This is a genomic window from Paenibacillus sp. sgz302148 (assembly GCF_056120465.1).
Map to the genome: position 1 here is coordinate 1 of NZ_JBVYOJ010000014.1, position 194,336 is coordinate 194,336.

General features: G+C 47.5%; 173 protein-coding genes, 3 pseudogenes, 2 riboswitches and 1 other annotated feature. Of the genes and pseudogenes, 23 read left to right on the forward strand and 153 right to left on the reverse strand.

Features of this window, described 5'->3' with window-relative positions; translation table 11 throughout:
* Window positions 1-139: 139 nt before the first annotated feature.
* From AC0LWM_RS20415 to AC0LWM_RS20445, 7 genes are all read right to left on the reverse strand, one after another.
* Window positions 140-526: a VOC family protein gene (locus AC0LWM_RS20415; RefSeq protein WP_474676833.1), complete on the reverse strand. Its 387-nt coding sequence runs from the start codon at window positions 524-526 to the stop codon at window positions 140-142.
* 124 nt (window positions 527-650) lie between these two features.
* Complete coding sequence (locus tag AC0LWM_RS20420) at window positions 651-1,496, reverse strand: VOC family protein (protein WP_474676834.1); 846 nt, start codon at window positions 1,494-1,496, stop codon at window positions 651-653.
* A gap of 316 nt (window positions 1,497-1,812) precedes the next feature.
* Window positions 1,813-2,613 (reverse strand): Cof-type HAD-IIB family hydrolase, encoded by an 801-nt coding sequence (locus tag AC0LWM_RS20425; protein WP_474676835.1) that lies wholly within the window; start codon window positions 2,611-2,613, stop codon window positions 1,813-1,815.
* Between the two features lie 268 nt (window positions 2,614-2,881).
* Window positions 2,882-4,354, reverse strand: a complete 1,473-nt coding sequence (locus AC0LWM_RS20430; RefSeq protein WP_474676836.1) for a serine hydrolase domain-containing protein — start codon at window positions 4,352-4,354, stop codon at window positions 2,882-2,884.
* A gap of 231 nt (window positions 4,355-4,585) precedes the next feature.
* Window positions 4,586-5,329, reverse strand: coding sequence for a GNAT family N-acetyltransferase (locus AC0LWM_RS20435; protein ID WP_474676837.1), 744 nt, complete (start codon window positions 5,327-5,329; stop codon window positions 4,586-4,588).
* Window positions 5,330-5,626: 297 nt separating this feature from the next.
* A complete protein-coding gene (locus tag AC0LWM_RS20440) occupies window positions 5,627-6,109 on the reverse strand; it encodes a GNAT family N-acetyltransferase (protein ID WP_474676838.1) in 483 nt (160 codons plus the stop codon).
* A gap of 79 nt (window positions 6,110-6,188) precedes the next feature.
* A riboswitch (ZMP/ZTP riboswitch) is annotated at window positions 6,189-6,268 on the reverse strand.
* 87 nt (window positions 6,269-6,355) lie between these two features.
* Complete coding sequence (locus tag AC0LWM_RS20445; protein WP_474676839.1) at window positions 6,356-7,126, reverse strand: YheC/YheD family protein; 771 nt, start codon at window positions 7,124-7,126, stop codon at window positions 6,356-6,358.
* 234 nt (window positions 7,127-7,360) lie between these two features.
* On the opposite strand from AC0LWM_RS20445, the gene AC0LWM_RS20450 reads away from it, so the two are divergent.
* From AC0LWM_RS20450 to rplD, 3 genes are all read left to right on the forward strand, one after another.
* Window positions 7,361-8,098: a YheC/YheD family protein gene (locus AC0LWM_RS20450; RefSeq protein WP_474676840.1), complete on the forward strand. Its 738-nt coding sequence runs from the start codon at window positions 7,361-7,363 to the stop codon at window positions 8,096-8,098.
* 446 nt (window positions 8,099-8,544) lie between these two features.
* Entirely contained in the window at window positions 8,545-8,808 is a 264-nt protein-coding gene (locus AC0LWM_RS20455; protein ID WP_474676841.1) for a CD3324 family protein, read from the forward strand.
* A gap of 244 nt (window positions 8,809-9,052) precedes the next feature.
* On the forward strand, window positions 9,053-9,676 hold the full coding sequence (rplD, locus tag AC0LWM_RS20460; protein ID WP_474676842.1) for a 50S ribosomal protein L4: 624 nt from the start codon (window positions 9,053-9,055) through the stop codon (window positions 9,674-9,676).
* 67 nt (window positions 9,677-9,743) lie between these two features.
* Here the strand turns inward: rplD and AC0LWM_RS20465 are convergent, their stop codons facing one another.
* Window positions 9,744-10,673, reverse strand: coding sequence for an AraC family transcriptional regulator (locus AC0LWM_RS20465; RefSeq protein ID WP_474676843.1), 930 nt, complete (start codon window positions 10,671-10,673; stop codon window positions 9,744-9,746).
* 145 nt (window positions 10,674-10,818) lie between these two features.
* Here AC0LWM_RS20465 and AC0LWM_RS20470 point away from each other — a divergent pair, with 145 nt between their 5' ends.
* Window positions 10,819-12,225, forward strand: a complete 1,407-nt coding sequence (locus tag AC0LWM_RS20470; protein ID WP_474676844.1) for an MFS transporter — start codon at window positions 10,819-10,821, stop codon at window positions 12,223-12,225.
* Window positions 12,226-12,355: 130 nt separating this feature from the next.
* Here the strand turns inward: AC0LWM_RS20470 and AC0LWM_RS20475 are convergent, their stop codons facing one another.
* Genes AC0LWM_RS20475 through AC0LWM_RS20485 form a run of 3 tightly spaced genes read right to left on the reverse strand, consistent with a single transcriptional unit; the run spans window position 12,356 to window position 14,271 of the window.
* Window positions 12,356-12,838: a GNAT family N-acetyltransferase gene (locus tag AC0LWM_RS20475; protein ID WP_474676845.1), complete on the reverse strand. Its 483-nt coding sequence runs from the start codon at window positions 12,836-12,838 to the stop codon at window positions 12,356-12,358.
* A 60-nt stretch (window positions 12,839-12,898) separates the two neighbouring features.
* The gene (locus tag AC0LWM_RS20480; protein WP_474676846.1) at window positions 12,899-13,333 is read right to left on the reverse strand and encodes a PaaI family thioesterase; all 435 of its coding nucleotides are present in this window, start codon (window positions 13,331-13,333) and stop codon (window positions 12,899-12,901) included.
* A complete protein-coding gene (locus AC0LWM_RS20485) occupies window positions 13,330-14,271 on the reverse strand; it encodes a DMT family transporter (protein ID WP_474676847.1) in 942 nt (313 codons plus the stop codon). Before AC0LWM_RS20485 ends, AC0LWM_RS20480 begins: the two co-directional genes overlap by 4 nt.
* Before the next feature lie 142 nt (window positions 14,272-14,413).
* On the opposite strand from AC0LWM_RS20485, the gene AC0LWM_RS20490 reads away from it, so the two are divergent.
* On the forward strand, window positions 14,414-15,838 hold the full coding sequence (locus AC0LWM_RS20490) for an aminotransferase-like domain-containing protein (RefSeq protein WP_474676848.1): 1,425 nt from the start codon (window positions 14,414-14,416) through the stop codon (window positions 15,836-15,838).
* A gap of 113 nt (window positions 15,839-15,951) precedes the next feature.
* On the opposite strand, the gene AC0LWM_RS20495 is transcribed toward AC0LWM_RS20490, so the two are convergent.
* The 7 genes from AC0LWM_RS20495 to AC0LWM_RS20525 all read right to left on the reverse strand — a co-directional run bounded on the left by AC0LWM_RS20495 (window position 15,952) and on the right by AC0LWM_RS20525 (window position 26,071).
* The gene (locus AC0LWM_RS20495; protein WP_474676849.1) at window positions 15,952-16,221 is read right to left on the reverse strand and encodes a hypothetical protein; all 270 of its coding nucleotides are present in this window, start codon (window positions 16,219-16,221) and stop codon (window positions 15,952-15,954) included.
* Window positions 16,222-16,365: 144 nt separating this feature from the next.
* Window positions 16,366-18,909: an excinuclease ABC subunit UvrA gene (gene uvrA / locus AC0LWM_RS20500; RefSeq protein WP_474676850.1), complete on the reverse strand. Its 2,544-nt coding sequence runs from the start codon at window positions 18,907-18,909 to the stop codon at window positions 16,366-16,368.
* A gap of 197 nt (window positions 18,910-19,106) precedes the next feature.
* Window positions 19,107-20,657, reverse strand: a complete 1,551-nt coding sequence (locus AC0LWM_RS20505; RefSeq protein ID WP_474676851.1) for an extracellular solute-binding protein — start codon at window positions 20,655-20,657, stop codon at window positions 19,107-19,109.
* A gap of 57 nt (window positions 20,658-20,714) precedes the next feature.
* The gene (locus tag AC0LWM_RS20510; protein ID WP_474676852.1) at window positions 20,715-21,608 is read right to left on the reverse strand and encodes a carbohydrate ABC transporter permease; all 894 of its coding nucleotides are present in this window, start codon (window positions 21,606-21,608) and stop codon (window positions 20,715-20,717) included.
* Between the two features lie 30 nt (window positions 21,609-21,638).
* Window positions 21,639-22,535, reverse strand: coding sequence for an ABC transporter permease (locus AC0LWM_RS20515; protein WP_474676853.1), 897 nt, complete (start codon window positions 22,533-22,535; stop codon window positions 21,639-21,641).
* Between the two features lie 199 nt (window positions 22,536-22,734).
* The gene (locus tag AC0LWM_RS20520; RefSeq protein ID WP_474676854.1) at window positions 22,735-24,234 is read right to left on the reverse strand and encodes a response regulator transcription factor; all 1,500 of its coding nucleotides are present in this window, start codon (window positions 24,232-24,234) and stop codon (window positions 22,735-22,737) included.
* The gene (locus tag AC0LWM_RS20525; protein WP_474676855.1) at window positions 24,212-26,071 is read right to left on the reverse strand and encodes a cache domain-containing sensor histidine kinase; all 1,860 of its coding nucleotides are present in this window, start codon (window positions 26,069-26,071) and stop codon (window positions 24,212-24,214) included. The genes AC0LWM_RS20520 and AC0LWM_RS20525 overlap by 23 nt, the downstream gene beginning before the upstream one ends.
* 205 nt (window positions 26,072-26,276) lie before the next feature.
* On the opposite strand from AC0LWM_RS20525, the gene AC0LWM_RS20530 reads away from it, so the two are divergent.
* Complete coding sequence (locus tag AC0LWM_RS20530) at window positions 26,277-26,732, forward strand: TSUP family transporter (RefSeq protein WP_474677000.1); 456 nt, start codon at window positions 26,277-26,279, stop codon at window positions 26,730-26,732.
* Window positions 26,733-26,962: 230 nt separating this feature from the next.
* Here AC0LWM_RS20530 and AC0LWM_RS20535 read toward each other — a convergent pair whose 3' ends face one another.
* From AC0LWM_RS20535 to AC0LWM_RS20580, 10 genes are all read right to left on the reverse strand, one after another.
* Complete coding sequence (locus AC0LWM_RS20535) at window positions 26,963-27,136, reverse strand: hypothetical protein (RefSeq protein WP_474676856.1); 174 nt, start codon at window positions 27,134-27,136, stop codon at window positions 26,963-26,965.
* A gap of 176 nt (window positions 27,137-27,312) precedes the next feature.
* Window positions 27,313-27,990 (reverse strand): L,D-transpeptidase family protein, encoded by a 678-nt coding sequence (locus tag AC0LWM_RS20540; protein ID WP_474676857.1) that lies wholly within the window; start codon window positions 27,988-27,990, stop codon window positions 27,313-27,315.
* A 301-nt stretch (window positions 27,991-28,291) separates the two neighbouring features.
* Complete coding sequence (locus AC0LWM_RS20545; RefSeq protein ID WP_474676858.1) at window positions 28,292-29,398, reverse strand: amidase domain-containing protein; 1,107 nt, start codon at window positions 29,396-29,398, stop codon at window positions 28,292-28,294.
* A 294-nt stretch (window positions 29,399-29,692) separates the two neighbouring features.
* Window positions 29,693-37,636, reverse strand: coding sequence for an S-layer homology domain-containing protein (locus tag AC0LWM_RS20550; protein ID WP_474676859.1), 7,944 nt, complete (start codon window positions 37,634-37,636; stop codon window positions 29,693-29,695).
* A gap of 86 nt (window positions 37,637-37,722) precedes the next feature.
* Window positions 37,723-38,886, reverse strand: a complete 1,164-nt coding sequence (locus AC0LWM_RS20555; RefSeq protein WP_474676860.1) for a cytochrome P450 — start codon at window positions 38,884-38,886, stop codon at window positions 37,723-37,725.
* A gap of 26 nt (window positions 38,887-38,912) precedes the next feature.
* Complete coding sequence (locus AC0LWM_RS20560; protein WP_474676861.1) at window positions 38,913-40,754, reverse strand: copper amine oxidase N-terminal domain-containing protein; 1,842 nt, start codon at window positions 40,752-40,754, stop codon at window positions 38,913-38,915.
* 37 nt (window positions 40,755-40,791) lie between these two features.
* Window positions 40,792-42,144, reverse strand: coding sequence for a cytochrome P450 (locus AC0LWM_RS20565; RefSeq protein WP_474676862.1), 1,353 nt, complete (start codon window positions 42,142-42,144; stop codon window positions 40,792-40,794).
* Between the two features lie 57 nt (window positions 42,145-42,201).
* The gene (locus AC0LWM_RS20570; protein ID WP_474676863.1) at window positions 42,202-43,035 is read right to left on the reverse strand and encodes an Ig-like domain-containing protein; all 834 of its coding nucleotides are present in this window, start codon (window positions 43,033-43,035) and stop codon (window positions 42,202-42,204) included.
* Between the two features lie 22 nt (window positions 43,036-43,057).
* Window positions 43,058-44,929, reverse strand: coding sequence for a stalk domain-containing protein (locus tag AC0LWM_RS20575; protein ID WP_474676864.1), 1,872 nt, complete (start codon window positions 44,927-44,929; stop codon window positions 43,058-43,060).
* Window positions 44,930-45,073: 144 nt separating this feature from the next.
* Complete coding sequence (locus tag AC0LWM_RS20580; protein WP_474676865.1) at window positions 45,074-45,649, reverse strand: hypothetical protein; 576 nt, start codon at window positions 45,647-45,649, stop codon at window positions 45,074-45,076.
* A gap of 274 nt (window positions 45,650-45,923) precedes the next feature.
* On the opposite strand from AC0LWM_RS20580, the gene AC0LWM_RS20585 reads away from it, so the two are divergent.
* Together AC0LWM_RS20585 and AC0LWM_RS20590 are read left to right on the forward strand one after the other, a co-directional pair.
* The gene (locus AC0LWM_RS20585) at window positions 45,924-48,071 is read left to right on the forward strand and encodes a GAF domain-containing sensor histidine kinase (RefSeq protein WP_474676866.1); all 2,148 of its coding nucleotides are present in this window, start codon (window positions 45,924-45,926) and stop codon (window positions 48,069-48,071) included.
* 18 nt (window positions 48,072-48,089) lie between these two features.
* The gene (locus AC0LWM_RS20590) at window positions 48,090-48,746 is read left to right on the forward strand and encodes a response regulator (RefSeq protein WP_474676867.1); all 657 of its coding nucleotides are present in this window, start codon (window positions 48,090-48,092) and stop codon (window positions 48,744-48,746) included.
* Between the two features lie 198 nt (window positions 48,747-48,944).
* Here AC0LWM_RS20590 and AC0LWM_RS20595 read toward each other — a convergent pair whose 3' ends face one another.
* Window positions 48,945-50,657: a methyl-accepting chemotaxis protein gene (locus AC0LWM_RS20595; RefSeq protein ID WP_474676868.1), complete on the reverse strand. Its 1,713-nt coding sequence runs from the start codon at window positions 50,655-50,657 to the stop codon at window positions 48,945-48,947.
* A gap of 109 nt (window positions 50,658-50,766) precedes the next feature.
* A riboswitch (cyclic di-GMP riboswitch) is annotated at window positions 50,767-50,858 on the reverse strand.
* Between the two features lie 241 nt (window positions 50,859-51,099).
* Between AC0LWM_RS20595 and AC0LWM_RS20600 the strand changes: the two genes are divergently transcribed.
* Complete coding sequence (locus AC0LWM_RS20600; protein ID WP_474676869.1) at window positions 51,100-52,134, forward strand: BMP family protein; 1,035 nt, start codon at window positions 51,100-51,102, stop codon at window positions 52,132-52,134.
* Between the two features lie 312 nt (window positions 52,135-52,446).
* Here AC0LWM_RS20600 and AC0LWM_RS20605 read toward each other — a convergent pair whose 3' ends face one another.
* The 22 genes from AC0LWM_RS20605 to AC0LWM_RS20710 form a co-directional block, all read right to left on the reverse strand.
* A complete protein-coding gene (locus AC0LWM_RS20605) occupies window positions 52,447-52,833 on the reverse strand; it encodes a YkvA family protein (protein ID WP_474676870.1) in 387 nt (128 codons plus the stop codon).
* Window positions 52,834-53,222: 389 nt separating this feature from the next.
* The gene (locus AC0LWM_RS20610; protein ID WP_474676871.1) at window positions 53,223-53,807 is read right to left on the reverse strand and encodes a hypothetical protein; all 585 of its coding nucleotides are present in this window, start codon (window positions 53,805-53,807) and stop codon (window positions 53,223-53,225) included.
* 22 nt (window positions 53,808-53,829) lie between these two features.
* The gene (locus AC0LWM_RS20615) at window positions 53,830-54,579 is read right to left on the reverse strand and encodes an energy-coupling factor transporter transmembrane component T family protein (protein WP_474676872.1); all 750 of its coding nucleotides are present in this window, start codon (window positions 54,577-54,579) and stop codon (window positions 53,830-53,832) included.
* Window positions 54,580-54,589: 10 nt separating this feature from the next.
* Window positions 54,590-55,441 (reverse strand): ATP-binding cassette domain-containing protein, encoded by an 852-nt coding sequence (locus tag AC0LWM_RS20620; protein ID WP_474676873.1) that lies wholly within the window; start codon window positions 55,439-55,441, stop codon window positions 54,590-54,592.
* A complete protein-coding gene (locus tag AC0LWM_RS20625) occupies window positions 55,417-56,265 on the reverse strand; it encodes an ATP-binding cassette domain-containing protein (protein ID WP_474676874.1) in 849 nt (282 codons plus the stop codon). Before AC0LWM_RS20625 ends, AC0LWM_RS20620 begins: the two co-directional genes overlap by 25 nt.
* 91 nt (window positions 56,266-56,356) lie before the next feature.
* Complete coding sequence (locus AC0LWM_RS20630) at window positions 56,357-56,818, reverse strand: VOC family protein (protein WP_474676875.1); 462 nt, start codon at window positions 56,816-56,818, stop codon at window positions 56,357-56,359.
* A gap of 88 nt (window positions 56,819-56,906) precedes the next feature.
* The gene (locus AC0LWM_RS20635) at window positions 56,907-57,581 is read right to left on the reverse strand and encodes an SGNH/GDSL hydrolase family protein (protein WP_474676876.1); all 675 of its coding nucleotides are present in this window, start codon (window positions 57,579-57,581) and stop codon (window positions 56,907-56,909) included.
* Window positions 57,582-57,619: 38 nt separating this feature from the next.
* Complete coding sequence (locus tag AC0LWM_RS20640) at window positions 57,620-58,111, reverse strand: NUDIX hydrolase (RefSeq protein ID WP_474676877.1); 492 nt, start codon at window positions 58,109-58,111, stop codon at window positions 57,620-57,622.
* 146 nt (window positions 58,112-58,257) lie between these two features.
* Window positions 58,258-59,037, reverse strand: coding sequence for a creatininase family protein (locus AC0LWM_RS20645; protein ID WP_474676878.1), 780 nt, complete (start codon window positions 59,035-59,037; stop codon window positions 58,258-58,260).
* Between the two features lie 39 nt (window positions 59,038-59,076).
* Window positions 59,077-61,428 carry an FAD-dependent oxidoreductase gene (locus AC0LWM_RS20650; protein WP_474676879.1) on the reverse strand — a complete coding sequence of 784 codons (2,352 nt, stop codon included), beginning with the start codon at window positions 61,426-61,428 and terminating at the stop codon, window positions 59,077-59,079.
* A 21-nt stretch (window positions 61,429-61,449) separates the two neighbouring features.
* Entirely contained in the window at window positions 61,450-62,553 is a 1,104-nt protein-coding gene (locus AC0LWM_RS20655; RefSeq protein ID WP_474676880.1) for a M14 family zinc carboxypeptidase, read from the reverse strand.
* Between the two features lie 66 nt (window positions 62,554-62,619).
* A complete protein-coding gene (locus AC0LWM_RS20660; RefSeq protein ID WP_474676881.1) occupies window positions 62,620-64,152 on the reverse strand; it encodes an extracellular solute-binding protein in 1,533 nt (510 codons plus the stop codon).
* A 52-nt stretch (window positions 64,153-64,204) separates the two neighbouring features.
* Window positions 64,205-65,065: a carbohydrate ABC transporter permease gene (locus tag AC0LWM_RS20665; RefSeq protein WP_474676882.1), complete on the reverse strand. Its 861-nt coding sequence runs from the start codon at window positions 65,063-65,065 to the stop codon at window positions 64,205-64,207.
* Complete coding sequence (locus AC0LWM_RS20670) at window positions 65,059-65,973, reverse strand: ABC transporter permease (protein WP_474676883.1); 915 nt, start codon at window positions 65,971-65,973, stop codon at window positions 65,059-65,061. Before AC0LWM_RS20670 ends, AC0LWM_RS20665 begins: the two co-directional genes overlap by 7 nt.
* A gap of 123 nt (window positions 65,974-66,096) precedes the next feature.
* Window positions 66,097-67,572: a response regulator transcription factor gene (locus AC0LWM_RS20675; protein WP_474676884.1), complete on the reverse strand. Its 1,476-nt coding sequence runs from the start codon at window positions 67,570-67,572 to the stop codon at window positions 66,097-66,099.
* Window positions 67,550-69,349: a cache domain-containing sensor histidine kinase gene (locus AC0LWM_RS20680; RefSeq protein ID WP_474676885.1), complete on the reverse strand. Its 1,800-nt coding sequence runs from the start codon at window positions 69,347-69,349 to the stop codon at window positions 67,550-67,552. Before AC0LWM_RS20680 ends, AC0LWM_RS20675 begins: the two co-directional genes overlap by 23 nt.
* 200 nt (window positions 69,350-69,549) lie before the next feature.
* Entirely contained in the window at window positions 69,550-70,647 is a 1,098-nt protein-coding gene (locus AC0LWM_RS20685; protein WP_474676886.1) for a hypothetical protein, read from the reverse strand.
* Window positions 70,647-71,396, reverse strand: a complete 750-nt coding sequence (locus tag AC0LWM_RS20690; protein ID WP_474676887.1) for an SDR family NAD(P)-dependent oxidoreductase — start codon at window positions 71,394-71,396, stop codon at window positions 70,647-70,649. The genes AC0LWM_RS20685 and AC0LWM_RS20690 overlap by 1 nt, the downstream gene beginning before the upstream one ends.
* A gap of 15 nt (window positions 71,397-71,411) precedes the next feature.
* A complete protein-coding gene (locus AC0LWM_RS20695) occupies window positions 71,412-73,661 on the reverse strand; it encodes a hypothetical protein (protein ID WP_474676888.1) in 2,250 nt (749 codons plus the stop codon).
* A gap of 13 nt (window positions 73,662-73,674) precedes the next feature.
* Entirely contained in the window at window positions 73,675-74,067 is a 393-nt protein-coding gene (locus tag AC0LWM_RS20700; RefSeq protein WP_474676889.1) for a RidA family protein, read from the reverse strand.
* A gap of 43 nt (window positions 74,068-74,110) precedes the next feature.
* Window positions 74,111-75,958 carry an FIMAH domain-containing protein gene (locus tag AC0LWM_RS20705; protein WP_474676890.1) on the reverse strand — a complete coding sequence of 616 codons (1,848 nt, stop codon included), beginning with the start codon at window positions 75,956-75,958 and terminating at the stop codon, window positions 74,111-74,113.
* Window positions 75,959-75,970: 12 nt separating this feature from the next.
* Complete coding sequence (locus AC0LWM_RS20710) at window positions 75,971-78,070, reverse strand: hypothetical protein (RefSeq protein WP_474676891.1); 2,100 nt, start codon at window positions 78,068-78,070, stop codon at window positions 75,971-75,973.
* Window positions 78,071-78,376: 306 nt separating this feature from the next.
* Between AC0LWM_RS20710 and AC0LWM_RS20715 the strand changes: the two genes are divergently transcribed.
* Window positions 78,377-80,461, forward strand: coding sequence for an S-layer homology domain-containing protein (locus AC0LWM_RS20715; protein ID WP_474677001.1), 2,085 nt, complete (start codon window positions 78,377-78,379; stop codon window positions 80,459-80,461).
* Window positions 80,462-80,595: 134 nt separating this feature from the next.
* On the opposite strand, the gene ppsA is transcribed toward AC0LWM_RS20715, so the two are convergent.
* The 26 genes from ppsA to AC0LWM_RS20845 form a co-directional block, all read right to left on the reverse strand.
* The gene (ppsA, locus tag AC0LWM_RS20720; protein WP_474676892.1) at window positions 80,596-83,190 is read right to left on the reverse strand and encodes a phosphoenolpyruvate synthase; all 2,595 of its coding nucleotides are present in this window, start codon (window positions 83,188-83,190) and stop codon (window positions 80,596-80,598) included.
* 205 nt (window positions 83,191-83,395) lie between these two features.
* Window positions 83,396-84,427: a Cfr family 23S rRNA (adenine(2503)-C(8))-methyltransferase gene (locus AC0LWM_RS20725; protein WP_474676893.1), complete on the reverse strand. Its 1,032-nt coding sequence runs from the start codon at window positions 84,425-84,427 to the stop codon at window positions 83,396-83,398.
* A 248-nt stretch (window positions 84,428-84,675) separates the two neighbouring features.
* A complete protein-coding gene (locus AC0LWM_RS20730) occupies window positions 84,676-86,160 on the reverse strand; it encodes an Lsa family ABC-F type ribosomal protection protein (RefSeq protein ID WP_474676894.1) in 1,485 nt (494 codons plus the stop codon).
* Between the two features lie 400 nt (window positions 86,161-86,560).
* Window positions 86,561-88,813: an eCIS core domain-containing protein gene (locus AC0LWM_RS20735; RefSeq protein ID WP_474676895.1), complete on the reverse strand. Its 2,253-nt coding sequence runs from the start codon at window positions 88,811-88,813 to the stop codon at window positions 86,561-86,563.
* Window positions 88,814-88,863: 50 nt separating this feature from the next.
* Entirely contained in the window at window positions 88,864-90,678 is a 1,815-nt protein-coding gene (locus AC0LWM_RS20740; RefSeq protein ID WP_474676896.1) for a hypothetical protein, read from the reverse strand.
* A 31-nt stretch (window positions 90,679-90,709) separates the two neighbouring features.
* Window positions 90,710-92,290 (reverse strand): hypothetical protein, encoded by a 1,581-nt coding sequence (locus AC0LWM_RS20745; RefSeq protein WP_474676897.1) that lies wholly within the window; start codon window positions 92,288-92,290, stop codon window positions 90,710-90,712.
* A 23-nt stretch (window positions 92,291-92,313) separates the two neighbouring features.
* On the reverse strand, window positions 92,314-93,969 hold the full coding sequence (locus AC0LWM_RS20750; protein ID WP_474676898.1) for a phage tail protein: 1,656 nt from the start codon (window positions 93,967-93,969) through the stop codon (window positions 92,314-92,316).
* A complete protein-coding gene (locus AC0LWM_RS20755; protein WP_474676899.1) occupies window positions 93,947-95,938 on the reverse strand; it encodes a putative baseplate assembly protein in 1,992 nt (663 codons plus the stop codon). Before AC0LWM_RS20755 ends, AC0LWM_RS20750 begins: the two co-directional genes overlap by 23 nt.
* A 19-nt stretch (window positions 95,939-95,957) precedes the next feature.
* Window positions 95,958-99,116 carry a putative baseplate assembly protein gene (locus tag AC0LWM_RS20760; RefSeq protein ID WP_474676900.1) on the reverse strand — a complete coding sequence of 1,053 codons (3,159 nt, stop codon included), beginning with the start codon at window positions 99,114-99,116 and terminating at the stop codon, window positions 95,958-95,960.
* Between the two features lie 26 nt (window positions 99,117-99,142).
* Window positions 99,143-99,544: a GPW/gp25 family protein gene (locus tag AC0LWM_RS20765; RefSeq protein WP_474676901.1), complete on the reverse strand. Its 402-nt coding sequence runs from the start codon at window positions 99,542-99,544 to the stop codon at window positions 99,143-99,145.
* A 12-nt stretch (window positions 99,545-99,556) separates the two neighbouring features.
* Window positions 99,557-99,847 (reverse strand): PAAR domain-containing protein, encoded by a 291-nt coding sequence (locus AC0LWM_RS20770; RefSeq protein ID WP_474676902.1) that lies wholly within the window; start codon window positions 99,845-99,847, stop codon window positions 99,557-99,559.
* A gap of 50 nt (window positions 99,848-99,897) precedes the next feature.
* Complete coding sequence (locus tag AC0LWM_RS20775; protein WP_474676903.1) at window positions 99,898-100,548, reverse strand: phage baseplate assembly protein V; 651 nt, start codon at window positions 100,546-100,548, stop codon at window positions 99,898-99,900.
* On the reverse strand, window positions 100,545-101,624 hold the full coding sequence (locus tag AC0LWM_RS20780; RefSeq protein ID WP_474676904.1) for a phage late control D family protein: 1,080 nt from the start codon (window positions 101,622-101,624) through the stop codon (window positions 100,545-100,547). The genes AC0LWM_RS20775 and AC0LWM_RS20780 overlap by 4 nt, the downstream gene beginning before the upstream one ends.
* 4 nt (window positions 101,625-101,628) lie before the next feature.
* The gene (locus AC0LWM_RS20785) at window positions 101,629-102,258 is read right to left on the reverse strand and encodes a CIS tube protein (protein ID WP_474676905.1); all 630 of its coding nucleotides are present in this window, start codon (window positions 102,256-102,258) and stop codon (window positions 101,629-101,631) included.
* A 21-nt stretch (window positions 102,259-102,279) separates the two neighbouring features.
* Window positions 102,280-103,113: a hypothetical protein gene (locus AC0LWM_RS20790; protein WP_474676906.1), complete on the reverse strand. Its 834-nt coding sequence runs from the start codon at window positions 103,111-103,113 to the stop codon at window positions 102,280-102,282.
* Window positions 103,114-103,115: 2 nt separating this feature from the next.
* The gene (locus tag AC0LWM_RS20795; protein ID WP_474676907.1) at window positions 103,116-103,553 is read right to left on the reverse strand and encodes a phage tail protein; all 438 of its coding nucleotides are present in this window, start codon (window positions 103,551-103,553) and stop codon (window positions 103,116-103,118) included.
* Window positions 103,554-103,564: 11 nt separating this feature from the next.
* Entirely contained in the window at window positions 103,565-103,798 is a 234-nt protein-coding gene (locus tag AC0LWM_RS20800; RefSeq protein WP_474676908.1) for a DUF6760 family protein, read from the reverse strand.
* Complete coding sequence (locus AC0LWM_RS20805) at window positions 103,741-104,109, reverse strand: phage tail assembly protein (protein ID WP_474676909.1); 369 nt, start codon at window positions 104,107-104,109, stop codon at window positions 103,741-103,743. Before AC0LWM_RS20805 ends, AC0LWM_RS20800 begins: the two co-directional genes overlap by 58 nt.
* 30 nt (window positions 104,110-104,139) lie before the next feature.
* Window positions 104,140-104,577, reverse strand: a complete 438-nt coding sequence (locus tag AC0LWM_RS20810) for a phage tail protein (RefSeq protein WP_474676910.1) — start codon at window positions 104,575-104,577, stop codon at window positions 104,140-104,142.
* Between the two features lie 50 nt (window positions 104,578-104,627).
* Window positions 104,628-106,394: a phage tail sheath family protein gene (locus AC0LWM_RS20815; protein ID WP_474676911.1), complete on the reverse strand. Its 1,767-nt coding sequence runs from the start codon at window positions 106,392-106,394 to the stop codon at window positions 104,628-104,630.
* A gap of 47 nt (window positions 106,395-106,441) precedes the next feature.
* Complete coding sequence (locus tag AC0LWM_RS20820; protein ID WP_474676912.1) at window positions 106,442-107,017, reverse strand: Pvc16 family protein; 576 nt, start codon at window positions 107,015-107,017, stop codon at window positions 106,442-106,444.
* Entirely contained in the window at window positions 107,014-109,164 is a 2,151-nt protein-coding gene (locus AC0LWM_RS20825) for an ATP-binding protein (protein WP_474676913.1), read from the reverse strand. The genes AC0LWM_RS20820 and AC0LWM_RS20825 overlap by 4 nt, the downstream gene beginning before the upstream one ends.
* 350 nt (window positions 109,165-109,514) lie before the next feature.
* Window positions 109,515-110,369, reverse strand: coding sequence for an NAD-dependent epimerase/dehydratase family protein (locus tag AC0LWM_RS20830; RefSeq protein ID WP_474676914.1), 855 nt, complete (start codon window positions 110,367-110,369; stop codon window positions 109,515-109,517).
* 126 nt (window positions 110,370-110,495) lie between these two features.
* Window positions 110,496-110,996 (reverse strand): NUDIX hydrolase, encoded by a 501-nt coding sequence (locus AC0LWM_RS20835; RefSeq protein ID WP_474676915.1) that lies wholly within the window; start codon window positions 110,994-110,996, stop codon window positions 110,496-110,498.
* Window positions 110,997-111,037: 41 nt separating this feature from the next.
* Window positions 111,038-111,499 (reverse strand): DUF2269 family protein, encoded by a 462-nt coding sequence (locus AC0LWM_RS20840; RefSeq protein ID WP_474676916.1) that lies wholly within the window; start codon window positions 111,497-111,499, stop codon window positions 111,038-111,040.
* 13 nt (window positions 111,500-111,512) lie between these two features.
* Window positions 111,513-112,241: an NAD(P)-dependent oxidoreductase gene (locus AC0LWM_RS20845; RefSeq protein WP_474676917.1), complete on the reverse strand. Its 729-nt coding sequence runs from the start codon at window positions 112,239-112,241 to the stop codon at window positions 111,513-111,515.
* 139 nt (window positions 112,242-112,380) lie between these two features.
* Between AC0LWM_RS20845 and AC0LWM_RS20850 the strand changes: the two genes are divergently transcribed.
* Window positions 112,381-112,749, forward strand: coding sequence for a winged helix-turn-helix transcriptional regulator (locus AC0LWM_RS20850; RefSeq protein ID WP_474676918.1), 369 nt, complete (start codon window positions 112,381-112,383; stop codon window positions 112,747-112,749).
* A gap of 72 nt (window positions 112,750-112,821) precedes the next feature.
* On the opposite strand, the gene AC0LWM_RS20855 is transcribed toward AC0LWM_RS20850, so the two are convergent.
* Together AC0LWM_RS20855 and AC0LWM_RS20860 are read right to left on the reverse strand one after the other, a co-directional pair.
* On the reverse strand, window positions 112,822-113,682 hold the full coding sequence (locus tag AC0LWM_RS20855) for an AraC family transcriptional regulator (protein ID WP_474676919.1): 861 nt from the start codon (window positions 113,680-113,682) through the stop codon (window positions 112,822-112,824).
* Between the two features lie 180 nt (window positions 113,683-113,862).
* Window positions 113,863-114,600, reverse strand: coding sequence for a WecB/TagA/CpsF family glycosyltransferase (locus AC0LWM_RS20860; protein ID WP_474676920.1), 738 nt, complete (start codon window positions 114,598-114,600; stop codon window positions 113,863-113,865).
* Window positions 114,601-114,761: 161 nt separating this feature from the next.
* Here AC0LWM_RS20860 and AC0LWM_RS20865 point away from each other — a divergent pair, with 161 nt between their 5' ends.
* The gene (locus AC0LWM_RS20865; RefSeq protein WP_474676921.1) at window positions 114,762-115,262 is read left to right on the forward strand and encodes a L,D-transpeptidase; all 501 of its coding nucleotides are present in this window, start codon (window positions 114,762-114,764) and stop codon (window positions 115,260-115,262) included.
* A gap of 83 nt (window positions 115,263-115,345) precedes the next feature.
* On the opposite strand, the gene AC0LWM_RS20870 is transcribed toward AC0LWM_RS20865, so the two are convergent.
* The 7 genes from AC0LWM_RS20870 to AC0LWM_RS20900 form a co-directional block, all read right to left on the reverse strand.
* Complete coding sequence (locus AC0LWM_RS20870; RefSeq protein WP_474676922.1) at window positions 115,346-116,632, reverse strand: GNAT family N-acetyltransferase; 1,287 nt, start codon at window positions 116,630-116,632, stop codon at window positions 115,346-115,348.
* Window positions 116,633-116,745: 113 nt separating this feature from the next.
* Complete coding sequence (locus tag AC0LWM_RS20875) at window positions 116,746-116,946, reverse strand: hypothetical protein (RefSeq protein ID WP_474677002.1); 201 nt, start codon at window positions 116,944-116,946, stop codon at window positions 116,746-116,748.
* On the reverse strand, window positions 116,883-117,029 hold the full coding sequence (locus AC0LWM_RS20880; RefSeq protein ID WP_474676923.1) for a hypothetical protein: 147 nt from the start codon (window positions 117,027-117,029) through the stop codon (window positions 116,883-116,885). Before AC0LWM_RS20880 ends, AC0LWM_RS20875 begins: the two co-directional genes overlap by 64 nt.
* Before the next feature lie 164 nt (window positions 117,030-117,193).
* Window positions 117,194-117,598, reverse strand: coding sequence for a hypothetical protein (locus AC0LWM_RS20885; RefSeq protein ID WP_474676924.1), 405 nt, complete (start codon window positions 117,596-117,598; stop codon window positions 117,194-117,196).
* Between the two features lie 138 nt (window positions 117,599-117,736).
* Window positions 117,737-118,969, reverse strand: coding sequence for a peptidase T (pepT, locus tag AC0LWM_RS20890; RefSeq protein ID WP_474676925.1), 1,233 nt, complete (start codon window positions 118,967-118,969; stop codon window positions 117,737-117,739).
* Between the two features lie 65 nt (window positions 118,970-119,034).
* Entirely contained in the window at window positions 119,035-120,243 is a 1,209-nt protein-coding gene (locus AC0LWM_RS20895) for an MFS transporter (protein WP_474676926.1), read from the reverse strand.
* Window positions 120,244-120,304: 61 nt separating this feature from the next.
* Window positions 120,305-120,904, reverse strand: a complete 600-nt coding sequence (locus tag AC0LWM_RS20900) for a TetR/AcrR family transcriptional regulator (RefSeq protein WP_474677003.1) — start codon at window positions 120,902-120,904, stop codon at window positions 120,305-120,307.
* Between the two features lie 211 nt (window positions 120,905-121,115).
* Between AC0LWM_RS20900 and AC0LWM_RS20905 the strand changes: the two genes are divergently transcribed.
* Window positions 121,116-121,772 (forward strand): hypothetical protein, encoded by a 657-nt coding sequence (locus tag AC0LWM_RS20905; RefSeq protein WP_474676927.1) that lies wholly within the window; start codon window positions 121,116-121,118, stop codon window positions 121,770-121,772.
* Window positions 121,773-121,869: 97 nt separating this feature from the next.
* Here the strand turns inward: AC0LWM_RS20905 and AC0LWM_RS20910 are convergent, their stop codons facing one another.
* The 7 genes from AC0LWM_RS20910 to AC0LWM_RS20940 all read right to left on the reverse strand — a co-directional run bounded on the left by AC0LWM_RS20910 (window position 121,870) and on the right by AC0LWM_RS20940 (window position 129,502).
* A complete protein-coding gene (locus AC0LWM_RS20910; protein WP_474676928.1) occupies window positions 121,870-123,135 on the reverse strand; it encodes a helix-turn-helix domain-containing protein in 1,266 nt (421 codons plus the stop codon).
* 194 nt (window positions 123,136-123,329) lie between these two features.
* Window positions 123,330-124,178 (reverse strand): GNAT family N-acetyltransferase, encoded by an 849-nt coding sequence (locus AC0LWM_RS20915; protein ID WP_474676929.1) that lies wholly within the window; start codon window positions 124,176-124,178, stop codon window positions 123,330-123,332.
* Between the two features lie 29 nt (window positions 124,179-124,207).
* Window positions 124,208-125,005, reverse strand: a complete 798-nt coding sequence (locus tag AC0LWM_RS20920; protein ID WP_474676930.1) for a phosphotransferase — start codon at window positions 125,003-125,005, stop codon at window positions 124,208-124,210.
* Window positions 125,006-125,039: 34 nt separating this feature from the next.
* Complete coding sequence (locus AC0LWM_RS20925) at window positions 125,040-125,183, reverse strand: hypothetical protein (RefSeq protein WP_474676931.1); 144 nt, start codon at window positions 125,181-125,183, stop codon at window positions 125,040-125,042.
* Window positions 125,184-125,459: 276 nt separating this feature from the next.
* On the reverse strand, window positions 125,460-126,896 hold the full coding sequence (locus AC0LWM_RS20930) for a PQQ-dependent sugar dehydrogenase (protein WP_474676932.1): 1,437 nt from the start codon (window positions 126,894-126,896) through the stop codon (window positions 125,460-125,462).
* 145 nt (window positions 126,897-127,041) lie between these two features.
* Window positions 127,042-127,263, reverse strand: coding sequence for a hypothetical protein (locus AC0LWM_RS20935; RefSeq protein ID WP_474676933.1), 222 nt, complete (start codon window positions 127,261-127,263; stop codon window positions 127,042-127,044).
* Window positions 127,264-127,480: 217 nt separating this feature from the next.
* Window positions 127,481-129,502, reverse strand: coding sequence for a 3-keto-alpha-glucoside-1,2-lyase-like domain-containing protein (locus tag AC0LWM_RS20940; protein ID WP_474676934.1), 2,022 nt, complete (start codon window positions 129,500-129,502; stop codon window positions 127,481-127,483).
* Between the two features lie 249 nt (window positions 129,503-129,751).
* On the opposite strand from AC0LWM_RS20940, the gene AC0LWM_RS20945 reads away from it, so the two are divergent.
* A complete protein-coding gene (locus tag AC0LWM_RS20945; RefSeq protein WP_474676935.1) occupies window positions 129,752-131,323 on the forward strand; it encodes a histidine kinase N-terminal 7TM domain-containing diguanylate cyclase in 1,572 nt (523 codons plus the stop codon).
* Window positions 131,324-131,439: 116 nt separating this feature from the next.
* On the opposite strand, the gene AC0LWM_RS20950 is transcribed toward AC0LWM_RS20945, so the two are convergent.
* The 24 genes and pseudogenes from AC0LWM_RS20950 to AC0LWM_RS21065 form a co-directional block, all read right to left on the reverse strand.
* Window positions 131,440-132,033, reverse strand: coding sequence for a YdeI/OmpD-associated family protein (locus AC0LWM_RS20950; protein ID WP_474676936.1), 594 nt, complete (start codon window positions 132,031-132,033; stop codon window positions 131,440-131,442).
* Between the two features lie 108 nt (window positions 132,034-132,141).
* Window positions 132,142-134,397: an ATP-binding cassette domain-containing protein gene (locus AC0LWM_RS20955; RefSeq protein ID WP_474676937.1), complete on the reverse strand. Its 2,256-nt coding sequence runs from the start codon at window positions 134,395-134,397 to the stop codon at window positions 132,142-132,144.
* Between the two features lie 298 nt (window positions 134,398-134,695).
* Entirely contained in the window at window positions 134,696-134,998 is a 303-nt protein-coding gene (locus AC0LWM_RS20960) for an ArsR/SmtB family transcription factor (RefSeq protein ID WP_474676938.1), read from the reverse strand.
* A gap of 349 nt (window positions 134,999-135,347) precedes the next feature.
* Window positions 135,348-135,767, reverse strand: coding sequence for a spore germination protein GerPC (gerPC, locus tag AC0LWM_RS20965; protein WP_474676939.1), 420 nt, complete (start codon window positions 135,765-135,767; stop codon window positions 135,348-135,350).
* Between the two features lie 48 nt (window positions 135,768-135,815).
* Complete coding sequence (locus tag AC0LWM_RS20970; protein ID WP_474676940.1) at window positions 135,816-136,001, reverse strand: hypothetical protein; 186 nt, start codon at window positions 135,999-136,001, stop codon at window positions 135,816-135,818.
* A 13-nt stretch (window positions 136,002-136,014) separates the two neighbouring features.
* A complete protein-coding gene (locus AC0LWM_RS20975; protein WP_474676941.1) occupies window positions 136,015-136,233 on the reverse strand; it encodes a spore germination protein in 219 nt (72 codons plus the stop codon).
* Entirely contained in the window at window positions 136,217-136,408 is a 192-nt protein-coding gene (locus tag AC0LWM_RS20980) for a hypothetical protein (protein WP_474676942.1), read from the reverse strand. Before AC0LWM_RS20980 ends, AC0LWM_RS20975 begins: the two co-directional genes overlap by 17 nt.
* 66 nt (window positions 136,409-136,474) lie before the next feature.
* Entirely contained in the window at window positions 136,475-137,266 is a 792-nt protein-coding gene (locus AC0LWM_RS20985) for a VOC family protein (RefSeq protein WP_474676943.1), read from the reverse strand.
* A 10-nt stretch (window positions 137,267-137,276) separates the two neighbouring features.
* Window positions 137,277-137,729, reverse strand: a complete 453-nt coding sequence (locus tag AC0LWM_RS20990; RefSeq protein ID WP_474676944.1) for a VOC family protein — start codon at window positions 137,727-137,729, stop codon at window positions 137,277-137,279.
* 34 nt (window positions 137,730-137,763) lie between these two features.
* Window positions 137,764-138,213, reverse strand: a complete 450-nt coding sequence (locus tag AC0LWM_RS20995; protein WP_474676945.1) for a hypothetical protein — start codon at window positions 138,211-138,213, stop codon at window positions 137,764-137,766.
* Window positions 138,214-138,221: 8 nt separating this feature from the next.
* Window positions 138,222-139,013 (reverse strand): Ig-like domain-containing protein, encoded by a 792-nt coding sequence (locus tag AC0LWM_RS21000; protein ID WP_474676946.1) that lies wholly within the window; start codon window positions 139,011-139,013, stop codon window positions 138,222-138,224.
* Between the two features lie 302 nt (window positions 139,014-139,315).
* On the reverse strand, window positions 139,316-139,675 hold the full coding sequence (locus AC0LWM_RS21005) for a VOC family protein (RefSeq protein WP_474676947.1): 360 nt from the start codon (window positions 139,673-139,675) through the stop codon (window positions 139,316-139,318).
* A gap of 33 nt (window positions 139,676-139,708) precedes the next feature.
* Complete coding sequence (locus tag AC0LWM_RS21010; protein ID WP_474676948.1) at window positions 139,709-140,086, reverse strand: VOC family protein; 378 nt, start codon at window positions 140,084-140,086, stop codon at window positions 139,709-139,711.
* A gap of 4 nt (window positions 140,087-140,090) precedes the next feature.
* Window positions 140,091-140,627, reverse strand: coding sequence for a DinB family protein (locus AC0LWM_RS21015; protein WP_474676949.1), 537 nt, complete (start codon window positions 140,625-140,627; stop codon window positions 140,091-140,093).
* 129 nt (window positions 140,628-140,756) lie between these two features.
* Window positions 140,757-141,215, reverse strand: coding sequence for a DinB family protein (locus AC0LWM_RS21020; protein WP_474676950.1), 459 nt, complete (start codon window positions 141,213-141,215; stop codon window positions 140,757-140,759).
* A gap of 283 nt (window positions 141,216-141,498) precedes the next feature.
* Window positions 141,499-141,888, reverse strand: coding sequence for a VOC family protein (locus tag AC0LWM_RS21025; RefSeq protein ID WP_474676951.1), 390 nt, complete (start codon window positions 141,886-141,888; stop codon window positions 141,499-141,501).
* Between the two features lie 242 nt (window positions 141,889-142,130).
* On the reverse strand, window positions 142,131-142,484 hold the full coding sequence (locus AC0LWM_RS21030) for a hypothetical protein (protein ID WP_474676952.1): 354 nt from the start codon (window positions 142,482-142,484) through the stop codon (window positions 142,131-142,133).
* Window positions 142,485-142,723: 239 nt separating this feature from the next.
* Window positions 142,724-144,233 (reverse strand): annotated as a pseudogene (locus AC0LWM_RS21035) (RNA-guided endonuclease InsQ/TnpB family protein).
* 203 nt (window positions 144,234-144,436) lie between these two features.
* Entirely contained in the window at window positions 144,437-144,970 is a 534-nt protein-coding gene (locus tag AC0LWM_RS21040) for an HAD-IIIA family hydrolase (RefSeq protein WP_474676953.1), read from the reverse strand.
* Between the two features lie 168 nt (window positions 144,971-145,138).
* Entirely contained in the window at window positions 145,139-145,639 is a 501-nt protein-coding gene (locus AC0LWM_RS21045) for an ATP-binding cassette domain-containing protein (RefSeq protein WP_474676954.1), read from the reverse strand.
* A complete protein-coding gene (locus AC0LWM_RS21050) occupies window positions 145,636-146,982 on the reverse strand; it encodes an ATP-binding cassette domain-containing protein (protein WP_474676955.1) in 1,347 nt (448 codons plus the stop codon). Before AC0LWM_RS21050 ends, AC0LWM_RS21045 begins: the two co-directional genes overlap by 4 nt.
* The gene (locus AC0LWM_RS21055) at window positions 146,979-148,760 is read right to left on the reverse strand and encodes an ABC transporter ATP-binding protein (protein WP_474676956.1); all 1,782 of its coding nucleotides are present in this window, start codon (window positions 148,758-148,760) and stop codon (window positions 146,979-146,981) included. The genes AC0LWM_RS21050 and AC0LWM_RS21055 overlap by 4 nt, the downstream gene beginning before the upstream one ends.
* A 201-nt stretch (window positions 148,761-148,961) precedes the next feature.
* Window positions 148,962-149,594 carry a hypothetical protein gene (locus AC0LWM_RS21060; RefSeq protein ID WP_474676957.1) on the reverse strand — a complete coding sequence of 211 codons (633 nt, stop codon included), beginning with the start codon at window positions 149,592-149,594 and terminating at the stop codon, window positions 148,962-148,964.
* 226 nt (window positions 149,595-149,820) lie between these two features.
* The gene (locus AC0LWM_RS21065) at window positions 149,821-150,585 is read right to left on the reverse strand and encodes a helix-turn-helix domain-containing protein (protein ID WP_474676958.1); all 765 of its coding nucleotides are present in this window, start codon (window positions 150,583-150,585) and stop codon (window positions 149,821-149,823) included.
* A 172-nt stretch (window positions 150,586-150,757) separates the two neighbouring features.
* Here AC0LWM_RS21065 and AC0LWM_RS21070 point away from each other — a divergent pair, with 172 nt between their 5' ends.
* Together AC0LWM_RS21070 and AC0LWM_RS21075 are read left to right on the forward strand one after the other, a co-directional pair.
* Window positions 150,758-151,138 carry a Rieske (2Fe-2S) protein gene (locus tag AC0LWM_RS21070; RefSeq protein ID WP_474676959.1) on the forward strand — a complete coding sequence of 127 codons (381 nt, stop codon included), beginning with the start codon at window positions 150,758-150,760 and terminating at the stop codon, window positions 151,136-151,138.
* 171 nt (window positions 151,139-151,309) lie between these two features.
* Entirely contained in the window at window positions 151,310-152,206 is an 897-nt protein-coding gene (locus tag AC0LWM_RS21075; protein ID WP_474676960.1) for an amidohydrolase family protein, read from the forward strand.
* Between the two features lie 55 nt (window positions 152,207-152,261).
* Here the strand turns inward: AC0LWM_RS21075 and AC0LWM_RS21080 are convergent, their stop codons facing one another.
* Window positions 152,262-153,677, reverse strand: a complete 1,416-nt coding sequence (locus AC0LWM_RS21080) for an aminotransferase-like domain-containing protein (RefSeq protein WP_474676961.1) — start codon at window positions 153,675-153,677, stop codon at window positions 152,262-152,264.
* A gap of 114 nt (window positions 153,678-153,791) precedes the next feature.
* On the opposite strand from AC0LWM_RS21080, the gene AC0LWM_RS21085 reads away from it, so the two are divergent.
* Window positions 153,792-154,706 carry a DMT family transporter gene (locus tag AC0LWM_RS21085; protein ID WP_474676962.1) on the forward strand — a complete coding sequence of 305 codons (915 nt, stop codon included), beginning with the start codon at window positions 153,792-153,794 and terminating at the stop codon, window positions 154,704-154,706.
* A gap of 126 nt (window positions 154,707-154,832) precedes the next feature.
* Window positions 154,833-155,531, forward strand: coding sequence for a class I SAM-dependent methyltransferase (locus AC0LWM_RS21090; RefSeq protein WP_474676963.1), 699 nt, complete (start codon window positions 154,833-154,835; stop codon window positions 155,529-155,531).
* A 66-nt stretch (window positions 155,532-155,597) separates the two neighbouring features.
* Here AC0LWM_RS21090 and AC0LWM_RS21095 read toward each other — a convergent pair whose 3' ends face one another.
* The 5 genes and pseudogenes from AC0LWM_RS21095 to AC0LWM_RS21115 all read right to left on the reverse strand — a co-directional run bounded on the left by AC0LWM_RS21095 (window position 155,598) and on the right by AC0LWM_RS21115 (window position 158,763).
* The gene (locus AC0LWM_RS21095) at window positions 155,598-156,083 is read right to left on the reverse strand and encodes a GNAT family N-acetyltransferase (RefSeq protein WP_474676964.1); all 486 of its coding nucleotides are present in this window, start codon (window positions 156,081-156,083) and stop codon (window positions 155,598-155,600) included.
* 124 nt (window positions 156,084-156,207) lie between these two features.
* Window positions 156,208-157,008 (reverse strand): GNAT family N-acetyltransferase, encoded by an 801-nt coding sequence (locus AC0LWM_RS21100; RefSeq protein ID WP_474676965.1) that lies wholly within the window; start codon window positions 157,006-157,008, stop codon window positions 156,208-156,210.
* Window positions 157,009-157,058: 50 nt separating this feature from the next.
* The gene (locus AC0LWM_RS21105) at window positions 157,059-157,535 is read right to left on the reverse strand and encodes a GNAT family N-acetyltransferase (protein WP_474677004.1); all 477 of its coding nucleotides are present in this window, start codon (window positions 157,533-157,535) and stop codon (window positions 157,059-157,061) included.
* Window positions 157,536-157,553: 18 nt separating this feature from the next.
* A pseudogene (locus AC0LWM_RS21110) lies at window positions 157,554-157,991 on the reverse strand (acetyltransferase); the annotation flags it as partial.
* A gap of 46 nt (window positions 157,992-158,037) precedes the next feature.
* Window positions 158,038-158,763, reverse strand: coding sequence for a MerR family transcriptional regulator (locus AC0LWM_RS21115; protein WP_474676966.1), 726 nt, complete (start codon window positions 158,761-158,763; stop codon window positions 158,038-158,040).
* A 114-nt stretch (window positions 158,764-158,877) separates the two neighbouring features.
* Between AC0LWM_RS21115 and AC0LWM_RS21120 the strand changes: the two genes are divergently transcribed.
* The gene (locus AC0LWM_RS21120) at window positions 158,878-159,687 is read left to right on the forward strand and encodes an Hsp33 family molecular chaperone HslO (RefSeq protein WP_474676967.1); all 810 of its coding nucleotides are present in this window, start codon (window positions 158,878-158,880) and stop codon (window positions 159,685-159,687) included.
* A 95-nt stretch (window positions 159,688-159,782) separates the two neighbouring features.
* Here AC0LWM_RS21120 and AC0LWM_RS21125 read toward each other — a convergent pair whose 3' ends face one another.
* Entirely contained in the window at window positions 159,783-160,448 is a 666-nt protein-coding gene (locus AC0LWM_RS21125; protein ID WP_474676968.1) for a DUF899 domain-containing protein, read from the reverse strand.
* 264 nt (window positions 160,449-160,712) lie between these two features.
* On the opposite strand from AC0LWM_RS21125, the gene AC0LWM_RS21130 reads away from it, so the two are divergent.
* Window positions 160,713-161,189 carry a nucleoside deaminase gene (locus tag AC0LWM_RS21130; RefSeq protein ID WP_474676969.1) on the forward strand — a complete coding sequence of 159 codons (477 nt, stop codon included), beginning with the start codon at window positions 160,713-160,715 and terminating at the stop codon, window positions 161,187-161,189.
* A gap of 136 nt (window positions 161,190-161,325) precedes the next feature.
* Here the strand turns inward: AC0LWM_RS21130 and AC0LWM_RS21135 are convergent, their stop codons facing one another.
* Both AC0LWM_RS21135 and AC0LWM_RS21140 read right to left on the reverse strand, forming a co-directional pair.
* Window positions 161,326-161,820 (reverse strand): shikimate kinase, encoded by a 495-nt coding sequence (locus AC0LWM_RS21135; protein WP_474676970.1) that lies wholly within the window; start codon window positions 161,818-161,820, stop codon window positions 161,326-161,328.
* 121 nt (window positions 161,821-161,941) lie between these two features.
* Complete coding sequence (locus tag AC0LWM_RS21140) at window positions 161,942-162,910, reverse strand: alpha-L-fucosidase (protein ID WP_474676971.1); 969 nt, start codon at window positions 162,908-162,910, stop codon at window positions 161,942-161,944.
* A 120-nt stretch (window positions 162,911-163,030) separates the two neighbouring features.
* Between AC0LWM_RS21140 and AC0LWM_RS21145 the strand changes: the two genes are divergently transcribed.
* Window positions 163,031-163,909 carry a helix-turn-helix domain-containing protein gene (locus AC0LWM_RS21145; RefSeq protein ID WP_474676972.1) on the forward strand — a complete coding sequence of 293 codons (879 nt, stop codon included), beginning with the start codon at window positions 163,031-163,033 and terminating at the stop codon, window positions 163,907-163,909.
* 100 nt (window positions 163,910-164,009) lie between these two features.
* Here AC0LWM_RS21145 and AC0LWM_RS21150 read toward each other — a convergent pair whose 3' ends face one another.
* From AC0LWM_RS21150 to murI, 3 genes are all read right to left on the reverse strand, one after another.
* Window positions 164,010-165,131 (reverse strand): WG repeat-containing protein, encoded by a 1,122-nt coding sequence (locus AC0LWM_RS21150; protein ID WP_474676973.1) that lies wholly within the window; start codon window positions 165,129-165,131, stop codon window positions 164,010-164,012.
* A 148-nt stretch (window positions 165,132-165,279) separates the two neighbouring features.
* Window positions 165,280-166,245: an ADP-ribosylglycohydrolase family protein gene (locus AC0LWM_RS21155; RefSeq protein WP_474676974.1), complete on the reverse strand. Its 966-nt coding sequence runs from the start codon at window positions 166,243-166,245 to the stop codon at window positions 165,280-165,282.
* Window positions 166,246-166,312: 67 nt separating this feature from the next.
* A complete protein-coding gene (gene murI, locus AC0LWM_RS21160; protein WP_474676975.1) occupies window positions 166,313-167,107 on the reverse strand; it encodes a glutamate racemase in 795 nt (264 codons plus the stop codon).
* 206 nt (window positions 167,108-167,313) lie between these two features.
* Between murI and AC0LWM_RS21165 the strand changes: the two genes are divergently transcribed.
* The gene (locus AC0LWM_RS21165; protein ID WP_474676976.1) at window positions 167,314-168,813 is read left to right on the forward strand and encodes a UDP-N-acetylmuramoyl-L-alanyl-D-glutamate--2,6-diaminopimelate ligase; all 1,500 of its coding nucleotides are present in this window, start codon (window positions 167,314-167,316) and stop codon (window positions 168,811-168,813) included.
* 398 nt (window positions 168,814-169,211) lie between these two features.
* Here AC0LWM_RS21165 and AC0LWM_RS21170 read toward each other — a convergent pair whose 3' ends face one another.
* The 23 genes and pseudogenes from AC0LWM_RS21170 to azlC all read right to left on the reverse strand — a co-directional run bounded on the left by AC0LWM_RS21170 (window position 169,212) and on the right by azlC (window position 190,759).
* Window positions 169,212-170,285 carry a CHAP domain-containing protein gene (locus AC0LWM_RS21170; RefSeq protein WP_474676977.1) on the reverse strand — a complete coding sequence of 358 codons (1,074 nt, stop codon included), beginning with the start codon at window positions 170,283-170,285 and terminating at the stop codon, window positions 169,212-169,214.
* 45 nt (window positions 170,286-170,330) lie between these two features.
* On the reverse strand, window positions 170,331-172,127 hold the full coding sequence (locus tag AC0LWM_RS21175; RefSeq protein ID WP_474676978.1) for an ABC transporter ATP-binding protein: 1,797 nt from the start codon (window positions 172,125-172,127) through the stop codon (window positions 170,331-170,333).
* A 1-nt stretch (window position 172,128) separates the two neighbouring features.
* Window positions 172,129-173,976 (reverse strand): ABC transporter ATP-binding protein, encoded by a 1,848-nt coding sequence (locus AC0LWM_RS21180; protein WP_474676979.1) that lies wholly within the window; start codon window positions 173,974-173,976, stop codon window positions 172,129-172,131.
* 353 nt (window positions 173,977-174,329) lie between these two features.
* Window positions 174,330-174,527: a tautomerase family protein gene (locus tag AC0LWM_RS21185; RefSeq protein ID WP_474676980.1), complete on the reverse strand. Its 198-nt coding sequence runs from the start codon at window positions 174,525-174,527 to the stop codon at window positions 174,330-174,332.
* Window positions 174,528-174,732: 205 nt separating this feature from the next.
* Complete coding sequence (locus AC0LWM_RS21190) at window positions 174,733-175,107, reverse strand: carbon-nitrogen hydrolase family protein (RefSeq protein ID WP_474676981.1); 375 nt, start codon at window positions 175,105-175,107, stop codon at window positions 174,733-174,735.
* Between the two features lie 74 nt (window positions 175,108-175,181).
* Window positions 175,182-176,183, reverse strand: a complete 1,002-nt coding sequence (locus AC0LWM_RS21195) for a S41 family peptidase (RefSeq protein WP_474676982.1) — start codon at window positions 176,181-176,183, stop codon at window positions 175,182-175,184.
* Window positions 176,184-176,375: 192 nt separating this feature from the next.
* Window positions 176,376-177,401 (reverse strand): acyltransferase family protein, encoded by a 1,026-nt coding sequence (locus AC0LWM_RS21200; RefSeq protein ID WP_474676983.1) that lies wholly within the window; start codon window positions 177,399-177,401, stop codon window positions 176,376-176,378.
* Window positions 177,402-177,698: 297 nt separating this feature from the next.
* Window positions 177,699-178,220, reverse strand: a complete 522-nt coding sequence (locus AC0LWM_RS21205) for a DUF3995 domain-containing protein (protein WP_474676984.1) — start codon at window positions 178,218-178,220, stop codon at window positions 177,699-177,701.
* 84 nt (window positions 178,221-178,304) lie between these two features.
* Complete coding sequence (locus tag AC0LWM_RS21210; protein WP_474677005.1) at window positions 178,305-179,195, reverse strand: extracellular solute-binding protein; 891 nt, start codon at window positions 179,193-179,195, stop codon at window positions 178,305-178,307.
* Window positions 179,196-179,540: a hypothetical protein gene (locus AC0LWM_RS21215; protein ID WP_474676985.1), complete on the reverse strand. Its 345-nt coding sequence runs from the start codon at window positions 179,538-179,540 to the stop codon at window positions 179,196-179,198. It lies immediately after the preceding gene.
* Window positions 179,541-179,571: 31 nt separating this feature from the next.
* The gene (locus tag AC0LWM_RS21220) at window positions 179,572-181,305 is read right to left on the reverse strand and encodes an RNA polymerase sigma factor (RefSeq protein ID WP_474676986.1); all 1,734 of its coding nucleotides are present in this window, start codon (window positions 181,303-181,305) and stop codon (window positions 179,572-179,574) included.
* Window positions 181,306-181,469: 164 nt separating this feature from the next.
* Window positions 181,470-182,252 (reverse strand): DUF695 domain-containing protein, encoded by a 783-nt coding sequence (locus AC0LWM_RS21225; RefSeq protein WP_474676987.1) that lies wholly within the window; start codon window positions 182,250-182,252, stop codon window positions 181,470-181,472.
* 143 nt (window positions 182,253-182,395) lie between these two features.
* The gene (locus tag AC0LWM_RS21230; RefSeq protein ID WP_474676988.1) at window positions 182,396-183,013 is read right to left on the reverse strand and encodes a zinc dependent phospholipase C family protein; all 618 of its coding nucleotides are present in this window, start codon (window positions 183,011-183,013) and stop codon (window positions 182,396-182,398) included.
* A gap of 50 nt (window positions 183,014-183,063) precedes the next feature.
* On the reverse strand, window positions 183,064-183,606 hold the full coding sequence (locus AC0LWM_RS21235) for a histidine phosphatase family protein (protein WP_474676989.1): 543 nt from the start codon (window positions 183,604-183,606) through the stop codon (window positions 183,064-183,066).
* On the reverse strand, window positions 183,603-184,106 hold the full coding sequence (locus AC0LWM_RS21240; protein ID WP_474676990.1) for an NUDIX hydrolase: 504 nt from the start codon (window positions 184,104-184,106) through the stop codon (window positions 183,603-183,605). Before AC0LWM_RS21240 ends, AC0LWM_RS21235 begins: the two co-directional genes overlap by 4 nt.
* 23 nt (window positions 184,107-184,129) lie before the next feature.
* Entirely contained in the window at window positions 184,130-184,552 is a 423-nt protein-coding gene (locus AC0LWM_RS21245; RefSeq protein WP_474676991.1) for a tetratricopeptide repeat protein, read from the reverse strand.
* Between the two features lie 65 nt (window positions 184,553-184,617).
* The gene (locus AC0LWM_RS21250; RefSeq protein ID WP_474676992.1) at window positions 184,618-185,028 is read right to left on the reverse strand and encodes a hypothetical protein; all 411 of its coding nucleotides are present in this window, start codon (window positions 185,026-185,028) and stop codon (window positions 184,618-184,620) included.
* 63 nt (window positions 185,029-185,091) lie between these two features.
* A complete protein-coding gene (locus AC0LWM_RS21255) occupies window positions 185,092-185,838 on the reverse strand; it encodes a hypothetical protein (RefSeq protein WP_474676993.1) in 747 nt (248 codons plus the stop codon).
* 243 nt (window positions 185,839-186,081) lie between these two features.
* Window positions 186,082-187,590, reverse strand: a pseudogene (locus tag AC0LWM_RS21260) (glutamine--tRNA ligase/YqeY domain fusion protein); the annotation flags it as partial.
* Between the two features lie 45 nt (window positions 187,591-187,635).
* Window positions 187,636-187,889, reverse strand: a binding site (T-box leader).
* A 60-nt stretch (window positions 187,890-187,949) separates the two neighbouring features.
* The gene (locus AC0LWM_RS21265) at window positions 187,950-188,462 is read right to left on the reverse strand and encodes an NUDIX domain-containing protein (protein WP_474676994.1); all 513 of its coding nucleotides are present in this window, start codon (window positions 188,460-188,462) and stop codon (window positions 187,950-187,952) included.
* Between the two features lie 110 nt (window positions 188,463-188,572).
* Window positions 188,573-189,610: a methyltransferase gene (locus AC0LWM_RS21270; RefSeq protein WP_474676995.1), complete on the reverse strand. Its 1,038-nt coding sequence runs from the start codon at window positions 189,608-189,610 to the stop codon at window positions 188,573-188,575.
* Window positions 189,611-189,716: 106 nt separating this feature from the next.
* On the reverse strand, window positions 189,717-190,049 hold the full coding sequence (locus AC0LWM_RS21275; RefSeq protein WP_474676996.1) for a branched-chain amino acid transporter permease: 333 nt from the start codon (window positions 190,047-190,049) through the stop codon (window positions 189,717-189,719).
* Window positions 190,040-190,759 (reverse strand): azaleucine resistance protein AzlC, encoded by a 720-nt coding sequence (azlC, locus tag AC0LWM_RS21280; protein ID WP_474676997.1) that lies wholly within the window; start codon window positions 190,757-190,759, stop codon window positions 190,040-190,042. The genes AC0LWM_RS21275 and azlC overlap by 10 nt, the downstream gene beginning before the upstream one ends.
* A 109-nt stretch (window positions 190,760-190,868) precedes the next feature.
* On the opposite strand from azlC, the gene AC0LWM_RS21285 reads away from it, so the two are divergent.
* The gene (locus AC0LWM_RS21285) at window positions 190,869-192,260 is read left to right on the forward strand and encodes an aminotransferase-like domain-containing protein (RefSeq protein WP_474676998.1); all 1,392 of its coding nucleotides are present in this window, start codon (window positions 190,869-190,871) and stop codon (window positions 192,258-192,260) included.
* A 154-nt stretch (window positions 192,261-192,414) separates the two neighbouring features.
* Here the strand turns inward: AC0LWM_RS21285 and AC0LWM_RS21290 are convergent, their stop codons facing one another.
* Entirely contained in the window at window positions 192,415-193,992 is a 1,578-nt protein-coding gene (locus AC0LWM_RS21290) for a malate:quinone oxidoreductase (RefSeq protein ID WP_474676999.1), read from the reverse strand.
* Window positions 193,993-194,336: the final 344 nt, after the last annotated feature.

The following is a 194,336-nucleotide window of genomic DNA, read 5'->3' on the forward strand; positions in this document are numbered from 1 at the left end:
AACTAAACGGCCTCAGTCCGATGGAGTTCAGGACGAAGGCCGCTTGATTGATTTTGATTTTTATACTGTCTACTTGACGGGGGGCTGTTCACGCGGCAGCTGCTCCACTCACGTTTCCCAATAGCGCAATAATTTGTGGTTATTTGGGGTCTTCTATTGCCCAGAAACGATTACCATTTGGATCAAAAAACATCATATCGAATCCACCGCCGCCGCCACGTATAATTTCCCCTACCCTAACACCACTTGCAATCAGTTCCTCTCGTAGTCTTGTTATATCTGTAGTGACAAATTGAATCGAAAAATGTGGATGTGATTTATAATCACCCACGTACCAAATGCTTGATTCGTCCTTCTCTTCAGGCGTAAATATTCCAATTTTTTGTCCGGATGGTAATTTTAATTGTGCGATTCCCATTTTCCAGACAAGCTCGCAACCCAAAACATTAACATACCAGTCAATTGAGCCTTCGAAATCGTCGACAGGGATACCTAAATGAACTTCGCTAGCTTTAACATACCCCATATTAATAACACCACCTATCAATGAATGCACATCAAATTAACATATTTTTTTCTTCTGCCTATTACTTCTATGAATTGTTGCAGACCGCCGATCAATCTTGTTCCCAGCGACGAATTGTTTATCTCTAGTAATGCCAGAAGTTCAGCCTATTTCCGTCCGGGTCATATATATGAAACGTCCCAAAACCGTCTCCTATAGGAGATACCCACACTCCGTTGTCCTTAAGCGTCTGATGATATTGATCAAATTCCTCTCTGTTTTCAATGAGGAAGAACAGCCGCACGGGGCCATCGATACGGCCTTTCTCCATGTTCGAAGGAAGTTTCTCTAGAAAAATGGAGTAGCTCTTCGATATTGGGGTTACTCTCTGTCCGTCCATATTTTCCACACATAGCGTTTTCATCTCTATCCATTCCTGAGACTGCCCGGCCTCGGTATATGTAAATCCCAAAAATTTACGATACCAGTTGGCCGATGACTGCAAATCGGAAATGCCGATCCGAATAAAGGCATCTATGTACCGTGGTACATCACCAGGCAGCTCCGGTGCACCGACAGCTGTGAACCGGGTTCCCTCGGCGGTAGCCCAAAAATCAAAATAAGACTTATCTCCGGCCCCCTTATAGATATCCGTTACGCGAATGTTATGTGCCTTGAGATGCGCATGCTCCTGCTCCAGGTTTTTGGTTCCGAAGCACAATCTGATATTAGGGTCGACTGTTCCCCGTTCTGCAAACAAGTGTACAGGCCGTTTCGATGTGATAATCGAGTGCAGATTAAAGTAGCCCGGAAAAAATGTCATCATCTCGGATGTTGTGCTTAAATCAAATCGAAAGTGTACTTTATCGGCTCGTATACTCGGAACGACAGCTAGATGCTTTTCGTACCACTCGATAGCGGGTTCGTGGTTGTCCCAAAGCGTATCGACTTGTCCACCATCAAACGCCAATACCGGAATCTTTGATACCATCTTACTTACCATCTCCTCTGATTATGTTTTGAACTTACGTCCCAGTAGCTTACAGTTATTTTGATGCCACATGATATCGCAAACCTGACTTATTTAAGTAAAAAATAAATCTATTCATAATTTCGTATCTACAATCACACTATCGAACAATAATTGGAGCAGCTGCCGCGGCGCACTGCTCCACACAATAGCTTAACTATGCCCCCCAAAATGCGGTCTTTGTTGTCATTTTGTGTTAGTCCCATCCAATTCGCAATAGAAGCAGCCAATGCCTGATCAGGAAACAATTCCGCCTATTGTTTCAAAATTTCCATCTTCAATAACAGTACTTTTCTAGAACAACTTTCAATCCGTCCTCGTCATTAGATAACGTTACGATATCCGCAGCTGACTTGACTTCATCAGGAGCATTCCCCATAGCTACCCCTAGACCTGCAAAGTGAAGCATATCTATATCATTGTAGTTATCGCCAATAGCGACTATTTCTTCTTTGACGACACCTCTAGCCTTGATCAGGATTTCAATGGCGGAAGATTTAAGAACATTTTGGGCCATAATTTCCAAATAAGTCGGTTTGGACTTATAAATCGTGATATCGGGGTGATTATTTTTTAATTCGGATTCCAGGTAATTTATCGCTTCAGGAGGACCCATGCAAAGTAGCTTGTTGACCGTCGGGAGAATGTCATTGGAAAAATTAAAAGGTTGTGCGTGTGTGCCGGCTATTTCACGTTCTTGAATAATCCATTCATCTTCCAGCGACGGTACAAACCAGTTATCCTTATTGTAAGCACTAAAGCTAACATTAGGGAATTTATCGGTTACTACAGTGTAAATCTCTCTCACGTCTTTGGACTTCAACGCTTTATTATGGAAAACCTCTCGACTCCCGTCCGCTTGTGCCGCTCCGAGAACAAGAGCTCCACTGAAACAGATTAGTGGTTCATTAATGTTCAATTTTTCTTGCAAAGGTAGAATTCCAACGGGCATTCGTGCTGAAACTAAGATGAATGGAAGGTGTAAATTTTGAACAGACTCGATGGTCCCTTGGCTTATTTCATGATTTGAATTCAATAATGTTCCGTCGATATCACTAAAAATCATTCTATATTTCATGCGTATCCCTCCTGAACAATTCCCAACCAATGATAACACTGCAATCGGTTACGTGGGCTGCACAATTCTTTAATTCCATTATCGCGCTTTCCATTGCCCGGACAAATGGTATAGACCTAGAATCGTTAAATCATTATCCATTGAATCATCCTTGAAGTTTTCGACGGTATCCCTCTTCAAGGATTTGTTTCAAACTAAGCATACTAGCACTCCTGTAAAGGCTCGATTTCATAATACGCATTAGCTCAATAACTAAAGCGTCCCCCCATTAATTAATCTCTGCAGTTAATTTTACAGCATCGATTCGATTTCCAGCTGGATCAAAATGGATGAATCGCAAATATCCATCGGGGTCCGTGTGAAATTCAAGTTGTTCGTCAATGTGTGCGGTAACGCATTTTAGAGTATTCGTTTGTTGAGAAACCGGTATTAGCTCGTATTTAAACCATGCCCCTTTATTTTTTTGCATGAATAGATAGAGTCTGTTATCTTCAAAGGTCACGACCACGGTGGAACTGGGATCAATTCCGAAACGGTAAAAAGTGTCGTAAAACAACCCGACTGCAAACTGTGGCGTATCGATAATAGTCAGTTGATCTAAAGCCTCGTTCAAACGATCTGCTTGCGAAGGATCAATATTTCTTTCCGCAGTACTGTATATTCCCGCATACTTTTCAAGTAAATTTGGCGCTATATCTAACGGCTGTATAGCTCCGGGCTGGGCGACCGCTTCTCCCATCACGATCTTGGCTAAACATTGGCTGATTATGTCTACAGGCGTGAGGTTGATATTGCTCAGCACGATAATAGCGATTTCCTCATCGATATAACGATTAAACTCCACATAAAACCCATTCATCGTTCCATTATGCCAGACACGTTTTCTTGGCTTGTCATTAATGGATTGCTCCGTTACAACCCAGCCATAACTCCCGACAGGTGAGCTCATGCTTCCGAATAGTTGATCGCGCACATGTTTTCCAATCAAATCATCCCTATATAACGCCCGATCCCACAGGTAAAGATCATCGATCGTTGAATACATCACACCTGCTCCCACATGTAGGCACATGTCGACATATTCGGTTGGAATGATTCCTTTGCATATGGAGTACCCTGACGCAAAATGTTTCAGAAGTGTTCTTCCGTCTTCACATCCTGTATTCACTAAATTTAATGGCTTACAGATGTGTTCGGATATATATCGTTCGTAAGATATCCCCGAGGTCTTCTCAATAATGTAACCCAGCAAAATATAAGGCGAACTCGTATAACTGAATCCTTCTCCTGGGAGAAACTGTAGTGGTTTATCCTTAAACGAACCAATGGTTTGTTCTAAGGTAGCATACAGCCTCATCGTTTCTTTCCAATAATTCGGAAAGCTTGGGTAATCCGGTATTCCTGAAGTGTTCGTCAATAAATGGCGGATCGTAATGATGTCGCCATTCGGATAATCTGGTATGTAAAAACGGATCGGATCATCAATGCGAAGCTTTCCCTGCTCTTGCAACTGCAATACCGCCATAGAGGTAAATCCTTTTGTAAGTGAGCCGATTCGAAACTTGGTTTGCGGGGTGTTGGGTACGTCGTGCTCAAAATTGGCCATACCATATCCCTTTCGCAGCAATATCTTATTCCCTTCAGCTACCAAGACCGCCCCGTTGAAATACCCCCGGTTCGCTAGTGCGTCCATGTAATCGTTTAATTTTGCTACTGTGCGTGAAGCATTACTGGTTCTCATTTACTTTCCCCTTTCCTCTCGTGAACACTCTGCAACTGCAGCTCCAGCTTGGCAATTTCACAATATCACAGATATAGCAGTACATTTAGCGAGAAAATATTTATAATCAGATTTACCCCTTCCCTTCCTGATTAAAGCTGCCCGTAAAACAGAAAGGCGGCCGATCGTGCTGACCGGCTGCCGCGGTGTACAACTAACGTATACCGATAGTTTAAGCTTCTTTAGATATAATTACTGTTCAAGTCCTTCAAAATTGCATCGCCAATCAGACACCCATGCGGGAAGATACCCTAACCGGTGAGCTACTCTCTGTGAAGCAATGTTACTCGCGATTACGTCATAACTCGGTATTTCTCCACGTTCCAATATTTCAAAAGTCAGCCTGTTTACAAGATAACTAGCCAATCCCAAATTACGATATTGGGGTAATACTTCTATGCCAATTTGCCAAAGTTTTGTACAGGTTTTGCTTGCTCCTGCCACGCCGACAATTTCTCCATCGTGCTTTGCAAGCACAGCTAGATCAGTCTGCCAGGGAAGATTCGTATCATATATAATAGCTTCATTGAATCTTGTGACATCAAATAAACTGAACACTTCTTCCCGCTTTATCAGTTCAAATGAAAAATATTTGGGCGGTGACATTGGCTTAATTCTTTTTACATCAGGCAAAAAATGCAAGTAAAGGCCTCTGATAAATGGTAAGGAGAATACGGTATCCCTGTTTTTGCCCTGCATCTGTGTTTTGGCAATTAACAACCGCTCGGGTGTAGCCGATACTACAATTGATTTTCCCATAGACAAGATTTCGAAATAACGTGCCTTCCTTGGAAATGGTCTGCATCCTGGATTTTCTTTAGCTTCAACAAAAATAATGCTGTCCTTTTCGCCGTTCAGGTCATCGATAGAGCAATTCAGGTCAATAGCAAGTTGTGATTGCACAATGAACAGCATTTCTTTTTGTGTCATAATCATCGTTATCCTTCCTTTCGTTTCGGGGACGCAACGAAGCGCCTTTGTTCTTTTGATACTTCCAAGTTAGGTCGCATCAATAACATACAGTTCTCACCAAAAAATAAATAGACTTATGTTGAATTTTTTTATATACTATTATGTATCCATGACTTTTTTAGGGGTATCCTTTTTCATATTGATAATCAGAGCAAAGGCTGCCGGATCGCTCTGCCGGCAGCCTTTGTTTGTTGTTTTATTGAGCTAAAGTACCTGTTAGCATAAAGGACTGCCATTGGCTAGTGGCTTTTCCCGCAAGTTTTAGATAGCCAAATTTTTAGTAAACGTGACTCTATGGTATTCGCTACGAAAGAAGTCTTTTTCGTAATTGATCAGATCAAAACCTATCTTTCGGTAAAATGTTATCGTATCTTCATTTCCTACATGACCCAGTGTAAAAAGAATAATTTTATTCTCGTCCATCTCTTTAACGCTATTGCATATCACACTGATAAGAGCTTTTCCTATACCTTGACGCTGAACAGCTTTCTTAATCGCTACACCAACGATCTCATAAAGACCTACCTCGGAATTAAATAGGTACCCCGCATGACCAACGATTTCATTATCTTCATTGGATGCCACATAAAACTGGCCTTTATTGTTTTCAGTTGAAGAATTCAAGAAGTCATTCCATCGTATTGGGTATTTATCAATAATGAACTCTGGAAATTGCAGCGGGTGACTTGCCATTATTTCTATAACTTCTTCTTGATCATCCGCCTGAAAATAGCGAATATTCATTTTGTTTCCTCCTAATATGCACCTCAATTGGTGCTGTTACTCTTATAAAAATAAATAAAAGTATTCGGTCATAGACCAAATACTTTGCCCAGGCGTACGGCATATGAAATATGTGCTCCCTCGTGGTTATCCACGTTTACGCCAGTCACACATACCAAATCATTGCATTTATTATAGTCTGAAAATTGAATCAAATCAATGGCAACACAGCGGCGATCGGAACATATCGCTGCTTGGTGATTTGCTTTACTTTTTTAATTTAAGCCTTCTCTTTAATTTATGAAAAGCGGCTAGTTGTTTTATCGTTTGGAAAACTTTCGGTTCTTTACGAAATAATCCGTGGGCCGGGACGGTCGGGTTCGATTCTATAAACCACACCTTGCCTTTACGGTCAATAGCAAGATCATATCCGATTTGCCAGTCGTATCGGCTTTTACTATAGACACGGGTACATATTTTTGCTAAACGAATCAGTTCGTTTTTTTTCTCTGCAGCCCCTGATAGAGAAAGTCCTAATGACTTTCGCAAAGCCCTATCAATTGGCATAACGTAGCCTTTCCCTTTTGCAACATTGGTTATAATACTCTGAGCTCCAGCAACTTTGGCAACCATTCCTATATAGGTCCACCGTTTCGATCGATCTCTCATCATCATCAGCCGAATATCATAAGGACGGCCATTTATTCTTGCAAGATCGATTCCCTTTTGAAGGATGTGCGGACGATTTTTTAATTCCAACGTTTGAAACAGGGCTTGAACCGAATTCACACTCTGTTGCTTTCCTTTTTCCTTTACGTAATAAATCAAAGCCCCCCTCTTCCAGGCTTTAATTACCCCTGCTCCACCTCCACCTTCATCTGGTTTGATGAATATCGCAGGAAAACGATCTAAATATACTGCTAACCGAGTTTCGTTACACATTACAGTATCTGGCAAATATGCTCTTAATTGCGGCACTTTCTGAAACATACGGTGGAAATGAATCTTCCCCAAATAAACCCGCTCCTTTTTTTCCAAAGATGAACCCCCCAATAAAATATGTATGTTAGGCGGATTTTGCAAGGGCAAATTGCCTGTGCCTACATATGAAAAACGACAAGCCGACCGAATCGAAGCACATTCCGGCGTTGCGCTGAGTCCGTGTAGGTATCCGCACAGTCCGGGGCCGAGGCTGGAGCGTATGTATGTGATGAATGTTAGAACGTTCCCCCTGCGCACTTGTATGCTGCGCTGGAACCTTGGAGGTAGCGTGTGAAAAAGGTAAAATATAAAATGGGGAAATTAGGAAAGTACAATTTCATGAAGAGATATAAAATGATACGCTCATTTTTGCCAGACACTCGAAAAGCAACTTTGTCTAACATTAAAACAATGCTGAGATTGTATGGATCAGTTTACTTGAAACCAGATGAGGGAACAGGCGGCCATGGGATAGCTAAAATAACTAAGAAAAATAACTTTATTTTACACTCCAAATCGAATGTACGTAATTTTAACTCTTTAAATATCTTATTTGCTTCGATTCAAAGGAATCTAATTAGAGATAAATATATTGTTCAAAAAGGAATTGTATTGTTAAAACACAATAATCGTCCGTTCGATATCAGAGTTATGGTACAAAAGAATGAAAAAGGAATACTCGATGTGACTGGGATTATTGGAAGACAAGCGAAGCGGAATAAAATCGTTACAAATTATCATTCTGGTGGAACTCCATTACTTATAGATACCTTGCTCAAGTCACATCTCGATAACGAATCGCGGAAACAGTACATTCAAATCATTGAGAAATTAGGAAAAGATGCAAGCAATGTCCTTGGTAGAAGTTATAGAAGTAAACGAGCATTCGGAGTTGATATAGCAATGGATAATAAAATGAATCTCTGGGTTTTGGAGATTAAAACAAAACCTGATATGAGCATCTTTAACACTTTGAAGAACAAAACGATGTACAAAAGGATTCTAAGATACTCAGAAATTAAAGGGTGAGTGCTGATTATCAAATTGAAATGTAAAATGGGTTGTGCTACAATGCTTGTAATTAATCTAGGGGAGATGACGAGAATCATGTAATATCTTGCTTTTTTTACGAATGATAAAACAAACTGTTTTATTCTTTGTTAAGCAGGATCGTTACTTATTCTCTTACTCAAATCATAACAATACCTAATCCATTCATTGGGTTACATTTTAGTATTTGTTTATTTGAGCTACAAGAAAGGTAACTTTCTTGTAGCTTTTTCTGCGGTCAGCTATACGGACACAACAAGTAAATAAAGGAGTGATGAACGTTGTCTCATAAAAATATGACAATCACCCATGTTCAATTCCATGCAAAGACAGTTATTTGGTGATATTTGCATGGAATAACATCATCACCAATCATGCTGGCTTTGCTACTTGAGAGATTACAATTATTCAAGGAGTGAGTCTACATGAGATATTTCAACGCTAATGATGTTCTCCCCAAGGAATTGGTTGAAAAATTGCAAGATTTTGTACAAGGTGAATACGTCTACATTCCCGCAATAAAAGATCAACATAAAAATTGGGGAGAATTATCGGGTTATCGGGAAGAGATTGATCGGCGAAATAGCGAAATCATACTTGCATATACTTCCGGTACTACGATTCAAGAACTTGCAGATTCTTACTGCCTTTCTGTTTATGCGATCAGAAAAATAATTTATAACAAATAAAAATCGCTGAATTGTAATCAAATCCAACGAATAAAAAACGCTACGCTGTAAGAAGATGATCCCTGTATTCACACGGGATCATCTTTTTTCATTTTCCCTGATGCAGAAGGATACCAAACATTACAGAACCGTTAAGTATATAGTTTATGTAATTTCGATCTGTTACCTTTATAACTATCGGTTCTGCTTTTAATGTGGATATAGGACCGATATCGTGAAAGTTTAGGATTTGGAGGAAAGAATCATGTTGAATGTTACTATTTTTAATATGGAAGGTATTCATGTTGGTGAAATGGAACTTGAACAATCCATCTTCGGGATTATTCCCAATGAATCGATTATGCATGATGCAGTTATCAATTATTTGGCAAATAATCGCAGTGGAACACAATCTGCACTAACACGTGGTGAAGTTAGAGGCGGCGGCAGAAAACCATATAAGCAGAATAAAATTGATAAATCTAGAGCAGGTTCGATTCGAATGCCTCATTGGCGTGGCGGAGGAGTTGTGTTTGCTCCTAAACCTCGCGACTACAGCTACAGACTCAATAAAAAGGTTAAGCGGCTTGCTATAAAATCTGCATTATCTAGCAAAGTACAGAACAAAGAACTCATTGTCGTCGACGAGATCAAGTTAGAAAATTACAGGACAAAGTCTATAGTAGCTATGCTTAATGCCCTCGGGGCAGATAAAAAGGTACTCATTGTTACACCTTCAATAAATAACTTTGTTATTAAAAGCGCCAATAACATACCTAGTGTAGAAACCGCCGTAGCTGACTCCATTCATGTATACAATGTTCTGAATTGTGATCAATTAATCATCGCTAAAGAAGCTGTCACGATGATAACGGAAATGTACTCTTAATGAAGGCAACTGAGAACCGAAGCAAGTTCCAATGTTTTTGGAACGATGCGTTCGGTTTTTTTTACACTTAACTTTCTTCAAATCTTCCGGCATATGAAGTTTTTCGCAACGATTTTATATCCTGGAGAGGAGGTAGACCAAAGAGCCTCCGATACTCCCGATTGAACTGTGACGGACTTTCATAGCCTACTGTCAAAGCGGCTGTCGTTGCCCCCATGGGACCACTCAGCATGAGGCGCCTCGCTTCCAGAAGGCGAAGCTGCTTCTGGTACTGTAAGGGGCCCATTGTCGTGACGGCTTTGAATTTATGATGCAGCCCGGAGATACTCATGTTGCAGGATTTGGCGAGTTCCTCAATTGTGAAAGAGCATGCGTAGTTTTCTTTGATCCAATGAATGGCCTTTCCGACTCCGTCCGCTCTTTGATCAAAAAGCGCTTTCTGCAAAAATAAGTGCCCAAATTCTCCTGACAGCAAGTGATAAATCATTTCCCTTTTGATCAACTCGGACAGAAATCGAACTTCTTTAGGCTTATCAACCAGCTTCAGCAATCGAAAAAATATGTCCAGCAGCGCGGCATCCGATTTTCCGATGAAGGCACCGGCACTCCGATTTTTCTCCTTTGGCTCCGTACTGATTTCCGCCTCCATGACCACAGAAGCTATTTCTTGAGTCGTAAAATCGACACGCAAACCGATATACGGCGATTTTTCCGTAGCGTCGATGACTTGGGCTGCAGCCGGCATATCGATGAGTGACGCCAAATAATCGCCCGCCGAGTAATGAAAGATTTCTTGACCAAGGTAGAGCTTCTTAGCCCCTTGAAGGATCAGGCAAAAAGAAGGCGTCAACACCCCCGGACTTTTCTGCGTTTCACGGCTGCTCCTGACAATTGTAAGAAACGGAACTATCGTTGGCGTCCGTCCTTCCGCCAGGGTAATCCGATCAGATATTGCAATGAGCTGATCCAATGCTTTCTTATGAATAGAAACAGGCAAGAATTCCAACCCCCTTCTATTTCAATCTACATTATTTTGCAGCTTTAGGCAAGTTTTATGCAGTAACGGTCTACTTCCTTCCTCCAATTCCATCCATAATATTTTTCAGGAACACGAAATAATTGAAAAGGAAAGGAACATGCTTATGTATCAATCAAAATGGATGATTTTAACCATTATCATCGCATGTCAACTGATTGTTGTGCTTGACGCCTCCATTATGGTAACGGCAATCCCTCAAATCGGCCGTTCGCTGCATATGACGGCTACTAGCTTGACATGGGTCCAAAATGGCTACATTTTGCCGTTCGGCGGCTTCTTGTTGCTTGGCGCCCGGGCAGGTGACCTTCTGGGGCGAAGAAGAATGCTCGGTGTAGGCATTGGATTATTTTCGCTTGCCTCCATGCTGGCTGGTTTGGCGCCGACTGCCGAATTTTTGCTGGTTTCCCGCGCATTCCAAGGCTTTGCGGCTGCATTAGCAACGCCTGCTGCGCTAGCATTACTGTCAGCGAGCTTCGTCGAAGCCAAGGAACGCTCCAGAGCAATTGCGATGTACAGCGCGGTTTCGGCTGGTGGCGGAAGTATCGGTCTCCTACTTGGCGGATTTTTCACCGATTTTATGTCTTGGCGTGTCGGGATGTTTATCAATGTACCCATTGGGATTGCTTTGCTGTATTTAGTACAGCGATATATACAGAAAACAGGTACGAGATCCGGACGTTTTGATTTTTGGGGTGCGATTGTCTCCGTCATCGGCATGACTGCGTTGGTATACGGTTTTGTTCAGGCTGCCGAGCGCGGTTGGGGGAAACCCGAAACATGGATTTCGCTTGCAGCCGGGATTATTTTGGTAGCGGCATTCGTTCTTATTGAAGCCCGGGTGACGGAGCCGATCATCCCTCTCCGATTGTTTGCGAGCCGTCAGCGGTCCGGGGCTTATCTTGGAAGGTTCCTCATGGTTGGCGGGAATTTTTCACTCTTCTTCTTTATCCCTCAGTATTTGCAAAACGTGCTCGGTTTCAGCTCGCTTGAAGCAGGTTTAGCCTTCCTGCCATTTACAGTCGCCCAGTTCGGGATGATGTATTTGATGCCCGGGTTGGTGCACCGTTTTGGAAATAGGAAAGTTCTAATGGTCGGTTTTCTATTAGCCATCATGGGGACCCTCTGGATAAGCCGGATCGTTGACGTGCAAGCCCAGTTCTTTCCGCAAATGTTCATCCTGTTGACGATCATGGGCATTGGCGCGGGCATGGTTTTCCAACCGCTTACCGCATTGGGGCTCTCTGGTGTGGATCCTCTCGATTCCGGTGCAGCTTCGGGTCTCATTAATGTCGCGCATCAAAGCGGTTCCTCGTTGGGACTGGCTATTCTCATATCCGTATTTGATGCAGCTATCCGTACGGATCAACCTTCAAAGATGCATTTCGCTTATGCTATATCGAGCTCCATATTGGGTTCCGTGTTATTTATAACGTCTGCTCTTATTGTGACGCTGATCTGCTTTCTTCCGGCAAGCCAATCCAGACGAGAACAAGCATTAACTGATTCATGACAGCAAAAATATAACAGCGGCGGTCCAAGACTTGAAAAACATAGTCTTAGACTGCCGCTGCTTATATTGTGCTATCGTCTCCCGTTAAAACCAGAACGACTACGTCGATAAATTTGTCCCCGTTCACAATTCATTTTAGTTCCAATTCCATAAACACATTCGCTCTTACATAGGGCAAGTGCCCGATCCGCTCGACAGGAACGTGCTTGAACCCAAGCGACTCGTAAAGATGAACGGCGTTCGGTAGCTTGGTGCTGCTGCCCAAAAAGAGCGATGTTGCGCCAAGTTCGCGTGCACGGTTAATAGCGGCATGGATGATTCTCCGTCCGTATCCGCGCCCCCGCAACTCCGGTGCAACGCTCATCTTCGAGAGTTCGAACACGCCGGCCCCAGTCGGCACGAGTGCAACGCATCCTACGATCGAATCGCTATTGCGTGCGATGAGTACGTCTCCTCCTCTGTTCACGATGTTCACCACCGGGTTATCGAGGATCACCCGGTCCGCCTCTTCGATGGCGAAGATTCGGGCAATCCATTCCTCGTTAAGTGTTTTGAAGGCCCGTGCTTCTTCGGGCGTCTGCATCGAAGTGATCGTGAGCATTGTTTCAAGCATGTTATGTTTCCTCCTCTTGTGAATCCATCGCCGCTCGTTTCCTGGGCATGTCCCGCGTGCCTATCTGCCTTGCGCCTTATCGCCCCTTAATGTCATACAAGTGCTTGAGGCATGAGCAACGTGTTTACCGTCCTCGTCAGTTATATCACATTGGATGAACCCAATGGTCTGTCCTCGCTTATACAGCGTAGCATGGGCTTTTATTTTGGCGTTCCACACAGGTCTAAAAAAGTTTACTTTCATCTCGATTGTGGTGAAGGTTTCGTCTTCTTGCAAGGTAGAGCCGTAAGCAATGCCCATGGCCATGTCGGCGAGAATGCCGATAATGCCGCCGTTACATGTGCCTTGCGGATTCGCGTGTTGTTCCGAAGCCTGCATTTCATACGTGGCGTCGCCCTCTTCTACGCTAATGAGCTTCAGTCCCATAAGGCGCTCAACGGGGGATTGTTCCAATTCTCCGTTCAGCACTTTCCGATAATGCTCAAGAATGGTCATTTTGCATATTCACCTGCTACTTTCCTTTGTCTCTGAATCAAATTATTCATCACCAGCGCGAAGATCACGATGAGGATCCCCGCCAACTGCAACCTTCCGATTTCAACGCCCTGGAGTGCGCTGATCGTGACTGTCGTCACAGGGACGATGTTCATAAACAGCATGCCGTTCTCCGGCTTCAAGATTTTATTGCCGACGTTCCAAGTGAACACGGCAAGTACTCCTGCGATCAGGATCATATACAGCAATTCCGACCCTGCGCTTCCGATCCTCTCCGCGCTTGGCATCGTCAAGGCTCCGAAAACCGTTGCCGACAGCACGACTAGAATATTCATCAAGGAACCGAAGCATGTTGTCAAAGCGGTATAGCGAAGCGGCGACCAGCCTGAAAATCGACTGCCTCCCATCGTATAAACGACCCAGCATAAAGCGCCGAGCATAATCAGCAAACCGGCGGCAACATGATCTTTGGCCTGAACGATTAGTAAGGGATCTCCATTCGTTATGACCAGCAGTGCGCCTGAAAGCGCAATGAAAATTGAAATAAAAGTAGATCGTTTAGGTTTTCTTTTATTCACAGCCCAATTTACGCATGTCGTCACTAGCGGCATCAACGCCATGATAACGGAGGCAATGATTGCGCCTGACGGTCCGCTGAGCTGTTGTCCGACAAAGGTAAGAAAGCCGAATCCCGAAAACCCTGCAGCGCCAAAAAATAATAACTTCCACGACTCCCCCTCCAATCGGAGAGCGTTCTTCCCTTCGAAAACGATCAATATTCCCAGTAGAATAAGGCCAGCCGCTATGTAGCGAATCGTTGTGAAATAGAACGGATCGAGAACCGTCAAAGCAACTTGCATGACGGGAAACATGCCTCCCCATGCCAGCACAGGAATCAAACAAGAGATGATACCCGTTAGTAAAGTGTTTCTGTTCATATCCAAAACCTCCTTTTTCCCATCATAAACGAAGGTGAACAGAACAGATCGAATGGACCAGAACAGAAGGCTGTAGTTTCCTGTATAATAGAGACACACGCACAAGTGCGTAATTGAGGGATACTGGGCATGGGGGCAAAACGTGAAAAAAACTGTTCTATCAAGTGGACATGCAGGCAAACTGTTTGAGCAAGTCTATGACTATCTTCTGGACCGGATCCGTCGCGGAGAATGGAAGCCACACGAGAAGCTACCCTCTATCCGCTCGCTGGCGTTGGAATTCAATGTGCATCGACTAACGGTCTTTAAAGCTTATCAGTTGCTTAAGGAAAACAGGATCGTTGAAGCGAAGGACAAATCCGGCTATTATGTGAGACCGGACGGCAGTCTGCCTGCGGATTCGCTGCATAATCCGATCGTTTCCGCTTACGTGCATGAAAGCCATCTTTCTGAAATCCATCAGGTGCAAGCCGAATATGTACTATCAAAATCGCTGCTCGACCCGAACCTGCTCCCGAATCTTTATTTTTCGGAATATGTGAAGCAAGTGTTCGATTTGTATCCCAAAATGCTCGGCACCTACTTTACCGCGCAAGGAGACCAGGAGCTTCGGAATGCGTTGTGCCGTTACTTTACCGATTGTCACCGGTTTCACTTATCTGCAGACGAATTATTGATAACTTGCGGCTCGCAGGGGGCCATGGATTTGGTGGCCAGAGCGCTGGTCAAGCCGAGAGATGCCGTTATGATGGAGCGCCCTACCTACAGCACGGCGATTGACATTTTCAGAAGACAAGGCGCAGTTATTGTTCCGGTCGAGATCCATCCGTACGGCTACGATCTGGAACAGGTGGAGAAGCTGATGCAAACCTACAAGCCGCGGCTGTTCTATCTAAATCCCACCTTTCAAAGTCCAACAGGCTATGTCGTACCCGCCGAACAGCGGAAAAGGCTCGTTGAGCTTGCCGAGCGGTATCAATGTCTGCTGCTGGAGGACGATCCTTACCGCGACATTTATTTCGGCGAAGAGCCGCCACTGCCTCTTTTTGCTTACGATACGGCAGGATGGGTCATTTATCTTCGCAGCTTCAGCAAATATATCGCTCCCGGCCTCGGCATCGCCATCGTTGCGTGCCGCCCTTCCATCATGAACTACTTGACAAAAGCCAAATCGTTGTCGGACAGCGGGACGCCCTTGGTAAGTCAAAAAATTTTCCTGCATTATTTTTTCTCCGAGCGGCTGCAGCAGCATGTAGAGAAGCTTCGCATTGCACTTGCGGTCCGCAAGGACATCGTAGAACATGAATTGTCCGCTACCGACTGGCAGTGGAACTCCCCTGCAGGCGGATTCAACTTATGGGTGAAGCTGCCGGAGACGGTGAAGATCGAACGTTTGCTTAGTACATGCATCAAGCAATCCATCACCTTTGTGCCCGGAGCGATTTGCGATCCGCTCAAGGAGTATAAATCGTGGGTTCGCCTCAGCTACTCTTATTTGAATGAGCAGCTATTGAAAGAAGGCGTTCGGAGGCTTATCGAATTGGCAGACGAGGGAATGTTGAATTAGATTCGGGCTTATCAAACATGAAATAGCTCCCCTCACAGTAGCAGGCTTTTTATTCACCTGTCTACCGTATGGGGAGCATATCACTTCTTAGACTGCCGCTGTGATCGGATACTTTATGTATCTTGGAATTCCGACTCGAACCGTTCCTTAACGGAATCGTTGCTGCCTTGTATCGAACTTCGGATTTCTCGATATTCCCTTACTGTGTTACGAATAGCGGTTACATCGGATTGAGCGGCAAAGTCATCCACCTGATCGATGACGGAGAGCGTCAATGCTTCATAAGCGCTTGTGAAGCTGGAATTTATGTCTGAAGTCATCCGATAATCCTCATAGTAACGCTTAAAGCGCTCGATGAGTGATTCACCTTCATGCTGATCCATAATATCCTCCCATTCATCCAGAAACACTAGTTGTATATAGTATTACCGTATACAAGTTATCCCAGACGAAAATCGATAAAAAGTTTTCCATCTCTCGCATTACTTGGATCGTATGAACCCGTGTCCAGGAATTCAACCCGTCAGTCAGTTCTCGAGACGCTGCTTAACAAACCGCGCGGTATAGGAGCCTTCGGCGTGCTGTACCTGCTCCGGCGTCCCTTCCGCTACAATGCGTCCCCCGGCTTTACCTCCCTCCGGTCCGAAATCGATGATCCAGTCAGCGGCGCAAATGACATCGAGATGATGCTCGATGACGATCACCGTATGTCCTGCTTCGACTAGCCTGTGCAAAAATGCGGTCAACCGCTCGACATCAGCCGGATGCAGCCCCGTCGTCGGTTCGTCCAACAGAAAAAGCGCGTGGCCGCCGCTGCTTTTGGCCAGCTCCCGGGACAGCTTCATCCGCTGCGCTTCGCCTCCGGACAACGTGCTTGTCGGCTGACCGAGCTTGACGTAGCCCAATCCGACCTCGACGAGCAGCTCCAGCTTGCTCTTGATGTCTTTGTGCTCATCGAACAAAGGCATACATTCCTCTACCGTGCGATCCAGCACATTCGATATGCTGTGTCCACGATAGCTTACCTCAAGTACTTCTTTGCGGAACCGTTTGCCTCCGCATACCGGACAAGGCACATCGACATCGGGCAGAAAATGCATGTCCATTTGCAAGACGCCAAGTCCCTTGCATTTCTCGCATCGGCCTCCGGGCGTATTGAAGGAGAAATGTCTGGATGTCAGTTTCTTTCGCTTCGATTCGGGCAAACCCGCGTACAAATTGCGTATAGAAGTGAACAAATCGGTGTACGTCGCGATATTGGAGCGGGATATTTTGCCGACAGGCTCCTGATGCACCGTGATCAACTTGCGGATCTGCTCGAGCCCGCTCACTCGCCCGGTATTGTCGCGTTCGGAAATCGCCCGTTCCACGACATCGAATAAAAAAGTTGACTTGCCCGAGCCCGATACGCCGGTAATAGCGACCAAGCGATGCAGCGGGATCGAGACGGACACCTGTTTCAGGTTGTGCTCCGTCGCGTCCCGGACGACGAGCCTGCCGCCTTCTCCCGTTCTTCTTGGGCGGACGGGAAACGGGGCCGATATCAAATAAGGTCCGGTCACCGACGAACCGTTCCGGCGAATATCGTCCGGCGTCCCTTCGCCTACGATACAGCCGCCTTCCCTGCCCGCTTTCGGCCCCATGTCAATAATATGGTCGGCCTGCACCATCACGTCGGTGTCGTGCTCGATGAGCAGCACCGTATTGCCCAGGTCACGAAGCCGCTTCAAGGCGCGGAGCAGTTGAAGCGAATCCCTCGGATGAAGGCCGGTCGTCGGCTCATCCAAAATATACAGCACGCCGGTCAAGCCGGAGCCTAGCAGCGAAGCGATGCGCAGCCGTTGCGCTTCACCGCCCGACAACGAAACGGCCGACCGGGACAGCGTCAAATACGGCAGACCGATCTCGAGCAGCCGCCGGATTCGCTCCTGCAAATCCTGCAAAATCGGATGAAGGATTGCCCTAGCCTCGGTTCTTACGACGGTTTGGAGCGGCTGCAGCCAGTCGTACAGCTCGTCGAGCGCATAGTCGGCGATGTCGACGATGGACGCCTGCTGCAGCGTCACCTGGCGGCTTTCTTTGCGCAGCCGCGTACCGCCGCAGTCGGAGCATCGCTCCGTCGCGAAGTGGCGGCTCCACTTTTTGTGCCCTTCTTCGTCGCTCAAGCTTTCGTTATATTTTTTATAAAACGTTGTTACGATGCCTTCGAACTTTCCTTTACCTACCGCTTTAGGCGGCTTTCGGCCGGGAAACAAAGCTTGAAACCTCTCGCTCGACACACCGTCGAATAGCAGTGCGCGCTGCGCTTCATTATAATGCTTGATGGGGAGTTCCGGGTCAAATGTGAAGCCGTAATGATTCGCCGCCAATTGCAGCGACTCCGTATAATAAGGCAGCATGAAGCTGTCGGTATCCCACAGCTTAACCCCGCCTTGGCTAACGCTAAGCTCCTCGTCGATAATTTCCTCCATCCGCAGTTGGCTCGTAAACCCTAGCCCTGAGCAGGAGGGGCAAGCTCCTTGCATTTTATTGAAGGAGAAATGGGCCATCGTCAGCTCCGGAAGCCGGTGGCCGCAGGACGGACATTCAACCTTCTGCCCTTCCATGCTTTCCTCTTCCACGAAATTCTCGCTTTCCTTTTCCGCCGCTGTGCCGTTTTGCGGCTCAAATACCGGCTTCACCGTATAGCCGCAGGAAGGACACGGGCGTTCGCCCAGCCTTGCGAAAAGCACCCTCAAGTATGTGTAAATTTCCGTTACTGTTCCGACCGTGGAGCGCGGGTTCCGATTATTGTTATGCTGCCCGATGCTGATGGACGGCGACAATCCGGTTATCGAGTCGACGTTCGGCTTGCTGATGTAGTCGGTTACCATGCCCATCGATTCCATGTACTGGCGCTGGCATTCTTTTTGCAGCGTATGCATCGCGAGAGACGATTTGCCCGAGCCGGATAAGCCGGTTAGCACGACGAGCTTGTATTTCGGGATGCGCAGCGAAATATTTTGCAAATTATGCTCTCGGGCGCCTATTATTTCAATAAAATCGTTCCGTTCCTTTCCGTATCCGCTCATATCTTCGACTCCTTGTCATCGTATTGGAAGCAAGCTGTGCAAGCGCAAAGCCGCGTAATTTAAAATCCGGCTCTGGCTTTGTATTAGTTTAACATCCAATACATGACAACTACTGTCATATTCAATTACTGCACTATCGAGTATGCTTGAAAAAACAAAAACTGCCGCAAATGCGACAGTTTACGAATTTTATACTTTTACAACCCCGCTTGCTTAGCTTCAGCATCCAACTTCTCAATGAAGCTTGCTCCCGCCATGTTCATCCAAGTTTCCTTGTACGTATTCCACTCTTCGTCATAATTTTGCGAATCAATGACGAGCTTCGTCAACGCTTGGCCGGTAAAATCAAACAGCTGCTTGTATAAATCAAGTGCATCGGTGCTCAAGTCCAGGAATCGGAGCGGATCGGGACCTGGTTTGCCGTAAGCATCGAAGCCTGAAGCCTTATCGATCTTGTTCGTTTCGTCTTCCTCATTCGCCGGCAGAATAGAGGTCGATAATCCGATTATTGACGCAGCCGTATCGACATCGCTCAGCTTCTTCCCTTCCGGCAGCAAGCTGACGTTTTTGCCGCCTTCGACTTTATAATGAACGCCTTCCACCCCTTGAGTAAACAGCTTCACGCCTTCCTCCGACAGCAAGTAGTCGAGTAGCTCCAATGCTTTCTGCTGCCTGGCTTCGCTCGACTTCGAATTAATGGAGTACGCCCCCCACCAATTTGGATTGCCGTCGATCCGTTCGGTTCCGTCCGGACCTTGAATCAGGTGCGGGATGTAGTTGACCATCGACGTCGGATCCTTATCTGGGTAAGCCTTTCTGAAATTGTTCAACATGCCGCTGTAGCCGCTGTTCACATAGATAATGCCCACTTTGCCTGTAACGAACTTCTCGACCTTTTGCTCTTGCTTGATCAGCATGAACTCGGGATCCATTATTTTTTCGTCGTATAGCTTTTTTACGTAACGCAGTGCGTTTTTCATTTCGTCGGATACAACCTCTGGCGTCCATACGCCGTTAATGTTGCGAGCGCGCATCAAGCTTGCGTTAAAGGAGTTGATCAGCGGGTACAAGTCCTGCAAATTCTCCGCGGCCCCCAGACCGTACGTATCCGCCTTGCCATTGCTGTCCGGGTCATCGTTCGTAAAAGCGCGAGCGACTTGGTAGAAATCTTCGGTCGTCTTCGGTATGTCCAATTTTAACCTGTCAAGCCAGTCCTTGCGGATATACCAGGCTCCTCCGTTCTGCGTTTCCTTATCGGAGTTCTGCAGGTAGAGAGAATAGTGCTTGCCTCCGCTTGCCTTCTTCTCGCCTTCGAAGATGCTGAGCCGTTTCGCCAGATTCGGATATTTGTCGGTATAATCGCTCATAGGCAACAGCATGCCTTCTTTAATCCATTTCTTATATACGCCTAAATATTCGCCCATGAACATGCCGACGCTATAGTTGAAGAAAAGATCAGGCAGTTCCCCCGACGCCATCATAATATTCAAGTTCTGATCGTAGTCGTCCCATGCCGAGGTTTGGATCTTCAGCTTTATGTTCAATTTCTTCTGCAGTTCCTTGTAGATCGGGGAATCGTTTTTTAGCGTGAACCCGCCCGGCATCAAGATCGATACTTCCACCGGTTCGCCCGACGCTCCGCTCGCGTCCTCACTTGACGAGCCTTTATCCGAACAGCCAAGCGCGGTTAGCGTAAGCAGGACGACGACAAGCAAACTGACCCAGATCCGTTTGATATTCGATTTCATTGCTGTTTCCACCACAGAACACCCCTTATGTGATATCAGTACTGAATACGACGCTGACTAGCTTTTTACCGCGCCGATCATCATGCCTTTGACAAAATGCCGTTGAATAAACGGATATACCGCGATAATCGGTACGATCGATACGATCATCACCGCGTTTTTGATTGTTTTATCCAGCATCAGCTTGTTTGCCAAGCCCGCTTCGATAAGCTTCTTGTTGTTCTGGACAAGAATGTCACGCAGCACCATGGCAAGCGGCCATTGATTCTTGTCGTGAATGAACAACGTCGGCGTCATCCAGTTGTTCCATTGCCCGACTGCGATGAATAATCCCATTGTCGCAAGCACTGGACCGGATAGCGGCAATATAATCGTAAACAATATGCGTGTATAACCGGCTCCATCCAAATAAGCCGACTCTTCCATGTCGATAGGCAGCGTCTGCATGAACGTCTTGATGACAATCAAGTTGAACACGCCTACTGCGGAAGGAACGATCATGACGAGCAGATTGTTGACCAGTCCCAGCTCCTTGACCAGCATGTAGAACGGGATCAATCCTCCGCTGACGAACATCGTTATGATCATGAACATAAAGATGGAGCTGCGGAAAGGCAAGTCGGTTTTGGTCAGTGCGTAAGCGGCCATCGAAGTAAGCAGCAGCTGGTAGACGACAGCCGCAATCGTGATGATGACCGAGATCAGGAAGCCTTTCATAATAAATTCCGACTGGAATACAAACTGGTATGCTTCAAAAGTGATTTGCTTCGGGAACAAGTTGAACGTACTTCGAATCGCTTCCGAATAAGGCATTAAAGATCCGACAAGGACATACCAGAACGGATACAGGGTGACGACGGCTAAACAGCATAAGAAGAAGCCATTTGCGATATCGAACACCATGCCTCCGCTAGAGGACATAGGGCGGTGTCGTTTCATGTGCATATTCATGGTTACCTCCGATGAAGTTTTGCCGTTGCGTCAATATATGTTTTGACCGTTGACACGTTTGGCGATGCTGTTGGCGATCACCAGCAGCATCAAATTAATAACGTTGAGGAAAAGTCCTACCGCCGTCCCCATGCTGTACCTTCCTTCGGTAATCCCGACCCGGAACACATACGTGTCGATGATATCTCCGCTGTCGTATACGAGCGGGTTGTACAAGTTGAATACTTGGTCGAAACCGCCGCCCGACATCAGACTACCCACGTTCAAGATCAACAGCATTGTAATGACCGGCGCAAGCGAAGGCAGCGTAATATGGAGCATCTGCTGCAGCCGGTTGGCCCCGTCGACTTTTGCCGCTTCGTACATCTCGGGGGAGATGCCCGCAATCGCCGCAAGAAAGATAATCGTACCCCAGCCGATCTCCTTCCAGATCGAGGACAAGATCAGTATCGGCCGGAACAGCCCGTTCTGCGACAGGAATTGCACCTTATCCCCGCCGAAAAATGCGACAATGGCATTGACGAGACCGTCGTCTGACAAAATCGCGAACATGATGCCCGAGATGGTGACCCACGAAATAAAGTGCGGCAAATAAACGATGGTCTGGATCGTCCGCTTCATGAACGTACGCCGCACTTCGTTCAGCAGCAAGGCTAGTATGATCGGCGCCGGAAACTCCGTTACAAGCCGCAGCAGGCTAATTTCCACCGAGTTGCGCAGCACCTGCCAAAATTTCTGCAATGCGAACAGCTTTTCGAAATTGTCGAAGCCTACCCACGGACTGCCCATAATCCCTTTTGAAATCCAGAAGTCCTTGAAAGCGATAACGATGCCGTACATCGGCCCATAGCTAAATACGGCGATCGTAAGCAGCGTCGGCAGCAGCATGACGTATAATGCGCGGTAACGCCACAGCCTTTTTTTCAAGCTGGGTCCATCTCGATAGCCGCTCTTTCTTCTTCGAAATGTATTCGTTTTCAACATAACTCTTTTCTCTGCAGCTTCCATCGTCTCCCCCTTGTCGTATGCCCTGGATGAAATCTCTTTCATTGTAAACAGGCTCGAATCGGTGAGCCATGGCGTTACATTAGGGGGAGTTGTCGTTTTATTAGAGAAGTGATCGGAATTACGGATTGCGGCGAAAATCTACGGGGGAGACGCCCATATGCTTCTTGAACAGCTTGCTGAAATGAAAGTAATCGTCGTAGCCGACGGCGCTGCTGATTTCGTGAAGAGGAAGATCATCTTGCTTGAGCAGCTCCGCCGCGTTGCGCAGCCGCGTCTCGACCAAATGCTGCTTGAACGACTTGCCCGTCTCTTGTTTGAACAATTGGCTCAAGTAGTTGGCGTTGATATAATGCTTGTCGGCAATCGCCGACAAGCTCAGACGTTCCCGGTAATTCCGTTCGATCTCCCGAATGACGCCAACGATAAGTGAATGATTGGGCGCCGACGCCGACGCCCCGCGTTCGCGCGTTTCCTGCCTGACATGCGCAGACAATGCCCGGAGCATGCTGTCCGCATCCGGGTAAGCGACGCTCAGATCGTCGCCGGCGCTGTCTTCCGCATCGTCCTCTTTCAGCCAGCCGTCAAGCCGGCTCTTGCGGCGCACGGCCTCGTTATAAAGCTGTGCCAGATCCGGCAGCGTCAGCTTGTTCTTCACTCGGCAGCTCGCGACGCGGCTGATAATTTCGCCCAGCGCCTCGCTTGTAGCAGCTTGACGGATGAGCTCCAGCCAAGCGGATGCCCAGCCCCCTGGGCGGAATCCGCCGACAAATACGCCAGCCACTCCCGTTACCCAGCTATTGCGAACAAGCGTATCCGCTTCGCGGAAATACGCTTTGAGCTGTCCCAGATCGGAGAACGGCTGGCTGATGCCGAAGCTCACCCGGCCCGTCTTCGCCAGCTCGCGCAGCTCACGCCAGGCTAAGGTCAGCCGTCCAGCGCTCAGCTCGTCATAGTGGATCAGCGCAAGCCACTTGCCCGCGCCCATGCGTGCGGGCAAACAGACCGCCTGCATCATACCGAAGGCGATCTGCTCCACCGCATGAATAAGAAGCTTATTGACACGCTCGGACGCGCCTTCTTCCGCTTGGGCGACGATGAATCGATAGTGGGTTCCGTTCGAACGGAAATCCCGTTCATTCGATAATTTTGCCGCCATCCAGGCATGGGGCCGATTGGCATCAAGCAGCTCCAGGAAAAGCTGCGTATTGTGCAGCAGCTCCCATTCCACACGCTGCCGTTCGGTTTGCTCGAGGCGGTCGTACGCTTTCTCCAGCGTGGCTTCCAACGTTTCGGGGCGAACCGGCTTGAGCAAATAATCAAACGCACCAAGCCGGATCGCCTCTGTCGCATAAGCAAATTCCCCGTATGCGCTAATGAAAACGAACATCAAATGCGGCTTCTCTGTTTTCCACTTCGTCATGAGTTCCATACCCGTTACTTCCGGCATCCGGATATCGCAAATGACTAGCTCGGGATTATGCTTCTTCAGCATCTTCTCCGCCATAGTATGGTCGGTCGCGCAGCCCGTTACCGTAAATCCGAGTCTTTCCCAATCGATGATCGTAGTCAAATCTTTAAGCACCCAAGGCTCGTCGTCAATCAGCAGAACTTTGTACATCGTTACTCTCCTTTAATCCCGGATAAACCGCCGTCACCGCAGTTCCGCGGCCCTGCCAACTTATCAGCTTCAAGCCAAACGGATCCCCGCAAAATAGTTGCAGCCTCTTCTGAATATTCCACAACCCGATACCGCTGCCCGAGCCCTCGGATTCAACCGGGCCGCCTCCGCTGTGCGACAAGTCGAGCATGCTCTGCAGCTGCTTTAGTCGATCGGGAGGCATTCCGATACCGTTATCGAGCACCCGGACAGTAAGCACGCCGTCCTCCTCGCAGACGGTCATTCGGATCAGCCCCTTTTTCTCGCTTCGACTGAAGCCGTATACTACGGCATTCTCAATGATTGGCTGAAGCGTTAGCTTCAATATCAAGCGATGCCGCAAATGTTCGGGAACGATCAGCTTCAGCTCGATCTCCTTGCCTAACCGAAGCCGGTAGATCGCCAAATATTGCTCCACGAAGTTAATTTCCTCGGCAAGAGGAACAAATTCGTCATTTCGGGTAATGTACCGGAAATAAGCGGCTAAATGATCGACGATTTCATTCACCTTCCGCTTCTCCCCGGTCAGCGCCATGCCGCGGATCGCACTCAGCGTATTGAACAAGAAATGAGCGTTGATTTGCCCTTGCAGACCGCTCAGCTGAAATTGCTTCTTCTCCAGTTTGATCTCAAACACTTGCTGTTGAGTGGATAACAAACGCTTCGTCAATCCGTCGATTTCGTCCACCATGTAGTTAAAGTGATCGGCAATTTCCGTTATTTCATTCTTTTTTTCAAATCTCAACCTGGAGGAGAAATCGCCTCGGGCCACTCGTCCGAATGCGTTCGCCAGCTTGATGATCGGTGCTGTCATCGACCAGTTCAGCGCCAGCGTCGTGCCAACGACGATGACGAACAGGATCAGAATGACAGCCGGTAAAATATATTTTAAAAAATCTGCGTCCTTGTACAGTTGATCTTTATCGATCAACGCCACGAGCCGCCAACCGACCTTATTGACGGAGCTCGATTTTACGAGATAGGTATCATTTTCATCTTTAGGTTTCTCGCTTTGCTCTTCTTGCCTGGCCGGAAGCAACTCGGACAACGGAGCTTCAAACTCAGGGCGCGTCGAGGTCATGACTCGATTGTCACCGTCCACGATCATCAGGACCGACTTGCTCGTCAGCTCGCTTTCCGCGACGATTTTGCGGATGTATTCCATGTCCAGTACGAGCACACCCGTAAAAATCGACTGCATGTATTGCTGTTCCTCGACGGAGCGGATTTGCCGAAAGGCCATATATTCATTCAACGTGGAGCCAAGATGCGTGAACGACCCCGAGAAGAACAACTGCCCGGAGAGGAGCTTGTCCTTCGGCATCGCATGCAAATAATCCAGCATCGACGGCTTCAACGAGTAACCGTTCGTGTTGTACATCCGGCCGTCGGGATCGACGACAACGATGTCTTTAACCGACGGATTCATTTTGAGAAACGGCGACAGCCGGGTCTTCAGCTTCTTGAACTGATTCACATAATCGGCGTCGCTGTGAGACCCTGGGTTGTCTTTCCGATCGAGAACCGAGTTCTGAAGCTCGCTATTGTAGAACGTGACTTTGGACAAATGATCGATTGCATCGAAATATTCCTCCAACCGTCCGTTCACTTGGTTAAACAGCATATCCACCGTCTCGGACATCCCTTTTTTCAGCGAATCGACATACAGAACGTAAGCGATAGATACGATCACGACGACCGGAATGATGGAAATGCAGACGTTTACAGCGATCATTTGGAACCTCATACTCGATTTGCCGCGACGGAACAATCTGTTTAATGTCGTCCATCTGATCATCTAACCCACTCGCTCCTTTTATTAGTGATCCTTTGTCTACACACTCGCATGAATATAAAGAGAAACGGCTATCGCCATTAGCTCGGCGTAACCGTTTGTTGTAGGAGGAACGACGACATTATTGATTCCATGCAAATGACTTGGCGTCCATCTTGATTCTGGCTATGATTCCTTTAAGGCATTGGCTTGATGCAAAAAAATACATATTTCCTTATGGCAGCTTTCCATCGCTGGTGGATTTATCGGCTATTTGACCGGCATCGTTCTTTCAACCGGCCCTCTAAGTGTCCCGGCTTTTACCTCCTATGGATTGATGAAAGGAGCATTTCTTTCAACGGAAGCTGTTAGCTCACTTGCACTTTATTTTAGCAAGGTTGTGACTTTCCAAGAGCTCGGGGCACTTCCGATAGAATTGATTTTACAGGGTGTTATTATCGGTACTTCTCTCATGCTTGGCACGTTCGTTGCCAAGAAAGTGGTGCAGCGTATGAGTATTGCCTCATATCGATACGTATTGGACGTTCTCCTCTTGTGTTCAGGACTTTCGATGCTGTGGACTGCATTCGCTACATCTCGTAACTGGTTGTTATCGCTCACAACACCTCTCCTAAATATCTTTTCAGTAGCAGACATCTACTGGCGTATAAGTGACCGCCTTTAGTTCATCACCTCCTTAAAGCCGGCGGTTCTTCGGGCGCAGTGCCCACGAGGCGAGAGCGAGAATTGCAAAACTAAGTGGGCTGAAGATGTGGTACGCAAAGGCCCCGTAATCTTCCACGAATGCATGGGATGCAGCTGCTCCCGTCATCCCAAAGAAAATGCCGGCGTACGGAGGAGGGCTATCGTCCCGAGCACTTTTCAAATCCCGAAAATGGTCAGAAAGTACACTGGTTACCCTACGATTTCCACCGTCTCGAATGTCCCCCATTGATGGGTCAACTCTCCAATTCCTCCGCCCCACACAACGAATGCAAGTTGAGCAGTTGTAACCCAATAAGCGATAACTTTCCCCCGAGGTTGAGTTTGTACTTTCGCTGTTGTTTCCGCATTGATGACCGTACTCATTTTGCTTCCTCCCTATAATTTTGATTTAAGTGACTAAATTCTTGCGCCAAACTTTCCTAATGGCTACATTTCGTCTAGACACCTTTCAACTAAATGTAAAAAAGCCTCGGCACGAAAGTGCCAAAGCTTTATAAGCATGACTCCGTTTAGTTCTTTTGGGTATCCTGACATTCCACCTACTCCTCGATCCCCATGTGAAGCATATCTTCATAATGAATTTGTGCCGTAACGCGGAGACCGTGTTCTTTTTGATACTGAGCAAGAGCGATTTCCGTTAAACGATTAAATTGACCGTTACATTCTCCTTGATAATAACCGGCCGCTTGAAGGCGATGCTGAACTATTTTTACGAGAGCGCCGCGGGAACCTTTGACCATAATACGGTATGAAATATCGGGGTGTCCAGTTAAGGGACCATCGATTGTAACCTTCGTCCCTATATTTACAAGATCGTAAAGTTCCTCAACTTGTTTATCATACATGCGAATACATCCTTCGCTTACAAACCCGCCGATGGAATAGGGTTTATTTGTGCCGTGGATGCCGAATGTCCCCCATCCTACACTAAGCTCCATCCATCTTGGTCCAAAACCGTCAAACCAATTTCTTCTTTTATCGACAATTTTGAAAATCCCCATGGGTGAAGGGGTATCCTTCGTACCGACGCCGATACGATAACTTTTTATGACGTTGCCGTCTTCCAGCAGAATAAGCGTTCTTTTCCAAAGATTGATGTGAATCTCTTTATCGGCATGTGCAAACATTGGATTGGCACTCATGATGATCATGCCACCTATAATAAACGAAACAAGCCATTTCATCGGATTCACCTGTTGTAGGTTATTGTAATTCAATCATATTTTCACCTTAGCGTTCCATAAATATGTATGGAAACAGCTGATTAACCGCCGCCAATCAGGGTCGATTCTTGATCCTGTTCGGGTTTTTCAGAAATCGGAAGAAAATATATAAAGCATAGCGGTCATTAACGCTAACGATGTTGGAAAACCGAGTCCAATGATTTTAACAAGAAAAATAGCGCCAGTACGTAGCGCCGTTTGTTTAAGGAATGCGGGAAGTTGCATAGTTTCACCCCAAATTAACCTTGTCCAAAATTATATGAACAAGATTACTTAGGTACTATTCCCCTGACCATTAATCGTTAATATGAATTAAGATATACTTTGTATATTTATCCCAACCTAAATCAAAAGGGACGCGGTAGCGATCTGCAGTATGGGAGTTAACCAACGGATACCCGTTCACATCGTGCCCAACAACGATCGAGAAATGGTCTGTGTCTCCATCAAGTGAATATCCGATGACATCGCCTGGTATTAACTTCGCAATGGCCCCATCCGGATGCTTGTCGCTTGATCGGGTAATTTCCGTAAAAGTTCCCTTGGCAATGAGTCTCCCGTATCCGGAATAAAGCAGGAAACGTTCAAAGGCATCCGTTTGAACCCATGCGTGGCTTCCGCCTCCCCAATACCCCCATGTACCATTCATTCGCAGACCGCCACCTTCCTTTGCATCTCCAAGAACTTGTGACGTAAAATTGGTGCAATCTCCGCCTAACGGCGTATAGTCGTTGTATTTGCGGTTATACCGGTTATTATTTCCCGCCCCCCAAGCCAGACCGGCATACTTGTTGGCGTAAGCAACGGCACGTTCCCGATAGTAACGCCCTTTTGCTTTTGGAATGTATTTAATGGAGGAATGGCGAGGAAAGTCGGCCGGAGAATCGGGGATTAAATCCAGGTTTTCCTCCAGCGGGTCCAAATACCATTCCTTTTTTACGATCCACCCGTTATTTGTTTTTTTTAGCGTAAGGGCATGCCGTGTACCGACTCCGAACGATTGCGGGGGAAGATATGAAATTTCTTTGTATGCATAAGTTATTTTGGCCGATTGTACTAAAGTTACTGTAACGATATCACCATCTTTTTTAAAACGTCCGATACGAATATACGGTTCGGCCGCTACTAGGCGAAGCCTTCGTTTTTCAGCCCATGCATTGAAGTATTTTGCCCGTCTTAACTCCATTTGATAAGCATGCCGGCTTGCGCCTTCGGATTTTATATAATATTTTTCTATTGTTTCGGGAAGCGGATGAATAAGAAAAGTATTGCGGTCTTTATAAAGCTGGGATAAATAACGGCTGATTTCTTCTTTATCGCTTTCAAGTTTCGAAGCGTAACCTTGCAATGGCGTAAATCCGACGATTAATGCTATTCCGGCCAATAGAACGAAGCGCAGCACAGCTTATACCCCCTAAAAATGATTACTCCATATATGTGAATTTGATTGTCCCATGTTTATGTACCTTCTGAGCGCTTGAACCGTACTCGATAAATCTTCGCCGGTTCCCCCGCCGCGTGCTGAATATAATCGTTGACGGTCTCCTTGTTTTGAAATCCAACATTTATGCTTCCCTTGGTTATCTGGGCTATGCTTCAGAAACCGTCCCAATTTTTGGGTTGAGAACCTTATCCAAATCGAGCGATCCCGACGTCACTAATGACGTCGGGATCGCTCGATTCTTCCGTATTACGTTTATTCTTTCTCCGTAATATAACCGGATTGTTCCAGCATCCGCAGCATAATGACTGCCGCCTCCGCCCTCGTCGCTCGGGCCCGCGGGTTAAGCAGCTTGCCGTTCAAGCTTCCGGTAAACCATTGCTTCTCGATGCAATAAGCCATGGCCGATCGGGCCCACGGGGAAGTTTCCCTGCCGTCCTCGAATGCTTGCAGCGTGGAAGGCTCGCCTTGCTCATCCCCTCCAAGCGCCCGCAAAACCATCACGGCCATTTCCTCGCGGCTCACGGTATCGTTCGGGCGGAATCGACCACCGCTGCCTAGGATGAGTCCGCGCGACGCGGCTTCCTCAATGTCGTTATAGAACGAGCTGCCCTTCATGACATCCGTGAATTTGGGCGGCGTTTGGGAAGCCTTAGGCTGTTCGGCCGGTAAAGCGCGAACCAGCAAACTTGCAAGCTCCGACCGGGTCATCGGGCGATTCGGTTTGAATTCCGTATCGGAAACGCCGTTCATCAAGTTCCGGCTGACGAGCACTTGAACGTCTTCCTGGCTCCAATGATTGGCCAAATCTTGAAACGGCCGATCATACACGAGCAAGGCGTACGTTCCGAAACGGTCGACCGGCATGCTGACGGTCTGCTGTTTGCGGCCCAGCAGCCCGCCGACGTATTGCCAGCCTTTGCCGTCCTCCGTTTTGCGGTACAAGCCGATCCTTCTCGGGTCAATCCCTTTGAGCCGTTCCGAATCATACCGCAATGTCAGCACAAACGGTTTGGCGGGCCGTTCGCCTTGGGTTGCTATAAGCTCAAACGCCATCGAAGCAGCTTTGAAATATTTCGGAAGCGTATCGGCAATCTCTCTGCGATTGACCTGCAGCGCGACTTCATTCTTGAACGTGCCGGGCAGGATGCGGAGCTGAAGCTTGCCTTGGAAAGCTTCGTATTTCGTCTCTTTTCCAAGCTTAATGACGAATGCGTCCTTCCCTGGCGGGAACGGCCCCGGATTCGGGTTCGGATTTGGATTCGGGCCCGGTTCGTGCGGAGTAGGAAGCACCTTGGCTTCGATCTTCACGCCCTTCGAACGGTTGCCATGGGCATCGACCGCGACGATTTCGACGACATAAACTTTGCCCGTCTTCAAATTGCCGATCGTATGCTTCTGGGCGCCTTTGGCGACCACGACGGATTGCGCCGCCGTCGTGCTTCCTTTTTCGTTCCACGAGATTTCCAGATGATCCAAATCCGCGTCCTTCGGATCAACCCACGTCAAAGTGATGCTTTGTCGGTCGGTGCTCGCCTTTAGCCCGGTAACATCTCCCGGAGGCTGCGTATCGGCGGTGCCGACCTCCAGCACTTTGCCTGCGGACGCGTTCAAATAGTTATCCAACGTGATCAGCTTAATTTCATAGCTTTTTCCTTCGCTTATATCCTCGATGACATACTGCTCGATGCCTTTGTCCACATAGCCGACTCGAGGCGCTTCCGAGCTGCCCTTCACTTTCCACAGCACGCGTACCTTGGCGAAATCGGCATCCTTCGGATCTTTCCACGTCACGCGAATGGTTTGGCCCGCCGGCTGAGCGTTCGCTTCCGTCACTTCGCCCGGCGCGTCCGTATCGACAGCGGAAGCCGGAGTTTTCGTCGTGTTGGCTTTGCCAGTCACGCCTTCCGATTCCTTGTCGTCGAGGCCTACAGTAACGAGCTTCGCCTCATAATCGGTGCCTTCTTCGAGTCCGGCGAACGAGTATTGCCGTTCTCCCGCGGCGACGGTTTCGTATTCCTTCCATGCTTCGCCCGCCTTGCGGAGGTACAGGCGAATGCGATCCGCCGCCTCCGTAGAAGATTCTTCCCAACGAGCGGCGATGCTCCGATTTCCCGGAAGCAATGTCAGGCTCGATACGATATCCGGCGTTTGGGCCGAAGGATCGATCCTTACTTCCTTCGTTGCATCTTCCTCTAGCATGACGCCTGCGTAGCTGCTGGCGGCGGACAACACTTTCACCGTATAAGTCCCTTCCGCAAGCGGCCCTTTGGCAGGAATAAACCGATACGACATGGCTAGCTGAACACCGCCCGTCCCCGTTTCGGGAGCGACCGCTTCGATTGTACCGGCCACCGGAGTACCGGCACCATCCTTCACGATCACGCTCGCGGTGTTAACCGACGACATCATCATCGGTTTGCTGAAGTTCAGCCCAATCGACTCTCCGCCGTTCCGTCCGAACGCGGCTGTAAGCTCCGGCGCCAAATACGAGACAAGCGGAATATTGACGTCAAAATGTGGCGGCAGTACGCTCAGCTCCGCGCTTTCCGCAGGCACGTAGCCTTCTTTTTCGTAACGTACCTTCCAGACGCCTTCCGGAACATCCCAAGCATATTTCCCTTCGTTGTCCGTCTTTAACGGATTGTTCTGCCCGTACTCTCGCGCATCCCACTGCATCCAGCGGGATTCCGCATCTTTATAGAATACGGTAGCCGTCGCATCCTGAATTCGGTTCGACGTCATCCCCTCATAGACATAACCGCTCGGGTCATAGATCCACTTCATATCTACGAGCGGCTTGGTCCCCGGAGGACTCGTTGGAGGGTCCGGAGGCGGCGGCGGATCGTCGTCTTTCGCGTCCTCGCAGCGCGGGAAAACCCCGGCTTTGGACATATCGTCTCGCCATTTTTGAATGTCTTCAAACTCTTTCTGCAATTCTTTGAAAATGCGTTCGCTATCGCTCGTCGATACGTCCGCGGCGATCGTCATCGTCGTTGACGTCATAAATCCAAGCACCACCGGCAATTCAAAAGTCATAAACGCCGCAGCTACGGCCCCGATTATATATTTCATCCCGTATTCGGCTTCCGCGATTTTAGCCAAATTTTCGATTTGATCGTTGAAATATTTCACGGTTGGCGCATGGCATTCGCTGTTAATCACGTCGTCCTGGAATTTCAGCACTTCGTCCCGGAATTTCCGCAGGTCGGCGTAGTTTGCGATAAGATCCTTGGCCGCCCACAATTTATTAAACGGTCCGAATGTTTTCGGGAAAAACACCTCCAAGATGTTTAGCGTATGTTCATTTTGGCCGAATGTCGAAATCGAACCGATGGACTGTTTTTGCATGAAGCTTGTCGGCACAACGTAACTGAATCGAAGCGTGCGGCCGTCAAAACCGATGCTTAAATCCGAATAAGGAATCACCGTTTTCATTTTATATTGTTGTTTTGGCGTGTAGCCTTTTAGTTGCTTGAAGGAGATTCGGGTATAAATGTCTTCATTCGGCTTGCCTGTGGCGTTCAACTTCACGAATGGAGTTTGATACGAATAGGTCTCCTCTGCAAGCGTCGAAGACGTCTCCCCCATTTCCTTCAATATCGCATCGTTTTCTTCCTTCGTCGCTGGAAGTGCCGTCGCGCTCCTCCATGGCTCGGGCAGCTGCTGCTTCGCCAATTCAAACTTCGCTTGATCGGCGTCTTTATGCTCGTATGGCTTCGGCAGCGTATCGTATTTAACGAAAATACCGTTTGGACTTAACCGGTTAACAGTAGGATCAACCGCCGCACGGAACGTTTTGGACCCGCTGTCATACACGGCGTCTGACATGACTCCGGTATATAGCGACAACTTGTCGATCCGCTCGGGGTGCGTTGCCGTGATGTTGAACCCGATCGGGCGGGAAAGAGAAATCGCCATGTTCGTGCTCGGTAAGCCCTTGGACGTATCGACAGAGAACAATTTGGCCGATTGTCTGATCTCCAGGTTCGTGATAATCGGAAGTTCCGTGTCGTATTCGACATATGCGGTATCGGAATCGAAGACGCCACCATCCGAGCCTGCTTTCACCGTAATTTCATAAAACGGATTGTCGTTCCATACCGGGGATTTGGCCTTATGTTCCAATTCGATCGTTGCGTCCCACGTACCGCCGGCCGAGATGGGATATTGCCCTACCGCTTTTCCGTCCACGTATACGCTCGCCTGTTCATTTGCGGGGCCGACTCCGCGTACGTATATGGAATTAGTCGAAATGACCTTCGGGGCGATCATGTCGACGATCCCGATTTGCAGCCGTTCGCTGCCGATCGTTTCGGATTCGACGGGTTGGCCTGTCCCTCGTTGATACTTGATGTCGAGGAACGTATCCATCTTGCCTTTTTTGGCGTTGTCGTCGATTTTCAGCCGATAGTATAACGTACCTGGCGCATTAGGCTGCATTTCGCCTATAGCTACGGAATACATTCCCGCACCTGCCGCCGTTGCCTGAATGGGGCTGCCGTTTAAGACAACGCTGCCTGCCATCAATTCTGCTCCGCTAGGCACTTGGATCAGCAGCTCGGCGTTTTGGATCGGGGTCGATCCGTTGTATTGATAGGTTGCGCGGAATTTGGCGATCCCGCCCGTTGCCACCTTGGATGTCGACGTCTCTAACATGTTGCCTGGTTTTCCGGCAAATACCGACGTCAACGACGGGATGGCGATTGAGCCTAAATCAAGGATTTGCCCATCGGCGATTTGGAACGATTTGAGTACGTATCGTTCGGCGGCATAATCCGGCCGGGTAGCATTGTAATAGGTAATTCGATTAACTTTGAGCGTTAGCCGATAATTCCCCGGTTTCGCGAGCGAGTGATTAAGCACATTCCCTCTCATGTTTAAAGAGCCGACGCTCGAGCTTTTGCCATTATCGTCAATATATTCAAGATCGAGATAGTAGAGATAACTATTAAACGGATTGCGAATTGTTCCTAGCACCCTCGCGACTTCTTTGACTTGAAGAGTGACCTCCGTATCACCGGCTCCGTTTAATTGGACGTCCTTGCACTGACTCGTGTAGCCCGAATTCGCCCCATTGGCGCACACCGTAACGGAATCGCCTGCTGCGCCTTGCACATACAGCTGATTTTGCCGAATGTTGTTCGCATTGCCGTAGAAGTTGGCGCTCTTGCTCTTGACGGATAAGCCGTAATTAATGGCTTCCGAATATCCGGCAAGCGGCACTTCTCTGCTTTCGTCATCGAGCTTCTTGACGGATAGATGGATATTCATCGGCCGAATGGCCACCGTGTCCACGGTGAAGTTTTTCGTTTGCGCCGAGCTCTCTTGAACGATCACGAAAGTTCCCGAGCCGTAGGTAATCCCGTAATACGGAGCCTGATCCGATACGACCTGGATGGAATAGGCGTCCGCGGGAAGATCGACGCTGTATTGACCGTCATCCCCCGTTGTTGCAACCACTCTTCGGAATTCGTTATAAAAGATAACCTTAAGCGGCTTTCCGACCGCTTGACCTTGCGGGTTCGTTAATTTGCCGTTCACATTGCCTTCCTTCATGACCGGCAGATCGAACAATAGCTCATTGGCGTCGGTCTTCAATACGATTTCCTTCGGTTCTACCTGTATATAAGGCTTCTCCGCCAATACGCTGACTTTGACCTTTTGCCCGTGATAATGGACGCCGGGAACGTTCACGATACCTTGATTGTTCGTCATATATATATTGCTGGTACCGTTCTTTTCCACAACCACCTTGGCATTCGGCACCATTTGGCTAAACGAGTTCTTGACGTACACGTCGAGCTTCGCGATTGCCGTCAACTTGACTGATGTTACACTTTCCTCGCCGTTGTTCACCGCAAACGCAGCCGACGTGCCGAGTACGGAACCGTCTGGAGTTACGACTTTTACCGTGTAGTCGTCCGCGTCGCCAAGCGGGAGTACGTATTCGGAATGACCGTCGGTTATGATTTGATTGCCGTAACCTTTGCGTTTGCTGGTCCCTATGAGTTTTGTGTTCGTTAGCAGCGAAGTAATTTCCGTCTCCAACGTGACTTTTAATTGACCTGCCACCTTGATCGGCATATGCGCGATATCTTTGTAAATGTCCGGTTTATCCGCTCGTTCCACCCGTACGGAGGTTAACTGGACGGCTCCCGGAGGAAGCGTAAATTTGACCCGATAGTTGCCCGGCTCCTCTTCCTTCAATTCAAGCGTTTCCTTCGATTCCGAATTGTCGGTTTTCCGGATCGTCACGAAGGCTTGCAGCTTCCGGCCTTTTTCGTAAATAGCCGCAACCGTAAACGAGCTGCCGATTGGCGCCTGGCCGTTCACCATGTTCTGGAAGTAAACATCCGCGTATGCAATCGGTTTATCGCCTGGAGGAGGAGTATCTCCGCAAGCTTGGAAACATTTGAGATAACCATGACGGCGCTCCGGCTTCTCCCAATCGCTCGAAATAAATGCGATCTTATTGCCTGTCGCATCCATTGTCGCCTTCTCCGTGACGAGCGCTTGGTTGGAGATCGATGTGGGTTCCTTCGTTGCAATGTCATACAGGATGACCCCATGATCGGCAAGCCCGTAGAAATCGTTGCCACGCGCATGGCTGTACTCGAATAACAGCTTCCTGCCGTCCCCGCTGACTTTCGGATGAAACAGTCCGAACCTGGATTCGCCCGGCGTATTGTAAACGAGCGTTGCCGTCCCCCCGGACCGCTCATACGTATAAATCGTCCGGCTTCCATTGTCTCGCCGTACCGCAAAGGCCATCGTCCCGCCATCCGCGCTCAAGCTTGTTTCGCGGAATTCCGCATATTCCAGATCGCCGTCCAGCAGGATCGGCTCGATCTTCGCTTGAGCGACGTCGTATAGGGCCACCCCTTCCGCTTGGACGAACAAAACAACTTTGCCGTTGCCGCTGATCGTCGGGTGATGCCCTTCGCCGATAAGCACTGTTTTCTTCGCGTTTCGGTCATGCAAGACGACCTGAGTGCGGTCTTCGTTCGATCTTTCGTATGCGACCAAAGTTCCGTCATCCGAGATGGAAGGCGAATACGCGCTTCCATTGCCTTCGGATAGGAGTTGTACCTTCCCGGCTCCCTCATCGTAGAGAAAAATATCCGAAAAGCCGTCCGTATCGTCCGGCGTTTCTTGACCGTCCGAGACGTAAGCCGCAACCGTGCCGGAAGCATCCATCGCAAGTCGTCGCCCCTCTATGCTACTAGCCATCTCCGCTCTGCCGATCAAGGTCGTTTGATTGTTCTTCAAGTCTCTCATATACAAATGATAGGCTTCCGGATACTCGAGCGGCTGCGGCACTAAGTCCAATCCGTTCGAGATAAAAGCGATCCGCGAACCGTCGGCATTCATCTCTTGCTCATATACGACGCCGTCCGAAAACCCGCCGGAATGACGGGGCGACGTTAAGATTGCGTCATGATAACCCGTTCCTGCATAAATTGGAGCCGGTTCGGACTTATTGCCCACACGATCGACAGCTACGATGCCGTATTCGTGATATTGCATATCGCCCAAATTCATATCGGCGTACGAAGTACCGAAGGTCGTTGTCAACAAATCGCCGTCGCGATAAACTTCGTAATGGTCGACAGTCTCATCCCATTCTTGATCGGAGCCCCCTTTAAAAGGAACTTCCCATACGAGCACGACGCCGCTTTGTTCGGCGGGCAGAAGCACCCATCTGGCATTTCTCGGCTGAAGCGGAGCCGTGCCGTCGTAATCGAAGCCGTATTCGGGCTCGAAGCTTTCCGCTCCGTCCACAACCGCTTTGGCCTTGACGACATATCTTCCGTCGCCGGTTGTTATCGGTAAACTCGTTGCGAACTTCCCGCTCTCATCCACGGTCAGCGGAGGGATTTGCTGCAATTCTTCTCCAGCCAAGCCATAGCGGATGATGACCGTCGCTCCTGGCGAAGCCGTTCCTTTGATGGCGAGAGGGTTCTGGTTGGTCGGACTCGCGATCGCGTCCAATTTCGGAGGCGGAGGTGCCGCATTGTCCTGCTGCGGCTCAAAACCGTCCAGCATTTGTTGAACGACAGCCTGAATATCCGGGATCGCACTTTCTCCCCCCGGTTCAGCCGCCGTAGCGGACGGCGAGCCGATCAGCGCCAGTTGGCAAACGATCAGTGTATACACCATCAAACGCAGCTTGATTTTGCGAATATAACGAATCATAACGCTCCTTTCCGGTTGTGGCCTTTCCACAACTGAACATAGTTTCCATCGTTTATTGCATTACTTGGTTTGCCGGGTCGGCGGCATCACCCCCATTGCAGCGGAAGCCGCTTCAGCCCGAGTATATTGAAGCTCGTTAACGGCTCAAGCTCGGCTTCCGCCGGAATGCGCAGCTCGGCGATGCGCGCGGTCAACACTTGAAGCGCGACAGTGGCTTCCAGCCGGGCTAGCGGTGCACCGAGGCATTGGTGGATGCCGTGCCCGAACGACGTATGCGGACTGGGCGCGCGCGTAATGTCGAACGTATTCGGGTTTTCGTATTTAGCCGGATCGCGATTGGCGGCCCCCATAAAGACGACAACCCGCTCCCCCGCTTTGATGTGCGCCCCGCCCAGTTCGACGTCCTGTGTCGCGATACGGTACATCAACTGCACGGACGTGCGATAGCGCAGCACTTCTTCAACCGCGCGTGAAATCAGCTTTTCGTTCTCGCGCAGCATTTCCCATTGTTCCGGATACTCCGCAAAAGTACGGATGATGTTGGTCAGCAAATTCGTTGTCGTTTCGTTGCCGGCGACGAGCAGCAGCAAACAGAAGTTGCTGGCTTCGAGGTCGGTGAGCTGCCTTCCCTCAATTTCCGCGGCCGCCAATCTCGAGATTAGATCGTTCTGCGGCTGCTCCCTCCGCTCATGGATCATCTTTTGAAAATAAGCTTGCATGTCACGGAACGCGGTTACGTGCTCCGGCAATTCCTCCGTGACGCCTGTCAGCAAACGCTCCGAAATTTCGACGACAATATCCGACCATCGCTTGAACATCGGATGATCTTCCTCCGGCACGCCAAGCATTTCGGCAATGACCGATACCGGCAGCGGGATCGCGAAGTCTCGCACGAAATCAAACTGCTCCCGGTTCTCGGCATGATCCAGCAGTTTGCCCGCAATTTCCCGGATTCTCGGCTCCAGTTCGGCGACGGCACGCGGCGTGAACGCATGGGCGGCAAGCGCACGCAGCTGCGTATGGCGCGGAGGGTCCATGGCCTGCAGTTGATTATCAAAAGCCAGATTTTCCGACAATCCGTCGAATACCGCGGACGAAAACGTATGCGGATCGTTAAACACGCGGCGCACTTCCTCATAGCGAAAAACCAAATACGCGCCGAATTGGGGGTTGAACGCGACTGGAGCCTTCAGCATTTCGGCGTACCATGGGTACGGATCCAGCCGCAAACTTTTCAATGCATCGGACATTGTGAATCCTCCTCTTTGACCCTGCTTCATTTTTTATTGGAGATAAAGATATCGCCGTCGCCGAACTTCACTTGCATGTTCAAGTTTTCGCTTACAAACCGCAGCGGTACCATCGTGACGCCTTCTTTGGCGGTTGGAGGGGCGTCCAGCATCGTCGGTTGGCCTTTGACGTAGGCTTCTTTTTTATCAAGCTGCAGCTCGATTTTATTGCCGTCTTTCGTAATCGTTATCGATTTGTTCTTGCCGTTCCATTCGACCGTTGCCCCTAGCGCTTGACCGATAAACCGGAGCGGCACCATCGTACGGCCTTCATAATAATAAGGAGCTGCATCCAGCGTCTGCTCTTTGCCGTTGACAAGGGCCTTGGTAGATTCCATGCGCAAAGTTATGGCGATCGACGGCTGTTCGCTAGCCGTTTGTTCAGTGATGAGCGGCACGTGCAAAACCTCATAATTCGGATCGACAACCATCAAGGTTACTTCTTGTTCGTTCGTGGCTGGGACCGTGACTTGGAAATCTCTGAAATTTTGCTTTAAGATCATCTCGTCGTCCGATTCCGGCTCCGCTTTCCCGACCGTTCTTAAGTCCTGCAAATAAATCCAGTTCGGACCGATTTTGGTATAAAATTTAATGTGGCTGCTGTAATAAGGTGAGGTGTATTTTCCTTGAACGAGCCACGTTCCGTCATCATTTTTCGATGCGGTGACGGTCGAATCGTCGATCAGGTCGTATTCTATCCAAAGATAGAGCTCCTCCTTATAGCCATCCTTCCTGGTTGCCGTGAGCGTAATCGATTTGTCCAATCCTCTAAATCCTACAAACCTTTCGTATTCTATCTTTGATTTTCGTACATCGAACGATTCTTTATATTCCCCGCTTCTTAATTCAACAATTTTTATCGAGCTATCGAGCATTTGACCGGAAATGTAGAAGCCAAAATTTTTGGTGTAGGGTTGGTATCCTACTTTAGCAATAAGCGACTTCACGTCGAACAAAACGTAATCCTGTTTGGTGACCTCTATGGGTCCATTCGGAGTACCGTCTGCGTTATACACATAATACTGTTTGCCTGCCGGAAGATTCGAAAATACGGCACCGCCCGTCGCATCCAATACGGCCGATTTCACTAACGTGACTTTCGTATCCGTCTTTTCTTGTAACGTCACCCGGACGTTTGGCGTGCCGCCGCTAACTTCGATTTTTCCCAGGCCGCCCGCGACGCGCAACGGTTTAACCGGACCGGGATTCGGTTTTGGATCCGGATTCGGTTTTGGATCCGGTTTTGGATCCGGTTTTGGATTTGGCACCGGAGTCTGGGAAGAGCTTCCCCCTTGCGGCTTTTTATACTTGATCGGCTTCGATGCCACGGTCCCTTCCGGCGTTTCGATCTCGAGCACGTAATACTGCGTTTCTTTGATCGTACCGTTGTCGCTTGCATACAAATCCCAACTTAACGTTCCTTTGAACGTGCCGACTGGTTCCTTCACGTCTTTGCGAAAACCGGGGTTAATGACCTCATTGCCGTCCATAATGCCCAGCAACCAGCCGGTCGTCGCCCGATTCGTACGCCAGACGCCTTGGAAATTATCTTTGCCATACTCATCCGTCGAGCGAAGAATGACGGCATGAATGACCGTGTCCTGCGCCAGACTCAGACTTAATTTAAAATGTCCGTCTTTGTTACCCTCCGGCGTGAAATCCGCCGAACCGACGACATCCTTCGCCGTATCCAGCAAGCTGAATTCCTTAATCTCTACGCCTGCGGGCACCGTCTCGCCGAACGCGGACGCAACGCCGGCCAAAGCGAGCATGCCTGCCAGGACAACACAGATCAATGCGGAAACGAACCTCATGCGAAAAATAAACATTGGAAACGGGTCCTCCTTCTAGGGGATTGGGAGTAAATTACCTGCGTTCGACCGTTACGCGGATTCCTCCCCGCGGAGCTAACGTGAGCAGCGGCTCCGGAACGACCGGCGGGTGATCCGGGATATGGCGCAGACGGAAAGATTGGCCGACCGTCGCCAGAATGATGACCATCTCCATCATCGCGAAATGGTTGCCGATGCACGATCTCGGACCTGCGCCGAAAGGAAAATAAGCCATCATCGGAAGCGATTTGACGTAATCGTTCTCGAACCGTTCCGGCCGAAACGTTTCCGGATCGTCGAAATAAACCGGGCTCATATGGAGCGGATACGGGCTGATCATCAAGGCTTCGCCACGGCGGATCGGCAGCTCTCCCAATTGAATGTCCCGTAACGCCGTTCTGGTGGTAAGATAGCCTGAAGGCCGCAGCCGAAGCGTTTCCCACAACACGTTTTGCGTATAAACAAGCTCGCCATAATGCTCTGCGGTCGGAAGCTTGCCGCCCAGAACCCGGCTCCACTCTTCGACTAATTTCTCCTCGACATCGGGCCTCCGCATCACAAAATCGAACGCCCACGCCAGCGTATGCGCCGTTGTTTCGTGCCCGGCCAAGAACATCGTCATCAACTCGTCGCGCAGCTCGCGATCCGTCATGCCGGTTTGATCCTTCTCGTCGACGGCCTGCATAAGAACGGCCAGCAGGTCATGGCCATCGGCTTGCCGGCTCGCTCTGCGCTCGGCAATGATGCCGAACACGATGTCGTCCAATGCCCGGAGCGCTTCCGTATACTCGCGGTTTTGTTTCGTCGGGATCAGCAGCGGGAGTCTGACAAGCGTCCGGATTTTCTCGGAAGCGATGCGATTGATCGAATCGAACGCCTGTTCGATCTGATTCAGCCTTTCCGTAGAATCGTAACTGAACATCGTCCTGGCTATAATGTCAAACGTGATCACGAACATATCGCGGGTTAAACTCCGCTGCTCGCCGGACACCCATTGTTCCGTCAGGCTTCGCGTGCTTTCCGCCATCTGCTGCGCATATTTCTGGATATGCCCGCGCGTAAACTTCGGCTGCAGGATGCGGCGCTGTCGGTCATGATGAGCTCCATTACTCATGACAAGTCCTTCGCCCGTCAGCCGTTTGATTTCATCGAATGCACCCGCTTTGCTGAAAGCATCGGCCTTCGTCACCATCACTTCCTTCAACATGCTCGGATGAAATATGGCGTAAAACTTTTGCGGTCCCAGACGATACCTGGCGTAATCGCCATATTGCAAGTGCAGGCTCCTCATAAACAAAAGAGGGTCCTCGCGAAAAGCTTTTAAAGAACCGCCTAGGAATGTTTCCTTCGGCAGTTCGGATTTCTGGATTGTCATCTCTCGCTTCATCTTATCGTTTCCTCCATGTATAGCGCGGGCAATCGGCCGCCGTCATCGCCAAACGCTCTACGGCAGTCCGACTTCCAGTTCGCTTAAATAGTTCGAGGTTGATGCTCCTCTTGGCTTGTCGAATTCGACTTCGGCGGATTCCGCATATTTGCCGACATAGTTGATCCGGATTTGCATGGGCATCGGATCGTGCCCTTCCGGCAGCCATTTGGCGGTCGCCTTGTACTTGCCGATCGGGATCTGATCGACGCCGAGCCCCCCTTCGACAGGACCTACCCGTTTGACCAGCGTCTGGCCTGCGCTGCCGTCGAGCAGCGGACCGACGGGCGTGAGCGTAATTTCCAAGTCGCTCATGTTGAACTCGGGTAAGCCGTCGTCGAACGATAATGGACCATAAATAAAAATTTGTCCGTTAAAATCGTTCCATGTAAAATCCCGAACGCCCCCCTTGCTCCCGGCAAACGACTGGTCGAGATCGGGTTTTAGCTTGAAGATATACTTTTTGCCGTTATACGGAACGGTATGTTCTGCGCTCATATTCCAGGAGGTGGCGATATTCTCGAGTTCGATCCGGTACAGGCCGTTTTCGTCCGTAACCCCGATGATGTTGCTGTCGTAGCTCAGCGTGTTATCCGCATATACGTTAACGCCCGGCAGCGGATTGCCTTGTGCATCGCGCACGTGGCCTTTGACGACAAAAGCCTCCTCGTTTTCGGCCGATGGGGAGGATTCGGCAGATTCGGCAGAATCCCCTCCCACGGTCTTGGCTTCCGTCTTGCCTACATCGGATGAGATTCCCTTGCTGCAGCCGCTCACACTGAGCGTGATGCAACTCATCAGTGTAAAACCAAACAACACCGTCTTCCATGTATTGCTCAACCGCTTCTTCATCCGCTCCTCCTGCTGTCTGAGTTTATGGAAGCTTGACTTCCAGCTCGCTCAAATATTTGGATGTCGATGTTCCCCGAGGCTCCGCGAATTCGAACTCCGCGGAATCCGCATATTTGCCGACATAATTGAGTCGGACCTGCATCGGTATCGGATCGTGCCCTTCCGGAAGCCATCTGACGGTCGCATTGTATTTGCCGATCGGAATCCCGTCGATGCCGAGCCCGCCTTGCACCGGACCGACCTTTTTCGTAATCGTTGTGCCTGCGCTGCCGTCAAGCAGCGGACCAACAGGCGTGAGCGTGATTTCCAAATCGGTCATATTGAAATCGGGCAAGCCGTCATCGAATGATAAAGGACCATAAATGTAGATTTGTCCGTTAAAATCCTTCCAGGTGAAATCCCGGACGCCCCCCTTGCTTCCCGTCAGCGACAGATCGATATCGGGGCTCATTTTGAAGGTGTACTTCTTGCCGTTATATGGAACGGTATGTTCCGCACTCATGCTCCAGGAAGTGGCGATATGCTCCAATTCGATTCGGTAGTGCCCGTTTTCGTCGGTGATTCCGGCAATATTGCTGTTGTAGAGCAGCATGTTATCCGCATATACCTTGACTCCCGGAAGCGGATTGCCTTGTGCGTCGCGAATGTAGCCTTTGACAACGTACGGTTCCGCTTGCTCCGGTTTCGACGGGTCCGTAGGCTTCGATGGATCGGTCGGTTTCGGATCCGTTGGTTTCGGATCGGTCGGTTTCGGATCCGTTGGTTTCGACGGATCTGCCGGACCGGCCTCATCGAGTTGGATGACCGTTACCTTGCCTACATTGGAAAGAGACAATTTATATCCGCTGTTCTCCGAAACAAATCGCAGAGGCACCATCGTGCTTCCATTGATGGTTTGCGCCGGCACGTCTAAGGTGACGTTGTTGCCGTTGACTTTGGCGGTTTTACTGTTAATCGTCAATTCGATCGCAAGATCCGCTTTCGTTCCGGTCGCTTTCTGAACGCCCCCTTCATCAAGCCATTTCACCGCAAAACCGAACGTTTCGAACAGCTTCCGGAACGGGACAAGCGTCCGGCCGTCCTTCTGCACGGGCTGCGCATCGCCAAAATCAATAAACTGTTCCTTGAAAAAAACTTGAATTCCGGATGCAGGCACCGGCTTTGGCGTAGGTCCGGTCGTTGCGTCCGGTATCGGGTTCGGTTTTGGATCGGTCGTCGTGTTCGGATTCGGATTCGGATTTGGTTTCGGCTCCGACGTAGTATCCGGCTTCGGGTTCGGTGTCGGATTTTTAGGCGTCGTCGTCGTATTTCCTCCGGAAGACATCGGCTTTTTGTATTTGATCGGTTTGGACGAAATCGTGCCTTGCGGGGTTTCGATTTCCAACACATAATACTGCGTTTCCTTGATCGTTCCATTGTTGCTGGCGTACAAATCAAACGTAAGCTCTCCTTCGAACTCGCCGACCGGATCTTTTATATTTTTGCTAAAACCCGGATTGATGATTTGACTTTCATGCTTCGTGCCTGTAGGGGTCGTTACTGTGATGTCCTGCACGATGCCGAGCAGCCAACCGGTGGTGACACGGTTCGTCCTCCATACCCCCTGCTGGTTATCCTTGCCGTATGCATCGGTTGAGCGCAGAACTACGGATTGAATCGTCGTCTTCTGGGCGAGGTTCAAAAGCAGCTTAAAGTGGCCGTCCTTGTTGCCCTCCGGCGTGAAGTCCGCCGCACCGACAACGTCGGACGCCGTGTCCAGCAGACTGAATTCCTTAATATCCACCCCCTCCGGCGCGGTTTCGCCAAAGGCGGATGCGATACCGGCGAAAGCGAGCGTCCCGGCCAACATCGAACAAATAACGGCAAATCGTATTTTTTTGCTTGTTTTCAGCATTGTAACGAATTTCCTCCCATGGTTTCTTTTTGTACATTAAAAGCTTAGCACGCCCGCCATTCGGAGCGGCAGTACTCGTTCGGATACTTCCGAGTAGCTTAAGGAATACTTTTGCATTCGGATACTAATCTTCGCTGCAACTCATCACCTGTTTAAAGATTGCATAGTCATGCCGGATGATTTGTCGCGTAATTTACCTGCAAAGATGCAGTACCCCATGCCCACGTAAGCAAGTCCCCAGAAGAATGGGAAATATTTGTTGTCGTCGACCGGAAGAAACGCGGTCAGCAGAATCAGCAGCAGCAGGACGGATACCCAGCGCGGGAATACACCAGCCCGGAACGTCAGGATCGTAAAAACAAGCGTGCCGCCGATAAATCCGATCATACTGATCATGCTCGTGATCGCGAACAGCAGGTTATCCGGATTTTCCTCCGGATTGCCCGAGACGAACGAATGCCACACCATCGCCGTTGTTACGATATTGCCGGTAATAATCGCAAGCGTCGTAATAAATCCCGTCACCCCGGTTTCACGCGACTGCACCATGTAGGTGACGATCGTGCCGATCGACATGAGCACGCAGGCGATAAACCCGAAGGTCAGCTCCTGTGGGCTGTCCGACCCCCAAATGATTGCGGAAGGGGTCATGCCTATGCGTGCAATGCCCGCCAACAAACAAACCATGCCTAGCCCTTTAATAACCTGTTTTTCATTCAATTTGTGTCAACCTCCAATTTTTTCATTTCATGCTGTTTCCTCGATCATCTTAACCGACGGGAAATCACGGATCATAGGGCAGGCCGTTCCTTTTTTTTTACGGGAAATTGGAACGAGAAATCCGGGAAATTCGGGAAAAACGGGAAATTCGGGACGAGATTCGGGAAAAGTGGAAAAATGCGTATTCATCTTGCGGAGCGGTAAGCTATAATCGGATATATCCGAGGTAAGTGATGATACTCGGAAGATGTTCGGCGGAGAGGACGAAGATGAGATGAGGGAGATCGCGCAACGAAACGGGAGCCCGCGTACCCGCGAACGGCGGCCAGTCGGCTTTGGGGTGATTATGCTGCAGCTGGCGTTCATCGCCTTCTGCCTGATCACGATAGCAATGTATATCGGGAGCATTCCGGAATATTTCACGAAGCTGGCCAACGTTTGTATCCGAAGCGGATGCGGCGACGCCGTCCCGGCTATGCCGATGCCGGACAACGGGCTCACGACGAAATCTTATTCCTTGCTCCTCGTCTTGATCGATTGCGGATTTACGTTCGTATTTTATACGGCTGCCGCAATCGTTGCGTGGAAAGGCTTCCGTGAACCGATGGGGATGTTGACCGCGCTTGTTCTGGTCTCCTTCGGCACCTCCTTCCCTTCCTTAGCAAGAGTCGCTTCCGGCGAGGTCGGGGTCGATCATTTATGGTTTGCTTTCGTTTCAATGATCGGCTGGATTTCGTTGTGTTCGTTTTTCTTTTTATTTCCGGACGGACGTTTCGTCCCCGGCTGGTCGCGGTATTATTTGATCCTATTTGCAGCTGTTGATGTCTGTAACTTTTTGTATGGCGGGAATATGTGGGGGCAGCTTTCGGCATACGTTCAGCTTGCATGGTACGCCGGCTCCATGCTCATTTTTCTGTTTGCGCAAATATACCGGTATCGCAAGCTTTCCACACCGACCCAGCGGCAGCAGACTAAATGGGTCGTATACGGGGCCGCGATCGGACTCGTCGGATTTGTCGCGACCAGCATCCTGTTCGCCCCGGAATTCAACGACGGCTCTGCGATGACGTTCTTGTATTTGAATCTTATCCTTCACGGTGTCCTATTGGCCATCCCCGTTACTTTAACAATGGCCGTATTGCGCCGGAGGCTGTGGGATATCGACCCGCTCGTGAACCGGACGCTCGTTTATTTGGCTTTGTCGGTCTGCGTCGTGTTGTTGTATACGGCGGCGGTGCTTTATTTGAGCCGCTTGTTTCAAACGAAGGATAACTTCATCGTCTCCCTGATCGCAACCGCCGTCGTGGCCGTCGCATTTGCTCCGCTCAAGCAGTGGCTGCAGGTGCAGATCAACCGGCTGCTGAAGGGAAGGCATGACGATCCGTACGCCGTGCTGCTGGACCTCGGCAACCGGCTGACCCAGTCGCGCGCGCCGGAAGATATGGTTGCCGCCATGGCCCGGGCGGTCCAAGAGGCGCTTCGGCTGCCTTATGTCGGCATCTCCATCGGGGTCGGCGGACAAGAAACGCTGGTCGCTTCGGCCGGAGAACCTGTTCAGGAGCTTCACGCTTACCCCATCGTTCAACGTGGACAAGAGCTCGGGACGCTACATGCCGCAAGCCGTTCCCCAGGAGAAGCCTTTTCCTCCGAGGACACTTTGCTTCTGGATGTTCTGCTGCGGCAAGCGGGACCCATTGTGGAAAATGTCAACATGACGCTAGGTATGAAGCTGCTGGCCGAGGATTTGCAGGAATCGCGCGAGAAGCTCGTGCTTGCGCGCGAGGAGGAGCGCCGGCACATTCGCAAAAACTTGCACGACGATCTTGCCCCGAGGCTCGCCGCGCTTGCCCTGAATGCCGCGACCGTGCAAAAATACATCGTGAAGGAACCCGCCATTGCGAGCGATATGCTTACCGACCTGCGCAAGGAGATTCGTTCCACGGTGGAAGAGATTCGCACGCTTGTGCACGATTTGCGCCCGCCTTCGCTTGATGAGCTAGGGCTGATCGGCGCGATTGAGGAACGCATCGCAACGCTGTCCAAACCGGCCCAACTGCTGGCAGGCGAACGTGGAGCCGAACCCCTGCACATCCGGCTGCACGCTGCGCTTCCGCTGCCGCCGTTGCCGGCCGCCGTCGAGGTCGCCGTATACCGGATCGTGACGGAATCGCTCGTCAATGTCGTGAAGCATGCCCAAGCGACGATGTGTACGGTTCGGTTGGATATTTCGCCTTCAAGTCAATTGGCGGTGGAAATCTTAGACAACGGCAGCGGCATTCAGGCCCGCCCGGCGCCAACCGGCGGCAAAGGAGGCATCGGGCTAACCTCGATCCGGGAACGCGCTGCGGAGCTTGGCGGACAATGCACGGTGGAACGGGCGGATGGCGGCGGAACGCGGATTATTGCTATTTTGCCCCTGTAGAAAGGAGAGGTTCGTTCGATGAAAATATTGATTGCGGAAGATCACCCGCTATTTCGGAGCGGTGTACGGAATTTGCTGAACACAACGGGCGATCTGGAGGTCGTGGGCGAGGCTTCGAACGGTGACGATGCACTGGCGCTTGCGGAGCAGCTGCAGCCTGACCTGATTCTCATGGATATTCGCATGCCCGGCTTAAACGGCATCGAAACGACGCGGCTGATCAAGGAACGGTTTCCTCGAATTGAGGTGCTCATCTTGACGATGTTCCGCGACGATCAATCCGTGTTTACCGCCATGCGGGCCGGGGCCAAGGGCTATGTGCTAAAGGATGCGGACGAGGACGAGCTGCTGCAATCGATTCGAAGGGTTGGGGGCGGCGGGGCCGTGTTCAGCTCGGATATCGCGGAGCGGATGATCCATTATTTTTCGGCCCCCCATGCTGAAACGGATACGCCGACGAAGCATCCGGCATTTGCCGAGCTGACCAAGCGGGAAGCGGAAATTTTGACGCGAATGGCGGAAGGGGAATCGAACCAGCAGATTGCGGCCCGATTGCATATCAGCCCCAAGACGGTGGCGAATAATGTGTCGTCCATATTAAGCAAACTGCAAGTTGCCGACCGTCACGAAGCCAAGCGGCTTCTCGAGCAGTCTCGAAAAAACGAGGAGCGTTAAAAGCCGACTTCCGAAGGCAACGAACGATATAACCATTCGTTGAACGTCAAGGATATCGAGTAATTCAATCGTAGGAGCTGAACGTAGGGGTGTGCGGCAGTATCTTTTTCCCCGGTCCCACACTTTGAGTTCTTGATGAAGAAAAATCCCGCACCAAAATGGCGCAGGATTTTATTTTTTTCTTCATTAATAGTATTTTCAACTCTTAAAACGAAGCGTAATTTCATGGAGCTCATAAGCCATATTCGTTAGCGCTTGAACGGCCGATGAAATTTCTTCCATTGTCGCCAGTTGCTCCTCGGAGGCAGCTGCAACACTTTCTGTTTTGGCAAAAGTGGCTTTCGTGATGTTCTCCATTTCCTGGAGAGATGCGGTTATTTGCTCGCTGCCGGCGGACATTTGCTCGGAGGATGCGGATACCTCCTGCATTTGATTGGCGACCTCTTGCACTGCGTGCATAATGTTGTGGAAAGCTTCGCCAGCCTCGCGTACGATAACCGACCCGCTCTCTACTTCTTTGCTTCCCTTCTCCATGGCGATGACGGCATGGGTGGTTTCGTTTTGGATTTGACGAACGATGGCCGATATTTGTTCGGCGGATTGCCGCGATTGTTCAGCCAGCTTTCGGACTTGACCTGCAACGACGACAAAGCCTCTACCATGTTCTCCAGCTCGAGCTGCCTCGATCGCTGCGTTCAAAGCGAGCAAATTCGTCTGTGAAGAAATATCTGTAATTACATCAACGATCTTCCCGATCTCCTTGGAACGATTCCCGAGTTGATTTACGAGAAGTGCGGAGTCGTTAACCGAAGTTCGAATCATCTCCATTTGCTCGACGGCTTTTTGAATGGCAATATTCCCCTCTTCCGCCTCTTTGGAAGCATCCATGGACATGGAAGATACGCTGCCGGAGAAATCGGCTATTCGATTGATGCCTATCGCCATCTCTTCCATCGCTCTAACGCTTTCGGTCGTGCTTTGAAGCTGACTGTCAGCACCGGATGCAATCTCCTGGATTGCGAGCACAACTTGATTCGTCGATTCGCTGGATTGCTCCGAGCTTGCGAGAAGCTGCTGCGAGCTTGCGGACAAGTTTTGCGATTCCATTCCAATTTTTACGATGATTTCTCTCAGACCTGCGATCATACGATTAAAATCTTTCGTAAGCAAGCCGATCTCATCGGAAGAGCGGTAATCGCCTTGAACGGTCATATCCCCGTCCTGCGCTTTCGCCATCCATTGCTGAATGCTGTGAATCGGTCTTGTTATCATATTGGCGATCACATAACCTAGCGTCGAGCAGAGTAGGATTGTTATCAAGGTTACGATGATAATAATAGCTGTTGCGGATTTGGAGCTTTGAATGCTTTCTTCATAAAATGCTTTAGCATCCTCGGTATTGTATTGAACTACGGTTTCAAGGCTTTTGATCATTTCGGCGCGTATAGGTTTAAACGCGTTGACATACTCTTTATGCGCCTCTTCTTTTTTGTTTGCAACCGCAAGCTCGTCGACCTTTTTCTTTGCTTCGTTGTTTTTCGGGATCAAGTCGATAAATTTTTTGTATTGCTCCTGTGCACGCGGCGATAATGTGATCTGCTCCAATTTTTTCCGTGTCGCTTGGTTTTTTTCGCGCGTTTGCGTAATTTGCTGTTGAATTTGTTTAATAATGGCCTCGTCCTTCGCGAGCAGAAGCTCGAGCTGTAAGGCGTCCATCTGCGAGTTCCCGAATAATAAAGCTTCGATCAAGCTGTTCGGAATCATTTTCTCTTCGTACATGGCACGGGCATTTTTTCCCATCGACTGCATGACGACAAAACCGGAAATGCCGATAACTAACATCAAAGTAATGGCAAGTCCGAGAATCCCGAAAAATTTAGTTCTGACCTTCAAATTGCGTATGTAACTCATGCAGCATCACCCTTCTTCGTCCTCTTGAGCAATGATTTCCCTAAACAAAAAATAGCAACAAAAAATCCACCCCAAAAAAAGGATGGATTTTTAGAAAAAACCCCCTATTTTCGGCGGCTCGGCTGCCATAGAATGCTTATCGCACTCCTTAGGCCCGTGGCTTTGCGTCCTCCCCTTTCAGGAAGTATGCCATTATCGTTACGGGTATATAGGCTCTGTTTCGAAAGTATATTATAGTCAAATTGAAAACACAAGACCTAATTACTATATTAACAAAAAAGATATAGTTCCGATGACGGAGAAACCGTAAGTTCAACGGCGAGACCGCTTCATCTTTTCATGTCTACCAACTTTTTCTTCGGCATAATTTGACAAAATTCGATCTCTGGTTTATTCTCTGATTTGTCCGGACGAAACTACTTTTTGGAATGGAGTAAACAACATGAAGCGTCTACTATCGAAACTGGCTATTACGACTTTGGCCATTGCAACTCTAGTATTGCCGCTAGGAAACAACCCAGCGAACGCCGAAAAAGGCCACCAGCAAGATAACCACAGAAAACCGAAAGTAGCATTGTTAATTCCCGGTTCGGCGAGCGATGGCGGCTTTATGGAGTCCGCATACAAAGGGCTCATGAAGGCGCAGGATGAATTACGCGTAAAAACGACTTATGTCGAAGGCATTCCGCATGACACCGTCAAAATTGCCGATGCACTCCGTGAATTAGCCGAAAAGAAACCTGACATGATCATCGCTCATGCGGGACAAAGCTCGGAAGCCGTTAAGATCGTTTCCAAAGAATATCCGAATATTAAATTCGTTAACACACAAACGAATCTGGTTGGCGATAACTTGTCCAGCTACCAGGTTAAACAAGAAGAATCCGCTTGGCTTGCAGGCGCTGCTGCCGGTTTGTTGACAAAAACGAATATCGTAGGACATATTTCCGGCGCTCGTGTTACCCCTGGCTTTTATGGCCGCGCCGCTTTTGCCGACGGTTTGAAATATACGAATCCGGAAGCCAAGTTTTTAACGACATTTACGGGTAATCAAGAAGATGCGGCTTTGGCTAAGAAAACCGCACTGGCCGAGATCAATGCCGGCGCAGATATCATTTTCACCATGTTGAACAATGCGCGCGCAGGAGTTACGGAAGCGAACCGCGAGACGGGCACATTCCAATTCGGAAATGTACGCGACTACTATGCAGATGCTCCTGACGTGTTCCTCGGTTCTGCTATTTCGGATGCCGGTTTAACGGTGTACAGTGCCATTAAGGACTTGGTTGAAGGAAATTGGCAGCCGAATAAAGTCGTGAAAATCGGATTGGAAAATGCCGACGCCATCCGCTTGGCGCTTGCCCCTTCCGTACCTCAGGAAGTGAAAGACAAACTCGCCGCTTACGCTGAGAAAATCAAATCCGGCGAGATTGAAGTCAAAGTAACCTATGATGGCCCTGATTTCATAGTTCAATAAAGCAATATGCTTAAAGAGGTTTCCCATTGCCATGTTAATGACAACAGGAAACCTCTGCTTCCATTTTTGAGCCGATTCGTTTGAAGCTTCATGGATTGTTCTCCTCCCGTAAGTTGAAGTATCACCTGCTATTTTGAGCCGTAAAAAAATCCGTGCTGAAATCAGCACGGAACAGTTTATAAGTAGTGCATCTCGCTGTAACCCTTCTCGTTTAAAACCGATCTTCTCGTAGACATGGATCGCTCGTGGGTTAATCGATCCGTCTTGTCGATTGTCATCATGCGGTCCCTCCAACTCTACTCACGTTCTGCGTTAGTTCAACCAATACCGATATGTCGCAATAGAAATCCACAATCCGGCCACGATCCATACTAAAATAATTAAACTTCCTACAACCCAATTTTTCGGTTTTCCTTGCTTTATTCGTTCCTCTGCTTTTACTGTACAATCCTGGAGCACCATTTTAGGTATCAATTTCAATGCAAGCATAACACCAAGAGGAACTAATATCACATCGTCCAGATAGCCTAGTATTGGAATAAAATCTGGAATCAAATCAACTGGGCTAAAGGCATAGGCAACAACACATATGGCCAATAAATTTGCATACCAAGGAGTGCGGTTATCCTTGTAGGCAAAATAAAGTACAAAGACCTTTCTTTTTAGCTGCTTAGCCCACATCTTGATGTTATCAATCATAAAACTTGTTCTCCTAATGTGCATTTACTCCTATAATACCACGTTCTACTGCCCATTACTTCAACGAACCGGAGCAGGTCGCCGCGGCGCCTGGCATACTCTTGTCACCCAACATCTCTCTACCTTTTCAGTTTGGATTGTTAGCCGGCCGTAAATCCATTTCGCAAATGACAATACCACAGATCATGATCTTGCTGGCAATCGGTACCGTACTTGGTTCTCAAGTGAGCGATAAGGGGATGATGAAAACGATTCTGGCGCTCGGAAGACATGGAACGTATGTTGAAGGCATATTTCCCACAACCGGAAATGCACGTCTCATCAGGGGCGGAAAGCATTTTTTCAGAAGTTCAGACAGGTTCCCATCGTGAAGTCGTTCCCACCCAACTTCAATGATTATATACGGATTTTCTAAATCTCGCTAATAGCCGGAGACTGATATCTGTCCATATCGCGCTATAAAGCAAACTAAATAGAAAGATATAAGTTGCCGTGGCGATATCAAAGTTTAGGGCGACCGAAGGTCCGAGCAGCGGAAAGCGAAAGGCGTATAACACAAGCGCAATTCCGGCCCATAACGCGAGAGCAGAAACCAAGACAACCTGTATCCGATTTTTGGATCGCGCAATGCCGAAGCCTAATGCCAGCCCGAGCAATCCCGTTGTAAACGGAAAGACGATTAATTCGCTTGGTTGAATAAGGAGTAGTAATACGATGCTAAGCACATAAGCGGTAAGTCCCGAGCGTAATGAAATAAGCGCCGCCAGTACAATCGGTGCTGTCGATAGCATGCTGAGCAAGTAACCCGGCCCCGGCAAAAAACCTCCCGCCGATTGGAATAATGCAGTTAATGCACCTAGAAAGGCGATCGTAACGAGTGTCTTTGTTTGGTTGGCACTGACGCGGGCCAATGGTGATGCGGATTCCATCCGCGGTAACGGCTTTGCCCAATAATCGAGAAACGGGTCTCGCATGTTAGAAGCCTCCTTTTTTAGATCACTCGGTAATCAAACGAATAAATGGAAGCAACAGTGCAATGATCAACACGATGATATCCTGCCTGCCTAAATTCAATTGATAAAAAGCGGATCGATCGCTGCCGGGCTGGAAACAGCGGGACTCCATAGCGTCCGATAAACGTTCGGCACGCCTGAAGGTCGAGAGAAGTAATGGCGTCAGCAGTAAAATCATATCTCTCCCCCGCCTTGCCAAATTCCATCTACCGTACTGCGGCCCCCGTGTTCTTTGTGCTTGCATGATTCGCATGAGATCTTCCAAAAGAAGCGGAAGATAAATGATGGCTATGTTGACCATAACTGCACACGATTCTGTCTTCACCCCAAGGCGGCGCAATGGAGACAACAATTTACGCAGCCCCTCCATTTGTTTTTCCGGCGGCGTAGTCGATAATATTAACGTGACCATGAAGATAAAAGAAATCATTTTTAACGTCATTAGCGCAGCGGCCTCTATTCCGTTTAATGCGGTTTGAAAGTAAATGAATATAATAATGAGGACAAACAGTCCTCGCATATTTTCCCATAATAAGTTTAGGCGGAGTTTGGAAAGCAAAAACAAGAATAAAGCGACAAGCGTATATAAGAGGCTTTCCGTAAATGAATGGGAAGAAACAAGACTGATCGAATAACTTGCGACAAACCCATATTTCGATCGGGGATCCAGCCGGTGCAGGAAGGAATTGCCGGGTACATATTGCAAAGAGGATAAAGCTCCGAAGCTGCTCATGGTTCACCTCCTATGTGCGCATTAGACGGTCGGCTATGAAGGCGAAAAGCTTGTTTTCTTGTATGAGCTCCGAATCGATTTTTCCAGGGAAAAAGGATTCGAGTTCCTTGCGGAAGCGCAGTAAAGGTGTTGGAGATAAAGCTATAGCGGGATCTTCCAGCACGCATTCGATTTCGGCAGGTTTCAAGTCATAAGCTAGTCTTCCGTTATTTAAAATGACCAGACGATCCGCACATTCCAAAGCATCCTGCAGATAATGTGTAATGCAGATGATCGTCATATGCTTTGTTCGTTGAAGAACGGTCAGCAAAGCGAGAAGCTTCCCTCGTGTTAATGGATCCAGTCCAGCCGTCGGCTCATCCAAAATCAGAATCTTTGGCTCCAGGACGACGGCGCCTGCCAATGTAACCCGTCTTTGTTCTCCGCCGCTAAGCTGAAAAGGAGAGCGATCCTTGTATGCTTCAAAAGAGAGTCCGACGCATTCCATCGCGCCTTTCACTTTTTCCATTATTTCCGGCTCGCTATACTTCCTCCGGCGAAGCCCGTACCGGATATCCCGAAATACTGTTTCTTCAAACATCTGGTGCTCGGGAAATTGAGAAACGTAAGCGACTTTGTTCGATAGTTCGGACCTGTTTTTCCTTCTGTTCGTGGGGATATTATCCACATACACGAGTCCGGTTTCAGGCATTAATAAACCGGCAGCCAGCTGTCCCAAAGTAGTTTTGCCGGATCCTGAGGGGCCCATGATCGCGGCAAATTGCCCGTCAGGTATGGACAACGTAACGCCGTTGACCACTTTATGCTCCATGGCAGTCCTTTTGGCATGCGTATAGCTTACATCACGGAAATCGATTCCCATATGGATTTGGCCAATTCCTTTTCCGATCCGCAGCAGGCAGGCAGCTCCATACCTTTCGTGCGAAGCGCTTTTTGTAAACGAACTAGAAACGGTGAGAGCGTCTGAGCCTCTTCGAGAATCTCGGATTGCTTCATTAATGTAGGGACGTCCCCGGCAAAAGCAAGGCGTCCATGATTTAGCACCAAAATTCGGTCCGCCTTCCAGATATCTTCCGGATCATGCGTCACCTGAATGACGGTCAGTCCCATACGATGAAGCTCGGACATGACGCCTAGCAACTTGCCTGCATTTTGCGGGTCCAGCATGGACGAGGCTTCATCGAAAATAATGATTCGCGGATGCATAACGAGTATGCCGGCGATCGCAACCAATTGCTTTTGCCCGCCGGACAACGTTCGAACGGGACGGTACCGGAGCTCTTCCAATTGCAGCAATTTCAATATACGGTCTATTCGCGAAATCATCTCAGCTCGCGGGAACATAAGATTTTGCAGGCCGAACGCGATATCCTCTTCGACTGTAGCGCCGACCGTCTGTTCATCGGGGTTTTGAAAAACAATTCCAACCAACTGACGGATCTTTACAATATTCGCAGGATCGGTTGATTCTCCGAAAACGAGAACCTTTCCCAGACTTGGTTTCAACAAGCTGTTCACTAATTTAACGAAGGTCGACTTTCCCGAGCCGTTTCCTCCCACGATGGCTATCCATTCGCCAGGAGCGATGCTAATATTGATATCTTTGACGATCCATTCGCCATGCTCCGAAAAACGGAAAGAAACGTTGTCAAAAACGACGGATGGCGATTTGGCGGCTTCGGTCATCCCATTTCCCCATTCCCTTAGAGTCGTTACCCATTATATTCGGGTGAATCGGAGTTCATTCGGCCCGGATTCGTCCGTTTGTATGAATCATTTATCTCGTACCATAATCATTAATTTCAATTTTTCTTCCGTCCGGATCAAAAAATGCAATCTCTTTGCCACATCCACCGCGATCCTTTATTCCATCTGTGGCAAACTCCACGCCCTTTTCCTTCATTCTTTCATAGATCTCCTCAATATCCTTTACTTGGAACATTAGTATCGCGTGATTATATCCTTCGATATTATTGAAATTCATTGAAAACTTATCGTTGGACTGTACAAAAAATATACTCCCCCCGCCAGGAATATCTTTGGAAAAGTTTAATACAACAAGACCTGCACTAGGGTCTAACGGCGCAAAGTCGGCTGCTTCTAAACCAAATATTTCACTGTACCATTTTGCAGTGGTATAGGGGTGCTTAGCCGGTAAATAAATACATGTTAAATTCAGCAATTTTGGCTCCATCTTTATTGCGCTTGGCACAATTTCACTTATTTTCATTTCTTCCATTCGTTTTTCGACTCCTTTGATTTATTTTTCTTCTTCATCGGTAAGTCTTAATGACCGCAACAGTCGACTTACAGTTATGTTGATGCCATTAGTTTTGATTAATAATCTTCATACTTCTTCCGTCCAGTTCTTCCCCCAACTGTTCTCCACACAGCCAAGTCTTAACGATTTCGGCAAGCGTTATTTTAGTCGAGCCCTCGTCCGAAGGGTGAATTCCATCCGGAATAAGCCGGTCGAATTCGCCGGGGGTTTCGTCTAACATTCTACGCCAAACCGGGTAATGGTCTATGAGCAAAAGTCCGCGCTTGCGAGCCGTATCTCTGTACACCTGATAGTATTGCTCAATCAGAGGACGGATTTTCAGGTGTTCCCGAACCGGTGGATTCATGGTCATCAAGATAATTTCGCAATTCTTGTTGGCAGCGTGAATTCGATCGATAAGAGCATCCAGGTTTTTACCGCATTTCGTAACACTCGTCTGATAAGGCAAATAGGAGTCGTTTATGGCGAATTCCAGAAAAACGGCGTCGGGAGCTAGCGCGATTACACGTTCCTCCAAATTTTCAAGTCCCCAGCCCGACCATTGCGCAGCTTTGGCGCTGTTAGTCAACTTCACTTGCCCCGGAAACCGGCGATCCAGAATCTCTTTTAATCCGCAGACCCAAGCGCCGCCTTCGGTAAGACTGGTCCCATAAACGACGATGTGCTGATGTTTGCCGTTTTCCAGATTGCTGATCGTTGCCGATAGGCTCATATTGCTCATCTTCAACTCCTTCCATTTGGTCAATAACGTAAAACAATCTACTTCGATATAAATGTTTGGTGTTTGATTACGAACTCGGGGTGCGTGACATACTCCATGTAATTTACAGCTCCATTAAAATCCAAATATGCCTGATACCGAGCACGAATAGCTGGATGTGTAATGAAATCAAGAACTCTATCTTTCGCCACCCAGCGGCTATCGGTTGTTTCTTCCGTAACAGCTAGCAACTCCCCGCCAACGGGTTTACATACGAATTCAAATATAACTTGCGTAGGAACATCAGTCACGCCATCATACCATTTAAAAATCCCTGTATTCGAGCAGACGCCGACTAAGTAGCTAACCGAAGCATCAATTCCGCTTTCCTCTTTGATTTCACGAACCAAAGCATCCATCAGATTTTCTCCGACTTCCACTTGCCCACCAGGGCAAACCCAACCACCGTCACGGGTTTTTACTAAAAGGATATTTCCTTGCCCGTCTTCCACATATCCTCCTGCTGATACGATGTGCGTTGGAAATGCCATCTATTACAACCTCCTTATGCGGTATCATTTGTATATTTATTCCACCCCTTTCTTGCAATTTCCTGCTCGGTTGTTCAATAAAAAAAGGACGTTCCCACACCTTCGCATGGGCTACATCCTCCTCAATAAATTCCCTTTATCCTCTCTTATGCTTCTCCCCCCTGATTCATCTCTTGCACAACCTTAACGAGCCAATTCGCAACACAAGAAACAACGACATTCAGATTAGCCCTTCCTGCTTCTGCACTCGCGTAATGAGGCGAATCTGTAAATCCGTCATACCCTGTGAGCTCCCGATGTTTGCCGATAAATGTCCCCGGTGTAATAGATTTAAGCCACTCTCTTTGAACATGTGTCTTATTTAGGCAATTCGTTCGTACGAGTTCAGGTCTGATGGCCATAATCGCAGAGGTTTCAAACTCTCCCGCATGTCCCGGCATCGGGCAAGATTCCGTCATCGTCAACTCCCGCAATGCATCTGTCGTCAAGCTCCAGTATGGAGCCGCGGCCACCCATACCGGATGATGAACAGCCAGATCATTCGCTGCCTGCATCATCAAAGGCGTATTTCCTCCATGTGCGTTTAGAAAGATGAGTTTTCGAAAACCATCCTTAATCAGACTTTCTCCAATATCCCTTAATACAGAAGCATAGGTTCCGGGCGAGAACGAAATCGTTCCGCCAAAGGATAAATGATGGTCCGAGCATCCATACGGCAGAACCGGAGCCAGTAATAAATCGACCGATTCGCTCGCTTGACGTACGGCTCCAGAGATGACGCGATCGCAAATCAGGCTGTCGGTATAGACCGGCAGATGGGGACCGTGCTGCTCCGTCGCAGCGAGCGGGATGACAATTGCGCAGCCGAGCTGAGCCCGATGAGAAATCTCCTCCCGAGTCAGTTCATGAAACAGGATATCCCTCATATCCAAAAACCTCCATCAATTTGTTCGCAGGACCCGAGCTTACTCATACACGCGGATTTCCGCCAGTTCCGCATGCGGACTGCCGTTCGTACGTTCAATGACGACACGCAGACGATCGGCTGCGACAGGTGTGAAACGATGGATCCGTTTCCGTTTTCGGTTTGCTGTCTCCCTGTGCACCGTTATCCATCGTCCAGCCACATATGCCTCAAGTCGATAGTCTGCAGCCAGCTCGGGAAAAATATCGAACGGAGTGCGCATGAAGTGAAGATTGATCAAATATTCATTCACATCGTCGTTCCAGGTTAAATGCACTTCCGATAAGCGGATCGGGCGGTTCCAGGACAGTTGCAGCCAGGCTTCACTTCCTGCAGCTTCACGTCCTGCAGCGCCATTTACTGCCTCCGCGTTTTCCGTACCATTCTTGCCAGCTTCATCGTCCGCAGCCATACGACGATCTGCGCCTTCGTCAGTAGCGGACAAAGCATCGGACAGCCATACATGCGGTCCGCCATATGGACGGTTGTAGCCGTCGATCGCTTTGTCGGCGCTGTATGCCGTTGTTTCCCCTGCGACGCGGAAACAGAACGGTTTGCGGACAACGGGACGCATGATCCAGTCCCTTACAGGCTGGGCTACGTACTGTCCCTCGTTCAACTCGGCGACGACAGGCTCCGGCTGCCTGACAAAACCGAGCACGCCGAACAACGGCTGATGGGACAACCATAAGGCGACATTCGGGTTCGCCTTGACGATGACGAAGGCGTTCCGGTCCTCCAGCGGATTCCAGGACAAGTCGGCGGCAATCCATTGTCGCTCACCGGGGCGCACAGGAATGCTGCAAGCGGCAATAAGCGTATGCGGTACATAATTTTCCGACCGGCCGGTGTCCCACAGCTCAATTTCCAGCAAGGTGTCCGCATCGACATCCGCCAACAGTTCGAAACCTTCAAGCTGGGGAGCGACCGGAAAAAGCAAACCCGCATCCTCGTGCAAATGGTGAAGCTCGTGCGGCTGCTCGATGGCGATGCGCCTTAACGAACTGGATGCGGTTACTGCAGCGCCAAGCGCCAAATCGTGTGGATCGCGATTCGCTATGCCGATGATGGCTGCATCCTCGCGCAGCAAAGTCTGCTGCAGTTCCTCCAAATGATCGCGACATAATTCCCTTGGCGTAATGCCTTTCTGAACACAGAGTGCCGCACCGGTCCCGGCTGCCTCGCCCATCACCGCGCACGTCGCCATGACTCGTGTCGTACCGAAAGCGACGTGTGTCGCGCTAATATTCCGACCGGCCATCAGCATATTGTCGACATTGACCGAATAGAGCGAACGGAACGGAATATGGTAAATACCGTCGGAAAACAGATGTTTCGAACCATCCTCCGCCGCATACATCCCTTGCGGCGGATGCAGGTCGATCGACCATCCTCCGAACGCAACCCGGTCAAAGAATCGGGTCTGTTTGATAATATCGTGCTGATGGAGCATATAATCGCCGACGAACCGGCGGTATTCGCGCTTGCCCGGAATGGCCCCGACCCATTCCAACGTCAGTTGCTCCGCTTCATAGTTGCCCGAATTTTTAATATAATCCCATATGCCGTAAATGACCGACCACAATTCGTCGCGAATTCGCTCATTTTCATGAACGGTGTCGAGTTCCCCGCCCCACTCAATCCACCAATAGAAACAGCCGGAATCGCCGCTGCGGATCACTCGCCTCATCGGAATCGACGTTTTGGCAATATCTTTGGCGAACGCGGGCGGTACATATTTGACCGGGTAGCCGACGTCCTTCGTATAGAACAGCAATGTGCTGCCGAGCGTAATATCGTCGGCCGACTCCGGCGCCCATGGTTCGCCGAATTCGCTTCTTGCTTCCCGGCCCAGCCGGTACTGAGCCCCGGCCAAGAAACCGACCAGTCCGTCCCCTGTACAGTCCAGATACATGTTGCTCTCAAAACGAATTTTCCGTTCCGATCCCATCATCCATCCGGTTACCGAGCGGATAGTCCTGAACGTTTCTGTGCCTTCCGCTTCCACTTCGTGTACATCGGTATTAAGAAACAATCTTATGTTCGTTTCGGCAAGCACGGTCTCGAGGACGACGAGATCCCAGTAATAAGGGTTGCCATCCGGATTGCGGTACTGGTTCTCAACGAGCATTTCACCGATAATCCCCGTTTCCCGAGCGTATCGATGCGTACCTGTTGATGTAGCGCCGCTAACCCAAACCCGCACCTCGCTGCTTGAGTTGCCGCCAAGCATGGGACGGTTCTGCACAAGCGCCACCGAACGGCCTAGCCTGGCTGCTGCCACGGCTGCGCTTACACCCGCCAAACCTCCACCGATGACCGTAATATCGGTTTTTACGATTTCGAACTTCATTCCGGGTCACTCCCTTTTTCATCAAATTTGCAGCAAATACGCTTCCAGCGCCCGCGCAAAATCGGCACCGAATTGGCGGCAATTGTCCTGAGAAATTACCATATCCCGATTACCGAAATAGGGTAACTCGAATGAAAATGCAAGCTGCGCACCCGTTCTTTCAAAAAATGCGCTGCAGGTCGCGCCATTCGGCTGATTCCAAACTTCGCCCATCTCGATATCATGTATGGAACGATAGGAAATCAGCCCTGATGCAGCGCGACTGCGAGTTGCGGCAGCAAGACATGCGTTGAACCGTTCAATTTCACCCTTAAATGGGTACCCTCTTTTTACAACGAAAGGGAAATCATTTCGTTCTCCCCATTTATAGGGGCTATGCAAATCAATCCCTGCCGCCAGCTCAAGCGATTTCGCATATTCGACAATGGCCGCCGTAGCTTTATAGCGAGGGGTAGCGACGTAATCCCGGTTATGGTCGTGAGGCTTACGCGCTTTGCCCTGGTCGCCATTCTCTACGCCATCCAGATCAACGAATGGGACACAATGGATGGCAAATTGCTGCAATACCGGCGATTCAGCTTGCGACAAATAATAGTTCAACAGCCCTTCCAGCATATATGAGGGAGGAGATTCACATGCGTGATGTCTGCAAGTGAACATCATATGTTTACGGGCTGCAGCATTGCCGATGACAAGCAGCGGGACGGGCCGCAATTGTTCCGAAAGCGTAAGAACTTGCCGCCGGACAGCCGGATGATCGGAGATGCGGGAATAGAACCGTTCAAAATGATGCAGTTGATACGGCAACGAGAAACTGAAGTAGACGCATTCCCCCTCTGTGAACGAGTATCTGAACGATTGTCGAGAAATGAGCGAATCGGCTCCAAGCCATTGCCAGCTAATGCCGTCTGTACTGACAGCAGGCCCCCATGGACCGATAACTTCTCCGTTGAGAAATTCAAATACGACGGTCTGCGCCTGATCGGTTTCCGCGCGGAAATTCCAATAAAACCACCAGCCTGACGTATCCCGGATGTCCTGCTCCAATTTCACCAGATCGCCATCTTGCGTAATAACGCGAATATTCCCTCCTGCGTAGTTATCGGTAATTCGTATATTCTCCATCGGCTTTATTCTCCTGACATGGAACAGGCAACGGAAAGTACATTCACTCCCCGTTGCCTATCCTTCCTAGTTTATGATGCCCAGATCTTTGAGCTGCTTCTCGGCGGAATCCAGCATCAGCTTATATTTGAACGTCGTTTCCAATGTTTTCAGGAAGTCTTCATATTCGCTAAGCGGTCGTTTGCCGTAAGCAAATTTCATCAATTCCTCGAGCATGTATCGTTCGGCATCCGCAGGATTATATCCTTCCGGAAGATCAAGCAATCCATTATACACTTCGATGCGCGGTGTGTTGGCGGCGAAATCGATCGCCTCAGCCGGATAACCGGATTGCAAATATTCCATTTCATTTCGGCCGAGCAGTTGATACATAAAGGCATGTTCTTTGGCTCTTAGTTCGGTTCTGACGATTTTGCCATTCTCGCGATTCCAGTGACGGCCTTCTTCCCCATGGGCGACAAGGGTGGAACCTTCCGGGCTCGCCACGTAATTCAACAGATCGAATATTTTCTGCAATTTCTCCGGATCTTTCTCGACCGACTTGGAAATCGCATGCATTCCCGGAGCGATGCCGACATCCCATCCGCCGGCATATTGTCCCCCCGGACCTTTCAATGCCGGAACTTGCACCCATTCAGCGTTAGGATTTACTGCCTTATATTCCTGCACGCGCTCTGGGAAAGTCATTCTCGGGAACCCATGCCAGATCATGCCGACCTTCCCTTGGAACGCTTTCTGCTCATGCTGGGTGCCCGTATTGGTAAGCAGATCCGGATCAACAACGCCGGCATTCACCAACTCGTTGATAAATTTCAGCGCATCTTTCATCCCCGGATCGTAGAAGGAATTCATCAATTTGCCATCCTTCTTGTAAAACGTTCCGAAAGTACCTACCCCAAAAGCGGTGAAAATGGGATCGAACGCAGCCAGTCCCGTTCCGGTAATGCCGTACGTATCTTTCTTGTTGTTGCCGTCCGGATCATTTTCCGTAAATGCTTTAGCGACTTCAGAAAACTCTTCCAACGTTGTCGGTATTTTCAGATTCAAATGTTCCAACCAATCTTTCCGGATCCATATGTTAAAGAAAGGAAATGAAGGCTTTTTCGCCAATGCGTAAATTTTCCCGTCCACGGTTCCTTTTTTTAAACTATCCTCTCCGATGAATTGCTTCGCCTGCTCCAGCTTTCCCATATACGGAGTCAGATCGAGCAGCAGCCCTTTTTTGGCAAATTCCTGCATCGAAATGCGGTTAACCGAAATGATGTCCGGATAATCTCCGGCGGCCATGCGCACATTCACCTGATTGTAATCATCGAATAAAGACAATTGGATATCGGCGTTCAGTTTCTCGTCAAGCCTGATTTTCATCCGGTCATTGTCGCCCTCCGGCAATTTCGCGCCGCCACTATCCGTCATAATCTCCAATTTGATCGGTGCGGTTTTTGGCGCATCGGAGGAAGAAGCGGTTGGGGCAGGAGAAGCGGATTGTCCCGTGTTATCTTTGCTTCCTGTCCCCTCGCTGCTTCCGCATCCGGTGAGCATTGTGCCCATCGACAACATGGCAGCCAAACAAAGCGTAACCCATTTCTTTTGTTTCATGAAAAGCATCCCTTCTTCCATGTTAGAATGGTTTGCGAAGCAACGGATCGAATCAGCCTTTGATCGAACCGATTAACATGCCTTGCGTAAAATACTTCTGCACGAACGGATATACAACCATCACAGGCAGACAAGCGATAATGACAGAGGCCATCTGTACCGCTTCCGTAGGTAGAGGCACTTCAAAATTCTCAACCGGGTTTTGCGCTCGTGTCAGAATGTTGCGGACAATCACCTGAATCGGATGCAGCTTCCTATCGGTTATATACATAATTGCGCTAAAGAAGGAGTTCCAGTGGCCAACGATATAGAAGAGGCCGACCGTTATCAGCACGGGGACAGACAACGGGATGACCATCTGCAGCAAAACCCTCCATTCCTTGGCCCCATCGATCCGCGCCGATTCAAACAATTCTTCGGGAAGATTCTCGAAGAAACTTTTCATAATCAGAATGTTGAACGCGCCGATCGCCCCGGGAATAATCATCGCCCAGACCGTATTCAGCAGCCCTGTCGCCTTGACAACCAAATAGAGCGGAATGAGGCCACCGCTGAACAGCATCGTAAAGGCGATGACCAACAACAGAAAGCTGCGCAGCGGCAAAGTTTTGCGGCTTAACGGATAAGCCATCAACACGGTCAGCACCATATTGATCGCTGTTCCGACCACCGTGATGAACAACGTTACCGAGAATGCGCGCGGGATTGCGGAGTTGCCCAGCAATTCCTTGTATGCTTCAAAAGTAATGCTGCGGGGAATAATGACGTATCCCCCATTTTTCAACACTTCGGACATGGGTGTAATGGAAACGGAAACGACGTACATCATCGGAAATACAGTCGCCAGCCCGACGAACAACAATATCGAATAGACGATAAAATCAAATACGCGGTCTTCGATCCCTCTTACCAAATCCCTTCCCCCCACCGTTTCGCCAATTGGTTCGCTCCCAGCACAAGAATGAGGCCGATAAAGGATTTGAACAAGCCGACCGCTGAAGCAACGCTGAAATTCAACTGTTCAAGCCCCGTGCGGAATACCCAAGTATCGATAATATCCGCAACCGAATAGACCTGAATATTATAAAGGATATAAATTTGATCGAACCCGGCATCGAGAATATACCCCAGCCTCATGATCAACAGCAGCACGATCACATTGCGAATACCCGGCAATGTAATGTGCCAGATCATGCGCAACCGGCTCGCCCCGTCAACTCTTGCCGCTTCATACAACGCCGAATCGACGCCGGCGATTGCAGCCAAGTAAATGATCGCTCCCCACCCGGCGCTTTGCCATATATCCGAGCCGACCAGTATGCTGCGGAACCAATCCGTTGATTGCAGAAATGGGATTGTATCGAGCCCCCATTCGGTCATCCAGCGGTTCAAAAGCCCTGTCGATTGCGAGAGAAAGGCTAGCAGAATTCCGTAAATGATGACCCAGGACAAAAAGTGCGGCATATAGCTGAGCGTCTGGATCACACTCTTAAACCATCGTTTTCGGCATTCATGAAACAACAGCGCCAGAATAATCGGAGGGAACGTGGAGAACATCAGTTTGTAAAAACTGATAACAAACGTATTTGCCAGCAATTGCGTAAAATAAGGCGAATCATAAAAAAATTTGAAATGCTTATACCATGGGTCGGCCCATGGACTCGCCAATATTCCCCCTAACAAATCATAGTCCTTAAATGCGATGATTGCCCCATACATCGGTACGTACTTGTAGATGACAAACCAAATCAATCCAGGCATCAGCATCACGAAGAACACCCGGTGTTGCCATACTCTCCTGACAAAAGCGATGCCCTGCATCCGTTCACCTCTTTCATGACGATTGGCATTGCATATTCAAACTATAGCACCCTACCGCGGACGAATACATTCACGTATCTGTGTTCTCGATAGAACATTTTTAAGCAATTTCTTGGATGGATTTCATTCCGCATTCCTGCTTCTGTAGTGAGCCGGCGTCATTCCTGTCCGTCTTTTGAATATTTTGATGAAGTAATTGTCGCTTACGAAACCAACCCGCTCTCCCACTTCATTGACCGTCAGGTCGGTATGATCGAGAAAATTTTTCGCTTCCTTGATCCGGACGCCGTGCAAATAATCGATGAAATTGCCGCCTGTTTTTTTCTTGAACAGATTGCTTAAATAATGCTCGTCCAAGGCAACAAATTGGGCCATCGATTTGAGCGTAATATTGGAATTGTAATTTTCATGGATATAATCGAGTATTTTGTTGATCTCGTGATGGTTGGTCAAAGGTTCCTTGGTTCCATGCGCATGCCTCACGCTTGTCCTCAACCTCTCTACCAGCTTCGCCAGCAATTCCTTATGATTCGCGCACAAGGTCAGCACGTTCGTATCGACGAACGGCGAGTTGGCGATGCGCTGCAGCAAGCTGTCAAGTTGCAGAACCGTATCTTTCACCATATACATAGGGAGCAAGCTGCGCTCCATTCCGCTCCATATCTCTTCCAGCAAAGATACGCATTCCTCCAGTCGCGCCTGTTCAAAATATTGAATCAGCTTGCGTTCCTGCTTCCACGGCACGTAATGGCCACAACCAGGCAAGCTTTCCCCGATCCCGAAAAAATGCAATTGTTTCCGCCCGCTATACCAGAATCGATCCAGTTGTACAAGCGTTTCTCTCCACGCCTCAATCAATTGTTTGCTTGGAACTGGCGAACAAACAACCGTAGGATAGAGCGGCTCGTCGCCGGAGAACGGCTTCAGCTCGATTGGATTCCGATGCCAGTAGAAGAATGTCGTTTGACCAAAAACGGAAAATTGGTGAATGGCCGCATGCCTATCAGGCACGACAAAACCGAGGGCGGAGAAATCGTCAACCGTAACCGGACTGTCGCCGTTCAGTATCGAGCAGATCAATACATGGGACCAACGGCCACCTGATTGCTCCAGCTCTTGCCCGGTTAACCGGTATTCCTTGCGTTGAATGAACGCCTCCCACATTCCATGATACATGTGCTGAAAATCAACGAATAATATGCGCGAAGTTTGTTTAGCAGCATGGTTTAATTCAGCGTCGACCTTCGCCAAGATCTCCTTCATCGCGGCGATATCCATGGAAAGCTTCAGCATGTAATCGAACGCTCCATGCTGCAAAGCCATCCGCACGTATTCGAATTCGTTCAGACAAGTCAACATGACGAACAGGCATGGCAATCCCGCCTCCTTCGTCTTTTTCAACAATTCGATCCCGTCCATAACCGGCATGATAATGTCGCAAATGACCAGGTCCGGCTGCTCAGCCTCGATAAATTCCCACGCCCTTAATCCGTTGCCGGCCTCGCCGACGACTTCGAAGCCGCTTGCTTGCCAATCGAAACTCGAGATTAACGACTTTCTTACATGAACTTCGTCTTCAACGATCAGAATTTTCCACATGGCGCATGCCCTCCACTGTATAAGGAATGGATATAAGCAACGGTATAGTCAACTTCACTCGTGTTCCCGGCGTTAGGGAAATCAGTTGAATATCCGCATCCTTCCTAAACAACAAGCGGCATCGTTCCCGCAAGTTTGCCAGACCGATACCCTTGCGGTTCCGAATGGGCAATATCGACTTCGGCTTGTGCAAACCGATACCGTTATCCTCCACTTCAATTGTCAGTTTGTTATTTTCCGCATAAATGCGGATCGTGATGATTCCGCCGCTTTCCATGTGCGACAGCCCATGATGTATCGCATTTTCTACGAGCGGCTGCAAGCCTAGTTTCGGTATAAGGGCGTATTCCAAAGTTTGATCTACATCGTAATGGATATCAAACAGCCCGTCATAACGGAATTTCTGAATATGTATATAGGCGCGAAGCAATTCAAGTTCACCTTTAAGATGAATCAACTCGACTTCGGAATTCAAGCTGGATTCCAATAATTTTCCGAGGGAGAGGCAAATTTCGGTGATCGTATCGTTTTTCTGTTCCAGCGCAATCCACTTGATGGAATTAAGCGTATTCAACAGAAAATGGGGGTTGATCTGGTTAAGCAGCATCTGCAGGTGAATCGCCTCCTTTTGCCGCTCTTCGATTTTCAGCCGGTCTACGAGATCGTTGATATCCTGCACCATTCGGTTGAAAGCCTGGTTCAGCCCAAGAATTTCACCTTTGTGAGCGTTTTCGGGAATGTGAACTTGCAAATTGCGTTTGGCCATTTCTTTCATCTTTTTTTGCAATTTCTGCAAGGGACGGGTAACGGAAGCGGAGATGATAAAAGTAAACAGCGTAAATACGCCGATCGTAAAATATAACGTAATCAGCACTTGGTTGCGCATCGCTTTCAGATCACCCAGAAACATATCGAGCGGAAATACGTTAATCACATACCATTGAAGCGAGGACAAATAACGGATATTGACAAGAGAGTTGGTTTTTTTGTCCATATAATAGGATATGTTCTGTCCGTTGAGTAAATTGGATATGAGTTTTTGAATGATGTCGGATTGCACAGGAACTCCGCTGCTAGTCTTGGATATGACCGTTCCGCCGGAGTCGGTTAAGAGGAAATTTTGGCCTGAGGAGATTTCCCTGGCGGCAGACTTGAACCATTCGTTGTAATCAACACGAATTCGCAGCATGCCATACGGTTCATCATGTTCGTCTTTGGCTATGGAATAAAGCGTGAACAACGGTGCGTTGTCCCACAATGATGCGCTGGCTTTTTTATCGAGCAGCAAGAAATAGGAACTTTCGCCGCTCAGCAACTCGGCTAATCGCGCCTTCGGCATAATCTCCTCGAGCGGTTCAATACGATCTGATCTGTACGACATATAGCGATTCCCATGAAAGTCCGCGAGCGTAAAATGCACGAAACTGCTGTACACATATTGTTGCAGCTGTTTGTACCTGTCTTCGATGATGTTGTTTCTTTGCAATTCATCATATTTGTCCGGATTTTGCAAAATGGACATGACGGTCTTATCCTTCTCGAGCGTCAGCATCGACATTAATATTTTGGTCTTCATTCCTTCGAATGAAATTCCGATCTGCTCCAATTGATTGTCGTTCAGCTGACTGATCCGCTCCTTGATCAGATTCTCCATCGTGCTGAATTGATAGATATGAATGGCGGCGATCGGGATGAGCACGAACAGGATAAAAGCAAAGAAAAGACGGTATTTCAGTTTGGCCGGGATCAATCGATAAAGGAAACGTTTAACCATCATGACGGCTCACCTTTGCTCTACATCATATCACCGGAAAGCGTTTCCGCCGCCGATATACGGTCATTTTACCAAAATAAACGCCTACTGCATATGCAATGGTAGTACCCGGCATAAGAATGCGTGCTTCCGGGGTAGAGTACAAAAAACACGCTGGCGTCGGCCCGAATGCAATACTCGGATTGTTCACACAAACCGGCTTTCTATAAACAGTTCTGATATGTGATTTCCAGTTCAGGCGTATCGATTGTTCTGCCGAAATGAAATGCGTCCACAATGGAACAGATCATCCCTGTAGTCAACAACGTCCGTTCTAATGGAAACGGCGGTTGTCTCGTCATGATGAACGATTCGATCATTTCGGCAAAACGTTCAAAATGATTGAACGGCCGCTCCAAATGGCTGTTGCACAGCGCCGCTGCCGTCTCGCCTTGTTTGTTGCGGAATGCAAACCCCCATTGCTCAATAACATTATGCAACTGAACGACGAAACCTTTCGTTCCATCCGTGTATTCAATGATCATAAGCAGCGGATTCGGATCAAGCTCCCGCGGATGGACCGGTTCGAGACCTGGGTAAACTTTCATTGCTTCCAGCAGCAGCTCTTCGGGCCATTCTTGGCGGTCCATTGCCGCCCAGACTTCGCCTCCCTGGAAAGCTTGCACCGATCTGACCCCGGATTCGCCCCCAAGTCTCCGCTCGGCAAGCGATTGCAGCACTTCCAAGGCGTGAATACCGTATCCTTCAAGCAGTGGCGGACTTACAACGACAATTTCGCTGACGGTACGCAGTTTGGTTCGATCGAAAGCGGGCACATGGTCGGTGTGGGGGATCGAAGAACCGCCCATGAAAGGAATATCCCGTTTTTTCAATTCCTTATACATCCACAGGGCATCGTCATAATGATAGGCCAGATGCTTGTCGGAAAAGATCGGTACGTTCAAATCAAGCTCGGCAAGCGCCGCCAGCGTCTCCTCCAGCATGCGCCGCCGCGGGTATAGCGTTTGCCCCTTCTCGTTGACGGGATAGTTTCCGTGCTCGCCGATAATGACGACTCCGTCAATCGGAGCGGCCCCGCCTTCATTCCGTATCGTGTCCCGAATCGTCGGGTAAATAGGGATGGCCAGACGCTTGGCGATATCACGGCTCATATCCCCCGCCGGCACCTGATCGGTGTAGATTGAGGCGACTTCAAGTCGCGGTTGATAGGAAAAATCGCCGAGCAGCCGGCCCAATATGACTTCGGCATGGGAATTGGTTCTGTATTCCGTTACGATCGCCGCGATTCGCTTAAGCGCCATCAATGAAAACCTCCGTCCACTCTGTAAGCGGAGCCGGTGACGTAAGAAGCCGCATCCGACAGCAAGAAAGACGCCATTTCGTTGATCTCGCTTGCGCTGCCGCTGCGTTCAAGCCACGTTGATCGGCGTATTCCCGCATCTTCTTGCGCCATCTCTTCGGCTAATCTTTTCTCCGACAGGAAATTGCCGGGCAGAAGAGCATTGGCACGGATTCCGTCTTGCGCGTAATCGGCCGCCAATACTCGCGTAAATTGGATGACGCCCGCTTTTGCGGCGCCATACGCCAGACAGCCCTTGGATGGAATTTCCCCCAATATGGAAGATGTGTTGACGATGGAACCGCCTCCCGACCGAATCATCAAAGGAATCGCATACTTGCACACCAGAAACGTACTGGTTAACGTCCCTCGGATCGTATCGTCCCATTCGGGCAAAGACAATTCAACCGCCGGTTTCCATACATTCGTATACACGTTGTGGTACGTACCATCCAATCTGCCGAAACATTGTTCAATGTCCGACATAACCGATTGTACGGCACGTTCATCGCATACGTCGGCCTGCGCAAATTGAAATCTTTGGTCGCCGTATTGCCGCTTTAATCGTTCGATCTCAGGATAGCGTTCGATGGGAGTCCGGTCGCACACGAATAAGACCGCGCCGCGCGCCAAAAACATGTCGATCGCCGAACGCCCCAACTCGCCCAGTCCGCCCGTTATTAAGATCACTTTATGTTCCAGTGCGCTCAATGATAAAACCTTCTTTCAGCCGTATTTCGGAAAAGCGACGCCCCGATACCGGACAGCGCAGCCGTATTCTTCCCCTGACGCGACGCACAGCCAGTCGTCTTCAGGCGAGTATGCCAGGCACGAGATGTAATGAATGCTCGCCCACTCCGAATCGATGTCGCGAAGTTCTTGATTATCCTTGATCACCCGCGGTCGCCCCAGATCGACCAGACCGAAATCGCGCGAGAAATGAAACACATGTCCCGCTTCTCTCGCTCCGCCGTAGATCCCCAATACGTCGCTGCCGTTTGGCGTGACGAACCCTCGCAATTGCCCGCTTGAATACAGTCTGCCATAACCTGTTGTCCGCCGAAGATCAGGCGTCACAGTAAACAACATGCCGTCATGCGTCCCGGCCACAATCGTTCCGTCCGATAGCACCGCGCCCCCCGTAATCGTTGCCCGGAATGCCCTTCCTCTGACGGAAGATGCTTTCACAGCCAGCGTCTCGGCCTGCATTGCTGCCATATCGTAAAGTACAATTTCGTCGCTCTCGCCAGACAGCAATAACCGTCTTTGATCCAAACTCAACAGATGCACTTCGCTTGAAGCCAGCCGGATGTTCTCCAGCTTGCGCGGCTTGCTGCCATCGGCGAAATCGCAAACAAATACGGCCCCTTCGCGGTCGCTTGCCAGCAGCTTGCCCTGCTTGAGAGAGCAATGAAGACGGGAAAGCTCGATTCCTTCCGCAGCTTCAATTACAATTTCGCACCGTCTTAATGCGGTATCGACAAGCACAATTCGATTGTCCGTTGTCAGTACGGCAATCGTACGTTCGTCTACATCCACGCATGACCGCGGTGCTCCTGAGCTATAAACGATTTCCATTCGCGCAGGCTTATCGTCCGTATAAGCGGCTTCTGTCACGAACACGCAATCGTGCCCGCTCACGATGAATACGGCGTCACTCGTTGCATGCATATGGCTAATCGCCGAATCGCGCCACTTCATGTGTTGATGCAGCGGCAAAACGGATGTCTTGTTTGCCGCAACGTGCATAAAGGCAGGACTGCCGACCCCGTTATAGTCCGGTTCCGTATAGGGCCTGACGATCGCATTCGGCGTATCGGCCCCCGGTGGCTGCAGTTTATTTACATCGACGGCCAATATGTAAGGAGAAAATTCTCCGCATACGTCAACCATATGCAGCCGTCCGTTATCGTCAAAAATCATTTCGCAAATATATTGGGAGTCCTTCCCACTGGGCGTAATCAACCCGAGATTCTCGGGCTTGCCTCCGTTCAGTACGTCCCAACGGACGAGACGAATCGGACAATATTCATCGAACGTCTTCAACCCGTAATAGAGGACAAAATTTTCGTCAGCCGCCAAACCTCCGATTCCGTATGGCTTGACCGGCTGCTGCTCCGGAAGATGGATATGACCGTGCCTTGTTGTTTCCAATGTTTCCGGATGCAGTTCGATCATTTCTCCGTCAACGTTATCTACCATAAATAAAGTGTCCCGCGGGGAATGAAGCGCAAAAATAAATTGTCTGCGGTATTTCGTCCCGTTCGGAGAGACGAATCGCACCTTCAAGTCAACTATTTCGTCTAATTCAGGGTCATACCTCCATATTTCTCCCGTATACGTACTGGAGTATAAACGCCCTTTCGCATCCTTAACCAATCTGCAAGAGGAAAACTCGGTCACTTTCCCGTAATCTTTAACCTCATTCGTCAACAGGTCCAATCTGTAAAAATGTCCGCGCATATAGCCGAGAAAATAATAATATCGCGGATCGTTGCCAAGCATGCCGCCGTAAATGCTTTCCCGCGGAACGGGAATGCCCCTTACTTGCACCTCGTTTGTATCGGGATTTACAATCATTAGGATGGAGCCGGGAAAGCCCTCCCAAGGATGCTCGTAATGCTGTTCATACATCCATTGCTTATGGCCGGGCGCCGGAGCCGTATTATGAGTCGCCATAATCAGTCTGCCGTCTGGCAGGAAGTCGATGCTCGTATGGATTTTGCTCGGCGGCATTTCCTCCCGGTCGATGATCCACGCTTTCTCCACATCGCAAATCAGCCGCAAATCTCCTGTTTTCGGGTCATATTCATACAACAGCGCCGTTAATGGCTTTTCGTTTTCCCCGCAAACGCTAACATAGAAACGGCCGTCCGGCGAGCGCTGGAAATCCCATACCGCATTATGTCCCTGCTCATTCGGCAGCTGCACGAACCTCATATGTTCATCTGGAATTCCGGCTAGCAAATTGTTCATTCTTGATTGCCTCCTATTCTTCTTTCTGCCTTCCTGCTTCTTTCAACTTGGCGATCACATCGATTTCTACGAGCAAATCAAAATTCAAATCGCAATAGACGACGGTGCGCGCAGGATAAGGCTGCGGAAACAATCGGCTGTATATCCGGTTAAATTCGCCATAATATTGGCGATTCGTTAAATAAACGTTCACCTTAACGACATCTTTCAAGGTAAGCCCCGATTGGGCGAGTATGTTTTGTATGTTCTGAACGGTAAGCAGCGTCTGGTTTTCCAAATCATCTGCCGGCACTTCGCCGGTATTGAGGTCAACCCCCCCTTGCCCTGATACAAACAGCAGCGTTTCCGTCGATACAGCCGCTGTGAAAGGGGGGGCTTCCGTTCCATATTGATTTAATTTGTTCAAAAATGATTCTCCTTTCTATGAATGCCGCTGTTACCCGAGAACACTAGTTTTGTTCGTTATCTACGGACCAGGACGTTATGAGTGCATTCGCGTCGGTTATCAGGGCGGCTTTGGCTTCCGCAGCGATATAGTCTTGCATCGGATCTTGATTGAGATGCTTCAGGAAATCCTCCATGTGCTTGATCGCCTGCCCAAGATGTCCCTTATTGAACTGATCCAGCGCTTGGCCGTATTTATTGGCAAGTTGTTTTTGCAACGGTCCCGTTAGCTGCCCGGATTCTGCATAACGTTGCAACAATTGCCCCATCGACGCGAGATCCGTATCTACTTGAATGCCGATCTCCGTCTGCGTTTCGTTGCCCGCACGGTCTTTCATAACGATGCGCACCGTATGAGTGCCGAGTTTGCCTGCCCAATTGAGCTCCGTTCCCGGAATATACGGATTTCCATCGACTGTGACCGTTTGTGCAGCTACACCTGACAAATTGTCCTTCGTTTGCAAAGTCAACGTAACAGGCTGGCTGTCGGTGATTTGCACATCTTCGCCTAATTCGCCGCCATTCAACAAGACCGAGAATGTCGGAGCGGTTTTATCGATCTGTACGGCAACATGTTTGGCTTCTTCGATATTGCCCGCTTTGTCTTTTGAGCGGTATAACAGCTCGTAGACGCCTTCGCTCAGCACGATCGGAGAAGTGTAAGGCACGAACCCATCGGTAGACTGCAGTCCGTTCGTGCTTTGAACGACAGTCAACGCATATTCGGAAGATGCCACGCTGGAGTCGTCATCGTCAGCAAGGAGTGAAACCGTCACATCGGAAACATACCAATCGCCGGATCCTTCGGCTCCTTCCAGATTCGCTATGGTCGTCGGAGAGGTTTGATCAGTGCGCAGATTCGTTAACCCCTTCTTCAAATAGGCACGACGTTGATCATCCACATTGTAGCGAAGCTCCATCCAATCTCGGACATTCCCGTACAGTTCGTCAATTTCATCTGCGTTCAAATAGTCCAGTCGGTCCATTTGCGCACCGGAAGCGCGGCCTTTTACGATCAAAGGCAAGACAAATCGATGATAAAAATCTTGGTCCTTCGTTGCCGGTTTATCGAACCAATAATCGGTCAACTGGGCTGCTGTCGATTGAAACTTGTTCCAGGCATTCTTCAGCACATGCTTCTGGATTGCTGTACGTTGATCCGCAGACGGGGCTTGGAAGTGAAGCAGGTTGAATTTGCCCGGCTGGTGAACGTGACCTCCCCACGTCTGACCGTCGGAAGGAGACCAGCGGATCATGTTAAATTGCCAGCTGCCGCCGTCCAACGGTACACTGTCATATACATTCTCCCACGGGATGACAATCACGGTCCCCCATCCGGTAGGTACTTGCCCGGTATTCACTCTGGCGTATCCTTTTAGCGGCCGGTTATCGCGATATTCGGTTTGCCACTCATGATATTCGATAGGGCCGCCGCCGGTCGGCACAATCATTTGGTGGTACGGAACATCTCCCTCGCCCGGGGCTAGAAAAAGCTCCAAAGAACTTTCTTTCAATTTGCCGTCAGCTTCGGTTTCGGGTTCGTTGGATTGGATAAATAGATATAAACCATCTTCCCTATAGACCATGTAAAATGACGTTTCGCGCGGCCCTCCCGGCGGAATCGGGGTACCGGGCCAATAGATTTCAAACCGTGTTTCCTTATAAAGCGGATTGTTAAAGTATTGGCTGTGCACCCAATTCATCGGGGCAGATAAATCTTCGGCGGACCATGTGACTTCGTAAACCTTTTTGGCCGATGAATTCGCCGCTTCCGCCCGCATCACACCTGCAAGAGAGAGAACAAGAACAAAGGATAATAATAGCGCTACATATCGTTTGGGCCTTTTTAACATGTTATCCCCTCCTTATTGCGCTTGTTTTTCCAAGTCAATCAGATGCAAAATATGACGGATCATCTCTAACCGCAGTAAATCTTGATTCGTCGAGCGTTCATCGACTTCTTCCAGCCAGGTTAAGGCGTTGTTTGCGGCGGCTGCCCGTTGCTGCTGACCCGAAGCAATTGCATCTGCAGCAAGCTGCTTGAGCTTCGTGGCATAACGAATGTCGTCGATGCCTTCGCGATAGCCTTCCCAGGCGATGGTGTCGATCAAATCCGTTTGGGTCGGATAAACCAGATTGAAGTTGCGGAATTCATCCTGGATGGAGTTGTCGTTCCAGATGTTCGGAGGTCCCTCATAAAAAATATAATTGAACGTAGCATCATAATTCGCTTTATATACCCACATTCCATGACGTTGGCGCATCAGGTCGGGGTTCTCTGGACCTGTGTGCGGGTAAGCATAGTTTGTAATCATCTTGTCGTCGCCGAATCGATGCCAGGTCTCCGCTTTCTCGCGCGTCGGTTCACCAACTATATTCAAGTAATTCTCTTTAACGTCAAGCCGGTAGTGGCTCTCATTGCCTGTAGAATATACTTTGAACCCTTTATCCTGTAGATATTGCCACATCTCCTGTTCGAACTGAAGCATCGTCCAGCCCGGCTCATCCCAACCGTCGAAATAGAAATTGGTGTGGCCGACAAACTTGGCAACAAAATCAATCGCTTCATCCAACGACGCTTTATGGGCATCAACCCCGTTACGCCATTCGGCGTAAAGTTTATCCATCTTAAGCTTATTCTCTCCGGTCGGGTTCGCTTCATAAGCGGATTTCGCCGACAGATAACCGGTATATTTCGTATAAATCGTATAAGGAGCAAATGCCTGCTTGACGCCAAAGAGCGGATTCAGGCTGAGTCCGGCTTGCTGCATAAGCTCAAGTTGTTTTACGAAGGTAACTTTGTCCTCGATGGAATAATACGGACCCGGAATGTGGAGTACGTTATGGATAACCAAGTTGCGGTAATCGTTCAGCAGCTTGGTTTCTACGAGTTTCATATTCCCATTCGCCGTTTTCAGATTTTCTTTTACGCGGCTTTGATGGTAGAGCATGACGTAAAAGTCTTTGTTCAAATCGTAATACGTCTTTGGCTGTGGAAGCTCGAACGGCAGCACGCGAATCGTCAACGTAATCTGTCCGGCAGAAATTCCGTCTGCAAATATATCGATCGTGCCTGTATATGTACCCGCCGGTGTTTCACTGGGGACATGTGAGGTCAACCACATTTGCTTGGACTCTCCTTGCCTTAACGCAATCGGAACAAGTGTTGGGCTGTCTGCAACAGGCTCGTTAAAAGTGTTAAACTTGGTTGCCGGAATATTGGATATGTCCACGTATTTCGCCCCATCAGGATAATCGATACGCAACGAATTTCCCTTTCGGGCATGATCGACTTTGATCAAATTTTCGTCATGCAGCAACAGTTCAGGCACCAGCACACTTTTGGAAGAGTCGGCAAAATAGCTGTACCATGCCGTCCCGCCTTGGTACCAGGTTTTTACAACCCGAAGATCTACCGCATTCGCCGGAATCGTGCTTTTCTCGCCCTTCAGATCGCTCACGGCAAAGGTAACTGCATCCACATTGCCTAGCGGGGCAAGCACGAAAGAAGCCGCTTCAAATTCGCCTTGCGCCGAAATGACGGAAAGTTGGTCGCTGATTTCCCCGTCATCAGGAAGCAGGTCCGGCAGCCGCTTGACCGGGCTTATCGCCGGAACATTGTAGACGACAAAGGGAGAATTCGTCCAAAGCTTGCTGCCAACCGCGTTGAAATCGTTTGCTAACGTCAGCGCATAATTCAGTTTCTTCCGGGTATTCGAGCTATCTTCTTGGGTAGGAGCAGAAGAAGACAATAAAACATTAGCTTGATCACGCACACTTTCAAGATATTGTTTCATCTTCAACGGATCAACCGAATCAATAGCCATATTCAGTTGGCCGACTTGTTCGCTCAGTTCATCCTTCAACGAGGAACCGCCGGAAGTTCTTGTCTGGGCCATTACAGGCGAAATCGCCGTTAGTGCAGCGCAGGCCATCAAGATAATTAGAGTTAGACGCTTACCCATAAATTCATCACTCCCTTTGCAAATTCAAATGATTGTCCTCTGCGTGGCGAAGATCACATAGGTGTCGGTATACTTTCTTGACAAAAGCGCCTTGCTCTAGTTCACCTCTTTCATGCAATTTGGCTTGCATTTTCACTATAGCACCGTAATCCGGCATAAAACATTCACGGATCTGTGTTCTCGATAGAACATTTTTAAGCAATTTGGACTTCGCAATGCATGGCCATGAAGCGTTTTTGAAACGCTGGATACGTTATGCTCTTGTTATGGCCGCTTAGGAAAGGTAGTGATTGTACTTTGCCAGTCATGAAAAAACTGTTTTTGCTCGCTTTTGCATTGCTGCTGCTCTCGTCTTGCCTTCCTGTCTCTTCTTCCGCGACGACACTCGCAGCTATCGATTGGAAAGATATAACGAAGCAGTACGTGATCTTGCTCCCAAGCAACGACGGGACGCTGAGATGGAAGTTCAAAACACAAGGAGGCATTCTCTCAACGCCGGCAACCGCCGCGGACGGCACAGTTTATATCACCTCGGTGGATGGTAGATTGTACGCCGTGGATAAAAAAGGAACGAAAAAATGGGCGTTCGCAACGGACCGTAAACTGTTCTCTTCGCCGGCGGTAGGAACTGACGGCACAGTTTTTTTCGGCACGGAAGACCAAAAACTGTATGCGATCCATCCGAACGGAACGCTGAAATGGACATTCGCCGCGGGTGACGCTGTGAGAGCCGCGCCTGTAATCGGCGCGGACGGTACAGTCTATGTCGCAACGCATAATGGCACGTTGTATGCGCTTCATCCGGACGGATCGATAAAATGGCAATTTTCAAACCCGGGGAGAAGCTACATGAATTCCCAGTTGGCTATCCATTCCGACGACACTCTATACGTCACGTGGGGCTATGAATTATATGCGGTCAACTTAACGGACGGCAAATTGAAAAAACTTTATGGCGGTTGGAATAACCTTACCTCATTTGCGATCGGCGCCGACGGAGCCATTTACGCTGTAGCCGAAGAAACGAAGTATGCGGAGAAAACGGTATATGCTGTCTATCCGAGTGACGGTTCGATAAGGTGGAAATATAAAACCAATGACATGTACTCTTCCCCGCCCGTTGTTGGCAGTGAAGGTACTGTATATGTCGCAACGGATACGGATGGCCAAGGGATTTTGCATGCGATCAAGCCGGACGGATCGGAAAAATGGGTGTTCACCGCAAAAAAGCGTTTTTTCTTGATCTATTTGGATATTGCTTACATCGCCAATTCTACCCCCGCAATCGGCCCGGACGGCACCGTTTATATCGGGGCGGGGCGTGAAAGCGGCTCGAAGGAAGGCAAATTGTTTGCGATTAAACCGAACGGCAAGAAAAAATGGGAGATCACGTTCGAACATGACATGTATTCAGCTCCAACGGTCGGTAATGACGGTACGGTTTATTTCGGAGCATTGGACGGATACCTCTATACGGTCGGGGGGATTACCGCCGTCAGCGAAGTGAACTTGGCTCCAACCGAGCTCACGCTGTCTGTCGGGCAAAGCCAACAACTTACGGCATCCGTTCTACCTGCGTATGCGACATATCCGGATATTGCTTGGATTAGCGGCGACGCCTCCATCGCCACTGTGAACGACACCGGGATTGTAACGGGCGTCAAACCCGGCAAGACCACGATCACCGCAAGAGAAGAAAGCGGACTGTACAAACAATGTGTCGTAACCGTCACCGAAGCGAGCGCTGCCGAGCCGGCAAACGGCAATACACCGGCACCTGCAATCGGGGATCCGCCAGCGGCGGGCAGTGCACCGGCGGCCGGTGGCGCTGCCGTCGATCTAGCTTTTAAGGACATCGATGGGCATAAGGCGAATAAAGAGATCCTTGAAGCCGTCGGTCAGGGCATCGTGAACGGTTATCCGGACGGCACGTTTAGGCCGGACGGCAATGTCACCCGTGCCGAGTTTGCCAGCATGCTTATGAGAGGGCTTAAACCTGATGGCGAAGGCGCAGCACTTACCTTCAAGGACAAAGGCCAAATCGGCAGTTGGGCGCTCAAGGCGGTCCGGCAGGCGGTGCAGCTCGGCATCATTACCGGCTATGCAGACGGCACGTTCCGCTCAAACGCGAATATCACCCGCGCGGAGTTGATGGTAATGGTCGTTCGAGCTGCCGGACTTCGGCCGGAAAATACGCTGCATACGAGCTTCGAGGATGATGCAAACTTCCCGAACTGGGCAAGACCTTACATCGCCAAAGCCGCGGAAATCGGCATCATCGTCTCCGATAATTACACAGACCGAAAATTCGCGCCGCAAACATTCGCGACACGCGCGGAAGCGGCGTCGGCTATCGTCCGAATGTTTGCGTGGAAAGCTAAGATCGAATAATGTGAACGTGAATCTGCCCAATCCGATAGCTCAAGCAGCATCTCATAAGGGTTTTCTTCCATAGACAAAACAACAACGCCGCTAAGGTAAACGCAGCGGCGTTGTTGTTTTTAGGGACTGGACGTCATCAGCCATTACAATATTTCGATATACCCTTCTGTTCCATGAACGCGAATTCGTTGCCCATCTTTGATCAGCTTGGTAGCATTCTCCACTCCGACAACTGCCGGCAAGCCATATTCACGCGCGATAACTGCTCCATGGGTCATCAGTCCGCCAACTTCGGTGACTAGGCCTTTTATGGATACAAATAATGGTGTCCAGCCAGGGTCAGTAAAGGAGGTGACTAATATATCTCCATCTTCCAGATCGGCATTTTCCATATTTAAAATAACACGCGCTCTTCCTTCTATCACTCCGGAAGAAACAGGTAGACCTACAATCGCATGAGCCGGCAAATTTTCTCGTTTGTACTCACCTGCAATGATTTCACCATCAGACGTGATGACACGCGGGGGAGTTAGTTTTTCGAATAATTTGTAATCCTCTTTTCGTTTGTTGATGATCTGATCATCAAGTTTGTTTGTGCGTACGACTTCGTGAAGTTCTTCAAAAGTGAGATAGTACATATCTTCTTTGTCATGGATAACGCCAGCTTGAACGAGTTGTTCGGCTTCTTTCAGTAAAGCCTGCTTATAAACGAAGTAGCGACTTACTATACCGTATTTGGGATATTCCCGGTAGCCGATGAAATTCCGGATGAGGTCGATCTTTCGTTTTGTTTCTTTGGCTTTTTGTTCACCATCCGGTAATTGTTTCAATCGATCTATTAACTCTTGTTCTTTGTCCAAAGCTTCCTGGCGCCCCTGCTCAAATTTTCGATTGCCGGCATTAGGCTCAAGGTTCTTGATGTTACCAAGAATCATAGGGACAAGCGTAATTGGTTTTTCGCTCCAACGAGTTTTCGTAATATCGATTTCTCCGGCACATCGCATGCCGTATTTATTGAGATAAGCATAGATAGCGTCTTGAGTTTCCCTTCCCCCATCAAACTTAACCAGTTCATCCAGAAAGTTATCTTCTTTTGCATGCTGCAAATAATCAATCACTTCCGGATAAGGGCGAATCACATCCGCGACATCCAATAGCGCCAGACCCATTTCCGAAGTAATATTATTCGGTACAGATTGAGAGAGCGTATCTGCTGCGTTTTTTTCACCTAACCACTCGTTCATGTTTTCATTGATCCATGATGTAGCATTTATAGCTGCCATAAACACAGCCGTACTTTGTGGGTCAAACAAGATCTTCTTTAATTGCTGGATATCTTCCAGAATAAAATCAAACAAATCCGATCCCGATTTCGCTTGGATGTTTTGTTTTAACTGTTCGATCGATGTTTGACTACGTTTAATCAAATCAGAAACGATTGTCGGATCGTTCTCGAATGGTGCCGGCATATCCGTATTACTTCTGCCCGGAATCGGTGCAGTTTGATCATTGGATAACAATTTTATAAAATCTCGCTCTATTATGGTCATGAGAGCGCCTTTTGTAAGCGGATCGGATCCCACGGTATTTAATAAAGTTTCCCGGCCGACAGGTGTAGCCAGCCTAGGTGCAACATCAACAAACAACCTCCCACCGGCTTTACGCATAGGTGCAGGAGTAATTAACAGGTAAAAAGACAATCCCAAAGGTTTTATGGGATCTGTCATCATTTGTTGATGACCAACAGACAGATAGACGTGTTTTTCTTGATCATTCGCTTCAGGAATCGGGTATAAAGTCGTGATTGGCCGACTCTGGACAATATAAAATGTATCATCGGCCAAACACCATTCGATATCTTGCGGGCAACCAAAATGAGCTTCGATCTGTCTTCCGATGTGTGCCAGCTGTAAAATTTGTCGCTCAGTGAGTGTTTGGGACATCTGCTGATCCGGATCGATCTGCTTTGTCTCTGTTCCGCCTTCTTCCCTTCCATAGATAGCCAATGTTTTGGTTGCGATCCTCTTCTCGACGATTTCCTCTTCCCGCACTTTATAGCTATCGGGAGATACCAAGCCGGAGACCAGTGCTTCTCCTAATCCAAAACCGGCATCGATCGATAGGAGTTTTCGGTTAGAAGTAATCGGATCAGCAGTAAATAAAATTCCTGAAGCCTGCGGGAAAACCATCCTTTGAACGATAACGGATAAATAAACTTGGCTGTGGTCAAATCCGTTTTGCATACGGTAGATTACCGCGCGATCCGTAAATAGGGATGCCCAACATTTACTGATATGCTGCAAGATTGCATCGACGCCGATGATATTTAAATAGGTGTCTTGTTGACCGGCAAAAGAGGCATGCGGTAAATCTTCCGCAGTCGCACTAGAACGCACTGCATAAGCATGGTCCTCGCCAAACTGGGAAAGATAGTGAGTAACGGCTTCCACAACATCGGAAGGAATTTCTGCCTCCATAATGATTTGTCGAATTTTCCTGCTGATTTCACCAATTTGATCGCGATCTTCAGCTTTTAGCATGGTTAATCGATTGAGCAAAGCATGATACGTTTCGTTTTGTTGGATGGCTTTTTGGTACCCCATTGTTGTAACACAAAATCCTTCCGGTACGTGTATTCCTTGAATTTTAGATAATTTCCCTAAATTTAACCCTTTTCCGCCAACGAATAAAAGCTGCGTTTTTTCCATTTCCTGAAAATCGAGAACCAAAGAACTCATTCCACATCTCTCCTACCATTAAAATGAGAAAAAACAATTGACATCTGTTTACCGGCATGGTACACTTAAAGTGTAAGATGCATTTATTTTGCCTATTCGACTATACACAGTCGTAATCCGATTATAACATCACGTTTGTTGATGTGCAATATAAAAAGAACCCGGTGAAATTGTCCAGGTTCTTTTTTTTATTCTCAAACGCCGATTATTCGGTTCGGTATAACTGACCGCATGCCGCATTAATGTCCGATCCGAATTGAGTTCGGACCGTAACGTTCACACCATTTGCCTTCAACGTCCGAACGAATGTTTTGATCCGTTCGGGGTCAGATGGCAAGTAGCTTTGAGGCGTCACTTCTGTCGAATTGTAGGGAATGAGGTTCACGTGATAGAGATGTTCCCAAGCTCCCCTTCCCCTCAACAGCGCGGCCACCGCTTCCGCATGCTCCGTCGAGTCGTTGAATCCTCGAAGAAGAATATACGCGATATACACCTTTCTCCCCGTATGCCGGATATGGCGATCCAATGCATCCAGCACGTCGCGGAGCGGAAACCGCTTATTGATCGGCATTAGTTCGCTTCGCTGATCGTCGAACGGCGAATGCAGCGAGAAGGTTAAATTGACCTGCGGAAATTCCCTCGTCAACCTTTCGATTCCCGGTAACAGGCCGATGGTGGATATCGTAATTCTTCGATGTCCTAAACCGAAGAGAAGTGGGTTGGTCAAAATCGCCATCGCATCGAAAAGGTGCGGGTTGGCGAGCGCCTCCCCCATGCCCATGAAGGAAACGCTGTCCAGGGCGTGGCCGTTCAATTGAAAATGAAGCAATTGGTCGGTAATTTCGTCGGCGGTCAAATTTCGTTTCAAGCCGATGGTACCCGTAGCGCAAAAGCGGCACCCGAACCCGCAGCCGCACTGAGTGGAAATACAATACGAGTTCCACCCCCGTTCATAGGTAAGTCGTACGGCCTCTACGCGTTCGTCACCCCCGATGGCGAACAGTACCTTGTTGACCTGCGTCGATGTAATTTCCTTGACCGGAATAACGCTGGAGACTTGCGGACCAAGCGTCCGGGCCAACTCTTCTCGCAAAAATTTAGGCAGTATGGTGATCCGTTCGTATTCGGCAATTTTTTGTTTGAAAATAGCGTCCATAATTTGCCCATACCGGTACGCGGGCTGCTTGAAGTCGGACAAAATCTGCCCAATCGTTTCATATTTCGAGGTTGGTTTCATGTGTTCTCCTTACCGCCGGAGAAAATGCAAGAAAGCAACCGTCATCCGGCGCTTTAATGCGTCATTAACCAACTACGCAGGAAAAACACGCTGCGCTTGCGGACGTAATCGCTACGTGCATCTGTCGATAGATTGGTAAACCTCCGGCAACAGATTTATTTTTTTGTGAACCGGGCCAATCGGTAGAAACCGGTTCACATTATCATCTACAACCTCAATAATCATCGCTTTCATCCTCCTAAATTGAGTTAAATGTTCAGTTCCACAATTTTTGTTGCGATATGTTTACAAAACTCGCTGTCGTGCTCCACAAAAAGAATCGTCGGCGAATGCTCCAGCAGCAACTCTTCGATTTGCATTCTGGAAATGACGTCTATAAAATTGAGCGGCTCGTCCCAAACATGCAAATGAGCCCGTTCGCAGAGACTTTTTGCGATCAGAACCTTCTTCTTCTGTCCGCCGCTATATGAAGCGATGTCCTTTTCGAATTGCAAGCGCGAAAAATCAAGTTTTCTCAAAATCGCTTTGAACAAGCTTTCGTCAATCCCGCTTTCTCTGGCGAATTCCGACAAATTGCCGCGCAACTGCGAGGTATCTTGCGAAACGTAGGAAATTTTCAACTGGCTCCCTATTCGTAAAACGCCGGAGTAAGAGATTTCCTCGCCGCAAATCAGTTTGAGCAAACTGGATTTGCCCGAGCCGTTCGGACCGGAGAGCGCAATGCGGTCCCCTTGCTCGATCGTAAAACTGACGTCGCGGCAAACGTTCTTCTCGCCATAATGAATCGAAACGCGGTCAAGTTCGACCAGTTGGTGTTTATGATAAGTCAGCTGCGATATTTTCAGGCTTTCCGAGCTATCGACGTTTTTCAGTAGCTGGGATTTTTCCTCGATCGCGGATTGTTCTCTTTGCTCGATCGACTTGGACCGCTTCATCATTTTGGCGGCCTTGTGACCGATGTACCCTTTGTCGACCTTAGAGCCGGAGTTGCGGGTGCCGTTTTTCGTTTTTTCTACTTCGTGCGACCAGTTGCTCGTTCGCTTGGCTGCCTCGGACAGCCGCTTAATGTCCTTCCTCAGCTTATCGTTTTCGGCGAGCTCGAAATTGTCCTGTCGTTGCTTATTTTCCCACCAGTCGGAAAAATTTCCTTTCTGGATATCGATATTGGTCTTATTGATCGAAATAATGTGGTCCACGCAATTGTCGAGAAACGCCCGATCGTGGGATACCAGAATAAACCCGCTCTTGCTGTTCAAATATTCACTGACCAGCTTCCGAGCATGCAGATCCAGATGATTGGTCGGCTCGTCGATAAGCATAAAGCTGTTTTCCTTCAAAAACAGGACCGCCAGCAGCACCTTCGTTTGTTCTCCGTTGGATAACGAGTCGAACGGCCGGTACAACACATCCTCCGACAACTTCAACAGCGAAAACTCGCGCATGAGTTGCCAGTGCTCATAGTCCGGATAGATGTCATCAATCACTTCGTAGGTGAGCTTCTCCTTGTGTTCGACATGGAACGGGAAATACTCGAAACTAACGTTGGAGGAAATCGTCCCGCTATATTCGTACTTGCCGAGCAGCAGATTGAGGAACGTCGTTTTGCCCCGGCCGTTTCTCCCCGTAAAGCCCAATTTCCAGTTGGTGTCGATTTGCAAACTTACATGTTCAAAAATGTTGTCGTAACTGCCGTCATAGGCAAACGTCAAATTCGTTACATTAATCAATGACATTCTTAGAAACCTCCTTGGTTCGCAAATAAAAAAAGAGCCGCAAGAAAGTTGACCTTTCTTACAGCTCAAAAAATAAAGCAAATCCAACCCTCCGCAGGGTCAGATTAGAATATATTTTCTGAGTGAAAAGAATAAGGTAACTTTCTTGCCAATAAAGAACAAAACAGCGCAAATAGAACTTGTTTTATTCTTCATACTTCAGCAAGAAATTTTACATTATCCTCTTCAACTCCTATCGTAAACGTTAGCGCTATATTAACATACCCGGTGTTTCATTGCAACCGACTTGCCCATAAGGACCAGTAATTGATCAGCGAGATGCCACGAGCCTCACGCAACGGTGTGGATCAAGATCATAGGTTTAAGAAGGCTCCATCGACAGGATCCCACAACCACCATCTCAGCCGCGTATGCCACCCGAACTGCGAATGCTCCTGATCTCGAACCAGCGGCCGGCGGGAACATTCTCGATGGAGGTGCGTATGGGCTGCCGGCCTTTGTTTGGTGCCCACCACACCTCCTGGAAGCGGTTCTGGGTGGTACCGGCACTACGGTTGGCCTTGCGATACAGCGGCCAGAGGTTGGTCGCGTCGTCGGCACCGCTGAAGGCCCAGTCGATGACATGGTCGATGTCGGCCTCGTAATGCAAGTTATCGTCCAACTCGATGCCCTCCTTCTCAAGCTCCCGCATGAAGCGATTCACTCCGCTGCCTCTGGGCTCATCTCCGCCGCGGTACTTCAGCTTCATGCCCTCGTACGGCCAAAAGTCGACACCCATGGCCAGGCCGTTGTCGTACACCTTATGCGGGAATTTAGCTATCCTCTCGCCACGCCCTCTAGCCGATGGTCGAATCAAGTAGTCAGGATACCAGTCCGCCGGCTTGTGCCAGTCCATCAGAATGGCGTCTTCCCGGCTCATTCCGGTTCGTACATTGTCGTCCAAGACGCCGCGCTTCTTTTTTAGCAGCGGGAGATTCGGCCCGCTCGCTTGCAGTCCGGCGATGAACCGTTCCCTGGTCGCGCCGCTGGCTGCCTGGATACTGTGGCCGAGGATTTCCATAGGAGAACCTTTGGCGAATGTGAAGGTGGTCTGCGCTCCTATAGTGCCGCCGATGTTGAATAGAGGGAAGACAGGCGACGTGATCTCTTCACTGAACAGCGCCTCGCCCCGTCCCGCCGACTCCTCAAAGATATTAAGCAGCGAGGCGGCCACCTTCAACCTGGCCAGGGCTTCGAGATCCAGGTCCAGTGTCGCCGAAGGCGTTACCGTGAACACCGTGCGTACCAGCTTACCGTTCCGGAAATGCAGATCCACTTTACTTTGGGAAAGGTCGATCGACATGGTGGCGGTCAAGATCATGGCGGTCTGCAGCTCAGCGCTGATGCTGCCAAGAAATTTGAGATCGGTAACGACCAAGTGCAAACGCAGAAAGGGAGTATAGTGAAGGCCGATGCTGCCAGATATCCTGCCCTGGTCCAGCAGGGCGGTCAAGTTGAAGTCCCCATGAAAGAGATTGTACAGCGAGTCGCTGACGCTTCCGGCGAATGCACCGCCAGCCTCCGCCCCGCGCTTGGCGCCGAGACCCGCCCCGACGAAGCCTCCGAGCGGCAGCAGCAGCGTGCCGGCGACGGCACCTCCGATCATGCCCTGCAGTCCACCACCGATCCCGCCTGCGGCTGCGGCCACCTTGCCAATGGCCATCCGGGTCTCGTCATCCTCGGCTCGGTACTTGGCGATTTGTTCCGCGCTGATCGTACCTATGACCGGATGCAGTGTGAGGGTCGGCTGTATCAGCGTGATCGGGTTGTGCGAACCGATTGCGGCGCTCACCGAAATAAATTCCCCGACCGGGAGGGGCGGTGTCTCCAGTATTCCCTCGCCGAGCCCGAACTCCCTGAGGTCGCCTACCTCGAATGTAATCTGCCCCCCCGAGGAAAAGACCACCGTCAGATCGCCACGACTTGGGAGTTCCACCGGAGTGCTCTCTTCAGCCGTAGGTGTGTTCAGAGGAACCGGCGGTGATGGAGGTTGGCTTCCAGCAGCCGGCATCGGGGTGGATTGGTTACTCGACTCGCTTCGTTGGACCTGTGGCGTGCTGCCCTTTGACTGTTGGATCACATGGGTCAGTTCATGAGCAAGCAATCTGTCTCCCCCCGAGGTGCCTGGCTTGTATTCACCCGGTGCGAACCCGATATTCCCGCCAACCGTAAACGCTCTTGCGTTGAGCGCTTGCGCCGTTGTTGCGGCTTGAGAATCCGTATGAATACGGACGTCCCCGAAATCTCGGCCCATACGGTTTTCGAAGAAGGCACGGGATTGCCGGGGGAGAGGCGTCCCCCTCCCCTCTAGGGAACCGATCGAGCTTTCCATACTCGGGGAAAGATCTCGTGATTTGGCTTCAACTGCATTAATGGGCTTCGCTTGTATAAGCATAGAGCTTAAGGTGCCCGATGCCTCGCCAGCGTTTTCCGTTCTTGTTGACGGCGCCCGCATCACTTGCTCCGCCATCCGGTCCGCTTCCAACTCATAAGGATCCCTTGGCTGATTCACTACAAGCTTGGTCTGAATCCACTGCGAGGGATTGGATGTCCGAGCTTCTATTCGATTGGCCGTTTGACTAGATCGAGTTAGAGTATCCAAACTTTTTCCCATGTAGAAACCACTCCCGGAACCAAAGTCTCACTCACGAAGTGATCACGATGCTAGATTGCATAGTATACCGAACCGTCGTATTTGACGAGCTGATCTTCAACAAGCCGCTCCAGCACTTTGTACAACATCTCTTTGCCAACCGGTCTTAACAACGGGTCCGATAACAACAATTCGATTGACCGGAAGCGATATAAGATCAATCGGCTCAGCACGTATTCTCTGTACCAAGGTTCGTCAGGCCGGTCCTCGAGATCGTCTTGGCTTTTCGTTGACGGAATGATCCAATATCTCACCGTATATGTGATTACAGAGTCGTCGAATCTCGCGTCTCCATCCTGAAGCAGGATTTTGAAGGTGAAATTCCGCAAATCGTATATGGCGGACAAATGAACTTCTCGATCGGCAAGGTACCCCATCACGCCAAGTTGAGAGCTTCTCGACTCGGATGTATATTCGACGGCAAGATTGATCACGCAAGGCCGATCTGTTTGCATCTTGATATCCGGGGAGATCCGAGTCTCCCCCATCTTTACTTTGTTGAAATGAACAAGACCTGTTATTACATCTATCACAGGGACAGGTTCCGGCTCCGGTGTCGCCCCTCCCGAGTTGATGGTTACTACTGCAACCTTATTGTCATTGGCAACGGTGACACCATTGCCGACAAACCTGATGCCGCTGGCGCTGAAGGTGACTCCGTCCGCACCGGTCACCGCCACCTTCTGCGGTTCGGCCAGCACACCCGGCAAGTTCGTCACATCAATTGCATCCGAACCTCCCGCTTCGTGGCTTAAACCGTGGCGGAACAGCTTCCCTTCCAGCACATCCCCTTGTCCGATAAGCTTAGCGAGAAGCGGATTGCTATAAACGTAAGCGCGTCCCGTATCCGAAATAGAGGCAATCGATCCGTCGTCGTTTAGCGTAATTTCGGCGAGATAGACAAAGGACCTTTTGGGTCCGATCCAGCCGTCTTCTTGCTGATCCGCGAAATATTGATCTACGATTTGCTCGTAGATCGTTTCCTCAGAAATAACGGTAACGACACTTCCTGGAGAATCAAGATCCTGGGCTACCCCGCCAATCGTAGTATGCAGCTGGCCGCCAATCGTCGAAGCTCCGTTCGCTTTGATCGCTCTTACGACGTACGAACACTCGATGACAGTTCCTGCGGCAACTTCTGTAAGCGAAAATTCCAAATCGTCCTTGAACAAATAAACGAAAGAATCCGGAAGCTGATCATCGACATGGATGACGATAAGTTCGTCCGGCGGGATCGTTTCGGTAACCGTCAGCTGAACGATAACTTCGAACGCGTCGTTCGCCTGAATCCATTTCGGTACAATGCGTACGAGGTCCAATTTATTCGTATGCAACAGAAGCGTTGTTTCATGCCGGGAAAATCCGACCTCACCTGCTGTTTGCGGAGCTATGTTCGTTAGGGCGAGCTTGTACCCTTCAGCAATCCGGTTCGATTCGCATTGCTCGTGATAGCATGATGCATTGCTGATAACTGGCATCGGTTCCTTAGGGCAATCTTCGGATTCCAGCGTTAAATAGAGCACTTGAGAGCCCGCGGCTTCAGCAGGAAAAACATTCAGATTTCGAAGATCGGGCTGAACTGTTTTGCCTACGACGACTTCCCTGCCCGCTTCATCTAATGCAACACCGGACTCAACGCGGATCACGCGGTTATCGATGGCATCGACTTTCAAGCCCCATACGATTCCATGGCCATGAATCAAACGGTTCAGCAAAAATCTCTTCTCATTAAAATAAGCTTGTTCGTCTTGAAAATCGCGGGTCGTCAGCAGTTTTCCATAAAAATAGTTATTGCGCTCAAACGCATGCGGTAAATTGACGGACATAGGAATGGCCCCCGTTCGTTTACGGTTTGGATTAACCGCGAATGATTGTGCTCTTTACTCCACCCAGGTCCTTCGTCTTAGGGATAGCCCACCATCGAAGCGTAAAGGATACAGGAACCGGATTTGATTGATCGACGACTCGAAACCTTAGCATTTTCTCCCCTTTGTTGTATGTTGCGGTAACCGCGAATTCGTTTTGGTCGCCAAAGGTCAACTCGTTGCCTGTTTCAAAACCATAGTATATGAGCGGTTCTTCCGTCAGGCCGAGCGCGATCCAATCTGATAAAAAGGTGGTACCCCTTGAGCTATTTTTGAAAAGGACAGTTCCCGAAAACACCTGGAACGGAATCGCACTCGATGCCCTGACCTGTATCATACCTTCGCCCTCCGGTTGAACCGTGAGCCCCTCACCAAAAACGATTCCAGTCACTTCCGCTTTTTCCGTCTCATTATCATAATGGACGCTGATTTTCTGAGGATCCGCCAGCATGCCGCGGAGTCCGTTCACGTTGATCTGATCATCGCCCTCTGATTGGTGGGTCAAAGCATGCAGGGGCAGTTTTCCGAAGCCTTCTTCATCGCAAGTGAGAAGCTTGCCCAGATAAGGATTGCTGTGTACGTACGAACGGGAGCTGCTGTCGATTTGGGTGATCCTGCCTTGAGCGTCAATTTGCAGGGTGGCGAGGATGACCCCGGTTTGCTCTTGATCCAGCGATCTGTTTACCGTCGATTGGGACAAATAGCTCTCGATAAGCAACTGGTAGTAGGCTTGGGAAGATAGGATTTGAACGGAGCTTTTGACATGGTCGTTTGGAACCTGATGATTGATAAGACAGCTGATGGAACCTACGCCCTCTTCGTTTCCTGCTCTTACGGTATATCTCTTTTCGGTCCGCGAATTTGGGGCAACGCTGCCCAATTGAAATACCAATGGATCCGAATGGATCATCGCAAACTGAGGGCTAAGCTGTTCTGTTACCTCGATGGATATGTTATCGATGGTTGGTTGTTTTACTGTCACCGTAAGAACGATTTCGAAAACATCTCCCGGCTTTACCGCTTGCGGAACCGTTCTCTCGATGTAGATATTCGCGTCTTGATAAACGGTTGTCGTATCTCGCAGCAGCGAGCAAAGCTCGGCTTCCGGCTCGGGGGCGGTTGTCGTCAGCTTGACTTTAAAGCCTTCCACAATCTTGTTCGCTTCGCAAGCATCGCAGCAGCCGGTCGATTTCGCTTGTACATGGATTCGCTCTCGGGAGCATTCGTCATAGCTGAGCATGACGTATACCGTCTTCTCTCCGTCCGCCTCCGCCGGGTAACCGTCCATCTCGCGGATGTCTGCAAGCTCGTTGTAATCCCGGCTTACGACGATCTCCCTTCCGCATCCGTCGATTGCGACTCCCGCGCGAACCAAAATGCCGCTTTTGTCCGCGCTTTCTTGAAACGGCTCCACTTGAAGCCCATATACGATGCCATGTCCATGAACGAGACGGTTCAATAAGTGCCTTTTCTCGTTCAGATAACTTTGCTCGGTCTGAAAATCGCGAACCGTCATGAGCTTGCCGGTATAGTACCGGTTTCTTTCGAACGTGTGCAGTTGACGATTGGCCATGAGTCCGTTCCTCCTTTTCCGTATTAGGCAAGCTGCGTAAAGGCGCTTTTTAACGTAGAGCTTCCGACTTGACCGAACGGCGAATCGCTCATAAGCACAGTGTCGCGCTGAACAACGCTTGAACCGATTCGGGAGTCGGGTTCTGTGAGCACCGTATTGATCCCGACGTATGTATGCATATCGAGGTAAATCCATGGCTGCAAAAGGGTGACTCCTCCGCATGTATGCGCCGGTTTCTCGGTGTCGACGATGCGTTTCACTGTGGAGTATTCGGACTCCGAGCGGACTTGACCGGGTTTCAGCAGAACGCAGAAGCTATAGGGGGCTTTGCCGAATAAGCGTTCCAGCACCTGAACGACCGCTGCGTCTTTGGCGTATTGCAGTTGAAATTGTTCGACAATATAGGGTCGATCGCCGGTATAAAGCCGGATCATCTCTTCCATCCCGCCGCGCGTGCCACGCTCGCCATAAAGCTGAGGGATCTCATGTATCAAATTGCGAAGCTTGTCTTCCGGCCAGTTCTCGTCGTACGCAATGGCGAGCCAGGAAGCGAGCCATCGCAAGTAATCCCCGCTCACGCTGTCCGCAACAAACCATCGGGCGATCGTATCGATCCGTCGTTCCGAGGCGGATAGAAACGCTTCGAATAGCGCTAAATACCGTTCGAGAAAATCTCGGCTTTCTTCGTCATCTTGATACACGGCAGGCAAGTACCGCAAATAGGATGTTCGCGGAAAGACGGCTTGAATGCTTCGGACGATAGGAGATTGCGTTTCGTTGCCGATCAAATCGATTCGGACCCAAAGATATCTTTCCTTGCAGTTAAGGATGAGCATTTGCTTCGGGCCTAGCATCGGCTGCGACCAGCCGTTCATCCCCTCCACATCCGTTAAATATTCGTCGGCCGTCAAATACGAGACTTCGATTTGGGCGTTATCGGGGATCCATGCATCAATAACCAGTTTGTGCCAAGGATCTCTCGATTCCGTCTTATCGAACGCCTTCGAATAATAAGTGCCTGTCGCGAGCGGGCTTCCCGGCTTTTTGAAGAGAACGCTGTCCAGCCTGAGCACCGTGATTATCCCTGATTCCCGATCGAGGATATACAGCCGATTGCATTCGTCGATCAGCAGCTTGTCTGCGTTGCCCGGATAGGCGGTTAGCGCTTCTTGGACAACCGGGGAATCGACGGTCATTTGTTCCGAATGCCAAGGCTGGCCTGCACCGACAGGGTGGCCACCGGCATCCTCATCTTCATCGGTACACCAAATAAGCTGTCCATTCGGTTCGGCAAAATGGAGCAAACGGTTTTTTCCTTGCGCAGCCGTGACGGTGATTCCGCCTTCCTCATAAACGATAGCAATTGGATCGGCGCAGTAGGCTTGAAGGCAGAGGAGTTCCTCGCAGCGGGATTCGATCGGATCGTATCGATACACTTTTCGCGCTTTCCTATCCAACACGTATACCGTTTGGCAAGGGCCGACTGTCACATCCGATAAAGTGAAGCCGCGTGTAAAATCCTTCACCCCGATCGTGTAATCGGGAACGTACCGTTTAACATTACAAATCGAGATGCCTTCCTCGCCTTGCGTCTCGACATTGTCGAGACGCCCCTCTTCCCACGCCTCGCGATGATTGATCGTTAGAAATAAAAATTCATTTTGTTCGTTCGTGGCCATGACAACCTCCGTATGGTCCGCAGTCCGCTTCAGCGGAAACCGTATCGATCTGATGCGAATCGGAATAGACGAGACTGTGCGGAGGGATGTAAACATTCCCTTCCGTGTCTTGCCGGATTCCTTTTCCCGAAGCCGCAATCATAACGTTCTGCACGCACTCGACTCCATCGTTCCGTTCAATCGTATCGTAGATTTCGGACACATAAATGGCCCGGCCGAAAGTCCAGCCCGATCCGCCTTCGCCTCCTGTCAACGGATGCATATAACGCAGCAGCGAGGAAACGACCTTTTGCCTCGTTGCTGCCGTATCATAACCCGGTCGGACGCGGATGAGCGCATCAACCGACGCTTTCACGTATACCGGGGGAACGATGCGCAGTTGAGTCGTCAGAAGACGATGCGGACAAAGATGCCGGCATACGGTGTCAAGGAAGCCGTCGCTCGGCATCGGATTCGAGTATTCGCTGTAAGGCACGACGACGACCATCACGACTCCCGGAGCGGGTTTACCGTGTTGATCCGCATTCGGAATCGCTTTGGCGCGCGCGACGCGAAGGCCCGGCGTGGACAAAGCCAGCGATTCATAGTCTTCCGACGTGGCGGCGCTATGGGAATTTCGAAGCTGTTTTCGCGTACGGATTTTGGCAATGCCCAACGTTTCGTTATTTGTCCCTCCGGCAGCCGGGTTCCAATTATCGACTTTGAGGCCTAGAAACTCCGGAGCTGGATCGACCCACTGCGTAATCGCATGAATGCCGACATTCCCTCTCGCACCCGAGGTGAATCGGTAAACGGAGGCTTTCATATTGCCGATGCTCGGATCTTTAGCGGGTTTCGGGATAGCGCCGTTCACGCCGTCGCCGAATTGAAGCCGGCCCGTCGCCGACTGCAGCACATAATGCTTGTCCGTCGGTTTCGAAGCATCCAATGAATCGACCTGTTTCCATTCGGTCCAATTCGGATCGGCGCTTGCCCCTTCTTCGACTTGCAGCTTCAACGATTGCGGCAATACGGGAAAATGAGATAAGTTAAAATATTGACCTGGTAATCCGTTCGAGCTCCCCACGTATTCATCGTGGACGGTTTGGCTTTGGACGGCGGGTACCGTATTCAGAAGGATGCGGTTGATTTTTGGCGGCTGTTCGTAGCCCGCTTCTCGAATCGTCGCCCGAATCCAATACAAATCGTCACCCGATATGCCAACGGTATGGTTGAGCGCATCTCCCGGCGCACGGAATATCAATCTCCCGCTGAACGATAACATCATCGTTTCGTCGGATTCGATCGCAAGCGGCATCCATTTACCGCTATCGGCAGATGCGTAATACTCCCATTCAAGCGTTGCCGACGGTGTAATTGCGAGTTGATCTCTGATCGAGTAGACGCCTCTCGCAACCGGATAATCCTCAAAGAGATGAAAGGTGATCGGGATGAATTCATCTGCCGGAAATGGTTTGTCGAAGCCGAGATACAGCTTGCTGCCCACTTTCGCATGACGGCCGAAAGCAGAAAAATACAATCCGACGCGGCTGTTCGCATCGGTATGATCGACGGCACCCGAAGATTGGAAACCGATGATTTTGCATAGCTTTACGGGAGAAACGAGCAACGGTTCTTCCGTTTCGAAGACGATATCGCCATCTATCGTAGAAAGTTGAGTCGACCGTGGAATAAGCCTGTTCGGGCCATCCTCCGATTCGAAAGTAAACGTCACATCCGTCGTTGCAGGTTCGGCAGCACGAGGGTTCTGTCCGAGCAGCTTCAGAAACTTCAGTTCGTTCTCGTCACGGATTTGATCTAAATAATAGTGCTGCAGCTCAGTGAGCCACGAGAAAAGCTCGATGAAAGTGATGCCGGGATCGTGAACGTTGTGATCCGTCCAATCGGGAGCGTAGCGCGGGATCCCTTTTATCGCCTCTTCCACGATTTGTTTGTACGTCTTATCGTCCAAATTCGGCAAAGGCAACATGATATCGCCCCCTTCCCAGCTATTTGCTTACAGGCAAGCCCGTTACGACCAACTTGTGTTCACCGCTGTATATCAAGAGATAAGGCAAAGTTCGGATGTCAATCGCTTTGTTTGGTGTCACTTGAATGGAAGTTCCGCTCGCCGCGTCGCGAATCGTCATGCTAAGCGCCTCGACGTGATCTACGTTTCGATCCGCTTCGAAGAGCGCGTAAAAATCGCTTAAGCAAGGCAGCATGCCGAACTCCCACCCGCGTCCTTCTTTGCCGCCTGACAGCGGATGCAGAAATTGTCTCAGCTTGCGATTCGCCTCTTGCTCTGCGATCGGCACTGTATCGAACGAGCTTGCGATGATCCGGGCCGAAATGGATACTTCCGCGTAAAGCGGACCGATTGCTTTTATACGACGCGGATAAGAGATCACGTTCGGCGCACGTTCGCGCAAATACGCCTCTACTTGCCGGCGAAGCTGCGGCGTAGGGCTTGGTTTGGTTTCGCTGCCCTGTGGGACGATAATGACAGTCACCCACCCGGTTTCATGCTCGCCTTGGTCGTTAAAATTAGGCAAGCACTTGACCTTGGCAATGCCTTGAGCAGCTTGCAGCGTCAGTTGTTCGTAATCTGCCGCCGTGACCGCAAAGTTACGGGTTCTGAACGAGAGCGGACCACGTTCCAACGCATGTTCCAGCAATTCGGTATCGTAGCCGCCGCCGAACGCGTACGGATTACTTGCGCGATCAACAAAGGCGATTGACGTCCTCATGATTTTGATTTCGTTCGCCGCGATGTTGCCGGCCGTACCTCCGCCCGCTGTATAGTCGGCGATGATGTTATCCGATCCGATCGGCGGGATTTTGCCGTGAACGCCGTCGCCGAACTGAACTTTGCCGAACGTGCGATCGATTTCGTAATGGCGTCCATGCCGATCCGAATCTTGGATGTTCTCGACCGCAATCCATTTCACCCAGAATGCCGTCGTATGGCCCGCCTCGTTTTTCGTTTCCCGGACTTGAACGGTTCGATCTTCTCTTAGAGCGGTTCGTTCGTCTTCCGAGAGAGCTGACAGCTCATCGATATAAATTCCCTCCGATAGGACCGGGTACTTGACGAAGGAAAAGGTTTGCGAAGCGGTTCCCGTGCTTGATCCGATGGTTTCATTCAACACGCTCTCCGTATGGGACGCCATGACAGCATTTAAGTAGATTCCGTTTATCTTCGGCGACGGTGCAGTCCCCTCATCAATCGACAAGGAGAATCGCGGATCGAACAATATAAAATCAGAGCACGGCCCAGGACCGCATGTACAATCGCCGTCTTCCGACTTAGCCTGTGCGGTGCGGTTTATTCCGCGAATAGGCGATCGCGATGATATAGGATGCGTCCTAAATGGCCGAAACCGATCTTCGATATCTACCGCGCGAATCCAATACAGCTGCTTTCCGAACAAATCCGGTACGGCAAAGTCCGGCAATCCGACGAATTCTACGCACCCGCTTTGTGTCAGGTGGCGCGTCTCGTCTCGAACGTCCATCCGCACCCAGCCTTTGCGCCCCTCGCCTTCGCGGTAATACTCCCATTCCAATCTAGGAAAATTCGTTTCACTATACTCTTGGTCTTGAACACGAAAATAGACGCTGATCGGACCGTTTAGCGGCGGCTTATCGAAGCCGAGATACAACGCTTGATGCACGTCGCCGAGTCGATAAAAGGGCTGAACCGTTCTCCCGTTTGCCAATTCGGGTGTGCGGTCCAAGTAGTCCAAATTGTTTAAAGTCAAGATGTGCTGCAGTTTTGAACGAGAGCTTACCGTATTCAGCTCATAGTGAAAGATCAGCCTGGAAATTTTCGGAACGATGAAGTGAGGAGCAAGTACATAGACGTTTTCCGTCCCTGACTTCTTTTCTAATACCTCTTTGCCATAATCGCCGCTTGCGATTCTGCAACGGATCCAATAGTTCGATTGTCCTTGAACGACGGTCTCCGCCATGTCGTCCGGATTGGTAAAACTGATCGGACGGCTTGCTGTACCGACCCTGGCGTCGCTGAGTTTAAAATGTTCATCGATGCCTTTTAATCTCACCCAGCCACGGCCGTTCCAATACTCCCAAGAAAGCATCGCGGTAATGCCACCGGTCGTATCATGATTAGAGCTTCGTTCATGGGTTAACGAAAAATCGATCGTTATTTTCGCCCCTTTTTTGGACAACGCTTCATTGCATGCGACATAAAACGTATCATATAACCGGGGGGTTAGCCCGAAAGGATAAATTTTGCTTTTATTGATGTCCTCAACGTCCAATGGGATATTGTTGTAAAAAGCCATATCCGGAGCGATTGCCTTATTGACCACGGACAGATTGAGAGAGTGGAATCGGATGCTTTCCGCTTCCTTGACCCGTTTCGGATCGACACATCCCCGAATCCAGCGGCTTTTAATGCCGTTCACTTCGATCTCAGCGAAGTTAGCCGGTTGTTTTTTAACGAATTCGATGCCCAGTTCTATCGGATTCGTACCGAAGTCGATCCAGCCCTCGTCGGATGCATATTGCCAGTTCATCTCGGCTAAAGCGGCAAGTTGTCGATCGGTTACTGAGACCCTGTCAAATTGAAGCGTAAAACTAAGTTCCGATTTGACGTTGAATAAATCGCTATGCCCCAGGTAGATCATGTGAGACTGGAGATCGGGTTCAGCGAACAATTCGTAAGGCTCGGCGGATTTCGCTTCCAAGAACGCCGCAGGCGCTTGTGTAATCCTATTTAGGGCCGGATTGTAGCAAATGGCCTCGAGCAATTTGGATGGGGTCGCCACGATGTTCCGTTCCGTCTCGAAAACGATCGGTTTGCCTCCGTCTGCCGGTTGCGCGGCGACTTGTGTTTTCGCGGGGATAAGCACGGACTCGCGAGCGCCCGAGCTTAATTGGAATGTGACCGGGCCTCTTGCCGGGCTGGCCGGAAGCAGCTTCATGCCGAGCATGTTAAGGAACGCGATGAAGTTTTTATCCGGCACCCGGTTCAGACGCTGAACGATGCCCATGTACATTCGGGCAAACAGATTCATGACGGCCGTTCCGGCATCGTTATCCGCAGCCGGCTTCCATTCGGGCGTGAAAAATGGAGCCAGTTCCCGCATTTCCTTCAGCAACGCGTCGATGTCTCTATTGTCAATTAACGGAGCCTTCATCGTTTCACCACCGGGACGAAAGTCGGTCAACCTTCTCTTACATAAAACGGAAAAACGAGATTAAAGGGCTGATTCGTCGTACGAACGCTGTAGTTGATATCGATCATCAGCTTCCCTAGATCAATCAAAGCCGGATCTTGCGAAATGGTGACGCTTTGTACTTGAATGCGGGGTTCCCACCGGACGAGCGCATCGCGCACGCTGGACTCCATCAATCCGATCGTTGCCGTATTTAGGGAAGCGAACACATAATCATGAATGCCGCAGCCGAAATCGGGTCGCATGACCCGCTCTCCTTTGGCCGTGAACAATATGATTCGGATCGCTTCCTCAATATCCCGTTCACCGCGAGACATCGCGAGCTTTCCGGACAATCCGTCGACTTTAACGGGGAAACGCCAGCCGACACCTAAATATTCGTTAACCATTCCGGATCCTCCTTACCCAATCATGACGTTCGGTGCCCCGGACAAAATGACGTTCGGCGGTCCGCTCTCTACGATCAGATCCCCTATTCGCGCAGCCGGCAGCGAGTTGATAAATACCGTCGCGCTTCCTACGACTACCATGCCTCCGGCATGCGGATTGGGCGTGGCCAAAGGACAAACGTGCGTATCCGATAACGCTCGCCATGCCGGCATCCCTCCGATGAACACGTTCGCGCTTCCGGGACCCGGACCGAGCGGCGTACCGTGACCGGTCATGTCCCCTAATCTTGCGGCTGGCGGCATATCCTTCACCCCTCGGTCAATCTATTTCATGTCATTAATTTTTCATGGCATTAATTAATGTTCACAATCGCTCCTTGAATCGTGAGCGCCGCACCAGCTTTGATCGTTAATTGAGTTCCGGCGTCGATCTCGATCGTTTGCGATTTCAGCACGAGGCGCATGGCGCTTTCCATCACGATCTCATTTGCAACGGAATCGATGACGACAGAGTTCGAGCCCGATTTATCGATAATCACGATTTTTTCGGACATCGACGCATCGTCCAGTACGATGCGATGACCGGCTTTCGTTTGCAGCGTCACTTTCTCTTTGCCGTCCTCGTCGTCAAAGATGATCTCATGCCCGCTTCGGGATTTAATTTTGCGAATGTTATTTTTCCCGTCTCCGTTCTTCTCCGGCGGACCGTCTTGGCCGTTCCAAAGCGAGCCGATCACATAAGGGTGGTCGATATTGCCCATCTCGAAGGCGACAAGCACTTCATCCCCGACTTCCGGCACGAAGAAGCAGCCGCGGTCTTTGCCCGCCATTAAAGTCACGATTCTGGCCCAATGGCTTTCGTCGACGCCATTACGCCACGGAAATTTCAGCTTCACGCGGCCCATGTTCTCCGGATCTTGATTGTTGGTCACGATCGCGTTCACGACGCCCTGCACCTGCTCGCCGGTTTGATTATCGTTTTGCAGCAATTCGAACAAGCTCATAGCGCATTCTCCTTGATATGGAAAGTTGTCGTATAGCCGGAACCGCCGATCGTATGCGTACTTTTTTCGATATAATAAGCTTTGCTGAATCGTTTGCCCAGCCTCTCGAGCTGAATGCGCTTGCCCGGCCGGATTTCCGGAATGCCGATCGATTCCCCGCTTCCCTTGATCAGCCCTTCGGCATGCTTGTTCAGAATCGATTTCGCGAGTTGGTCCGCTTCTTGCTGCGAGAATACGGGATAACGGGCATTTTCACTTATTTTATCGGAAGCGGAATTTGCTACGAGCTCGCCTCCGCTTTTCCTTGCGGACTGTTTACCCGCTTCGTCGCCGACCCGGGCGGTTCCGATAATTTCCTTTTTCGCTTTCGGATCCCATCCCCGCACTTCCACCTCTTGAACTTGCCCGGCAAAGTTGAGCTCGGGTTGAAAGCTTAGCAGGTTTTGCTTCCAAGCCAGCGTCACAACCGGATCGCTTTCCAAAGCCGGCTTGCGAAAATAGAGCGTATCGCCGAACACAAAAAATTCGAAGTAGTTTTTTTGCGCTAACGATTGGATCAATTGATAATCGCTTTTCCCGGTATCCTTCGATATTTTAGGATAGGTTACTTTCGTGTCCTCCACAACGCTCTTCAAGCCGTATTCCGCTGCAATCAATGTGACCAGATCGCTGTGCTTCATGTCGTTCCATGACTTCGGTTCCTTTCTTTGCATCAGCAAATGCGATAGGTCGAGCCCGCTTATTTCCAATTGAGGATTGCCGCTCGACGGAAATTTCGCCGTTACGGAGGTGACCATACCGACGAGCATGAGCTCCAGCTTGTTTGCATACCCCATCCTGATGGTGATCCGTTTGGTTGCGGGAAGGAAAGTGTCGATCCAATTCAAATCGCCCGCGATTTCATCGAACGCCAGGTCGATCGTGAACGAGAAATGATCCGCTTCCTCCAATGACAGGTCGACACTCAAGCCGGAAATGAGCATGCCTTCCTTCGTCATGTTTCGTCCCGCGATTTCGATCTCGAAGGCAGGAGCGTAAAAATGGCCGTATTTGTTATCCAATTGAACGAAATCCATGCGATCACTCCAAAGGAGGTACGGTGATTTGCTGGCCTGGCTGCAATAGGCGCGGATTGGCAATACGGTTCGCTTGGGCGATATCGCGCCATTTGCCCGCATCACCATATTGTTGCTCCGCAATCGCAGATAGGGTTGTGCCCGATTTGACCGTGACTTGTTTGGTCTGATTGGACGGGACGGTTTCCGCCATCTGTTCCATGATCGTTTTGTACTCTTTAAACGAGACGCTCAACGTGGCGCGGACCGGAATGCCTGTGTTCAGAAACATGGTAAACTTCTGTGATAATTTCTCGATCACGCCTTTGAATTCGAGCTTGCCCCAGATGAACTTGCACACCGGCGGAGCATGCGATTGGCCGTCGATATCGAGAAGAGCGACGACTTTTCCCGTAAACATCCGGACATCCTCGCCTTGTTCGTAGGAATCGAAGAACAGATCCATAGACAGCGTCTGCCCATTCCCATTTGTGAATTGCACAGCGGGCACGGACTTGCCGGGAATGGAGACGGATTGGTACTGGTTTCCCTTCTCGATGCTATATTCCGTCGGGTTGAACAGCACCTTGACCGGCTCCCCCATAGGTGAGCCCTTCTCGTCCAGCGGTTGAATGAGCGCTTTTTCCAACGCCATAGGGACCTCCGGAAACCTGGCTTATAAGCCTTTTCTTTGTTTTTCGATCTTCAGCTTTCTCTCGATCGCTTGATAGACTTCATCCGTTAACCTTTTGATATCGATCGACGGGGCCGCGGAAGGCAGCTGCGGCGTTGGTTGCGGCGAATTGAACAGTTCGCCCGCTCTTCTGCTTTCTTCAAGGGAAGCCGGCGGTCTATCCGCGTTTTCAGATCGCGTTTTCACCAATTCCAGCGACACCAATTTCGAGTAGGTGTACGAAGGAGTGGATTGCGTTGTCGATCGGAAGTTTTGCTGAATCGCTTGCGACGTGCTGTTGTCGATTCGTGAATCATGTAAATTCGTTTGCGTGTCAGACTCGGAATGAATATTCGAATGCGATTTTCTATGTAGGCTCAAGTGAATCTGCTGGACGATACCTTGATGAAAGGAAGAGTTGCCTAGTTGGAGAAACGAAGTTAATGCGTTCATCGAGCGATCGTAATGTACGTTAAACAAGACTCTGTTCTGGCTTCCCGCAACCGGTCCAAGTTCGATTCTGCGACCTACGGTGCTGTTGAACGTCAATAAGGGCTGCGTGACGGATGCCCGATAAGAGCTAAGTTCGCGATGATTCGTGAAATGAAGCGCGGACTTATGCTCCGACCGATGATGGGCATATTGGACAAGAAGCTGCAGGCCTATTTTCCAAGCCCTTGGCGGAATCGCCGGTCTTCCGCCTACCTGCCCGCGCCATACTGAAATCCAATGGAGAAGCGACGGTTTTAAAAATACGAGATTCAATGGTGTAGCCTTTCTTCTCTGCCCGGGTGCATGTTTTCGCAATATCCGTTCGGCGAATTCGATTGGCGTCAAGGTCATCCATCCTTGCTGAATCCGTTGTGTACGAGCTCAATCGTCTCGAAAGCGACGCTTCCGCTATCCGACCTGAGCTCCGGGCCGGCCCATTTGACGGGATACGCCTGACTGAAGTTCCATCTCCAGCTTTCGTTGCCGGAAGCATCGAGTACGATTAAGGATCCGTTTCTTCGTTTGATCTTCCCGTTCTTCGAGTCGCGAAACCAGTTCCATAGCTCGTCGGAGTTCGTGAGCCCTCGTTTCAAGGAGATGTTGGGATACTTGGTCAACTTCGGGAGCTTGTGAACATAATCGTTCACACCGCCTTCGCGATAATCTTCCGTTTCCGTCTCCGCCTGGAGGCCGGATACTTCGGTGAACCCTCCGACGACCAATCCATCCAACTCGATGCGAAACCGAAAGCCCGCTAGCGGATCTTTTCGTTCTGCCGTTGCCATTCCGTTTCCTCCTAGAGCTTCAACGCATTATCCGGCTCCTGATTCAATTTTCGGTTAATCCGAGAAATTTCCTCGCACCACCGAACTCTTTCGCGATGTTCCAGTTGCATGATTTCCGAATGAGACCAATGAAAATAATAGGAAATAAAGGCTATCTCCTCGTAAAGCTTATCCAGAGGGTAGCCACTTATGCTTCCCCCGCGGCCGATACCTCGACGGCGAATTTGTGGTCGCACCGCGGACATTCCGCTTCGACTCTCGGCGAACCGCTCTCGTTGATCTGCCGGTACAGCTGCTGAAGATAAGCAAGATCGAGCGAGAACAGTCCTTCGATGACGCCAGGGTTGATCACTTGCAAATCTCCCAGCTTCGTGACGATACGCGACAACAAAATGACGGTCAAATAAGCCGGGTTTTGCAGTACCCGAGGATCCTTAAGCGGCAATATTTCATCGGCCGCCGTGGAAAGGCGCATCACGCCGTCGCGGTGAAGATTCCCGTTCTTATCGACGTATCCTTTGGGAAGTGTAAATTCGAATTCGGTAACGAAAACCATTGGATGCCTCCCTCTGCCTTAAGCAGGTTATTAACTGACGCGCGTCATACCTTCGTGCACGATTTCAAGCGATTCGATCGCGATTTCGTTGCCTTTGGCGTTCAATTCGGGTGCGGCGTATTTGGTCGGCCAAGCGCTGACGAAATCAAAGCGGGCTTTGTCGTTGCCGGCTTCGTCTACGACGATAACGGACATGTTCTTGCGCTGAACGTTTCCGCTTACGGCTTCTTTATGCCACGTATAGAGATCCATGGAGTCGGTTTGGCCCCATTTCAATGTGATGTTGCCGTATTTCGTCAAGCCGGACAGCTTGCGCATGTGGGTCGGATCGCTTCCTTCACGATATTCGATCACGTCGACCGTTGAGTCGAATCCGGTTGCATCACTGAACCCTGCCTGCTGAATGCCGTCAATTTCGACGCGGAATCGAAAGTTTCTAAACGGATCTTTACGCTGACCTGTCGCCATCGCCGATCCCCTCCTTTTTCAATTGATTTGATTCGAGTTGAGTCTTAATTTCATACCTGGTTCATGTCGAAGCCGGAAGCTACTTGGGCGATGCGGAAGATGACGAATTCGGCCGGTTTTACCGGTGCTACGCCGATCAATACGATGAGTCGGCCATTGTTGATGTCGTCGTCGGTCATCGTCGTACGATCCGCCTTGACGAAGAATGCCTGCTCCTGTCTCGTTCCCATCAACGCGCCGTCCCGCCATACGCGAGTAAGAAACTCGTTAACGCTGCGCCTTACCCGAGCCCACAGTCTCTCGTCATTCGGCTCGAAGACGACCCACTGCGTGCTTTGATCGATCGATTGCTCCAAGAAATTAAACAGCCTGCGGACATTAATGTATTTCCAAGACGAATCGCTGGATAACGTACGGGCACCCCACACGCGAATTCCCCGCCCTGGGAAGGAGCGAATGACGTTCACGCCTCGCGGGTTCAGAATGTCTTGCTCCGACTGCGTGATCTGAAACTCCAACTCTACCGAGCCGTTAACGATTTCGTTGGCGGGAGCCTTGTGGACGCCCCGTTCGATATCCGAACGGGCATAAATGCCTGCCACGTGTCCGCCAGGCGGAACCGTAATTTTAGTCCCGGCGGTTGGGTGTACGACCTTGATCCATGGATAATAGTAAGCTGCGTACTGCGTATCGAACGTATCTCGAGGCTTAATGGAATCGATGTTGACCGCGCCTTGTTTTTCATCGATGATGGCGAACCGCTTCTTTGCCTTGCAATGATCGATAAGCTTTTGGGTCAAACCCGCAACGATTTGTGAGTTCGGCGAGTAGACGATCGAAATTTCCTCGATTTCGGAGAAACCGGCCAATCCTTTCCGGTTCGGTTTTTCCGTATCATCCCTCGTATAGTCGGCCATCGTAAATGTCTCATTTGTGATCCGGTAATCTGAATCGGCCGCCGGAGCCGTCGCCCAATTTTCGTCTACCGTTGCGGTTTTATTCGTTTCCGAGTATGCCGTAATTTTGCGGACTTGTCCTTTTCCGGTACCATCGAGTATTACGATGGACATGCCCTTATAGGCGTCCTTGGTCGTCGATGCGTTTGCGTCCAGCTTAATCGAATTTCCAGTCCCGCTAGCCGCTTTACCTTCGATGAAGAAAAAATCGGTACCGTCTTTTAAATAAGCAATACTGGAGCCCGTACTCGGTTTTGCTCCGGAATCGGCGTTTTCTTTGGAAATGAAGATCAAATTGGAGATGCCATTTACTTTAACCCCATAGAAGTCCGGGGAGGCAGAGTCTACCGAGACGTTATCGAACACTTCGGTCACCGAAGGACGCGGAGTTGTCTTCGAATCCTTTAAGGGGTTGAACACTGAACTGGGAGCATCATTCTTCCAGTAGAAGACGCTGATCTTAACCCCTTGCAATGAAGCGGCCTCTACTTGTACCGCTATCCGGTTCCCCCACGTGCCTTCGCCGACGGCAGATACCGTTAACGCCGAATTGTTCGTTGCTTCTTCCTTCAGCACCAATTTCGCTTTGGCGGCGTCTGCCTTCACAATCCTGCCGATATAGCAACGCTTGCCGCCGTTATCAAAAAAGCCTTGCACCGAAAAAGGCAAGTATTGGTTCTCCGAGACAATACCGCCGAATACCCTCTGGTAACCAAGCCAGCTCGTAATGAGCTTCGGGGTTGTAGGTCCACGCTCCGTCAGGCCCAAAAAACCGGCAGTGCTGGTAGAAACACCTTCGATAGGCTTGCTTCCGAGTTCGATCTCTTCCACGTAAACGCCGGGCGACAAATATTCAGGCATAATCTCATTCCTCCTTTTTCTTATTCACATGGTTAGAATATCAATTGTCAGGTGTTGCCGAATTTTATGATCCTCTCTTTCACTCTCGTCGCATTGTTCATTCGATCCGATAGAATGGATAGCGGCGAAACGACATAACTTACGGACGGTCTCAAATTCAGGTTTTTGAAAGTCGACCAAATATCGGAAAGCTCGGTGATGGTCATGGGATTGAGCGTTATCCGTAAATGTTGTTCGTTGCCGGCCAGTCCGCCTTGCAGCTCCGCGCCTCCAAGAGAAGCGTGATCATGGAATACCCTCATTGCCCTTCCGAGGATCTGATGCTCCTCGAGGGTTCGGTCTGTTAGATCAGGCAGCTGCGAGTAAGCGGTAAGCATATAGTGCAAGTCAAGGACAAGCGGCGGCGTCGGAATCGGCCCTTGTTGCGGAAGAGGCATGTCTTGAAGCCGCATATACGGATTTTCCATCACGTTGTACAGAAACAAAGTAAGTCTTGTCGTCGACGATTCGGTTAAATCTGCCGGGGAATGCAGCGCAATGGAGCTCGAGGTCAAATCCGTCAAGTTATCCCGCAATAGCTTGATTAACGTTGCCCCCACGTCGGCTATGGCATTTCCGCTCAAGCTCTGTTCCCTCCCAGCAAACCGTAGTAGGGACCGAAGTCCTCTTTTGACGATAATTTTCCGATCTTGTCCAGCTCGCGCTTGACGGCGCGAACGATGTGCGTCATTCCGATCGGCGTCGAATCACTGGCGGCCAAAAAAGCAGCCGAGAGCACGACGTTTTTAATATGACCACCCGATATTTTGAAGCTTTTCGCAAGAAACGCGTAATCGATGTCATCGCTGCGAGGTGCTTCCTTCGGAAACATCGCTTTCCATATTTCGAAGCGTCGGATCTCGTCCGGAAGCGGCAGCTCAATGCTGAACTGCATACGGCGAATAAAAGCGGCATCCAGATTGCCGAGCAGATTCGTCGCCAAAATCGTGATCCCGTCGTATTCCTCCATCTTTTGCAGTAAAAAAGCAATTTCCGTATTGGCATGGCGGTCCAGTGCGTCTCTCACTTCGGTTCGTTTGCCGAACAACGCGTCCGCTTCGTCGAAGAACAGAATAGCGTAGCTCTCCTCCGCCTCTTGAAATATTCGTTTGAGGTTTTTTTCGGTTTCCCCGATATACTTACTGACGACTTGAGAGAGATCGATACGGTATATATCCAATCCCAACTCGTTCGCGAGGATTTCGGCGGCCATCGTTTTTCCTGTACCCGGCGGACCGTGCAGCAAAATATTCAGACCGCTGCCCCGAGTCAATTTCCGTTGAAACCCCCACTCGCCATGTACGATGCGACGGAACTTGACTTGATCGATCAACTCTTGAAGCCGGTCCGCTTGTTCCGGTGGCAGAATCAGATCTTGCAGCGTTCCTGTCGGGTTCATTTTATCGGCAAGTCGATGCTCGAGTTTTTGAGTCGTCAGCATACAACAGGATGCTTGTAAGTCTTTCATGTCGATTCGTCCGTGTTCCGGATTTCGCCATAACGCCAAGTTGCGAGCGGCGACAAGCGCATTCTGAATACGTCCGGGAGTAAAGCGAAATTTTTCGGCTAAGGAATCGAAGTCAATTTGTTCTTCGAATCGAACGTGTTCGGATAAGCTTTTCCATAATTTTTTTCGATCCGCGGAATCGGGCGTTGTGAATTCAATCTCAAAAAACAGTCTGTTTCCGCTTGATATTAACGAAGACCAAGACCTTGTCCCAACTAAAAAAGTCAAATTGGGAAAACGTTCAACCGAATCCATAAAAATTGCGATTTCATGGGGATATTGATTCGGATGCGCGAACAATGAATCCGTGTTGAGGAGGCATAAAGCGGCAGGATGTAGAAGAGCTTCTCGGCAAAGGAGAAATAAGCTGTCGGCGAATTTCGAAGGGTGATGAAGCATTTTGGCAATGTCGCCGAAGATGAGCGAAATACCTAACTCGTGACAAACAGCTTGGGCTGTTCGTTGTTTCCCGGATCCGGCTTCGCCGAAAATGACGAATAAAAGCTTTTGATACATATATCCAGCAGGAGTGAGTTGCGATTGGATTAGCTTTAGAATACGGCTTTTCAGTCCGTTATCGAGCCATGCGTTATCTGCATCGGGGATTCGGTCGGCAAATTGTGCTACGGATTCCAGCCGGCTGTCGAGTTGCTCGATTCCGATCAGAAAATTAATAATTTGCGTATCGACGTGGAGGTTACGGGCAAGTAAATAGTCGGAACTACCCGGTTTGATAAATCGTAATAACCGATATTTCATAAGGTTGTTGCTCGGGCCGAATATCGATTGAGCGAAAATGTGACCGGGTTTAAATACGGCAAGAAGCTGTAACGCCAATTCGACGCTTGGCTTGGTTCGTGTTGTATCTTCCTGCAACCCAGCGTACGAATTCCCATACTTGGAGTCCAGTTCGGGTGCAAGTACGATAACCAAAGCCGCCTCTTCGATCTCTGATAATTGAAGCAGCTGCGATAGATAAGGGAGTGCCAAATGAATGCCCTGTTGCAAACTGCGTTTTTTTCTGTGTTTGATGTGGGTTCGGAGAAAATCAAGTTGTTCCAGTCGTCCGCTAAGCGATTCTAGACCTTTCTCCGCTTTTTGAATCATGCAAATTTGAATGATGAGGTCTAACTGTGTGAGTTCGTCCAAAAGGTATTCCGTATTGTCGGTATAAGGAGCTTCTGCGGCATCTTCTATTGCAGCGGGCAGCAGAAATCGATCCACGGTTGCGGTACCTCCTTATCAGTGCAAACGCATTTTCGACAAATACCATTCTATAAAAGATCGAGCTTTTTTTGCGTTTAAAAGTAATGTACCATCTTATTCTAGATTAGTACTTGTACTATAGCATCAATCTGTTTCTAGTCAAATCCATCGCATTACCTAATTGCAGTTACCGCAATATGGATCGATTGAACGGGGAATATCCGGAAAAGAAGGCTTTTCTGTCGATTTTCATTGTATTCTTTCGAAAATCAGGGTAATTGGAATCAAGATGCAATGAAGATCAACAGAAAAGGTCCAAAATATCTAATCACTTCGGCATGCATGGCGGCGATACGATCGGTGTTCCCTCAATCCAGGCTTCGTGAGAATCCCGAACGCCAAGTCGGATATATCGGCTCCCAGCCATATTCTAGGCGCGCCTTGGCATTCGAAGCGCCACGTTCGCCACGCTCCTTACCCGGTATATAATTGGGTTCGGGCGCCCCCAATGCACGCGCATAAACAGGAAGCCATTCCGTCGCGGCGGCAGGCTCGTCATCCACTATATTTACCGGTCCGGAAGGCCATCCAAGCGCGAGCACAGCCGCGTTCGCCGCATCCTCCACATGGATGAAGGAGCTAACCCCTTCGGTTGCGGGCATTTCCTTTCGCAGCACTTGCTCCGCTATATGACCGTTGCGCTCGTACCATGTTCCGGGGCCATAGAACCTTCCATACCGCAGTATCACGAACTCCGGTATTGCGGTAACGGCTTGTTCCAAAGCGACGACCCCGTCCACCATTCTACTCCGCGGCTCGGGTGCGTTCAAATCCAAAGGAGTATCCTCTGAGGCATGCCCTTCTCCTGGTTCGTAGGCCCACGAAATACTTTGCGCGATGATGCGCGTTACCCCTGCCGCCTGTGCAGCTTCGACCAGATTTCGGGTACCTTCCTTTCGGATCCTTGAGTTCTCGAGAAAGTTCATTTCACTTAATGAGGTGAGTTGATGGATAACGGCATTCGGCCGGGCTTCAGCGACTGCCGCAATGACAGCTTCCTGGTCGTATACATCGGCTAACAGCACACGTGCGCCCACATTTTCCATAATTCGCGCATTTCGCTCGCTGCGAGTTATTGCCACGACCTCATGTCCGGCCTGCAGTAGCTTTGGAAGCAGCTGCCGACCTACTGCCCCGGATCCTCCCGCCACAAAGATTCTCATACATTTACCTCCATGTTGTTTTTTTAGGTCGCCAAGACCATTCTCATAATAGAAGACAAAGATGACGATACTTTTGTGACATTAGAGGTCGTCTTTCAAAGTTCCGGGATATTCATCGTTTATTGTTCATGTCCCATCCAATCTATGTAACAACGTATAACTAGGGTTTGTTTCCCAGGCTTCAAAGGGCACAAAACACGTTGCATTCATCGCATCTAACAATCTGGATCTCTGCTGCGGTCTTGTTACGTACTCCCCAATATTCGATTCATCGATTTTTATGTATCTAGCTTCGAGTATCTCTTCTTCTTGTATTTTTATTTCGCCGCTTACGTATTGAGCTCGGAAACATACGGACAAAACTTGTTTTGTTGTATTCATATAAACACCTGTTATCCCTACTGGTTTAATAACGATGCCCGTCTCCTCAAGGAACTCTCTGCAAATAGCCACATCGAGGGGTTCCCCCAATTCGACATTTCCACCGGGCATTTCCCATGTATCTGAGCGCCAATGTGTTCTAAGCAGCAATACCTCGCCACTCTCATTTGTGACTAGAGCTGCAACCGAAATACATTGTTTAGGAACTTGGTACTCCAAACAGATCCCTCCTTCGTATTCTATCATTAGACGATTCCATTGATTGGAAAGTTTATCTAAACTGCCCATTAAAAAGGCTTAACGACCATAAGCACGGTTATCGCGATCATCAGCAGCTGTGCCGCCGACTCGATCGGCGTGATCTTTTTCATCGCCCGTGTGAACTCGGCAGGAACCTTATCCCCTTGACCGTCACTTCCGTATACGATCTGCATGATCTTCTTCATACGCGGTTCGATCAATCCGCTGATTGTCGCGACCATGAGCAGCGATAAAAGGATGGATAGATTCAGCCACATTTGAGATAACCCCATCTTAGTTATGATCATAAGCCAAATCCCGGTAACTATCAGTACGGCCCCGCCAATTTTAGGCAGTATGGCAAGCTTTGTCGTTATACCGAAAGCAAAGCGCAGCTGGTCGGCGGTTCTGGCGGACCTTCGGATGACGGGCACCATGAAAGCGGGACCGATTACGGCAATCGAAGCCAATATATGCAAAACGAGCAGCAATCCAAACAAACCGTTCATCTCCTTCTCCCTCTTAACTTACCGAAATATCGCTTCGATAAGCGAGGCCGACCCTTTTCCTTTTAAACGGTCCTGCGAGCTCGAGATGGTTCAGCATACAATTCGCCACATCCTCATAAGTGACATTCAGCTCTTGAAGCCGGCTGAACAAATGACCGGCTACTTCGGCCTCGGAAAATTCCTTTATCGTCTCCGAAATTGGCACGGGCAAGGTTTCCGTTGTCACATGCAGTCGTACCGGCGCCGGATGCTCGATCGAATCAACCATCGTTCCCGGACACATCACGGACCAATCGAGCTGAGTCCGCTGCAGCCGCTCGAGATTCCGGTTATGATTTTGGAACATGGGCGGGAAGCCGGGCAAATTGTTGCCGATGAAATTGGTATACGGGATATCCAGTAAGCCTGCGCCTCCCATTAACCATACCCGCCCAGAGAAACTGGGGTGGTTTTCACATTGGCTTATAATGTTATCGACGATACGAACGAACTCTTCTCCCTGGCCTGCGTGGCCGGCTGCAATAATAGCGGCGTCTTGATGCGAAAGCGCCTCGCGTACGCTTACCGGGTCCATGATATCCTGCACGGTCACCTTCACATGCTGTGCGGTATGCTCGTCTTGCTGTTCATAAAGCTTTTCAGCACTTCGCACAAATGCGGTCATTTCGTGTCCCATTTTAACCCCTTGTGCAAGCACTCTTCTTCCCGTATTTCCCGTTGCTCCGAAAACAATGATTTTCATCGTCTTTTCCTCCTCTACATGGATCCGCAATTTTCAACTTTGGATTGACTCAAGCATAGCATCGCTCTAAAATCTTGTTAAGAACCCACTTTCATGTAGGGTACTCACTTAAAAGTAAGCATGAGCATGGAGGGATATCATGTTTGTACGCGCGGAAGCAGGGGAGGATAGGAAATGCCCTATCGAGACGGTGATTCAAGTCGTAGGCGGGAAGTGGAAGCCTTTGATCCTATGGCATTTGATGGACTCCAGCAAGAGGTTCAGTGAGCTGGAGAAGCTGATTCCCGAGGTAACCCAGAAAATGCTGGCGCAGCACCTTCGTGAGCTGGAGAACGACAGGTTGGTGACACGTACGATTTATCCTTCGGTCCCTCCCAAAGTGGAATATGCACTAAGTGAATATGGAGAGACGCTAATCCCGGTTTTGGAAGTTATGTGCGAATGGGGCGAAAATCATAATGGGCTCAGCTTGAAGCCGGCTGCTCACGTAACCGCAAATCCGGTGTAGGATTTTAGAAAGAAAACAGCGGCGGTTAAGACTCGAACATAAAGTCTTAGACCGCCGCCACTTTTGTTGCCTTTATTTCTTTACAATCGGAATCCATACCTCGCAACGATAATCTTCGGACATCGTATCTCCCGGCGGATAAAGCTCGAAATCCGGACCTTCGGCCTGCTCATACCCTATATTCGGGAACCACTCCTGGTAGATACGGCCCCATACCTCTTGGATTGCTCCAGGCATTGGACCAATGGAGGTAAAGACGGCCCACGTGGCGGCCGGAATCCGGATGAATTCAAACTCACTGTCAGCCGTTGCCGCATCGGTCTCTACCGCGATCGCGTATTTAAACACCTCTCCCCCCTGCTGCGAATCATAGCAAAGACCTAGAATGTCTTGGGTTTTTCCTAGTAAAGCCACTCTTCCTACTGTTCCGTTCGCGTGACTATCTTGCCAAAACTTCGGAATCTCCCTTGAATTCTCTCCTTCAATTGTGGATGTTCGGATTGATTTTCCAACGACGGTGAACGCCTCTTTTTGCACAATTCTGTAGTTCATTTCTTTGTCTCCCTTCAATGATAGATGGAAGGAGATGCGAGGAAAGGCTTTCAGCTGAACGCCGGGATTCCGGGCCTCGGAGGGCGAAATGCCGTGCAGCTTGCGAAACGCCTTGGAGAACGACTCCGGAGAATCGTAACAATACTTCATGGCGACATCGATCACCTTCGGACCGGATAGCGCGAGCTCTTGTGCCGCCAAGCTCAATCGCCGTTTCCGAACGTACTCAGCTACGGTCATCCCTGTCAGCATAAAAAACATCCGCTGAAAGTGATAAGGGGAGGAGCACGCAGCCTTTGCAAATTCCGCAATATCCAGCGGCTCTTCCATCTTCGCTTCCATCAAGTCGAGCGCCGACATCATTCGATTCAGCCATTCCATTCGCAAAAGCTCCTCTCTAAGAACAGAGTATCACGTCCAGGCGATATCATCCTGTCATTGTGTGCAGTCGTTTGACAGATATGATCGCTGATCTGATCGTTTTTTATATGAAGATAAGGAGCCTCCACTATCATTTCAGCTCCTTAACGTACGGAGGTTTACCCGTCAGAATCGAATGAATTACTTGTCCTCGCGAAATAACAATGCACGAATTGCAAATCGGGGCAAGATCAACTGACGTTTCCATCTAGAAGGTTGTTGTATCAGCCTGTAAAGCCATTCCAAGTGAAGTCGCTTCCAACTTTCAGGAGCTGCCTTTACTTTTCCTGCAATGACATCGAGACTTCCGCCAACACCAATAGCAATTTTGGCATTAAGTTTTGATTTATACTTATGGATCCATCTCTCTGCATTAGGTGCTCCAAGTGCAACGACCAATATATCTGGTTTTAAAGACGCAATTTCTTCGACTATCATTTCTTCTTCACATTGTTTAAAGAATCCATGGTGCCTACCTCGTATAACAAGGTCGGGATATTTCTTGCCAATAACCTCACATACTTTTTGATTTGTGACCGGATCTGCACCCAGAAAATAAAATGACCATTTTTTTTGGTTTCCTGAATCAAGTAACTTTATCAACGTATCGTATCCAGTAACCCTTTCGGGTATATTTCCACCTCTTAAACGAGATATCATGACAATTCCTATACCGTCGGCCGTAATAAGACCAGCTTCATCTACGATTGAACGTAACGACCTGTCCTTCTGACATGCCATAGTGATCTCTGGATTAACCGTAATTACGTGAAAAAGTTCGGGTCGATTCTGTTCAATAACATGAGTAAGAATCTCGACGGTACGATCTAATGTGATTTTGGGGAAATGAATTCCCATTACTTTAGCGTATTTCTCCACAATGCATGTCCACCTTCATTTAAAGTTGCCCATATTTTAACATGGTTTCGGTTTCCAATCCATCTACCCTTTTTACAGTTATATTTACAGGGACATACAATAATTTACATTTCACCTCATAGAATGAATGGTGCTTAAACCATTCGGAGAGGTGAACTTGGTTGAAGAAATTGTTTGTTACCGGTATTCTTTTGACATTTCTATGCATGATCTTTTTTCCAGCGTCTAGTTATGCAGAAACCGCAAAGTTGAACAGCAAGTATGCGGGATACACCCAATTCATAGTCATTGATAAGTCGACAAACAAGTTGACCTACTACGAAAAGGGAAAAGCCATTAAGACCTTCTCTGTAGCAACAGGCAAAAAGCCATCGTACACGCCTGAAGGACTGTTCAAAATTCACGAGAAAATCAAAAACAGGCCTTACTACAAAGAGAAAATCAAAGGCGGTGATCCAAAGAACCCCCTCGGAGACCGCTGGCTAGGTCTAGTAGTGAAGAAAAACGGGCAAACGTCGTACGCGTATGGCATCCATGGCAATAATGATGAATCTTCCATTGGCAAATACGTATCTGCAGGATGTATCCGAATGCATAACAAAGATGTCCGTTGGCTGTATGATAAGATCAAAGTCAATACGATGGTTCTCATTCAGAAATAATTACCTCGTACAAGTTGAGTATCGTTCAGAGCAAAGGCTGCCGGATCAATCTATCGGTAGCCTTTGTTTGTTTTGATTTTATATTAGAAGGGAATGAAGGATGTTTCCCTTGGGAAAAGAATCCCTACCAATTTTTCGATATCGGCATGACGGAATCCAACTTCCGGATAATCGAGCAACAAATCATCAATCCCCTTCCAACCGAAAATAAGTTGAGTCAACGATTCCTGAGATATGTTAAAGTCCCCGCCATCCAGATTGCATTGTTTTACCTCAACCATCCTTCCATTTTCAAATGCGAACGCGATGCCACGCATCTTCTTCCAAAGATTTATTGTGAAACTGCCAGTATATCCTTCCATAACGGAATTGCTTATTCTTCGTTCCAATACCGCGGTAATTGTTTTGAAAAATCCAACAAGGTCGTTGATCTGAATGTAACCCGGGTACCCTCGCAAAGTTTGCAACGACGCCTCTGGCAGTACTGTATAAAACGGATGTTCCTTCCCCAATACGAAGGAGATTCCTTGAAACGATTCATTACATTTGGATGCTAGTTTTTCACCATATTCAGCTAAATAATTTAGCATAACCGTTTTTAAATCTAACCAAGATATACCGTCAATTAGTTCCATTAAATAAACAGAAACGTTGGATTGATTCAGCCCGTGGATATCTAATGCGATGAAACCAATATTTTCGCCCAGATCATTTTTTATTATTTTCACACCGTCGGGGAAATTAGTGGAAGATGCAAACTGGTCGTTATACATATAGCGATATAACAGATACCTGATCTTAGCCTCTCGATATAATTTCCCGCAGAATTCGAGATCACTGTCGACCGCATCACTTATTGTGTACTTATTGGCATACTCTTCAACAAAGTGTTCTTTTGAGAAATCCGAATAGAGTTTCCCCTCCTCGTTAGGCCTAGCCACAGCATATTCTCCGAATTGCGTATAATACCACGGACGACCAATAACACAGTTCACAACAATATTGTTATCTTCGAAAAATTGATGTGCCACTTTAAAAAGATATCGAACGAATCCCTGATTTCGATACGACGGGTCGGTACTAACAAGATCGATTCGGGCTGTTCGAATTTGTTGACCGCCATAACACGAGATGCTTGGTATGATTGCCATGGAGGAGGCGATTTTGGTCTTCCTAGTGTCTTCTAGAATTAGAAATCGGTCCGGCTCGGGGGAGCAATACTTATTAACCATCATTGAACGAACCCAGCGATCGCAGTCCTCATTTTCTTGGTTACGTACGAGAAATGCCGCAAGTTCATCGATATCTCCGCTATTGGCAAATCGCACCGAAAAGTTGCCGTCAAGGACATCCAAATATTCTTTATTCATACAATTACCACCCTTCGTTTTGCTATGATGAGCATAAACCAACTCCTTCTCTACAGCGTATATAAAGAATTTATCTTACTGTTTTTTTACAGCAAAAAAAAGCTCATCTGGATTTACCCAGACGAGCTTTTTATCCGTTTCGTGTAAACAATTTTTTTAATACTGTCGTCAGAAAGACAGTATTTTTGTGATAACTGTGTTATTGATGCTCCTTGAACATAATCGGAGCGTATTAGTTCATTTCTTCGAGCTAAATCTTCTTTACTTCCTGTTCGGGTACCCCATTGTTTCCTGGAGCCTTTTGAATTTGGAATGTAAACATATTCACCTTGAACGTACTTTGAATTTCTTCAAGTAAAGCAGGGGGAAAAACTGTTTTGGCTTTAAGGTATTTCATTTTGCTCCGCTCCTTAAAAAAATATTTTTAAGGGTGCAAAATCTTCATCTCTCACACTCGATCACTCCAAGTATTTGAGAATCTAGACTTTGCTGGAGCATCCTAATTATTGTTAGCACATCATGATATTCTAACCCCCTTTAAAGAATCTCCATGAATCTGCATCATTCTTTACTACCTATTGAACGAATTAATAAAATTCCCGAAAAGGCTGCAAGAAGTGCTCGGATTTCTGATTTCCACAATATATCTATATAAAAAGGAAGACCAAACCCGAACCACTGTATCCAATATAAACCAGGAATAAAGATTAAAATGGCTAGAATAATCCCGATAATAAAGATCTGCCATCTAACATTTATCTGTCCCTTTATTACGTTGTATAAAGCTTTCCACTCAATTAGGATACCAAAAATGAAGAACAGTAGAGTCATCCATATATAAGAACTTAATGTTGGACTCAGCGATTTATTTGCGTCTTGTACTTGATAATACGCTTTATTCATCAAATAAAGTAAAGATAACATTCCGATTATTATTAATGAAAAATAAACAAGTTTCAGTTTCAAAACATCCCTCCTTTGATCATTACTATTTCGGTTTTGTGTTTTGCATTCCTGCCAGTTTGCCGAACAAAAAAAAGTGGAACAGTTGCCGCGGCAAGCTATTCCACTTTCGTGCCCGTTAATTTTAAGAACGACTTACCCTCAGGACCTTTGTTCATACAGCTTAACGATTTCAATGATGGTATTCACAGCCTGCACCATATTATCAACTGAAACATACTCGAACGGCCCGTGGTAATTTTCCCCGCCTGTGAAAATATTCGGTGTAGGCAACCCCATGTAGGATAGCTGGGAGCCATCCGTGCCACCGCGAATCGGTTGAGTAATCGGCACGATTCCAAGGTTTTCAAGTGCTTGTCTGGCGATGTCCACTACTTCCATTACAGGCTCGATCTTTTCCCTCATGTTGAAGTATTGATCTATGATTTCGAGCTCAATTCGCTTTTCTCCGTATATTTTCTGTAATTCTTCTACGATACGAGCCAGCTCGGACTTTCTCTCCTTGAACCGATTGCTGTCATGATCCCGAATCAAATAACGAAGCTGTGTTTGCTCGACGTCGCCCTGAATGGAAGTCAGATGATAGAAGCCTTCATAGCCTTCCGTCTTCTCGGGAGTTTCATCAGCCGGCAGTTTTCCATGCAGCTCCATGGCTATTTTGGCAGCGTTGACCATTTTACCTTTGGCCGTGCCGGGATGAACGTTCTTCCCTTTACAAGTAATGATGGCCGTTGCAGCGTTAAAGCTTTCGTACTGGAGCTCGCCAAGAGGGCCGCCATCCATCGTATAGGCATATACTGCGTCGAAGGCGGACACATCAAACTTATGTGGGCCTCTGCCGATTTCTTCATCCGGAGTGAAAGCCACTCTTACTTTCCCGTGTTTCAGTTCCGGATGTCGAATCAGATAAGCCATCGCGGTCATGATTTCCGCAATACCGGCTTTATCGTCAGCTCCGAGTAATGTGGTACCGTCTGTCGTTATCAACGTATGGCCTTTGTAGCCGGCCAGCTCCGGAAAATCGCGCGGCGAAAGGACAATATTCCGTGCTTCATTCAAGACAATGTCTTGTCCGTTATAATCTTCTACGATTTGCGGCTTCACGCCTGCTCCGGTAAAATCGGTGGCCGTATCCATATGAGCGAGAAAACCGATTGTTGGAATCTTTTTGTCCGAATTGGCCGGAAGGGATGCCATTACATATCCGTTCGAATCCACCGTGACTTCCTGCATACCTATTGTTTTCAGCTCGTCGACAAGCATTTGGGCCAGCACGAGCTGCCCTGGTGTTGAAGGGCAAGTTTCGCTGCCCTCATCGGACTGTGTGTCAACTTGTGCGTAAGCAATAAACCGATTCATGATCTCCGTTTTCATGATCTTATCTCAACTCCAATCTTTTTTTATTATATCCTTAATAACTATGTTCTCACCACTTCTCTTCAGGAGGACGCATGAGCTTCCTGCAAGCGTCGCTTTTTACCTTTAACCGATAAGAAGAAACAAATAAACAAAACTAGACACGCCAGCGCATACGGATAATTGACATCCATATCGAATAAAAAACCGGCTGCAATTGGCCCTGCAATATTGCCAAGACTGGTAAAGGCAGAGTTCAAGCCGGCGACATAGCCTTGCTGATCCTCAGCCACCATGGACATTTGCGTGCTGATAGCCGGTCGTAATATATCGATCGCTAAAAATACAACAAAGGTAACAGCAAAAATCATCCAGAATTTGTGAACAAAAAGCGTCAACAAAATAAACAAGCCCGCAAAGAAAAGACAAAGCGAAATGACTCGCTTCTCTCCAAAACGCTTCAAAATCCAGCTGAAAGCCGTAACTTGTACCACAGCGCCGGCTATGGATCCGAACGTGATGATAAAGGCGATATCCTTTGGCTCAAAACCGAATTTTTGATCCACAAACAGTCCAAAGATCGTTTCAAAATTAGCAAGCCCGAACGACATAACAAAAACGATGATCAAGCTTAAAAAATAGGGTTCTCTATAGGAGTACCTCAATTGCGAAAGAAGACCTTTCCGTTCAACTACGGTAGTTGGATGATCGGAACTATTTTCTTTTGAAGGGAGCGATTCCCTAAGAATTAACAATGTGATGCATGCAGCGAAAATTCCTGCAGCCGCCGCGGCATAAAAAGGCACGCGGATGCCAAATTCGGCAATATAACCACCAATGCCCGGTCCAATAATAAAGCCGGTTGTAATGGCTGCTGTAATATACCCCATCCCTACAGCGCGTTCTTCCGGTGTGGTGATATCTGCGGTGTAAGCCATAACGGCCGGCATAATCATTGCAGCGCTGATGCCACCCAGCAACCTCGATGTAAAGAGTAGGACAGGTGAACTGGCTACCCCAAACAACACTTCAGAAAAGGCGAACAAAATCAAGCCGATGACAATCATTCTTTTTCTGCCGAAGGAATCGGACAACCGGCCGGCCAACGGAGAGCAAAGAAATTGCGTTAGTGAGAAAGCGGCAACCAACAAGCCGATAATCCCCCCGGTAATTCCCAAACTCTCCATAAACTTCGGCATGATGGGGATGACAAGGCCGATCCCCGAGAAGACTAGAAGTAGATTGAACATGAGTATCAGTAAGGCTCCACGATGTTTTGTCAATAATGCCACTCTTATTTCCTCCATCATCAAAAAATACTGAATCTTTATTCAGGATTATAGCAAAAAAAAGCTAGCGGGTCGGCTTAGCAATGCCATGCAGAAACACATCCATAGCCAACCGATACGCCTCAAGCGCTTCCTCTCGTTCCATTTTCCGGCTATGTTGATTTAACCCAAGCAGCAAACTGTCTAAAATAATAGCGAGGCCGGAAACATTCGTGATTTTGAATTCATTGTTATCGATCCCCTTCTGGAGCAACTGCTCATTAAAGTCAATGTATCCTTTGACCATATCGTTAATTCGATCCTCCACACCCGGAGCTTTCTCCGAGTTGTTGAAAAACTCATCAGCGGCCTTCGTCAGCGGATGACTCAGTTGATCGAGCGCCAAATATTCGGCCATGCCATATAATTTATCGATTGTAGTTGGGTATAGCTTTTCCTTGTCTTGCCATGTCTTATCCCATTCGCCGTTCCATTCTTCAAGTAAGTATAAAAAAAGGCCTTCCTTGTTCTTAAAATGATAATAAATGTTACCGGTACTGCACCCGGTCGCTTTCACAATGTCTTCAATGGATGTTGCTTTATAGCCTTTTTGAGCAAATAAAGCTCTTGCTGCATCGGCCATCTTCTTCTTCGTTTGCTCGGTTTGCTGTTTCTTTTTATTCACACCTACTTCACCTCTTTCTGGCCGGCTTAATACTGAACATTTATTCAGTATTATATTCGATGCGTGAAGTCTTTGCAAACCTTATTCCACGTCGTCCGTTTATGTTGGTTGGATTGCGCCTTAATTCTTTTGATGGAAATCATTTCTAATATGTACTGAGCAGTGTTTGTATGGTATGATCTTCGTGATTTAAAAGAAAGGTGGATCTATGTTGGGAAAGTTTATTTTCTGGGGTTTCATGTTCATTGCAGGAATTGGAATTGGGATTTGGTATGGTAATACCGAGAATTACGATACTCCCGAAAACATAATATTGCTTTGCTTAGGTGTGATTATCTTTTCGTGTATAATAGCCATTATTCATGCTAATTATGTTTTGCATTTATCCAAGAATATGAACGAGGTTGAGAGATACCTCGGGAAGTTAAAGAAACGAGTTTACTTTTCTGCACTAATGGATATGTTAGATGGTGATTTCGAGGCAGCTGCGAAAAAACTCGATCGTATCCAAGGTAGGCGCCAGCGGGCGACCTTAGAAGTCATTCTACACATTGAACGAAAAAATATCGACAAAGCAAAAGAAGCAGCAGAGCAAATATTGGATCCATCGATCCGATATACTTATTTCGCTGTTATTGCCATGCTGCAGAATGACTGGTCAGCATATGAAATAATGAAAAATAAAATTAAGAGAAAAAACTTGTTGTATGGACTTGAAGCGGATGCTTCTTATCGAAAAGGCGATCTTGAGCAAGCGAAAGTGTTTGGAGATCTTGCCATTTCAACTTCATCTGGACTGCAACGTTTTACCTATATTAAATTGTTAAAACGTCAAGCGAATAATCCGAATCGGGAAAGTTATTTTTAAGTAACTCCGCGCCTGAATCGGCAAACGGAAAAAAGCCGCAAATGAGCGGCTTGATATCGCGAACCTGACGATGAACCTGACGAAGTTCGGTTTGCGACTATCGTTTCTCGACCTTCTCGTAAAATTCCAGTGTTGTATAGAATTCCACTTTGCCGTTCTCAATCAAAAACTCTTCATAACACCCGCCCGCAGCCTTGTAATCGGGATGCTGCTCCAACCATTTATTAAACGTAACCCAGTCTTTCTCCAGAAAATGATGCACTCCTGATGCTACGGCAAACGTTCCGCCTTCATAGTCCTTTATTTTGACTTTATCGGCCCCCGATTGGTTCCAATCTTCATCGTTGCATTTATAGAACACCTCGCAAAACGTTTCGTGTTCATCCGTTTCGCCATACTTAACACCCAGTTTAAAGGGGACATTTGGTGCCAAGCGATGCTTCTCAACCCAATTGATCATGACATCGAACGCCTCATATTTCAGTTTGGCAGCATCATTGCCGATTGCCCGATAGTACACGGCTTTATAAGGCTCCATTTCGATTATTATGTTGTCAGAAGGCTGCTTGATCGGAACGTAGATATCCATTTCAGGCGGCGTAAGACAGCTACGCTTGTCATAATACTCAATAACAGCATAGGGTGAATCGCGAAGATGCCCAGTACGATAGGTGGTGTTCAGAATCCAATCGTCATAGACATAACCCAGAGTTTGACCTATAGTTTCCGCAGGAGGTCCTACATGCGTTGCCTTGGCATACATCAACGGAGGAATTCTTTTACCTGCTGCGCCGTGCGGAATTGAATCGATATCCACTACTTCAAACCCAACAAAATAGATGAACTTACCGTCTTCGTCAAATTGGGAAAGGGCATATTCCGCGTCTTCTTCCGGTTTCACCCTGTTTGTTACGTTTGAAAATAACTGCTGACAGTTCTGAAAATAATACTCCCACACGCTAGCAATCGACATTTCCCCCTGCTCATTGCCTATGCGCCCCTCTACCCCGAGCAAATACATCGAAGGTCTTTTCACGATTTCAACTTCGACCATGTTGAGAATTCCTCTCTTCATCTCCGCTTTTGTCATTTCGCCAAGCGCGTACCTTCTTTTCTTGTAGCTCTCGGGTGTAATGCCATAAACACGCTTGAAGGCACGGCCGAACACATCATGCGACTCAAAGCCGAATTCGTACGCGATATCGACGATTTTTTCTTGCGTTGTAATCATTCGCTTCGCGGCGAAATGTAGTTTTCTTCTCATCACGTAATTCATCGGCGTGTATCCCGTTTGAAGGGTAAAAAGCTTGAAAAATTGTGACTTGGAGTACGCACCAATTTCGGCTAGTTTGTCGCTGTCCAAAATTTCCTTTACGTGTTCGTCGATGTAATCAATAACCTCTTGAATTCGTGTTTCCAGTACTTGTCACCTCCAGCTGAAAATCATTATATAGTCCCATATAAATCTCTTCTCGACGATTATTCCGTTCTTGCAAAAAGTGAAGCAACTGCCACTGCGGCAAGTTGCTCCATTTTTAGCAGGGAATCCAGCTGAGATTACAACGATTTCCGCATGAATTGCATTATATACTTTTCTTCGAAGCCAAGGCTGTCGTACAGATTTCTAGCATGATTCCCGACAACACACCAAAGGTCGACGTTTGTATTGCCACGCTGATAGATCTCGTTACATAAATACATAACAAACTTTCTTCCGATCCCATGCCTCTGGAAGTCTGTACGGACGGAAATACTGCTGAGTTCGTTACCTGAAATGTGGCTATAAGCGACGATTTCCCCATCTATTTCGTAGACAAAACGGTCTTGCGCATCCTCTTTCCATGCTCTTCGTCCTTGTTCACTAGGCTGAGCAACGACAGAATCCGGAAAGCACCCGACACGGACGCGCATTTCATGGAAAGCTGTGGCATACAGCGACTGACTGGCAAGATAGTCTTCGTCCGTATACTGCCTCACCGGAAGCTCCTCTAGAGGAAAGGGGGCGCCCGATCGCTGCATCAAAGCCGATGCAAAGTAACTGTCATAACCGAGCTTGTGCGCAAACGCGAGAGATGAGTGATGACCGACACGAAAAGAACTCCTGACATTTTGAGTTCCTCCCGCCCGCAATACGGTTTCAGCATGCTTTACCACTGCAGAACCGATTCCTTGTCTGCGAAACTGTGGAGCGACAAACACAGTGAAGTACGACTGAGATGCAGGCTCGTTCACTTGGGCCAGCGCAACAAGTGTATTCTCAATATACGCGGTAATAAATAATTTCGGCTCTTCGGCAAGCACCCGAAGAATGTTTTTACCCCCGTCGAGGTCATCGCTTAATAAATCTCTGACGGCATTATAATCTTTTTCACTGAATTGTTCGTATCGGATACCTGCTATATTCATTTGCTTTCGATTCCTCCGTTTATTAAAAATCAAATATTGTAAAAAACCGTTTTGCCTTCAAGAAAAGGTTCACAGAAATGTTCTAAAAGACCTGGTATATTTTCGCGTATCCACTCATGCTTTTCTGTTCTACTTACCAAAAATGCGTAGTATCCGCTTATCGCCAATAACATGAAGTCTTCCAACTGCGAAATGTCTATACTTCCGGAAATCATATTCGTGTAGCCGGAAAGCAGGTCATCCCGTAATTCTTTTTTAGTAAATAGGGCACCCATGGCGAGGTCCATTGTGTAATATCCAAACCCTGATAAACCGAAGTCAATGAACGAAATTCCCCCGGATACGCGGATTAAGTTGCTGCTGTTCACGTCGGCATGGATGAATCCCCATGTTTCGAACGTTTGGCTCAACCCTTTCATACGGTTAGTTATCAGCGAAAATGCTTGTTCAAGAATTTGAAATTCCATGGTGGTGATAACACCCATTTCTTCGCCTGATCGCAGCTGAGTCAACATGGTGTTTATCCACTCTAACCCATATTCGGGTCGAATAAAACTTGAACGATGTTTAAAATTCCGCGAAAACTGATGTAAATATGCAATTTGCTTCCCCAAAGCACGAACCGCATTCTCACTGGTGAAATCATTCTTGGACATGGTTTCCCCGAAAATCCATTTCAAGATTGAACAATGCACTTCTTCGCATTCAATAACAACACTTGTTACGAAATCACCGTTTCGATTCGGAAAAGGGATTTGAACAGGCAATTCGGAATGAGACGACCAGGCTGACAAAAATTCTAATTCCGATTGAATCGCTTCGCGCATGTTCTGTACGCCCTGCATGTTTTTTGTGATCGGTTTATGCAATCGCAGCAGGTACGTCTCCTGATCCTTTTTCCGTTACCTTGTATGTAATGTTTTCATTATGACGAATGAATTCCACGATCGGGTCGATAATAGAATAGTGAAGCAAAACTTCCTTAAAACACTTCGAATAATCCATGGTATTTGGCCCTCCTCAAACTCCCTTACCCTATTTGCGCCGCGGTCGCTTAAATAACATACAATTTATTCAGAAAAAGTAATAGACTTATGTTGAAATTTTTTATAGAATATTATGTATCTATGGCTTTTTTAGGGTTGCGTCTACTTACCGGTACATAATTTGTGCCGGTTTTATTTCTTTTATCAACGTAATCTGCCCAGATAATCAAACAAAAAAAGCAGAACAGCTGCCGCGGCATACTGCTCCACTCTCGTCGTTTTTTACGGATAGGAATTATGGAACAATTTCAAAAATAGTACCTTGGTTAAAATCAGCCACTTTCATCGAGCCATAAACTCCTAAATAAAGTCTGGTTTGATCCAGATTCGATCCCAAACTAACATAATAAGCGGATTGAGATCCAAAATTATAATCGGTTTCAATCACGCTAAAATCATTGAGCTTACAATCTGTTCTGACCCTGGTATAAGCTAAAACCCCTCTAACTGGAGGTCGTGATTCTTCTTTCCGGGCAAGATCGGTAAACACGACGCTTCCCGTTAAACCGGGGATTCCATTCCCCATATAAGGCTGGACTCCCGTAAGCGCGGTACCCCCGAATTTATCGGGCCTTGGATCTTGATGATAATAACTTGTTAAAGGCGGAAGACGCTTCACTGAAGTTGTTATGGCTTCATTGTAATATGCAATTATTTTCTCATCCAAGGTTGGATTTGCTGAGCAGCCCCTAATGAAAGAAGTTGGAAAAGCACCCTCCCACCCTCGCCAACCAAAGTTAATAAATCCTTCTTGGTCTGGTACGGCATTCATCGAATAAGCTTGAATAAGCTGGGTAACCGGTATCGGTTTATAATGAACGAATGAAAAAATCGACTCTACCAAATCTTGTCCGACAATTCCCACATATTTGATGTACTGATTGTAGAACCTTTGAAATGAAATGCCCGGTATATTGCGAACCCCTTTGGCAATGACCGTAAGCGTCTCCTGAATAGGCGCGGGAAGTTCATGAAAACGTGTGACTACGGGTGGATTATCAATCATTGTATTCTTAGCTATATCAATTTCAATAATTTTGCCGGCGATTTCCATATCGTCCTGACTTGCATTAAACGGATCATAGCCTGATCCGCCATCCCCGGTTGTCAAAACAAGTTTTCCTGTTTCAGGTGAAAAATTTAAGCTATTGACGCCATTATGATTTAAAAACGGTCTTCTTAAGTTAAGCAATGTCCGTCGTTTTTGAGGCCCGCCATTCGGTTGTAAAATCCATTCTTCTACCGTATCGATATGATCATATTGAGTTTCTCTATTGGTCCATCTTAGGTTTAAAGTTCCGGGATCGCACGGGTTAGGCTTAAAAGATTCAAAAGCACTTGCAGGTGCACCCGGAAGAGCACCTGGACCTTGGGTTCCAGCTTCCGAAAAATGAAGATAGAAAAGGCCGTTATAATAAAATTGAGGATGAAACGCTAGCCCTATCAATCCCCGTTCATCATAACCTCCGCTCGAAGCACCTAGTTTTAAGATTCGCGGGCGAATATCTAAAAAAGTCTTTATAACTCCGTTTCGTATGTAAAAGATCTCGCCTACCTGGGTTGCAACAAATAAGCTTTCAATTGGGTCACCCGGAAGAAAAGTTGTTTTCAAAACAGTGGGCATATTGATCTTACTCACAATGGGCCATAAACGAACTTTAACTTTGTTCAACTTAGCTTTACACTCCTTCCTATTGTTTTCTTTTATATTTTTATGATTAGAACTGTTCTATTAGTACCAATCCGTGTGCCGGGCAATATAAGAGCGCCCCATCATACCGAGGCGCTCCTAATGTTTTCTTAAAATATGTAGCGGATTAACCGCCAAACCCAATTTTATACCCATCTAAATCTTGAATAATAAATTCTTTCCACCCAGAATCTGACACATTAATTTCAGAGTGAATCATTGCTTTCTTTGCTTTAAATTCTTCAAAAAGTTCTTCATGGGAGTTTGTATAAACCAGAATATCCCATGGCGGACCACCAGGAATGCTACTGATTGGCTTTACATCCTCAGCACTTTTTGCTTCGTACATTAGAAGGAATAACCCTTCACGTGAAGTATGACCACAGTCGTCATGCTCACACCCCAGTACTTCGTTTATTTTCTGGATTCTGTAAGATTGGACACAAGTAGAAGAGTGGGCCCTGTATTGATCTTTCTTATTACTTCCTGATTACCTGCGATGTTCTCCGCTTTTTGCTCTGACATGATTTCTTCATTATTTTTCATATTCTCATTCCCTTCTCGGTTCAACCCATGTTGTCCGATGTAACGTTCACATTCTGAAACAATCCTGTTCCATTAAAGACATTCAAGCCCAAATATCCATCTGAATAGGTCTTATCGATTAAGTCTATCATTAGGCTGCCGTCGAGATAGACTTGGATATGATCCCCGTTCGCGATAACCTTCATGCGATACATTTGATTAGGGACTATTTTGGTATGCTTTACAGCGATTGGATGCCAAGGTTTCCAAAGCTTCACATGTTGTCCGCCAAAGTCGATATTCGCACAATAAAAGCCATTCGCTCCGGGAGTGGCTCTAAACATCAATGCGGCGGCGCCACCTTGAACGCATAAGTCCGTTTCATATACAAAATCCCGTGCTGAAGTGGACGATAGGATAAACACATCACCATCACCGCTTCCCAACATACCGTTGTCTTCTTCCGACCATTCGCCGTTCAGCGGCGTCAAATTGTCAAGATTCGTCTTAAAGTCCGGCACTCTGCTCTTCACATGGCAAACAGCCGTTTGTTTACTTGAAGCGGTTATGCCTGTTATAACAGCCGAGCCCCGACTTAAAGCAGTAACCGAAACCTTTCCATCTCCTAGATCGTTCAATTGAAAGACGTCGTTGTTCGCCTTCCAGGAGATGGTTTCGTTGGGTGCCGTTCTCGGAAATATGCTGCCTTCCAGTGTAAAGCTTTCACCCGGTTTTACCGCTACGTGGTATTTATCGACAAGTAAAGCCAAAGGTTCAGCTGAATCTGTTACCTGCGTAACGTTTACATTTTGAAACAATCCGGTTCCACAAAATACATTTAAGCCCAAATATCCTTCCGAATAGCTTGAATCAATTAAATCGATCATCAGGTCGCCATCGAGATAGACTTGGATACGATCCCCGTTCGCGATAACCTTCATGCGATACAACTTATTACGGACGATTTCGGTATTCTTGACAACAATTGAATGACATGGTGCTTTCCAAAGCTTTACATGTTGCCCCCAATAGTCGATATTCGCGCAATAAAACCCGGTTGCATCGGCAGATGCTCTAAACATTAATGCGGCGGCAGTACCCCATTCAATGCAAATATCCGCTTCATAGACAAAATCGCGCGCCGATACCGAAGAAATCATGAAAACATCTCCATCGCCGCTTCCGACCATTCCTTTGTCCTCTTCCGACCATTCACCGTTAAACGTCTTCAGATTCGTAAGATTCGTCCTAAAGTCCGGAACACTACATCTCACATGACAAACCGCCGTTCGTTTACTTGAAGAGGTCACGCCGGTTATGACAGCCGTGCCTTGTTTTAAAGCTGTTACCGACAGCTTTCCGTCGCCAAGATCATTCAGTTGTACTTGATCGTTGCTCGTACTCCACATCATGCTTTCGCTCTGCGCTGTTTTGGGAAAGATACTGCTCCCAAGGGTAAAGCTTTCACCCGGCTTTACTGCTACGTTGCTTTTATCGACAAGTAAAGCCAGAGGTACACTCGAATCGACATCACTTAAATCCGTTACTTTCAGTTCTTTGATAGTGACGGTATCGCCTACCCCAGTCGCTACACCAACCATGCATCCGGGGATCTTCGCAATTCCAGCTTTCTTTAATTCCATATACGGCTCTTCTTCACTAAACACCCGTACCTCTCCATTAACGGTAAGGAGCATATAGTCATGATGCAAAATCCAACAAATGTGGACGAACTCGTTAATCGGGATCTTGCCCTTGCCGGCAACCGGATATGAATTTCCGAATACATGATCGCGGACGTGCAACTCGCTTCGATTCCATTCCCAGTTAAAAACCACGCCGCCGGTACCGTACTTTAAATGAAGATTTGACGAATTTGTTTTGGCAATTAAATCAATTTTAATCGGTAAGGCATATGCTTCCGGAAAAACGGTGGCGCCATTCGCATCATTCTGGCAAACCAAAGCCAGTCCTTCATCCGTTCTAGTCAGTTGTGCGCTTCCGATCGATACGAGCTCTTCAAGTGCTACTTGACGCTCTTTCATGTTAGCAACTTGTTTCATTTGACTTTACAACTCCTTTGAAATATTTTCCCTTACAGTTATTTTGATGCCACATGATGTCGCAAACCTGACTTATTGAAGAAATAAATATTTGAGTACCTTGGATAAAGCAAAAGAGACCCAAAGCAATCGGCTTCGGAAAGTATTCTTTTACGGACGAGTGTACTAGTCTTCGACAAAAATCCTTCGTGCGATCGGGCATTCGATATGTTACCATGGACCTATAGACTTGAAGGATGGAGTTTGAAAATGAATTCCCTATTGACGACGTACATTACGCTAGTATGCGTATCGGGTGTATTCAATGTGTTTCTCAGTGTTTACGCGTACTCCAGGCGAAAAGAAATCCCCGGAGCCAGTACTTTTATCGTGTATACGGCAGCGATAACGATCTACTGTTTCGGATACGCATTCGGATTGACCAGCAATACGTTAGGGGAAGTTAAACTTTGGACGACGGTTGAATATATCGGTATGCCGTTCGCTGCGCCGTTAAGTTTGATGCTCGTGCTGAATTATCTTGGCAGGAAAGTATCGCGGACAACCGCCATAATCATGTTCGTCGTTCCGGCGATTACTTTGATCATGGTAGCGACGAACGACTACCATCATCTATACTACAAGACAATGCAACTGAGCGAAGGTAAGCCGGCTTGGTTCGTTACATTCGATATCGGGGAATGGTACATCGCCCACGGTATCTATACGTTCAGCTCTCTGCTTGCCGCAGCTGTGTTGCTGTCAGCCCGCTGGAGACAGACAAGAAAGAAATTCAGACCCCAATTGGTTACCCTGATTTGCGGACAATTCATCCCGATGTTCGCCGCTTTCCTCTATTTGATGGGTTTGGCGCCGGGCGGCGTCGATCCCGTGCCAATCGTCATGTGCATCACTTCCGCTTTATACATTTGGGCGATGGTTTCTGCCAGAATGCTTACGGTCGTCCCTATTGCCAAAGAAACTATTTTCGAAAGCATGGGGGAAGGCGTTATCGTGCTTGATTCTGCGGAACGGCTCATCGATTTCAACCGCGCTGCAACCGACATGATCCCTTCGCTCCACCCTTCCCTGATCGGCACGACGTTGGACGAGGTTTGGATCGGCCTAACCGGTTCGCCTTTTCCCGTTGCCCGTCATCTGGACGGCATGCAAGGGGAATTATCGTTGACTGCCTATGGCGAAGAACGCTGCTATCAAGTTCGCGCTTCCGTTGTCAGGCATCGGAACAGCGAGCAGGCAGGTAGCCTGCTTATGCTAATCGACGTGACGGAGCTGAAACGACTTCAGCGGAATTTGGAGCATCTGGCCTTCTATGATGGCCTCACTCAAATCTACAACCGCACACAATTCATTCACCGCAGTCGTGAACTGCTTAAAGGATCCTTCGACGAGGGGCGTTCGTTCTCGATCGTACTGTTCGATATCGACCATTTCAAGCGCGTGAACGACACATACGGTCATGAGACGGGCGACCGGCTCCTCATCCATGTCGTATCCGTATGCAAGCGGATGCTCTCTGCGGACATGCTGTTTGGCCGTTACGGCGGCGAGGAATTCGTACTCGCGCTTCCCTCCGCTTCACTGCAGGAAGCTGCCGCGTTAGCTGAGCATTTGCGCGCGGCGCTGGAAGCCGAGCCGCTTCCGATGGCAAGCGGTTCGGTCGCCGTCACTTCTAGCTTCGGCGTGACGCAGACCGCTCATACGATCGATACGCTGGAATCGCTTCTTCGCGCCGCCGATGAAGCTCTCTATGTGTCCAAGCGCAACGGCCGCAATCGAGTTAGTGTGTATAGGGAACAAGGTGAACTGGCGGCTCAATGAAAGACATATTCCGGACCATTTTACACACTGGACGAACAAAAAGACTGTTTTTGCCCCTTTATCCAGGCAATATACAGTCTTTTGCGATGAATACCGATATTCCGATCGTGATGGTACTAATCATTTAATCCTTTTCCATTGAGAATATGCTCTATATATTTTTCTATCCTTGATTCTCGTGTTTTGGATTGTTTGGGTTGGGAGAAATAAAGAATGTATGCTCTTTGCCTTCCCGGCGTCAATGCTTCAAAAGCTGTTTTCAAGGCAGCTATATTATCGAATTTATTTTGTAGTTCTTCAGGAATGATGAAATCTGTATGCTTTTTAAAATCCACTTCCAAACCGGCTTTTTCAACTTCAATGGCTTCATGAATATAGGCTTTCAAGATGGATTCCATTTCAACGATTTCTTGAACATTGGTGAACCGAATCTGGCGCGCCGCTTGAACGTTTTCCGTTTGTTGGATTAGAATCCCATGGGGATCTTGCAACAAGGCGCCTTTGTGAAACAGGAGTGCACAATATTCTTTAAATCCATGTATTAATACTATGTTTTTATTATGAAACGTGTAACAAGGATGCATCCACTTAAAATCTTCGGTCAGCCGACAGTCAAGAACGATATTTCTCAACGTCTCATATTCTTGCTTCCACTTTTTGGCTTTGATAAAAAAACCATCAACTTTACAATTGATTTTACTATTTGACATCAAGAAACACCCCCTTCAATTTTGTTTCACAATTCTGCTCGATACTTAAGCGAAAGGCTGCCGATTCTACTGGCAGCCCTAGCATAGGTTACACATGACTAAAGTGCGTTACCTCAAGTATCTTCCCGTGATCGACTGCTCCACATGGATGATCTGCGAAGGGGTGCCCTCGAACACGACCTGGCCGCCCTTGCTGCCTCCGTCCGGTCCCATATCGATGATCCAATCCGCTTGGCTGATCACATCGAGGTTGTGCTCGATGACGATCACCGTATTGCCGGCATCCACGAGGCGGTTCATGATCCCCAGAAGGTGACCGATATCCGACATATGCAGTCCGGTCGTCGGCTCATCCATCACGTAGATGCTGCCATTCTTATGCAGCTCGCTTGCCAGTTTGATGCGCTGGCATTCTCCACCCGAGAGCGTACTGAGCGGCTGGCCCAGGGTAATATAGTTCAGTCCCACATCACTCATCGCCTGGAGCTTACGCACAACCTCTTTGAGCTGGAAAAAATCCAATGCCTCCTCTACCGTCATCTCGAGCACGTCTGCAATGGACTTGCCGTTCAGCTTGTACGCCAGCACCTCTTCCTTGAACCGTCTTCCCCCGCATACTTCACATGGCAGCTTCACGCTGTCGAGGAATGCAAGGTCTGTATACACGACACCAAGCCCTTGGCAGTTCTCGCAAGCTCCCTTGGAGTTAAAGCTGAACAAGCCTTGGTTAACCTTGTTCGCGGAAGCAAACGCCTTGCGTACATCATCCATAATGCCCGTGTAGGTCGCTGGATTCGAGCGTGTTGACACGCCTACCGCCGATTGGTCGATGACGATCACATCCGGATGCCGGCTGAGGAATACTTCGTTAATCAACGTGCTTTTGCCCGAGCCGGCGACGCCCGTAACCACAGTCAGCACTCCGGTTGGAATATCTACACTCACGTTCCGCAGGTTGTGCAATGTGGCATCCTTGATGGACAGCTTGCCGGACGGCTGCCTGCAGTTTTGCTTCAGCTGGAGCGGCCGGTTCATATGGGTGCCTGTCAGCGTACCTGAATCCAGTAGGCCTTGGAAGCTTCCTTCATATACGATGGTCCCACCGCGGCTGCCGGCGTGAGGCCCGACGTCGACGATATGATCCGCCACCTTGATTACATCAGGATCATGCTCGACGACGATTACAGTATTGCCCTTGTCGCGCAGCTTCTGAAGCAATCCATTTAACCGGTGTACATCGCGAGGGTGCAAGCCAACGCTGGGCTCGTCGAAGATGTAAGTGACATCCACCAGACTGCCGCTCAGGTGCTTCACCATCTTGACGCGCTGCGACTCGCCGCCCGACAAAGTATCCGTCTCACGGTCCAACGTCAAGTAGTCAAGTCCGATATCCACCAGATGCTGCAGCCGCTCCGTCAGCGACTTGACGACAGGTGCGGCTTTCGCGTCATCAATCTCCTGAATGACTCGGATGAGCTGTCCGACCTCCATGGAAGACAGCTGTGCAATGTTGTGTCCATTGATTCTGCAATTTAGCGCGGCCTGACTGAGTCTCGCGCCGCGGCAGCTGGAGCATGTACCCTCCGTGATGTACGGCGCAACAGATTGTTGTGTGCGCTCGGACATCGTCTTCAAATCTCGCTTGATATACTTGTTGGTGAACTTCTCGATGAAGCCTTCCACCGTAATGTTCATTGTTTTCCCGCCGAACTGTGTCGCCACTTTTCTCGCCTTGCCGTACAGCAGCTGTTCGAGCTCCTCCTCCGAATAATCGCTCAGCTTCTTGTCGGGATCGAACGGCCCCAACTGTAAGATCATCGTCCAATCAAAGCTGTCCACCGTATAGCCCGGCAGCATGATTGCCCCTTCATTCAGCGACTTTGACTTGTCCATCGCCTTGCTCATGTCGACGCACAGACTACGACCGATCCCGTGGCACTCGGGACACATGCCTTGCGGATCGTTAAACGAGAACTTGTGCGCTTGTCCAACATAAGGCTGACCCACACGAGAGAATAGAAGACGGAGAATGGGAGAAATATCGGTAATCGTGCCCATTGTGGAATGGGAACCGCCACCAAGCCGCTTCTGGTCCACAATAACAGCCATACTCAGGTTCTCGATCGCGTCCGTATCCGGCTGCGGGTAGCGTGGCAGGAAAGTGCGCACGAACATGCTGAAGTTTTCGTTCAGCAGACGCTGGGATTCAGATGCGATGGTATCGAAGACGATCGATGATTTGCCGGATCCGGATACCCCGGTGAAGATCGTGATCTTCCGCTTGGGAATGCGCAAGGATACATTCTTGAGATTGTTTTCCCTCGCGCCCGAGATGACGATATACTCCTGATTAGATTCGCTCATGCTCAACACCCTTCCGATCTTGTTAATTTCAACTCAATTATTCACATTATACCATTCATCGTGCATAGAAAGTCGGGACCCGAATCGACAAGAACTTGTCAGATGATCCGAATCAACATCAACCGGCTGCAAACTCATGCAGCCGGTTGATATTGATTCGGGGCAAGCAGGATCAACTATCGTACCCAATTTTTTGTATCGAATGTGGTTATTGTTCCAACGCCTTTTCAAGCTCGCCGCACCATTTACTCCAGCCAAACTTAGCGCCTGCGAGTGTTGCGAAACTGAAAACGGTGTCCTACGACGGCCTTAAATTCGAACTCCAGAACTTGTTGTAGAAAGCCACCCAATCTTGAATTTCTCGGAGTGGAGAGGCGTTTAGCCTAAATCGCGTTTCTCTGCCGACTTTTCGGTCAATTACCAAGCCGGCCTCTTTAAGGATTGTCAAATGCTTGGATACCGCCGTACGGCCCATTGAAAACTGTGCCGTTAATTCATGAAGCGGTATCTCCTCTGCCTCTGCTAACAAACGAATCAGCCGGCGTCTAGTTGGATCGGCAATCGCGTCAAACACATCCCGCAACTGGTTGTTATCGCTCACAACACCCTCTCCTATATTCTTATCTCGATTCCTTAATCGGACACCAATGGGTGTCACTTTGATTATAGGTCACCATTTGGTGTCTTGTCAACAGCGTTTTAAACTTCACATGAAACTGTTAGTCAGCTATGTGTGTCAACTGTTCGTGAACCATATGGTGAATGCGAATCTTATCATAAAGCACTTGCACACCGTTTTAAGAGGTTAGCCTCAGTAGGCAGATAGACGCCACATGATGAAAAACACAAAAGCACCCATCTCAAGGGCGCTTTATTTGTTGTCTTTCCCCAAATGTGAGGAAAGACGGGTAATTATCATTAGTCTCCTCGAAGGAGACATGCTATTCGAATCAGGGGTCTTCTTTATCTTGTGAAAAAAACATATTCTCGGCGATATATCCCTGATCCGTTTTCAGCTTCTCGATCATGCCGCGCAATTGCTCGGTCGTTGCGGTGGACGTCAGGCCGATATTCAACGTACCTTTCAGCTCGTTTACATGCAACTCCTGTATTTTGTAGGTAATATTCGGTGGCGTTGTGTGCTTTAGGTCTGCCATATGATTGTCGAGCTTCTCTTTGAGCTGGTTATCCAGATGATCCTTCAACTGAGCCTGAAGCTGATCGCATAGGTCGCTTGGTAACGGCCCGAAGAGTTGATCCTTCAAACGTTGATTTTCCGCCTCCAACTCGCATTGCTTATACTCCAGCATGGCGATCCTTTGCTCGAATCGGCATATCCAGGAGTGCAGAGCAGCATTTGCATCATACATGATGCCTCCTCCTTCAGGTATGCAAAAGATGTGATTTACAGCCGCCGATTATTCGGATACAGGGTGGGGGGGTGGCACAATCCCTTCCTCCTCCGGAACTACGGGGGCGGTCTTTTCATTCACACCTTCCGCAATCTGGATCGCCCTGTTGTCCGACAAAATGTTGCAACCGATATTGAGGGCACCCAGGTTGGCGATGGAGTTGATTTTAATATGGTTAATATAAAATTTCATCGCTTGCGCTCTCCTATACAAGGTTGCTGTTTCCCTGGTCGATGATATCCGGATCCAGAACGCTGTTTCGGTCCGTATTAACGGATGATGAGGCATCCCCGATGACAGCATTGCCGCCGACTGCTTTGGAATTTGCCGCATTTCCGCGCAACAGGTTATCTCCGAAATTGACGACGCCGCCAGTAGCGACTTGATTGATCCTAATGTTAAAAATGTTAAATACGTTCGGCATAAAGCTCATCCTTTGGGCCTTTTGACCGCGAAATATCGGTCGTCTGCGCGCTTGTGGCAAGGTTACGATGTTTGAAAGAAGCTCGCGTCTCACGGATCCGATAGCCGGGCTGCTCTTGCAGGAGGGTATCGGGCTTTCCGGAAAACCACGGAAAAGCCGTCTTCGTCTGTTTCATCCGATCACGCCCTCTTTCATTCACTCTTCGTGCTGTAGTGTATTCAATTGTCTGGGCACCTGTGTCTCAAGTCGAAATATTGGATGCGGAAGGCTCATGCACCATAAACAAATTTCCGTTCGGATCGGAAAAACGGCAAAATCGACCTACAGCTCCAGCATCCTCGATCTCAGTGACAGAAACGCCTGATGTTCTCAGGTACTGAAGAAGCTCGTCCATCTCATGGACTCGAAACCCGATGAAAGGCGTGGCTTCGTCGCCGCGATATACATTTAAGTTCGTTTTGAATTGCGAACGCCACATTAGGATGTTTGGCCCCGGCTCCCTGTCAAGAAAGACAAGATCCGGGTTGCCCGGCAAGGTCTTATTGAAGCCCAAGATGTTCACATACCAGTCTGTCGTCTGTTCCAAATCAAAGACTGGCATTTCGATGTATCGGATACCTTCGACCAGCGGATCTTCGTCCCTGCTTACCGCGTCAGGTAGTTGATGCACCATGAAAAAGTTGCCATCCGGATCGTCAAAGTAAAAGAAACGACCATGCTCATAGCTAACGATCGGCTCAAGCGAAACTCCACCCTCCTTCATATGACGGTGAAGTTCTTCGATTCGCGTCGTTCGAAATCCAGCTGCCTGTTTGCGCTCACCCCCAAGGTGGAACGCCGCTCGAGCAGGCTGGTTCGTACCAAGCAGCAGCACATTCGGCCCTTCCGGAAAGTCGATAAAACCGAGATCGTCATGCGGTCTTCCCGATATTTTCGCTCCAAGATGCCGCTCGTACCAAGCCAGCGACTCGTCCATCCGAGTTACCGGCAAATGGATGTAGGCGATATGCCCTTGAAAGTCTTTTTTGGTCATCTTATTCCCCCTATGTGGCTCGCAACGTGAGGTCCTCTGCTTGTTTCACTCTATCTATATTCTTCTCTTCAACAGCCCAAAACCGATTCCCATATGGATCGTGGAACATCATCATCGGTTCACCACCACCGGCGTCAGGAATGATTTCACCGACGACTACACCGCTTTGGATTAAATCCGATCGCAATTCCTCAATATTATCAGTAGAAAATTGAATGCTGTAGTGCGGATTCCGTTTAATGTCGCCTGTGTACCACAGACTGTTTTCATCGTCCTCTTCTCCAAACAGTAATATTTCTTGTCCGTTTTCGAGTTTAAGGCATGCAATACCCATTACCCATTCAATTTTAAATCCGAGCACATTAGCATACCATTGTATCGCTTTTTCATATTCCTCGTGATCGGGGAATTTCGAGTTACCAACCGGAATGCCTACTACAATTTTTTTCACACCAATAGCCATTCAAATTCCTCCTTATAAGAGCAGTCTATACTTATTAAACGATTGTATAGTTTACATTTTGGAATAAGCCTGTTCCATAAAATACATTTAAGCCCAGCAGTCCGCTTGAGTAGATGTTATCTCTTACATCAGCCATCAAATTTCCATTCAGATAAACTTTGATATTTTCTCCGCTAGCAACAACCTTCAAGTGGTAAGTTTTATTTCTTTCTATTTCGGTATACGTTACTTGAATGTCCTTGCCAGGTCTCCAGAGTTTGACAAAACCCGATATATCGATATTCGCACAATAAAAACCGGATGCGTTTGGTGCAGATCTGAAAACTAACGCGGCTGCTATGCCATCTTCTATGCTCAAATCCGCCTCATATGTAAAATCATCCGCCACATTGGACGATAGTATAAAACAATCGCCTGGACCAGAACCTAGAAGACCGTTATTTTCATTGGACCAGCTCCCGTTTACCTGCTTTAAGTGCTCCAAATTCGTCTTCAATTTGGTATGACAATTTTAACCTTACAAACAGCCGATAGTTCACCGGAATCGGTTACTCCCTTAACCAGAGCCAGTCCTTGTTCTAAAGCTTCAACAGATATTTTCCCATCGCCATTGTCAATCATATTTACTATTTCTTTATCTGCGGTCCATATGACCTTCTTGTTCTGGGCTGTCTCCGGAAAAACATAACTATCCAATGTTATGAGTTCGCCCGGCTTTAGAGTGGCATTTTTGGGAATCACCAAAGCGATTGGATTGCTGCTATTGTCATCATGACTCCATTCGGTTACGTTCAATTCTTTGACGGTTACTACAGAACCCCACGCCGCGGCAACACTGACCAGCATTTCCGGTAGTTTGGAAATTCCAGCATTCTTTAACTTTATATAAGGTTCATTTTCGCTGAATAGCCTTGCTTCTCCATTAACGAGAAGCAGCATATAGTTATGATCAATAATCCAGCTTATTTGGATAAACTCGTTACTTGGAATATTGCCTTGATCACCAACTCCGTATTGATTTCCGATAATGGGGTCATGGATGCGCAATTCGTTCTGGTTACACTCCCAGTTCAGGATAACCTGTCCGCTTCCGCACTTCAGACGGATATTCGTTGAATCCGTTTTGGCCATCAAATCGATTTTTACGGGTATCGAAAAATTTCCAGGGATGATGGCAACCCCACTATCGTCAGGACAAGTAATAGCAAGTCCTTCATTCGTATTTGTGAGTTCCACATTTCCGAAAGGAATTAACTGTTCAAGGTTGCTCTTAAATTCTTTCATTGGAAAACCCCTCGCCTCATTGTTATTTTTTAAAACATTACGATCACAGATAAATGTTGGAGGGTTCCTCAATTTACCCTCCATTTCGATTCCTTCACAACCTATCTTCCATATTCATACTTCTCCCTTCATATTTTTAGTGGGCATACAGTTATATTGATGCCACATGATATAGCAAATCTGACTTTTGGAAGAAAAAATCTTTTAATAGTTTTCGCAGTTGAGCAAAAAAGATCAACTGCCACGCGGCAAGCTGCTCCATTTGAAATCGACCCTCATGTATTACCTCAAAATGAACCTTTTCAACTGTGAACGAGGAACATATTTCCATCCGGATCAAAGAACTTAAAAAAGACTGACCAATCATCCTTATCCAATACAGATACCCGTACATTTTGTTCTTTCATTCGATTATATAGCTCGTGAACATCTGGGTTCGTAAATGTAACGATTTGTTCCGTTTCTTTGTTTTTTGTAAAATTGCAATTCTGACCATCATTCGTCCTAACAAGAATAATGAACGGTCCTTCAGTTAAATTTAGCCTTGCAACTCCTTCATTCTCGTCAATATATTCGTTGTGCAATCCGAGTACATTGGCGTACCATTCCGTAGACGTATGAATATTAGTCACCGGGATTTTGATGTAATGGATTTTCATCATCATTGTTCCTCCAAGTATAGTTTGTTTTATTAACTAAGCTGGCTGATGAACATCAAACATATTCCTGAAAGGATCATAGAATGTAAAGAACTTGCCTATACTGCCTTCATCTATGATCTTCCCTACTTCCGCTCCTAATTCTAGTAAGTAATTATGAAATCCTTCTATATTTTTCACCCTAAACCCGATTGTATAATGGTCTTCTCCATTTACAAGGAACGTTGAAGTCGTGTTATCTTTTGTCATTACTAAAAATAAGCTTGGTCCCATTGCGAAATCAACATATGCCCGTTCCTCGTTTCTGAATCCAAGCTTTGCTCCCAGCTTGTTACAATACCAATCTATGGCTTGTTCTAAATCTGAAACTGGAATTTCAGTGTATTCAATACCTTCGATGTAATGTTGTATCATTTATTTAATCCTTTCGGTTTTGATAATTATTGTTTCTTATCCGCCCTTCTATAATTTCATTTATTTGTTTCATATGTCTTTGTTCATGCAAGTACAGTGATTTAACCCAATCAATTAATAACATCTCTTTAAAGACTGGGTGTATAAAATGTCTCTTACTCAGCACTGACGGGTCTTCTACTGTATTTAATAGTTCATGTAACTTCTGTCTTGAATTGATTAGTTTCTCAATGATCTCTTGATATTCTAAAAATTCATCCGTTGGTTTAGCAATGTCAGGAGCATCTAATTTTTTACTTCTATCAAGCAGAAATTCTACTGGTTTATTTTCTATAAATGAATCTTCTTTGCTCTTTAACCCTTTCTTTATTGCTACGACATATAATTCTTCAGTCTTAAATAGGTGTTGACAAACTTGACTAATACTCCAACTGTTTAAATCTTTCTGTTTGTTTAATTGATCTCCACTCAATCCAGTAAGAATTCCAAACAATTCGTCTCTTGTCTCTTTTAATTTTTGAATAATTTCTTGAAGCTCCATAGAAAACTCCCTTTCTTTAATATTTTGCGGATATTTCCTATAACGTTACCGTGTTAACGACGCCCATTCACCCTAAGCTGCACGAGTTGTGCGATCCGCACGATCTCAGCCGGCCGCGACTGCGGTTGGTCAAAAGTTCATTTCTTCAATTTGTTTTTTATGGTGATCGTCGTGATGTACAAATATCTTCACATAGCTATCTATAGATAATTGCATTTTTCCCTTCCCAATGGTAAAAAGAATACTCGGATCATAAATCTCTTCGATTTTCTTAATCATCTCTCTTCGCGTCTCTACAAATTGGTTAATCAAAGACTCGATATCATTAAATAATTTCGCCTTTTCAATTGCTACATTATTGTATGAATCAAAATTAACAAATGCAGGTAGTTGTGCGCCATCCTTGATTAGAGGAATCATCTTGTCAATACTGTATACATCCCAATTCCAAAGGTGACATATCAGTTCTTTCAACGTCCACTTCCCGGGAGCTATTGGGTTTAGCCATGCGTCTTGAGTAAATTTATTCTTTAATGATTCAACATAAACAATAAATTCCGCAAATTGATTCAACATTTTACTAGACATCTTGAATCCCCTTTCAAAACTATTAAGCATGGATTTCTTATAACGTTTTCGTGTTCACGACGTCCCACCGACTTAAAGCTCCGTAAGGAGCCGGCCGCGATGCGGTTAGTCGGTGCGGATGTGTCCGCTGAATCTGCTTCCTTGATGCTGAAATGCCGCCCCGAATCGACTTCTAACTTCTTGCGGACCGAGGGGGCTAGTCCCCCGATGAGTGAATACATTGTTAGGTGAAGTTAATCCCATCCTCGAATTTCCCATAAAATGTTAAATCTCTTAACTACATTTATCCTTTAAATGGCTCATGTACCACAAGCATATTTCCATTAATATCAAAAAATTTGAAATCCATTCCTTCTCCTCTTTCTTCACGTACATCACCAATTTTGACTCCTTTTGCTTTTAAACCCTGCAATAGTTTTCTTATATTTCCGGATTCCATTCCAATAACGGGACATAAGCCATCATTTAATAAAAAATGAGCATTTGTTTCATTTCTAGTTTCACGCAGAAAAAAATGTGGACCTTCCGGTAACTCAAGTATTGCCATCTTATTATCATTACGCTTCCATCGAATAATAAACCCAAGATTAGTCGTATACCACTCTATCGATTCTGATAGATTTTTAACGGGCACCATAACATGTGATACTCGATTTAACATGCGCTCTTCCATAAGATATACAACTCCCAGTTATGTATTTGATAAATCTTGTCTTTTATTCTTTCAGTAATTTCATCTAACGTTCTTGTATCTACGAACCCTCACCACCTTAAAGGAGCGTTAGCGACTGGCCGCAGCGCGGTTAGGTGGTGCAGGGTTGTCTGCTTGATCCAACTTCTTTGAAAATTCCTCGGGCAGACCAAGGAGCTTTAGCGACGCAGCGTAGATACGGTGTTAGGTGATGTCCTCCGCATCTATGAATCTGCTAGTTTATCTTCTTTATAGGCTTTGTATAAGTCATTTAATTTTCCTGTTGTTTTGTCGATTTCTTCATAAAATATCTCTTTGTATTCTTCTAATACCTCATCAACTCCAAAGCCATACCGTTCATAAGAATCAATAATTAGTTGTCTCACTTCATGTATTTCATTATTGATAATTAATAAAAGTACTTGTCCTGTTAGATTATCGTGTTCATCTTCAGGCGCTCCCATACGTATCAAACCAACGGGATCTAATGCATTTATGATACCTCTTACTAGCAAAAAGTAATTGGAATATTTTTTCTTTAGAAAATCTCTCTCCGTTCTACTCAATGACGTTCCCAAATAAACACCCTCACTCGTTTGTGTTTAGTTTTTAATATCTTTATCAACTAATTTGGAGGATTTCGCCTAACGTATTATTTGCGAACTTCGCGCAATCATGTTCTATGAATGTATTCGCGAATTACGTAAAATAACCTTTTTTGGATAATTTCAAATAGGTAATAATTCCATGAATACTCCCGCCACTTACCTTTGATCTCGCTTCGGTTGAAGTGGGGGTTTCTGATGTCTCAACCTGGTTATTTCAGGATGCTTAACCTCAGTGGAGTTGACACGTTGATGGCCTGATTACCATCCAACCCCTCTATCCCATTCGCTTCTTGTGCGGAGACGTTTGGGAATACTTTGCGCATAATGTTCGCCGCTCCATTGACATCGGCGTTTAATAGACCTTTCGCACTCTGGTACAGTCCGCGGCAGATTCGCTTTCCCAAGAAAGAGCCTGTCCTCGCTTCGCCATAACGCGGTAAGGGATCTTGGTCCAAGAAGCTCGCTTTCGAGGTGTAAGCTTCTTCGGTCAGGATGACCGCTATCCCCTGTTCTTCCGCTTTATACCGGATCATGCTGATCAGCATCTGATGCGGGATATGACAGAACGACTGATTGTTTCGCTTTCCCATAGCGGCTTCTTGCTTCCATCCGTCGTTATGACCGATGACGATGGTGCTCACCTGTTGTTCCACGGCCATTTTGACTATGTGATGANTTTCCCATAGCGGCTTCTTGCTTCCATCCGTCGTTATGACCGATGACGATGGTGCTCACCTGTTGTTCCACGGCCATTTTGACTATGTGATGACTGGCTTTGTGAAACAAGTCTTTGATCCGGTGATGGCGCCTCAGATGCAATCGTTCCAATCGTTTGGACGTGTACACGCCTTCTCGTGGTTTCTTACCTTGACGAAGAATCCCGGTATAGTGCGCTTTCATCTTGTTATAATACTGATTGATCGCTTTGACGATCTTGCCCTTCACGATCATCGGTTTCGAACCGGTTGTCGTGACGATGGTTGCAAGATTGTCAACGCCCAAATCAATCGCCAGCACATGTTCTTGTGCTTCTTCCTTTTTTTGTCTAGGGCAAGCAAAAACCATTTCGACCACATAATTTCCATGGTGGGGCACGACACGCACCTGCATCAACTGGCCGACGATCCGGCCTAGCTTGCCGATGCTCAGCTGCAGTTTGGTCTTGGGAAGCTTGAGAAATCTTCCTCCTTTGATCACACAATCCTGATTGGAGAACACGACTTCTTTCGCTTTGCCCCGAGCATATCCCGGAATATGAGGTTTTCCGGTGTACTTCTCCGGATTCTTTCGGTAATCCTTCATGCTGGAGAAGAACGCCTTCCAGTTTTGGAATACGACCTTCATGATGCCTTGACTGCTCTGTGTTGGGAGTGCGCGATAATCCGATTGCTCCATCACTTTGAACAATGAGTCCAGGAAGGGATAAGACACAAAAGGCTGCACCTGCGAAGGCAGATCAAACGGACGGGAACGGTTCTTCTCGCTCCGTCGTTCGTTCATCGCACCGATATGCGCTGCCAGCGTATCCATAACTTGTTGCTGCAACGGCTGTAATCCCTCTTGCTTCTTCCATGCGGTAAAAACCTGCCTGATATAAAAGTTCGTCGTGTTATACAGGCTTTTGGCGTTCTGACATGCTTCATCTAGGTAAGTAAACAATCGATGGCCGGGCTTGATACATACTTGATAGGTCCTGTACAGTGACTCTGCATCGGGCATGACTTTCACCTCCTCTCCCATTCAGAATGCGAATATACGTTCTTCTTTATTATATCGCTACTAAAAGAGGAGGGAAAGGACAACTTGCTGGTGTATTCAAGAAGTCGCCGATTCACCTCGCCACTTGCAGAAGTGGGAGTACTCTCGACGGAAATATGATAGAACAAAATTTACACTTCAGCGACCGACCATTTTTTAATAGTTTACATTTTGCTAATTAACCACTTCACTGCGTCCAAGAGGTCTTCCGCAATATAGTCGGGTACTGCCTGATCGTACCACTTATCACGATAATTCTCTAAAGATGATTTCCCCCAACCAGTCTTTACCAGAATTTTCTTGGCTCCGACCGTTGCTGCCGCTAGCATATCTGTCGAACCCACATCACCAATAACAGCACAGTGCGTAAGGTCTAGTCCATGTTCTTTTGCCACCTTTAGGAGCATTCCGGGTCTTGGTTTATGGCAATCACAACCATCCTCTGGCTCGTGTGGACAAATGTAAGAGGCATTGAACCCTAAGGATTCAAATTCATGAATAAAATCTTGTTCAGAAGCAAGACCTTTCGCGATGTTATGCTGATTGGTAAGGGCTATAATTTTAATTCCCTGATCCTTTAATAAGTTTAATGCTTGTATTGAAAAAGGATATGGCTCAAAGTCGTGAGGATGAATAAAACGACCGGCTCCTCCAATAGTACCATCACGATCTACAAACACTGCTTGAAGGGATTGCATGAATTAGCCTCCTTAAATCAGATAATCGCACCTTATCATTACTTACCATATTATGGCGTGTTTGTTGCGCTATAGTTTCCTTTTAATTCAAAAAAATAGGGGCTTTAATTTATCACTTGCATCTCTAATCATTCTTAGCAGTTTGTTCATTTCATTCAATGTGATCGGTTAGCCTGCTTCACCTTCTATATTTGTCTGGGATTGATACCATCCCGCTTGTCTGAGATACATCTCAGCGTAAACACCCTTAAACGCCATGAGTTCCTGGTGCGTACCTACTTCTGCAAGCCGATGATCATGAATAACAAAAATGCGATCCGCCAAGCGGCAAGAAGCCATCCGATGGGATACCATCATTGTGATTCTTCCAGCAGCCATCTGTATAAAACGATGAAATACTTCCGCTTCCTGAATCGGATCGAGTGCTGCAGTCGGTTCATCCAAAACAAGTAATTGCGGGGAACGCATACATCCGCGTGCAGTAGCAAGACGCTGCCATTGTCCTCCTGACAAATCAGTGGTTTGCGGAAATTCCTTACCTAAACGCGTTTCGTATTGATCAGGCAGCCCTGAAACAAACGTGTCGGCTCCTCCCTTCTCTGCTGCTGACGCAATGCGTTCTTCATCATCGAGAAATGCTGTCTCGCCAAAGCCGATATTGTCTTTCACTGTATACTGAAACGCATAAAATCCTGCATCACAACCGAAAGGTTGGCGCGAAAGGATGGCAGATCCAGCGAATTTAAAGGGATCCCGTCATACGAAATCGTTCCCTCTGTCGGTTCATAAAGTCCGAGCAATAGCTTTACAAACGTCGATTTTCCTGCTCCATTCTCCCCGACAATCGCGATTTTTTCGCCAGGGCGAAGTTGACAGGTCATATCGCGGAAAACCGGGTTCGGACTGCCGGGATACGTAAAACCGAGCCCTTCCACCTGTATGCCCATCTTCAGCGGAACAGGAAGCTGCTTTGTATCGGTCGTCGTTTCTTCTTCCGCCGTATCCAAAAAGCGGAACAAATCGGCTACATACCGCGCCCCTTCAACGGAGTGTGACAGGTTCATCAACACGGTTCGGAATGTATCCTGAAAAGTTCGAATCGCCACTAAAGTTGCAGCAAATGCGCTAACGGCCAGATCGCCGCGCATAACAGCATAAACGGCTAACACAATGGATAACCCATAAGTAACTGCTTCGGTAGTGAATGTACTATACAGAAGCTCTAGCTTGATGTTTTTGCGTTCAAAGGCCCACCGCTCATCCCGCAGTTCTTCCCTTAGACGACGCCTTTGGTTCATAAAATAATCGGTCAGCTGAAAAGCTCGCAGCTCCTTCGCCTCGTGCCGACTCACGAGTACATGAGAAAAATATTGCAAAATCCGCTGACGCGGCGACTGGAACCAAGTCATTTCATAAAATTGTTTGCCTCGAATAAAGCGTAATACGGTGATTGGAATCGCAGCAATCACACAGCAAAGCCCGAGCCATGGACTAAAAGAAATGACAACTCCGGCAATCGTTGCTGCGGTAAGCATATATTGCAGCGACTTTGCCGCCCGGCGCAGAAATCCGACAAATTGGCCGGAAGTTACGACGGAGCGAGCTTGTTGAAATTGCACATAAAAATCCGCCTGCTCAAAATGCTCCAGACGTACTTTTTGCACCTTTGCGAATACCCGAAGATCCAGAGAAGCAACCAAACTGCGCTGAATGTGTCTGAAAATAACATCTACGGCCATATTGATCAGGGGTTCGATCAGCTGCGCAATCGCGGCATACATAATGGCGATCATCAGAAACGCTGAAAATTGGCTTTCTCCGGAAAGAAAACGGGCGCCAACATCGAACAAATCAGCCAGTAACAATACGCTGACGGCAGGGATAAGGCCTTGACCGATCAGGAGCACCCAATAAGCGATAAAGGATACAGGACGGTCTTTGCCTAACATACCGATGAGCCGGATATAAATGCCGACCACCGAATAGGTTTTGTGATCCAAATCGTTATTCATGATTTGACCTCCTCATACCATTCTGCCTGGGCTGCGTACATCCGGGAATAAAGCCCTTTCGCGACCCTAAGCTCCGAGTGGGTGCCCTCCTCTGTAACCGTTCCCTCATCCAGTACGATAATCCTGTCACAAGTATGAACTGAACCAAGACGATGCGTCACTAATATTGCCGTTTTCTCATGCAATAAATCAGTCAGATGTTCATATAGTCTTGATTCCGCCATTGGATCAAGCGCTGCCGTCGGCTCGTCAAACACAAGCACCTGGGCATTGCGCAATAATGATCGACTGATGGCGATTTTTTGCCATTGTCCGCCCGAAGGCTCATGGCCATCCGGCAAAAGTCGGCCGAATGGCGTCTCATATTGTGCAGGCAGCTCTTCGATAAATTCACCCGCTCCCCCGGCTGCAGCCGCTTCTTTCACAGCCGCTAGGTCATTCATTCGCTCTAATTGGCCAAATCCGATATTTTCTTGAGCGGTTAACGTATATTTTCCGAAATCTTGAAACACGACTGACATTGCTTGGCGCAGACTGTCTTCATTCATTTGCTGCAAATCGATGCCATCAATGAGAATGCGCCCGGAATCAGGTTCATACAAACCAAGCAGCAGCTTGATCAACGTGCTTTTGCCCGAACCATTCGTACCGACTAAAGCGACACGCTCTCCGGGCTTAATATGTAAATTAATATTTTGCAAGGCCGGTCTGTCCTCGCCTGGGTATGTAAATGAGACTTGATCGAAAAGAATACCTTGTTGCATCGGTTGCGGAAAACGTTCATTCCCGCTGGCTGTCCGGGAAACGGGCAATGCGAACGCTTCTTGCAGTTCACTCAAGTACTCATTATGCTCGCCTATACCGCGGAATGCATCACCGATATCCGTGATCTCCGTAAACAAAGGCAACGCAGCCACAATCAATGCAGCGAATTGGCCCACATCTCCCCCAGTCTCCCGCAGCTGCCAACCGAATAGTAGAATACAACCAAGCAAAGCGACAGATTGCGGCAGACGTACTATAAAAATTCGCCAAGTCAAGGATGCATCAGAGAACAGCCTTTTTCGTTGAATAAACTGAAACCACCGATTCCACCGTGAAATCAATTCCTTTCTTAAACCAAATAGACGAATTTCCATGGCTGCTTGCCGATCGGAAAGAAGATTTCCGGCGTAACTTTTTTCCCGTTCAGGGACACTCATGGTCCGCTCGTTTTCGCGAAATCGCTTACCTAATTTGGTTTCAACATGAGCGGTTAACAGTACAAATATGACCAGCAACGGACCGATCCACCATACTGTACTCCCGATGTAAATCATTAATAATAGCGCCTGCAATACGTATCCGACGAAGACGATGAGGTTCTCGCAAATGTCTCTAACCGTTCCGGCAGGATTTGCGGTTCGAGAAATGAGATCATGTGTATGGGGATCTTCAAACTGTTGTAAGGACATCGATCCAAACTTTTTTAAGAGAGGTTCATCCAAGTTTGCTTCTAAACGCTGTTGGTACCAATAATCGATCATGGAAGTCAAGAAATGAAATCGACCTAGAAAATATGAAATAATCAACAACGAAATCCAGATCCAAGTTGCGCCCCAAGTGGCATTGGGCTCGCTTAATGCATTTACAATTTCACCAGTCGCAAGAGCTACCAATAAGGGAACAACCGAATATAATACATTTTGCAACATCATCATGCCGAATGGCAGCTTGGCATGTCGCAGCACGATTCTCAACATCCATAACAACGGGGCGTAACGTTTGAAAATTTTCACATCCTCCTTTATGTTGTTTTTCCCATATTTTATCTAATGGCTCTAATATTACAAAGGGATTATTTTATTATTGCTGAACTATCCTTCGTGCTCTTCCCGATGACTCACTGCCACGGCCGTCCGTTATCGAAAAAAAACCATCGTCTGTTTGACGATGGCTCAGATTTTTCTTCTTCTCCTAAATCGTACTCGATTCTTTCCTTAAATTAACCTCAACGATTCCAACTCTCGATAAACTTGCTCTGCAGCACAGTCCGGGTTTAGCATTTGAATCATCTCAATCGTTATAGGAACACCCTCGTAAATTTTTTTAACAATTCCTACTGGCAGTGCTAATTCGAAATAATCATTCGCGAATTGCACAAAATCTTCTGGTGTTTGATAAATCGCACCTATTAAAAAATCTGAACCATCACCTGCACCTTTCGGCATTTTAACTTTTCCCTTCTGCCACCTAGAATCACTATTTTTACGCCATATACAAAAAGTCACATCATCTTTTTCAATTCCTTCATGTTCAAGTAGAGATAATAATTCGTACGGTACGTTATCGTAGATGCCTGGCCATACCTTATGTTCGTCTTGTGCGTACGGGCTAATTTGAGATTCATGATCAAAACCCTTTATAATGGCGCCTTCAGCGGAAAACAAAATGATAAGATGATCTCCTGCCCCATTATTTATTTTTGCCATACAAACTCCATCATCCCATTCTTGAACAAAGCTATGATAACGAAGCCATTCCGTTTCACAAAGAATCGTATTTAGAGCTGCTTGAACGATCATTAGCTTTTTTAAGTTCCCCGGTCCGGGTAAATGTTCCAACGCATTCATAACTGTACACCTCGCCTATTAATCTATCCTTCCAGTGGGGTAACCCTCACGTTGCGGTTTCGCCCAAAAGTTCAACTCTTCAGGGAAATTCGCACCTGCCCCAACTGCAAGCTCAAGCACTTCTCCCTTGGCATGACTTAAAAGATGCTGACGCCATCGCTTGCTTATCAAAGATACGTATTAATTTCTGTTTTTCCACCTATTCCCCACCTTTCTATAGCCCTGCCTAGGACTTGATCGCAAACGCTGTCAATGATGCCTGCTCCAACGCAACTTTTCGCTGCACGGATGATGGCGGATAGCCCATCACTTTTTTAAATACTCTGTTGAAATAAGCTTGGTCGCTATAGCCAAGATAGTCGGACACTTCGCCGATCGTCATCTTCGTATTCAGGATCAAATCTCGCGCGGTATGTACGCGGACCTGGTGCAAATAATTGATGGGCGTCATCCCGACAATTTCTTTGAACGCCTGCGTGACGTAATTCGGCGCCCGGTCTACGAGCTCAGCGAGCTCCTGTATGCGGATCGGTTCCCGGTAGCGGTCGAGAATGTAGTCCTGAACCTCTCTCATCAACCTAACCTTCATGGTGGCAAACCGCTCCTCCACGGTTCCCTCGGCGAAATAGCCGAGCAACTCGAGTGCGATGCCGGTGCATATAAGCGTTGATTGAGTTTTTCGCCCAAACCAATGTTGGAGCAATACTTCGAATCGCTGCTTCACATAATCGAAGCTGCGGACAGGTACGTTTCGGTATGTGCCGAACGTCCCGGCGGGAAGATGCCCCGGTTCCCCGAGCGTGAAATGGATGGAATATTTCTGATGCGGCCCATCCGGGGCATTCGCGGCCGATCGGATGACTCCCTTCGGAATATACAAAAACTGCCCTTTTTCCACTCGTATGTCCATGCCGTTCAGCGTGTAGATCACGCTCCCTTGCACGACAAGAATCAGGATGTCCGTCAGTGTCGCCGCCTCTTCCTTCGCCAATCCGGAGTGATGTCGTCAAAGTATACGGAAACAAGCTCAATCACGTTCGATCCGCCCCCCTCTGCCACAAAGTATACATTAGAATCGTACAAATAAAAGTAGTTTTTTCAATCGCTTTCAGACTTCGTAAGTCTTACAATTAGAGCCAACAACCAATAAGGGGCTGATTCCGGTGGCTGTGCACCCAGTCGCTTTAGCAGAGGCAATACCTCCAGGCACGTTCAAAATCGTGGAAATCGAACATCGCTCGATCGGCGTTTATAACGTGAAGGGGACGTACTACGCGGTACATAATTACTGTCCTCATCAAGGCGCAGAATTGTGCAAAGGACCGGTAGGCGGAACAACGCTTGAATCACAGGTGCACGAATTCATTTACGGCCGGGACAAAGAAATTTTGCGCTGCCCATGGCATGGCTGGGAGTTTGACCTAAAGACCGGCAAGTCGCTTTTCAACGAGAAAGTCAGAACACGAAGCTATCCGGTTGTAGTGGAAAACGGTATGGTCGGTATCGTAATCGGTCAGAAAATAACGGAGGCGGAGGATCTATGAAACAGCAAAATGAAAAATTGCCCGTCATCGACTGCGACGTACACAATCAATTCCGTAGCGGACACGATCTTGTACCCTATTTGGCGGAGCCGTGGCGCAGCCATGCAGCCAAATTCGGCGTGCCCAGTTCCGGCTTGCCCTATTCCTCCCCGATCGGGAACAAGCGGAAGGATGCCGACCCGCCGAGCGGCCTGCCTGTCGGCTCTGATCCCGATTTCATGCTCTCGCACTATGTGGAGCCGTTCAACGTGGAATGCTCTGCTTTGCTCCGACGCGACGATCGGTGTGTCGTCTTTTGCCGATCCCGATTATGCATCCGCCATTTGCAGCGCCTACAACGACTACCTGATCACAGAGTGGCTCTCCAAGAGCCCGAAATTCAAAGGTTACATGTGCATAGCGACGCAAGATCCTCAGCAGGCCGCCCATGAAATCGACCGGATCGGTCCGCATCCGGATATCGTCGCCGTCACGATATCAGGCGGCTCCCGTATGCCGTACGGACAGCGGTTTTACCATCCGATCTACGAGGCTTGCCAGCGACATAACCTGCCCCTGATGCTCCATCCCGGCACTGAAGGAAGCGGCACATACAATGCCCCGACCGCTGTCGGTTACGTTTCGACTTATTTGCAATGGCATACTTGCCTTCCTCAGACGTTCATGGCACATCTCGTCAGCTTCGTCTGCGAAGGTGTGTTCGAGAAATACCCTGGCCTTAAGCTCGTGCTCTGCGAAGGCGGTGTAACTTGGCTTCCCCCGCTGCTGTGGAGGCTGGACAAAAACTTCAAGGCGCTGCGGATCTCGGCACCCTGGTTGAAGCGGATGCCGAGCGAATACGTGCGCGACCACGTCTTTTTCACGACACAGCCGATCGAGGAGCCGGACAATCCGAAGCATCTGGAGGCGATGTTCGACATGTTCGACGCGGAGAACATGCTGCTCTTTTCGAGCGACTACCCCCACTGGGACTTCGACGACCCGACGAAAATTTTGCAGCGTTTTCCTCTGGAAACGCGGCGGAAAATTTTCAGCGAAAATGCGAGGCAGCTGTTCCGGCTGCCCTAGACTGCTGACGCAAAAGGTACGAATGGCGCGGGTGACCTCACCAGACTTATTCGGTTCATAACGAACGGTATACATCGATCAGGCGCCCCGCCCCTTCGCGCAATTGCTGCTCATTCAGATAAGAGTAACTCATACGGATCCAAGATTTGCATTCCCTGAGCGGATCACATATGGAACCGGGTACGAAGGAAACGGATTGCTCGATGCTTCGGCTTAGAAGCTGTTCCATCGGGGTGGGCTCCGGCAGCTTGATCCACAAGTTAAAACCGCCCGTCGGGCTCGACCATGACCAGCCCGCTTCAGACAATGCGTCTTCCAGCGTTTCCTTGCGGATCGCGAGCGCAATCCGAAGCTTCTCCACATGCTGCTGCATCCGTTCGGAAAAGAAATAATGCAAGAAGATTTTTTGGTTGAGCAGCGGCGTCCCGCTGTCCGACAACGATTTGGCCTTCACGAAATAATTCATGAGCGACGGGCGGCAAGCGATCATGGCGATGCTCAACCCGGGAGCGATATATTTGCTGTAACTGCGAATATATATCGTCCACCCGGCCGTGTCATAGGCAAATAACGGCAGTGGCGGCTCTTCGCCGAAATAAATATCCGGATAAGGGTCATCCTCTATCAGCAAACATTGGTATTGGTGGGCCATCTCGACCAGCCTCTTCCGCTGCTCGGCCGGAACGGTATAACCTGTCGGATTTTGAAAGGTAGGATTGATATAAAAAAGCCGCGGCTTATACGTCTGCATCGCCTGCTCGACCTGATCCAAATCGTAGCCGTACCGATGAATCTCGACCGGGACGATATGAGCTCCTTGTCTTCTGAATATATCGATAGCCGGGCTGTAAGTAGGCCTTTCCAGCAATACTGTATCTCTCGGCTTGACCAGCACTCTGGCGATCAGATCGATGGCCTCTTGCGAACCGCACGTGATCAACAATTCGTCTGCAGACAGGTAGAAGCGGTATCGGTTTGTCAAATAACGGCATAGAGCATGCCGAAGCTCCTGATCTCCCTGTGTTGTAGAGTAAGTGCCGAGCACTTTCGGGTATAGATCGAACACCTTTTTCACATATTCCGAAAAATAAAGATTCGGCAGCAAATTCGGATCCATCACGGCTTTGGAAAATTGATACGTTGCCTCCACCTGATGAATTTCGGACAGGCAGCTTTCATGAACGTAAGCGGAAACGATCGGATCATCCTGCGCATCGATCTGCATCATCCCGCCCGGCTGAACGTAAAAGCCGGATTTGTCCTTCGCGTACACTTTCCGATTTTCCTTCAGCAATTGATATGCTTTATATACCGTTAACCTGTTCACGTTAAATTCGGCCGCCAGCGCGCGTACGGAAGGAAGCTTATCGTGAGCCTTCCAATCCCCTCGCCGGATCCGTTCCATGACATAGTCATAGATTTGTTCAAACAGCTTATTCGAATGGACGTTCGAAAGAGCCTCCCTCTTCATGTAGCTCCGCCCCCTTTTCCCCATTATAGCCGATGGTCCCGAATTCTGTTCTATCCAATTTATTCTGTTCTATTTCTCCCCCCTTATGATAGGCATACAAGGAGGAATTGCAACATGGTTATTTTCAATTACATCGTCATGTGCTTGATTTTCGGGACAACGTTTTTGGCTGTCAAAATGGGGGTGGATGCAGGGGCGCCGCCGTTTTTCTCCGCAGGCATCCGTTTTTTTCTCGCGGGAGGCATTTTATTTCTGTGGATGGTATGGAAAAAAAAGGCGAGGTTTTCGCTTATTCTTCGCAAAGAGATGCTTCTTACCGGTACCTGTTTGACCTTCGGCGTGTTTTCAACATTGTATTGGGCCGAGCAGTACTTGAGCTCCGGCATTGCCGCGGTATTGTCGGCAACGGCTCCGCTTATGATTCTGCTGCTGCAAACCGGCATAACACGCCAAAAGCTCTCCGTCCGCTCATGGACGGGTTGTCTCGCCGGAACGGCCGGCGTCGTGCTGCTGCTTCTGCCCGGCACCATTGCTACGTACAGCAAGCTGTGGATGCTGGGCTGCGCCGCTGTTTTGATCGGCCAAGTGTTTTATTCCGCCGGCGCCGTATATTCCCGCAGGGTCGTGCAGCGGTTCTCAGACACGTCTCCCATCGCCTTGAACGCCGCTCAAATGATGTACGGCGGAGCGATGCTTCTCGTTTTGTCGATGGTTGCGGAGAAGCCGGACCTCAAGTCCATGCTTGCCCCCAATGCGATTTTGTCGCTGGTTTATTTGATCGTTGCAGGTTCGATGATGGGGCACACGATATTCTACTGGCTTATCGCCAAGACGAACCCCGTCTTTCCGTCCACGTGGCTCTATATTTCGCCATTGATTGCCCTTGCTCTCGGCGTCGTCTTCTATCATGAGCCGCTTTATTTGGTATCGGTGGTCGGGGGTATAACGATAATCGTCGGTATCGTTCTGGTTAACCTGGATCACTTGCGCCAACTGGCCGATCGCAAAAGAACCATGCCGATTCAATAAGCTTTATCCGTGTAAAACGAACATTTTCATACTATGCTTTGACGTTTCTATCATTTGCCTGTAGCATATTCAACTTGTCCGACATCTTATGAAAAAGAGTTCCGTGTGAGGGAGGTAATGCGACCTATGAATATTTTTTGGCACGAGATCATTTTGCCGTTGCTTCTTAAATTCAGACCGAAAAGAATTGTGGAAATCGGCGCGTTATATGGGCAAGTAACGACAAAATTATTGGAACAATTTAAACATGGCAATGAAGAGATTTTCGTGATTGACCCTGCTCCCGCATTTGACGTACACGCATTGCAGGCCGCTTATGGAAACAAATTTCATACGTTCAACGATTATAGCTTGAATGTGTTGCCGCAGTTCGACGAATACGATTTTGTGCTTATTGACGGCGATCACAACTGGTATACGGTATATCATGAACTCAAGACGATTGAGACGATGGCCAGACAAAGAGGGAGTAAATTCCCGGTCGTGCTTTGTCACGATACGGAATGGCCGTACGGTAGAAGAGACATGTATTATTATCCGGAAACAATCCCGGAACAATTCAGAAAGCCAAATGCGAGGATGGGCGTAGTTCCCGGTAGATCCGAATTGGTCGAGGGTGGAGTTAACGGAGGATCCTTTCATGCAATTTACGAGCATGGCGAGAGAAACGGGATATTAACCGCCATAGAGGATTTCTTAAAAGAAACGGAGCTGGAGATCAGCTTGCATCGAATTGTACCGCATCATGGACTTGGCATATTATTGCCGAAAACGGATGACAACGATCGTTTCATAAAGGAACTGATTTCAAAATCGGGGTTATAGTGCTCCCGCAAAGCCGCGTTTTACGCGGCTTTTTATCTTGGCAATATCTAAATCGGCGCCGGCATTTCAAATTGATTCAAATTCGTATGCGGGTTGTTTTCCCAGATTTGTTTTCGTATATTGTCCTTTGGTATATTCGGAAATAACCTGTTCCCAGAACAATATAGAAGGAATATTGCTCTCGATTTGCGCAACAATCCATTTTCCCTTGAACTTGTCAAAAATTTGATAAGCAGCTAATCGACCGATCCCTTGTTTCTGATGCTTTCTTAAGATAAAGAACTCTGATATTAGCCATTTAATTCCTACTCCTTCAAGCCGCTCAAACTCTCTAACAAAAACAAAGCCTGCTAATTTTCCTTCGGCATAAATAAAGAAAGGATGACGTTCTTGTTCCGTCCAGTAATGGTCCAAATAGCGATAGCCGAATAGACCGAATTCGTTGATTTCGATAGTATCTAGGTACAGACTCAATTCATACATATAAAGCTCTACTAGATTTCGTAAGGTTTCTTTTTTATCGTAGGTCACTAGTACAAGTTGAATATTCATCCGATATCACCCATCCACTTTTGAGATATGCAAATTGTATCATCGAACCATCTAAGAAAGTGTGTAGAAAACAAATTAATTGAACTTCACTGCCGGCAATGGGCTAAGCGCGCTAATAGCTTGCTCATACCGAAAAGCTAACGCACTTGTATTGATGAACCTGCTGGAATCCCAGTCGTTGCGCCAATTTTTTCGACGCTACGTTATCCAATGAACAATCCCAGTAAGGGGTAAATCCATTAGCAAAGATCTCCTCTACGAGCATGTTTGCTAAATGAGTTCCTACTCCCTTATTCTGATAATTGGGGAGGGTCTCAATTCCGATTGCATGCGTGTCTTCTGTAACAAAACTAGAATAACTCAAGCCAATGATCTCCGATCCTTGAACTGCGGCAAAACCGAATCCTTTATGCGAAAAGTCATCTATGGTTGACCAAAATTGAAGAATATGGTCTTTTACAAATTCCAAATTACTAAATTCTTGATCTTCCCATTCATCTGATCTTAGATTCATTATTTTGAACCTCTTAGCTTCGGATACAGGGGGCTTATGAAATAACTTGAATACCATTTGTTCGAATTGGTGCAGGTCCCTTGTGGAAAATATCGATTGCAGGTCCCATTGATTGTGATGGCCTGAAACTTCAAAACGGTCTAACCCCTGTTCTCTCATCCTCGGTACTATGCTGCTTGATATAAAACCATCCAATGATTTGATAAATGCTGGATTGGTATGATCTCCAATGAAGTAAAACCCTAGAATCCCCTTGCTCCACACTAATGCACTCCTTGGTTGGTCAATTTGATCGGCAAATATCCAACCAGGATTATTGCCCTCGATAATGGAAACAATTTCTGGATGTAGATGGCCGCCGTTTAGTAGTGGTTTTACTTGATAAAAAGCCTCCCGGTGTAATTCATGCATGCAATGCCCCCCTTACTTCCTGTGCTGCGATAAAATTGATGGGGTATTCGTTAAAGTAACAAATTTTTAACCATCTTGAAATTAACTAACTTAACACCTTTGCGCTCAACTTCCTGCGATTGAACTACTCGAAATCCTTGACGTTCAAAAAACGGTCTAGCCGTTATACTTGCCTCTGTATCCATTTCTTTAAGACCTCGTCCTCTTGCTTCAAGTTCAAGTTTATGTACCAATGCAGAAGCAATACCTTGTCCCTGAAAATCCTTGTGAACGAAAAGTCTATCTAAGTGACCGTATGGAGTCATGTCAGAAAAACCGACGATTATACCATTGATTTCCGCAACATATGTGACATTGCGACTGAGAGAGTCTTTCCAAGTATTCAGTTTGATCGTCTCTTCGTCTTTGGGAGCCCAAGCATCAAGTTGCTCTTGCGTGTAATCCCGTTTGTTTACTGAATGTACGGTTTCGTAGAATAAAGAGACAATTTGATTGATATCCGTATCCGTGAACTTTCTGATATCCATTTTAGATCCGCCACTTATTAACTCCAAATGAAGCAGGGGGAATGGTTGACCTGAGTTGTCTAGTTCTGATCGACCAACCTGAACAAATCCGAGCTTTTTGTAAAATGCGTACGCCCCGTCATTTTGCTCATTAACATCCACTTGTAGATTTCTACCCTTTATTTTCACGGCATGATGAATTAATCTGCTCCCTACGCCCTTTCCATGGTATTTGGGGTCTACGAACAACATTTCGATCTTGGTTCCGTCAAGCCCAATAAACCCTGTAGGTTCTGCATTTTCATTAACTTCCTGCCATATCTCTACTTCTTTGAGCGCTCCGTTTTTAACCATGTCATGATAAAATTCAATATCCTTATCTGTCAAGAATGTGTGGGTATGGACCACTGCTTTATGCCATATATCCACTAATCGATCATGATCTTGATCTTGATAAGCTACAATTCCGTTAGACATTATTCATCCTCCGTTGTCTACTACTTAATTTATTTATCTTAACGACTTAAATCAAAGATACGGCCGTCTTGATATAAGTGTAAAGGCCGCTGTCCATACCATGTGCAGCAGCGTCTTCCGGATTCTCGCCATAATAACGTTCTGCTGCCTGAACAAAGGTTTTACTCGCAGGGGCGTAAGCATCCATCTTCGCCTGCCAGCGCCTGGCCAATTCGGCAACTTCCGGGTCATCCGGCGGCTTTCCCCCGTTTAGACAGCTGCGAAATTCGTTTAACAGAATCTGCCCTTCCTCATGGATGTTCTCCAGCTCGTCCGGTCCAAGCCGCTTGCTCCACCTTTCCAGCTCATCAGCAAGTCCCTTCGAAAAATGAGGGCTTTGCATCATCCTCATCATTTGCATCACGAGCATAAACCGTTCGCCGGGTATCGGCTGACCCGAATGAAACCGATCCAGCATGTACTGCACACGATCTTTCAGTTCTGTCAGTATGCCGATTTGTTTGTTCAAGCGGGAAAGCTGCAACTCAAGCATCTCCTCCGGACGGAAAGACGGATTATGAATCATTTCTTTGATTTCTTCAAGAGCAAAGCCTAAATTTTTCAGTGATAAAATGTGATGCAGCTTCACGACGTCGGCATCCGTATACAAACGGTGTCCGGATTCGGTCGTCCGAGAGGGGGATAACAACCCGATCCGGTCATAGTGATGGAGCGTTCGAACTGTCGTACCCGTACGTTTGGCGAGCTCTCCTACCTTCCAATTGACGTTCACGATGCTTTCACCTCCATTGGCTATTACTTCTTGAACCTAACGTAACGTCAGGAATTATACTCAATTTTATCCCGGGAAAATACAAATTTATGAAGAAAGCTGGAACGGAACATCATGTATGAAGATAATTATTTGGTCAAAGCTCTGGCCTATGGCGATCAAGCCCGCATTCTATTGATTGAAAATACGGAGCTCGTCACGGCTGCATGCAATCGGCGTCCGATGCACCCGATACTGCGAATTGCATTGGGCAGAACAATCTCCGCCGCGAGTCTGCTTACTGGAATTTTGAAGGACAATCAGCGAATCAGTTTGAAAATAAAAACCGGCCACCGGGATTACAAAGTTTTCGCAGATGCAGATTCTTGGGGTAATGTGCGTGGCTATATCAGCGATGAACTATTGAACGCACCTCCGGAGCTTCTGGACCATATCACGCTCGAGCAATTGATAGGCTCTAGAGGATGCCTGCAAATTACGAAGGATATCGGCATGCACGGCACGTTTACCGGAATCACCGATATGCCTTACGGAAATATCGTCGACGATCTATCGTATTATTTTCAGCAAAGCGAGCAAACGCCCACCTTCTTTTCTTTATCGATCGAAATGGATGAATCGGGACACATCGTCCGAAGCCGTGGCGCCATGGCTCAACTGCTTCCGGGAGCACCGATCGAGTTGATTGATCACATCAAGAACGAATTGCTTCTATCGAATTTTGAAGACATGCATGCTGTGGGCAAGGAGCCCATTCGATTGTTCTGTGGCTGCTCCAAGGAAATGCTGATTCCGATGCTACGTGCTTTGGACAAGGAAGAGCTGACTTTTGCATACGTTGCAGGCCGTTCAATCGAAATCGTATGCCATATATGCGGGAAGGCCTATCCGTTTCAACCGGATGAAATTGCAGGCATATCATAAACATCGTAATAGTAGCAAAGCAATACCATTATACGCCAAAAAAGACCGGACCGCTATTGAGCGACCTGGTCTAATTCATCGGAATGTTCCCTTACTTAATATTCGTCGTGTAGGCGCCACCAAGCATATGCCGGGGTTTGCGGCCATCCTTCAGGTGAATCCTCCCAGTCTTCCTGGCGGCCGAATGGTGTAAGGTCGAGTAAATTGAAATCAGCCCGGATCCTATCGACGCCGCGAGCTGTCGTATAATAGGTGCGAAAGACTTTGTTTTCTTCACGAAGAAAGACACTTAGGCCGAATCCGTTGCCCGCACTGCAATCGACGTTGAAATTATTGCCGTTCGATGAGAACCAAGGCACTCTCCAGCCCATACGCGCCTTGTAAGGTTCAATCTGCGCCAGTGGTGCGGGTGAGACCAGAATGAAGGTCGTATCGCGGGCATGTAGATGGGCAAGATGGCCGATATTGTCTATGAAAGACGAGCAGCCTGGGCAACGGTGATCGGAGCCGGGAGCCATCATGAAGTGGTAGACGATGAGCTGGCGACGTCCGTCGAAAAGATCAAGCAAACTCGCCGAACCGTTCGGACCCTCGAAGGCGTAATCTTTGTCGATCCGTACCATTGGCAATCTTCGACGCTCTGCAGCCAGCGCATCCAACGCGCGAGTGAGTTCCTTTTCTTTGACGAGTAGCTTTTCGCGAGCAGCTTGCCACTCTTGTTCTGAAACGACTTGCGGTCGTGCCATTTTATTCGTCGCCATTTGTTTCCTCCTTGAAATTTGTATTCCTTTATATCCTAGCATGCTTGACTTTTTATGATTTCTTACCAATTGCGCATTTAAACCCGGATATCCAATCATTTAATGAAGAAATATATGAAAAACGTAAGTGATACCTATAATTAATATATTTTTCATCTAGTTGTCTTCATGTTAGTATATTTGAATAGAACGAAAAACAAAGCAGGGGCAGAAAATGTGACGGATGTAGCCTGCTTGTTAACGAAAAGATGAGGAGGTTCAATCATGATAAATGATACGGATCTGAAGCATCTGCGACGCTGTATTGAACTTGCAAAGGCTGCTCTGGAGGTTGGTGATGAGCCGTTCGGTTCCGTCCTTGTATCAGCCAACGGAGATGTGCTCGCGGAAGACCACAACCATGTTGCCGGCGGCGACCATACCCAGCATCCAGAATTTGCATTGGCGCGTTGGGCGGCGGGCAATATGTCAACGGAAGAACGAAGCAAAGCGACGGTCTATACTTCGGGTGAACATTGCCCTATGTGCGCTGCGGCACACGGCTGGGTTGGTTTAGGCCGGATTGTTTACGCGAGTTCCTCCGAACAGCTGGCACAATGGCTGAGTGAAATGGGGGTTGCCCCATCGCGCGTTCGTAATCTTGCAATCCAAGAAGTGATTCGTGATACTACAATCGACGGCCCTGTTCCTGAACTCGCCGAACAAGTTCGGGAACTCCATCGTCAGTTTTACAAAAGGTAAGCTCCGCAATAAGGTCTGACGTTAGGTTTCAGCTTAAGCAAAAAGGGTATCCTTGGGGGATACCCTTTTTCATTTCAGTTATAGACACTTTGCTCTGAAGTTGTCCCGCAGCTCAGTAAAGGTCTGATTTTGTTAACTAACGTTCTATGATCTCAATAATTTCAACAACACAACGTTCAATTTCCTTATTTGAGCAGTCAAGAGTGCTATCACTATACTTCATGTATAGGGGAACTCTTTCCTCATAAACATCCTTAAGACTATTTCCTTTCTTCATGACAATGCCTCTGGTTGTTATGTTTATTAGTCTCTTTTCAATTTCCTCATAGGGGACATGTAAATAAATAATATGCCCACCCTGTTTAAGTACATTCATAGATTTTTTTGAATAGATAACACTTCCGCCTGTTGATATAATGCTATTTTTCAGCTGCAATTCTGATACGACTTTTTCTTCGATTTCCATAAATCTTTCGTTTCCATCTTGATCAATAATATCTTGCAGCAACCTACCTTCATGTTGCTGTATAATAATATCAATATCCACGAATTCCATTCCTAAAGCTTTTGCAAGCAGCACGCCTAAAGTGCTTTTGCCAGCTCCAGACATACCAATAAGAACTATATTCATATTCTTCCTCACTTTTGCATAAGAAGTTATCGGGACGTCATCCCATTCTATCCTGTAAAATATTCGGTAAAAACCACTCAATTCCCTGCATTGCAAAGGCAAAATGAAGATTACTAGATTACTATCTAAGTAACCAGTTCTCGGGAATTGTCATGAGATCTGCAGGTTTCCTGTAGCGTTCTCCGATTTCTTGAAAACGGTCCAAAACATTGGCGTCCAACAATCCTTGCTGATTCGGTGCTCCGTTCAATAAAAACGTGACGTTATGCTTGTACGCATCATCGACTTTATCCAGCACCCAGTCCGCAGTTCGAAGCTCCATCGCCGGATCCGTTGTTCTCCAAAACCAAGTTTTCGTCAAAATATTGCAGCTTGCGCCAGGACCGGCAAACGAGTCTTCCACCTCTTGACCGGCAGCATTTTCATAAAAAACAACATCAGTATGATTCAGATTGGATTCGCAGCTAATATTCATCAGCAAACAATGCGGCTGAAGCCGCTTGACCCATTCATCGATTTCTTCAAAAGGAAGATCCTCATAATTAGGACCGCCCCAATGAGCGTTCCAGCCGTCGATGATCAGGAACGGAATATCGCCGTATCCTGTCAGCAGCTCTTCGAGCTGGTTTTTAATAAATTGTTTGTCTTCCGGGGTGCACTTTTTCCGGCCGATCTTATGATGCAAGTCCAACATGGAGAAATACAGCCCTGCTTCAATCCCTTCCTGTCTGAACGCCTCAAGATACTCCTTCACGACATCCCTTGGATTGGTTGCATTCTTGATGCAATGCTCCGTGTATCGGGTCGGCCATAAGCTGAATCCTTCGTGATGCTTCGCCGTCAGAGCGGCAAATTTCATGCCTGCGGATTTAGCGGCTTTCGCCCATTGAGCGCAGTCCAGCCGGACCGGGTTCCAGTCCTTCGGGTCAAATACGAATCTGCGAGGCTCATCATGATTTTCATGATCATATTCCCAATCTTGGATTTCAGTATCGGCAAACTGAAACGTAGCGCTATTGAAGTGAATGAACATCCCGAATCTTTGATTGACAAACCATTGCTGCCTCTGTACTAAATCTTGATTGTTCATATAATAGACCTCCTGGAATCATAGGATATCTACTACTGTATCGAATTGCTTTCCTTGATACAGCTGACAATGGCGACTTTCTATAGTACAATTTCTACATCATGTGTAAAAGGTGATCGTATGCTCGTACTTGAATTGCAGGTTCCCCCGTTTCCTCTGCTGGCCACGATCGGTTATACGTTGTGGCCGCCGGGCGTAGTACATGCTGAACGCCAATTTGGCGTTTTTGATATGATTTTTTGCATCAAAGGTACGTTGAATATGGAGGAGAACGGGGTGAAATACGAGATCGAGGAAGGCATGATGCTGATCCTTGAACCGGGAAAAAAACATCGCGGCTACCGTCCGACAGAGACGGAAACCGAGGTGTATTGGATTCATTTTCAATACTCGCTTACCTCTGGGCCGCTGCTGGTGGAGAAAAACAACTGGCAGCAACCGCTGTTGAAGGCGACGGATCAGGATACTGAAGCCCATCCGGCCATGATCGATCTTCCTAAATTCGCCAAAGTAGATATGCGAACGATCGTCCCACATTTGGAAGAAATGATGAAGCTGCACAGCGTGCTTACACAGTACCGTTCCTTCGAGCTTCATGTTTTGTTCGGCCAGCTTCTTATCCAATTGCAAAACGGGATGAGAAAAAGCAGCCCACAAGCTCGATCTTATTTCCTTGGCGAGAAGGTGGCTGCTTACTTGGCGAGCCGCTTAGAGCTCCCCTTCGACTCCGCTCAAATGGAGCGCGATTTGCATTATCATTTCGATTATTTGGCGCGATGCTTGAAGCAATATTCGGGGATGAGTCCGCTGCAATACAGGCATCATTTGCAGATTGACCGGGCAAAACGTCTGCTCGCTCATTCGGAGCTGCCCCTGAACAAAATCGGCGAACAATGCGGCTTTCAGGATAACACTTATTTTATCCGTCTGTTCAAGCGGCAAACTTCGTTCACACCCGGAGAATACCGGAAGCAATATCAGGTGTTTCGTGTGGATTAGTGCCGAAGCCAAAGGATGTAGTTCGTGCACAAAAAATGGAGCAGCTGCCACGGCATGCTACTCCACTTTCGAATTCGCTATTTTGGTTCACCGATCTAATTTAATCATTCTCTTCAATTTGTAATATGCCCCACTTGTCGTCTTTGCTTACTACTGCAAGACCTTCAGATACAGGACACACACAATGATATTCAAGCGGGATAACGACATTACCGGTCTTGTCAATATACCCCCATTTATCATTCATGTTTACTGCCGCAAGCCCTTCGCTGAAATAATATACACAATCATATGAGAACGGTATTACGATCTCGCCATTTTTGCCTATGAAGCCCCATTTGCTGCCTTTTATCGCGGCCGCGAGTCCTCCATGGAATGAACCTAAGATTTCAAAATGTGCCTGGAAAGGTGTATTTCCCATCTTATCTATATGGCTCCATATGTGATCATCTTTTACCGAAACCGCAAAACCTTCAGAAAAACGGTGACATCCCGAATATTCCAAAGGGATCTGGAGATTGCCTGTTCTGTCGATAAATCCCCATCTATCGTTCTTAGTTGCTTCCTCAAGCACCGTAAAAGCTCTCTTGGAGTGTTCTTCATAAGTTTCATCTTCCAACCGCGGTATATTCGGCATAAATACACCGTTGCCTGTCATTACTCTTGCACGTTCTTCTTGAAAACTGTCTACAAAATCATAGTTCAGTCCAAACGGTATAACCGCTTCGCCTGTTTTGTCTATATAGCCGAATTTGCCGTCTTTTCGAACCGCCGCAAGCCCTTCGTTGAATAGCATTTCGTTGAATGGATTTGCGCAGTCATATTCAAATGGTATGACTGTTTTGCCGGATTTATCTATAAAGCCCCATTTACCGTCTTTTCGAACTCCTGCAAGCCCTTCGCTGAACCGGCATGCATACTCATATTCCGGCGATATGACTATGTTTCCTGTTTGGTCCATATATCCGCATTTGCCGTCTTTCAGGATTGCGGAAAGCCCTTCGCTGAAAATATACTGTATCCGCGGCAGCGATGACTCCGTGTGGCCGTCATACAGCTCTACCGGTATTACGACCTTACCTGTCTTGTCTATGAATCCCCATTTTTTTTCGTCGAAGTTGTTTCTCACCGCCGCAAGCCCTTCTCGAAACCCCTTTACAAGTTCGTAATCAAGCGTTGGTTCTACTAACGTTTTAACAATGTATTTCATGCAATTCGTCATGTTTCGTCCTCCTAATTCCTAAATTGATTTGATAGCAATTTATCAGCTCTCATATGGCAAACACGGAATATTGAATTTTCAGACAAAAGATGTTGCCGGATAGCAGCAGTCGTGAACTGCCGCTAATTTTACTAATATATTTTCTCTACTAAATGCGAAGATGAGCAATTTTGGGGGCTAATTGAAGAAGCTCATTTCCATTGACCTCTTCTACTGCTTGATACCATCTTTCATTTACACTTTGAGGGGACATTGCTCCAGCAATAGCTGCCCCCATTGAGGCTACAGAATCCGTGTCACCGCCTAAATTAGCGGCGAATAAAGTTGTTTTCTCTGCTGATTGGGTGATAACTGCGAGGTTTATTGCTAACGCAACGATGTTTGGAGTCTTCCAGGGCATGTATTTATCTTTAATATCCTCTAAGGATAAGGTCCCCCGGCTTGAAAGTTCTTCATATACACGTATAATTAAATCGGCTACATCTTCTTCAGAATTGGCGGGCCGATATTTTTCTGCTAATCTAGCTCCTCGAACAGCATATTGCAGTATCTCAGAAGGATTTTTCCGATCAATTGCAGCCGAAACTGCTACAGCTATTGCACTAGCACCGCATATCGCAATCCTTCCCCCGTGTGTGGGAATGCTCGCCTCAAAAACACTTGAAACGAGTTCATCCAATCTCCGAGTCGAGAACAAGTAACCAATTGGTGCAGAACGCATTGCCGCTCCGCATCCATCACCTTCAAATGCCACTCGTGCCGGGTCACCCATCTGTTGGAATTTCCCTAGAAGTAAAGTAGGGCGATTGGATTTTTTGCAAAGCATTAATTCTTGCCCAACAGATGTATGCGTAATTTTACCGTCTTGTGCTATGACCCGGGCAATGGAGATTGTCTGTTCGGTATCATCCGTTGTCTCGCCGAATCTCCAGAGATAATGCCTGCCCTCATATCGGGGCATGATGCTGCCAATTTCTCCGTGAAAGCCGCTAATACCTTCTGGGAACCATTTTTTGATATCCTCATACTGTAACGATTCCGTTTGCTTACCGATCGCATCCCCCGTTGCCAAACCTTTTAAAGAAGCAATGATTCGTTGTAAGGTATTCTCCAACTTTTCAACCACCCTTTAACCCATTTACCTTATTTTAGCATAAATAAATATATACGGCGCAAAAGATTTAGCTTATCGTTACATTTAAGAAATAATCATCCATCTCCAAATACTCTAGCAAAAATCGATATTTGCTTGACTCGGCGTCTTGAATAAGACGACCGGACTCATAGAACATAATCGTGCCATTTCCTTCTTCTACACGGTCACCTAATAATCGCTGCAGTTGTTTAACAGTGCCGACACTTCCGTCAATGAGTTCAGCTTGTTTACCGATAACACTTCGGATTCCGCCCCGAAAATACGGGAAATGCGTGCACCCCAAAACGACAGATCCATACTGCTCTAAATCGATACCCCTCAGTTGATCCCGCAAGTACGACAGAACCGCTTCTTCCACAAAATCAAGTTTTTCCGCCATTTCCACAAGTCCGGGAAGAGGCAGGCTTTCGACCATATCTCCACCGTCAAGACTACTTACGAGACTTTTATATTTTTCCTCTTGAAGTGTAAGTCGTGTGGCTAGAACCAAAACCTTCTTTTGCCGTTTCTTACTTTCCCGAACGGCGGGTTTCACGGCTGGCTCTATGCCTAATATAGGGAAATTATACTTATGACGCAGCTCCTCGATCACAATGCTTGTTGCAGTATTGCAGGCAATAACGATCGCTTTCACGCCTTGCCGAGCAATAAATTCGATAGCTTCAGTAACATATTGTTTGACCTCTTCCTTCGGCTTCTCACCGTACGGAACATGATCCGTATCCGCATAAAAAATATAATCTTCCTTCGGTAACAGCTTAAGGGCTTCATAAAGGACAGTAAGTCCACCTACCCCCGAATCGAAAAATCCTATCTTCACGATGTAAACACCATCCCTCGTTGCCAAGAATCGAATTAATACGCTATGTATGCAAAAGTACATTGGTTCTTATATATGGGCTCTACTCATTATACCAAAGTTACGTTGGCGTAAAGAACACATATGGAAAATGATGTTATCCCGTAGGCGGATATATAATATAATGGAGTGGTGTGAGATCAAATGCCGTTTAAGGGGGGATTTTTTTGAAGTTAACAGAACTCATTGGACTGCTGACTATATCTGAAGTTCATGGGAATGTAGACATCGACATAACTGGGATCAATATGAATTCGAAATATTTGCAGCCGGGTGAGCTGTTTGTATGTATACCCGGTATTCCCGGATTACAGGAAGATCGCCATCAATATATAGACGATGCAGTAATAGCTGGGGCAGCCGCTATTGTTATTGAACGTGAAGGAATCGAAGTCTCTGTGCCGACAATAAAAGTGCCGAATGCCAGATACGCGTTGGCGCTGCTATCCGCGCATTTTTACGGATATCCAAGTCTGGAGCTTAAGCTAATTGGCGTGACGGGTACGAAAGGGAAAACGACAACAAGTTACATGATTGAATCCATCCTGGCTCAGGCCGGGTACCGTACGGGGTTAATGGGGAATATCGGCACGAAGATAGGTTCTACCCTGCATAAAACGGATATAAATACTCAGGAACCTCCGAAGCTGCAGTCGAATTTAAGGAAAATGAAGGATCAATCAACGGATTATTGCGTCATGGAAGTGAGCTCTCAAGGATTGCATATGGGAAGAGCACTCGGTTGTGAGTTTAGAACGGCTGTGTTTACAAATTTGACTCATGACCACCTGGATTACCACAAGACGAAGGAAAATTATATCGCGGCAAAAGGTTTGCTTTTTTCGGGAATGGGAAACTCATTTTCGCCGGATCCCTCCAAACGAAAGTTTGCCATATTGAACGCCGACGATGAAGCCTCTCCCTACTTGAGTGGAATTACTGCTTCGCAGGTTATTACTTACGGGATTCAACAACCTGCGAATGTAATGGCCAAAAATATTCAATTGACCTCTAAAGGAACAAAATTCACTCTTCTTTCCTTTGCGGGAGATACCGAGATTGAACTGAGGCTGGTCGGAACGTTTAATGTGTATAATGCGCTTGCCGCCATTGCGGCAGCTCTTGCCGAACAAATTCCACTTGATAGGATACAACAAGGGTTGATCGGTTTGACCAGTGTTTCCGGTCGAATGGAAGTCGTCGATGAAGGACAGGACTATCTTGTGCTTGTCGACTATGCCCATACCCCGGATAGTTTGGACAATGCGCTGTCCACTTTACGTGAATTCGCAGATCAGAGAATCATTACGGTATTCGGCTGCGGCGGAGACAGGGATCGAACCAAACGTCCCGTAATGGGAAGCTTGGCCGCGAAACATAGCGATTATGTCATCATCACTTCCGATAATCCGCGTACGGAAGAGCCGGAAGGAATCCTTAAAGAAATTGAGCTTGGGATCTCGGAGTTCGGAATGTCTGATGACTCCTATGAAATGATTGCGGACCGAAGGCAAGCGATCGCCCGCGCAATCGAAATGGCCCGTTCGGGCGATATTGTTTTTATCGCAGGAAAAGGCCATGAAACGTATCAAATTCTGAAGGATCAAACGATCCATTTCGATGATCGTGAAGAAGCCAGGGTCGCGATTCGCAACAGGAAGCAGTAGAAATAATAAGCGTCAAATTGTCCCTCTCCTCTGTTAGTGGGCTTTTTGACGCTTACTTCGTTAACCGCCTAAGAAAATCGCTCACCAATTTTTCGCTTTAACTTTCATGGTTCCTATTAATTTATCAATTATGAAACCAACGATATACCAAAAGCCTATCGCCAATATTGCTGTTATCCACCTAAAATTGTAATTTACGATATCATCATAACCAGCAAATAATTTAATCAAAAACTCAATATTACTGATGAGATTGGCAGTTACTTGGTTCGTTCCTTCGCCAAATCCATGATTGTAACTCTTGTCTATGATGAAAGCAATTAAAGTTAAAACGATTTGTATGCTTGGCAAAATCAATTTAAAACCCAAACTTTACGCATAACAGTCCTCCTATGGAACTAAATAATCGGATTGTAACTACCTTCAAATTCAAAAAGGTATTCATTGTCGATACGAACATATCCAAGAATGCAATGCTGCCTATCCCTTCGAAAAACACTGGAGTAGTTCATATTATCTCTGTTACCTTCTGCAACCAATATTTCCTTGTCATCACAATCTAGTACAATCCCGATATGATCATGAGAGTCATCGGACAATAGTTTATCATAGATGACGATGTCTCCTCGCTGCGGCGTAAAGCCTCCTTGTCCATCATAGTAGAGAAATCCGGTTTCGGGCAACTGGGCCCATTCTAGCCATGCGCCTACTCCAGCAAATCGACAGACACCATTCGGATAACGAATCGGCAAAAGAATTCCGGCCTGCCTGCAGCAGTAAAACACGAATGCCGCACACCAACCGCCTCGGAGCGCTTTATGTATATCGATATCCGGCCAATACTTGCAGATTTCTCGATACTGCTCGTCTCCCGGTATGCCGATTATGTTTGTCCCTGCGAGCGCTTCTGCGATGTCTGCCAACTTACGACGTTTGTCACCAAAATCAGTATTCCATTGTGCCGATGCTTGATCGCTGCTCGAAACTTCAAATTTACCCGGGATCGCCAATTCGTCTAAAATATTTTGAAGTCTTCGTGCATCTAATTGGGGGATTTGGCTGCCCGAAGTCTGAAAGAACCGCTGAAGTACAATAGCATCCTTTATGATTTCTTCATAAGGTCCATGAACTTGATTTCGGTAATCCTGATAAAAAATTGCCCGAAGGATGACAAGCATCTCTTCGTTCGAAAAAATCTGAATATCTCTGATGATCGGTCTCACGGCCTCTGCGCTGTTCGGACCGGCAAACTCTCCGATTCCGGTTATATAATAGTAATAATAGTGAAGCAACCCTGCGATTGCAGCGAGTTCCGAATTGTGTCCTCTCTTTATCGCAAGCATAGAAGCGAAGGTCGAAACTCCGTAAAGATAAACGCAGGCATCCTGTTTTTCCCCAGAGTTCTCCATCTTTTGCAGCATTTCATGTACAAGTACTCGAATACTCTCGTAACGCTTTCTCTCGGTATTCATAGTTTCATCTCCCTTGGTCCATATTTTTGAATGTTATTTCTTGTTTCAACTTTGTTGATACCAACTGGCTTGCGCTTTGTAAAGCTGAGCATATGCTCCATTCCTTGCAATTAGCTCGTCATGTGAACCTTGCTCGACGATTTTCCCCGAATCCAGCACGAGAATCCGATCCGTAAGCTTTGCGTAGCCTAGCCGGTGTGATATGAACAATACGGATTTGTTTTCGGCCATTTTCTGAAAATGATGGTAAACGTCCACCTCCGCTTTCGCATCCAAGGCCGAGGTCGGCTCGTCGAGAACAAGTACGGAAGCGTCTTTGATATAAGCTCTTGAATTCGCCAGCTTCTGCCACTGGCCAATGGAGAGGTCTTCTCCCTGCTCCTCGAATTCTTTGCCAAGATGAGTATTGTACTTCCCTTGGAAAGTTTGGATGAACGGGTCTGCGCCGCTTTTAGTCGCTGCATGCTGTATCAGCTTCACATTATCTATCACTTCTAGATTTCCGAAACCAATATTTTCGCGAACGGTCAGTTGATACTTCATGTAATCTTGGAAAACCGCCGCCGTTTGTGCCCTCCACCATGTCGGATCTAACTCGCTAAGATTAAGTCCATTCATCGTAATATAACCTGAGGTTGGCTTGTAAAGCCCAAGCAGCAGTTTAGCCAACGTGCTCTTCCCTGCTCCGTTCATCCCGACTAGAGCGATCCGTTCACCCGGATGGATCGTGAAACTAATTCCGTCAAGGATCGGTTCGTGAATACCCGGATATTGAAAAGTAACGGACTCAAATCTAATTTCCGGAACTTCTTCAGCATTCCATATCGGATGCTCCCCCGATGGATACTCCTCTTGAATTTGCAAATAGTCCAGCATGTCTCCGATGTATCTTAAATCGTGATCGAGCGCAATCACGCTCCCGAACGCCAACATCGTTGAATCTCGAAACCGCTCCGCCGCGCCGATAAAAGCCGCATAGTGTCCGAGTGAAAGCTTGCCGGCAGCGATAAAAGCAACAACGCCGGTTATTACGAGCACGTACATCCATTGCTCGATGATGGAGGGAACAATTCGAAGCCGAAGTCCATGGGCTGCCAGTTCAAGACGGTCGTCCCGCATCTGATGAAACAATGCCTCTCTTTTTTTGTACAAATATGGTTGCAAACCGAATACGCGGATTTCCGCCGCGGGTTGTTTTCCCACAAGCAATCTGCTCAAATATTGCAGTTTACGTTCGGAAGGGGTATGCTTCTGATCCAGCTGATATTTTGCCCTATTGAAGCGGAGCTGCACGATTTGCAGTACGATGACTCCGGCTATAAGAATTAGCGGAAACATAACATGGGTCGAACCGAGATAAATCAACAACCCCGCGGCTGTGAAGCAATGAAGCAGCACATAAAACAAATGCTCAATCGTTCCCGTGAGCGATTGCTCGACTCCCTGCTGAGCCCGGCGGAGTTGATCATATACGGCGGGAGTTTCAAATTGAGCGAGGGAAAGCCGGCTGGCTTTGAACAGCAATTGTTCCTGCGCCCCAACCTTCATCTGTTCGCGCAGATTTGCGCCGTACCATTGGCTCAGCATTTCGAAACATGAATGAAGCAGCAGGACTGCGATAAAAATGGCTAAAGATCCGAACGCCATGCTTAATGATCTCGTTCCTTCGATAACTCCTACCGCAGCATCAACCAACTCCTGCAGCAGGTAAATGCCGAGTATCGGCAGCAGACCTGTGATCGCAATCATAACAAGCAAAAATACCGTCTTCCGCCGCGATAGCTTCCATAAAAACAGCACTGCCTTTGGGAAATACCGCCATCTCCGGTATACCGAATTCAAGTCAAACACCTGCCTTATTCGTGTTGTACCACTCGGCTTGCTGTCGATACAGCTGAGCATATTTCCCGTCTAATTCCATCAGCTGCTCGTGTGAACCCTCTTCCACAATGCGTCCTTGTTCGACGAATACGATTTTGTCGGCGAGTTGAGCGGATCCGAGACGGTGAGAAATAAGAAGAACGGTTTTCTCTTGCGCGAGCTGCAAAAAGTTGCGGTACACTTCCATTTCAGACAACGCGTCCAGCGCAGCTGCGGGTTCGTCGAGAACGACGATTTCGGCATTACGGAGATAGGCTCTCGCTATCGCTATTTTTTGCCATTGTCCGCCCGACAGTTCCTGTCCGCCCTCGTATTCCTTGCCCAGTACGGTATCGTACTTGGCAGGCATCATGTTGATCGTCCACGAGATTGAACCTCTTTGAGCCGCTTGGTTGATGGCTTCCAGATCATGAATATTATCCAAGCTGCCAAAGCCGATGTTTTCCCTTACCGTCAAGGAGTAACGGACATAATCCTGAAAAACTGCCCCCGTTCGTTCCCTCCAGTGTTTAGGGTCTATCGATTTCAGATCAAACTGATCGACCCATATGTTTCCTGACACCGGTTGATACAACCCAAGAAGCAATTTGGCAATTGTACTTTTGCCGGCGCCATTCTCACCGACTAGTGCAATTTTTTCGCCGGGTCGAACGATTAGATTCATCTTGTCGATCACCGGCTTGTCGCTTCCGGGGTAGCTAAAGCTCACGCCTTCGAATCGTATCCCCTCCTTCAACCCGCTTGTAAGCTTAATACCCGATGCCGGTTCCTCCCCTTCCATGGCAAAAAAATGACGCGTATGCTGCAGCTCGCTGCAAAATCTGTGGAGCCCCTCGATACGCCAGCTTATATTTTGAATCCGATCCAGGTACTGCTGCACGGCAAACATCAAAGCAATCAAAACACCCGCACTGAGCTTTCCTTTGGCCCCAAGCAGCAGCAATACGCTTAAAATACTCGCATGAATGCCGATTTGGATAGCGACGACGGGGATTCCTTTTGCCATGTTGCTTCGTTGCACAGCATTTAATTGGTACATCATCCTGTCGGATAGCTCCCTCCACCTTCCAATCATGTAAACAGCTAAACCATAGAGGCGGATTTCCGCCGCAGGCGCTCGTTCGGTAACCATTTTCATCATGTAAGATCGCTTCCTCTGCACCGGAACTAAAGAGACCATCGCGCTCGTTAGATCGATGCCGCTTTTCACGCGCCATTTCAATAAAATGATCGTCCCTAAGAGAAGAATTATCGGTAGGAACCAATGTGCCGTGCCCAGCATCCACATGATGCCGATCAAGCTGCACGTTGCGGACAAAAGCCGCTGCAACTGAGCGAGTTGATTCGAAACCGTATGCCCTTCCATGGAACGTAAAGCGCGATGCATCACGTCATGGAACTTCGAGCTTTCAAAATATTCGAGCCGCATGCTTAAGGCTTTGGCATAGAACTTTTGATCGAAATTTTGCTGGACTCGTTCATTCAGTCGAGCAGCTAGATACCTTTGAAAAGTATCCATATACATCATCCAGTTGACGATCATGATGACTAATGTGAGGAGCAGCCAAGGATAATACGGGGCAAGAATGGCGATGATGGAATCGTTCATGGAAGGAAGCGGCGATTGAAGATGAGAAGCCAGCGTGTCCACCAGTCCAGTCGTAATCTGAATCTGCAATAACGGCAAGATCCCCCCAATCACCGAAGACATGATCAGGAAAACGGTAAAAATAGGCCAAGGCGCAATTAGCATGGTGTAGGCAAACCGGGCTGCTTCCCGAAAATTCGTCCATTTGTCAGCAAAGAACACTACACTCCTCCTCCGGCATTCCGTATTCGTATCGTCGCCGCAACTCCCCCTTTTCACGGGCGATACGAGATAAAAAATACAGGATTTATGGAAAAAAGTATAGACTTATAATTTTCTTTCCGTTATACTAATATTATGGAAGGCGAGGACACCTGTGTTGTATTAAGATATGCCAAAATTCAATATACGTAAAGATAACGCGACCATTTTGTGTCGCGTTTTTTATGCGAACGTAAAGCTGTACGAGCTCGCTTTCCCTCTGTTGTTTCCCCCCAAGTGAAAAAAATGGAACAGCTGCCGCGGCATGCTGCTCCACTCACTTCTGATTTCATAAGTCAATGTTGCTCGAGTATTTATGAAAGCTTTCGATAATCATCAGTCAATATCCCGGAAAAACCCCAATTTTCATCCTCAATTTCTTGAATGACAATATGGATATGTTCAGGCTTTTTGCCTAGCGTATTGACAAGAGTTGCGGTAAATTCTTTTACGATTTGAGCCTTTTGTTCTCTAGTTGCACCTTTTGTTATTTGAAGATTGATGTATGGCATTACTCTAACACCTCCATTTTGGTGAGAAATCGCACTATGACGCAATTTCGAATCGACTCATCCCAACCTCATAACTGAGGGGGCTGCCACAATGCATACCGGTTCCCGTCCGGATCCTGAAAAATAAAGGCGAGTCCGCAAGCGCCATCGCAGTCGTTCACATTTAAACTTATTTTGACAAGCATGCTGACTCGATCATTTCGGATTATTGAATCAATTGCCGAATAAATGGTGCTTCTACTTTATCGCTTTGCAATTCTTTGTACGCGTTCACTTTTCGAAAAGTATTTCCCATCATTTCATGGCTACGGTAGTTACGCAATTCCTCTAAATCAAATTTAGCCAGGAACACACCTTCAGTCATCTCATCTGCTACTAGAATCGTGTTATCGACAGATTTACCATATTGATCCCATACGATTGGACTAAAAGCACAAGAACAACCTGCATTTTCACCGGGCGGATTCGCCATGGCAATTCCAACCATGTTCTCGTAGGCTCTTGTTGAAAGCGCCTGTAATCTGGGCTTCATCGTTCCGCAATCATTTGGCACCAATATGATTTCCGCACCCTTTAACATGAGCACTCTTGCATCCAATTTCTGTATTTAACTTTTAATCAGGTACATTACAATTATATTGAACGATCCCAACGTTAAAGGTTTTCATTAGCCTCACTACTTTTCTCGAGTGTTTGTTTTATTTCATCCATTAATTTTTCATATCCGTTTGGGAGGGCCTGATCCGACAGGCGCTTTAGTTCATTCTGAAGAAGAATCGTGTAGGCGACATCCAACGCTTTGTCTTGAGGGGCTTCGATATCAGGTCGAACCCCTACTCCCTCCCAATTGCTTTTGGTTACCGGATTGATTGCACGGCCATTTGGGATAAATACTTCAAACTCCCTATTTATTCGATGCATTTGCCCCGGATGAGCCCCTCCTCCTGTACTTTCCCCAACAACAATCGCACGACCTATGGATTGTAAGTTGTAAGTAAACTCCTCGGCAGCTGAAAATGTTTTCTGGCTCGTTAATATGTACAATGGCTTCGTACCACCGAATCTCTTTCCCGGAACAAAGGGTAAACTCCAAAATTGCTGAGTTACATCATTTTTTCTCCAATAGAGATCATTAAGATGTGTTGGTGACGGTTCCAATACATAGCTTGAGAGGAATGCGACCATATATGGAGAGCCGCCAAAATTATTCCGCAGATCAATGATCATGCCGGATGTGTTGGCAAGGAACGTCATCGCGCCGGCTGCCGTATCGCCGGCAAGTTCGGGTGGCATAAATCCTTGAAACTCCAGCAATCCAACATTTCCTGGCAACCGCTCGATTTTGGTGAATCCGTAGTTATCCAACCTCGCCATGGTTAAGAAATGATCATGTAGGTTGTTATCCTCCTGATTCTCAGATTGAGGTTTTTCTGTGTAATGCCGTAAATGTAAATGTTTATCACGAGATACGTTCTGCAATTGCGCTGTCAATTTTTCCACAAACAAAGAGTGTTCCGTGATACCTTCGTATTCGCCGTCATTTAATCGTTGGGTAAGTTCATTTCGAATCTTGGAAGCAATTTCGGGGAAAACATAATGTTCAATGAGTAAATCTGTTAGGGCTTTTATTGTATCCGTCTTAAAGCCGTGGTCCATTATCATCCCTCCTGTGTAAATGACTCAATTGTGATTCACCACTAATTTCGATGCCTCTCATCCATTTCCTTTTTTTGTCGGCGACATGAGCGCAGCAAAGTGCCAGCTTCCCGCGGCAGCTCGTCGCTCTATTAGTGTCATATTAAAAAAGAAGTCCGTTCATCATCGAACGAACTTCTCCAGTCGTCAATACTAACCGCCAAACTGCTGACTTGGCGTTTTCTTGATCTGCCCTGTCTTCCCGCCGAATCCTTGTCGTCCGAGAAACAAAGCCGTCAGCAACGCGGATTTGGACATCACCCAAGCCAGCCCGAGCGGAATGACAACGCCCGCCATGGTGAATACGAGCGGTCCATATTGCAATCCAAGACCATACTTCAGCATAATGTTGACCGGAATGTGCAAATACATAATGGTAATCGTAACCGTACCCAAAAATGCCAGTCCACTCACCATGTTCCATCTGGAAATCCAAAAGCACAGCTGCAGCACGACAATGACACAAGCAAGCGGGATCATACAATCCAGCAAGGGCTGCGCGTAGACTTTCATTTTCATATCCAGTCGGAACTTCCATACCCCTGCTTCGTTCAAACCGACAGCCAGAGCAGCGATCAACAAGGCGGGCGCAAAAGCAATGCCGGATTTCAGCCATTCCGCCAGTATTCTTTTGCCTGCATAACCGAGAAAAAAGAAAACAATCGCCATCAATGCTACATCTGCATTCCACGGAATGTTCCATTTCGCCAGTTCTGTCATACTGATAAGATGGGCAGCCAAATAGCAAGCGGCGACCACCTTCCATTGGATGGCAAACGGAAAACGTGTCAGATACCCCATTAGCAGATGGACAATTAATAAACAGGTAATAAACCAGAACACGCCGTACCACCCGCCTAGCACGGTACCGCCATAAAGCAGCAGCAGCACGTCATGCGGAACCGACATCGGGTCTTTCAGCCGCACGGCTACGAGTAAAGCGATCACAATGCCATAGGCAAAATACGGGATCATAAAAAAGCGGATTCTGTTCACTGCCCATTTGCGATAGCTCTCCGGCGCCACTTCTTTAAACAGCAGTCCGCTTACCAGAAAAAACAACGGCATGCGAAACCATCCCAAATAGTGATCCATGACCTCATTTCCGGAATGTCCCATGACGACTAGAATGATGCTCAACCCGCGGGCGACATCAATCCATTTTTTTCTTTCTTTCATGAATTCCCTCCAGTTCTGATCTTGTATTGTAAGTGCACTTTAACGATAAGCTAATAGAATCCGCCCGTTAATAGGCGGAAACGTTCAAATCTTTAGGTCTTGTGAATGAAAAGCCGGATCCTAAAAAATCACTCTTTTCATAGCAATCGGATAGGTCTTTTAATATAACCTGGTCCTTTTTGTCGATGATGCAGATAGAACAAACGTATCAATATTCTGGTAAATAAAAAGCGGAGTAGCTGCCGCGGCACGCTACCCCACTCTCGTTTTTCATGACAAAAAACTTGTTACTCCATATCAACTCGTCATACTGTTATGACGATCGCGGGGGCTCCGGATTTCATACCAGGCTGTGGCGGCAAACAAGATCCCCCCGAGTAACCACCAAGGATTCCAAAACCAAAGGTGCCAGAGAGCTGCCGTCGAGTGCATGGACTCGGGGGTGTTAAGGAAACCGGCCCACATAAGTCCTCTCACAAGGAAGTTCGCTCCGCTGTATAAAATCATAAAAATCCCTCCGCACCCCACAGCGGCCAACAGCAGCCATCGAGGAACGATCCTCCCCCATGGACGGACGAGCGCAAGCGCAAGCAACCCGCCGAGAGCTTTTAATAAGCCGGTGATCCAGAGAATGACAATGAACCAAGGATCATCGGCAAGATTTGCTATATCGCCGAGAGTACTGGTGCCCACAGTTCCTCCGAGCGCCCAATAAAAGCTCATCGCAGCGAAAACGAACGCCCAAACGCAGGCCGTGTATGTGACCCACGGAGTCCTTAGCAAACGTTTTTTCTGGTTGTTCCTTTGCTTGGAAACCATCCGAGAACACGCCCAATCGTAGTAAAATATGTTTTAAACAAATAAACCGATATCCATATCTTATCACGAGGCTTCTTTGTTGTGCTATGCTTCCGTCTCCGATTTCAGATGTATCCGCTTCTCTAGCTCATGATCAAGCGTTTCGGCTAGTTTATCTAATGTCTCCTTCACGTCTTCTCCTTGGAACACGATCTTACTCAATGCCGGATTCACGAAGTCATCCAGTAATCGAAAATAAGTTAGATTCCCGGGCGATACCGGAAGCGAACCTCCGTATGCCATTTCCGCCAATATTGCGCAGCGCAGCGGGTCGCGATCGTGCCCGACCTCCTCGTAGACTGAATGCAATGGTGCTATAAAGCCCTGAGTCACAAGACGGGTAAGTTCGTTGCTCTTACAGGTCAACTCGTAAAGCAGTTTTTTCGCGAGTTCCGGGTGTCGGGTTCGGGCCGAAATGCCGAATCCGCATATCCACGGTTCATTCATTCTGAGGCCTTCCCGATCATGCGGTAACCCTGCAATACCGAGGTTTCCTTTCAAATGCGGTTGAATTTCGTGCAGCATGATCCAATAATCGAGGACCATGCCGGTTTCATTTGCTAATATATCGCCGTTTGAAAAATATTCTTGCGTCGCACGAGCCACCCGGTGCCTTCGAACGAGATCCGCTGCCCAAGTGATTGTTTTGACCGCTTCCGGGCTGTTTGCGAATCCAGAAGCTTTCGTACGATCAGGCGAGAACCAGTATGTACCGGCGGTTAACAGTAGAAGACCGATATATTCATGATGAAAAGATATCCTTGCTGCATACCGTTCCTCCCCTGGGCTTACATTAGAACGCTGCAGCCGAAGGGCCGTTTCAAAAAAGTCTTCCCACGTCCATCCTTCTTCTGGATAAGGGATACTAGCTTTATCGAACCATTGCTTATTGTAAAATATGCCTTTCATAGTAGCGCTAATAGGAAGGGTAGTAATCTAGCTGTCCGTTCGTACGAGCTGAAGAATCGACGGATGAAACAAAGCTTCAGTTCCGGCAGAATCGATCCATGATTGCAAGTTCAACAATAGGCGATCCCGGTTGCAATCCGTAATATCGTCATTAAATAGCTGTACGAGATCGGCTGTTGACTCGCGGGCGTAAAGATCAGAACGAATAGCGCCATTCGAAACAAGATCGACATAGACTTTCACACCAGGGTGCAAATCTTCGAACCTTCGTGCCACAGCCTCGATCGATTCTTTTTGCCATGGCTCATCAATCGCTACCCGAAGTACTGTTATATCACACGCATTATGCATCCAATGTAAAATGTCATTCATCTTTATCATCCTTTCAATAGTAAATGGTTGATCACAGATTGTAGGCCCTTGGCGGGTTATCAATAAACGGTAAGACTTGCAGCTTAACGTCCTTTTCGATCCTTAACACGATTTGTTCGAGAATTTCAATACCGGCTTCTTCGGCTAGGTAGGCCTGCTTCAAATATTCAATCCCTTGAGCCGAGGATATCGGATCATTGGGCTCTCCGCCCGATGGCATCGGGAATAGCTGATGCAGCTTCGCGAAGGAACCGTAAACGGTTTTGTAATGACTCGATGCTACAGTCAATAAACGCGTTATTTCTTGATCAGCCGCAGGATCTTCCGTCAATTTCGCAATCATCTCCTTAAGAAAACGCACTGCATGTTCGCGGGCTTGCAATAGGACAGCGATCGTGTAGGCATGGCCAATCGGTTCGATCGTCCTACTCTGCATAATGTTCATCCATGTCTCGTAAGCGGCAAGTCCATTTACATATCCCCCGAAAGTAGCTTCTTTCCCCCGGGCATGGCGGATGATCATCTTGAGCGTACGTACGAGTATGGATAATGGACCAATTTCGCTTTTCTTCTCAATTCCTAGAACGAATAACGATTTGGTCTTACGTCCTCCAAGCAAATAATAAGGAATTTCGGAAATCGATTTGGAGTCTAAGCCTAAAAAATGCTGCGCGTCGTCATCATAGCCATAGATGAGCCCGAATTCAGAGTTGATTAACTCCCAAACCAAGCAAGGATACCCATTATCGATCGATTGTTGCACGAGGCTAATTGCTTCGATCAATCGCAGAGGACTGGGAGGTGCGAAGTTGAACGCTTCGGTGTAACGTGCAGAAAACCCCATGTTCAATAACCCATTGAGAAAAATATAATTCCGATCGATCATGTTGGTGCTGGACATATCTACGCTGCTTTGTTCAATATTGATGTTAAATGCAAAGGTTAAACATCCATTAACAAATGGCAGGGTAAGCGTACTATCGCTAAGCCTTAAAGCCTCATGAACCCGATTGATATAAGTGAGATGCAGCGGCTCAGCAGTATTCAGCAAAACCTCCTTGTTCAACACGTTTTTGCCGATATGGAGATCCTCCTTCCTTTGTTGGATATGATCGCGAATACAAGCGGAAACGCGTTCTTGTTGAATTTTTGCCTTCGAGCGTGAAATCATTTTATAGACATTGCCTGTTGTGATATGGAACAAAACAGCGATCTCCTGAGGAGTGCATTCTCGAAAGAAATGAGCTTCAAATACTTCGCGTTCTCGTTTCGTCAAACAATGCAATAAGTTCTGAATCATTGTAACGAACTCGCGTCTTTCCACTTGAATATGCGGATTACCCGCTTGTAATCTGTCCTCATGCTTCAATGTTTTTGTTAAATGCTGGAGAATACTGTCCATGTTGTGCACATCGACATCCTGTTCTCCTGATGCCGGCACACGAAGACTGGAAAAGGGCTGTTCATGCCGATATGGCCCGCCCCGACGCATTTTCATTAGTGCTTGATTTCTAACGATCCCTTTAAGCCAAGGTACAAAACGGGAACAATCCATCAGTGTGCCCAAGTGAAGAAATGCACGAAGCAGCGCATCCTGCACGATATCTTCTGCCAAATGAGGATCTTGGGAAATATAATTGGCCCAAGTAAATGCTTTCATCCGATGTCGCAAAACAAGCTCATTGAACGCTTCTGAATCACCGTCTCGCGCTCGCATAATAAGCATTGCGTCAGGTTCTTGACCAACAGCATTGGGTTCTATCATGTCATTTATCTTACGACAACTCCTTTTTTTGTCCTCTACTATATAAGATGCCATTACAATATAAGTTCTGACATTCAGCATTCTATAAGCAAAAGATGGAGCAGCTGCCGCGGCAACTACTCCACTGATTTCCCCTTATATTTCGAATGAACGTTAAATGAACGTTATTTCTTCGACCGAAAAATCTTTTTCAATCCGGTGAGTAAATTTTCCTTTTCCTTTACTACTTTAGTTTCCCAACCATCATAATCTCCATTATATTCTTGTGCCGCAGATACCAAATAATCCGTAACATCGCTGATTGCATGAAGTTGAACAAAATCATTTCTGGAAATTGTTAACGAAAACTTATGTTCCTGAGTACCCTGATCCTCAATATGAAATCCGTTTCTTTGAACTTTCTCTATGAACAGATGACGCGACTCAGCGGAGCTGAAATAGATCCAATGATTCACGGTTCTCGCTTTTTCCAAGCTATCCCCCAGATGGCTAAGCTTTTCGACCACCTGTCTGTTCACCATACGATGCCAATTGGATTTATTCGGATACAAATTTTGATGATAGAAGTCTCTTGGTTTCTGTTCTTCAATCTGATTGATGCTATATTTATAATTTTCAAGGATTTGTTCTGCAAGCGCCTTCAATTCATCCCCATCGGCAGAAGCCGTATAGTAAAAAAAATCTCTCCTGCCATCCGTAGTTATCCTTCCGACATAAACATAATTATTGTCTAAGGATTCATGGATTGAATCCTCGATTGCATACAAAATTTCCGCTTCTTTATTGTTGGTAAGTCCATTTTCATTCGGATCATTTAGGATGATGCTGAGCCGATACAAGTGGATTAACATTTCGTTCTCACCATTTTTCCAAGGCTCTAAATCCAACATGAATGAAGCTGGTTTATTATCCATAAAAGTAAAGTAAGTATTCCAGTTGTCTGACATTTCTGCACCGCCTTCATATTCGTGTTGATCTGATTCGACAAAAATCCACCAATTTCCTGCCAGGTTATTAGATAATAATTACCCTTGAAAATACTAAAAGTGGAGCAACTGCCGCGGCATACTGCTCCACTCACGTTTCGGATTTAAATTAATTCTTCAATAACAGCTATAGCCTTAGCTCTCGATAGGTTGATGTACTCTATAATTTCATCAAAATGATATACTTCTAGGTCGGAATATTTATCTTGTTCTAGAATGTCAAAATCCCCGTTCATTTCTTCTATTAATTTTTGTAAGTCGTCAGGAGTAATATGTTCGATTTCCCTTGGGGAAGCATCAATCTCCAACTCATTTTTTAAGTTTTCCATTCGATAATGACAAAGCAGTTTCGTATTCATTTTTCTAAAATCCGAATACGATTTCTGTAAAAAGTTCGGGTCTACATCTTGCTTCTGCTTGAATCCATGTTTATGGTAGATCCGATCCATCCACACGTTATCGGAAACCAAATGAGTCAAATATCCTAATGAGTAGTCATCTTTTATATCGGATAAGTATTTATCCATGTATTTGTGATAATTTATTTGCCGAGTTCCCTTGTCTATTTCCCCTTCGAAATAATGAGTGATGTTTTTCCTTTCCAACGAGTAAGCAGCATCAGGTGCAATCGCGCCGAGTAAAAATTCTCTCTTATTTTTTATAATATGAATACTAGAAGCGACTACCTCACCAATGATTAAATGCATCAATCGCGAACCCATATACCCCCTCCTTGCACCACATTTTACCACACGCGATAGGTCAAATCACCTCAAATTTGCCAAACTCTTTGAATCCCAGGCGTTTTATCATATTCCTTTAAACAATACACATCCGGATTCGACAGTCCCTGCCATTGTTCAAATCCAAATTGATGATCATAATGTTTTAAAAGTAACGACATCAAATTCCCATGAGTAACTACGGCAATATTGTTATGAGCAGTCATATTCAACTCGTTAATTACGGATACAATTCTATTCATTGCTTCACGACTTGATTCACCGCCTGGAAGCGACTTTTCTAAATCAGTAAAACTGATACGCAAATGCTCCTTCCAATCGGTTAGATTTTCGCTGCTTAAAACTCTTTCAGCTAAGCGGTCTTCAATGTTTATATCCAAGTTTAATCTTTTGGCTAGGGGGCTGATAGATTGGATTGCCCGCAAGAAGGGACTACATACGATTGTTTCAATTCCTTTATCACCGAGAAAATCAGCAAGCTCTTGGGCTTGCGCCAATCCTTCTATGGTTAGTTCTGCTCCCGGAGCTTGTCCAACGGCTTTACAATGACGAATCACGTAAAGTTTCTTCATTCATTTCTCTCCCTATGGCCGCCACGGTGTTTTAAATAAAACATGATAGCGGCACAATCGATGTTAATAAATTGCAGCGGATCGTTGTGTATCCGTTCGGCAAGTTCGTCAACGGTTACCCAGCGGGCTTGTTGCGTCTGGTCTCCTTCTTCGAGCAATTCACCCTCTGCCCTGCAAACAAAGTAGTAACCGACCGAATCGATTCCACCTTGAATCGTCTGGTATGCGGTAAATGGCCTAACACATTCGACAACATGATTCGGATTAATCCCATCCGTATCAATACGTGTATCTTCCCCTTCAATCCAAGTGACATTGAGACCGGTTTCTTCCTTCACTTCCCGGCGCAACGCGGTTAATAACGACTCGAACTCTTCCACCCTCCCTCCCGGCAATTCCAGTTGCTTCGGTTCGTTCGGTTTATTGCGTGTTTGAATAATAATTTCGATTTTTCCATTGCGTTCTCGTTCTACGAAGGCGCGGGTATTTACATAAAACAAGTACACTCACTCCTTTTGGTTATTCATATATCAATCTTAGTCTCCAAAAACTCAAGATACTTTGGGTCATCTTCCATAAAAATCCCAATACCGGCACCCATATAAGCCCGGGTTAACTCATCTGTCGCTTTTTCAAGGTTTTCCTGCTCATAATATAACTGCCCTAGCCGAAGATGAATATAGGGATTTCCTAGCCCTCTCGGACACTGTACGGCATTATAAAAACACTTGAATGCCTTAACGTAATTCATCATACGAAAATGGACATCCCCAATAGCCACATAAATCCACGTAGCGGTCTCCCATTCCCGATGGTTTTCCGGCAATAAACGGAGGGCGGCGACATACTTTTGCTTGCCCGCCTCAAGACCGCCTGCCTTCACCAATTCATCACCTTGTTTACACAGAGCGGTAATTTCCGAATAGGTTGAATCTGAAAGTTGCACCGGCGTTTCTCCTGTTCTGTTCGAATTATTTAATGTCAAAGGGTCTGTCCGTTGTCCGATTCCACTCATCGAATTATCGTTTCTTGACTTTCATCAAAAATGATTGCTCCGGGTATTTCCAGTAAAAAGTCTATCGCCCATATGATATGATTCGTGAATTCTCGTCTTTCATCAGATGCGAATACGAAGCGAATGCGCTCGGCACAGTCTTTAACTTCAGGCGGACAATTCTTGACGATACTGGCAATGTAACTTACATCTGCGACTACATTGTGGCCGGTTTCAAAATGTGCGGTAAAACTCCACCCCGACCAACGAAGTATCAAATATTTTTCATTCGTGAACGGTTTCGCTGATTCTCCAATTATCAGACCATTATTAATTTCGGAATCAAAATAGGCTCTCAACTCATTTGCGAGATGATCAGTGGAGTATGGGTTTGACGACTTCGTAAGATAGGCATGTATTACGAACATGATCTGATTCTCCTAGTCTATTGGGATAAATGCTGTCTCGAGGGCAGCGGAAAGTCAATGCGATCATGCCTTCCAGGCTATTAGGATTCCGGCGTCTCCGCAGAATTTGCAAACATGATCAATGTCATCTTTACCAACCTCCCATAGCCACAAACCATTGCAGATTTTCCTTAGAGAACCGCGGCCCTGTTCATCTGCTATCCATTCTCCAAGCGGCAGGCCCTGGATTTTTATACGAAGATGCTTTTCGTTTAACATACTGCAGGGATATACCATTCTCAACATATCCCCCCTATAGCGAGCCTCGCCCTTAAATCTTCCGGGAGTTTCTTTTTTAAAAATGCTCGAATTTTCGTATGGAAACAATCTGACCAAATTCTCACCCTCCGCATAATAAAATGCATCGGCAACTTTTTTTGCAGCGTACACGATTCCATACGGATAGCTAATTTTCTTCGATACATTCACCACAAAACCGACGAATTTTTCATATACGTCTTCAATAGGTATCGCACACTGAGCATCAATGTGATGAAAGCTGCCAAACTCATCGGTCATATACCCGAAGGATGCAAACCATGGAGAACAGCCATTTTGTTCACTATATAACCTAAATGCCGTTGCTTCTTTTGAGATCATTTTATCCTTGAGATCGGAAAGCGATGTTTCTATCAAATCAATATCTAATCCATAATCGCCGTTTATGTATTTATAGTATCCGGCAGTTGTAATTCTTGTACCGATAGCATCAAAAAAAGACTCGCCAGCATTGCAAGCCTCAAGCGGAGTGATTTCGCTCGTGTCGTACATAGCTATCCCCGTGCACATATTTATATTGGACCTCCATACTGCACTTATTTATTGGACCTTCAACTGCCAATCCAGATCTTACTCGGCTTCGAAGTACCTATGTTTACCATATTGCCCTAGATTGCATTTGATGGGAATCCTGCAAATTTACCAATTTTAGTGAGGATTATTCCTATCGAACCTAAAATGATGCCAAAAAAAGAAGCAGCTGCCGCGGCATGCTGCTCCACTCTCGTTCCCTGCTCATTTCTTACTCCAAGTATCCTTTAACGGGACGATCCGGTTAAATACAAGCCGATCTCCGACACTGTACTTCATATCTACGCAAAAATAGCCATGACGGAAGAACTGAAATTTCTGTTCCGGGCAAGCACTTTGAACAAAAGGTTCTATTAAAACATCGTTTATGGTAACCAACGATTCCGGGTTGATCGCCGACGTCCAATCCCCACTGTCCATCGGAGTTTCTTTCTCAAGCAGCTTTTCATAAAGATGGACGTCAGCTTGAACGGCATGCTCCGACGAGACCCAGTGAATCGTCCCCTTTACTTTACGGCCCGTAAATCCCGTTCCGCTTTTCGTGAGTGGGTCGTAGGTACAGCGAAGTTCCGTAATTTCGCCCGTAACGCTATCCTTAATTACTTCCTCGCACCTGATGAAATATGCACCCTTCAACCTTACTTCGGCATTCAAGCTGAGCCGGTGAAAGCCCTTAGATGGCTGCTCCATAAAATCATCCCGCTCGATATAGATCGTATTGGAAAAAGGCACCTCTCTCGTTCCCAGCGTCTCGTTTTCGCTGTTGTTTTCAATCTTTAACAGCTCTACGTGACCCTCCGGATAATTGGTGATGACAACCTTCAAAGGTCGCATCACAGCCATGACGCTGACCGTTTTTCCTTTTAGATCCTGCCTGAGGCAATGATCCAGTAACGAAATGTCTACCGTGCTTTGAGTTCGGATGCTCCCAATCTCCTCGATAAAATTGCGAATGCTTTCCGGCGTAAAGCCTCTTCTTCTAAGCCCTTGGAGAGTTGGAAGCCTCGGATCATCCCAACCGTTAACGTAACCACCTTCTACCATCGGCCGTAAAAAGCGTTTGCTTGTCACAGCACCCGTTATATTCAGACGGCCAAATTCCCTTTGCCGCGGAGGTTCATGGATACCCAGTTCGTTCAAGACCCATTCGTACAAGGGACGGTGGTCTTTAAATTCAATTGAGCATAAGGAATAGGTAATGCCTTCAATTGCATCTTGAATTGGATGAGCAAAATCATACATCGGATAAATGCACCAGTCGTTTCCTGTCCTGTAATGCTCCGCATAGATAATGCGATAAATAACAGGATCACGCATATTTATATTGGGCGAGGCCATATCAATTTTAGCACGAACAACTCTGGATGCAGCCGGGAACTCGCCATTTTTCATTTTCGCAAAAAGCTCCAGGTTTTCCTCGATTGATCGGTTTCGATAGGGGCTGTTCTTGCCCGGCTCGGTCAAAGTCCCTCGATACTCCGTCACTTCGTCCGGTGTCAACTCACAGACGTACGCCTTCCCCTGCCGGATCAATTGAACTGCGGCGTTATATATTTCGTCCGAATAATCAGAGCCGTAGTAGATGTGAGGACCCGGATCGTATCCAAGCCACTTGATATCCTCAATGATCGCGTTAACGTACTTGCTGTCCTCCTTAAGTGGATTCGTATCATCGAAGCGTAAATGAAATGCCCCGTTAAACTTTTGAGCGACTATGGACAATCCAACAAAAAAAATTTCACCTCCAAGACTTTATGTCTTGGGGACGAAATTTTCGCGGTGCCACCCCAGCTTCATCAATATGTCGCCATATTAACCTCTTCAAGTACGGCATTGCAGGCAATGCTTATACTCTAGCTCTATAACGGGAGCTCCCGTCATGCCATCCCCACGCACGGTTCCGACATGCTGCTCAGAGGCTTGTTTCAAGGAAAGGTTCTGTGCTCCTTTTCAGCTGCCGGAGCTCTCTGTGCAAGATCGTTTTCCCCTACTCTTCTCTTCATCGCGTTTGAATGTTGTCAATATCGTATCAATGATTCCCTTTAATGTAAACCGTAATTCATAACTTCAGACTAAATGTCGGATTTGCTTCCCAAGCGTAACAACTTGCTGATTTGAATCTCTTGCTCTTCAACATAGTTGCGATACTTGTTACCGTAATAGTAATCCATAATATCTTGATTAATTTCCGGGTACAGCTGAATCGTGTGTAGCTCCGAAATCGGTATCCACTTCACGCCAATTTGTTTCGGGTCTGGGTTTGCGGGGAGTTTGGGATGCGAACCGGCTATTAATTGACATTCAAAAGTTATCCCTACAGAATGTGTATCGCCGTAAATCCAGTTGTTTTTGGCGGGTTGATATTCGTAAACAAATGCAACCGACCCGACTTCCACGTCTACACAAGCCTCCTCTTTTGCTTCCCTTTTAACAGCATCAATAAAGGTTTCACCTGGCTCAAGACCACCGGCTGGAAGGTTGTAATGCACGCCTTCATCATCATCAATATCATTTTCAAATTCGACAAGTAAAATTGCCCCGTCCTTAATGATCAAAGCACAAGCACGAAGTCGTATCTTCTCCATCTTAGTCACATCCAGTCTCTTATGTAACTTTCATGGGATATTGTACCATTAATTGCCTGATTATGCTCCACAAGTTATCGATGATCTTCCTCAGAACTGGTAGCCATAGTTCATTTTTGATTCTTCTTTCTTATTTCATAAACTTTAGGATGTAAGCCATGTAGACTAAGGTCATATATAGCGCTCAGGTACAACTCGTTTTCTTTAGCCGCTTGTATCATTTCCTCGTGACAGTCCGTAAGCAGCACCATCCGCCCATGCCGTTTCAATATTCTTTTGGCTTCCGCCAAAAATTCAACATATAGTTTGTACACGTCTCCTACTGCAATCTGCTTATTCCATGGAGGATTCGACACTATAATATCGATACTTTCAGAAGTGGAGGGTGTTTTCCTAGCATCGCAGCCAAAAACAATCGCTCTTCCCTTACAATTCTCTTTTGCTATTCGTACGGCTTCTGCCTCATTATCGCTAGCCAATATTCTTCTAGCCGGGAACCGAACGCGTTCATCCGATATAGTGCCTGAACCGCAAAACGGATCATAAAACACTTCGTTCTTACTAGGTTTGCTGATTCTTACTAGCGCAGCTGCCACCGTCGGCCTGATACCGCCCTTTAAAAAGAGACGAGTATTCCCCCGAAATCGAAATTGTGCATCTGTCAATTTAATAGAAATTCGGCAAAACATTTCGTCAATATCCGCACGAATACATAAAGCTCCGGCATCTTGTGGAATACTCGAAAATCCTTCTTTTTCCACAACATGTTCAATCGTCTTTATCATATCAAAACGAGAATAGGAATGTTTTCCTCTTCTGCTGGCACTTACTCGAATGTTTCTTGATGATTTGGAAAATTCAGCAGCAAGCCTCTCCCATTTCAATTTCTTGATGGCAGTTTCAATCTGAGCTAAATCTGATTTATGCTTCCCAACAGCAAACTCAGCAACGATACAATAAATATTATCCGCACAACGAAGATTCATGAGTCGTTGAACTTCCCCGAACGCCTGAAATACGACCTTGCCACGTTCAAACTTCATCCCTCGTATTTCGATACCAAGTTCCTCGATTTCATCCGCAAGTACAGTTTCGAACCCATAGGTTACAGTGGCAAAAAACCATGAATGATTCTCATATCGTTGCATGAAGTCCCCTCTATCTCTGATGTGTAAATCATATAACATCATGATAAAGACGGGTAACGATGGTGAATATGGCTTGTTTAAGTTAAGTTATTTTCGATATAAAAGTCTAAAACAAAAATTGAATCAAAAACATATAAACGAGTGTACCGCTAGCAATGGATAAAAACATATTCTTTTTCCACATATGGAGAATAGCGACGATAGCAATTGATATCAGTTCGGGTACTCCGTGGTTGCCGGTTACAAATGTGACATCTTTTATACTGTAGACAACCAATAGCCCGATTGCCGCAGAAGGCAATACTTTGCCGAGATACCGGACATAACTTGGTGTGGATCGACCTGAAGGAAAAATAATAAACGGAAGAAATCTTGTCATCATCGTTCCCAAAACGACCATTCCAATCGTAATCATTCGCTCTAATAATGTCATTGACATGATCTTTCACCTGTTTTCTTCTCTAGTTGCTTCCTCATCAATGTAAGTACGAAAAGAATGATGACCATGGAAGGGATAATAAAGTTACCGCTGTTAAAAATGACGAGGCATAAAATGGATATCCCTAGACCCAATAACGCGCTATGATGTGCGGTCTCTTTCACCCATTGTTCAATAAAGATGACGACAAAGAGTGCCGTCATAACAAACTCAAGCCCTTCCAAATTGATTTTCACTAGCGACCCAAAAAGCCCGCCAACTGTTGCCCCCAGCACCCAATAGCTATGATTAAGCACGGTGATGAAGAACATGAACCATCCTTTATTCACCTCTTGCGGTATTTTGGCCGTGTAATTAATGGAGAAAGATTCATCGCATAAGCCAAAAATCAAATACATCTTTTTGAGCCCGGTCCCACTGTACTTTTCAAGCATGGAGATCCCGTAAAAAAGGTGACGCGCGTTGACCATTAAAGTGAGGAACAATGCACCTAATGGGTTAAAAGCACCAAGCAACAGATTGACCGCTACAAATTCCATGGAGCCGGCAAAAATCAATAGGCTCATAAAGAAGGAATACCCCACGCCAAAACCCGATACGTTCATAAAGATGCCGTAAGCAATCCCCAGGAATAAGAAGCCGGCTAAAATGGGGATCGTAGTGGGAAAGGCTGCACGAAATGCCAATCGAAGTTCGTTTTTGTTCGTCATAGTTAGTTCGCATCTCCTCAGCACGATTACGTTTCTTTGCAATTTTATCAGCGCAAATCCATACAATCAATGATATAATTGTATGGATTACAATTTTGCGAGGTACAATATGCCGATAAATTCCTTCACGGATTACCCCATGTCGTGGAAACCCGACAGGGCCGCTTTGAAACGTCCGCTCTATCATTCGCTCGCTTTATTACTGGAGCATGACATAATAAACGGATATTTAGCTCCAGGTACTAAACTTCCGCCGCAAAGGGAGTTGGCCGATTTTTTGGATGTAAATTTTACGACTATTACTCGTGCTTACAAGCTATGCGAACTTAAAGGCTTAATATATGCTGTAACCGGAAGCGGGACATTTGTTTCTCCCAATGCGGCACGCTCCATCACAATTTCAAAAGATAAAATAACAAGTGAATGTATTGATCTTGGCTTTGTTGCATCCTTTGAGCAAACCAATACGATTGTCGCTGCAGCTGCAAAGAAAGTGACGGAGAAAAGTTATTTGGAGCAGCTTTTTAATTACAATGATCCTACCGGAATGCCACATCAAAAAATAGCGGCATTACATTGGATGAATACTTTTGGCATCCATGCGGACACAGAGAATATAGCCATTGTTTCCGGTGCAATGAATGCTTTGGCGATTACATTGTTAGCTCTGTTCGAACCAGGAAACCGGATCGCCGTCGATATGTATACATTTTCAAATTTTATCGAAATTTCGAAATCGTTTCATATTAAATTAGTCCCGATTCCCGGTGACGAGCACGGAATGCTGCCGAACGAGCTTGAAAATCAGTGCCTTCAACTGGATGTACATGGCGTATTTTTGATGCCTACTTGTTGTAATCCCACAACGGTAGTGATTCCAGCCGATCGTAAAAAAGAGCTAGCTGCCATTATAAAAAAGCATCATTTGATTGTCATTGAGGATGATATTCATGCCTTCCTGTCGACCGATATTGAGGATGATGTTGTCCAGCCTATATTTCAGCTACTTCCAGAACAAACGGTTTATATATGCAGTACCACCAAGTCCATCTGTTCTGGCCTTCGAGTGGCCTATATTGTGTTTTGCGACGCATTTAAAGAGAAGATGATGCAGGCAATATTTAACGTGAATGTCAAGACATCTTCAATGGATGCCGAGATCATAACCGAACTTATGATTTCGGGAAAAGCAAATGCAATTGTTGCGGAGAAAAAACAGCTAGCGCAGTCTGCAAACCGTATTTTTGCAGAGCTGTTCCCTCAGCCTTTCCATAAGGGTCATCCCCTAAGCTTTTATCGATGGCTTCCGATATCGGAGAATGGTAATGCAACAACCATGGAGCGTTATTTTCTGGACAAAGGGATTCGTGTTTTTCACTCGGATCGCTTTATAAGCGGGGCAGCTACACAGGACAAATATTTGAGAATAGCACTTTCGTCAACACATTCTTTGGAGGAATTAAGAAGAGGGTTGGAGATCTTGAAAGAAAATCTAAAGTGATCAAAATGTGGAGCATATGCCTTAGCACGCTGCTCCGCTCGCCATATAGTACAACACTTGTCATCGCTCGCTCCCCCATGCGCGTTGAGATATCGTTTTAATAAAAAAAGCCGCATAAAATGCGGCCTTTTATCGAATAATATATTTAAAATTGTTACCCAACAGCTACCGGTTCCGGCAACTTTTCGGTCAGCCCAAGCGCGAGCGCTGTTGAAGATTGAATATCCTGGACAAGTTCCGGGTTTGCCACAAGTGACAAGCCGTAAGAAGGAATCATTTCTTTGATTTTCGGTTCCCACGCTTTAAGTTGCTGCGGGAAGCATTTTTCGATAACCTCCAGCATGACGGAAACGGCGGTCGATGCCCCCGGAGAAGCTCCGAGCAGTGCGGCGATCGATCCGTCAGCGGCGCTAACGACTTCCGTACCGAACTGAAGCGTTCCTTTGCCGCCGGCAACCGTATCTTTAATGACTTGGACACGTTGGCCGGCTACGACTAGATCCCAATCTTCGCTTTTGGCGTTAGGAATGAACTCACGCAGCTCTTCCATGCGCTTTTCTTTTGACAACATCACTTGCTGGATCAAGTATTTGGTCAAAGACAAGTTTTTTGCGCCTGCCGCAAGCATCGTTAAAATATTGTTCGGTTTTACAGAACCCAACAAATCGAACATGGAACCGGTTTTTAGAAACTTTGGCGAGAAGCCGGCAAATGGTCCGAACAGCAGCGATTTTTTGTTGGCGATAAATCTTGTGTCAAGATGCGGAACCGACATTGGCGGCGCACCAACCTTAGCTTTGCCGTAAACCTTGGCATGATGTTGTGCGACAACCTCCGGATTATTGCACACCATAAATAAGCCGCTGATCGGGAATCCTCCAATATGCTTTCCTTCGGAAATCCCCGATTTTTGAAGCAAAGGAAGACTTCCTCCCCCGCCGCCGATAAAGACGAATTTTGCAGTATGGTGTTCGATCGTGCCGCTGTCGATATTCCGCACTTTCAATTCCCAAGAGCCGTCGCTAGTACGTTTAATATCATGTACACTATGTTTGTATTTAATGTCTACGTTTTTATTCTTTAAGTGATCGAACAACATGCGCGTTAAAGCGCCAAAGTTAACGTCCGTACCGGAATCAATTTTTGTTGCCGCGATCGGTTCATTCAATGCGCGGTCTTTCATAATAAGAGGAATCCATTTCATCAGCTTTTCCGGATCATCGGAAAATTCCATCCCTTGAAACAGCGGGTTGTTAGATAATGCTTCAAACCGTTTCTTCAAGAAATTAACGTTTTGTTCCCCTTGCACAAGACTCATATGAGCCAATGGCATAATAAAGTCTTGTGGATTGCGAATCAGATTGCTATTTACAAGATAAGACCAGAACTGCATGGAAACTTGGAACTGTTCATTCACTTTTACAGCCTTGCTGATATCAATGGACCCGTCCGGCTTTTCGGCTGTGTAGTTCAGCTCGCACAGCGCAGCATGCCCCGTTCCCGCGTTATTCCATTCGTTGGAGCTTTCCTCTCCTGCGCTTGCCAGCTTCTCAAACACTGTAATTTCCCAGTCCGGCATCAATTCTTTCAGCATTGACCCTAAAGTCGCACTCATGATTCCGGCACCAATTAAGATAACGTCTGATTTGGTTTGTCTGTTACTCATGTTTACCTTCCTTACATGCTGATATTTGAAGAAAAGATATAGGCGCCTGCTTAAGCTGCACAGCAAGCTAGGGTGCGACGTTGGTCACACCCCATTTACTCAATCAAAACAATTAATCTTAGTGTATCACTATTGGATATAGATTAAAATATTTATTTCCTAATTAAATGATAGTTACATGCTCTATACGACAAGAAGAACGTCGAAGAAGCCAATATATTGTCCGATTCGCCAGACTACTTTATACATTTTACCACACATAGCTGCCCCGTTGTTAATAAAAAAGTGGAGCAGTTGCCATGTGATATGCTCCCCTTACGGTAGACAGGTGAAATAATAAAACCTGCTACGGTAAGGGGAGCTTTTTCATGCAAAAACGATCCTATTCGGCTTCTGAGAAACTTACGATC

Bases quoted from the DNA above. Each gene is read 5' to 3' on its own strand.
- AC0LWM_RS20605 (WP_474676870.1), bottom strand. From the start codon at position 52,833: ATGATTGATAACATCAAGATGTGGGCTAAGCAGCTAAAAAGAAAGGTC.
- AC0LWM_RS20475 (WP_474676845.1), bottom strand. From the start codon at position 12,838: ATGCTTGAAACAATGCTCACGATCACTTCGATGCAGACGCCCGAAGAA.
- AC0LWM_RS20415 (WP_474676833.1), bottom strand. From the start codon at position 526: ATGGGGTATGTTAAAGCTAGCGAAGTTCATTTAGGTATCCCTGTCGAC.
- AC0LWM_RS20640 (WP_474676877.1), bottom strand. From the start codon at position 58,111: ATGGCATTTCCAACGCACATCGTATCAGCAGGAGGATATGTGGAAGAC.
- AC0LWM_RS20775 (WP_474676903.1), bottom strand. From the start codon at position 100,548: ATGAGCTTGTTCGAATTGCTGCAAAACGATAATCAAACCGGCGAGCAG.
- AC0LWM_RS20855 (WP_474676919.1), bottom strand. From the start codon at position 113,682: ATGGAATGGCTGAATCGAATGATGTCGGCGCTCGACTTGATGGAAGCG.
- AC0LWM_RS21015 (WP_474676949.1), bottom strand. From the start codon at position 140,627: ATGGAGCTTCAAGAAATTATTCAAAAATTAAAAGAGACAAGAGACGAA.
- AC0LWM_RS21230 (WP_474676988.1), bottom strand. From the start codon at position 183,013: ATGGGTTCGCGATTGATGCATTTAATCATTGGTGAGGTAGTCGCTTCT.
- AC0LWM_RS21265 (WP_474676994.1), bottom strand. From the start codon at position 188,462: ATGGAGAAGATACGACTTCGTGCTTGTGCTTTGATCATTAAGGACGGG.
- gerPC (WP_474676939.1), bottom strand. From the start codon at position 135,767: ATGTATGATGCAAATGCTGCTCTGCACTCCTGGATATGCCGATTCGAG.
- AC0LWM_RS20550 (WP_474676859.1), bottom strand. From the start codon at position 37,636: ATGATTCGTTATATTCGCAAAATCAAGCTGCGTTTGATGGTGTATACA.
- AC0LWM_RS20555 (WP_474676860.1), bottom strand. From the start codon at position 38,886: ATGTCCGATGCATTGAAAAGTTTGCGGCTGGATCCGTACCCATGGTAC.
- AC0LWM_RS20695 (WP_474676888.1), bottom strand. From the start codon at position 73,661: ATGAACAATTTGCTAGCCGGAATTCCAGATGAACATATGAGGTTCGTG.
- AC0LWM_RS20945 (WP_474676935.1), top strand. From the start codon at position 129,752: ATGAATTCCCTATTGACGACGTACATTACGCTAGTATGCGTATCGGGT.
- azlC (WP_474676997.1), bottom strand. From the start codon at position 190,759: ATGACGAACAAAAACGAACTTCGATTGGCATTTCGTGCAGCCTTTCCC.
- AC0LWM_RS20615 (WP_474676872.1), bottom strand. From the start codon at position 54,579: ATGAGCAGCTTCGGAGCTTTATCCTCTTTGCAATATGTACCCGGCAAT.
- AC0LWM_RS21060 (WP_474676957.1), bottom strand. From the start codon at position 149,594: ATGAATGCGTTGGAACATTTACCCGGACCGGGGAACTTAAAAAAGCTA.
- AC0LWM_RS21000 (WP_474676946.1), bottom strand. From the start codon at position 139,013: ATGAAAGAATTTAAGAGCAACCTTGAACAGTTAATTCCTTTCGGAAAT.
- AC0LWM_RS20770 (WP_474676902.1), bottom strand. From the start codon at position 99,847: ATGCCGCCAGCCGCAAGATTAGGGGACATGACCGGTCACGGTACGCCG.
- AC0LWM_RS21275 (WP_474676996.1), bottom strand. From the start codon at position 190,049: ATGTCAATGACATTATTAGAGCGAATGATTACGATTGGAATGGTCGTT.
- AC0LWM_RS21010 (WP_474676948.1), bottom strand. From the start codon at position 140,086: ATGATACAACATTACATCGAAGGTATTGAATACACTGAAATTCCAGTT.
- AC0LWM_RS21040 (WP_474676953.1), bottom strand. From the start codon at position 144,970: ATGCAATCCCTTCAAGCAGTGTTTGTAGATCGTGATGGTACTATTGGA.
- AC0LWM_RS20980 (WP_474676942.1), bottom strand. From the start codon at position 136,408: ATGAAACAGACGAAGACGGCTTTTCCGTGGTTTTCCGGAAAGCCCGAT.
- AC0LWM_RS20830 (WP_474676914.1), bottom strand. From the start codon at position 110,369: ATGAGAATCTTTGTGGCGGGAGGATCCGGGGCAGTAGGTCGGCAGCTG.
- AC0LWM_RS20560 (WP_474676861.1), bottom strand. From the start codon at position 40,754: ATGTTTATTTTTCGCATGAGGTTCGTTTCCGCATTGATCTGTGTTGTC.
- AC0LWM_RS20755 (WP_474676899.1), bottom strand. From the start codon at position 95,938: ATGTTGCCTTTGCCGAATTTGGACGATAAGACGTACAAACAAATCGTG.
- AC0LWM_RS20435 (WP_474676837.1), bottom strand. From the start codon at position 5,329: ATGATTATGACACAAAAAGAAATGCTGTTCATTGTGCAATCACAACTT.
- AC0LWM_RS21215 (WP_474676985.1), bottom strand. From the start codon at position 179,540: ATGAATGACATTTTACATTGGATGCATAATGCGTGTGATATAACAGTA.
- AC0LWM_RS20610 (WP_474676871.1), bottom strand. From the start codon at position 53,807: ATGCGAGACCCGTTTCTCGATTATTGGGCAAAGCCGTTACCGCGGATG.
- AC0LWM_RS20430 (WP_474676836.1), bottom strand. From the start codon at position 4,354: ATGAGAACCAGTAATGCTTCACGCACAGTAGCAAAATTAAACGATTAC.
- AC0LWM_RS20780 (WP_474676904.1), bottom strand. From the start codon at position 101,624: ATGGATTTCGTTCAATTGGATAACAAATACGGCCATTTTTACGCTCCT.
- AC0LWM_RS21125 (WP_474676968.1), bottom strand. From the start codon at position 160,448: ATGGCGACGAATAAAATGGCACGACCGCAAGTCGTTTCAGAACAAGAG.
- AC0LWM_RS21205 (WP_474676984.1), bottom strand. From the start codon at position 178,220: ATGGTTTCCAAGCAAAGGAACAACCAGAAAAAACGTTTGCTAAGGACT.
- AC0LWM_RS21185 (WP_474676980.1), bottom strand. From the start codon at position 174,527: ATGCCATACATCAATCTTCAAATAACAAAAGGTGCAACTAGAGAACAA.
- AC0LWM_RS20635 (WP_474676876.1), bottom strand. From the start codon at position 57,581: ATGAGCAATATGAGCCTATCGGCAACGATCAGCAATCTGGAAAACGGC.
- AC0LWM_RS20485 (WP_474676847.1), bottom strand. From the start codon at position 14,271: ATGAACAGAAACACTTTACTAACGGGTATCATCTCTTGTTTGATTCCT.
- AC0LWM_RS20620 (WP_474676873.1), bottom strand. From the start codon at position 55,441: ATGGGAATCGATTTCCGTGATGTAAGCTATACGCATGCCAAAAGGACT.
- AC0LWM_RS20850 (WP_474676918.1), top strand. From the start codon at position 112,381: ATGTTTGTACGCGCGGAAGCAGGGGAGGATAGGAAATGCCCTATCGAG.
- AC0LWM_RS20940 (WP_474676934.1), bottom strand. From the start codon at position 129,502: ATGAAACAAGTTGCTAACATGAAAGAGCGTCAAGTAGCACTTGAAGAG.
- AC0LWM_RS20805 (WP_474676909.1), bottom strand. From the start codon at position 104,109: ATGGTTTTCGTTACCGAATTCGAATTTACACTTCCCAAAGGATACGTC.
- AC0LWM_RS20595 (WP_474676868.1), bottom strand. From the start codon at position 50,657: ATGAGTTACATACGCAATTTGAAGGTCAGAACTAAATTTTTCGGGATT.
- AC0LWM_RS20705 (WP_474676890.1), bottom strand. From the start codon at position 75,958: ATGTTAAAAAGGCCCAAACGATATGTAGCGCTATTATTATCCTTTGTT.
- AC0LWM_RS20510 (WP_474676852.1), bottom strand. From the start codon at position 21,608: ATGAATATGCACATGAAACGACACCGCCCTATGTCCTCTAGCGGAGGC.
- AC0LWM_RS20520 (WP_474676854.1), bottom strand. From the start codon at position 24,234: ATGTACAAAGTTCTGCTGATTGACGACGAGCCTTGGGTGCTTAAAGAT.
- AC0LWM_RS21050 (WP_474676955.1), bottom strand. From the start codon at position 146,982: ATGAATAACGATTTGGATCACAAAACCTATTCGGTGGTCGGCATTTAT.
- ppsA (WP_474676892.1), bottom strand. From the start codon at position 83,190: ATGAGTTCTTTGGTTCTCGATTTTCAGGAAATGGAAAAAACGCAGCTT.
- AC0LWM_RS20585 (WP_474676866.1), top strand. From the start codon at position 45,924: ATGAGGGAGATCGCGCAACGAAACGGGAGCCCGCGTACCCGCGAACGG.
- AC0LWM_RS20785 (WP_474676905.1), bottom strand. From the start codon at position 102,258: ATGGCGTTGGAAAAAGCGCTCATTCAACCGCTGGACGAGAAGGGCTCA.
- AC0LWM_RS21195 (WP_474676982.1), bottom strand. From the start codon at position 176,183: ATGGACCACGGCTTTAAGACGGATACAATAAAAGCCCTAACAGATTTA.
- AC0LWM_RS20955 (WP_474676937.1), bottom strand. From the start codon at position 134,397: ATGAGCGAATCTAATCAGGAGTATATCGTCATCTCGGGCGCGAGGGAA.
- AC0LWM_RS20420 (WP_474676834.1), bottom strand. From the start codon at position 1,496: ATGGTATCAAAGATTCCGGTATTGGCGTTTGATGGTGGACAAGTCGAT.
- rplD (WP_474676842.1), top strand. From the start codon at position 9,053: ATGTTGAATGTTACTATTTTTAATATGGAAGGTATTCATGTTGGTGAA.
- AC0LWM_RS21235 (WP_474676989.1), bottom strand. From the start codon at position 183,606: ATGAAGAAACTTTACGTGATTCGTCATTGTAAAGCCGTTGGACAAGCT.
- AC0LWM_RS21270 (WP_474676995.1), bottom strand. From the start codon at position 189,610: ATGCAACGATATGAGAATCATTCATGGTTTTTTGCCACTGTAACCTAT.
- AC0LWM_RS20495 (WP_474676849.1), bottom strand. From the start codon at position 16,221: ATGGATCAGCATGAAGGTGAATCACTCATCGAGCGCTTTAAGCGTTAC.
- AC0LWM_RS20715 (WP_474677001.1), top strand. From the start codon at position 78,377: ATGAAAAAACTGTTTTTGCTCGCTTTTGCATTGCTGCTGCTCTCGTCT.
- AC0LWM_RS20645 (WP_474676878.1), bottom strand. From the start codon at position 59,037: ATGAGGGATATCCTGTTTCATGAACTGACTCGGGAGGAGATTTCTCAT.
- AC0LWM_RS21090 (WP_474676963.1), top strand. From the start codon at position 154,833: ATGAATATTTTTTGGCACGAGATCATTTTGCCGTTGCTTCTTAAATTC.
- AC0LWM_RS21150 (WP_474676973.1), bottom strand. From the start codon at position 165,131: ATGACGAATTGCATGAAATACATTGTTAAAACGTTAGTAGAACCAACG.
- AC0LWM_RS21100 (WP_474676965.1), bottom strand. From the start codon at position 157,008: ATGCATGAATTACACCGGGAGGCTTTTTATCAAGTAAAACCACTACTA.
- AC0LWM_RS21120 (WP_474676967.1), top strand. From the start codon at position 158,878: ATGTATGAAGATAATTATTTGGTCAAAGCTCTGGCCTATGGCGATCAA.
- AC0LWM_RS21130 (WP_474676969.1), top strand. From the start codon at position 160,713: ATGATAAATGATACGGATCTGAAGCATCTGCGACGCTGTATTGAACTT.
- AC0LWM_RS21200 (WP_474676983.1), bottom strand. From the start codon at position 177,401: ATGAAAGAAAGAAAAAAATGGATTGATGTCGCCCGCGGGTTGAGCATC.
- AC0LWM_RS21225 (WP_474676987.1), bottom strand. From the start codon at position 182,252: ATGTCAGACAACTGGAATACTTACTTTACTTTTATGGATAATAAACCA.
- AC0LWM_RS20870 (WP_474676922.1), bottom strand. From the start codon at position 116,632: ATGAATAAAGAATATTTGGATGTCCTTGACGGCAACTTTTCGGTGCGA.
- AC0LWM_RS21005 (WP_474676947.1), bottom strand. From the start codon at position 139,675: ATGATGAAAATCCATTACATCAAAATCCCGGTGACTAATATTCATACG.
- AC0LWM_RS20735 (WP_474676895.1), bottom strand. From the start codon at position 88,813: ATGGGAAAAAGTTTGGATACTCTAACTCGATCTAGTCAAACGGCCAAT.
- AC0LWM_RS20670 (WP_474676883.1), bottom strand. From the start codon at position 65,973: ATGCAGGGCATCGCTTTTGTCAGGAGAGTATGGCAACACCGGGTGTTC.
- AC0LWM_RS20845 (WP_474676917.1), bottom strand. From the start codon at position 112,241: ATGAAAATCATTGTTTTCGGAGCAACGGGAAATACGGGAAGAAGAGTG.
- AC0LWM_RS20925 (WP_474676931.1), bottom strand. From the start codon at position 125,183: ATGGATTATTCGAAGTGTTTTAAGGAAGTTTTGCTTCACTATTCTATT.
- AC0LWM_RS20565 (WP_474676862.1), bottom strand. From the start codon at position 42,144: ATGAAGCGAGAGATGACAATCCAGAAATCCGAACTGCCGAAGGAAACA.
- AC0LWM_RS20440 (WP_474676838.1), bottom strand. From the start codon at position 6,109: ATGAATATTCGCTATTTTCAGGCGGATGATCAAGAAGAAGTTATAGAA.
- AC0LWM_RS20745 (WP_474676897.1), bottom strand. From the start codon at position 92,290: ATGGCCAATCGTCAACTGCACACGTTCGAAAGAAACCGGTACTATACC.
- AC0LWM_RS20985 (WP_474676943.1), bottom strand. From the start codon at position 137,266: ATGACCAAAAAAGACTTTCAAGGGCATATCGCCTACATCCATTTGCCG.
- AC0LWM_RS20750 (WP_474676898.1), bottom strand. From the start codon at position 93,969: ATGGCCACGAACGAACAAAATGAATTTTTATTTCTAACGATCAATCAT.
- AC0LWM_RS20835 (WP_474676915.1), bottom strand. From the start codon at position 110,996: ATGATAGAATACGAAGGAGGGATCTGTTTGGAGTACCAAGTTCCTAAA.
- AC0LWM_RS21170 (WP_474676977.1), bottom strand. From the start codon at position 170,285: ATGAATACCGAGAGAAAGCGTTACGAGAGTATTCGAGTACTTGTACAT.
- AC0LWM_RS20590 (WP_474676867.1), top strand. From the start codon at position 48,090: ATGAAAATATTGATTGCGGAAGATCACCCGCTATTTCGGAGCGGTGTA.
- AC0LWM_RS20630 (WP_474676875.1), bottom strand. From the start codon at position 56,818: ATGGAAGAAATGAAAATAAGTGAAATTGTGCCAAGCGCAATAAAGATG.
- AC0LWM_RS21250 (WP_474676992.1), bottom strand. From the start codon at position 185,028: ATGTTCGTAATACATGCCTATCTTACGAAGTCGTCAAACCCATACTCC.
- AC0LWM_RS20650 (WP_474676879.1), bottom strand. From the start codon at position 61,428: ATGAAGTTCGAAATCGTAAAAACCGATATTACGGTCATCGGTGGAGGT.
- AC0LWM_RS20795 (WP_474676907.1), bottom strand. From the start codon at position 103,553: ATGGCAACGGCAGAACGAAAAGATCCGCTAGCGGGCTTTCGGTTTCGC.
- AC0LWM_RS20765 (WP_474676901.1), bottom strand. From the start codon at position 99,544: ATGGTTAACGAATATTTAGGTGTCGGCTGGCGTTTCCCCGTTAAAGTC.
- AC0LWM_RS20970 (WP_474676940.1), bottom strand. From the start codon at position 136,001: ATGAAATTTTATATTAACCATATTAAAATCAACTCCATCGCCAACCTG.
- AC0LWM_RS20710 (WP_474676891.1), bottom strand. From the start codon at position 78,070: ATGGGTAAGCGTCTAACTCTAATTATCTTGATGGCCTGCGCTGCACTA.
- AC0LWM_RS21145 (WP_474676972.1), top strand. From the start codon at position 163,031: ATGCTCGTACTTGAATTGCAGGTTCCCCCGTTTCCTCTGCTGGCCACG.
- AC0LWM_RS20920 (WP_474676930.1), bottom strand. From the start codon at position 125,005: ATGCGCGAAGCGATTCAATCGGAATTAGAATTTTTGTCAGCCTGGTCG.
- AC0LWM_RS21140 (WP_474676971.1), bottom strand. From the start codon at position 162,910: ATGAACAATCAAGATTTAGTACAGAGGCAGCAATGGTTTGTCAATCAA.
- AC0LWM_RS20575 (WP_474676864.1), bottom strand. From the start codon at position 44,929: ATGCTGAAAACAAGCAAAAAAATACGATTTGCCGTTATTTGTTCGATG.
- AC0LWM_RS21020 (WP_474676950.1), bottom strand. From the start codon at position 141,215: ATGTCTAGTAAAATGTTGAATCAATTTGCGGAATTTATTGTTTATGTT.
- AC0LWM_RS20740 (WP_474676896.1), bottom strand. From the start codon at position 90,678: ATGTCCGTCAATTTACCGCATGCGTTTGAGCGCAATAACTATTTTTAT.
- AC0LWM_RS20480 (WP_474676846.1), bottom strand. From the start codon at position 13,333: ATGACCATTCTTGAGCATTATCGGAAAGTGCTGAACGGAGAATTGGAA.
- AC0LWM_RS20655 (WP_474676880.1), bottom strand. From the start codon at position 62,553: ATGGAGAATATACGAATTACCGATAACTACGCAGGAGGGAATATTCGC.
- AC0LWM_RS20880 (WP_474676923.1), bottom strand. From the start codon at position 117,029: ATGAAATACCTTAAAGCCAAAACAGTTTTTCCCCCTGCTTTACTTGAA.
- AC0LWM_RS21085 (WP_474676962.1), top strand. From the start codon at position 153,792: ATGGTTATTTTCAATTACATCGTCATGTGCTTGATTTTCGGGACAACG.
- AC0LWM_RS20935 (WP_474676933.1), bottom strand. From the start codon at position 127,263: ATGTACGAAGCAAAAAGTGCTGAGGATGTAAAGCCAATCAGTAGCATT.
- AC0LWM_RS20525 (WP_474676855.1), bottom strand. From the start codon at position 26,071: ATGATCAGATGGACGACATTAAACAGATTGTTCCGTCGCGGCAAATCG.
- AC0LWM_RS21255 (WP_474676993.1), bottom strand. From the start codon at position 185,838: ATGTACGACACGAGCGAAATCACTCCGCTTGAGGCTTGCAATGCTGGC.
- AC0LWM_RS20425 (WP_474676835.1), bottom strand. From the start codon at position 2,613: ATGAAATATAGAATGATTTTTAGTGATATCGACGGAACATTATTGAAT.
- AC0LWM_RS20810 (WP_474676910.1), bottom strand. From the start codon at position 104,577: ATGGCGACAGGTCAGCGTAAAGATCCGTTTAGAAACTTTCGATTCCGC.
- AC0LWM_RS20815 (WP_474676911.1), bottom strand. From the start codon at position 106,394: ATGCCTGAATATTTGTCGCCCGGCGTTTACGTGGAAGAGATCGAACTC.
- AC0LWM_RS21075 (WP_474676960.1), top strand. From the start codon at position 151,310: ATGCCGACCCGCCGAGCGGCCTGCCTGTCGGCTCTGATCCCGATTTCA.
- AC0LWM_RS21220 (WP_474676986.1), bottom strand. From the start codon at position 181,305: ATGATAGAACCCAATGCTGTTGGTCAAGAACCTGACGCAATGCTTATT.
- AC0LWM_RS20685 (WP_474676886.1), bottom strand. From the start codon at position 70,647: ATGGCGCTTAAGCGAATCGCGGCGATCGTAACGGAATACAGAACCAAT.
- AC0LWM_RS20570 (WP_474676863.1), bottom strand. From the start codon at position 43,035: ATGAAGAAGCGGTTGAGCAATACATGGAAGACGGTGTTGTTTGGTTTT.
- AC0LWM_RS20725 (WP_474676893.1), bottom strand. From the start codon at position 84,427: ATGAAACCAACCTCGAAATATGAAACGATTGGGCAGATTTTGTCCGAC.
- AC0LWM_RS21105 (WP_474677004.1), bottom strand. From the start codon at position 157,535: ATGGATATCAGAAAGTTCACGGATACGGATATCAATCAAATTGTCTCT.
- AC0LWM_RS21080 (WP_474676961.1), bottom strand. From the start codon at position 153,677: ATGAAGAGGGAGGCTCTTTCGAACGTCCATTCGAATAAGCTGTTTGAA.
- AC0LWM_RS20600 (WP_474676869.1), top strand. From the start codon at position 51,100: ATGAAGCGTCTACTATCGAAACTGGCTATTACGACTTTGGCCATTGCA.
- AC0LWM_RS20505 (WP_474676851.1), bottom strand. From the start codon at position 20,657: ATGAAATCGAATATCAAACGGATCTGGGTCAGTTTGCTTGTCGTCGTC.
- AC0LWM_RS20760 (WP_474676900.1), bottom strand. From the start codon at position 99,116: ATGAAGGCTCCGTTAATTGACAATAGAGACATCGACGCGTTGCTGAAG.
- AC0LWM_RS20840 (WP_474676916.1), bottom strand. From the start codon at position 111,499: ATGAACGGTTTGTTTGGATTGCTGCTCGTTTTGCATATATTGGCTTCG.
- uvrA (WP_474676850.1), bottom strand. From the start codon at position 18,909: ATGAGCGGATACGGAAAGGAACGGAACGATTTTATTGAAATAATAGGC.
- AC0LWM_RS20915 (WP_474676929.1), bottom strand. From the start codon at position 124,178: ATGAATATAGCAGGTATCCGATACGAACAATTCAGTGAAAAAGATTAT.
- AC0LWM_RS21095 (WP_474676964.1), bottom strand. From the start codon at position 156,083: ATGAATATTCAACTTGTACTAGTGACCTACGATAAAAAAGAAACCTTA.
- AC0LWM_RS20455 (WP_474676841.1), top strand. From the start codon at position 8,545: ATGAGATATTTCAACGCTAATGATGTTCTCCCCAAGGAATTGGTTGAA.
- AC0LWM_RS20975 (WP_474676941.1), bottom strand. From the start codon at position 136,233: ATGCCGAACGTATTTAACATTTTTAACATTAGGATCAATCAAGTCGCT.
- AC0LWM_RS20730 (WP_474676894.1), bottom strand. From the start codon at position 86,160: ATGTCATTGATTAATGTAACGAATTTGACGTTTGCCTATGACGGCAGT.
- AC0LWM_RS21190 (WP_474676981.1), bottom strand. From the start codon at position 175,107: ATGTTAAAGGGTGCGGAAATCATATTGGTGCCAAATGATTGCGGAACG.
- AC0LWM_RS20675 (WP_474676884.1), bottom strand. From the start codon at position 67,572: ATGTGGAAAATTCTGATCGTTGAAGACGAAGTTCATGTAAGAAAGTCG.
- AC0LWM_RS20800 (WP_474676908.1), bottom strand. From the start codon at position 103,798: ATGTCCGCGGTGCGACCACAAATTCGCCGTCGAGGTATCGGCCGCGGG.
- AC0LWM_RS20990 (WP_474676944.1), bottom strand. From the start codon at position 137,729: ATGGCTATTGGTGTGAAAAAAATTGTAGTAGGCATTCCGGTTGGTAAC.
- AC0LWM_RS20660 (WP_474676881.1), bottom strand. From the start codon at position 64,152: ATGAAACAAAAGAAATGGGTTACGCTTTGTTTGGCTGCCATGTTGTCG.
- AC0LWM_RS21285 (WP_474676998.1), top strand. From the start codon at position 190,869: ATGCCGATAAATTCCTTCACGGATTACCCCATGTCGTGGAAACCCGAC.
- AC0LWM_RS20680 (WP_474676885.1), bottom strand. From the start codon at position 69,349: ATGATGGTTAAACGTTTCCTTTATCGATTGATCCCGGCCAAACTGAAA.
- AC0LWM_RS20950 (WP_474676936.1), bottom strand. From the start codon at position 132,033: ATGTCAAATAGTAAAATCAATTGTAAAGTTGATGGTTTTTTTATCAAA.
- AC0LWM_RS20625 (WP_474676874.1), bottom strand. From the start codon at position 56,265: ATGACCGAAGCCGCCAAATCGCCATCCGTCGTTTTTGACAACGTTTCT.
- AC0LWM_RS21025 (WP_474676951.1), bottom strand. From the start codon at position 141,888: ATGGAAGAGCGCATGTTAAATCGAGTATCACATGTTATGGTGCCCGTT.
- AC0LWM_RS20470 (WP_474676844.1), top strand. From the start codon at position 10,819: ATGTATCAATCAAAATGGATGATTTTAACCATTATCATCGCATGTCAA.
- pepT (WP_474676925.1), bottom strand. From the start codon at position 118,969: ATGAAAACGGAGATCATGAATCGGTTTATTGCTTACGCACAAGTTGAC.
- AC0LWM_RS20535 (WP_474676856.1), bottom strand. From the start codon at position 27,136: ATGAGTACGGTCATCAATGCGGAAACAACAGCGAAAGTACAAACTCAA.
- AC0LWM_RS21135 (WP_474676970.1), bottom strand. From the start codon at position 161,820: ATGAATATAGTTCTTATTGGTATGTCTGGAGCTGGCAAAAGCACTTTA.